The 230,686-nt window shown below is 52.7% G+C and carries 185 protein-coding genes, 8 tRNA genes, 5 pseudogenes and 1 other annotated feature (1 of these 199 cut by a window edge); of the genes and pseudogenes, 120 read left to right on the forward strand and 78 right to left on the reverse strand.

Annotation, left to right across the window (positions count from 1 at the left end):
* On the forward strand, positions 1 to 112 hold a 112-nt coding region (locus tag HCX89_RS04030), incomplete at its 5' end, for a transposase (protein ID WP_146194394.1).
* A 54-nt stretch (positions 113 to 166) separates the two neighbouring features.
* On the opposite strand, the gene HCX89_RS04035 is transcribed toward HCX89_RS04030, so the two are convergent.
* The gene (locus HCX89_RS04035; RefSeq protein WP_025010575.1) at positions 167 to 619 is read right to left on the reverse strand and encodes a cytochrome c; all 453 of its coding nucleotides are present in this window, start codon (positions 617 to 619) and stop codon (positions 167 to 169) included.
* Between the two features lie 197 nt (positions 620 to 816).
* Between HCX89_RS04035 and trpR the strand changes: the two genes are divergently transcribed.
* Positions 817 to 1,092, forward strand: a complete 276-nt coding sequence (gene trpR / locus HCX89_RS04040; protein WP_025010576.1) for a trp operon repressor — start codon at positions 817 to 819, stop codon at positions 1,090 to 1,092.
* Position 1,093: 1 nt separating this feature from the next.
* On the opposite strand, the gene HCX89_RS04045 is transcribed toward trpR, so the two are convergent.
* Together HCX89_RS04045 and slyD are read right to left on the reverse strand one after the other, a co-directional pair.
* Positions 1,094 to 1,474, reverse strand: coding sequence for a hypothetical protein (locus tag HCX89_RS04045; RefSeq protein WP_025887196.1), 381 nt, complete (start codon positions 1,472 to 1,474; stop codon positions 1,094 to 1,096).
* A gap of 147 nt (positions 1,475 to 1,621) precedes the next feature.
* Positions 1,622 to 2,233, reverse strand: coding sequence for a peptidylprolyl isomerase (gene slyD, locus HCX89_RS04050; RefSeq protein WP_025887197.1), 612 nt, complete (start codon positions 2,231 to 2,233; stop codon positions 1,622 to 1,624).
* A 505-nt stretch (positions 2,234 to 2,738) separates the two neighbouring features.
* Positions 2,739 to 2,859 (forward strand) — a sequence feature (Thr leader region).
* Positions 2,860 to 2,893: 34 nt separating this feature from the next.
* Here slyD and thrA point away from each other — a divergent pair.
* Genes thrA through thrC form a run of 3 tightly spaced genes read left to right on the forward strand, consistent with a single transcriptional unit; the run spans position 2,894 to position 7,637 of the window.
* Positions 2,894 to 5,359 (forward strand): bifunctional aspartate kinase/homoserine dehydrogenase I, encoded by a 2,466-nt coding sequence (thrA, locus tag HCX89_RS04055; protein WP_167715178.1) that lies wholly within the window; start codon positions 2,894 to 2,896, stop codon positions 5,357 to 5,359.
* Positions 5,356 to 6,315 carry a homoserine kinase gene (thrB, locus tag HCX89_RS04060; RefSeq protein WP_167715181.1) on the forward strand — a complete coding sequence of 320 codons (960 nt, stop codon included), beginning with the start codon at positions 5,356 to 5,358 and terminating at the stop codon, positions 6,313 to 6,315. The genes thrA and thrB overlap by 4 nt, the downstream gene beginning before the upstream one ends.
* A gap of 38 nt (positions 6,316 to 6,353) precedes the next feature.
* Positions 6,354 to 7,637 carry a threonine synthase gene (gene thrC / locus HCX89_RS04065; RefSeq protein ID WP_144134843.1) on the forward strand — a complete coding sequence of 428 codons (1,284 nt, stop codon included), beginning with the start codon at positions 6,354 to 6,356 and terminating at the stop codon, positions 7,635 to 7,637.
* 151 nt (positions 7,638 to 7,788) lie between these two features.
* Here thrC and nfo read toward each other — a convergent pair whose 3' ends face one another.
* Complete coding sequence (gene nfo, locus HCX89_RS04070) at positions 7,789 to 8,643, reverse strand: deoxyribonuclease IV (RefSeq protein ID WP_096140799.1); 855 nt, start codon at positions 8,641 to 8,643, stop codon at positions 7,789 to 7,791.
* A 99-nt stretch (positions 8,644 to 8,742) separates the two neighbouring features.
* Between nfo and HCX89_RS04075 the strand changes: the two genes are divergently transcribed.
* The 3 genes from HCX89_RS04075 to HCX89_RS04085 all read left to right on the forward strand — a co-directional run bounded on the left by HCX89_RS04075 (position 8,743) and on the right by HCX89_RS04085 (position 12,581).
* Positions 8,743 to 10,752 (forward strand): ATP-binding protein, encoded by a 2,010-nt coding sequence (locus HCX89_RS04075; protein ID WP_071238262.1) that lies wholly within the window; start codon positions 8,743 to 8,745, stop codon positions 10,750 to 10,752.
* Positions 10,740 to 11,837, forward strand: a complete 1,098-nt coding sequence (locus tag HCX89_RS04080; RefSeq protein ID WP_044734935.1) for a response regulator transcription factor — start codon at positions 10,740 to 10,742, stop codon at positions 11,835 to 11,837. Before HCX89_RS04075 ends, HCX89_RS04080 begins: the two co-directional genes overlap by 13 nt.
* Positions 11,838 to 12,038: 201 nt before the next feature.
* Positions 12,039 to 12,581 (forward strand): hemerythrin domain-containing protein, encoded by a 543-nt coding sequence (locus HCX89_RS04085; RefSeq protein WP_025010584.1) that lies wholly within the window; start codon positions 12,039 to 12,041, stop codon positions 12,579 to 12,581.
* 61 nt (positions 12,582 to 12,642) lie between these two features.
* Here HCX89_RS04085 and HCX89_RS04090 read toward each other — a convergent pair whose 3' ends face one another.
* The 5 genes from HCX89_RS04090 to HCX89_RS04110 form a co-directional block, all read right to left on the reverse strand.
* Positions 12,643 to 12,825, reverse strand: a complete 183-nt coding sequence (locus tag HCX89_RS04090) for a DUF3545 family protein (protein ID WP_025010585.1) — start codon at positions 12,823 to 12,825, stop codon at positions 12,643 to 12,645.
* 190 nt (positions 12,826 to 13,015) lie between these two features.
* On the reverse strand, positions 13,016 to 14,653 hold the full coding sequence (pgi, locus tag HCX89_RS04095; RefSeq protein ID WP_096140797.1) for a glucose-6-phosphate isomerase: 1,638 nt from the start codon (positions 14,651 to 14,653) through the stop codon (positions 13,016 to 13,018).
* Between the two features lie 38 nt (positions 14,654 to 14,691).
* Complete coding sequence (gene tal / locus HCX89_RS04100; protein WP_025887203.1) at positions 14,692 to 15,645, reverse strand: transaldolase; 954 nt, start codon at positions 15,643 to 15,645, stop codon at positions 14,692 to 14,694.
* A gap of 242 nt (positions 15,646 to 15,887) precedes the next feature.
* Entirely contained in the window at positions 15,888 to 16,988 is a 1,101-nt protein-coding gene (locus HCX89_RS04105; RefSeq protein WP_025010588.1) for an OmpA family protein, read from the reverse strand.
* 288 nt (positions 16,989 to 17,276) lie between these two features.
* A complete protein-coding gene (locus HCX89_RS04110) occupies positions 17,277 to 19,643 on the reverse strand; it encodes a phosphoketolase family protein (RefSeq protein WP_167715183.1) in 2,367 nt (788 codons plus the stop codon).
* A 425-nt stretch (positions 19,644 to 20,068) separates the two neighbouring features.
* On the opposite strand from HCX89_RS04110, the gene HCX89_RS04115 reads away from it, so the two are divergent.
* Both HCX89_RS04115 and yaaA read left to right on the forward strand, forming a co-directional pair.
* Positions 20,069 to 21,568, forward strand: a complete 1,500-nt coding sequence (locus HCX89_RS04115; protein ID WP_096140796.1) for a sodium:alanine symporter family protein — start codon at positions 20,069 to 20,071, stop codon at positions 21,566 to 21,568.
* A 111-nt stretch (positions 21,569 to 21,679) separates the two neighbouring features.
* Entirely contained in the window at positions 21,680 to 22,456 is a 777-nt protein-coding gene (gene yaaA, locus HCX89_RS04120; RefSeq protein WP_107352756.1) for a peroxide stress protein YaaA, read from the forward strand.
* A 75-nt stretch (positions 22,457 to 22,531) separates the two neighbouring features.
* Here yaaA and HCX89_RS04125 read toward each other — a convergent pair whose 3' ends face one another.
* Positions 22,532 to 23,935, reverse strand: a complete 1,404-nt coding sequence (locus tag HCX89_RS04125) for a M28 family metallopeptidase (RefSeq protein WP_071238257.1) — start codon at positions 23,933 to 23,935, stop codon at positions 22,532 to 22,534.
* A 135-nt stretch (positions 23,936 to 24,070) separates the two neighbouring features.
* Between HCX89_RS04125 and HCX89_RS04130 the strand changes: the two genes are divergently transcribed.
* On the forward strand, positions 24,071 to 24,367 hold the full coding sequence (locus HCX89_RS04130; RefSeq protein WP_025011907.1) for a metalloregulator ArsR/SmtB family transcription factor: 297 nt from the start codon (positions 24,071 to 24,073) through the stop codon (positions 24,365 to 24,367).
* Between the two features lie 63 nt (positions 24,368 to 24,430).
* Here HCX89_RS04130 and rpsT read toward each other — a convergent pair whose 3' ends face one another.
* On the reverse strand, positions 24,431 to 24,697 hold the full coding sequence (rpsT, locus tag HCX89_RS04135; protein ID WP_025011908.1) for a 30S ribosomal protein S20: 267 nt from the start codon (positions 24,695 to 24,697) through the stop codon (positions 24,431 to 24,433).
* 255 nt (positions 24,698 to 24,952) lie between these two features.
* Here rpsT and murJ point away from each other — a divergent pair, with 255 nt between their 5' ends.
* The 12 genes from murJ to HCX89_RS04195 all read left to right on the forward strand — a co-directional run bounded on the left by murJ (position 24,953) and on the right by HCX89_RS04195 (position 38,799).
* Positions 24,953 to 26,512, forward strand: a complete 1,560-nt coding sequence (gene murJ, locus HCX89_RS04140; protein ID WP_144220823.1) for a murein biosynthesis integral membrane protein MurJ — start codon at positions 24,953 to 24,955, stop codon at positions 26,510 to 26,512.
* A 65-nt stretch (positions 26,513 to 26,577) separates the two neighbouring features.
* Positions 26,578 to 27,513: a bifunctional riboflavin kinase/FAD synthetase gene (gene ribF, locus HCX89_RS04145; RefSeq protein ID WP_044734928.1), complete on the forward strand. Its 936-nt coding sequence runs from the start codon at positions 26,578 to 26,580 to the stop codon at positions 27,511 to 27,513.
* Positions 27,514 to 27,545: 32 nt separating this feature from the next.
* Positions 27,546 to 30,371: an isoleucine--tRNA ligase gene (gene ileS, locus HCX89_RS04150; RefSeq protein ID WP_167715185.1), complete on the forward strand. Its 2,826-nt coding sequence runs from the start codon at positions 27,546 to 27,548 to the stop codon at positions 30,369 to 30,371.
* Between the two features lie 11 nt (positions 30,372 to 30,382).
* On the forward strand, positions 30,383 to 30,898 hold the full coding sequence (gene lspA, locus HCX89_RS04155) for a signal peptidase II (RefSeq protein WP_025011911.1): 516 nt from the start codon (positions 30,383 to 30,385) through the stop codon (positions 30,896 to 30,898).
* Positions 30,899 to 30,903: 5 nt separating this feature from the next.
* Positions 30,904 to 31,326 carry an FKBP-type peptidyl-prolyl cis-trans isomerase gene (fkpB, locus tag HCX89_RS04160; RefSeq protein ID WP_025887209.1) on the forward strand — a complete coding sequence of 141 codons (423 nt, stop codon included), beginning with the start codon at positions 30,904 to 30,906 and terminating at the stop codon, positions 31,324 to 31,326.
* 1 nt (position 31,327) lies between these two features.
* Positions 31,328 to 32,281 carry a 4-hydroxy-3-methylbut-2-enyl diphosphate reductase gene (gene ispH, locus HCX89_RS04165; protein WP_025011913.1) on the forward strand — a complete coding sequence of 318 codons (954 nt, stop codon included), beginning with the start codon at positions 31,328 to 31,330 and terminating at the stop codon, positions 32,279 to 32,281.
* A 255-nt stretch (positions 32,282 to 32,536) separates the two neighbouring features.
* Entirely contained in the window at positions 32,537 to 33,088 is a 552-nt protein-coding gene (pilV, locus tag HCX89_RS04170; RefSeq protein WP_167715187.1) for a type IV pilus modification protein PilV, read from the forward strand.
* 10 nt (positions 33,089 to 33,098) lie between these two features.
* Entirely contained in the window at positions 33,099 to 34,052 is a 954-nt protein-coding gene (locus tag HCX89_RS04175) for a PilW family protein (protein ID WP_096140792.1), read from the forward strand.
* A gap of 10 nt (positions 34,053 to 34,062) precedes the next feature.
* Complete coding sequence (locus HCX89_RS04180; RefSeq protein WP_044735902.1) at positions 34,063 to 34,521, forward strand: PilX N-terminal domain-containing pilus assembly protein; 459 nt, start codon at positions 34,063 to 34,065, stop codon at positions 34,519 to 34,521.
* A complete protein-coding gene (locus HCX89_RS04185) occupies positions 34,518 to 38,099 on the forward strand; it encodes a pilus assembly protein (RefSeq protein WP_167715189.1) in 3,582 nt (1,193 codons plus the stop codon). Before HCX89_RS04180 ends, HCX89_RS04185 begins: the two co-directional genes overlap by 4 nt.
* Positions 38,100 to 38,107: 8 nt before the next feature.
* Positions 38,108 to 38,503, forward strand: a complete 396-nt coding sequence (locus HCX89_RS04190) for a type IV pilin protein (protein WP_028779812.1) — start codon at positions 38,108 to 38,110, stop codon at positions 38,501 to 38,503.
* Positions 38,500 to 38,799 (forward strand): TapY2 family type IVa secretion system protein, encoded by a 300-nt coding sequence (locus HCX89_RS04195; RefSeq protein ID WP_141250864.1) that lies wholly within the window; start codon positions 38,500 to 38,502, stop codon positions 38,797 to 38,799. Before HCX89_RS04190 ends, HCX89_RS04195 begins: the two co-directional genes overlap by 4 nt.
* A 37-nt stretch (positions 38,800 to 38,836) precedes the next feature.
* On the opposite strand, the gene HCX89_RS04200 is transcribed toward HCX89_RS04195, so the two are convergent.
* The 6 genes from HCX89_RS04200 to HCX89_RS04225 all read right to left on the reverse strand — a co-directional run bounded on the left by HCX89_RS04200 (position 38,837) and on the right by HCX89_RS04225 (position 49,000).
* Complete coding sequence (locus HCX89_RS04200; RefSeq protein ID WP_025011917.1) at positions 38,837 to 39,244, reverse strand: CBS domain-containing protein; 408 nt, start codon at positions 39,242 to 39,244, stop codon at positions 38,837 to 38,839.
* 51 nt (positions 39,245 to 39,295) lie between these two features.
* On the reverse strand, positions 39,296 to 41,044 hold the full coding sequence (locus tag HCX89_RS04205; RefSeq protein WP_082050225.1) for a lysophospholipid acyltransferase family protein: 1,749 nt from the start codon (positions 41,042 to 41,044) through the stop codon (positions 39,296 to 39,298).
* A gap of 15 nt (positions 41,045 to 41,059) precedes the next feature.
* Positions 41,060 to 41,926 (reverse strand): UDP-2,3-diacylglucosamine diphosphatase, encoded by an 867-nt coding sequence (locus HCX89_RS04210; RefSeq protein WP_052658119.1) that lies wholly within the window; start codon positions 41,924 to 41,926, stop codon positions 41,060 to 41,062.
* 89 nt (positions 41,927 to 42,015) lie between these two features.
* On the reverse strand, positions 42,016 to 45,666 hold the full coding sequence (locus HCX89_RS04215; protein WP_044734923.1) for a two-component regulator propeller domain-containing protein: 3,651 nt from the start codon (positions 45,664 to 45,666) through the stop codon (positions 42,016 to 42,018).
* A gap of 139 nt (positions 45,667 to 45,805) precedes the next feature.
* Entirely contained in the window at positions 45,806 to 47,164 is a 1,359-nt protein-coding gene (locus HCX89_RS04220) for a YjiH family protein (RefSeq protein ID WP_167715191.1), read from the reverse strand.
* A gap of 291 nt (positions 47,165 to 47,455) precedes the next feature.
* The gene (locus HCX89_RS04225) at positions 47,456 to 49,000 is read right to left on the reverse strand and encodes a PAS domain-containing methyl-accepting chemotaxis protein (RefSeq protein WP_167715193.1); all 1,545 of its coding nucleotides are present in this window, start codon (positions 48,998 to 49,000) and stop codon (positions 47,456 to 47,458) included.
* Positions 49,001 to 49,516: 516 nt separating this feature from the next.
* On the opposite strand from HCX89_RS04225, the gene HCX89_RS04230 reads away from it, so the two are divergent.
* The gene (locus HCX89_RS04230) at positions 49,517 to 50,224 is read left to right on the forward strand and encodes a hypothetical protein (protein WP_045283546.1); all 708 of its coding nucleotides are present in this window, start codon (positions 49,517 to 49,519) and stop codon (positions 50,222 to 50,224) included.
* Positions 50,225 to 50,268: 44 nt separating this feature from the next.
* On the opposite strand, the gene HCX89_RS04235 is transcribed toward HCX89_RS04230, so the two are convergent.
* Both HCX89_RS04235 and HCX89_RS04240 read right to left on the reverse strand, forming a co-directional pair.
* On the reverse strand, positions 50,269 to 51,129 hold the full coding sequence (locus tag HCX89_RS04235) for a U32 family peptidase (RefSeq protein WP_167715195.1): 861 nt from the start codon (positions 51,127 to 51,129) through the stop codon (positions 50,269 to 50,271).
* A 10-nt stretch (positions 51,130 to 51,139) separates the two neighbouring features.
* Positions 51,140 to 52,141 carry a peptidase U32 family protein gene (locus HCX89_RS04240; protein ID WP_096140784.1) on the reverse strand — a complete coding sequence of 334 codons (1,002 nt, stop codon included), beginning with the start codon at positions 52,139 to 52,141 and terminating at the stop codon, positions 51,140 to 51,142.
* A gap of 140 nt (positions 52,142 to 52,281) precedes the next feature.
* Here HCX89_RS04240 and HCX89_RS04245 point away from each other — a divergent pair, with 140 nt between their 5' ends.
* Positions 52,282 to 52,800: an SCP2 domain-containing protein gene (locus HCX89_RS04245; RefSeq protein WP_025011922.1), complete on the forward strand. Its 519-nt coding sequence runs from the start codon at positions 52,282 to 52,284 to the stop codon at positions 52,798 to 52,800.
* A 1,457-nt stretch (positions 52,801 to 54,257) separates the two neighbouring features.
* Here HCX89_RS04245 and HCX89_RS04250 read toward each other — a convergent pair.
* Complete coding sequence (locus HCX89_RS04250; RefSeq protein ID WP_028779821.1) at positions 54,258 to 54,749, reverse strand: glutathione peroxidase; 492 nt, start codon at positions 54,747 to 54,749, stop codon at positions 54,258 to 54,260.
* A 118-nt stretch (positions 54,750 to 54,867) separates the two neighbouring features.
* Here HCX89_RS04250 and HCX89_RS04255 point away from each other — a divergent pair, with 118 nt between their 5' ends.
* The gene (locus HCX89_RS04255; protein ID WP_028779822.1) at positions 54,868 to 56,238 is read left to right on the forward strand and encodes a magnesium transporter; all 1,371 of its coding nucleotides are present in this window, start codon (positions 54,868 to 54,870) and stop codon (positions 56,236 to 56,238) included.
* 110 nt (positions 56,239 to 56,348) lie between these two features.
* Here HCX89_RS04255 and HCX89_RS04260 read toward each other — a convergent pair whose 3' ends face one another.
* Positions 56,349 to 57,332: a DUF4382 domain-containing protein gene (locus HCX89_RS04260; protein WP_071238246.1), complete on the reverse strand. Its 984-nt coding sequence runs from the start codon at positions 57,330 to 57,332 to the stop codon at positions 56,349 to 56,351.
* Positions 57,333 to 57,830: 498 nt separating this feature from the next.
* Between HCX89_RS04260 and HCX89_RS04265 the strand changes: the two genes are divergently transcribed.
* Positions 57,831 to 58,346, forward strand: coding sequence for a GNAT family N-acetyltransferase (locus HCX89_RS04265; protein WP_167715197.1), 516 nt, complete (start codon positions 57,831 to 57,833; stop codon positions 58,344 to 58,346).
* A 198-nt stretch (positions 58,347 to 58,544) separates the two neighbouring features.
* Positions 58,545 to 60,242, forward strand: a complete 1,698-nt coding sequence (locus HCX89_RS04270) for a GGDEF domain-containing protein (RefSeq protein WP_254428351.1) — start codon at positions 58,545 to 58,547, stop codon at positions 60,240 to 60,242.
* A 92-nt stretch (positions 60,243 to 60,334) separates the two neighbouring features.
* Here the strand turns inward: HCX89_RS04270 and HCX89_RS04275 are convergent, their stop codons facing one another.
* A complete protein-coding gene (locus HCX89_RS04275; RefSeq protein WP_167715199.1) occupies positions 60,335 to 63,454 on the reverse strand; it encodes an NAD(P)-binding protein in 3,120 nt (1,039 codons plus the stop codon).
* A 228-nt stretch (positions 63,455 to 63,682) separates the two neighbouring features.
* Here HCX89_RS04275 and HCX89_RS23070 point away from each other — a divergent pair.
* Together HCX89_RS23070 and HCX89_RS22815 are read left to right on the forward strand one after the other, a co-directional pair.
* A pseudogene (locus HCX89_RS23070) lies at positions 63,683 to 63,940 on the forward strand (AraC family ligand binding domain-containing protein); the annotation flags it as partial.
* Between the two features lie 18 nt (positions 63,941 to 63,958).
* A complete protein-coding gene (locus HCX89_RS22815; RefSeq protein WP_254428352.1) occupies positions 63,959 to 64,405 on the forward strand; it encodes an AraC family transcriptional regulator in 447 nt (148 codons plus the stop codon).
* On the opposite strand, the gene HCX89_RS04285 is transcribed toward HCX89_RS22815, so the two are convergent.
* Positions 64,399 to 64,806 (reverse strand): hypothetical protein, encoded by a 408-nt coding sequence (locus HCX89_RS04285; RefSeq protein ID WP_045283550.1) that lies wholly within the window; start codon positions 64,804 to 64,806, stop codon positions 64,399 to 64,401. The two genes, HCX89_RS22815 and HCX89_RS04285, sit on opposite strands and share 7 nt — an antisense overlap.
* A 311-nt stretch (positions 64,807 to 65,117) precedes the next feature.
* Here HCX89_RS04285 and HCX89_RS04290 point away from each other — a divergent pair, with 311 nt between their 5' ends.
* Positions 65,118 to 65,564, forward strand: a complete 447-nt coding sequence (locus HCX89_RS04290; RefSeq protein WP_129978406.1) for a GNAT family N-acetyltransferase — start codon at positions 65,118 to 65,120, stop codon at positions 65,562 to 65,564.
* Between the two features lie 150 nt (positions 65,565 to 65,714).
* Here the strand turns inward: HCX89_RS04290 and HCX89_RS04295 are convergent, their stop codons facing one another.
* From HCX89_RS04295 to HCX89_RS04320, 6 genes and pseudogenes are all read right to left on the reverse strand, one after another.
* Complete coding sequence (locus HCX89_RS04295; protein WP_167715203.1) at positions 65,715 to 66,179, reverse strand: GNAT family N-acetyltransferase; 465 nt, start codon at positions 66,177 to 66,179, stop codon at positions 65,715 to 65,717.
* A 326-nt stretch (positions 66,180 to 66,505) separates the two neighbouring features.
* Positions 66,506 to 67,945 (reverse strand): annotated as a pseudogene (locus HCX89_RS04300) (PfaD family polyunsaturated fatty acid/polyketide biosynthesis protein); the annotation flags it as partial.
* A gap of 217 nt (positions 67,946 to 68,162) precedes the next feature.
* A complete protein-coding gene (locus tag HCX89_RS04305; RefSeq protein ID WP_368039289.1) occupies positions 68,163 to 74,030 on the reverse strand; it encodes a beta-ketoacyl synthase N-terminal-like domain-containing protein in 5,868 nt (1,955 codons plus the stop codon).
* A 15-nt stretch (positions 74,031 to 74,045) separates the two neighbouring features.
* Positions 74,046 to 76,223, reverse strand: a complete 2,178-nt coding sequence (locus tag HCX89_RS04310) for a PfaB family protein (protein ID WP_167715207.1) — start codon at positions 76,221 to 76,223, stop codon at positions 74,046 to 74,048.
* Positions 76,220 to 83,860: a type I polyketide synthase gene (locus HCX89_RS04315; RefSeq protein ID WP_167715209.1), complete on the reverse strand. Its 7,641-nt coding sequence runs from the start codon at positions 83,858 to 83,860 to the stop codon at positions 76,220 to 76,222. The genes HCX89_RS04310 and HCX89_RS04315 overlap by 4 nt, the downstream gene beginning before the upstream one ends.
* A complete protein-coding gene (locus HCX89_RS04320; RefSeq protein ID WP_254428358.1) occupies positions 83,857 to 84,585 on the reverse strand; it encodes a transcriptional regulator in 729 nt (242 codons plus the stop codon). The genes HCX89_RS04315 and HCX89_RS04320 overlap by 4 nt, the downstream gene beginning before the upstream one ends.
* 449 nt (positions 84,586 to 85,034) lie before the next feature.
* On the opposite strand from HCX89_RS04320, the gene HCX89_RS04325 reads away from it, so the two are divergent.
* Both HCX89_RS04325 and HCX89_RS23075 read left to right on the forward strand, forming a co-directional pair.
* Positions 85,035 to 85,319, forward strand: coding sequence for a hypothetical protein (locus HCX89_RS04325; protein ID WP_129585990.1), 285 nt, complete (start codon positions 85,035 to 85,037; stop codon positions 85,317 to 85,319).
* A gap of 75 nt (positions 85,320 to 85,394) precedes the next feature.
* A complete protein-coding gene (locus tag HCX89_RS23075; RefSeq protein WP_129585991.1) occupies positions 85,395 to 86,135 on the forward strand; it encodes a 4'-phosphopantetheinyl transferase superfamily protein in 741 nt (246 codons plus the stop codon).
* Between the two features lie 61 nt (positions 86,136 to 86,196).
* Here the strand turns inward: HCX89_RS23075 and queF are convergent, their stop codons facing one another.
* Entirely contained in the window at positions 86,197 to 87,054 is an 858-nt protein-coding gene (queF, locus tag HCX89_RS04335; RefSeq protein WP_025887237.1) for an NADPH-dependent 7-cyano-7-deazaguanine reductase QueF, read from the reverse strand.
* Between the two features lie 59 nt (positions 87,055 to 87,113).
* Between queF and syd the strand changes: the two genes are divergently transcribed.
* Positions 87,114 to 87,755, forward strand: a complete 642-nt coding sequence (gene syd / locus HCX89_RS04340) for a SecY-interacting protein (RefSeq protein ID WP_101060011.1) — start codon at positions 87,114 to 87,116, stop codon at positions 87,753 to 87,755.
* A gap of 75 nt (positions 87,756 to 87,830) precedes the next feature.
* On the opposite strand, the gene HCX89_RS04345 is transcribed toward syd, so the two are convergent.
* Together HCX89_RS04345 and HCX89_RS04350 are read right to left on the reverse strand one after the other, a co-directional pair.
* On the reverse strand, positions 87,831 to 88,604 hold the full coding sequence (locus HCX89_RS04345; RefSeq protein WP_025887239.1) for a Zn-ribbon-containing protein: 774 nt from the start codon (positions 88,602 to 88,604) through the stop codon (positions 87,831 to 87,833).
* Complete coding sequence (locus tag HCX89_RS04350; protein WP_037466986.1) at positions 88,604 to 88,942, reverse strand: hypothetical protein; 339 nt, start codon at positions 88,940 to 88,942, stop codon at positions 88,604 to 88,606. The genes HCX89_RS04345 and HCX89_RS04350 overlap by 1 nt, the downstream gene beginning before the upstream one ends.
* Positions 88,943 to 89,108: 166 nt before the next feature.
* Between HCX89_RS04350 and HCX89_RS04355 the strand changes: the two genes are divergently transcribed.
* The gene (locus HCX89_RS04355; RefSeq protein ID WP_037466957.1) at positions 89,109 to 89,474 is read left to right on the forward strand and encodes a DUF3192 domain-containing protein; all 366 of its coding nucleotides are present in this window, start codon (positions 89,109 to 89,111) and stop codon (positions 89,472 to 89,474) included.
* Between the two features lie 22 nt (positions 89,475 to 89,496).
* Here HCX89_RS04355 and HCX89_RS04360 read toward each other — a convergent pair whose 3' ends face one another.
* Positions 89,497 to 89,727, reverse strand: coding sequence for a DUF2789 domain-containing protein (locus HCX89_RS04360; RefSeq protein ID WP_025887242.1), 231 nt, complete (start codon positions 89,725 to 89,727; stop codon positions 89,497 to 89,499).
* A 215-nt stretch (positions 89,728 to 89,942) separates the two neighbouring features.
* On the opposite strand from HCX89_RS04360, the gene HCX89_RS04365 reads away from it, so the two are divergent.
* From HCX89_RS04365 to HCX89_RS04375, 3 genes are all read left to right on the forward strand, one after another.
* Positions 89,943 to 90,593: a GNAT family N-acetyltransferase gene (locus HCX89_RS04365; protein ID WP_107006188.1), complete on the forward strand. Its 651-nt coding sequence runs from the start codon at positions 89,943 to 89,945 to the stop codon at positions 90,591 to 90,593.
* 12 nt (positions 90,594 to 90,605) lie between these two features.
* The gene (locus HCX89_RS04370; RefSeq protein ID WP_025887243.1) at positions 90,606 to 90,911 is read left to right on the forward strand and encodes a DUF962 domain-containing protein; all 306 of its coding nucleotides are present in this window, start codon (positions 90,606 to 90,608) and stop codon (positions 90,909 to 90,911) included.
* Between the two features lie 233 nt (positions 90,912 to 91,144).
* On the forward strand, positions 91,145 to 91,666 hold the full coding sequence (locus tag HCX89_RS04375; protein ID WP_129585992.1) for a hypothetical protein: 522 nt from the start codon (positions 91,145 to 91,147) through the stop codon (positions 91,664 to 91,666).
* Positions 91,667 to 92,669: 1,003 nt separating this feature from the next.
* Here the strand turns inward: HCX89_RS04375 and HCX89_RS04380 are convergent.
* A complete protein-coding gene (locus HCX89_RS04380; protein WP_025010973.1) occupies positions 92,670 to 93,059 on the reverse strand; it encodes a DUF3301 domain-containing protein in 390 nt (129 codons plus the stop codon).
* Positions 93,056 to 94,069: a DUF3549 family protein gene (locus tag HCX89_RS04385; RefSeq protein ID WP_167715211.1), complete on the reverse strand. Its 1,014-nt coding sequence runs from the start codon at positions 94,067 to 94,069 to the stop codon at positions 93,056 to 93,058. Before HCX89_RS04385 ends, HCX89_RS04380 begins: the two co-directional genes overlap by 4 nt.
* 167 nt (positions 94,070 to 94,236) lie before the next feature.
* Here HCX89_RS04385 and HCX89_RS04390 point away from each other — a divergent pair, with 167 nt between their 5' ends.
* Together HCX89_RS04390 and truC are read left to right on the forward strand one after the other, a co-directional pair.
* A complete protein-coding gene (locus HCX89_RS04390) occupies positions 94,237 to 94,497 on the forward strand; it encodes a YqcC family protein (RefSeq protein WP_231473536.1) in 261 nt (86 codons plus the stop codon).
* Positions 94,469 to 95,311, forward strand: coding sequence for a tRNA pseudouridine(65) synthase TruC (gene truC / locus HCX89_RS04395; protein WP_167715213.1), 843 nt, complete (start codon positions 94,469 to 94,471; stop codon positions 95,309 to 95,311). Before HCX89_RS04390 ends, truC begins: the two co-directional genes overlap by 29 nt.
* A 264-nt stretch (positions 95,312 to 95,575) precedes the next feature.
* Here truC and HCX89_RS04400 read toward each other — a convergent pair whose 3' ends face one another.
* On the reverse strand, positions 95,576 to 95,752 hold the full coding sequence (locus HCX89_RS04400; protein WP_096142632.1) for a hypothetical protein: 177 nt from the start codon (positions 95,750 to 95,752) through the stop codon (positions 95,576 to 95,578).
* Positions 95,753 to 95,879: 127 nt separating this feature from the next.
* Here HCX89_RS04400 and HCX89_RS04405 point away from each other — a divergent pair, with 127 nt between their 5' ends.
* From HCX89_RS04405 to purU, 3 genes are all read left to right on the forward strand, one after another.
* Complete coding sequence (locus tag HCX89_RS04405; protein ID WP_028779863.1) at positions 95,880 to 96,344, forward strand: flavodoxin; 465 nt, start codon at positions 95,880 to 95,882, stop codon at positions 96,342 to 96,344.
* Positions 96,296 to 97,777 carry a PTS transporter subunit EIIC gene (locus HCX89_RS04410; RefSeq protein WP_045283557.1) on the forward strand — a complete coding sequence of 494 codons (1,482 nt, stop codon included), beginning with the start codon at positions 96,296 to 96,298 and terminating at the stop codon, positions 97,775 to 97,777. The genes HCX89_RS04405 and HCX89_RS04410 overlap by 49 nt, the downstream gene beginning before the upstream one ends.
* Positions 97,778 to 97,863: 86 nt before the next feature.
* Positions 97,864 to 98,697: a formyltetrahydrofolate deformylase gene (purU, locus tag HCX89_RS04415; RefSeq protein WP_044734902.1), complete on the forward strand. Its 834-nt coding sequence runs from the start codon at positions 97,864 to 97,866 to the stop codon at positions 98,695 to 98,697.
* A gap of 25 nt (positions 98,698 to 98,722) precedes the next feature.
* Here the strand turns inward: purU and HCX89_RS04420 are convergent, their stop codons facing one another.
* The 4 genes from HCX89_RS04420 to map form a co-directional block, all read right to left on the reverse strand.
* Complete coding sequence (locus HCX89_RS04420) at positions 98,723 to 99,088, reverse strand: DUF3718 domain-containing protein (protein ID WP_025010977.1); 366 nt, start codon at positions 99,086 to 99,088, stop codon at positions 98,723 to 98,725.
* Between the two features lie 257 nt (positions 99,089 to 99,345).
* Positions 99,346 to 100,170, reverse strand: coding sequence for a 2,3,4,5-tetrahydropyridine-2,6-dicarboxylate N-succinyltransferase (gene dapD, locus HCX89_RS04425; RefSeq protein WP_071238232.1), 825 nt, complete (start codon positions 100,168 to 100,170; stop codon positions 99,346 to 99,348).
* Between the two features lie 17 nt (positions 100,171 to 100,187).
* The gene (glnD, locus tag HCX89_RS04430; protein ID WP_167715215.1) at positions 100,188 to 102,767 is read right to left on the reverse strand and encodes a bifunctional uridylyltransferase/uridylyl-removing protein GlnD; all 2,580 of its coding nucleotides are present in this window, start codon (positions 102,765 to 102,767) and stop codon (positions 100,188 to 100,190) included.
* Between the two features lie 20 nt (positions 102,768 to 102,787).
* A complete protein-coding gene (gene map, locus HCX89_RS04435; RefSeq protein WP_093982600.1) occupies positions 102,788 to 103,591 on the reverse strand; it encodes a type I methionyl aminopeptidase in 804 nt (267 codons plus the stop codon).
* A gap of 417 nt (positions 103,592 to 104,008) precedes the next feature.
* On the opposite strand from map, the gene rpsB reads away from it, so the two are divergent.
* The 24 genes from rpsB to tilS all read left to right on the forward strand — a co-directional run bounded on the left by rpsB (position 104,009) and on the right by tilS (position 134,049).
* Positions 104,009 to 104,737: a 30S ribosomal protein S2 gene (gene rpsB / locus HCX89_RS04440; protein ID WP_025010979.1), complete on the forward strand. Its 729-nt coding sequence runs from the start codon at positions 104,009 to 104,011 to the stop codon at positions 104,735 to 104,737.
* A 132-nt stretch (positions 104,738 to 104,869) separates the two neighbouring features.
* Positions 104,870 to 105,721 (forward strand): translation elongation factor Ts, encoded by an 852-nt coding sequence (gene tsf / locus HCX89_RS04445; protein WP_044734899.1) that lies wholly within the window; start codon positions 104,870 to 104,872, stop codon positions 105,719 to 105,721.
* Between the two features lie 69 nt (positions 105,722 to 105,790).
* Complete coding sequence (gene pyrH / locus HCX89_RS04450) at positions 105,791 to 106,522, forward strand: UMP kinase (RefSeq protein ID WP_025010980.1); 732 nt, start codon at positions 105,791 to 105,793, stop codon at positions 106,520 to 106,522.
* 28 nt (positions 106,523 to 106,550) lie between these two features.
* Complete coding sequence (frr, locus tag HCX89_RS04455; protein ID WP_025010981.1) at positions 106,551 to 107,108, forward strand: ribosome recycling factor; 558 nt, start codon at positions 106,551 to 106,553, stop codon at positions 107,106 to 107,108.
* Positions 107,109 to 107,192: 84 nt separating this feature from the next.
* On the forward strand, positions 107,193 to 108,020 hold the full coding sequence (gene uppS, locus HCX89_RS04460; RefSeq protein ID WP_028779852.1) for a polyprenyl diphosphate synthase: 828 nt from the start codon (positions 107,193 to 107,195) through the stop codon (positions 108,018 to 108,020).
* Between the two features lie 20 nt (positions 108,021 to 108,040).
* A complete protein-coding gene (locus HCX89_RS04465) occupies positions 108,041 to 108,898 on the forward strand; it encodes a phosphatidate cytidylyltransferase (RefSeq protein ID WP_044734898.1) in 858 nt (285 codons plus the stop codon).
* A 4-nt stretch (positions 108,899 to 108,902) separates the two neighbouring features.
* Positions 108,903 to 110,093, forward strand: coding sequence for a 1-deoxy-D-xylulose-5-phosphate reductoisomerase (ispC, locus tag HCX89_RS04470; protein WP_044734897.1), 1,191 nt, complete (start codon positions 108,903 to 108,905; stop codon positions 110,091 to 110,093).
* 15 nt (positions 110,094 to 110,108) lie between these two features.
* Positions 110,109 to 111,491: a sigma E protease regulator RseP gene (rseP, locus tag HCX89_RS04475; protein WP_167715217.1), complete on the forward strand. Its 1,383-nt coding sequence runs from the start codon at positions 110,109 to 110,111 to the stop codon at positions 111,489 to 111,491.
* Positions 111,492 to 111,522: 31 nt separating this feature from the next.
* Positions 111,523 to 114,006, forward strand: a complete 2,484-nt coding sequence (gene bamA, locus HCX89_RS04480) for an outer membrane protein assembly factor BamA (RefSeq protein ID WP_025887252.1) — start codon at positions 111,523 to 111,525, stop codon at positions 114,004 to 114,006.
* A 58-nt stretch (positions 114,007 to 114,064) separates the two neighbouring features.
* Entirely contained in the window at positions 114,065 to 114,562 is a 498-nt protein-coding gene (locus HCX89_RS04485) for an OmpH family outer membrane protein (RefSeq protein WP_037466989.1), read from the forward strand.
* A 4-nt stretch (positions 114,563 to 114,566) separates the two neighbouring features.
* On the forward strand, positions 114,567 to 115,592 hold the full coding sequence (gene lpxD, locus HCX89_RS04490; RefSeq protein WP_025010986.1) for a UDP-3-O-(3-hydroxymyristoyl)glucosamine N-acyltransferase: 1,026 nt from the start codon (positions 114,567 to 114,569) through the stop codon (positions 115,590 to 115,592).
* Between the two features lie 37 nt (positions 115,593 to 115,629).
* On the forward strand, positions 115,630 to 116,091 hold the full coding sequence (gene fabZ / locus HCX89_RS04495) for a 3-hydroxyacyl-ACP dehydratase FabZ (protein WP_025010987.1): 462 nt from the start codon (positions 115,630 to 115,632) through the stop codon (positions 116,089 to 116,091).
* The gene (lpxA, locus tag HCX89_RS04500; protein WP_045283561.1) at positions 116,088 to 116,858 is read left to right on the forward strand and encodes an acyl-ACP--UDP-N-acetylglucosamine O-acyltransferase; all 771 of its coding nucleotides are present in this window, start codon (positions 116,088 to 116,090) and stop codon (positions 116,856 to 116,858) included. The genes fabZ and lpxA overlap by 4 nt, the downstream gene beginning before the upstream one ends.
* Before the next feature lie 14 nt (positions 116,859 to 116,872).
* On the forward strand, positions 116,873 to 118,042 hold the full coding sequence (gene lpxB, locus HCX89_RS04505; RefSeq protein ID WP_167715219.1) for a lipid-A-disaccharide synthase: 1,170 nt from the start codon (positions 116,873 to 116,875) through the stop codon (positions 118,040 to 118,042).
* The gene (gene rnhB / locus HCX89_RS04510; RefSeq protein ID WP_025010990.1) at positions 118,029 to 118,649 is read left to right on the forward strand and encodes a ribonuclease HII; all 621 of its coding nucleotides are present in this window, start codon (positions 118,029 to 118,031) and stop codon (positions 118,647 to 118,649) included. The genes lpxB and rnhB overlap by 14 nt, the downstream gene beginning before the upstream one ends.
* 338 nt (positions 118,650 to 118,987) lie before the next feature.
* A complete protein-coding gene (locus tag HCX89_RS04515) occupies positions 118,988 to 120,700 on the forward strand; it encodes a GSCFA domain-containing protein (protein WP_167715222.1) in 1,713 nt (570 codons plus the stop codon).
* A gap of 288 nt (positions 120,701 to 120,988) precedes the next feature.
* Positions 120,989 to 121,078: a K(+)-transporting ATPase subunit F gene (kdpF, locus tag HCX89_RS04520; protein ID WP_081737100.1), complete on the forward strand. Its 90-nt coding sequence runs from the start codon at positions 120,989 to 120,991 to the stop codon at positions 121,076 to 121,078.
* Between the two features lie 2 nt (positions 121,079 to 121,080).
* Positions 121,081 to 122,766: a potassium-transporting ATPase subunit KdpA gene (gene kdpA / locus HCX89_RS04525; protein ID WP_167715223.1), complete on the forward strand. Its 1,686-nt coding sequence runs from the start codon at positions 121,081 to 121,083 to the stop codon at positions 122,764 to 122,766.
* 109 nt (positions 122,767 to 122,875) lie between these two features.
* Positions 122,876 to 124,891, forward strand: a complete 2,016-nt coding sequence (kdpB, locus tag HCX89_RS04530) for a potassium-transporting ATPase subunit KdpB (protein ID WP_208192150.1) — start codon at positions 122,876 to 122,878, stop codon at positions 124,889 to 124,891.
* 12 nt (positions 124,892 to 124,903) lie between these two features.
* The gene (gene kdpC / locus HCX89_RS04535; RefSeq protein ID WP_167715227.1) at positions 124,904 to 125,461 is read left to right on the forward strand and encodes a potassium-transporting ATPase subunit KdpC; all 558 of its coding nucleotides are present in this window, start codon (positions 124,904 to 124,906) and stop codon (positions 125,459 to 125,461) included.
* Positions 125,462 to 125,465: 4 nt separating this feature from the next.
* Positions 125,466 to 128,123, forward strand: a complete 2,658-nt coding sequence (locus HCX89_RS04540) for a DUF4118 domain-containing protein (protein WP_167715229.1) — start codon at positions 125,466 to 125,468, stop codon at positions 128,121 to 128,123.
* Entirely contained in the window at positions 128,107 to 128,826 is a 720-nt protein-coding gene (locus HCX89_RS04545) for a response regulator (RefSeq protein ID WP_025887259.1), read from the forward strand. The genes HCX89_RS04540 and HCX89_RS04545 overlap by 17 nt, the downstream gene beginning before the upstream one ends.
* 175 nt (positions 128,827 to 129,001) lie before the next feature.
* Entirely contained in the window at positions 129,002 to 132,475 is a 3,474-nt protein-coding gene (dnaE, locus tag HCX89_RS04550; protein WP_167715231.1) for a DNA polymerase III subunit alpha, read from the forward strand.
* A complete protein-coding gene (gene tilS / locus HCX89_RS04555) occupies positions 132,475 to 134,049 on the forward strand; it encodes a tRNA lysidine(34) synthetase TilS (protein WP_167715234.1) in 1,575 nt (524 codons plus the stop codon). The genes dnaE and tilS overlap by 1 nt, the downstream gene beginning before the upstream one ends.
* A gap of 554 nt (positions 134,050 to 134,603) precedes the next feature.
* Here the strand turns inward: tilS and HCX89_RS04560 are convergent.
* From HCX89_RS04560 to HCX89_RS04580, 5 genes and pseudogenes are all read right to left on the reverse strand, one after another.
* A pseudogene (locus tag HCX89_RS04560) lies at positions 134,604 to 134,828 on the reverse strand (alpha-amylase family glycosyl hydrolase); the annotation flags it as partial.
* A gap of 181 nt (positions 134,829 to 135,009) precedes the next feature.
* Entirely contained in the window at positions 135,010 to 136,152 is a 1,143-nt protein-coding gene (locus HCX89_RS04565; protein ID WP_123116691.1) for a reverse transcriptase family protein, read from the reverse strand.
* 208 nt (positions 136,153 to 136,360) lie between these two features.
* The gene (locus HCX89_RS04570) at positions 136,361 to 137,554 is read right to left on the reverse strand and encodes a hypothetical protein (RefSeq protein WP_123116690.1); all 1,194 of its coding nucleotides are present in this window, start codon (positions 137,552 to 137,554) and stop codon (positions 136,361 to 136,363) included.
* Between the two features lie 156 nt (positions 137,555 to 137,710).
* A complete protein-coding gene (locus HCX89_RS04575; protein WP_144218288.1) occupies positions 137,711 to 138,526 on the reverse strand; it encodes a hypothetical protein in 816 nt (271 codons plus the stop codon).
* A 2,237-nt stretch (positions 138,527 to 140,763) separates the two neighbouring features.
* Complete coding sequence (locus HCX89_RS04580) at positions 140,764 to 141,651, reverse strand: GGDEF domain-containing protein (RefSeq protein WP_306440256.1); 888 nt, start codon at positions 141,649 to 141,651, stop codon at positions 140,764 to 140,766.
* 188 nt (positions 141,652 to 141,839) lie between these two features.
* Between HCX89_RS04580 and HCX89_RS04585 the strand changes: the two genes are divergently transcribed.
* Positions 141,840 to 143,786, forward strand: a complete 1,947-nt coding sequence (locus HCX89_RS04585) for a monovalent cation:proton antiporter-2 (CPA2) family protein (RefSeq protein ID WP_144221401.1) — start codon at positions 141,840 to 141,842, stop codon at positions 143,784 to 143,786.
* A 156-nt stretch (positions 143,787 to 143,942) separates the two neighbouring features.
* A complete protein-coding gene (locus HCX89_RS04590) occupies positions 143,943 to 144,875 on the forward strand; it encodes a hypothetical protein (protein ID WP_167715236.1) in 933 nt (310 codons plus the stop codon).
* A 7-nt stretch (positions 144,876 to 144,882) separates the two neighbouring features.
* On the opposite strand, the gene HCX89_RS04595 is transcribed toward HCX89_RS04590, so the two are convergent.
* The 4 genes from HCX89_RS04595 to xseB form a co-directional block, all read right to left on the reverse strand.
* On the reverse strand, positions 144,883 to 146,007 hold the full coding sequence (locus HCX89_RS04595; RefSeq protein WP_025887263.1) for a patatin-like phospholipase family protein: 1,125 nt from the start codon (positions 146,005 to 146,007) through the stop codon (positions 144,883 to 144,885).
* Positions 146,008 to 146,170: 163 nt separating this feature from the next.
* Positions 146,171 to 148,036 (reverse strand): 1-deoxy-D-xylulose-5-phosphate synthase, encoded by a 1,866-nt coding sequence (gene dxs / locus HCX89_RS04600; protein ID WP_123116688.1) that lies wholly within the window; start codon positions 148,034 to 148,036, stop codon positions 146,171 to 146,173.
* 21 nt (positions 148,037 to 148,057) lie between these two features.
* Positions 148,058 to 148,939 carry a (2E,6E)-farnesyl diphosphate synthase gene (ispA, locus tag HCX89_RS04605; protein WP_025012017.1) on the reverse strand — a complete coding sequence of 294 codons (882 nt, stop codon included), beginning with the start codon at positions 148,937 to 148,939 and terminating at the stop codon, positions 148,058 to 148,060.
* Positions 148,940 to 149,179, reverse strand: a complete 240-nt coding sequence (gene xseB, locus HCX89_RS04610; RefSeq protein WP_025012016.1) for an exodeoxyribonuclease VII small subunit — start codon at positions 149,177 to 149,179, stop codon at positions 148,940 to 148,942.
* 394 nt (positions 149,180 to 149,573) lie between these two features.
* Here xseB and pomA point away from each other — a divergent pair, with 394 nt between their 5' ends.
* The 3 genes from pomA to thiI all read left to right on the forward strand — a co-directional run bounded on the left by pomA (position 149,574) and on the right by thiI (position 152,897).
* On the forward strand, positions 149,574 to 150,341 hold the full coding sequence (pomA, locus tag HCX89_RS04615; RefSeq protein ID WP_025012015.1) for a flagellar motor protein PomA: 768 nt from the start codon (positions 149,574 to 149,576) through the stop codon (positions 150,339 to 150,341).
* A 4-nt stretch (positions 150,342 to 150,345) separates the two neighbouring features.
* Complete coding sequence (locus tag HCX89_RS04620; protein WP_044734884.1) at positions 150,346 to 151,281, forward strand: flagellar motor protein MotB; 936 nt, start codon at positions 150,346 to 150,348, stop codon at positions 151,279 to 151,281.
* A 161-nt stretch (positions 151,282 to 151,442) separates the two neighbouring features.
* On the forward strand, positions 151,443 to 152,897 hold the full coding sequence (thiI, locus tag HCX89_RS04625; protein ID WP_028781018.1) for a tRNA uracil 4-sulfurtransferase ThiI: 1,455 nt from the start codon (positions 151,443 to 151,445) through the stop codon (positions 152,895 to 152,897).
* 67 nt (positions 152,898 to 152,964) lie between these two features.
* Here thiI and HCX89_RS04630 read toward each other — a convergent pair whose 3' ends face one another.
* Entirely contained in the window at positions 152,965 to 153,243 is a 279-nt protein-coding gene (locus HCX89_RS04630) for a hypothetical protein (protein ID WP_025012012.1), read from the reverse strand.
* A 185-nt stretch (positions 153,244 to 153,428) separates the two neighbouring features.
* On the opposite strand from HCX89_RS04630, the gene HCX89_RS04635 reads away from it, so the two are divergent.
* The 6 genes from HCX89_RS04635 (at position 153,429) to rlmM (ending at position 158,178) form a co-directional block, all read left to right on the forward strand.
* Positions 153,429 to 154,340: a transcriptional regulator GcvA gene (locus HCX89_RS04635; RefSeq protein ID WP_025012011.1), complete on the forward strand. Its 912-nt coding sequence runs from the start codon at positions 153,429 to 153,431 to the stop codon at positions 154,338 to 154,340.
* A gap of 76 nt (positions 154,341 to 154,416) precedes the next feature.
* Entirely contained in the window at positions 154,417 to 155,052 is a 636-nt protein-coding gene (locus HCX89_RS04640) for a DUF1629 domain-containing protein (protein WP_144221399.1), read from the forward strand.
* Positions 155,053 to 155,058: 6 nt separating this feature from the next.
* The gene (locus tag HCX89_RS04645) at positions 155,059 to 155,550 is read left to right on the forward strand and encodes a hypothetical protein (protein WP_025887271.1); all 492 of its coding nucleotides are present in this window, start codon (positions 155,059 to 155,061) and stop codon (positions 155,548 to 155,550) included.
* Between the two features lie 124 nt (positions 155,551 to 155,674).
* Entirely contained in the window at positions 155,675 to 156,319 is a 645-nt protein-coding gene (locus tag HCX89_RS04650; protein WP_107110926.1) for an alpha/beta fold hydrolase, read from the forward strand.
* A gap of 2 nt (positions 156,320 to 156,321) precedes the next feature.
* A complete protein-coding gene (locus tag HCX89_RS04655; RefSeq protein ID WP_025887273.1) occupies positions 156,322 to 156,711 on the forward strand; it encodes a DUF423 domain-containing protein in 390 nt (129 codons plus the stop codon).
* A 384-nt stretch (positions 156,712 to 157,095) separates the two neighbouring features.
* Entirely contained in the window at positions 157,096 to 158,178 is a 1,083-nt protein-coding gene (gene rlmM, locus HCX89_RS04660; RefSeq protein ID WP_062793958.1) for a 23S rRNA (cytidine(2498)-2'-O)-methyltransferase RlmM, read from the forward strand.
* A 284-nt stretch (positions 158,179 to 158,462) separates the two neighbouring features.
* Here the strand turns inward: rlmM and HCX89_RS04665 are convergent, their stop codons facing one another.
* Positions 158,463 to 158,771, reverse strand: coding sequence for a hypothetical protein (locus HCX89_RS04665; RefSeq protein ID WP_025012006.1), 309 nt, complete (start codon positions 158,769 to 158,771; stop codon positions 158,463 to 158,465).
* Positions 158,772 to 159,036: 265 nt separating this feature from the next.
* Between HCX89_RS04665 and HCX89_RS04670 the strand changes: the two genes are divergently transcribed.
* Complete coding sequence (locus HCX89_RS04670) at positions 159,037 to 160,290, forward strand: valine--pyruvate transaminase (protein ID WP_167715238.1); 1,254 nt, start codon at positions 159,037 to 159,039, stop codon at positions 160,288 to 160,290.
* A 288-nt stretch (positions 160,291 to 160,578) separates the two neighbouring features.
* On the opposite strand, the gene HCX89_RS04675 is transcribed toward HCX89_RS04670, so the two are convergent.
* The 4 genes and pseudogenes from HCX89_RS04675 to HCX89_RS04690 all read right to left on the reverse strand — a co-directional run.
* Complete coding sequence (locus HCX89_RS04675) at positions 160,579 to 161,148, reverse strand: hypothetical protein (RefSeq protein ID WP_167715240.1); 570 nt, start codon at positions 161,146 to 161,148, stop codon at positions 160,579 to 160,581.
* Between the two features lie 71 nt (positions 161,149 to 161,219).
* Entirely contained in the window at positions 161,220 to 161,825 is a 606-nt protein-coding gene (locus tag HCX89_RS04680) for a zinc ribbon domain-containing protein (RefSeq protein WP_157771152.1), read from the reverse strand.
* 464 nt (positions 161,826 to 162,289) lie between these two features.
* A complete protein-coding gene (locus tag HCX89_RS04685; protein ID WP_167715242.1) occupies positions 162,290 to 163,267 on the reverse strand; it encodes a transposase in 978 nt (325 codons plus the stop codon).
* 93 nt (positions 163,268 to 163,360) lie between these two features.
* Positions 163,361 to 163,504: pseudogene (locus HCX89_RS04690) on the reverse strand (transposase); the annotation flags it as partial.
* 84 nt (positions 163,505 to 163,588) lie between these two features.
* Between HCX89_RS04690 and HCX89_RS04695 the strand changes: the two are divergent.
* A pseudogene (locus HCX89_RS04695) lies at positions 163,589 to 163,753 on the forward strand (IS110 family transposase); the annotation flags it as partial.
* A 7-nt stretch (positions 163,754 to 163,760) separates the two neighbouring features.
* Here the strand turns inward: HCX89_RS04695 and HCX89_RS04700 are convergent.
* Entirely contained in the window at positions 163,761 to 164,351 is a 591-nt protein-coding gene (locus tag HCX89_RS04700; RefSeq protein ID WP_167715246.1) for a hypothetical protein, read from the reverse strand.
* A gap of 1,255 nt (positions 164,352 to 165,606) precedes the next feature.
* Entirely contained in the window at positions 165,607 to 166,614 is a 1,008-nt protein-coding gene (locus HCX89_RS04705) for an isocitrate dehydrogenase (protein ID WP_025011991.1), read from the reverse strand.
* A 255-nt stretch (positions 166,615 to 166,869) separates the two neighbouring features.
* Here HCX89_RS04705 and HCX89_RS04710 point away from each other — a divergent pair, with 255 nt between their 5' ends.
* Entirely contained in the window at positions 166,870 to 169,722 is a 2,853-nt protein-coding gene (locus tag HCX89_RS04710; protein WP_167715248.1) for a prolyl oligopeptidase family serine peptidase, read from the forward strand.
* A 492-nt stretch (positions 169,723 to 170,214) separates the two neighbouring features.
* Here the strand turns inward: HCX89_RS04710 and HCX89_RS04715 are convergent, their stop codons facing one another.
* The 9 genes from HCX89_RS04715 to HCX89_RS04755 form a co-directional block, all read right to left on the reverse strand.
* Positions 170,215 to 170,787 (reverse strand): DUF1629 domain-containing protein, encoded by a 573-nt coding sequence (locus HCX89_RS04715; protein WP_208191956.1) that lies wholly within the window; start codon positions 170,785 to 170,787, stop codon positions 170,215 to 170,217.
* Between the two features lie 690 nt (positions 170,788 to 171,477).
* Positions 171,478 to 171,897 (reverse strand): DUF3192 domain-containing protein, encoded by a 420-nt coding sequence (locus tag HCX89_RS04720; RefSeq protein ID WP_071239257.1) that lies wholly within the window; start codon positions 171,895 to 171,897, stop codon positions 171,478 to 171,480.
* Between the two features lie 181 nt (positions 171,898 to 172,078).
* Positions 172,079 to 172,360, reverse strand: coding sequence for a hypothetical protein (locus HCX89_RS04725; protein ID WP_028781010.1), 282 nt, complete (start codon positions 172,358 to 172,360; stop codon positions 172,079 to 172,081).
* Between the two features lie 48 nt (positions 172,361 to 172,408).
* Complete coding sequence (locus HCX89_RS04730; RefSeq protein WP_071239256.1) at positions 172,409 to 172,948, reverse strand: hypothetical protein; 540 nt, start codon at positions 172,946 to 172,948, stop codon at positions 172,409 to 172,411.
* A 113-nt stretch (positions 172,949 to 173,061) separates the two neighbouring features.
* Positions 173,062 to 173,478, reverse strand: a complete 417-nt coding sequence (locus tag HCX89_RS04735; protein ID WP_071239255.1) for a DUF3192 domain-containing protein — start codon at positions 173,476 to 173,478, stop codon at positions 173,062 to 173,064.
* A gap of 20 nt (positions 173,479 to 173,498) precedes the next feature.
* Positions 173,499 to 174,281: a flap endonuclease Xni gene (gene xni / locus HCX89_RS04740; RefSeq protein ID WP_071239254.1), complete on the reverse strand. Its 783-nt coding sequence runs from the start codon at positions 174,279 to 174,281 to the stop codon at positions 173,499 to 173,501.
* Complete coding sequence (gene ppnN, locus HCX89_RS04745; protein ID WP_167715250.1) at positions 174,278 to 175,633, reverse strand: nucleotide 5'-monophosphate nucleosidase PpnN; 1,356 nt, start codon at positions 175,631 to 175,633, stop codon at positions 174,278 to 174,280. Before ppnN ends, xni begins: the two co-directional genes overlap by 4 nt.
* Before the next feature lie 35 nt (positions 175,634 to 175,668).
* On the reverse strand, positions 175,669 to 177,225 hold the full coding sequence (locus HCX89_RS04750; RefSeq protein ID WP_025889111.1) for a diguanylate cyclase: 1,557 nt from the start codon (positions 177,223 to 177,225) through the stop codon (positions 175,669 to 175,671).
* Between the two features lie 160 nt (positions 177,226 to 177,385).
* Positions 177,386 to 179,533 (reverse strand): lipopolysaccharide assembly protein LapB, encoded by a 2,148-nt coding sequence (locus HCX89_RS04755; protein ID WP_093983588.1) that lies wholly within the window; start codon positions 179,531 to 179,533, stop codon positions 177,386 to 177,388.
* Between the two features lie 185 nt (positions 179,534 to 179,718).
* Here HCX89_RS04755 and HCX89_RS04760 point away from each other — a divergent pair, with 185 nt between their 5' ends.
* Positions 179,719 to 181,476, forward strand: a complete 1,758-nt coding sequence (locus tag HCX89_RS04760) for a M61 family metallopeptidase (protein WP_167715253.1) — start codon at positions 179,719 to 179,721, stop codon at positions 181,474 to 181,476.
* Positions 181,477 to 181,534: 58 nt separating this feature from the next.
* Here HCX89_RS04760 and HCX89_RS04765 read toward each other — a convergent pair whose 3' ends face one another.
* A complete protein-coding gene (locus HCX89_RS04765) occupies positions 181,535 to 182,722 on the reverse strand; it encodes an MFS transporter (protein WP_051547198.1) in 1,188 nt (395 codons plus the stop codon).
* 93 nt (positions 182,723 to 182,815) lie between these two features.
* On the opposite strand from HCX89_RS04765, the gene HCX89_RS04770 reads away from it, so the two are divergent.
* A complete protein-coding gene (locus HCX89_RS04770) occupies positions 182,816 to 183,703 on the forward strand; it encodes a LysR family transcriptional regulator (RefSeq protein WP_167715255.1) in 888 nt (295 codons plus the stop codon).
* Positions 183,704 to 183,753: 50 nt separating this feature from the next.
* On the opposite strand, the gene rdgC is transcribed toward HCX89_RS04770, so the two are convergent.
* Complete coding sequence (gene rdgC, locus HCX89_RS04775; protein WP_025889123.1) at positions 183,754 to 184,665, reverse strand: recombination-associated protein RdgC; 912 nt, start codon at positions 184,663 to 184,665, stop codon at positions 183,754 to 183,756.
* Between the two features lie 292 nt (positions 184,666 to 184,957).
* On the opposite strand from rdgC, the gene HCX89_RS04780 reads away from it, so the two are divergent.
* From HCX89_RS04780 to HCX89_RS04795, 4 genes are all read left to right on the forward strand, one after another.
* Complete coding sequence (locus tag HCX89_RS04780; RefSeq protein WP_054745024.1) at positions 184,958 to 185,890, forward strand: porin; 933 nt, start codon at positions 184,958 to 184,960, stop codon at positions 185,888 to 185,890.
* 505 nt (positions 185,891 to 186,395) lie between these two features.
* Positions 186,396 to 187,085 (forward strand): phosphate regulon transcriptional regulator PhoB, encoded by a 690-nt coding sequence (gene phoB / locus HCX89_RS04785; RefSeq protein ID WP_025011640.1) that lies wholly within the window; start codon positions 186,396 to 186,398, stop codon positions 187,083 to 187,085.
* Between the two features lie 74 nt (positions 187,086 to 187,159).
* Positions 187,160 to 188,461 carry a phosphate regulon sensor histidine kinase PhoR gene (gene phoR / locus HCX89_RS04790; protein ID WP_167715257.1) on the forward strand — a complete coding sequence of 434 codons (1,302 nt, stop codon included), beginning with the start codon at positions 187,160 to 187,162 and terminating at the stop codon, positions 188,459 to 188,461.
* A 371-nt stretch (positions 188,462 to 188,832) separates the two neighbouring features.
* Entirely contained in the window at positions 188,833 to 189,804 is a 972-nt protein-coding gene (locus HCX89_RS04795; RefSeq protein WP_028781002.1) for a PstS family phosphate ABC transporter substrate-binding protein, read from the forward strand.
* Between the two features lie 48 nt (positions 189,805 to 189,852).
* On the opposite strand, the gene HCX89_RS04800 is transcribed toward HCX89_RS04795, so the two are convergent.
* Positions 189,853 to 190,755, reverse strand: a complete 903-nt coding sequence (locus HCX89_RS04800) for a LysR family transcriptional regulator (RefSeq protein ID WP_129980425.1) — start codon at positions 190,753 to 190,755, stop codon at positions 189,853 to 189,855.
* Between the two features lie 224 nt (positions 190,756 to 190,979).
* Here HCX89_RS04800 and HCX89_RS04805 point away from each other — a divergent pair, with 224 nt between their 5' ends.
* The 3 genes from HCX89_RS04805 (at position 190,980) to HCX89_RS04815 (ending at position 194,150) form a co-directional block, all read left to right on the forward strand.
* Entirely contained in the window at positions 190,980 to 191,933 is a 954-nt protein-coding gene (locus tag HCX89_RS04805; protein ID WP_028781001.1) for an AEC family transporter, read from the forward strand.
* Positions 191,934 to 192,025: 92 nt separating this feature from the next.
* A complete protein-coding gene (recN, locus tag HCX89_RS04810; protein ID WP_167715259.1) occupies positions 192,026 to 193,687 on the forward strand; it encodes a DNA repair protein RecN in 1,662 nt (553 codons plus the stop codon).
* Between the two features lie 145 nt (positions 193,688 to 193,832).
* Positions 193,833 to 194,150 carry a hypothetical protein gene (locus HCX89_RS04815; RefSeq protein WP_167715261.1) on the forward strand — a complete coding sequence of 106 codons (318 nt, stop codon included), beginning with the start codon at positions 193,833 to 193,835 and terminating at the stop codon, positions 194,148 to 194,150.
* 29 nt (positions 194,151 to 194,179) lie between these two features.
* Here HCX89_RS04815 and HCX89_RS04820 read toward each other — a convergent pair whose 3' ends face one another.
* Entirely contained in the window at positions 194,180 to 194,542 is a 363-nt protein-coding gene (locus HCX89_RS04820) for a hypothetical protein (RefSeq protein ID WP_025011646.1), read from the reverse strand.
* A gap of 203 nt (positions 194,543 to 194,745) precedes the next feature.
* Here HCX89_RS04820 and HCX89_RS04825 point away from each other — a divergent pair, with 203 nt between their 5' ends.
* The gene (locus HCX89_RS04825; protein WP_025011647.1) at positions 194,746 to 196,170 is read left to right on the forward strand and encodes a diguanylate cyclase; all 1,425 of its coding nucleotides are present in this window, start codon (positions 194,746 to 194,748) and stop codon (positions 196,168 to 196,170) included.
* Between the two features lie 185 nt (positions 196,171 to 196,355).
* Here the strand turns inward: HCX89_RS04825 and HCX89_RS04830 are convergent, their stop codons facing one another.
* The 7 genes from HCX89_RS04830 to barA form a co-directional block, all read right to left on the reverse strand.
* Entirely contained in the window at positions 196,356 to 196,631 is a 276-nt protein-coding gene (locus tag HCX89_RS04830; protein WP_025011648.1) for a hypothetical protein, read from the reverse strand.
* A gap of 209 nt (positions 196,632 to 196,840) precedes the next feature.
* Positions 196,841 to 197,368, reverse strand: a complete 528-nt coding sequence (locus HCX89_RS04835) for a hypothetical protein (protein ID WP_025011649.1) — start codon at positions 197,366 to 197,368, stop codon at positions 196,841 to 196,843.
* Between the two features lie 812 nt (positions 197,369 to 198,180).
* Positions 198,181 to 198,561, reverse strand: coding sequence for a site-specific DNA-methyltransferase (locus HCX89_RS22750; RefSeq protein ID WP_025011651.1), 381 nt, complete (start codon positions 198,559 to 198,561; stop codon positions 198,181 to 198,183).
* Positions 198,530 to 198,742 carry a hypothetical protein gene (locus tag HCX89_RS22755; RefSeq protein ID WP_217351520.1) on the reverse strand — a complete coding sequence of 71 codons (213 nt, stop codon included), beginning with the start codon at positions 198,740 to 198,742 and terminating at the stop codon, positions 198,530 to 198,532. The genes HCX89_RS22750 and HCX89_RS22755 overlap by 32 nt, the downstream gene beginning before the upstream one ends.
* A gap of 277 nt (positions 198,743 to 199,019) precedes the next feature.
* Positions 199,020 to 199,394: a DUF3319 domain-containing protein gene (locus tag HCX89_RS23080; protein ID WP_167715263.1), complete on the reverse strand. Its 375-nt coding sequence runs from the start codon at positions 199,392 to 199,394 to the stop codon at positions 199,020 to 199,022.
* 1 nt (position 199,395) lies between these two features.
* The gene (locus tag HCX89_RS04850) at positions 199,396 to 199,995 is read right to left on the reverse strand and encodes a YjaG family protein (RefSeq protein ID WP_045283864.1); all 600 of its coding nucleotides are present in this window, start codon (positions 199,993 to 199,995) and stop codon (positions 199,396 to 199,398) included.
* On the reverse strand, positions 199,985 to 202,768 hold the full coding sequence (gene barA, locus HCX89_RS04855; RefSeq protein ID WP_025011654.1) for a two-component sensor histidine kinase BarA: 2,784 nt from the start codon (positions 202,766 to 202,768) through the stop codon (positions 199,985 to 199,987). Before barA ends, HCX89_RS04850 begins: the two co-directional genes overlap by 11 nt.
* A 99-nt stretch (positions 202,769 to 202,867) precedes the next feature.
* Between barA and rlmD the strand changes: the two genes are divergently transcribed.
* From rlmD to rpoS, 13 genes are all read left to right on the forward strand, one after another.
* The gene (gene rlmD, locus HCX89_RS04860) at positions 202,868 to 204,205 is read left to right on the forward strand and encodes a 23S rRNA (uracil(1939)-C(5))-methyltransferase RlmD (protein WP_167715265.1); all 1,338 of its coding nucleotides are present in this window, start codon (positions 202,868 to 202,870) and stop codon (positions 204,203 to 204,205) included.
* A gap of 126 nt (positions 204,206 to 204,331) precedes the next feature.
* On the forward strand, positions 204,332 to 206,542 hold the full coding sequence (gene relA, locus HCX89_RS04865) for a GTP diphosphokinase (RefSeq protein ID WP_167715268.1): 2,211 nt from the start codon (positions 204,332 to 204,334) through the stop codon (positions 206,540 to 206,542).
* A 123-nt stretch (positions 206,543 to 206,665) separates the two neighbouring features.
* The gene (gene mazG, locus HCX89_RS04870) at positions 206,666 to 207,475 is read left to right on the forward strand and encodes a nucleoside triphosphate pyrophosphohydrolase (RefSeq protein WP_368039290.1); all 810 of its coding nucleotides are present in this window, start codon (positions 206,666 to 206,668) and stop codon (positions 207,473 to 207,475) included.
* A gap of 157 nt (positions 207,476 to 207,632) precedes the next feature.
* Positions 207,633 to 209,270, forward strand: coding sequence for a CTP synthase (locus HCX89_RS04875; protein WP_028781516.1), 1,638 nt, complete (start codon positions 207,633 to 207,635; stop codon positions 209,268 to 209,270).
* A 148-nt stretch (positions 209,271 to 209,418) separates the two neighbouring features.
* Positions 209,419 to 210,714 carry a phosphopyruvate hydratase gene (gene eno / locus HCX89_RS04880; protein ID WP_025889133.1) on the forward strand — a complete coding sequence of 432 codons (1,296 nt, stop codon included), beginning with the start codon at positions 209,419 to 209,421 and terminating at the stop codon, positions 210,712 to 210,714.
* A gap of 99 nt (positions 210,715 to 210,813) precedes the next feature.
* A complete protein-coding gene (ftsB, locus tag HCX89_RS04885; protein ID WP_025011658.1) occupies positions 210,814 to 211,116 on the forward strand; it encodes a cell division protein FtsB in 303 nt (100 codons plus the stop codon).
* Positions 211,117 to 211,144: 28 nt separating this feature from the next.
* Positions 211,145 to 211,897, forward strand: a complete 753-nt coding sequence (ispD, locus tag HCX89_RS04890) for a 2-C-methyl-D-erythritol 4-phosphate cytidylyltransferase (RefSeq protein ID WP_167715270.1) — start codon at positions 211,145 to 211,147, stop codon at positions 211,895 to 211,897.
* A 15-nt stretch (positions 211,898 to 211,912) separates the two neighbouring features.
* Positions 211,913 to 212,392 carry a 2-C-methyl-D-erythritol 2,4-cyclodiphosphate synthase gene (gene ispF, locus HCX89_RS04895; protein WP_071239239.1) on the forward strand — a complete coding sequence of 160 codons (480 nt, stop codon included), beginning with the start codon at positions 211,913 to 211,915 and terminating at the stop codon, positions 212,390 to 212,392.
* A gap of 34 nt (positions 212,393 to 212,426) precedes the next feature.
* A complete protein-coding gene (truD, locus tag HCX89_RS04900) occupies positions 212,427 to 213,491 on the forward strand; it encodes a tRNA pseudouridine(13) synthase TruD (protein WP_167715272.1) in 1,065 nt (354 codons plus the stop codon).
* Positions 213,488 to 214,234: a 5'/3'-nucleotidase SurE gene (gene surE, locus HCX89_RS04905; protein WP_044734853.1), complete on the forward strand. Its 747-nt coding sequence runs from the start codon at positions 213,488 to 213,490 to the stop codon at positions 214,232 to 214,234. Before truD ends, surE begins: the two co-directional genes overlap by 4 nt.
* The gene (locus HCX89_RS04910; protein ID WP_028781519.1) at positions 214,231 to 214,866 is read left to right on the forward strand and encodes a protein-L-isoaspartate(D-aspartate) O-methyltransferase; all 636 of its coding nucleotides are present in this window, start codon (positions 214,231 to 214,233) and stop codon (positions 214,864 to 214,866) included. Before surE ends, HCX89_RS04910 begins: the two co-directional genes overlap by 4 nt.
* A 93-nt stretch (positions 214,867 to 214,959) precedes the next feature.
* A complete protein-coding gene (locus HCX89_RS04915) occupies positions 214,960 to 215,832 on the forward strand; it encodes a peptidoglycan DD-metalloendopeptidase family protein (RefSeq protein ID WP_167715421.1) in 873 nt (290 codons plus the stop codon).
* 78 nt (positions 215,833 to 215,910) lie between these two features.
* Complete coding sequence (gene rpoS / locus HCX89_RS04920) at positions 215,911 to 216,867, forward strand: RNA polymerase sigma factor RpoS (protein WP_025889143.1); 957 nt, start codon at positions 215,911 to 215,913, stop codon at positions 216,865 to 216,867.
* Between the two features lie 94 nt (positions 216,868 to 216,961).
* On the opposite strand, the gene mutS is transcribed toward rpoS, so the two are convergent.
* The gene (gene mutS / locus HCX89_RS04925; RefSeq protein ID WP_368039291.1) at positions 216,962 to 219,529 is read right to left on the reverse strand and encodes a DNA mismatch repair protein MutS; all 2,568 of its coding nucleotides are present in this window, start codon (positions 219,527 to 219,529) and stop codon (positions 216,962 to 216,964) included.
* A 307-nt stretch (positions 219,530 to 219,836) separates the two neighbouring features.
* Between mutS and recA the strand changes: the two genes are divergently transcribed.
* The 16 genes from recA to HCX89_RS05005 all read left to right on the forward strand — a co-directional run.
* On the forward strand, positions 219,837 to 220,901 hold the full coding sequence (gene recA / locus HCX89_RS04930; RefSeq protein ID WP_025011663.1) for a recombinase RecA: 1,065 nt from the start codon (positions 219,837 to 219,839) through the stop codon (positions 220,899 to 220,901).
* 11 nt (positions 220,902 to 220,912) lie between these two features.
* A complete protein-coding gene (locus HCX89_RS04935; RefSeq protein ID WP_307877519.1) occupies positions 220,913 to 221,344 on the forward strand; it encodes a regulatory protein RecX in 432 nt (143 codons plus the stop codon).
* A 463-nt stretch (positions 221,345 to 221,807) separates the two neighbouring features.
* Entirely contained in the window at positions 221,808 to 224,432 is a 2,625-nt protein-coding gene (alaS, locus tag HCX89_RS04940; RefSeq protein WP_109248115.1) for an alanine--tRNA ligase, read from the forward strand.
* 22 nt (positions 224,433 to 224,454) lie between these two features.
* Positions 224,455 to 225,693 (forward strand): aspartate kinase, encoded by a 1,239-nt coding sequence (locus HCX89_RS04945; RefSeq protein ID WP_107005313.1) that lies wholly within the window; start codon positions 224,455 to 224,457, stop codon positions 225,691 to 225,693.
* A gap of 116 nt (positions 225,694 to 225,809) precedes the next feature.
* Positions 225,810 to 226,007, forward strand: a complete 198-nt coding sequence (csrA, locus tag HCX89_RS04950) for a carbon storage regulator CsrA (protein WP_025011666.1) — start codon at positions 225,810 to 225,812, stop codon at positions 226,005 to 226,007.
* Positions 226,008 to 226,211: 204 nt separating this feature from the next.
* Positions 226,212 to 226,303 (forward strand) — tRNA-Ser (locus HCX89_RS04955).
* A gap of 18 nt (positions 226,304 to 226,321) precedes the next feature.
* A tRNA-Arg gene (locus HCX89_RS04960) sits at positions 226,322 to 226,398 on the forward strand.
* 31 nt (positions 226,399 to 226,429) lie between these two features.
* Positions 226,430 to 226,506 (forward strand) — tRNA-Arg (locus HCX89_RS04965).
* 29 nt (positions 226,507 to 226,535) lie between these two features.
* Positions 226,536 to 226,612, forward strand: a tRNA-Arg gene (locus HCX89_RS04970).
* A gap of 43 nt (positions 226,613 to 226,655) precedes the next feature.
* A tRNA-Arg gene (locus tag HCX89_RS04975) sits at positions 226,656 to 226,732 on the forward strand.
* Positions 226,733 to 226,762: 30 nt separating this feature from the next.
* Positions 226,763 to 226,839: transfer RNA gene (locus tag HCX89_RS04980), tRNA-Arg, on the forward strand.
* 8 nt (positions 226,840 to 226,847) lie between these two features.
* A tRNA-Ser gene (locus HCX89_RS04985) sits at positions 226,848 to 226,939 on the forward strand.
* Positions 226,940 to 226,985: 46 nt separating this feature from the next.
* A tRNA-Arg gene (locus HCX89_RS04990) sits at positions 226,986 to 227,062 on the forward strand.
* A gap of 664 nt (positions 227,063 to 227,726) precedes the next feature.
* Positions 227,727 to 227,993 (forward strand): OadG family transporter subunit, encoded by a 267-nt coding sequence (locus HCX89_RS04995; RefSeq protein ID WP_025010953.1) that lies wholly within the window; start codon positions 227,727 to 227,729, stop codon positions 227,991 to 227,993.
* Positions 227,994 to 228,019: 26 nt separating this feature from the next.
* A complete protein-coding gene (oadA, locus tag HCX89_RS05000) occupies positions 228,020 to 229,819 on the forward strand; it encodes a sodium-extruding oxaloacetate decarboxylase subunit alpha (RefSeq protein WP_071239238.1) in 1,800 nt (599 codons plus the stop codon).
* A 9-nt stretch (positions 229,820 to 229,828) separates the two neighbouring features.
* Positions 229,829 to 230,686, forward strand: partial view of a sodium ion-translocating decarboxylase subunit beta gene (locus HCX89_RS05005; RefSeq protein ID WP_028781526.1) — the 5' portion only. The gene runs 276 nt beyond the window's last position; the window shows 858 of its 1,134 coding nt (coding positions 1-858); the start codon lies at positions 229,829 to 229,831; its stop codon lies off the right edge, out of view.

Raw genomic sequence — 230,686 nt, forward strand, 5'->3', positions numbered from 1 at the left:
AGAGGGGATGAACAACAAAATCAAACTGCTGAAGCGAATGGGCTATGGCTACCGGGATACCGAATACTTCTTTCTGAAAGTCAGAGAGGCGTTCCCCGGAGATCCGCGATGAACCTTAAAAAAGCCTGCTCAATGCAGGCTTTTTTAATGGAATCAACGAAAGAGCTTAGTCTTTCTTGTAGACGTCGTGGCAGCCTTTGCAGCTTTTGCCAACGGCACCGAAGGCTTTTTTCAGCTCATTCTTGTCGCCACCTTTGGCTGCTATGGCCAGGGCATCGGCATTGGTTTGCAGTTCTTTGAACTTGGCTTCAAAGTCAGCCTTGTCAGCCCAAATCTTGGCCAGGGCTTCAGTATTACCCTTGTCTGAACCGTCGATAAAGCCTTCCAGTGGCAGTTTCGCCAGGGCGGCCACATTGGCTGCACGCATAGCTGCAACATCGGCGTCAAAGTCTTTCTTGCCTTTGAGCATGGCACCGATATCACCGAAGTTATAGGCCATCAGGCTGAAACCAGACTGACGGTACTGGATGGCATCATCGCTGCTTTCAAAGTTGTGGGCCTGAACAGCTGTAGCGCTAAGCGCCGCGGTGGCGGCTAACATCAGTAAGTATTTTTTCATTATCATTCTCACAAGTTTGTGCGTTAATGTGACATTGCTTGGCTATTGTACACATTTTGTGTGACAGAGGGAGTAGGCTTTTTCAGTTTACATGTAAAGTTTTGTCAGTAACTGGCTGCTAAAACACGACTTTTTTTCGCAGGAAAACGAGGCTATACTGTGTTCACGTACCATTACGTGAACACGAATGAGTTTATATGCGCCCAGATTGGATATCAGTACTGGATAAGGTGCTGGCCCATAACAATCCAGAAGATCTTAATTGCCTGTTTGAGCTGCTGCTGACCGATGATGAAAGGCATGCCATCGCCGGCCGTTTGAAGGTGTTTCAGGTATTGCTTGAAGGGGAGATGAGTCAAAGACAGATAGCTGCCGAATATGAGGTGAGCATTGCGACAATCACCCGTTGCTCCAACTATTTGAAGCATATGCCCGCAGCGCTGAAAGAAAAGATCCGCGCCTTGATCCTTTGAGTTACATCAAGGGCTGTCGCGGCAATTTGTGGCGGCGGTAGAGGTGACGCTGACTCAGAATATAGCTTCCCCAGGCACAAATGAGCAGCCCCAGCAGTTGGTACACTTCCTTATCTGCAAATCTCAACAGCAGCATGCCCGACAGTAACCAGAGGAAAGGCAATCCTGCATACAGGGGTTCGGGCCAAAATCCTCCCCGTCGCAGGCGTTTGGGATCGCTGCGTCTGTGACTCGAACGCAAATTGTAAATCCAGGCCGCGGCCAATATAAGCAAAACGGAACCCAGGATCCCAAGTAGGGGATCGAGTAGATAGAGTGCCAGACTACCGGTAAAAAAATACAGATAGGGCAGACTCTCATAGACCATTCTGGACAAGATCACGGGGCATTCCTTCGCATCCAGGTTATCTATTGATTCTAGTCCAAAGCAGGAGCCCCAGCCTTGTTTTCCAAAGTGGAATAAACAAAGAGTCCGGCATTGGCCGGACTCTCGATTGATATCAGTAGTAGGCGTCGGTGTGACTGGCTATCAACCGCGGCAGCCGCAACCACCGTTACCGTCACAACCTTCTTTCTTGGTGCCTTCTTCGGCATCTGAGCTACAGCAACCGCCATGCTCGTGATCATGACCGCCACAGCATCCGCCGTGATCATGGCCGTGACTACCGCAACCGCCATGGGCGTGGATATGGCCGTGGGCGACCTCTTCGGCCGTCGCTTCACGCACGTCCATCACTTCCACATTAAAGGTCAGTGATTGGCCAGCCAGAGGGTGGTTGCCATCAACGATAACACTGTTGTCCAGTACTTCGGTCACTTGTACCGGGCGCTGGCCCATTTCAGTTTCGGCGATAAAGCGCATGCCTGGTACTATGTCCTGGATATCGCCAAAGGCTTCCAGAGGAACTTCCTGACGCAGACCATCGTGGTATGGGCCATAGGCTTCTTCGGCTTCTATGGTCACTTCCAGCGTATCGCCTTTGCCTTTGCCTTCCAGTGCTTTTTCAAGTCCCGGGATCAGGTTTTCCATACCGTGGAGGTAGACCATAGGATCTGCCTCAAAAGAACTTTCTATCAACTGACCCTTGGCGTCAGTCAGGCGGTAGTGAATGGTAACCGCGCTGTGTTGGGTGATTTGCATATCGCCTCCCGTTCAGAATGTGGCCGCATGATAACGTGCTTTTTCCGCGCTGGCGATATCCGAGCGTTGCTTATGCCAACTGTTGCACAGAGTTTTGCCACCATGACGACATTTTGGGTTGGAAAGGCACTAAAAAAGCCATTATTTTTCAAACGTCTTTCCAAAAATCTTGACTTGAGTGTTTTTGAACCCTGTAGGCTTTCACCTTGGTGTGCTCGACGGTTCCTGCTTGGCTGATACTCAGCTTTTATCCAATACACTTTACGTCAAGGTTAATTGCAATGAGGAGATTTCGTTGATGCTTATCCAGTTAAAAACAGACTTTGGTGAGGCTTATTCAATGAGATTGCCATTTCATTAAAATTTTCATGAAAACGCCCCTTGACAAGGGCTACAAAAAAAAGCAATCCTGTTTGCATTGCTGTCATTCTCGGGCTCAACTCCTGAATGAACCGGCCTGAACACAAGAGAACGAAACGAGTATAGAAACCCAATGTATCAGCTAAGCTCAGTTGTAATTACCACCATTACAACCACCACCATTACCAGTGTGGGGGCGGGCTGACTATACCCTGAAGAATTGCAAACAAGAAGCCCGCTCCCACCAAGGAGCGGGCTTTTTTGTTTCCTGGGCGGGCGCGGTATTTAAAGGAGAGATAGATGAAAGTAATGAAGTTCGGCGGTACCTCGCTGGCAAACTGGCAACGGTTTGAAATGGCAGCAGAAATAGTTCTGACCAGTGCCAGAGAAGAGCAAGTGGCCACAGTGCTGTCGGCTCCGGCAACCGTAACCAACAATCTATTGGCCATGGTCGATATGGTATTGGCAAAGGGGGATGTCGACGAGGCCCTTGCCAAGGTGGCTGAGGTATTTGAAGCCTTGTATGCCGATGCATCTGTATCTCTCGCAGAGGAAGCCGGACAGCAGCTGAAGAAGGTATTGGCGCAGCAACTGGCGAGTTGGCAGGCAAAATTGGCTGGGGTTCAGCTTCTGGGGGAGTGTCCTGACAGTGTGCGGGCCGAGATCCTGGTAGCCGGGGAGCGACTCTCGGCAGCCTTGATGGTTGAAGTGCTCAAGGCCAAGGGAGTCAGTGCCGGTTTACTCGACCCGAGAGAATTATTCCTCGGCGTCGGTACACCTCTGGAGTCTGTGGTGGATATCGCCGTCAGTAAGCCCAGATTTGCGTTGCTTAAACTCGATGAGCAGAGAGTGTGGGTTATGCCCGGGTTTACCGCCGCCGGTGCCGATGGCAAGGTGGTGACTCTAGGACGCAATGGTTCGGATTATTCGGCCGCAGTTCTGGCAGCCTGTCTGGATGCCGACAGCTGCGAAATCTGGACAGATGTCGATGGGGTCTATAATACCGACCCCCGGGTGGTTGCCGATGCCAAGCTGCTCTCCCAGCTCAGTTACCAGGAGGCGATGGAGCTCTCCTACTTTGGCGCCAAGGTACTGCACCCCAAGACCATTTCACCCATAGCCCAGTTCCAAATCCCTTGCTACATCAAAAACAGTTTCAACCCCGAGGCGCCGGGTACTCTGGTATCCAATCTGCCGGATCAGACCGGGCTGCAGGTCAAGGCGATTTCCAATCTGGATAACCAAACCATGTTCAACGTCTCAGGCCCGGGAATGAAAGGCATGGTGGGTATGGCGTCGCGTATTCTGGAGTCCATCGCCAGAGCCAAGGTTTCGGTATCGCTGATCACTCAAAGCTCCAGTGAGTACAGCATCAGTTTCTGTGTGGCCACTTTGGATGCCCCCAGAGTTAAGTGGGCGCTGGAGCAGGAGTTTGAACTTGAGCTCAAGAGTGAACTGTTGGAGCCGCTGGAGATGCGGGATCAACTGGCGATAGTGTCCCTGATAGGTGACGGTATGCGTACCCATAAGGGCGTGGCTGCGCGCTTTTTCCAGGCTCTGGCCCAGGCTAGTGTCAATATCATCGCCATTGCCCAGGGCTCGTCCGAGCGCTCCATTTCGGCCGTGGTCGAGCAGCGCAAGACGCGTCATGCGGTGGCGGCCTGTCACCAGGGTTTTTTCGATGTGCAGCAGTATCTCGATGTCTTTCTGGTTGGCGCCGGTAATATAGGCGCAGGCTTGCTGGAGCAGATAAAACAGCAGGAAGCCATGCTCAAGGAGCAACATATCAGTATTCGGGTTTGCGCCATCGCCAACTCAGGCAAGATGTTGCTCGATGCCGCCGGTATCTCCCTGGCCGCTTGGCAATCAAAGCTCAACGATTCGCCCGTCGCCTTTGATCTGACAAAGATGTTGGCCTGGGCCAAGGAGCAGCAGTTGCTCAATCCCGTATTGCTGGATTGCACCTCTTCGGATGTCATTGCCGGCCGTTATCTGGACGTGATGAATGCCGGTTTGCACGTGGTGACACCCAACAAGAAGGCCAATACCCGTGAGTTGGCTTTTTACCGCGCGCTGCGGCAAACCGCGCTGGCCCAGCGGCGCCAGTTCCTTTATGAAACCAATGTCGGCGCCGGTTTGCCGGTTATCGATAACCTGAAAAAGCTGCTGTTTGCCGGTGATAAGCTGCTGCGTTTCCAGGGGATACTCTCGGGTTCGCTGTCGTTTATCTTCGGTATGCTGGATGAGGGGATGAGTCTGTCACAGGCCACGGCCATAGCCCGGGAAAAGTGCTTCACCGAGCCGGACCCCAGGGACGATCTCAATGGTATGGATGTAGCGCGCAAGGTGTTGATTTTGGCCCGGGAAGTGGGCTTGCCGCTGGAGCTTGATGATATTCAGGTGGAGTCTGTCTTGCCGGATGACTTCGATGCATCAGGCGATGTGGCCCAGTTTATGGCGGCTCTGCCACAGCTGGATGCCGCCGTTGCCGAGCGAGTCGCTGCCGCCCATGCCAAGGGTAAACGCCTGCGTTATGTCGGCCAGATAGATGAGTCAGGTTGCAGGGTGCGTATCGCCGAAGTGGCGGCTGATGATCCCCTGTTCAGCGTCAAAGGCGGTGAGAATGCGCTGGCTTTCTACAGCCGCTACTATCAGCCGATCCCCTTTGTGCTCAGAGGCTATGGCGCCGGTACTGAAGTCACTGCCGCCGGGGTGTTTGCCGACTTGCTCAGAACCCTCAACTGGACTCGGGAGGTCAGCGCATGAGTCAGTTTATTCCCGCCAATGCACCTGTGACTGTCTATGCGCCCGCCTCTATGGGAAATGTCGGTGTCGGCTTTGATTTGCTGGGCGCCGCACTGGCCCCCATTGATGGCAGTTTGCTGGGGGATACAGTTACAGTGGGCCCAGCGCCTTGCGGCGTTTCTCTCACTCAACTTGGCCCCTGGGCTCATAAGCTGCCACAGGAGCCGCAGCAGAATATTGTTTATCGCTGCGCCGAGTTTTTCCTAGGTGAGGCCGGGATCAATCAAGGCGTTTCCTTGACCCTGTCCAAGAACCTGCCGGTGGGTAGCGGCCTTGGCTCCAGTGCCAGTTCAGTGGTGGCGGCGCTCTATGGTCTCAATGAGTATTTCGGCCGTCCCTATGATGAGCCGGCCTTGCTGGGGTTAATGGGGCGTTTTGAAGGGGAGATCAGTGGCTCGGTGCATTATGACAATGTGGCGCCTTGCTACTTGGGTGGATTGCAACTGATGCTGGATTTGCCCGGGCGTATCTGCGAGCCCTTGCCGGCCTTTGATTCCTGGTACTGGCTGGTGGCTTATCCTGGGATTTCATTATCGACGGCGGCCATGCGCGCCTTGATGCCGAACCTATACGACAAGGGAACCTGCATAGAATTTGGCCGCAATCTCAGTGCCTTTGTTCATGCCTGTTATCGCCAGGATGAGGCGCTGGCGCTGACTGTGTTGAAAGATGTGTTGGCCGAACCCTATCGGGCCGAGGCTATCCCCGGGTATCTGGCGGCGCGGCGCGGATTGTCTGAGCTGGGTATGTTGGCCACCGGGATTTCCGGCAGCGGCCCAACCCTGTTTTCCATCAGCGCCGATCTGGCCCGCGCCGAGCAGGCCAAGCGCTACCTGGAACAACACTATTTAACCGAAGCGGGCGGCTTTGCCCACATCTGCCGCCTGGATATGCAAGGCACCCGGGTATTGTCCTGAAACGCATTTTCATCCAAAAAAGAATTTAAGGCATCAATATGGAACTCTATAACCTCAAGCACCCGGCACAGCGGGTAAGTTTTACTGAAGCGCTCAAGCTGGGTCTTGGCATGGACCGAGGGCTCTTTTTCCCAACCCGGATCCCGAAAATGGCAGATGTCGATGCCCTGTTGGCCCTGCCTTTTGTTGAGCGCAGCAAGCAGATACTCGGTGCCTGGCTCGCCGATGAACTGGGGCAGGACTGTGTCGACAAGCTGGTGGAGAAGGCGTTTAATTTCCCTCTGCCGCTGGTGCAGGTGGACGAGCAGCGCAGTTGTCTGGAGCTGTTTCATGGGCCAACCTTGGCTTTTAAAGACTTCGGTGCCCGTTTTATGGCTCAGTGTCTCAACCAGCTTGGCGGCTCAGAACCGCTGACCATTTTGACCGCGACCTCGGGGGATACAGGCGCGGCGGTGGCTGATGCCTTCTTTGGCCTGGATAAGGTGCGGGTGATGGTGCTCTATCCCAAAGGCAAGATCAGTGAGTTGCAGGAGAAGATGTTTGCCACTCTGGGCGGCAATATTCACACAGTTGCGGTTGAAGCCGACTTCGATGCCTGTCAGCACTTGGTCAAGCAAGCCTTTGAAGACAGTGATATTCGTGACGGTTTGCACCTGAATTCGGCCAACTCCATCAACATCAGCCGCTTGTTGGCGCAGATCTGTTATTACTTTGAAGCGGTTGCCCAGCATAGAAAGCAGCATCAATCGGCGCCGGTTGTCAGTGTCCCCAGTGGTAACTTCGGTAACCTGACCGCGGGTCTGCTGGCCAAAGCCATGGGATTGCCCATCAAGCGTTTTGTGGCGGCCACCAACAGCAATGATACCGTACCGCGCTATTTGAGTTTTGGTGATTGGGCGCCGCGGCAAACTGTTGCGACCATGTCCAACGCCATGGATGTGTCCGAGCCGAGCAACTGGCCCAGAGTGGAAGCGATTTTTGCCGAGATGAAATGGCCGCTGTCTGACTTGTCAGGCTTGGCGCTTTCCGAGGGGCAAACCCGTCAGGCCATGTTAGCGCTTGAGCAGACAGGTTATCTGGCAGAGCCCCATGCAGCGGTGGCCGCCGAGGCACTGCGTTTGTCTCTGCAGGATGAAGAGCAGGGGATTTTTCTGGCGACGGCACATCCGGCCAAATTCAAGGATGTGGTCGACCGCGAGTTGAACACCAGTCTGCCACTGCCACAGGCATTGCAAAGGGTGGCTGATAAGCCGCTGCTGTCGGCTGTTCTGCCGGCCGATTTTGATAGCCTTAAACAGCACATGTTTGCGGTATTGAACTAAGGCCTTGGCTCAGTTCTTGGTTCAGCTCTTGGAGGTCGATAGGGCTGAGAAGGATTGAATTTAGTGCAGCAATTATCCCAAAAGCCGCATCATTTGCGGCTTTTTACTGGGGCAGTCAGGAGATTGAATCGACGGAGAGCGAATGGATGGTTTAGCGGCTAAGGCTGTTCAGCCAGGCAATTTCTTCGGGCCAGATCTCCGGGCGTATGGTTTCCAATATCAAGGGTATCCCCTTGGTGGCTGGGTGGCCGAGAATATACTCGAAAGCGGTTTTGCCTATTTCGCCCATGCCCAAGGAGTCGTGGCGATCGACCCGGCTGCCGAGTCCCGTCTTGCTGTCGTTGAGGTGCATGCCCTTGAGGTATTGAAAGCCCACTATGCGGCCAAAGGCGTCAAAGCTTTCCCGGCAGCTTTCCTGAGTGCGCATGTCGTAACCCGCGGCAAACATATGGGCGGTATCCAGGCAAACACCGACTCTGGATTTATCCTCAACCCCATCAATGATCTGCGCCAGTTGTTCAAATCTGTGTCCCAGGTTGGAGCCTTGTCCCGCGGTATTTTCGATGACGGCACAGACGCCATCACAAGCTGCCAATGCCAGGTTGATTGAATCGCTGATGTTACGCAGACAGTGGTTTTCACTTATCTGTCGCAAGTGGCTGCCGGGATGAAAGTTCAGCAAGGTTAATCCTAACTGTTTGCAACGAAGCATCTCATCGACAAAGGCATCGCGGGATTTTTCCAGCAGCAAGGGATCCGGGTGTCCCAAGTTAATCAGATAGCTGTCGTGGGGTAGAATCGCCTCGGGTCTGAACCCCAATTTTTGGCAGTTTTCCTGAAAGGCGGCGATGGACTGCTCGGTTAAAGGTGCTGCCTGCCAGCGACGTTGATTCTTGGTAAACAGTGCAAAGGCACTGGCCCCTATCTTGTGGGCATTGAGCGGAGCATTTTCCACACCACCCTGGGCGCTGACATGGGCACCAACCCACCTTTCCTGACTCGTCACCCAGACTCCTCTATAGCGTTTGGCAAGCTGGATAAGTCGCTAATATTGCAAACTTGTCTATGCTTGAATGACTGAAAAACAACGGAAAGGGACTTTAACGTGTTTTCCTCTGAGGCTCAAACCGAATTCCCTGGCGACTGGTCCCGACTGCTGATTGAACTGGCTAAATTGCAACTGGGTTTGACCCAGGGACAGGACGTATTGCCGGCCCTGTGCCAGACCCTGGTACATGCCTCAGGGGCAGAGGCTTTGCTGATGGTGGAACGCTCAGAGTTGGGCGCCAACGATATGCCGGAATCAGTCACTTGTTGGTGTCGGGATCCGGTTATCTATTTGACGCTTTGGAGCAGTGTTAATCAATGGGCCAAAGAAGCGAGCCAACAAGAGCTTCATCAATGGCTGAAGTTTACCGTCTGGCCAATCAAAGATTCAGAACTATTGCTGTTTTTCCACTCATCGGCTCCCGGTTGGTTTGAGTCTTTGGCCTCATGCCAGGCCAGTATCGGTCCCTTGGTGGGGGCCATCTATCAATGTCAGCTCAGCCGCAGTTCATCACAGTCGGCAGAGGATGAACTCTGCTTCAAGGCCGTTATAGACGGTGCCGACAGTTTATTACTGCTGTTTAGTCTCGAATCTGAGCGAGAACCCATCCTTTACGCCAACCCGGCAGCCACAGCTGTGACCTTATATGCCAACCGGGAATTGGTGGGCGCCAATTTAACCGGCCTGTTGTTTGAAGGCGAAGAAAGTGACTCTTTTAGGGAACAGTTGCGCCGCAAGGGCAGTTATACCGGGGAACTTTGGTGTCATAAAGGCGATGGCGGCAGGGAGTTATTGCATCTCAACTGTTACTGTATTTCCCGAAACCGGCGCATATACGCCGTTATAGGTCGCGATTACAGCGAGCAGCATCAATTGCAGCAGGCCGTGGCCAGAACCCAGAAGATGCAGGCCATAGGGGAGTTGGTCGGCGGCATAGCCCACGACTTCAACAATATTCTCGGGGTATTGAAGGGTAACCTGGAGTTAATGCAGCTTAAAACCTCTGATCCCAAAGCTGAAAAATACCTCAATACCGCCTTTAAGGCCTGCCAGCGAGGCACAGATCTGACCCGCAGACTGTTGTCGTTTTCGCGCCAGGAACAGTTCAATGCCGAGCCTTGCCAGGTCAATGAGGTGATTGAAGGTTTACAGGAGTTGTTTGCCAAGTCCTTGACCAGTCAAATAACGCTGAGTATTGAGCTGGCACCGGATAACAAACCTGTGATGCTCGATAAAGGGGAGCTTGAAGACGCCTTATTGAATCTGCTGCTCAATGGCCGCGATGCCATGGAGGGCAAGGGAGAACTCAAGATCCGTACCGGCAGTTGCTATTTGAGTGGTTATCTGCCCGGGATCGCCATAGGCAAGACCCAGGTAGAGCCCGGGCATTATGTATGGATCAGCGTGATTGATGGTGGCAGTGGTATTCCTGAAGCCTTTCAGGACAAGGTATTCGACCCGTTCTTCACCACCAAGGACAAGAGCAAGGGCACAGGTCTTGGGCTGGCCATGGTGTACGGTTTTGTTAAACGTTCCAAGGGTTATATCGCCATCCTGAACACGGGAGTTGCCGGCACTGAATTCAGATTATGGTTCCCGCAGAGTCGTAAGTTGGCGACTGAGCCACAACTCAGTACCCATACGGGGGAATTGCCCAGAGTCAGGCGTCCGATAAAGGCGATAGTGGTGGATGATGAGCCTGAGATGCTGGAAGTGATGGCCGACTATTGCGACCTGCTGGGGATAGAGGCGGAGCTGTTCCATGATCCCATCACAGTGCTGCAACGCTACGAGCAGCAGCGTTGTGATGCCGAGCTTCTTATCACAGATGTGTTGATGCCTGGCGGTATCAACGGCTACGAACTTGCACAAAAACTCAATGTTAAACACTCACTGCTTGTATTGCTGATCTCTGGCTTTATTCAGGACATAGGTATTTCCAGCGCCGATGAGATGCCGTTTCCGGTACTGCATAAACCCTTTGATCTGACAGGATTGATTCTGGCACTCAAGCAGGTGGGAATTAGATTTGCTGATGACAGTAAGGGAGAGTTATGGACAATTTAACTGTCTGGGTAGTGGATGATGATGTTGATTATCTGGCTTTGATAGAGGAAGTCTTACAGGATGATTACTCCGTCAAAGTGTTTGATTCGGCAGCAGCTTATTTGGCGGCGTTGGAGTCGGCGACACCGGAAATTATCCTGATGGATATCAATCTGCCGGATTCCAGCGGTGTGGAGTTATGTGCTCACTTGCAATCACAGGGGCGAGAGGCGTCAGTGGTATTTGTTTCCGGTATGAATACCCTCAATGAGCGCCTCAAGGCCTATGAGGCCGGGGCGGTAGACTTTATCGCTAAACCCTTTGAGCTGAAAGAGCTGTTGGCCAAGGTACGCAGTGTGGCGCAATATCAACAGCGCAAACAGTCTCTGATGCAGGCCGAGTCCATGTCGAGAAATATGGCGTTTCAGTCCATGAGTGAATCGTCCCAATATGGCTGCGTGCTGCAATTCTTCCGCCAATGTTTTCTTTGTAACAACTACCGTGCCCTTGCCGATGCCTTTTTTGAGCTGATGACTCAGCTCAACCTCAATACCTGTCTGGAAATACGCACAGACAGCGCCGAATATTTTGTGCCGGACAATACCCAGATAAGCCCGATAGAAGCCAATATCTTTGAACTTTTGGACAAACAGGGACGCCTGTATGACTTTGGCAACCGAACCATGTGCAATGACAAGCATGTGTCATTCTTGATCAAGAATATGCCGGTCAAGGATGAGGTGCTTTACGGCCGCCTCAGGGATGTGATTGCCGTTGTGGTCGAAGGATTGGAGGCCAGGGTATTGGACATAGAGCGCCAGCAGATGCTGCGACGGGTGATGGATAGGTTACACCTGCTGATGAAGCAGTTGGGTGATTCCATGCAGCAACAGGATCAGCGCTTCTGCGATACCTTATCGGGGATCACTACTGAAATTCGCAGCAGCTTTCATGTGCTGGACATGACAGAAGAGCAGGAGAGTTATTTTACCTCCATGGTTGAGCGACATCTGCGCGAAGCCAGCTCTGCCGGTGAAGCCTTCAATCGTATCCGTGGCTCTCTCAAAGAGATGCTGGTGATGATGGAGGAAAGCCAAGGGGGCTGAGGCGCCTGGCCCGCTTTTGGGGCAAGCAGCGTAAGGGCATTGAAGATTATACAAGGTGCTAATTTATGAATTATTGATTTAGAAGGTTATTTTCCTTGATCTTTATCATGTCCCCGGAAAACATCTATGGTTAGTATTGAGTAATATTTGGCCTGTTTACTACTATTACCTAGAAAGGCCCGACTCAAAATGGAGTGCCCTATGCTGCAAAGATTGATGAATGACCACAAGCATATTGCCATATTGCTGAAGTTGCTGAAGGGGAAATACCTGAAGCTGGCCGAAGGTGAGCACGTCAATTTTAATCTGGTACGGGATGTTGTCGAATATATGCAGGGCTATGCCGAGCACAGCCATCATCCACTCGAAGACATCATTTACGACTATTTCCTTATCAAGGAGAGCCGTACCGAGCCTACCCGGCGTCTTGAGGAAGAGCACCAAAAATTGATTGAAGCTTCATCGGCCTTGATGGCGACACTCAACCTGATCCTGAACGACGTGGTGGTGGCCAAGGAAAAACTGGTTGCTGAATTGAAGGGATATGTGGATTTGCAGGAAAAGCACATGCTGTATGAAGAGCGGGAGATCTTTCCTTTGCTTGCCAAGAGCCTGAAGGATGAAGACTGGCAGAAGATCCAAAGCATGTGTGAGTTGAAGCTGATAGAGGATCCTTTGTTCAGCAGCGATGATAACCAGCTATTCGACGAGCTGAGAAGCTATATTCAAACCGCAGACAGATAACCTTGTGGGAAGCAGACATTAAAAAAGAGCGCTTGGCGCTCTTTTTTAATGTCTCTCATATTCAGAGGAGGCTGTCGATATCATAGTCAAAACTGCTGTCTATCTCCTGTAGTTCCTTCAACAGACGATGTTTATCTTTCAGCGCTTCGATTTCACGCCATTTGCGCTTCTTGTTGGAGCTTCGAGAGCGGCTTGGTCTTTCAACGACTTCGTCTAGCGCACTACCATAATCCAAACGATCCATGGCAACCTCCTGTTGTTGTATGTTTTATCAACATTTAAATATCATACTTGGCAAACAGGGTGCAAGAAGAATGTTTCTATTTTGTTAAACTTGAGTGATGCTTTGATGAAGGCGTATAGACAAGATGGCGGGCAAAAAAATACCAGCCAGTGGAGCTGGCTGGTATCTGTTGATTTACAAGGTTAACGGGCTAGATTTTTCCTTGTCTGAAGAGATTGATCAGGGCATTGCTGGAAGCATCCAGATCCTGGCTGTTTTGCTCTGCGCCGATACGCGACAGCACTTCATTTCCCAACGTCTTACCCAACTCGACTCCCCATTGATCGAATGAGTTAATATCCCAGATAGCGCCTTGAACCAGGGTTCTGTGCTCGTAAAGAGCAAGCAAGGCGCCCAGGGTTATTGGGGTCAGCTTGTCCATCAACAGGGTATTGCTCGGCTTGTTGCCTTCCATGACCTTATGTTTGGCAATAAGCTGTTTCTCAGCCTCTGAGAGTGGGCTGTCGGCCAGTTCGGCCAAGGCTTCATCGAAGGTTCGTCCTTGCATCAGCGCCTGGGTCTGACCAAAACAGTTGGATGCCAGCTGAGCGTGATGCTCACCGATAGGATTATGGCTTTGCAGCGGCAGGATAAAGTCTGCCGGAATCAAAGCTGTACCTTGGTGCAACAGCTGGTGGTAGGCGTGTTGGCCATTGGTGCCTTCTCCGCCCCAAATAACCGGCCCTGTGCTGTAATCCACTGAATTGCCGTCCAGAGTGGCGGACTTGCCGTTACTCTCCATATCCAGCTGCTGGAAATAGGCCGGAAGCCCTCTGAGGTAGTGATCATAGGTCAACACCACGTGGGACTGGGCATTGAAGAAATTGTTGTACCATACAGAGAGCAGGCCCATGATCACCGGCATATTCTGCTCAAGAGGTCTGGATGCGAAATGTACATCCATTGCTCTGGCGCCGGCCAACAGTGCCTTGAAGTTATCCATGCCTATCAGGGCGGCTATGGGCAAACCTATGGCCGACCAGAGAGAATAGCGCCCGCCAACCCAATCCCACATGGGGAAGATGTTGTCTTCATCTATGCCAAACGCCGTTGCCTTGGCGACATTGGAGGTAATTGCCGCAAAGTGCTTGCCGATATCCTGCTGTGAACCGCCTTTGGCCAGGAACCACTCTTTGGCGCTGAGGGTGTTGGTTAGGGTTTCCTGAGTACCAAAGGACTTTGACGACATCAGGAACAGGGTGGTTTCTGGATCCAGCTTCTTCAGTTTTTCACTGATGGCCGTGCCGTCGACATTGGCGACGAAGTGACACTGTAGCTTACCGTTCCAATAGGGACGCAGGGCCTCGGAGATAATCTTGGGGCCGAGGAAGGAACCGCCAATTCCGATGGAGACAAGATCTGTGATCTTCTTGCCGGTATAGCCGCGCCACTGACCTGAATAGAGCGCGTCGACAAAAGCCTCCATTTGCGCCAGGGTTTGCTGAACTTCAGGGACTACATTGACGCCATCGACGCGAATATCCGCATCGGCCGGTGCTCTCAGAGCTGTGTGCAACACGGCACGCTGCTCCGTGGTATTGATTGCTTCGCCGGCAAACATAGCCGCTATTTTTTGCTCAAGTCCGGCTTCACGGGCGAGTTTGAGCAGCTCCTGCAGCACGGTATCAGTGAGGCGGTTCTTGGAATAATCCAGCAGCAGTCCACAGTCTTTGAGCGACAGCTGTTCAAAGCGCTGTGCGTTTTCGGCAAAGAGTTCACGCATGTGAGGCAGGTCTGCACTCATCGCCTTAAGCGCCTGCCAGCTAGCAGATTGAGTCAAATGTGTCATGAGTTGTCCCTGATCTTCAATTTCAGCACAGACCTTGTTTAGCTCAGTTTAGCCTTGAGCATGGTCTCGAGTTTGCCCTGATCTATGGCAAAGTTACGGATACCTTCAGCCAGTTTTTCCACTGCCATGGGATCTTCGTTGAACTCCCAGCGGAACTCAGCCTCGGTCAACGGCTTGGGTGGTTCTTGGGTTTCAGTGGCAGGTTGCAGCTTGGTCACTATTTGGGCGTCTGAGTTGGCCAGTTCTTCCAGCAAAGATGGGCCTATAGTCAGGCGATCACAGCCGGCGAGCTCAATGATTTCACCTGTGTTACGGAAGCTGGCACCCATAACCACTGTCTGATAACCATGCTGTTTATAGTAGTTGTAGATCTGGGTTACTGAGACCACGCCTGGATCTTCACTGGCGCTATAGTCCTTGCCGGTGTTCTTCTTGTACCAGTCGAGAATACGGCCGACGAAGGGCGAGATCAGGTAAACTCCGGCTTCGGCGCAGGCTCTGGCCTGGGCGAAACTGAACAAGAGTGTCAGATTGCAGTTGATACCGTTTTGCTCCAGCTCTTTGGCGGCACAGATGCCTTCCCAGGTGGAAGCCAGTTTGATCAGAATGCGTGACTTATCGATACCGGCTGCTTCATAGAGCTTAACCAGCTTATAGGCTTTGGCGATGGAGCCGGCTTTATCAAATGACAGGCGGGCATCTACTTCGGTTGAAATACGTCCCGGTACCAGCTTGAGAATTTCCACCCCTATGTTGACCGCCAGCTTGTCTGCGGCGTCTTCCAGTTGTTGCTGCGGATCCTGGCTCTGAGATTTGGCCCAGGAAATAGCATCATCGATCAGTGGGGCATACTCAGGGATCTGAGAGGCTTTAAGGATCAGTGATGGGTTGGTGGTGGCATCTTGCGGATGATAGAGCTTGATCGCCTCGATGTCGCCGGTATCAGCAACTATGGTTGTAACGGATTTGAGTTGCGTGAGTGTGTTTGCCATGAAAAACATCCTTCTCAGATTGCGGCCGTTTACGCGGGGATTGCATGACGCTATTAAAAGCGATTTTGCCCTCGTTTCCAACCAGGATTGAAAAAAAATTACAAAAATGGTGAGAAATTGTCAATGAGGGCCGTTTTCGGTTAAAGGAAGTGTACTCCCATAACCGGGGGAATTCTAATGACACAAAGGCTGAAAACAAAAAAGTCGCTGCAGGGCAGCGACTTTTCCAGAAGAAGTTCAGCTTACTTCAGCAGAGCTTCTTTTTCTTTAAAGCTCATGTGAGCTTCAATACGGCGGTTAACCTTATTGGCTTCAGCAGAAGAACCCTGCATCAGCGGCTGGCTTTCACCGTAGCCCTTGGCGTTGATACGGCTGGCATCGATGCCATACTGGTCAACCAGTACTTTGGCAACTGCGTCGGCACGTTTCTGAGACAGCCACTGGTTGTAATCGGCTTTACCAGGCAGTGATGCGTGGCCGGCGATTTCCAGATCGGCTTTAGGGTACTTGTTCATGAAGTCAGCGACTTTCTGGATTTCAGCCATAGAGTCGGCTTTCAGTACAGATGAGTTGTTATCGAACTCAGCCTTAACTTCCAGCTTCTCCAGCTTCTCAACATAGATAGAGCAACCGTTGGCGTCTACCTTGTGGTTAGCTGGTGTGTTTGGACACTGGTCCATATCGTCGTTGACACCGTCGTTGTCGCTGTCAACTGGCTCTATGACCACTGGTGCTACTGGAGCAGGCTTTGAAGTGCTGCCGAAACGGTAGCTCAGTTCAAGACCCCAGTAGTTGCTTTCCATTGCCAGAGTGTTCCACTTTTCTTCGTCGAGGTTTTCATAACGACGATACTTGGCGGCCAGTTTCAGGTTCTCTGTGATGTTGTAACCGATACCGGCACCGAAGTAAGGTGCAACACCGCTGTCACTGTAGTACTCGCTACCCCATTGTCTGTTGTTGGAAATGTGGTAGTTCATGGCACCGGCTTCAGCAGACAGGCTCCATTTGTCGGCGAAAGGCCAGAAAGCCACCAGGCCCAGAGTGGCGCCCTTGGCACCTACGTCATTGAGCTTGTTGGCATAGTCGGTCCATTCGGCACGCCCCAGGTCACGATAACCCAGTTCTACACCAAAGTAATCGTTGAACAGGTAACCTGCAAACACGTCCCATGCATATGGATCGTCTTCACCACAGGTTTTCATGGTTTTCTGATCGCAGTTAGGTTCGTAGTTATTTACACCGAGGCCCGCACCCACATACCATGGGCTGAGCTCGTCTGCTGCAGATGCTGCAAAAGGCATCATAGATGCGAGCAACAATACTTTAAATGTCTTATTCATCATGTTCTCCAAGTCCATTGCTATTCAATTACCCAGATGTCCCGTATAGGAAACATGACTAGCACTTAATGTGGGATTTCCTTTAGTGTTTTAGCTAGCTGGGTCAATTATCCATTGAAAAAAAGCAATTTTCCACTTATCGACCAATAAATTTATTGTTCAAGATTTGCTCTTGGGCTTTGCTTAACAATTTAAAATAAAGAAAAAGCGCCTGTTTGAAGGCGCTTTTTTTATTTTTGGCAAACAATTTTATAACTAAATTATTTGTCTATTGTTTAGCTAAGGTTCAGCTTAACGGGTCCAAATCCAGTTCTCGATATACTCAGGATCCACACCATTGGCCTTGATATAATTTCTATGATCAACCAAGCGTTGTAACATATCTGTGGTAATCGCAACGTGGCGGGTTTCATCGATAACACCTTGCTGGAATAGTTTGTAAGCCATATCTATTACCAGGTGATAACGGGAAGTGCCGTTACGAACACCCATATCAAATGGTGTGGTGGTTGAACCTTCCTCTTCATAACCTTTAATTCTGAATCTGTGACTACCTTTGTAATCGAAGATCAGTTTTTTGATGGTGTTTGGATAACCGTGATAGTTAAATACCACACCTTTATTTTCGGTGAATATCTCATCCATCAACCAAGGTTTTTCCTGGAACTTGAGGCTACCCAGACCACTGCTGTGTAATTCAGTGACGCTGACAAAGCGGATACGCACTCTTGGCAGGAGTTCACGAATTAATACCAATGCCGCCATACACTCCTGAGTGACATAGTCACCACAGCCAGCCAGGACGACATCTGGGTTTTCATCAGAGGCAAAGTCCCAGACCATTACACCGTCTTTGGCTTGTTTACGGGCTTCATCAAGGCTCAGCCATTGAGGCAGCTCTTTCTTACCGGCGACCAGAATGTTCAGTTTGTCGCGGTCGGCGAAAGCGCGTTCTGTGTAAACCAGAGTGGTGTTGGCATCCGCAGGCAGATAAGCCGAGATAATCTTCGGATGTTTCTCAAGCATGGCGCCCAGGAAAGAAGGGTTCTGGTGAGAGTAACCGTTGTGATCCTGACGTTCCAGCAGAGAGGAAAGCACCACGTTGCAAGCCGGCAGCGGCTTACGGAAGTGAACCCCTTGGCTGGCATAGACATACTTACAGTATTGGTCAGCCATGGAAGACACTACCTGAGAGAAAGACTCATAGGTAGGGAACATGGCGTGACGGCCGGTAACTGTGTAGCCGTGCATCATGCCAAACAGCAGGTTTTCAGACAACAGCTCCATGACCCGACCATCGCGGCTCATATCTTCATCCCAGCTTTCAATCGGCCATTGCCAGGCGCGATCTGTCGCTTCGAATACGGCTTGCAGCTGGTTGGAGTAAGTTTCGTCAGGGCTGAAGATCCGCAGGTTGCGCTGATCTTTATTGAGGCGGAAGGCTTCGCGCATCCACTGACCCATTTTCAGCATGGAATAACCACGATGACCTCTTGGAACTTCGGGGCCATAGGCCAGTTTTTCCAGATCAGGATTGCTGAGGGCGCGCACCACTTCACCACCATAGCTCATCTTTTGACGGCCACAGCAGAGTTCTGCAGGGGGCAGCAGTGATTGGATGTCTTTGTCGAAGACAATCTGGTTCTGCTCATTGATGGAGTAAAGTTCAGAGAACTTGTAGCTGTCGAGCCAGCCATCCAATGCGGCCAGATGACCTTTGTCGGTGGCACACTTATTGACAATTACCTGGTGAGACTCGCAGTTGCCTTCGAGTTTTTTGCCATCGTATTCGGGAACGCCGGTCCAGCCTTTGGCGGTGCGCATCAGGATCACCGGCCAACGTGGCTTGACCACATCTTCGCCGTTGCGGGCACGTTTCTGGATGTCGTTGATCATCTCATAAGCCGTATCCATCGCTTTGGTCATCTGCAGGTAGACATCTTCTTCCTGCTCGCTGTCCACTATGATGGGGTGATAACCCAGGCCTCTGAATTCAAGTTCCAGCTCTTCGTGGCTCATGCGTCCCATACGGGTTGGGCCGGAAATCTTGTAACCATTAATATGCACTATTGGCAGTATGGCACCGTTGGTGGCAGGAGAAACCAGACGGTTGGCATACCAGGAAGCAGCCAGTGGACCGGTTTCAGATTCGCCGTCACCGACGAGTACAGCGGCAATCAAGTCAGGATTATCCAGAACAGCGCCCCAGGCGACAGACAAGGAGTAGCCCAGCTCACCCCCTTCAAGGATTTGTCCGGGAGCTTCGGGGTTGGCATGCGAAGGATAGCCGTAAGCCGCGGAGAACTTGCGACAGATATCTTCAATACCGATTTCGTTGTAAGGAATGGTTTCTGGATAGAAGTGGCTGAGAGAGCCTTCGAGGAAGAGGTTAGCCTGTACAGCTGGGAAACCGTGACCTGGGCCGACCAGGTAGAGGAATGGGCGCTTGTGCTTGGTAATCAATCTGTTCACGTTGGCGTATACAAAGTTGATCCCCGGACAGGTTCCCCAGTGACCCAAGAGCCTTGGCTTAATATCACTGTGTTGCAACGGGCGTTTGTACAATACATTGTGCTTGAGGTAAATCTGTGAGGTTGCCAGGAAGTTAGTGGCCCGGACAAATTTCTTCAGTGCACCTATCTCTTGCTTTTGGGTCATATCGTGCCTCGCTTGAGCTAGCTAAAAGTGAATCAGATTATCTTGTAGGTACTATATTTGTAGTTTTATTACAAAAATGTGTCCCGCATCCAAGTTTTGAAAGTTTGTTTAGCCGGTGGCTTTTTTCGAAAGTCTCTGTGATGCCCTTGTTATTTAGGTTATAACACTAGCTTGTTCTGGTGTTTTTATGGTGAATTTACTGTCACATGAGTGATTAAGTGTGATCTTGATCACGCGAGAATTTTAGCATCCTATGCTATTTTCTCCGCCCTCAAGCGCGGCCGGCATACCTTAGTGTATGTAGGATAATTCGAAAAGAAACTGGCCGATGCTTATCCTTTTTCATTCAGGAAGGAATCTTAACCACAAATTTGGCGTCATCCAGTCAGTGATGGGCCAGGTTTGCCACGGGAAAGCTTACAATTATGATAATAGAAACTATCGAAACCATAGTCGGTTTTTTGAACTCTCTTCTTTGGGGAAAACTATTGGTTTATGCCCTGGTGGGGGCCGGCCTGTACTTTACCCTGAGGTTGTTGTTCATTCAGCTTACTCACCTGGGGCATTCTGCCAAGGTGATGGCAACCAGTAGACAGGGCTGTGAAAGTGGTTTGTCTTCATTTCAGGTGTTTTGCACCAGCATGGCCGCCAGGGTCGGGGCCGGTAATATGGCCGGTGTGGCGGTTGCCATAGGGGCTGGTGGCCCTGGAGCCGTATTCTGGATGTGGCTCATTGCCCTTCTGGGTATGGCCACGGCTATGATTGAGTCGACTCTGGCTCAGATCTATAAAGTAAAAGATAAAGATGGCCAGTTTCGTGGTGGTCCCTCCTATTATATGGAACGGGGACTGGGACAACGCTGGATGGGGATTCTTTTCTCCGTGTTTCTGATCATCGCCTTCGGCTTGGTATTTAATGCGGTGCAGTCCAATACCATAGCCGGTGCTCTGGAAATCGTGTTTGATGTAAAAGAGGCCTACTGGTTTGATGTAAAAGCCAGTTATTGGATAGGTATTTTCCTGGTGCTGGCCAGCAGTGTGGTGATCATGGGGGGGCTGCGTAAGGTAGCGCGGGTCTCCGAGGTGGTTGTGCCTATTATGGCTTTTGCCTATATCCTGATCGCCATGGTCGTTGTCGGCATGAATATTGAGCAACTGCCGACCATTATTGAATTGATAGTCAACAGTGCCTTCGGCTGGCAGGAAGCGGCCGCAGGGGGAGTCGCTTATACTGTGGCTCAGGCGATGCAGTCCGGGGTTGCCCGCGGTCTGTTCTCCAACGAGGCCGGTATGGGTAGTGCCGCTAATGTGGCTGCCAGCGCGTCGCCAACGCCTAACCATCCAGCATCTCAAGGTTTTGTACAGATGATAGGTGTGTTTATGGACACTATCGTTATCTGTAGTGCTACTGCTGCCATCATATTGCTGGCCGGTGATCTCAGCAGTGTCAACGTCAGCGAGGGAGACAAGGGGATCCAACTGACCATAGCTGCTTTGACCAACCATGTTGGTGATTGGGGCGGCCTGTTTGTGGCCTTTGCCATCTTGCTATTCTGTTTCACTTCCATTATCGCCAACTACTCTTACGCTGAAACCAATGTGCTGTTCCTTTCCAATAACAGCCGCAAGGTACTGCCACTGTTCCGCTTGTGTGTACTCGGCATGGTGATGTTTGGCGCTGTTGCCAAGATCCAGCTGGTGTGGGATATGGCAGACTTGTCCATGGGGTTGATGGCCACAGTCAATATTATCGCCTTGGTATTGCTTTCCGGTGTTGCCATGCGGGTGATCAATGACTACCGTGATCAGCTGAGCGAAGGCAAAGAGCCTGTGTTTGACAAGAGCCAATTCCCAGAGCTTGAAGGCCATATCGAAGAGGGTATCTGGACCGGTGAACCTGTGGTTCGCAGTGACAAAGGCCTGTAACTGAATCCGGCCCCAGATTGGGGCCATCGAAAAAACCACGCCATCAGTGCGTGGTTTTTTTATTTCCTGCCAGTATCATAGGTAAATCTATATGAATAAGACGGAGTGAATATGCTGATTTTGGTTTCACCGGCCAAGACCCTGGATTATGACAACCCTGCGGCGGTATCTGAATACAGCCTGCCACAGTTTCTTGAGCACAGCAGCGAGCTTATTCAGGTTTGCCGGGATCTGACTCCAGCCAATATTGCTTCTTTGATGAAAGTCAGTGACAAAATTGCCGGCTTGAATGCCGCCAGATTCGCCGAGTGGCAACCTGATTTCACCCCGGAGAATGCCAAGCAGGCACTCTATGCCTTCCGTGGTGACGTATACACAGGTCTGGATGCTGACAGCCTTGCTCCGGAAACAGTTGCTCGGGCTCAGCAGCATCTGCGTATTTTGTCAGGTCTCTATGGCCTCTTGAGGCCTCTGGACTTGATGCAAGCCTATCGGCTGGAAATGGGCACCTCCTTGGTCAATCCTAGGGGCAATAACCTTTACGCCTTCTGGGGGGATATCATCACAGATGCCATTAATCAGGCATTGGCTCAGCAAGGGGATGATATTGTAGTGAATTTGGCGTCCAACGAGTACTTCAAGGCGGTTAAAACCAAGCAGGTTGACGGGCGTATCATTACGCCTGTGTTCAAGGACTGTAAAAAAGGTCAGTACAAGGTGATAAGCTTCTATGCCAAGAAGGCCAGAGGCATGATGGCTCGTTACCTATTGGAGCAAGAGGAACAGAGTCTGGAGCGGTTAAGGGCATTCAACAGCGCCGGCTATTATTACAGTGAAGCCGAGTCCAGCACTGATACTCCAGTGTTCCTGCGGGAAGAACAGAGCTGATAGTGCTTTCCTGTATATAAAGATAAGAAAGCCGTTCATTATTGAACGGCTTTCTATATAGAAGGCGGCAGTGATTTATTGTTTGGCAGGCAGTGGCCGCAGTTCCAGTTCAGACTGTGCCATCAAATAGGCGAACTGGGCATAGGCCGCAATGTTTTGTGCCAGCGCCTTGGGATCTATCTTGTCCAAGGTATCGTTGGGGGTATGGTGGTAGTCGAAGTAATCGGTACCATCCTGGCGCAGGGAGGCGACAGGAACGCCACTGGCCGGCAGCATGGAAACATCCGGGCCACCATAGGCGCTGTTGTCACCGGCGGCAACGCCGTTTCGCTGCATCACCTGGGTCAGTTGCTGTAGTTTCGGCAGCACTTGCTCATTGACCTGAAAGTCAATGCGGTAGATAGGGCCTGCCCCGAAATCGGATTCTGCAGCGATATAGTGTTTATCCAGCTCTGCAGCGTGGGCTTTGGCATAAGCCTTACCACCAACCAAGCCTATCTCTTCGGCCGCATAAAGCACGACACGTACTGTGCGTGCAGGTTTTACAGGTAAATCCTGGATAAGCTTCCCGGCCGCAGTGACAATCGCGACTCCGGCACCGTCATCTATGGCCCCTGTACCTTCATCCCAGGAGTCCAGATGAGCCCCTATCAGCACGATTTCATCTGGCTTGCTGCTGCCGGTGACTTCGGCGATGACGTTATAGGAAATGGCGCTGCCCTTGTTCTCGGGTGACATCTTTAACGTGAGAGTTATATCTGCAGAGCGCTTGAGCATGGCATTGACAAGATCGGCATCCGGCGCCGACATGGCCGCAGCCGGGATCCGCTTCAAGCCTTCTTCATAGCGCATGGTACCTGTGTGAGCCATACGGTCATGATCTGTACCTATCGAACGGATAACTATTGCCAAGGCTCCTTTACGCGCCGCCTCTATGGCGCCTCTTGAGCGGCCACCTACGCTCTTGCCGTAACCTTTACCTGTCTTGTGGCGCTCGGTTTTCTGATCGATAAAGACAATTTTCCCGGCAACATCATCAGGATTGGCTTCTTTAAGTGCAGCCAGGCTGTCAAAGCGGACTATCTTGGCCGTAATGCCCTCTGCCGGGGTGGCAACGCTGCCGCCTAAGGCCGTGATGACCAGAGGCTGTTGGAAGGGGGCCACTATGCTGGCGCTGGCTTCACCGCGCTCCCACACTGGGACTTCCACCGCTTCCTTATAGACACGGTCAAAACCCAGTGACTGTAGCTTTTTCTCCGCCCAGGCAACCGCCATGGCGTCTTTTGGGCTACCGGCCAGGCGAGGGCCGACTTCCACTGTTAAAGATTCCACAATTTGAAAGCCGAGGTCAGAATCTAGGGCTTTTTGCTGCAATGATTCAGCAAGCAGTTGATTTGTATTGGAAGGAGAGGGGGATTGACAACCAATAAGTGAAGAAATCAACAGTGGGAGTAACAGGGCGGTTCGATAGTTTTTCATGTGTTTCCTTTGTTTTTATTAGGTATGTCCCATTTTTGAAAACAATCTAACAAAAAGTGTGCTTTATGTCCCGACTATCTCCGTAAGGCAAGGCTATATTAGGGACGGAGTTTGTATTAGGAGAATAGGCTCGTCATGAATATTGAGTTGATGCAGCAGCGAGCGGACCATGCCGTCGTATTATTGAAGGCGCTGGCCAATGAGAGGCGTTTATTTATTCTGTGCTATCTCCTGAGTGAGGGAGAGATGTGCGTTGGGGAAATGAACAAGAAACTGGGATTGAGTCAGTCGGCTTTGTCTCAGCATCTGGCTTGGTTGCGGAAAGACAATCTGGTGGCAACCCGCAAAGAAGCCCAGACAGTGTACTATTCGCTTAAGAGTGAAGAAGTGCGCGAAATCATCAAGCTGTTGAATAACATCTATTGTCATTGATGTTATTGAATTTCAGATATAAAAAAACCGGCAAATGCCGGTTTTTTTTATGCTGGTATCGAATTAAGCAGCCAGTGCTTTGATACGAGCGTTCAGACGAGCCTTATGACGGGCAGCCTTGTTCTTGTGGATCAGGCCTTTGGTTGCCATACGGTCAAGAATGGGTTGTGCAACAGCGAAAGCTTCAGTAGCCGCTTTGTGATCGCCAGCTTTGATAGCAGCGATAACTTTTTTCACGTAGGTACGCAACATAGAGCGACGGCTAGCGTTGTGTTGACGACGCTTTTCTGATTGAAGCGCGCGCTTCTTTGCAGTCTTGCTATTAGCCAAGGTGCAACTCCTAAAAACTGGATTTGATACTTTTAAAGGCCGAGGAGAATGCCCGGTTTTCGCCACTTTGTCAATGACAATGATTGAATATCCATCATAAAGATAAATTAATCCAACCTGATTTGGCTATCCTCAACCCAACTCGTGTAAGATGTGGCGCAATTCTACCAGCAATTGCTGGCATGTGACAGAGCTTAAGTGGAATTTTTGAGACTTGTCGCCGTTTATGGCGGCTTGAGTCTTCTGGGGGAATATTTGAGCAAAAAATTGGTACGGTCCGGCGCCATTGTCAGCGTCATGACCTTGATTTCTCGTGTGCTGGGATTAGTACGGGATGTGGTAGTCGCCAACTTGATGGGCGCGGGCAGCAGTGCCGATGTGTTCTTTTTTGCCAACAAGATCCCTAACTTTTTGCGGCGCTTGTTTGCTGAAGGTGCCTTTGCTCAGGCTTTTGTACCTGTATTGACTCAATATCAGGAGAAAGAGTCCAGCGAAGAGGTCAAACTGTTATTATCAAAGGTTGCCGGTACCTTGGGGTTATTGGTAACAGTAGTGACCCTGATTGGGGTTCTGGCTTCGCCAATATTGACCGCTTTGTTCGGAGCCGGCTGGTTTATGGCCTGGGTCAATGACGAGCCTGACGGTGCCAAGTTTGAACTGGCCTCGTTAATGCTGAAGATCACCTTTCCCTATCTATGGTTTATCACTTTCACCGCCTTGGCCGGCTCGATTCTCAATACCCGGGGCCGCTTTGCCGTTTCAGCCTTTACCCCGGTATTTCTCAATGTTGCCATTATCGCCGCTGCCCTATGGTTGAGCCCCACCCTGGATAAGCCTGAAATAGGTTTGGCCTGGGGGGTGTTCTTTGGTGGTGTGATTCAGTTTTTGTTTCAAATTCCTTTTCTGCTGCAGGAAAAAGCCCTGGTTCGGCCCTCATGGGGCTGGAATCATCCGGGAGTGGTCAAAATCCGTACTCTGATGATCCCGGCACTGTTTGGGGTATCTGTGTCGCAAATTAACCTGATGCTGGATACCTTTATTGCCAGTTTCCTGGTCACAGGTTCTATCAGTTGGCTCTATTATTCAGACCGTTTGTTGGAGTTTCCGCTGGGATTATTTGGTATTGCCATTGCCACTGTTATTTTACCTGCTCTATCCAAAAACCATGTCAATGCCGAGGGTGAGGGCTTTGGTCGCACCATGGATTGGGGGATTCGTGCCATTATGCTGCTGGGTTTACCGGCCATGATGGGGCTGATTGTATTGGCTCAGCCGATGTTGATGGTGCTTTTTATGCGTGGCGCCTTTAGCATCAGTGACGTGGAAATGGCTTCCTATTCTCTGGTGGCCTACGGCACAGGTTTGTTGAGTTTTATGCTGATCAAGGTACTGGCGCCCGGATATTATGCCCGTCAGGACACCAAGACACCTGTGCGTTATGGCATCATTGCTATGGTTAGCAACATGGGTTTCAATATTATTTTTGCCGTGCCATTTGGATATGTGGGGCTGGCGATCGCCACTTCTCTGTCTGCTTTACTCAACGCTTCCCTGTTATATCGCGGTTTGCATCTGGCCGGTGTTTATCGAGTCAGCAAACAAACAATCATCTTTTTTATCAAGGCATTACTTGCTACTGTCGTGATGGTGGCCCTATTGCTCTACTTTTCTCCAGAGCAGGCGCAATGGCTTGGCTGGTCGTTTGTTGAGCGAATCAGCCATTTGTTTGCCCTGATCTTAGGTGGCGCTCTGGGGTATTTTATTACACTGGTGCTGCTTGGGATCCGTCCATGGCGGCTCAAAGCCCGGAACTGAGGGCTGATTCTGCTGCCGAGCTGTTATATAATCCGCCAATTTACGTTTGAGCGGTCGTTGATTTCATGGAACTGATTCGCGGAATACACAATATATTGCCGGCCCATCGCGGTTGTGTGCTGACCATAGGTAACTTCGATGGCGTGCACAGGGGCCATGCCGAAGTGATAGCCAATCTGGTCAAGAAGGCACGTCACTTTGGTTTACCGGCCACCCTGATGACATTTGAGCCGCAACCGCAGGAACTGTTTCGCGGCCAGGATGCCCCTGCGCGCTTGAGCCTGCTTCGCGACAAGGTCAAGCTGCTTGCTGAACTTGGAATAGACAGGCTTGTGTGTGTCAATTTCAATCAAAAGTTTGCCCAAATGCCGGCCAAGGAGTTTGTCGAAGAGCTGCTGGTGCGTAAACTTGGGGTCAAGTATCTGGTGGTCGGTGACGATTTCTGTTTCGGACGGGCTCGTCAGGGCAATTTTGAGCTGCTTCGCTCTGCCGGTGAACAGCACGGTTTTGCGGTAGTCAGTACCCAAAGCTTTTTGGTTGGCGATCACAGGGTCAGTTCCACCATGGTCAGAGATGCGCTGGCCAAGGGCAATCTTGAGCAGGCCAGACGTTTATTGGGACATCCCTATACTCTCAGTGGTAAGGTGGCCCATGGGAAAAAGCTGGGCCGGACGCTGGGGTTCCCCACTGCCAATATCGCCATGAAGCGCAAGGTGGTTCCTGTGAGGGGCGTATTTGCGGTCAGGCTCTGGTGGGATGGCAGTGAGCAATACGATGGTGTTGCCAATGTGGGGTTTCGACCCACGGTTCAGGGACAAAACTGCCAGTTGGAAGTGCACCTGTTTGACTTTGAAGGTGACCTCTACGGGCGTAAAGTAGAAGTGGAATTAGTGGCCAAGATCCGTGACGAGAAACCGTTCGAGTCCCTTGAGGCACTTAAGAAACAAATAATGAATGACGCTGATGAGGCTCGCGCCTTACTCAGCAATGAAGCAGGCTGAGCTCTCTTAGCTAAATTAATGGTATAGGATCAATGAGCGACTATAAATCAACTTTGAATTTGCCGGAAACCGAGTTTCCGATGCGTGGTAATTTGGCAAATCGCGAGCCAGAGATGTTGAAACGCTGGACCGAGGATAATCTGTACCAACAGATCCGTGATAGCCGTATTGGCCGCAAGCTGTTCATTCTGCACGATGGCCCTCCATATGCGAATGGCGATATTCATATTGGTCACTCAGTTAACAAGATCCTCAAAGATATTATTATCAAGTCCAAGACCTTGTCAGGATTTGATGCGCCTTACGTGCCAGGTTGGGACTGCCATGGTCTGCCGATTGAACTTAAGGTAGAACAGAAAGTCGGTAAGCCAGGGCAGAAAATCTCTGCTGCCGAGTTTCGTGACGAGTGCCGTAAGTATGCCGCCAAACAGGTGGATGGCCAGCGCAATGACTTTATCCGTCTCGGCGTGCTCGGTGACTGGTTTAAACCTTACCTGACCATGGATTTCAGCACTGAGGCCAACATCATTCGCTCATTGGCCAAAGTGATTGACAACGGCCACCTACACAAAGGGGTTAAGCCGGTGCATTGGTGTACCGACTGTGGTTCTGCCCTGGCCGAAGCCGAAGTGGAATATGAAGACAAGACTTCACCGGCTATAGACGTGGCTTTTACCGCTGTGGACAAGACTAAAGTTTTGGCCGTTTTCGGGGTTACTGAGTATCAAGCGCCAGTTTCCATGGTTATCTGGACTACCACTCCCTGGACCTTACCTGCCAACCGCGCGCTGTCTCTGAGCCCGGATTTGGACTATGTGCTGGTGGAGATTGAGTCTGAAGACGGCGCCAAGCAAGCTGTTATTCTGGCGGAAGCCCTGGTGGAAAGCTGTATCACCCGTTATGGCGTCAAGAGCCATCAGATCCTTGGTCGTGCCAAAGGTGCCGAGCTTGAGTTGATGCAGTTCCAGCACCCTTTCTATGATTTCAGTGTGCCGGCGATTCTTGGCGATCATGTGACCACCGAATCCGGTACCGGTGTGGTACACACAGCACCTGGACACGGTCAGGACGACTTTGTGGTTGGCCAGAAGTACGGTCTGGAAGTGGCTAATCCTGTGGGTGATAACGGCGTTTACAAGGCGGATACCCCGCTGTTTGCCGGCAAACACGTGTTCAAGGCCAATGATGAAATTGTGGCGCTGCTGCAGGAAAAAGATGCCTTGCTGCACCGTGAAGCCTATCGTCACAGCTATCCACACTGCTGGCGCCACAAGACACCTATTATCTTCCGCGCCACACCGCAGTGGTTTATCTCCATGGATAACAAAGGGCTGCGTGCTCAAGCCATGGGTGAAATCGAGCAAACCCAGTGGATCCCTGATTGGGGACAGAGCCGGATTGAGAAGATGGTCGAGAACCGTCCTGACTGGTGTATCTCGCGCCAGCGTACCTGGGGCGTACCTATCACTCTGTTTGTTCACAAGGAAACCGAAGAGCTGCATCCAGATAGCGTGGCCTTGATGGAGCGTGTTGCTCATCGCATTGAGCAGCAGGGCATTCAAGCCTGGTGGGATCTGGATGAGTCTGAGCTCCTGGGTGAAGATGCGGCTCAGTACCGCAAGGTGACCGACACTCTGGATGTTTGGTATGACTCAGGTTCTACCTTCTCATCAGTGGTTGCTGCCCGCCCTGAATTCCAGGGGCAGGGAATTGACCTCTATCTGGAAGGCTCTGATCAGCACCGTGGTTGGTTCATGTCATCACTGATGATTTCAACTGCCATGAACGGCAAGGCTCCTTACAAGCAGGTATTGACTCACGGCTTTACCGTGGATGGCAAGGGCCGCAAGATGTCCAAGTCCATCGGCAACGTGATTGCACCACAGCAGGTAACCAACAAACTGGGCGCCGATATTCTGCGTCTGTGGGTGGCTTCTACCGACTACAGCGGTGAAATGACGGTATCCGATGAGATCCTCAACCGTAGCGCCGATGCTTATCGCCGTATCCGTAACACCGCCCGCTTCCTGTTGGCCAACCTGAGCGGTTTTGAGCCAGAGACAGACATGATCGCCATCGAAGACATGGTGGCGCTGGATCGCTGGGTGGTGCGCCGCGCCGCCAAGCTGCAGGAAGAGTTGTTGGAAGCCTATGATGCTTACAACTTCCACATAGTGACCCAGAAGCTGATGCAATTCTGCTCGGTTGAATTGGGCAGCTTCTATCTGGATATCATCAAGGACAGGCAGTACACCGCCAAGCGTGATGGTCACGCCCGTCGCAGCTGTCAGTCGGCTCTGTATCTGATTGCCGAAGCCATGGTGCGTTGGGTTGCCCCTATCCTCAGCTTCACTGCCGATGAAATCTGGCAGTTGCTGCCGGGTAAACGTGACGCCTATGTGTTTACTCAGGAATGGTACCAGGGCCTCAAGGCCGTGCAGCTGGACTCAGATCTGAGTGATGAATACTGGGCACAGTTGCTGCAGGTTCGTGATGAAGTCAACAAGGCACTGGAGCAGGGCCGCCGCGATAAACTGATCGGCGGCGCGCTGGAAGCCGAGGTAACTCTGTTTGCCGATGCGGCGCTGACCGAAGCTCTGGCCAAACTGGGTGACGAGCTGCGCTTTGTGCTGCTGACCTCCAAAGCCGTGGTTAAGCCGCTTGCCGATGCGCCTGCCGATGCCCGTGAAACTGAGCTGGCATCACTTAAGCTCAGCGTCGCCAAGTCCGAAGCGGCCAAGTGTGACCGCTGCTGGCACCACAGAGAAGACGTTGGCCAGATCGCCGAGCATCCACTGCTGTGTGGCCGCTGTGTGACCAATATCGAAGGAGAAGGTGAACAACGCCTGTTCGCCTGAGGATAATAAACATGCCCGCAGACTGGAAACAAAGTGGCCTGCGCTGGTATTGGGTGGCTGTGTTGGCTTTTTTGGCTGACCAGCTGTCCAAACAGTGGGTATTGGGTAACTTCAAGCTGTATGAGTCGGTGCAGCTGTTGCCTTTCTTTAATCTGACCTATGTGCGCAACTACGGCGCCGCCTTCAGCTTCCTCAGTGATGCCGGTGGCTGGCAGCGTTGGTTATTTACCGCCGTCGCTGTCGGTTTCAGTGTGTTGCTGACCGTTTGGCTTAGACGGCAATCGGCCGGCTTGTGGCGCCTCAACCTGGCTTACACTCTGGTAATAGGCGGCGCGCTGGGAAATCTTGTCGATCGCCTGATGCACGGTTTTGTGGTGGACTTCCTCGATTTCTACTGGAAAACCAGTCACTACCCGGCATTCAATATCGCTGACTCGGCTATCTGTGTTGGCGCAGTCCTGATCATCTGGGATTCATTTTTTGGCGGTGACAAGGCCGCTGCCAAGCAGAATGAAGCCAAGGAGTAACACAGATGTCTGATGTGAAATCCCTCTTGTGTCACCTGAATATACTGCTGGAAGACGGCTCGACCGCCGACAGCACCAAAGCCTCCGGTAAACCCGCCCGGCTCAATATCGGTGACGGTAGTCTGAGCCCGGCGTTTGAGGCTGAGCTTCTAAAGCTGAAAACCGGCGACAATCACAGCTTTACCTTGGCCCCTGCCGATGCTTTCGGCGAGTCCAATCCCGATGCCATTCATCACTTGGATCGCAGCCGATTCCCGGCAGATATGACGCTGGAACCCGGTGTTATCGTCAGTTTTGCTGGCCCAGGTGGCAGTGAAATACCTGGAATTGTCAGGGAGATAGCCGGTGATTCTGTCACAGTCGATCTGAACCATCCGCTGGCGGGCCATCAGGTGACATTTGAACTGGAAGTATTGCAGGAGCTTTGATATGTCAGTAGCAAAATCTACCGGTCTTAACATATTGCTGGCCAATCCCAGAGGCTTCTGTGCCGGTGTCGACCGGGCCATCAGCATAGTGGAACGAGCGCTGGAACTCTTTTCCCCGCCTATCTATGTGCGCCATGAAGTGGTGCATAACCGTTATGTGGTTGAAGATCTCAAGCAGCGCGGGGCGATTTTTGTCGACGAACTGGATCAGGTACCCGACAACAGCATAGTGATTTTCAGTGCCCATGGGGTGTCACAGGCGGTGCGCAATGAGGCCAAGCGTCGCGGTCTTAAGGTGTTTGATGCCACTTGTCCTTTGGTGACCAAGGTACATCTGCAGGTCACCCGCGCCAGTCGTAAGGGGATTGAGTGCATTCTTATCGGTCATGCCGGTCATCCCGAAGTGGAAGGCACCATGGGGCAGTACGATAACCCTGAAGGGGGAGTCTATCTCATTGAGTCTCCGGCCGACGTGGATGCATTGCAGGTGAAAGAGCCGGACAATCTCTGCTTTGTCACCCAAACCACGCTGTCGGTGGATGATACCCTGGATATTATTGCTGCGCTGCAGAAGCGGTTCCCTTCGATTGAAGGTCCTCGTAAAGACGATATCTGCTACGCGACTCAAAATCGCCAGGATGCGGTACGTAAGATGGCCCAGGATGTAGACTTGTTGATAGTGGTTGGCTCCAAAAACAGCTCCAACTCCAACAGACTGCGCGAATTGGCGCTCAAGTCTGGCACTCAGGCCTATTTGGTGGATAACGCCGATGATGTTGAGCGGGATTGGTTTGATGGCGTCAGCAAGGTTGCGGTTACTGCAGGGGCTTCTGCTCCTGAGGTGTTGGTGCAGCAGGTGGTTGAGGCCATAGCCAAACTGGCGCCAAGCGTGGTGACCGAAGTGGAAGGGCGCAAGGAAGATACCGTGTTTGCCGTTCCTGTGGAGCTAAGGTAAGAAGCCGCGGATTTATTGCGCTTATATAAGTGAAAAGCATTTTAAGAAGAGGCTATCTAAGCCTCTTTTTTTTATGGAAAAAATACCTCTTATAAGGCTTGAATTTATTAGCGTTCTTTGTTACTGGAGATTTACATTCGACTCAACTATCATTAACAGGTATTATTGTGGTCTTGAGCTAACTATAAGATATTAAAGAACTAATAGGCTGAATTTATTGTCAAAAACATGGCATTGTCTGGAGATTTGACACAGATGAAAAAACGGAGAGAGGGATTCTCTCTGATTGAGGTTATGGTAGCGCTCGTCATTTTGGTGATAGGGCTTATCGGGATATTTAATTTACATATAGTGGCAAAGCGCGCCAGCTTTGAATCATTTCAACAGACTCAGGCGGCGTACTTTGCCAACGATATCCTCAATCGGATGAAGCTTAATAACACGGTACTGAATAATTACGACGACGGCTCTCCCTATTCCGGGGGCGGAAGTGCTCCTGCAAAATCCTGCGATGTGGCCCTTGGCGCCACGGTGACCTGCACTGCTGCCGAGACCCTGGCCTGGGATCTTTACCAATGGCAAGAACTCTTTACCGGCGCCGCTGAAGCCGTGGGCAGCCAGAATGTCGGCGGCCTCGACAGTGCTACCGCTTGTCTGAATGTCAATGGCAGCAATGTCACTATTGTGATGGCATGGCGAGGCATTCAGGAAACCGCCGGCACCGCCTATGAAACGACTGACTGCGGCAGTAGCTTGGGTAAGCGCCGGCGGATCTTTATCCTCAAGACAGTGATCAATCAAGGTTAAGGCGGTGAGTGTGAAAAATTCAAAGCAGTCGGGTTTTTCTCTGGTAGAACTCATGGTGGCCATGGTCATCAGTCTGTTTCTGGCGCTCGGATTGTTCGCCATGTTCAGTATGTCTGCCACTAATGTTACTACCACAGGGCAGTTCAATCAGTTACAGGAAAATGGCCGTATTGCGTTGGCCATCATGGTGCCGGATCTGAGTCAGGTAGGCTTCTTTGGCGATATGACAGGGACAGATTTCGTGCTGGGTACCAACGCTCGGGTCGATGATGCTGTCGGGACAGATTGTATTGGACAAGGGCTCAACAATGCCACTCTGCCCAATGGCCAACCGGCCCACTTCAGACGTCTTTGGGGGTATGAGGCCGGGGTGAGTGCCGGCTCACTGAGCTGTGTCAATTCAGCGATGACAGGGACAGATGTGATTCAGATTAAACGACTGGTAGGCCCTCCCGGAGCCACCAGTGGTTTTCGGGTGGCAGCAACGGCCAGCCAGGCGGTGTTTTTTAAAGATACAGATCCCGGCCTTGAAAACCAGAGGGTGTGGGAATACCAACACCATGTCTACTTTATTAAAGACAACAACGGCGTGCCGGTTCTGACCCGCAAATCACTCTCTGCCAGCGGAATGAACGTAGACGAGCCCTTGGTCGAGGGTATCGAAAACATGCGTATTCTCTATGGTTTCGACGAGAACGGTGATGACACGGCCGATAGCTTTATGCCGGTACAGAATGTGACGGATCTGATGTGGGACAACCAGTTGTTCCAGCGAATAGTGGCCTTGAGAATATTTTTATTGGTGCGTTCGCCCAATGCTGACAATAGTTACACCAATAATGCGACTTACTCACTGGGCGACAAAACCGGCGACAGAGCCATCAGTGGTGGTGGCGATAACTTCCGCCGGAAAGTGGTTTCGACCACAGTGGTACTTGAAAACCCTGTGTTGATTAGGAACTAAGCAGATGAAAATAAGACAACAGCGGGGAGTCGTACTATTCTTCGCACTTATCCTCTTGATTATTCTGACCCTGATTGGGGTGGCTCTGGCAGTTAACTCCAGTCAGTCGCTGCGTATGGCCGGCGCCGGTGCCGAGCGGGTGGAAGCCAAGGCCTTGGCCGACGGTGGTTTGCAGGCGGTATTGAATGCCAAGAGCCAAGCAGAATTGGCGACAATGACAGCGATAGATACAGGCAACAGCTATTCGGGTGGCACTCAGGTTTTGACGCCTCTGCCATTAAAGAGTGATGGCACTGTGGATGCCAGGAATGTTTCCTGTCAGCGTAGCAGGGATGCCAGCGGTACAGATCTTATCAAGTGCCGAAGAGTGGAGGTTTCCAGCCAGGTTAGGTACGGCCGGGACAACCTCGGGCAACTGACAGTTATCGAAGGAGTTGAGCAGGAAGTGCTTAACGGGAGCGGATCATGAAACTCAAAAAGTGTTTATGCGGTTTGTTGTTTGTGCTGGTTGGCTCTTCCGGGCAAGTCTCGGCCGATGATACAGACCTTTACTTGATCCCGCCGCCAAATCAGGGACGAGCCAAGGTGCTGATTATTTTTGATAATTCGGCATCCATGGATACCATAGAAACCGGAGTGCCAGGAGGATATGATCCAACCGAAGAGTATCCCCCTGTCGGTTCCTCGAATTCCTATCAAGGAAGGATGATCTACTTTACCGTCGGCTCCGGGATGGATGAAAGTTCATTACCTGTGCCGGACAGCCCTTCGGAATCGCGCCGTTTCAACGATGCTCTCAATGGTTGCGCCGTCGCTAAAACCTCCTTGGATCGCTATGGTCGTTTTACCGGTTATATCCGAGAGTTTGTGTTTTCCGGTAATGCCAAGGGAACCTGGCAGCAGATAAAAGAAAACAGTGGCGCCGAAAAGAACAACCCGGTGGACTGTTGGGAAGATATTGAAGCCGCCAATCCAAGCAATAACGGTATCACAGTAGATGGGGTTACCTATGGTGATGGCTATCCACAGAATAGCGTCAAAGTGGGTAAAAACTATATTCCATACAGCAATGAAGCAAATGCACTCAGCAACGCGCAATCCATGGGCTTTAACCAAGGCGAGCTGGTAACCTTATACACTGACAATTATCTGCGTTGGTACACCCTATATAAGAATGGCGACTTGGATGATACTCAAGACCTCAGCAGACTGGATATTGCCAAGACAGCTATCGCCGGGGTGATAAGTTCGATGCCGACGGTTGATTTTGGCCTGGCGGTATTCAATATGAACTATCGCTATGAGGGGGATCGGGATGGTGGCCGAATCGTCGCCGGTATTCGTAGCCGCACGGCGCCTGAGAAAGAAACCCTGATCAGTACGGTTGAAAACCTGCCGGCCGAAACCAACACTCCACTTTGTGAAACTTTGTTTGAAGCCTATCGGTACTTTAGCGGCGGCCCGATTACCTTTGGCCACAGTGATAGGAACTATAACAGTGGCTCGATAAAGTATACCGCCAACAGGCCTATGTATGACACGACCATTGAGAATAGCGGTAATTATAAGTCTCCCATGAGTGTCTGTAGTGATATTGCTTATATCATCTATATTACCGATGGGGTGCCAACGCTGGACTCATCTGCCGATGCCGCGATTCAATCCATTACAAGCGCTTCGGGGGTGAACTCCGACGGTAATTACAGCCCATACACCTATGAAGTAGATTATTACGGTAGAGAAAAGAAGAGCTATCTGCCGGCGCTGGCCAGTTACATGTATCGCAACGATATTTTGCCGGCCACGGAGAAATTCCAAAGGGTGGTAACTCACACCATAGGTTTTGCGCTGGATGAGGGATCTGCGGCCGAGCCCTTGCTGGAAGAGACAGCCAAACGAGGAAAGGGCAAATACCATGCTGCCAATAGTGTGGCCGATCTGCAGCAGGCCTTCAGCAATGTGCTTGACAGTATCACGGACGAAGGACAAAGGTTTTCGGCGCCAGGGGTAGCCTTCAGTAATGCTGACCCAACCCGTACTCTTGACTCTGCCTATTATGCCTTGTTCAGCCCATCTCAAGGGCCCAAGTGGGCCGGTAACCTGAAGAAGTTGAAGGTGAACTCTTCTGGCGTACTGATAGATGCCAACGACAGACCGGCTATCTCAAGTTCGGGTGGTATTGCGGACACGGCTTGTAGTCTATGGAGTCACTGCTCTCCGGACCCTGATGGCAACGATGTACAGGAAGGCGGTGCAGCCAGAACCATAGTACCTGACAGCCGTACTCTCTACAGTAACATCAAGGTAGGGGGTGGCCTGGCGACCCTGAGCAAGAATCAGGCTTCCAGCTATGCCGGTGGTGACCTTGCCTTGTTGACTCATATGAACATGAGTGTAGCCGCCGGTACAGAAAGCTCTGAGCTGGAAAAAGCCTTTGAGTGGATCAAGGGCAAAAATGTCGATAAAGATGAAAATGGTGAGTTTACCTCTGACGATTACAACGGGGTTCGCGGCGATATAATGGGTGACCCCATGCACTCGCAACCGCTTGCCATTGATTTTGGTGGCGATGGCAATAGCAATGTGCGCATTTTCGTTGGCACCAACCATGGTATGTTACATGCCTTCAAAGACACGGGTAGCAGTGTTGAAGAGAGTTGGGCCTTTATGCCCTATGAGCTACTCAGTAATGTGCAGGAACTCAGAGATAACAGCTATGCCAATGGTCACAGTGTTTATGGCATAGATGGCTCGCCGGTTTCCTATTTGGAGCGCAACGACTCGGGTGCCATTACCAAGGCTTGGATCTTCTTCGGCATGCGCCGGGGCGGGAGTTCTTACTATGGCTTCGATGTTACCGCCCCGGATTCACCTCGAATGATGTGGCGGATTGACAACAATAGCGCCGGGTTTGCCAATATGGGGCAGACTTGGTCGACACCGGTTGTGACTAAGGTGCCGGGTTCAGATAAACCTGTAGTGATCTTCGGCGGTGGTTACAATCTGGGATATGACGCCAACACAGGCAGCAACTCAGATGGCCGCAATGTGTACGTGGTTGACGCCGAAACCGGGGTACTCAAGCATAGCTTTGGTGTCGATGGTGGCACAGCGTTGACCGGCATAGAACACAGCATTGCCGGTTCAATAGCCACTCTCGACAGCAACAGCGATGGCGCTACAGACAGGTTATATGCCGCAGACCTTGGTGGTAATGTCTGGCGTATGGATATGCCTTCAGAAAACACCTCCAGTTGGAGTGGCTTCAAGTTTGCCTCTGTGGGCGGCGCGCTGGCATCTTCCGATCGCCGCTTCTTCTATGAGCCTGTGGTGGCTCAGACGGTATTTACCAATGTCACCCGGGTGACAACGACAGATGCCGACGGTAACACCAGCACTACTACGGCATATCAAAACGTACCTTATGATGCCGTCACGCTCGGCAGTGGTAACAGGGCATCGCCACTGGCTACCGATGCCGAAGATATGTTCTTTGTGCTGCAGGATCGCAACGTGGTGACCAAGACTTTTGGCGGCTCAGGTGCGACAGTGCCCAGCCCGATCACTTTGGCCAACCTTTACAATGTGACATCGGCGGCGCCAAGCAGCGACAGTGAGAATATCGACTTTGGTACCAAGCTGGGCTGGTACTATAACTTCTCTGTCATTGGTGAGAAGAGTCTGTCACCTTCGGCCATCATCAAAGGGCGTGTCTACTTCACCTCCTTTGTACCGGCACAGTCGACACCCGAAACTGAAAATAGCTGTCTCATCTCTTCGACCGGACGCTTGTACAGTTTCGACCTGCATAAAGGCGGGCGTTACAATTATGAGTTTTTGGAAGTGTGTGAGGATTGTATTCCTCAGCCACCCAAGATCATTACCCCGCCCAAAGATCCAGATGACCCGGATAATCCGGACAATCCAGATGCTGCCTTGATTATTGGTCGCGGTGAGTGTGATGAAACCGGTGAAAACTGTTCCGGTACAGTGGCGCTGGATACAGGCCTGAGTACCAACAAGATTTATTATCATGTGAATGAGTAGGATAAGAGATGAAAAAAGCAGCGGGTTTTACCCTGATTGAAGTCATGATCACTGTGGTCATTATCGGCATACTGGCGGCGATCGCTTATCCCTCTTATGTGCAGTACATTGCCAAGAGTACCAGGGCTGAGGCTCATGCAGCCTTGATGCGACTGGCCAATCTGCAGGAGCAGTACTATTTGGACAATCGCACTTACGCCACGGATATGACCAAACTGGGGCTCAATGCCAGCCCCTTTATTACTGAAAATGGTCACTACAGCATAGCGTCAACCGGCACCGGCAGTTTTACCCTGACAGCAACGGCGCAAGGGGTACAGGCCAGTCGTGACAGCAAGTGCAAGACGCTGACCTTGACTGACGCCGGGGTTAAAGGCGGCGCCTCTGCGGAGTGTTGGAAATGATGAAATCAATCAAATATGGCTTGTTGCTCATCTTGCCCGGTATCGTTTTGACAACTCATGCCGCCGAGCGGCAGGAGGTGAAGTGTCACTTGATCACCAGCAAGGGAGAGCAAATTGCCTTTTATCGTTGGGATCTGGAAAAGCAGCCGCTATTGATGGCGCGTTTGAGTAGCAAGCCGCTCAAGGATACTCAGGGGAAACGTTACTATATCAAGCAGGCCAGTGAGTGTGTGTTGCTCAATGAGGAGTTCAGCTCTGAAAAGGCCCGTAAGTTGGATGAGGTAACTCTGAGATAGCTTTCACCCAGGCCTATGAAGTCTGAGCCTATTGTGGTTAACAGCAATAGGCTCGCAATAGATCCTTCCAGGTTACTATGCCGACAATTTCACCGTTTTCCAGTACCGGCAGTGAACCTATATCTTTCTCCAGCAGTAGTCTGGATGCCTGAGCCAAGCCTAGATGCGGCGCAACGGTCACAGGATTACGGCTCATCACTTGATGCACCCGCTTATTGAGGGTCTCCAGATCTCTGCTGGTGGCCGTTTCGCTGCCAAGATTGGGGCTTAAGGCCCGCAGCAGATCCCGCTCGGACAAGACGCCTTCCAGCTTGCCTTCATCATCCACCACCAGCAGATGATGAAAGCCTGCATGATGAAATATCTCTTTGGCCACACTCAGGCGGTCGTCCATTTCCACTGTAACGACCCGGGTGATCATGATATCGGCGATGCAGAGCTGCATAGGGATCCTCCATAACCTTTTCTTTGTTATATCAGAGCCCTGTCAATAATGCTAACTCGGAGCGTTCTCATCTTGCTGATTGAGTTCTTGCAGATGACAATCGATATAGCGGCTGCGTTTCTTGAACTTGAGCTTGTCCAAGTCCACCAGCACCAAACCATCGATACAGTCGGCAAAGTCGGCATCCACTCCAAAGGCGAGAAAGCGCACCCCATCAGGCTGGCAAAGTTCGCCGTATTGCTTGTAGAGAGTTGGCACAGCGGCGCCCATACTGGCAAGGGTCTGCTTGAGCAATTTGAATGCGCCTTGGTAATCTGAATCAACATAGAGCTTATCCAGTTCAGCCTGGCGCTCAGGAGGCAGACCAAAAGGCGTGAAAGACTGTGCCAGCTGTGTCTTACAGGGAAACTGCTGCAGGTAGAAGTGCACCAACATCTCCTTGGCCTGTGCCGGCAACTGATTGCTTATGGTCACCGGACCGAAAAGGTAGCGGTAGCCGGGATGACGAGCCAGAAAGGCACCTATGCCGTACCAGAGATAATCGAGACTGCGCTTTCCCCAATATTTAGGTTGCACAAAGCTGCGGCCGAGTTCCAGGCCCTTGGCGAAATAGGGAGCAAATTCTGTTTGATAGTGAAACAGTGACTCACTGTAGAGGTTTTCACCTGCACTGTGCAAGCGGGCGACTTCGGCAAAACGGTAGGCGCCGACTATCTCCAGCTCCTTGGGATCCCAGAGTACCAGGTGTAGATAACTGGAGTCGTATTTGTCTATGTCTCTGCGTTTTCCTGTGCCTTCACCCACGGCGCGAAAAGCCAGCTCCCGCAGCCGACCTATTTCCCGCATCACTGGGCTGCTGCCCTGATGGCGATAGAGGAAAATCTGCTTGTCATCCTGAGTTTGACCAAGCTGTTCGCACTGCAGTAAAGCCTGTTGCAACTCACGACGTTTTTCCGGATGGGCGATGGCGCTCTGGGTGTTGAACAGTGGGCTGCGGTTCTTGCCTATGCGATAGAGGTGGTTCTTCAGCAGGCTGACCCGGGTTTTAAGCGGGAAGTCACTGCCGCTGACCGCTTCGGCCGGGATAAGCTCGCCGATACGCACCGGCAGAGTATTACTGGCTTGTTTAAACATCTCCTTGACCAACAGCAGGGTAGCCAAAGGTTTATACAAGATGGAAGCACCGTAAAAGGTCGCCGAGTTCTTGGCATCGACATACATGGGCAGCAGCGGCGCATTGCAGTTGATAGCCATCTTCAGGAAGCCTGTTTGCCACTGGGTATCGCGAATGCCGCTTGGTCTGAGCCTGGATACCTCACCCGATGGAAAGATGAGCACAGCGCCTTCACTGCGCAGATGTTGATGGATCTTCTCCAGGTGTTGTCTGGGGGTTCCGCCTGTCATATTGCGAACCGGCAGCAGGATGTTGTGCAGTGGCGTCAGTGTCATCAACAGCTCGTTGGCAACCACTTTAATGTCAGGCCTGACTTCGCTGATTAGTTTTATCAGCACCAGAGCATCCAGCGAACCTATTGGATGATTAGCGAAGATAACGACCCGGCCCTGATGGGGAATGTTTTCCACCTCACTGTCCGGAACCGTATAGCTGACGGCAAAGCTTTCCAGCACTTGTTCAACAAAATCCACGCCCTTGAGAAAACTGAATTGGCCGGCGATATCATTGCACTCCCGCTCATTGAGCAGATAACGCAGTAAGGCCTTGGTTGGCTTGGCGAGCCAAGGCTTGCTGTTGATATTGGGCAGATTGGATTCCACGACTTTATCGACGGTAAACATCATAATGGGGTACCTGATTTAAGCAGCTTGTTGTTCTTGTCCCTGCCAGGCGAAGCGTTTCAGTACTTCGGTCCGGCCCAGTTGTTCATTCCAGCGCTCGAGTTGCAGCTCGCCCTCGAGGGTTTCAGTCAATAGAGTGCAGTTCTCTACCCAGTCACCATCATTGGCATAGATAAAGCCGCTCATTTCCGTGAGCTCCGGCTGGTGAATATGGCCACAGATGATGCCGTCCACCTTCTGCTTGCGGCCATAACGCACCACGGCTTCGCGAAAACTGTTGATGGCTTGCTGGGCCTTGCCGACTCTTTGCTTGATAAAGCCGGCCAAAGACCAATAGGGATAACCGAGACGGCGGCGAACCTTGTGCAATTGGCGGTTGAGAAACATCAATACATCGTAGAGGTGATCGCCGAGGCGGGCGGTGATACGGCCGATACAGACTTCGGAGTCAAATTGATCGCCATGCAGCATCAGCAGGGTTTTGCCGCTCAGGGTTTGATGTCTGTACTCTTTGCTGATAATGACATCGGCGAGTTGCAGCTGGTGGTAATCCTTAAACAGCTCGTCATGGTTGCCGGGCAGATACACCAGCTTGATGCCGCTCTGTGCCATTTGCAGCAGTTTTTGCAGCAGTTGGTTGTGACTCTCGGGCCAGAATACCCGGCGTTTGAGGGCCCAGATATCGACTATGTCCCCCACCAGATACAGCACCTTGGGCTGAACGCTGTTTAGGAAATGCAGCAGATATTCGGCCTTGCAGTCAATGCTGCCCAGGTGAATATCCGAGAGCCAGAGGGCGTTGAGCTTGATGACAGACTCGGCTGCGCGGCGGGAGGATGGGTGAAATGTCGATGGTTTTGCTACCAATGACTTGCTGTCTTTCATCGCGGCTCCTGGATAAAACCAGTGAAACGGGTTTGACTGTGAAAGACTCTAAGTCAGTTATTTGACCTTGAAGTGACGTCTTGATGACCTTATTGTGACGCCCCTGAACTTACCTCTATATCATTTGGCAGTATGATGCGGAACTCGCTGCCATGACCCGGTGCACTGATCAGACGGATCTCGCCGCCAAGTACTTGAGTCACCAGGTTATAGACTATGTTCATCCCCAGGCCACTGCCGCCTTTACCGCGTTTGGTGGTAAAAAAGGGAACAAAAATATTCTGCTGTACTTCGGTATTCATGCCGCAACCATCATCACGGTAGACAAGCTCTATGCCGTTATCTGTGCGGCTGACATTGAGCGACATCCGTCCCTCGCTTCCTTCTGGAAAGGCGTGTACCAGTGAATTGGTAAAGAGGTTACTGATAATTTGGTAAAAGACGCCCGGAGTGGAGTTGAGGGTGATGTCGGCCGGGCATTGATAGCTGTACTTGTGAGGCGAGCGGTGCAGCATGGGGTTGAGCGACAGGAAAATCTCATCCAGATAGTGCCCCAGGTTAAATTCCCGCAGTTCTTCATGGGATTGATCGACGGAGAGCTGTTTGAAGCTGCGGATCAGCTTGGCGGCGCGTTCCAGGTTGGTCAGCATCAGTCGGCTGCAGTCGGCCACTTCACTCTGGTACTGTTCGAAATCCTGCTGATCGACATCCTCGGCGTAAAAGCGCTTGTTGAAGGCTTTAACATTCTCCGCCAGATGCGAAGCCGCGGTGACACAGATGCCTATGGGAGTGTTGACTTCATGGGTGATGCTGGCAACCAGACCACCAAGTGTGGCCATTTTCTCCTTATCCAGCAGTTCAGACTGCGCCAGTCGTAACTCTTCCAGGGTGTGGTTCAGTTCATCATTGCTCTGTTGCAGCGCTTCAGTGCGCTGTTTAACCCTCTGCTCCAACTCCTGATTGAAGCGACGCAGTGCCGATTCGGTTTCTTTCAGTTTCTGAATATCCTTGATGGTTCCTGTAATCCTTAAAGGGCGCCCCTCTTGATCCCTGGTCATGACCCGGCCACGGTTGAGTACCCAAAGCCAGCTGTCGTCCTGGGTCTTGCCGCGATAGCTGAGTTCAAATTCTTGCCGGCCTTTATGAAGGCAGGCATCAATCTCGGGCCAGATGAGCGGCAAGTCTTCGGGATGGACACAGCGCTCCAGCGTATCTTTCAGGTGGGTTTCGGGCTCGGGATACCAGAGAAATGCGTTATTGCGATTGGCCTCCTGTGCCTGCAAATCCCAATCCCAAAACTCATCGCCACTGCCGATAAGTGCCAGTTGCAGCTTTTGCTCGCTGCTCGCCACCTGTTGCAGCAGTTTTCGTTGCTCAATAAACTTCTGCCACCTGTTATAGGCAAAGCCAAATATCAGGCTCAGCAACAATAAGCTGTAAATAGTATAAGCCCAGGGGCTTTGCCAGGGCCTGGGGGTTATGCTCAGCAGCAGGCTCTGCGCCGGGCTGGTATTGCCGTCAATATCCACAGCTCTGACCATAAAGCGATAGTCACCGGGTTTGAGCGCCGGGAAGAAGGCGGTTCTGGCCCCCCGTGTATTGAGCCACTCCTGCTGCATGCCTTCGAGTTTGTATTGATACTCAAGATGCCTGGCGTGATGCAGGTTCGGGCTGTGGAATTTGAGACTCAGCGGCAAGGCATCAACCCCCAGAACCAGTTTCTGTCGGCTCCAGGGTTTTGGTGCGTGCTCTTGTGTTTGCCCCAGGGCCTGCAGTTCATCTATGATCGGCTGCGCCGGAGGTTTCCTCGCGGGTAAAGCGGGGGGCTGGATATGGTTGAGACCTTTTACACCGCCGAGAAACAAGCTACCGTCCCGATCGAGAAACCCGGCGCCAAAGTTGAACTCGTTGGCTTGCAAGCCATCTTCATAAGCAAAATTCCGGCTTGTGCCTGTTGCGGGATCCAGCCATGACAGGCCGCTGGCGCTGCCAATCCAGAGTTTGTTGTCGGCATCATGTTGCATCAGGTAGGCGACATCGCCTATCAGGCCGTGTTGGCGATCAAACATTTGATACTGCCCGCTATCCGGGGTGAATGAGAATACGCCGTCACTGGATGCTATCCATAACTGTCCATCCGGATGTTGGTAGATGGAAAACAGATGCTTGCTGGGTAGAGGGACTTCAGTATCCGTGGACCAATGAGATACACTGCCATCCGGCTTGAGCCTGAATAGGCCTTCACCGTAACTGGTGATCCAGATATTGCCGCCGTTATCCTCCAGTATCGAAGTGGTTTCTGTTTTGGGCAGCGGCGTGGCATCCGGCGCGGCAAAGCCTTTTTCGATACCAAGATAACGGCTGACTCCGGCTTCTTTGGTTGCTATCCAGGCAATGCCACTTTGATCAAAGGTTAAACTGTAGAGGGTGTTGGCCGGCAGTGAGCCCGGTTCATTGGCCTGATGGCGATAGTGCAGATAGCTGTCGCGCTCGGCATTGAAGATCAGTAAGCCTTCGCCCCGAGTGCCAATCCACAGCCGGCCCTGACTGTCTTCTTTGATAAAACCGATAAAGGCCTTATCCAGCAGTTGGCTTGCTAGCGGCGAGGGTTTGAAGCCTTGAATTTTGCCTGAGTCAGACTCCAGTGCCTGATAAAGGCCGCTGGCGGTGCCGACCCAGAGTTGCCCCAGATGATCGCGAAAAATCGCTCTGACATCGCCATTACCCAGGTTGTGGTTCTCGAAACTGTTGGGGAGCAGTTTTCCCATGGCTTCCTGATTGAGATCCAGCTTACCGAGACCGGCTCCCTTGGTCGCTATCCAAAGTTGGTTGCTGTCATCCAGATGCAGCGTCTGGATGGTCTTGCCATCGCTGTTTTGTTGCCAAAGAAGCTCCCGGGTTTGAGGTGTAAACCGCACTAGACCGAGTTTATCCACCGCCAACCAGAGACGTTGCTGTGGATCCAAAACCATATGCCGAATGCCGGCATCGCCAAGTTGGTTGATGGAGTAAGGCACGGCCTCGGTTCCCAAAGACCAGTACCAGAGCGTTCCTTTGCTTGCGAGCCATAAACTGCCGTCTTTGGCCTGTATCAGAGACTCTACCTGAGCAGACTGCGGCAATATTGTCATCTGTTGCCAGGACTTGCTGTCATCCAGCTGCCAGAGCGAGTCTCCTGCAAGATACAAGTCGCCGGAAGGCGTTGCATAAAACCTCAGTTGTGAAACGGTATTTGTCTGAAGCTGCTGGCTATCCAGGCGTTGGCGGCGTTTTGGGTCGTAGCGCCAAACCTTGGCATCATCCATCAGCAGCCAGAGCATGCCTTGCTTGTCTTCTGCCAGCTCGCGGATCCCGGTCAGCGGCAGATCGGCTTCGGCACCCAATATTTCAAAGCGGCCACTGTCCGGATGATAAAGATTCAGGCCATCGCTCAAGGTCAGCAGCCACAACTCCTTCTGGCTTGAAAACAACAGCCTTTCAATGTGATTGCCACTAGGGCCGTGGGGAGCGTCCTGCTTACTGTAGATTCTGAAATGTTCGCCATCGAAGCGGTTGAGTCCGGCTTGTGTGGCTATCCACAGGTGACCACGATCGTCTGTGGCGAGGTCATTGACAGTGTTCATCGACAAGCCGTCTTCGGCCTGAAATTGCTCAAGGACGGGGCGATAGCCCAATGACGGCGTCAGGCTATCGAGGCACCAAAGTGCCGTAAAAAGGAGCAGCAACGCAAAGATTTTCACCGAAAAGCCTCAAAAACGAACTTTTTTCAGTGTAGATGCTGGTGGCCGAAATGCGAATTTTGTGAGCACATTCTAGTGCTTAGAAATAAAAAACGGCCGCATGTAGCGGCCGTTGTGGGGAAGTCCGGCTAAATTGCCCTTAGAACAGTAGATGTGCCATCCCGGCAATCACAGGCAGAGTAACCAGGGTTCGCAGCAGGAAGATGGCAAACAACTCCCAAATTTTCACCGGTATCTTGCTGCCGATAAGCAAGGCACCTACTTCACTCATGTAGATCAATTGGGTGACAGACAGCGCCGCAATCACAAAGCGTGTCATGTCGGATTCTATGCTGGTGGCCAGAATCGAGGGGATAAACATATCGGCAAACCCGACGACTATAGTCTTGGAGGCTTGGGTAGCTTCGGGGATCTGCATCAGTTCCAACAATGGAATAAAAGGCTTACCAAGATAGTTAAATACCGGGGTGTATTCGGCGATGACCAGAGCTATGGTACCTAATGCCATTACGACGGGGAGCACACCGAAGATCATATCGATGACATTTTTCACCCCTTCGGAGAGCACCTTGAATACGCCACCTGTGTGGGACGCCTTGGTGAGCGCCAGATCCAACCCCCAGGACAGAGAGTTATGACCTTCTGGCAGCGACTCATCATCTTTCCGTCTGGGGCTGCCATCAACATAAACATCCTTCTTGCGCGACAGCGGCGGCAACTTGGGCACTATTATGGCGGCAACAATACCGGCCAGACAGACTGTCAGGTAGAAGGGTACAAACATTGCCTGCAGTTTCACTTGGGTGAGTACCACAAGGGTAAAAGTGATGGAGACTGCCGAGAAGGTGGTGCCGATAACCGCCGCTTCACGCTGGGTATAAAAGCGGTTCTCATACTGTTTACTGGTCAGCAAAATACCAACGCTACCATCCCCGAGCCAGGAGGCCATACAATCGATGGCGCTGCGTCCCGGTAGGTTGAACACCGGCCGCATCAACTTGGTCAGTAAGGTTCCGAAGAGTTCCAGCAGGCCAAAGTTGAGCAACAAAGGCAGGAACATACCGGCAAAAAAGAATACACAGAACAGCAGTGGCAACAGTTTACTCATCACCAAGGCGCCGGTGGAATCGGCTATGAGCATCTCAGGGCCAACCTGGAAGAAGGTCAGACAGATAAATATGGCGCCCAAAACCCTGACCAAGAGCCAGGCAGGGCTGATATTCAACAGGGAATTGAGAAACTTGCTGCGGCGGATAAAACCGGGGCGCAGGAGTTTCACCAATACACTGGCCGTGGCGGTAAATACCACTATGGCGCAAATTATGCTGGTCAAATAATCATTGAGCAAATTCTTGAGTTCATCGGCCAACACCGCCACAGGAATGGTCAGTTCGTTGTTATAGCTGATAGGCGTCATAAAGAGTAAGACGCCGAGCAGAGATGGCACCAGGAAAGTGAGTATGGTTGTTATGTTGCGGGGTTGTTTTTCGTCTGCCACGGTTATTACACCCTGAATCTACACTAATTGGATGAGTAACAAAGCTACTCGCCAGGGGCAATATTGGCTCTGAATGCATTTTCATTCAACCGGCCCCCGAATTTAAGGGGGCAAGATTACCCCCTTAGCGCGGCTATGTAAATTCATTCGCTGTCAGTTCTGTCTCTTTGATCACAACAGCATAGTTATTTCCTGTCCTTGCTTAATTATTATTTAAGCAGTTTCTTATGAAAAATCCTTCAAAAAGAAATGGTTAAATATTTGTTATTCAGGCTGAACCTGGGCTTTGTCTCAGCCGAAAGTCTGTCTCAGGTTCAGCGACCTGTCGGCACTGGCCTTTAACTGCAATACGGCTTGCTCAACCTGACACAGGGCGCTGACATTGTCATTGGTGGCGCCGTGAATCGTCTGTATGCCGCCTGCTATCTCTTGCACTACTTGCCCTTGCTGGGTTGCCGCCACGGCGTTTTGTCTGGCGAGATCGTGTATTTCAGCCATCCCCTGATTAACTGTGTTGATGGACTCCACAGCCGACAATGCTTCGGTGGCGCACTCCTGTGCCTGTTGTCTACTGGCTTCCATCTCATTGGCCCACTGGGTCAGCATGCTGAACATGGCCTCTATGCTGGCAGATATACTCTTGGTGGACTGCTGGGTGCGGCCGGATAAGGCTCTGACCTCATCGGCGACCACCGCAAAGCCGCGTCCCTGTTCGCCGGCTCTGGCTGCTTCTATGGCTGCATTGAGAGCCAGCAGGTTGGTTTGGTCGGCAATGGCGTCGATTTCCGACATGGCGTTGGCAACTTGCTGTGCTTCATCGTTCAGGCGTTTGGCATTGGAAGCCGCCCTGGCAACATCATCGGCCAGGTGGAGAATATGTTCACTGTTCTGATGCATCACATCCCGGCTTTGACGACAGAGGCCATAAGCCTCATCTATACGGCCTGAGGTTGCCTGGGTGTTGTCAGCCACCTCACTGATAGTGGCATGCAGCTCTTCGATGGCACTGGCTATCTGCTGCATCTGTTGTTGTTCCAGAACCATGCCGACTCTGGCCTGCTCTGTGGCCACCACCAACTGAGCGGCAATATCATTGGTTTTAAGCGCTTGATCCTGAGTCCGGCCCAAAACGCCCTGAAGCATGGCGGTCTTACGCTGCAACTGAAATTCGAGCACGGATGACGTATCGTGCCCGGCATAGATGAAGCGACTGACAGAATCGTACTCTTGCTTGAGTGCCATCAATCGTGCCGGAATACGAAAGGCTTCGTCATAGAAGATAGCCAGATTGAGCGCCATCAACATGGCTCCGGCCAACACCACGCCCCAGCCCCAGATATAGCCGCTAAGCAGTAAGCCAGAGCTGGCCACCAGTGCCGAAAGCAAGCGTTTTTGCGTCAGCGTCAGCGGATCTTTGACTCTTTTGCCCTGATTCAGGCGACTGTATACCTTGATGGCCCGTTTGATGGTGCCTTGACTGGGTTTAACCCTGACAGATTGATAACCAATGATTTTTCCCTGTTCAAAGATGGGGGACACGAAAGCATCGACCCAGTAAAAACCACCGTCCTTACAACGGTTTTTGACCAATCCCCGCCAGGAACTGCCGGCCTTGAGGCATTGCCACATTTCGGCAAAGGCCGCCTTGGGCATGTCGGGATGGCGAACCATGTTGTGGCTGTGGCCCAACAGCTCGGCTTCAGAAAAACCCGATATCTCAGCAAAGGCCGGGTTGACGTAAGTGATAACGCCGCGAAGATCTGTGGTGGAAATGAGTTCGTCGGTGGATTGCAGACAGACTTCCCTGTCTGTGGTAGTGGAATTCCTTCTGGACATCTTTAATTCCGGCTCAGAGTTAGTGGCCCGATATTGATTCAGGCCTTATTATCGTTTTAAGTGTGATAAGCATAACATTTTTGTGGTTATTTGAGTGAGCGCTTTTTGCAACTTTTTTAGAGGTAAAGCGTTTGCAGGTTATTGATATGTATACTAATTGAAAACTTCGATGGCCAGTGTTTTAGTCGGGATAAAACTCTGCAAACAAGCAATCCAACGGCTGGACACAGTGAAATCTGCTAGCGCTGTATTTTTGCTCTTGGGCGGAACTGCAGTTTCCAGACCCGGCATGATCTTGCTAACCAAGGTTACTGTCATCTCCTGCGGGAGGATATGCCAAAACAGCAAAGAATGGCCGAGGCATCAAAGTGCAATAATTCGACCGGAAGCGAATTTTGTTGTTTAAACTCGGGTAAATAAGCGATCGGTAACGCAAAAAGACCTTGCCCGGGCTTTAAAAAAAATCTGGAGCATGTAAGTTAGACAGCAGAAAATGAATCCGGGGCATACACTGGCATGTTAAGAAGACAGAGACTGGCAAGAATGGCGTTGAGCTTTGGTTTGCTGGGACTCTTTGGACTGCTGCTTGGCCTGGGTTTGGTTATCTGGGGCTATCAGAGCGGCGATGGGCGGGAGTTCAGCCTGCTCAATCACAGCCTGAGTGAGCTGGGCAGTTATGGCCATTCTAAGTTGGCGGTACTGCTCAATGGTGGTTTGTTCTTCGGCAGTTTGAGCCTGGTGCTCTGTTGGTTATTCACCCTGCAGTTGTCTCGCTTATTGAGCGGCCATCTCCTGTATCTCAGCCTGACCCTGACTTGTATGGCCCTGGCCGGTGTTGGCCTGTTTCCCGTCAATGTCTATCACCTTCATATCCTGATGCTGAAGTGGTTTTTTATCTTTGGCTGTATCAGTGTTGGCTGCTACCTGGTTTATCTGCTGCAGCGCCCCTTTGGTGCCGCCACTCTGTGGACTCTGATCCCGGCGCTTATCAGCGGCGTCAGTCTGGGCGCGTTTCTGTTTCTACCGCATCTTGAACTTGGTATTACCGAGGGGGATAACCCCTTTTACCATGAGTTGGTGCTGCAATTACCTCGGCCTGACTTTTGGTGGCCGGCAGTCCTCGAATGGCTGGGGCTCGGCAGCTTTATGCTCTGGGTCCTGTGTTTGTTGCTGTGCACAAAAAAGGCCCCCGATGAACAGGAGCCTGTTGAAAGTCCTTATTAAAGGCCGGAAAAGCCCACAGCACGGGCTTGCTTAAGACCTTGACGCTAACGTCTATAGACCATGCCAGGTGCGCCGTGCCAGTATCCATTACAGGCTTCTTTGCCTGTTTCAGCATCGACTTCACTCCCTGCATTTTGCAGTAAAGACTCCGCCAAAGCGATGGAGTCATGGCCATCCGGTGACACCCTGAACCAGTCAACACCCATACGTTTCATTTCTGGTATTTCCCGTCTGAGATCGCAGCGGGCTGCCGACTGAGTCTGTATGCCGTTGAGTCGCAATAGTGGTTGTTGCTCCTGGGTCTGGGCGACCAGGCCTTTTGGATGCTTGATGCATACCGTCTGACAGTCATCCTTTGCCAACCCTTGATGACGGGCGGTGAAGCAACGGGCCGAGTGCGCCAATGGCAAATAACCATGACCCAGTACTTCAATTTCAAAGTTTGGCGTCGGGGCGGTGACTTTTTGCAGCCACATTTTTGACAGCTCAATGGGCATCACAAAGCGCTGCATGCCCCATTGATGCAGCTTTTCCAGGCTGGCTCTGTTGTAGTTATTGATACTGGCACCACAGACAAAAGGCAGTTCCTGCTCCCGCGCCATACCAACGGCTGCCATATCATTGGCCTCAACTATGAACTCGCCATTATCGAGTTGCTTTTTAAGCTCTTTAAGCTCGGATTGTGCCTCTATCAAGGCCAGAGTCGACAATACAACCTGTTTGCCGGCGTCCTTGAGCTCAAGGGCCAGGGCCAGATAATCGGCAAACTTCATCTGCCTGCGGCGGCTGCAAACGGCTTCACCCAGATAAACCAGTGGAATAGTGCTGTCTGCAACTTCACGGTAGAAGGCCTGCACTTGTGCTTTGGGCCAGCAATAGAGCAGCGGGCCAAGAGAAATATTCATAGAAAACTTCCTATTGCCAGCTGCGCTCGTAGGCACCCAGCGTGGTGGTTTGCCCCTCGGATACTTTGGCCAGCGCGGCATGCCATTCGGGTTTGGATTGGAACCGCTCCGGCGCATTCTGATAGGTGTCCAGCGCCTGACGCCAAACCCGGGTAACCTGTTCCACATAGGCGGGGCTGCGTTGGCGACCTTCAATTTTAAGTGACACTATGCCGGCCTGGGCCAGTTCCGGCAGCAAGTCCAGGGTATTGAGGCTGGTGGGGGACTCCAGCAAAAAGCCCGGCTGGCTGTCTTCTTCGGTCAGATAACGTCCCTTGCACACAACCGGGTAGCCCATCTGCTCGTTCAACCCCGAGCTGTCAATCAAGACTTCGTTGAGGCGGGTCTGGCGACAGCCCTGATTTTCCTGCCAGCGCACATGTTTTGCCGGTGAGCAGGAGCCACCTGAATTGGGCGATTCCCCAGTTACATAGGAAGACAACTGACAGCGCCCTTCGGCCATGATACATAGACTGCCGAAGGCAAACACTTCCAGATCAACCGGACTGGCCTTGGCAAGATCTTTGACCTGCTTGATGGATAGCACTCTGGGGAGTACGGCGCGCTCAATGTTGAACTCACGCTTATAGAGTGCCAGGGCACCGAGATTGGTGGCGCTGGCCTGTACCGAAAGATGCAGCGGCAGGTGAGGGTAGTGGCCATGGGCATAATCCAGTAGCGACAGATCGGCCATGATCAGCCCATCTATATCCGTGTTGGCGGCCAGATCGACGGCCTGGTACCAACGTTTCTCTTCACCCGGTTGCGGAAAGGTATTAATAGTCAGATACAGCTTGCGCCCTTGAGACTTTACCTCTTTGGCTGCCTGTTGCAGTTTGGTCGGTGTGAAGTTCAGTCCGGCAAATGAGCGGGCATTGGTGTCGTCTTTCAGCCCCAGATAGAGGGCATCGGCGCCGGCGTTGAGAGCAGCCTTGAGTGATGCCAAGTTCCCGGCCGGACACAGGAGTTCCATGTTAACTTTCTCCCTAATTACAAACAAAGCCGCAGTTTATCGACCTTTGGATCTCACAGAATTGATATAAAACAGGTTTATGATCATAAAACTTGGTTAGACTGCCGGAGTTTTGGCATTTTAATCAGGAGTAATTCAAGATGCGCACGGCTTTAGCCGCCAAGGCGGCGCGCGATATTCTCACTCTGGCTCCCAAGTTGGTTGGAAAACCGCTGACCTTGGTTCCCTTCGCCATCAAGGCGAACGTACTGCAGCAGCTATTGGCGGTATTGCTCAGCGAACAGGTTAAGGATGGTGAATTGGACTTTCTTGAAGGGCAATGGGTGGGCGTTCGGGTCGAGGACATGGAGTTGGCATTTGAAGTCAGTTTCGAACAAGGTTTCAAGGTGCGGCCTTTTACGGCTCCGGAAGTCACCTTCAGCGCCAATAGCGCCGAACTCTTGCTGGTCGCCGCTGCCAAAGAGGATCCTGACACCCTGTTTTTCCAGCGCCGACTCAGTATTGAGGGCGATACCGAATTGGGCCTCGAGGTCAAAAACTTGCTGCTTGGCATAGATGTTCAAAGTATGCCAAAGGGGTTGAAGCTGATGTTGGATAAGCTGGCCAATATGCTGACCACGCTCCTGCAAAGTTCACAAACCGCACCTCAATGGGCCTGACAAACAGTAAAATCCTGGCATAAAAAAAGCGACCCATTTGGGTCGCTGTCAGAGTTCAATCTAAACTCTGGATGGTGCGCTAGAAACCATCTTGAAGGGAGGATAATGATGAAACACTCGGTTCACTAATTCTGACTGCCGATTTTTCCGCGAGTTCCCGCACCAAGCAAAATAATTCAGTTTTATTTGCTTCACTCCTATCTGTAGATCCCCAAAAAGTCTGTCACATTATGCTCTTACAGTGATTTTGACTCAGTCTTTTCATTTTCTTGAATGGCAATATTGGCATTAACTATTTATCTATCCGAATGAGTCGAGCTGTAGGATAAAAAAATGGCAACCCAAGGGGCTGCCATACAAATTCGTACAAAACTGGGTCGTACAAAACTAAGTCATGCAAAGAATGAAAACCCGCTGCGCTAGCGTCGGGCCCCCATCCAAGGGAGGTGATGATGAAACACTTGAAAAAGGTTCAGTTATTCAGAGTCGGCTTTGACGAAAAAGTTTCCCTGGAAGAGAAATTTTTTTGCTGACCTTGGTTTGCAATGAAAAACCGGGGATAAAAAAATGGCAACCCAAGGGGCTGCCATACAAGGTCGTACAAAACTGATTCGTACAAAACTAAGTCGTGCAAAGAATGAAAACCCGCTGCGCTAGCGTCGGGCCCCCATCCAAGGGAGGTGATGATGAAACACTTGAAAAAGGTTCAGTTATTCAGAGTCGGCTTTGACGAAAAAGTTTCCCTGGAAGAGAAATTTTTTTGCTGGCCTTGGTATGCAATGAAAGACCGGGGATAAAAAAATGGCAACCCAAGGGGCTGCCATACAAATTCGTACAAAACTAGGTCGTACAAAACTGATTCGTACAAAAAGTCATGCAAAGAATGAAAACCCGCTGCGCTAGCGTCGGGCTCCCATCCAAGGGAGGTGATGATGAAACACTTGAAAAAGGTTCAGTTATTCAGAGTCGGCTTTGACGAAAAAGTTTCCCTGGTGGATAAATTTTTTATCTGCGACATGCCAAGCATGATTAAAGGCAGAGGGTTAAGTCCCCAAACAGCATGAAAATAGAGAATAAAAATGGCAGTCCAAAGGACTGCCTAAAAAATGCAGGGGACAAAGATCTTGTGCGCTAGCTCCAGTATCTCAGTCCAAAGGGAGATGATGATGAAACCGTTAAAATCGCTTCACTTATTCAGAGCCATTCGGAGAGAAAAAGTTCAGCCATAAAGAGATTTTTCTTGGGGAGCCGGCAGGCATAAAAAAAGGCAGCCATTAAGGACTGCCTTATGATCTATCGAAGATCAATGGGGCTGCGCTAGAAGCCCCTTAGGGAGAATGATGAACATGAAAAAGTAAATTCACTGCTCACTATGTTGGAGTCTTTAGTGATGTTTTGGTTCCCCCTGAATGGCGAAAAATAATCATGTTTTTTTAATTGGTTTATTTTTCAATTGATTATTTATCCTGTAACAGCTGGAGAATCTGTTCACGCAGAGCCTCGGGTTTGGTTGTGGGAGCATAGCGCTTGATGACTTTGCCATGGCGATCGACCAGAAACTTGGTGAAATTCCATTTAATCCCTTCCGAACCCAACACGCCAGGGGCCTGTTGCTTGAGCAGTTTAAACAAGGGATGAGCATTGGGGCCATTGACTTCCAGCTTGGCAAACAGTGGGAAGCTGACACCAAAATTCAATTCGCAGAAGGACTGGATCTCCTGCTCATTGCCCTTTTCCTGAGCACCAAACTGGTTACAGGGAAAGCCGAGTACAACCAGGCCTTGGTCTTTGAATTCCTGATACAGGCTTTCCAATCCGGCATACTGAGGAGTAAAGCCACAGGCACTGGCGGTATTGACCAGTAACATGACCCGGCCTTGAAATTCGCTGAGATCCGTTTGTTGTCCTTGGATATTCTCCAGTGGGATAGCGTATATTGAGTTAGACATAGTGGCTCCTTGGTTGAGTCTTTACTATATATCACAAGTTTCATTGTCAGCAATTTATTTGTGTGCAATTTAAATTGTTGGTCCAAGCGCATACCAAGAAAAAAGAGAGGAGAGTTGAGTGACACAAACAGCAGCCGAGCCGGAGCTTCAACCTCAAGCAGAAGTGGGGCAGGTGGTACAGCAGTTAACGCTATTGGAGGGCGAGGCTCAGGCCGAGGTCTTTGGTGAGATCCTTGAAGAGGCCGAACCTGGCACTATAGCCTTATTGCTGGAGTCCTTGCCGCTGGATGAACGCTATGAGCGCTGGAATCAGATAGCCTTTGCCGAGCGCTCGGCTGTGCTCAGCTTGATGAGAGCCGAACCCAGGATGAGCCTTCTTAGGCAGATGTCTGTGGAAGAGGTGGATCTGTTGCTGGCGCAGCTGTCAGCTGAAGAGATGATCGAGTGGAGCGATTATCTGCCCGACAGCTTTATCGACCGCGCTTTGGCGCAAATGGGTGAGCGGCAACGCAAGCGCTACGAGCTTTATGATCAATACTCGGAAAATGAAATAGGCCGTTACACAGAACATCAGGCCTTGGTGCTCAGTAACAAAAGCCGGGTGGAACAGGCGCAGCGTTTTTTCCGCCGCATTGACTTGGATTGCTGCGAAAATCTCTATCTGGTGGATGAGGATAATCATTACCAGGGGACAGTCAGTCGCTATGAGATTTTTCGCCAGGATCCACAAACCCAGCTTATTTCGCTTATTGAACCGGACAGCCGGGTATTGTCGGCCGATTCATCCTTGATAGAGGCGGCCGAAGCGATAGAGCATAGCTCAGACATTGAACTGCCGGTGGTCGATGAAGAAGGCACCTTAATCGGCCGCTTGACGCTGCGAACGGCAACCGCCTTGGTGCGAGAACACTATGAAGCGCGTTTGATGGCTTCGGCCGGTATGGATGAATCCGATGACCTGTTTGCGCCTATCGTCAAGGGCGCGCGTCGCCGTGCCATTTGGCTGGGGATCAATCTGCTGACGGCATTTTTGGCCTCTGCCACCATAGGTTTGTTCGAGGATGTATTGGCAAAAGTAGTGGCGCTGGCGGTATTGATGCCGATAGTGGCTTCTATGGGGGGTATTGCCGGATCGCAATCATTGACCCTGATGATCCGCGGCATGGCGATGGGACAGATTTCCATAGGCAACCTGTTTTCCTTGATGAAGAACGAACTCGGGATAGGGGCACTCAACGGCATTCTCTGGGCCATACTCATAGGTTTGGTGGCCGGGCTCTGGTTTGACGATAACCTGATTGGTATGACGATAGCCGTGGCAATTTTGGTCAATATGCTGGTTGCGGCCTTGGCCGGGGTGGCAGTACCCATGATATTACAGAAATTCAATCAGGATGCTGCGCTTTCCGGCTCGGTGATCCTGACCACGGTCACGGATGTTGTCGGCTTCTTTACCTTCCTTGGATTGGCAACCTTACTGTATCTATAGTCGTTAGCTTTTTTATGGCGCAGCATTGACCACTTCTGCAAAGTGGGCTCAATAGAAGACAGTCAAAAGAAAAGGGAGCACAGGCTCCCTTTCACAAAAGGCTTTGAAAGCTACTGGGCGACAATTGCGTTGAAATCTTGCACAGTGTCGGTTTGGTTGCTCAGGGTGACCTGATGCAACTGAGGGGCAGGGTTGGGAATGATAAGACCATCATATTGCTCTGGATCGTCATTTTCCGCGCTGCAGCTGAAGGCTACTGTATAATCCCCGGCGGGAATAAAGCCAAAGGCGTATTTGCCGAAGTTACCCACTTCATACTCTACTTCGACCGAGTTGTAAGGCACTACGGCACCTTCTGGTACGGCATTCTGATTGACATCCGGATCCAGGTTGTCGGTCAGCAGTGCAGGGTCCAGATCGTGGCCGGGATAGAGGTAGACAAAGTTACCGCTATCGGCAGCACATTCACCGGCGTTGAACAGGTTGATATCCACTTGGCCGGACAATGAAGCCACAGTCGCGTTGTCGACTATAGTCACGCCATGAGGCTTGAGGTTGTAACGCTGGCCATTTTGGTTCTCCACCAGACTACGGCGCAGGTCAAACTCTATGGTAAAACGCTGAACGCCGGCGCTGCCAACCTCAAAGCTGCCCAAACGCAGTTTATTACTGGGTTGTTTGAGTGGCACTTGACCGGTTTCGTCGATCACATAGCTGAGATCTGAACCGACCGATTCATCCAATACATGCAGGATGAGTTCTGAATAAGTGCCTACTTCCAACTCGGCATCGCTGAGGATGAGGGCGCTGTCGCTGCCTTGATATTCCAGCAGATCCAGTTGGCGGTAGTCCTCGCCATTGGCGCCGGAGACCTCGAGGATGATGTTATCCTGTCCTGCCCTTACCAGCTCAATTTTGTCAAATGCCACTACCACTTTTTCGGCGCTGTCGACCGGGGCATCAGACACGGCAAAGCTGACTTTGGCGGTATCAGGCGTAGGTGTCGGCGGGGTGTCATTGTCACTACCACCACAGGCCGCCAGTAATAGGCCTGAGCCGCAAAGCAGTGCAATAGTCGAGATACGATTTTTCATCTTGGTTCCTCTTGTTGTTCCCGGAGCGTGACAGCTACCCGATTACCGGGGGTTACTCAGAGAATTATGTTTGTTGTCTGCCACAAACTCCCTCAATGGGGCTAACATAAGGAAGGTGCGAACAGGTTCCATGTGTGCTCTGCGTCGGCTTACAGGCCAGGATGCAAGGCGTGGTTCGCAGTAAATGGCTCAGTCCTTTGCAAGAAGCACAACACAGCAGACTGGCCTGTAAGCCACGCCCTTCGGGGCTTTCACAGCAACCGGCTCTCTGCGTTATCCGACTTCGACAGGCCCCGGCATGCCTTCAGTCAGATGCCTTGAACGCCAATTGCTGTGTAAGCCAGAGTGCCACGAGGACTTATTCGCACCTTCCCGAACCAATTGCGGCTTTTACCTGTAGCCATACGTTAATCTGGTTAAGCCGAGGTTAAGTTTTATGGGGGATGTCCCCTTCAATAGCTCACATATCCGCCAAGTATAGTCACCAAAGGAGTATCTATGCCTAATCCTGCCCAGGAAATCACGGTTTCCCTGGCTCAAAGCCCTGACCTGATTGCTGCCGCTTGCGCTTTGGTGGACAGCCGCGATGATAATGCTCACCCCTTGGATCATCAGGCCTTTATGGCCTCTCGTGCCGTGATAGTGGCGCAAAACGGGACCGGGGAGCTGGTGGGCTGTGCTGTGATTAAGGCCGGGCGAGGAGATATCGCCGAGCTTGGGTATTTAATGGTGCATCCTGAGTACAGACGGCGGGGGATTGCGGCGGCCTTGACGCGAAAGCGGATCCAAATCGCCCGGGAAATGGGGATTCGGCTATTGTTTGCTACAGTTAGAGAAGAGAATCGTGCCAGTCGTGACAACTTGCTCAAGTCCGGGATGCAGTTTTGGGGTAATTATCTGAGTATCAGGGGCACAGGCAATACCGTGGGTTGGTACTTTTTAGTGTTGGATGACCAAGTGGATGTCGCTGCAGAAATGCTCAAGTTGGTAGGGGATAGGGTCAGAATCGACTGAATTTACACTTTTTTGTCATCAGCTCGTGGCAAACTTGCGTTTCCTGACAGAATTTTGTCACGAATGCCGTGAGCCAGATTGCAAAATGCCATTAGCCGAAATAGAGTTAAATCACCAACAATAAAAATAGATTCAGTGCCTTGGGCGTTTGTGTACTCAGGGATAAGGATACGGCCATGGTCTTGGACGGAAATCGATTTGCCGACAGACAAACGTTCGCCCTTCAATATGGATAAACACCCAGGTTACCTTTTCAGGATACTGCTTGCGTTTGTTCTGTTCCAATTCAGTGTTGGTGCCTGGGCCGCTCAGGTGCTCGACAACAGCTACATTCTTAAGGCTGAGCCACAACAGCTGGCTCCGACCTCATTCGAGGGGGTACCTGCCTGGATCCGAGCGCAACAGGAAACCAGCCTGAGTTTGAGTGGTGGCAGTTACTGGATGGTGAACCCTTTGCGGGTGGCCAGTCGTGAACAGACTTGGGTCATAGACGTACGCAACTCCATCATAGAATCCATCGACCTTCTGCTGCTTGGGCAGGATGGCAGCATGCAACAAGCCCACTCTGGCTATGATGCCGACTATCAGTATCTGTTTGATTACGGCAGGCGGTTCACCATCAAGCCGGGGATAGATTATTGGTTGGTGGTCAAGGTCGAGAGCCGTTACTACTCATCGGCACCCGAGATCCGCCTGGCACCGGAAAGGGAACACAGACTCAGTGCCGACAGGCATGCCACAGCCGTGGTGCTATGCCTCGGGGGCTTGATTTTTATCGCCTGCTATAACCTGTTCATCTTCTTTACCACCCGTGACAAGGCGTTTTTTTGGTACGGTCTTTATGTGCTGGCCTACTTCTGCGGCTGGGCCTTGACCTTCCACTTGCCGGTGCACCTGTTTCAGTTCCGTCAACTCGAGCTGCACCACCTGTTCTTTATCAGTCTGCCAATATTGAACATCTTGTTCTATAACAATTTTTTGCAGCTTTCTCTTTATTCGCCCAAGCTTTGGCGCCTCAGTCGCATCTTGCTGTGGGCCTGTGTGCTGGCTCTGCCTACCAGTATCTGGCTCTTGTCCTACACGGCGATTATTGCTTCCGTACTTATCATGCTCTGGATTGGACTGGCGATAGTTTGCGGTAATGTCTGTCTGATGAAAGGCTTCTCGCCGGCACGCTATTTCATCATGGCTTTCAGCTGTTTGCTATTGCCGGCAATCATCATATTGCCCGGTAACATGGGTATCACCCCGGACTTCTTTGAGTATGCCGAGCTGGCGACTCTGCTGGGCGGCACTGCCGATGCTCTGCTGCTGTCCTTGGCGTTGGCAAGCAAGCTCAAACTCTTGTCGGAAGAGCGCCAGGAGTATATCCGCAAGTTGGGCATCGCTTGGGAGCGAGCCCGCAGTGATAGCCTCACAGGTCTTGCCAACCGCTTGGCCTATGATGAGAGTCTGGCGGATACTTGCCTGAGTAGTGGCATGCCCAAGCCGGGATATATGTTGGTATTGCTGGATATTGAGGGGCTGAAACGGGTCAATGACACCCTGGGGCATGGGGAAGGGGATAGATTGCTGCTGGCGGTAGCCGAAGAGCTAAAGAGCTGGTCTGTGGCCAAGTTAAAGCCTTTTCGTATCGGTGGCGATGACTTTGCTTTGCTGTTGCCGGAAGCCGAGGCGCAGCAACTGCAGAACTTACTGCCGAGGCTGGAGCAGCGTATTGCCAGTGAAGGTTTTGCTGAGCTCTGTGTCAATCATGGCTCTGCCACCAGTACAGATAAAGAAAAGATCCAGGATTGGGTCCGCGCCGCCGACAAAGACTTGTATCAGTGCAAGAGTCTGCGTCGCCGTGAGCTGCACGCCAGACAACTTGCAGCAGCCGAAGGCCTGCCCCGCTAAACTCACGGGGCTAATTTCGGGACTAATTCCTGGGCTAAGTCAGGAGCAAGTCCAAAGCCGAGTCAACAGGCTAAATCTCGCCTGGATGCCTATCAGAAGTCTTCCTCACCCTTGATATGGCGCGGATAGCCACAGATAGCCTTGGAGGCGTGCATACCCGCCATGGTTGCGGCTTCGACGCAGCCCACATTCAGCCCTGTTTTTATCCAATCGCCGGTGACATAGAGGTTATCCAGCCCAGTACCGTCTGTGGTGATGCGAAAACGCGAGCTATCTTTCACCGACAACACATACCGCTCGGACGGGTCGACATTGGCACGCCAGTATTGGCTGTCAAAGCGCTGTTGTCCTTGACGTTCCTCCGGGTCGTGCAGCCAATCCCAGACAAAGCCATTTTTGGCTTCCGGCCAGAGATTGCCTATTTGATGCTCGAGTTGCCCCAGAGCCCCGGACTTGGCCACGGCATTCATTTGCTGGTTAAAGTCACTCTGCTCTCTGGGTGGATATTCGGCAACCGGCAGCGCCGAGCAGAAGTAACTGGCATTTTTGACGCTGCCTATCGGCCAGCTTTCTTTGTCAATCAATTGATCCATACTGGCCCAGGTGTCATAGGGCTCGCTGAAGGCCGACAGCACAGGCTCTTCGCCGGAAGTCGGAAAAAGTTGCCAGCCAAGGCCGTTGAGATCTGTGTTGAGCCACAACTGATAGGCCTGGGTCGCCACGGTTTGCACCTTGGCCACAGCTTGAGATAGCGCCGGACTTTGGGTCATCACCTCTTTAGCCACATGAGGAACGGCTCCTATGGATAGACCGAAGATCACCTTGTCAAAATCAATCCCCTTACGCAGCTGTTTCACCGGCAGAACGTGGCCGGTTTCTTGCTGGTACAGCTGCGGCCAATCACTCCAGAAGTGTTCCAGGTTGACCCGGTTTTCGGCAATTAATCTGGCTTGAGTTTCATCCAGTTGTGATAGCAGAGGCTCGCTTGGCCAGCAGCCGAGTCCTTTGACATCCACCAGCGGCTGATACTCGCTGAGTCCGGGTTTGAGGCTGGCCTGCTCCATTATCTCTATGCTGCTGACGGATTGCCCTTGACAATGCAGCTGTTGTACCTGATGGAAGAAGTGAAAATTCACTCCTCGGCGTTTCAACACTTCATAGTAGGGGGTGAATACTGTGTCGCCCATGCCGGCCTGCATTTTCCACATCACGCCCCCTTGGTAGCAGAGGGCAATTCGCAGCATGGAGCGGATTATGGTGCCGGCTTCCACATTGGGGCGGGAGAAATCGCCCTGCTCGTAGGCAAACACCAGATCGTAGAAGCCCCTGACCGGTGCTGAATCGACAGTGTAGCGCTCGCTGGCGCCATGGCGACGCAGCCATTCGCGGTAGTCATAGCCGTTGATAACATCGAATCCGCCCTTGAATACCCCATCGACAAACATCCCCTTGAGTATGGTCAAACCAAGGTCGGCACCTATGTAGAGGCGCCTGAGCTCGTCATTGCCACTCAAGTGATCGCCAAAGCGGTGGTTGAGACGCCGATGCAGTATATCGACGGCACTCTCGATTAGGCCATCGTCCTCGACAGTGTCGTGGTGGTGATCGTCACACTCCTGGCCTATCAGCTGGTTGAAGCGGCACTCCAGCTTGTCCCCCAGGGTTTCCAGGCTATCTTTGGCGTCATCCAGCGCCTCTTCGATGCGATCGTTCAGGCGTTCAAACCAGTCGCGGGAGAACCAGTCTCTGGGGCTATCCTTGGCCACGGCCTCATCGACTTCATCCATCTGTTTTAACCATTGACGGATCCAGTAGAAGGCCGCCTTGACCAATTTCCACAGCGTCAGGGTTTCTGTACTGTCGCCGGGGATACCCGGCATGGGCGGGAACTCTATGGGCCAGCTCAGGCTGCGACCCTCTATCTGCTCCTGCAGCACAATGAAGTTATGGGGCTTGAAGGCTTCGACAAAGCTGGCCAGCGGCGCGTCATCCGCTCGCCCCAGTTCTTCATAGGCTTTGCGCATCAGAGCGGCGGCATTTTGGTAGAAACCAAACCAAATATGCAGCCCATGCTCTTCGATACGATTCCCCATGGCGGCATTGCGCCCGGAGGCTCCCTTGCCACCAATGCGCCAGCCCTGTTGATAGATATCTATCTGGTACCGGTTTTGCCAGCCGGGTTGTTCGGTCAGACACATGGCTGCGGTAATGGCGGCAACGCCTCCACCGAGAATGGCAATTTTCTCTTTTTTGACCACAGAGTTGTCCACCAACACTTCGCCCGGCGGTACCTCAAAGTCAAAGTTCACATGGTAGGGCAGCAGCACCTGCTGCTCGCCGAGTTGTACCCCCAGGGTGTCGGCCAGCGGGAAGCTGTCGTTGGCAAAGACGGTGGCCACCAGGGAGTTATCCAGCAGCGACAGATGATGCACCTTGTTGACTCTGGCCGGCGCCTGCAGCAGCGCCTGATATACCGCCTTGGTACCGGAAGCGTCGGGGAACTGCTTCAGGAAAACTTGCTCCACCGCCGGTTTGAACAGCAGTTCGAATACCTGCTCGGCTCCAAGAGCATCCAGATCGGGAATAAAGTCGCTTTGGGCCTGAATAAAGTCCCAGGTTTGGCCTATGGCTTCCAGTGGTGAGAGGGCATTCTCCTGCTGCGGCCTGCACTTAACCTGGAGCAGTGGTGCCATTGCCAGTTCGGCATCCGGGGAAAATTTTTGAAAACTCTTGGCCGACAACGATAGTTCTGTCAGCGGCTCATCTACGCCAGGCATCCGGTATTCGCAGGCGTATTTGGGATAACCAAATAACTCGCGGCCATTGATCAATGCCATGGCATCATTGACCCAGATATGCAGCGGCTGAAACAGAATTTCGCTGATTTCGCCGGAATCCGGACCGGCCTGTTTACCCACCATCACCCAGGTGATGATATCGGTTTCCTGGATCCAACCCTTGTTGCGATCCACCTCGACACTGGAATAAGCCTTGGCGATTTGAGTGAAAGTTGTCAGTACATAAGGGGACAACACCTTGAAATACATCTTGTTGTTGGCGACCCGGTTCAGGGTTTGGTCAACACTCTGTTGTAAATTGGCAAGCTTGCCCTTGAGGAAAAAGCCGTACATATCGGCCTGGGTTAACACCAGAGGAGAGTGCATAAGCACTGAGCCGGGAGGGTAGATAAAGTCGGGGCGTTGTTCGTTCATGGCGACCATCCTTGTGTACTGACGTTTGCCAGATTTATCTGGCTGAATTAACTGAATAAACCTAGCGTATATTCAGGCATCTTACAATTGCAGTCCTGTTGCCTGTGGTTTGCTCTTTGTGGGAACCTTGAACCAAGCTCGCTTGAGCGAAAGGGGACGTCGCCGCTATGCTTGCGTTCCGGGCATGAGCCGGAAGATTGTGTCAAGGCAAGGAGATAAGGGAAAGCGATGCGGCATTTATTGAGACACTACAGTGAAAGCGACGCCACAGGGTGCCATAGCCACGATATCGGTCAGCTTATCTATCTGCATCATGGCGCGGTTTTGCTGGAGAGTGGCCAAGCCGAGTCCTTGCTGCTCAGCGGTCAACTCCTGTACCTGCCGCCCGGGTGCGAGCATGCTCATAGATTGCTGAAACATACACGCTGCAGTTTATTCTATTTGCGGCCCGAGGTATTGCCGCAGCATTGGCAGTCTCATGGATTGCATCAAGGACCTGCGCCCATGAGCGTCAGTCCACTGTGGTCGGCGCTGCTGCAAAGACTGGAAACTGTCACTGAAGACAAGGAGGCCGCCTATCTTGAAGTGCTGCAGGATAATCTGTGTCAGCTTCAGCCTCAAGGCCGGCTCGAGCCGCTTTACCAGAGTCTGGCCCCCAGGCTATTGCCAGTTATCGAAACCATGCAGCGTTCACCCAATCTTAAGCTGCGTCTAGAGGATTTTTCCAAGCACTGCGGCGCTTCCGAGCGGACGCTGAATCGCTTGTTCCGTGTGTGCCTGGGGGTGAGCTTTAAGGACTGGCGCCGTCGTAGCCTTATGCTCGAAGCCCAGCGCCGACTGCGGCAAGGGCAGCCGATGACACAGGTGGCTTTGGAGCTTGGCTATCAGAATCTCAGTGCGTTTTCGGCGGCTTATCACAGGTTCTTCCGGCGCCAGTCATATCCTCAGTAGCTCTGCGCCAGCCGCTTGGCGCTATCATCGCCGCTTAACACACAACTCATCTCGTCAGTGCGGATAATACGTTCGGCCTCGAATTGAAACAGGGCCAATACTCTGATGCTGAATCGGCTGCCATCGGCTTTCTCTCCCGCCACTCTATGACAGGAAAACACCTTTTGCTGCTGACAAATGAGCTGCTCAAAGCCGATCTCGCTAATTTTTACCTGGCTTCTGAGCCAGTGAATGTGAGCACAAAAGGCCCGGTAATCCAGCTCCTTACCATCTACCCACTGACGATATTCCGGATGAAAGTCCTGCGTTAATGCCAGTTGCCAATCGGCGCGGGTCAGCACTCGGCCCAATATCTGTTGCACTCTGCCGGCTAACAATTTCTCTTTGGGATCCAGCTTCATTTTCGGCTCCTTGTTGGTCTATCCCGGGGGATGTCCCGGTTAAGCTTTTCTGTTAAGCAACACCATGGTGCCGCATCAGGCTGGGTGCTGCTTTGGTATTGGCGCCAACTTGTGTGGTTTTCACGCCATAATGTGCTGGCGATGTCCAAGGAATATGGTGCTTGGTGAAGATGACAATGCCGGTGCCAGTGCCTTAATCGTTTCAAGGCAACCGGACTCTCGGCAACTGGAGCTCGGCAACTGGACAGTCACCTTAAGTTGGCGCTAATTTGAGCACTATGAAGAGAGTCTTTTTAGTCGCAAGCGCGAGCATGAGCATAAACATACGCACTGCCAGGTTAAGCGATATCCCCGCCATGATGTCACTGAGGTTGAATGTGAGCGAAAATCGCCTGCAGGATCCCGGGCGGATCACTCATGCCTGTTATCTCGGTTACCTGAGTGGCCGGCGGCGAAGCTGGGTTGCCGAGACTGACACCCAACTGCTGGGCTTTAGCTGCGCCGACCGTGAAGATGCCAGAATTTGGGCGCTTTTTATCGCTCAAGAGGCGGAAGGAAATGGCATAGGTAAGGCTCTGTTACAGCAAGCTGTTGACTGGCTCCACGCCGGTGGCTGTAGCAAGCTGCAACTCAGTACCGAGCCGGGTACCCGCGCCGAAGGCTTCTATCGCCATCTCGGCTGGCAATCATTGGGGCTTACTGAAGATGGCGAGCTGCATCTGCAGCTTATCCCCCAGAGTCATCAGTCTTGCGGCTAACTACTGTGGACTTTCGTCTGTGCTAAAGGCAGTCCAGCTATTCACAAAGAAGGTGATGGATTGTCGCTTCGACGGAAACCCAGGCCAAGTAGGTTAGCGATTTAAGGGCTAGAGTTGGATAGCCTTTATGCAAGTGCATCCATGCATGACCTACAGCGCTGCCAGTTTTAAGTTCATAAAACAGCTATTTGGATCTTGTTGATAGTCGGCGAAGGGGGCGCAGAAGCTGAAGCCTTCACTCGCGTACAAGGCTCTGGCCGGGGCGAAATAGGCCATAGTGCCAGTTTCCAGATAAAGCCTTTGGACACCCAGGCCTGCGGCATGATGCAGCAGGTGTCTGAGCATGGCTCTGGCATACCCACGGTGGCGGAAACTTGCAGCTGTGCGCATGGATTTAAGCTCGGCCTCGGCGTTGCCAAGAAGTTTGATGGCACCACAGGCGGCGGGTATTTCTGTTACCCAAAGGGTGAAGAAGTGGATATCCGTTTGTTTCAGGCCGCTGAGGTCGAGGGCATGCACGCTCTTGGGCGGCGATGTGGCCTGCATCTCTTGCAGGTGCTCTGCAAGCAGTTGCAAAACCGCCGGGTGGCTTAAATCATCGGCTCTGATCTGCATTGAATCTTCTTTGGGCATGATATTCATGGTTTTGCTCGTTGCTATGGTTCGTTGCTAAGGTTCGTTGCTATGGCTCGCTATAATTAGTGGCTTGGCGCTATTGACCAAGCAGCGAACGTGGCAATGCTTATGCCATCTTTGCAAAGATGGCCATTTTAGACATGGAATTGAAGTTGGACGCGGTGCGGGTGGGCATATATGACAAACTGGCTACAGGCCCAAAATTGAGTGGTGTCATTTGAGTTGCACCGCAAACAGGCAGAGTGCCCGTTTGCGGTGCATGGTAAAGAGCCTTTAAGACCTTTTTTGATGAGCCGTAATCCTGCTCAGTCCAGCGATTTCAGCGGCCGATAATGGCCCAGGCTGGATGGCAGGGCTATGCCCTGGCTTCGCAACTGGTTGACCCGGTTTTGATATGCGGCGCCTACGAGCAGTTGCAGTGCCAAGTCCACGGCGCGGCGCTGACGGTAATCATCCAGATAGCTATCCTTGGCCCAGGCGTTGAAGGCGCCCAGTGCCGGCCCGGCCCAGATCTGGTAATCCATCTCCCGACCGCTTTCCCCTGTATTGGACCAGCGGCTCGATAGCCCCAGATACCAGCGGAAAATGAGCGCCATCTTGCGCTTTGGATTGCCCTCGGCGCGGCGAATTTGTTCGGGATCCCGCGCCATAAAGTGAGCAACCGTACCTTGCCAGATTTCATCCAGATTGGCGCGAAATACCTGAGTTTCCAGCTTTTGGCGCTCATCGGCCGGAATGGCCTCTATCGAGTCGTAGCGGCTGTAGATTTCGTAAAGCTTATTGGCTCGCATGGGGAAGAGGGTGCCGCGTTTTACCACTTGCAGCTTGACGCCCATCTCAAACATATCCGCGGCCGGCGCCATGGTGATATCGGCCATTTCCACGGTCGCCAATAGCTTACGGCTGTGCTCGCTGGCACCGGCTTCGATACAGGCCTGATTGATAGAGCCGGTAACGATAAAGGCGGCGCCCATATTGAAGGCCGCCAAAGCTGCATCCGGCGTACCTATGCCGCCTCCGGCTCCAACCCGGATAGGTTCTTGGTAGGCGTATTTTTCCTGCATTTGATCCCGCAAGGCGATAATGGTGGGCAGCAGGGTAACCAGAGGACGATTGTCGGTATGGCCGCCGGAGTCTGCCTCGGCGGTAATGTCGTCGGCCATGGGCACCTGCCTGGCAAGTTCGGCCTGCAGTTCAGTGATCCATCCCTGACTCAGCAGTTGCTGGAGGATTTTCTCCGGCGGCGGCGCCATAAAGTGGGCGGCGACTTCGGTGCGGCTCACCTTGGCTATCACCTTGTTGGCGATCAGGGTGTTGCCGTCACTGTCCCGGCTCAGTCCGGCCACCCGATATCTCACTATGTGAGGGGTCAGCGCCAGAAAGGCCGAGGCTTCGACCGTACGTACCCGGTGTTTGAGATAGAGCTCGACCGCACCTTGCTCGAGTGCCGGTTCGCTGGGGCTGTGGATCAGGTTAAAGGCGTAGGGGCCGCTTGGCAGCGCCGCCTGAATTCGGCTGATGGCGGCTTCCACCCGGGCGGGCACCAGACCGGCGGCGCCAAATGAGCAGAGTATGCCGGCCTTGCCGAGGGCAATCACCAGCTCTTCGGAGGCGATACCGTTGGCCATGGCGCCGGCATAATAGGCGTACTTGACTTTGTGGCAGGCGGCAAAGGCCGGATCGCCGAGCGCTGCTGCGCTGAGTGGCGGCACCATGGCGCAAACCGGCAGTGTATTGCCGCTAGCACTCGTCTCGGCAAGCTGCGCCTGATTGGCAAACAGGATTTCACTCTTGGTTTGTCTGGCGACAAACAGCGGCTTATCCAGCGCCTTGATTGCGTTGCCGGCACAGTTATCTGTGGCCGCAAAGACATCATCACTATTTGGGTTCAGGGCCCAGGGCCAATTGAAGCTTGTCATTTTGTTGCTCTCATTATCTGTTCGGTTGTCTTTGCCTGAGGGCTCAGGCTTCTTCAATGGCCAGAGCCAGATTTTTTATTTCATAAATTCGCAGGCCATCTTTGGCGAGCCAGGCATCGGCTGTCAGTGTGACTCTGTCCGGCGTATCCTCTATGGCTGTGATATGCAGCTCCAGCGACATCTGCCGGTTCAGGGGATTGATCTGACCGCGGTATTTCCACTGTACCTGACTCAGGCAATGGGCGAATCTTGGGTTACTGAATTGGCTCCCAAGCCCGGCGTCCAGGGCAAAGGCACTCAGGAGTTCCAGCATGGCTTCCACTCCGAGCGAGCCCGGCATCACAGGGTCCTGATGGAAATGGAAGCGGAAGAACCAGTCAGCGGCATCGATTTTGCGCTCGCCATAGATGTAGCCCAAGCCGGAATGGCCGCCTTGGCGGCAGATGCGGACAGAATCGACAAAGTTGAGTCTACCGCCCGGCAGGCGCAGGTGTTTTTGATCCCAAGAGCCATGATAGAGAGCGCAATCGGCGGCGCGAAGATCATAGCTCACATCGGCCTCAAGCCCTTGCTGTTTATCCCAGGGCTCGGTCACCTTACCGTTATCCAGTCCTAACTGGTTTTTCAGCGCCTCGGCCTTGAAGTAACCAAATACTGCCTCGCCTTCATAGAAGGGTTCACCATCGGCGCTGAGCACAAAGCTGAAGCTCTGGATGATGTTGGTGCCCGCCTTGACAGTGCTCAGCAGACGCGAGTCGTTGCTGATGGTCTTGCCACGCAGGTCAAGCCGGCGCAGCAGTGTGCCTTTACCGTCGAGGTTACGGAAGAAAAGCTCTGTGTCGCCATAGCCCAAGGTGGTGCCCATATAGCCGGAAATAAAACCATTGGGCTGCAGCGCTATCTCCATCAAAATCGAGTAGGGCATATGCGCCGGGTGGCTGTTTTCACTGAAGTACCAAGCCTTGGGTGGCACTTCATATTCGCCGATACAGGAGGCCGGAGACTTGAAGTCGCCGCGCTTGCCAATCACCTGCGTCACCCTGGTGGTGAGCTGCAGATCGCCGCAGGGGGTGCGCGGTGGGATAAGCCCGCGGTAGGCGGCAAAGTCGGGGCCGAAGCAGTTCTCAATATCGCCGGTGGCAAATTCAAACATATGCCAGGGGGTAAAGGGCGCAGTATCGGGCGTGCGATTCGGGTAGTCCGGCGTTACCGGCGCCGGAACATGCCTGACCGGGAGCACGCCGTGAATGGGCTGAGAGTCCGGGCAGCTTTCATGGCTCATCAAGGGGGCATTGATGGACGCCTGGCGTCCGGCGTTCAGTGCCTCGTTAGTATCACTTGCCGAGGCGGCAGGGTGTTGCGGCTTTCCGCTGTACTCCTGGTCACTCACAGCACTGTCATCGGCGTACTTGTGGCAGTCTTCATCTTCCTTGAGCATGACGCCAAGATTCTGGAAGTCCACCACCACCTTGCCGTCGAGCAAGATCTCAATATTGGCCTTGGCCCAGGGGCTGGGTGTCAGTCCTATTTCGGTGACTTCCATCCGATAGGTGAGACGATTGGATTGCGGCTGTACCTGTCCGCGGCAACGTACCTTCTGCGGCGCACTTTCCAGTGGTTGGAAACGGCCATTGCGGGTGTGTTTGTGCAGGCCAAGATAGAGCATATAGAACTGCAGCAACTGACCGCAACCCTCGGCCATCAAGGAGCCGGCCATCACCTGATCGCCCTTGAAATGACAGGGGAAATACCAGTGATCCGGCTCCAGTTGCTTGTGCCCTTCAACCAGACCCAGGCCCCAGGCGCCGCCGCTTGGTTCGACTCTGCTGACCTCTTCGATCATCAGGAACTTTTCCGAGGCAAAACACAGCGAGGCTTGGCGGTAACCCAAGTCATGAGATGGGCCAAAGCAGGCGCCGATATCGCCGCTCAGCAGTTGCCTCATTCGCTGGTAATCAAATATCTGTTGTTTACAGTGGATCAAGGGCTGGAATTGGCGCTTGTTCGCCATCGCCAGGTTGCGGGCCTTGATCTCCTCTTCGGTGCGGATGACTCCTTTGCCATCGGCCAGCTCGGCATCGGTGAAGAAACCGGCGCAGCCGTTGTCCATTTTGAGGATCAGACGTTCGCCGACAAAACACTCGTAGGAGAAGAAAAACAGCAGGGTATCGCCGTTGCGGGCGAAGTGATTGATGGAGATGTCGTATCTCAGGGTATCACCGCCACGGGGCAGATCGCCGAGGAAGGTGAGGGTACAGTCGAGCAAACGGTAGACCCGCTCGCCCTTGTTCTCCAGATCTATGCCGAGATAGCTTATCAGCATCAAGTCACACTGGCCCGACTCCACGGCCACAGCCCAGGGGATCTGGCCATCGACCAGATAGGGGGCGTCCATGGGAATATCATACTCTGTGGTCATGGTGCTCGGCTTGTATTCGCCAAGACGGGCATTGAGTTTAGTCACCCTTGAGACCAGCAGATAATCTGTGGTGGGCAGTCGCACCCGGCGGCGGTAGCTGTCGATCACGGCATACTCAGGGCCGAATACCGGCGCTATGTCGCCCTCGGCGTATTGCACCAGATCCTGATAATTCCAGATGCAGGGTTTGTCCTTGGGCACTTGGGATGTCGCTTTGGGGGGAATGGTTTTGGCAACAGCTTCTGCAGCCGTTTGAACCGAGTCCTTGGGCGTGCGCGCTGGTAAAGGTGGTACTGAGGCGGAGCTCAGGTCTGTCGAGCGCTTGTCTTCTGAACCGATATTTTCAGCGCTTAAGCGGTTTTCGGCCGCAGTCCCGGCGCCCAAGAGGGCACTGGCCAGTGCCAGTCCGGTTTCACGGCTCTTGAGAAAGGTCAGGTGCGCTTCACGTGCCAGCCGTTGATTATCTGCCAGTGCCTGCAGGTGCGCGTCGGTAGCGGCTTTATGGGGAGCGGCCGCAATTTTATCGCCGGGCATGGATTGTCTGAGAGCTGATGGGGCATGCTGATTGTTCACCTGAGTGAGCTCCTTAGTCAGTTCACTGTTAACTTGTTGGCTGCTGGTGTGCATTGCAGGCGCTGCCTGGGCTTGAGTGTTCTTTGCCTGGGCAAGCTTTTGGCGAATGCCGGTCTCGTGTTTAAGCTCGGCGGTGGCGATATGCTGCTCTATGGCGTCACCGCCAAGGGTGATGGTTTGCCACAGCTGGCGGATATTGGCGCCGGCTATCTTTTGACTGGGCTTTTCACTGGACTCTTGACTGCTCTCTTGACTGTTCTTTTTATTCTGCGTGCTCAGCGCCTGTTGCAGGCGCGCCTTTTGCTCCGCCGACTGTTGCAAATTAACCGCGGCGCAGCGGCGCTCGCCATCTATCAGCAGGGTGTGGGAATCTTTATCCCTATCCTGGGTCAGGCGCAGCAGCGAGTGCAGCAAACTGGCCATCCCGGCGGCGGCAAAGCTGTGCCCCATACGCGAGACGGCGCTGTGGCTGGTGGCCGCGAGACGACGAAAAGCCTTGAAGCTGGGGCTGTGCTCATCTACTTCAGGCTGTGCGTCCAGGCAAAATGTTTGCTCTCTTGAGTCTGCCGTAGAGAGAGTCTCAGTAGCTGTTAATTCCACCGATGAAAACGGCTTGAAGCTCAGCTCTGTCAAGGCGCCGTAGCGGCCGCTTTGATGCGCAACTGACGGCGTCAGCACCAAGGCACCGGCGCCTTCACCCGGTAACAGTCCAAGCTGCTGCAGACGCTTGCCCGAGTGCAATACCCGCTCGGCGCTGCCGGCGAGATCCACCGCGGCCACCACCACGGCGTCCAACGCCTCGGTGCGGCAGAGATTGGCGGCCACTTCCAACGCCCGGGGAACCGACAGCTCGGCGGCCGAAATACTGAAAGCCGGGCCGTTGAAATCCCATTGGGCGGCGACCCGGGAGGCCATGATGTTGCCTATGTAGCTGGTGTATTGATTGAGGCTGGCGCTGGGCAAAACGCTGTCCATCGCCAAACGCTCGAGTTCGAGATACTCATCCTGGCTTAGGTTGATGCCGGCATCGTTAAGGCTCTGGCTAATCTGGCTGTGCAGGTTAACCCGGCCGCGAAACTGATGCAGCTCAAGCTCGGTTTCCATGGCGACCAATACAGCCACCCGGCCACCCATGGGCAGATGGGCATCGCGAATCGCATCATCGGCCACCTTGAGCAGCAGTAATTGCTGCGCCACCAGTCTATCTCCCGGATGGGGCGGCAGGCGGAATTTGAGGAAATCCAGTTCAAACTCGTCTATGTAGCCGCCATTGGGAGCCTGTTCAAGCCCCATGCTGGAGAGCAAAGAGCGGTTGCGCTCCAGGCCTTTCCAGCGTTTGGGTGGCAGGGCTCTGGTGGCCGTTTGCCCTTTGGCTATCAGTTTGGCAAGCGTCTCGAGCGAGTCGGCGGCGCCGAAATGCGCGGCGGCGCCCTCAATCGCCAGGCCCTCAGTGTCCTTGTGTTCAGCCGCTTCCGGCGAAGGTTTGGCTGGAATAAACTCTTTGGCAGCATCGGGCCCTGTGAGCAGCAAGTGGGCGTTACAGCCTCCGAATCCGAACACAGACACCCCGGCAACCGGGCCGGGATTGCCCGCTTTGGTCGGCCAGGGGATGGCGCTGCGCACTATATTGTGCTCGCCAAACAAGCCGTTGGGCGAGCTCAGCGGCGCCGATATTCTCACCGAGGCAGGTAACAGCTTGTGTTTCATCGACAGCAGCAACTTGATGATGCCTGCCATACCGGCAGCAGTCAGCAAGTGGCTGAGGTTGGACTTGACCGAGCCAATTTTAGGCGCGGCACTGCCTTCCAGACGTGGGCCGAAAAACTGTTCCATGGAACTGAGTTCCACCTTGTCACCCAGAGGCGTGCCCGTGGCGTGGCATTCAATCACCTCCACCTGGGATGGCGCGATATTTGCCGCCTCGGCGGCCCGTTCAAACGCCAGTACCTGGCCCTTGCTGGCGGGGCTTAAGACAAACTGGCCGCGACCATCGTTGGAAAGCCCTGTGCCTCTGACTATGCCGTGAATGGTATCGCCATCCCTTTGGGCATCGCTCAGGCGCTTGAGCACCAATACGCCGCAGCCTTCACCGGCAAACAGGCCGCCGGAACTGTTATCCAGCGGGGCGCTTTGGCCCGACTCGGGGAAGGCCTGGAAAATGGAAAAGCCCATATGGATAAAGAAGGGATCGGCGCCGCTGACGGCACCGGCCAACATCACATCGGCGCTGTGGTTGCTGAGATAGTCGCAGGCCAGGCGCAATGCATAGACTGAGCTGGCGCAGGCGGCATCCAGGCTCAGGCTGGGGCCGCCAAGGCCCAGGCAATCGCACAGCAGTTCAGAGCCCTGGGCAGCGATATCCGTATCCCAATGGCGAATGCTTGCATCTGCCGCCGTTCCCGTATCTATGGCTGACGCCAATGGCGGCATGCCGGGGAAACGCCGCCGCAGCGCCGTATCGACACTGTGATGATACAGCGGCAAAAAGGCCTTGTTGGAAGCTCGGGTCGGGAACGAAAGCGTGCCCATCACGGCGCCGCAGCGCGCCAAGTCGGAAGCGTTTTGCGCTGGGGTTAGCCCGGCGCTTTGAAGGGCCTTGCGGGCGCAATCGAGTGCCCACAACAGGTGCTGATCCCAGGTTTGGGCACCCGTTGCCATTTCATCCGCTGATCTGGCATAGCCCTCGGGCGAGAAGTTTAGCTGGCGAATATAACCGCCCTTATCACAATAGAAACGGTCGCTCTGGCCTTTTGCGCCTTGATAATCGCTGACACTGGCGCCCAATTGGCTGTCATTCAGGGAGCTGATGGCATCCCGGCCTTCGCTGAGCAGTTGCCAGAAGGCGTCCAGATCCTCACAGCCCGGGAAGCGGGCGGCCATGCCAACTATGGCGATGGGCTCGGCTTGTTTACTTGTCACTCTGTTCTCACTTTCTCACGTCACTAAGTTATCGGGCCGGGCAAGCTGTGGATACAGTGCCGCTGTGGCCAGTGGGACCCTGTGGCTGATGAGTCGAGCCAGGGCCTTGAGTAATGCTTTGTTGTCGGCGGCGCCGCTATGTTTGCGATCGCAACCAAAGGCCTTGATATCGCTGGAGAGCTGTTTTCCGGCCATCGCCTGAATAATGCTGCTGGTTTGGCTGTCGGCGCCGACTTCCAGAAACAGTTGCGCGCCATGTTTTCGGGCCCGTTGCAGCAGCGACTCCACATTGAGTGGCTGACTGAAACAAGTCGCTATGGTCTCGGCTATCGGCTTGCGCTCAAGCCTGGCAGGTTTGAGCGGCTGCTCGCTGCCGGCGCTGATATAGACGGGCTGCGGCTGTTCAAGCTCGCCCGAGAGTGGCCTGTCATAAAAGGCGGTCAATTCGGGCTTTACACGCAGGGCCGCCGGTGTGTGCATGGCGGTGACCCGGTTGGCGGCAACGCCGCGTTTGCCAAGGGACTTTATCAGTGCCCGGCACTGAGCCTCATCCCCGGCCAGCACGCAGCTAGGCCCCTGACGTATGGCGAGGTAGACCCGCGAGTAAGCCGGGTTTTGCAATAATGGTGTGATGCTGTCGGCATCAATGCGCAGCAGAAAACTGTTCCAGCAGATGGCATCTCTGGCATCGAGTTGCCACTCCTGACGCACGGCTGTGAGCGCGCCCGAGATCTGCTCTGAGAAAATCCGGCTTTCCAGCGTAGGTTTAACCAAAGCAAAAGGCTTGTCCCAGACGCCATTGGCGGCAAACATGGCCGCTTCGCCCATGGAGTAGCCGATGGCAAAGGCCGGGCGGAGCTTGAACTCACGCCGCAGTATCTGCGTCAGCAGCACACTGGCGCCGACCCCGGCAACGGCCTGCTCGGCGAGTGTCATTGTTGGCGCCGGACTGGGTGTGGCCTCTTCTTTATCGCTCAAGGTTGTTTCTTTGGAAGCATCGCTCAAGGCTGATGTATAAGAAATATCGCTCAAGGCTGTTGGCAGCAGGGTGCATAGGGCGACATTTTCGGCTGTTGCTGCGGCCTCAAAATCGGCATAACTCTTGGGGAAGGCCTGCTTTAAGGCGCCGAGCATGCCATGGTAAGCCGTGCCGACACCCGGGTAGACAAAGCAGAGGCGAGCAGGGCCCAGCGGCTGGGCGCAAAAAACGCTGCCATTTGGCGTAATAAGCTCAAGCTCTGGCACTTCGGCCAAAGACGTTATTTTCCGAAGCTGACCCAGGAGCAATTCGCTCTCGGCAATAAGCTCGGCGGCATCTCTGCCAATAAGCGCCAGCGAATAGTATTCGCCGCCCTCGGGCGCTGTGCCTGAAAAGCTCTGCTCCAGGGTTTTCAGTTCATCCGTCAGCCAGCGCGCCAGAGCATCTGCGCTCATCGATTGGCTCAGGCGACTTTTGGCCTGCTGCAGCGCAGTTTGCGCCTCACTGAGCAGAGTCTTTGGATTGGCAATCAAGGTCAGTGGCAAAAGCCAGGGTGCTCCTTGGGAGCAAAGGCCAGAGGTTGATTCTTTTCCAAAAGCCAAGCCGCTCACACAAGAGCTGCTCAGGGCTGTTTTATCACAAGAGCCGCTCAAGGCTGTGCCTTGGCTGAGGATCAGCGCCATAGCAGGGGAGCTGAAGACCAGCGCCAGAGACTTGCCTTGAAAAGGCAACCCCGCCATTTTCTGTACCTGGCGCCGCTTGGCAAATGCCTCCAGTTGCAGGCATAACTGCTCAAGCTGCAACGGTTGCTCCAGAAACAGAGTGTCCCTTTCCTCCACCTCCGGGCGTTTTGCCTGCTGCCAGGCCTGCTTAAGAAGCTGCTGCGGCTTGTGAGCGCCATGGCTTAAGGCCTGCAGCAAGGCTTGGGGATGCAGTCTTGCTTGCGCCGCATCGACTGCGCTTAGCAGCAATAGCCGCTGCTTTGATGGCTGCACCAGGCTCAGGCTTGCCCCGGCCTTGACTTCGGCCACCAGCCAAGGCCAGTCGGGAACCTGATTACTATCAAACGCGATAGTGCGCAAGGCAGCCCGAAGCTTGGGGGCCAGGCTTTGCTCCTCTTCGACCAGGCACAGTGCCAGCCGCAGCGGCTTTTCGGCCGCGGACTCAGCTGGCTTTACTCCAATGTGAGGCATAGGGCCTATCGCTTTGCTCAAGGCCTTTCTCTATTACCTGTGGCGGCCTTGGCCGGTTCAAAGGCGGCATTGAGCCCCTTGCTAATGGTGACCTTGGCATTTTCCAGCCCGGTTTGCAGCTGGCCCTCGGCGTTGAACAGGGCCAGATCGGCGCTGAGCTGACGGCTGGAGTGCTTGGTCACCTGCAGGCGAATAAGGCCGATGTCATTTTCAGGCAGCAGGGCGTTTTGCCAGAGCGCCGCCAGTGAGGAGGGCAGGCTGGCGGCATCGTATTTGAGCCGGGCCCAGATCAACATGGCCTGCAGCAGTGCGTCTTGCTGGATCAGGGCGCGATCTTCGCTCGATGCGGCATCCGGTAGCTGGTATCGGCAGCTAAGCCCTTGGTCGTCAAACTGCAGCACCTCAGTAATGGCCTGCAGCTGCGGGCCATGGAACAGGGCGCCGCTGTGATAAAACTCACTGCCTTGACGCACTTGGAGTTCACCTTCGCCTATCTCAGTCATAGAAACATGCGCCAGTGGCTGACTGGCTTGCTGCGGCATTAACGGCTGCTGGATTAACGGCTGCTGTATTAACGGCTGCTGTATTAACGGCAGTAAGGTCGCCTGGTACTGAGGCCGCTCATCACAGCTGATGCTCGCCTGCAGCTCGCCGTCGGTTCCCAGCGTCAGGCTGAGCTGCAATCGCTTTTCATCACTGTCAAATACCACGCCTTTGAGCAGCTTATAGTCCACGGCGCGCCAATCGCCGCCAAAGAGGCTCTGGGCACTTTGCAGCATCCACTGGAGCGCGCAGACAGTCGGCCATACCGGATTGCCACCTATGCAGTGATCTTCCAGCAGCGCCAGCTCCTGGCGCTTGATGCTGCGACTCAGGGTTTGAGGGCCGGCTTGGGCCTCTGGCACATCTATGTGGTTCAGGCCTTGTTTGCCACCCGGGCCTTGCATGCTGGAGCCTATCAATAGCTGCGGCTCTGAGCGGGCCAGAATCGCCTCGGCAAACAGCTTGGCACCGGCTTCTCTTGGGATCACATAGACGCCGCGGGACTCAAATATCTGCTTCAGCGCCGCGTTGACCATGCCGCCATCCCAGGGGCCCCAGTTGAAACTGATCACTCGGGTGGTCGGCAACTCATGATGCAGCCGATGAGCGGTTTTATTGAGAATTTCATTGGCCATGGCGTAGTCGCTCTGGCCTGTGTTGCCGTAGAAACCGGCGGCGGAGGAAAACAGCGCCAACAGTTTTAAGTGCTCGGCGGCCTTTTTGTTTGGCGCCAAGGCTCTGAGCAAGGCGAAGAGGCCGCCAACCTTGGTGCCTGTAACCAATTCGAGTTCGGCGAGGGTTTTGTCGGCGATGTGTTTATCGGCCAACACCCCGGCGCCGTGAATCAGCCCGCTGATAGGCGCCAATGCCTGAATGGGCGCCAGTGTGGACGCGACCGCATCCGGGTTACTGACATCCAGACTCAGGTATTCGGCGCTGGCACCTATGGCCTCAAAGCGCTTGAGCGCTGCGTGAATCTCAAGCGCGTTGACAAGAGGTTTTATCAGGGCTTCCACTTCCTTGGGCGAGGGCTTTTGCCCCTTGGCCATTAGCGCGGTGATTGCGGCTGCTTTTAGCTGACCGCTCTCAAGCCCCTTGGCCCAATCGGGGAATGCTTCCAATGCCAAGGCCTTGCTGCGACCGGCGAGAATAAAGTGACTACCACTTTGGCGGGCCAGCGCCAGGGCACAGTCCAGGGTGACGCCTTTTGCGCCCCCGGTCACCAGTATTTTATCTGAACTATCGAGCCTGCATGGCGCCATGCCTGTATCGGCAGCAATCTGGTCATCGGCCGAAGTCGCTACCAGGGTCACTCTGCCGGCGGCGCTTTTGCCCCATTCCAACGGATCCTGGCTCGGGCTGTAGAGCGCATCCATGACTTGCGAGGCCAGCGCCGAGGCATCAAGCTCAGGAGCAAGATCCAACGCGCGGCAATGCACCTGAGGCCATTCCTGCGCCAGGGTCTTGGTTAAGCCAAACAGGGCACTCTGATTCAATTCACAGGGCTGACCGCTGAAACCCAGCTGACCATCCATGCGCGCCACAGTGATAAAGGCGCGGCGGCCTTTTGTCGGCGCTTGCCAGGTTGGGCTCAAATGCTTGGCGAACAGGAAGCTCAGTTGTACCTGAGTCTTGGCCGTGATGTTGAGCGGCATCAACTCCTCGAGTTGTTCCCGCGGCAGTTGTGGCTGCAGATGGATATAGATGGCCACTTGCTGTTTGAGCCCGGCGATGAGCGCCTTGACTCCGGCATCATCATTGCTGGCCAGAGTCAGGATTGGCAGCTTGCTATCCAGCGCCGATTGCGAATCGGTTGCCGCCGGGCGCACCAGAGTGACACTGATGCCACTGTCTGTCAGTTTCTTGGCCAGGACACCGGCATTGTGGCCGTCATCAAGCAGCAGCGCACAGCTGTTCGCGGCAAACAGAGCCTCGGCGCTTGCGCCTGAGAATCTATCTGCCGCCGGCAGCTTTTTTAGGTTGACTCCCGAATGGGGCGGCAAGGCCACACTCGGCTGAGTGTTTGGCGTCTCATAGGTTTGGGTTAGCGGCTCGGCTGCATGCTCAGCGCTTGAGCCGGCAAAACAATCTATTATCTGCCCCAAGGTGCGGCATTCGCTTAAGCTTGCGGCGTCCAGCGGCGGCAGCTCAGGCAATTTGTCCTGCACTGTGCCCAAGATCTCCACCCGCTTGATGGAATCGATACCGAGGTCGGCCTCCATATCCATCCCCAGTTCCAGCATCTCTGCCGGGTAGCCGGTCTTGTCGGCCACTACCTGTAGCATGATTGCCGTGACATCACTCTTATTTGATACTGGCTCAGGCTGCACACTGGCGTTCACACCGGCGCTTTGCTGCAGATAGTCGACAATCTGCCCTAGGGTGCGGCATTCGCTTAGAGTGGCGGCGTCCAATTGTGGCAGCTCAGGCAAGGCATCCTGCACTGTGCCGAGAATTTCCACCCGCTTGATGGAATCGATACCGAGGTCGGCTTCCATATCCATCCCCAGTTCCAGCATCTCTGCCGGGTAGCCGGTCTTGTCGGCCACCACCTGCAGCATCAGTGCCGTGACATCGCTTTGATCTGCATGAGCAGTGTTTGACTTGACTGTACTTGACTGGGCAGGGCTCGGCTGAATTACCTCAGGCTGCACACTGGCGTTCACTCCGGCGCTTTGCTGCAGATAATCGACTATCTGCCCCAGGGTGCGGCATTCGCTTAGGGTGGCGGCATCCAGTGGCGGCAGCTCAGGCAAGGCATCCTGCACTGTGCCGAGAATTTCCACCCGCTTGATGGAATCGATACCGAGATCGGCCTCCATATCCATCCCCAGCTCGAGCATCTCTGTGGGGTAGCCGGTCTTGTCGGCCACTACCTGCAGCATCAGCGCCGTGACATCATTCTGATTTGCATGAGCAGTGTTTGATTGAGCTGCGTTTGATTGAGTCAGGAGTGGCTGAACACTGGCGTTCACACTGGCGTTTTGCTGCAGATAGTCGACAATCTGCCCCAGGGTGCGGCATTCACTTAGAGTTGCGGCATCCAGCGGCGGCAGCTCAGGCAGTTGATCTTGCACTGTGCCGAGAATTTCCACCCGCTTGATGGAATCGATACCGAGATCGGCCTCCATATCCATCCCCAGCTCGAGCATCTCTGTGGGGTAGCCGGTTTTGTCGGCCACTACCTGCAGCATCAGTGCCGTGACATCATTCTGATTTGCATGAGCAGTGTTTGATTGAGCTGCGTTTGATTGAGCCAGGAGTGGCTGAACACTGGCGTTCACTCCGGTGCTTTGCTGCAGATAATCGACTATCTGCCCCAGGGTACGACATTCACTTAGAGTGGCGGCATCCAATTGTGGCAAGTTGGGCAATTGATCTTGCACTGTGCCGAGAATTTCCACCCGCTTGATGGAGTCGATACCGAGATCGGCCTCCATATCCATCCCCAGCTCCAGCATTTCCGTGGGGTAGCCTGTCTTATCGGCCACGACTTGTAACATCAGCTCTTCGACACCTGTGCTTGGCTTGGCTGTGGTTACGGCTATGGTTGGGACAGGGATTGGAGCTTGAGGCCGGCTCTGTAGCACTTGGTTTGGTTGCTGTGGCGTGCTTGCTGCTTTGACTGGCGCTGCGGCGTGAGTTACAGGCGCTGCAGCCTGGGCGGGCACTGGCACAGACACAGACACTGGTACTGCTTGGGTTTGCTCTATATTGGGCAACACAGCATTGGGCAACACAGCACCGCCCTGAAGTTGTTGCAACAACTGCTGGGCGCCGAGATTTTGCGACTGAATAAAGTCGTTGTGGATCTTCAATGTCTCGGCCTGGTGCTGGTGGAACATGGCCAGGGTCTGGTTGAGGCTGTCAGGAATCGCTTTGCCGGCCGTCGCCAGTTTTACTTGCTCTGCGAGCAGTTGCTGCACACTGTTGCCATATTGCAGTGGGATATTCAGAAACTGCTGATGCAGCTCGGCCAACTGTTGCTGGGCGCTGAAAAACTGCTGTAATCCGCTGCCGCTGTTTGCTGGGAGGCCGTTTGCAGCTTGTGGCGCTGTAGCTTGGCTCGGTTGACTCGGGTTCTGGCTTGCGACCGCTACTGGGATCTCGACTATTTTTTCCACGACTTTCTCGACTATTTTTGTCTGTTGACTGACCCGGCCCTCTTTGAGTGAGGCCGCCATCTTCTGGGCGGTCGCCGGGCTGATATAGTTACTGGCACCGAGCTTGATAGTCATCGGTGAGGCCTTGTGTTTGGCCTGGGTTTGTACGGCGCGATAGGCATCGGGATCTGTCAGAGGCAGGCCCGCCAATGCCAGGCTGAGCAGGGCTTGCTTCAGCTCAGTGTCGGCGGCCAGTGAATCGATACAGCTTGGGTTGTCCAGCGACAGGAACAGGCATTCGGCGGCGCGATCGCCCAAGGTGGCTTGTGCCAACCTGGCCAGGGTGTTTTTCGGGCCAAACTCGACAAATATTCTGGCGCCGTCCCGGTACATGCTCTCTATCTGCTCACTGAAGCGCACCTGCTTGAGCATATGCTGCTCCAGGTTGGCTCTGAGGCTTTCGGCATCCTGTGCCAGCTTGTCACCTGTGGCATTGACATACAGAGGCGTTTTCGCATCGCTCAAGCCCTGGTGGGCAATCGCCTCGGCAAAGGGTTGCTGCGCATGGGCCACCAGCGGAGTGTGGAAGGCACCGGATACCGGCAGCGCTATGGCGCGCAAACCTGCCTCGTTCAGCTTGAGGTTGAGCCGGGTCACCGCTTCACTCGCGCCGGCAATCACAAGCTGAACCGGGCTGTTGATATTGGCTATTTGCACCTCGGGTTCAGTCTGCAGCAGTTGCTCGAGAGTATTGCGCTCAGCGGCCGAGGGCAGAATAACGGCGCTCATGGCGCCCGGGTCTTTATCTTCGGGGACGCTGGCCATGGCATCGCCACGGGCGAAGGCTAGCGCGTAATAGCTCTCACGGCTCAAGGCACCAGCGGCGCGCAGCGCCGACAGCTCACCAAAGCTGTGACCGGCCAGCATATCCGCTTGGAATCCGGCCTGACAAAGCAGAGTGAACTGTCCCATGCCGAGGGCGCCGATGGCGCTTTGGGCAAAGCGGGTATTGGCCAGTGCCAGTTCATCCTCTTTGTTGGCCTGGGGCGTGAATTTGGCTATCGGGAACACCCGCGCCGACAAGGGGCCCATGCCGTACTTATCGGCTACGCCCTGGCGGGAAAACTCTCGGTCGGCGGCGGCAAATTCGGCGCGAAGCTCGGGATAGAGCTGGGTTAGCCCAGAGCCCATCTGTAGATACTGACTGCCTTGACCGGCAAACAGGGCGGCGGTCTTGGCCTCAGTCAAAGGTGCGCTGCGGTACTCGACTCCCTGCTGTTGCCAACGGGTTTGCGGCTGTTCTTCCACCGTGCTTTGCAGCTTGTTCAAGGCCTGTTGCAGTTTTTGCTGCAGCTCTATGGTGTCGCAGGCAAGCAGTCCCAGCCTGGGGCCTTGTACCTGTGTCTGGCTGCCGAGGCGATAGGGCGCGCACAGGGTTTCAAGGTCGCCATGGGCATCTGAGTTCAGCGTCTTGAGCAGAGCGCTTATCTCTTGCTCCAGCGCCGGTTTGTCCGGAGCGCAGAACAGCAGTGGCAAAGGCGTGCGTCTCAGGCGAGCGGGTTGCTTGGGTAATTCGGGGCTGTGCTCTTCCAATACCAGGTGGAAGTTAGTGCCACCAAAGCCAAAGGAGCTGACGGCGGCGCGCCTCGGTGTACCGTCGGTTCTTGGCATCCAGGGGCGGGTTTGGGTGTTGAGATAGAAGGGCGATTGCTCCACTGCCATCTTGGGGTTGGGCTGCTTCACATTGATGGTGGGTGGCAACACCTTGTGATGCAGCGCCAATGCCGCCTTGATCACACCGGCGGTGCCGGCGGTCGACTTGGTATGGCCCACCTGGGACTTGATTGAACCCAGCGCAATATGCTGCAGCTCAGGATTATCCTGGCTCATTACGGCGTTGAGGCCGCTGAATTCGGCCACATCACCGGCGGCAGTACCTGTGCCGTGGGCTTCCATCAGGCCCAGAGTATGGGGCGGGAACCCGGCATCATCGTAGGCCCGCTGCAGTGCTTTAGCCTGGCCTTCGGGGCGCGGCGCGTAAATGCTCTTGAACTTGCCGTCGCTGGAGGCGCCAACCCCTTTGATCACCGCATAAATGCGGTCACCGTCGCGCTCGGCATCATCCAGGCGTTTCAGCGCCACCATGCCTATGCCTTCGCCTATCATCATGCCGCGGGAGTCGGCGTCGAACGGCTTTATCTGCTCATCGCTGGTAAAGGCCGGGGTCTTGGAGAAGCTCATGTACATATAGGCGGAGTTGTCGGTGCAGACGCCTCCGGTGAGCATCATATCGCTGCGGCCTTCAGTCAGCTCGGTGAGCGCCATCCGCATTGCCGCCAGAGAGCCGGCACAGGCGGCGTCGACCACACAGTTCATGCCGCCGAGATCGAAACGGTTGGCAATCCGACCGGCGATAACATTGCCGAGCGACCCAGGGAAGGAGTTTTCCTCCCAGTGTATATATTGGTCCTGGAACTTGCGGATCAGCATTTCGCTGTCCTGCTCACTGACGCCACTCTCGCGGAACACCTTTTTCAGCACAGGGTATTGCAGCCTGGCATTGAGGCTTTGGCTGATCTTCTGGCCACCGCCAATCCCCAAGGTGATGCCGATGCGGTCGCGATCATAGTCCGAGTCTTCATGGATACCTGCATCTTCCAACACCTCTTTGGCTACCACCAGCGACAGCAGCTGCGAGGTGTCGGTCAGTTCGAGGATATTGGGCGGCAGACCAAACTCCATGGGGTTGAAATCCACTTCCGGGATAAAGCCGCCGCGCTTGCAGTAACTCTTGTCGGCGGCTTTCTTGTCGGGGTCAAAATAGTCTGCCACTTGCCAGCGGTCGGCGGGCACTTGGGTGATGGCATCTATCTTGTCGCAGATCAGATCCCAAAACTGGTTCAGATAACGGCTGCCGGCAAACAGGCTCGCCATGCCGACTATGGCAATCGGCGTGTCTTTCAGCCTTTTGTTGAGGCGTTTGTCTATCTGAGAGGCTTGTTCTTGGCTCATTGAGCGTCTCCATTGGTGGCTGCAAGTTGCGGCCTGGGTTTGCGCCCTGCCTTGGCGGCAGCGGGAAACCTGGACTGGAAAATATGATAGTTGCGTACCAGCAAGCGGCGCAGGGCAAACGGGGCTCGCTTGAGGACGTAGGCTATGTAGCGGTCGGCGGCGTGGGTGTCGTTATCCTGATAGATGTCGACATAGACCCAGCCGCTGACGGGATCCATCCCTATGAGTACCGAATGGGTCTGTTGGCCAATGGGAATACTCATGGCTTCGACCTGAACCACAGTGTGTTCATCGGTACTGGGCAGCATCAACGCATCGGCGAGCGTTTGGCTGTTGAGGGTGTAGGTTTGCATTTTGCTGCCGCTGTAGACCGGCAGCTTATTGAAGTGTTTCGGCGGTAGCGAGTGCGCGGCATCGATATTGTCGAGCCGGGATGCGCCGTGGCGTTTCAGACAGCGGGCCAGCCCGGAGCGCGAAACATGGGGATTGATAAACTCCTGGGTGACTTGCAACAGCCTGTCCAGCGGCATCTTGAGCTGCCAGCGCAGCCCGACAACCACATACTCCTGAATATCGCTCAGAGTGGTATTCAGATGATGCGGGGTGTGGGATTGATCCTGGGTCGACTCGCGTTTACGCCACTTGCGAACGGTTGCTTCACTGATATTCAGTAACCGTGCCAGTTGGCTGACATTGAGTTCCGACTCCTGGATAAAGCGGCGCATTTCCGGGGTGGTGGTGGCATTACGATGACGCCGTTTTCCGGTTTGAGTTTGCTTCATAATCAGCTGGGACTGGGCCCTTGGGCTTCCTTTCTCGCCTGTCTGCCATGGTTGCAAACTTCCACAATACTGAGCGTCAGGCTGTTATTTCAGTAACAGGTGAAGCAGATTACCAGTGCCTGCCGCTCGATACAATCATCTGGGACTTAAAATCTTTCTTTTGTTTTAAAGACTTTTGTTCGCTAACTTCGTTTGTTGTTAACTTGTTTTTAAATTGATATAAATTGGTTGTTTTGGTTTTTTGTGCTGTAAAAATGGATATCTGATACCTATTTATCCCTAATCCCTTGCGGTCTGTTGCAGCTTATATTGCAGCTTATGTTACAACTTGGGTATCTGCCTTTAGGGCGGCTGGATGAACTGGCATCAGCAACAGAAATGGAGAGTGTCAGGTGTATTTAACAAAAAATAATCTACTGGGAATGGCGAGTGCGGCCTTGTTTACTGTATTTGGCGCCGGTTGCAGTGGTACCAGTGCAACGACCGCCGAGTTGTCGCCTGAGGACGCGGCCCGCCAACAAAGACTCGATGAACAGGGATACCGCTGCGACCGGGTTAGGGTCACCGGCAGCAATATTCCCAACCGCCGCTGTACAACCGCCCAGCAGCGGGAAAGAGAGCGGGAAGAGGCGAGAGCCTATGTCGATAAAATGAATCAGCAAAACATGAATGATTAGCACTTGAGACCGAGGGGGAGGCCAAGGCAAAATAGCCTACTCCCCCTTGGTTTTTTGGAGTCTCCCATCAACGCCGTGCAACTCTTTTTGTATCCCTTACGCCAGAGTGAGCCTTTAAAAATCAAAGACCTGGCGCTGTGCCTGACGCCGGCCGAGCGGGAAAAGTTTGCCCGAATAAGCCATAAAGAGGTACAACAAAGGGCAATAACAAGCCGCGCCTTGCTGAGAAAGACCCTGAGTACTCAAGCGCCGCTTGCAGCCCGGGAGTGGTGTTTCGATTATGGTCCCCAGGGTAAGCCGCGCCTTTGTGATGAGCAGTTTCAACAGACTCAGCTGCATTTTAACCTCAGTCACAGCGGTGATTGGCTGCTGTTGGCATTGCTGAAACATCCTTCTCCTGAGTTGCAACTCGGCGTCGATATAGAGCGTTTACGGATGCGCACGGCTATCGATACTGTGATGCGCCACTATTTTGCGCCTTTTGAGCTGCAGCAATTACGAAATCTGGATGATGCCACGCGGCGAGAGGCGTTTTTCGACCTCTGGGCCTTGAAAGAGTCTTATATCAAAGCGACCGGCAAGGGGTTGGCGCAGCCGCTCGATGGGTTTGCGTTTGACTTGAGCTCAGGGGAGGCATGCTCGGCCGAGCGGCCAGCCGAGATTGTTGCGATGCGCCGTGGGCTTTTGCTAAAGCCTAAGGAAAACACCCAATGGCAGAGTTGGCTTGGCCATATGGAGCCGGGTTATCGATTGGCCCTGACGCTGGGGGCGCCTGCAGCCATCAACTGGCAACTGCTGTGGCACCTTGGTCAGTAGCACTCTGAAATAGGTTACCGGCAAGAATGAAAAAGCGGCTTTAAAGCCGCTTTATGTTCGATTACTGTCTTGCCAGGCGTTGGCTTTCCGGCACGTGCTCAAAGTCACTGCGGAAAGGGTTGATGTCCAATCCGCCTCTGCGGGTGTAGCGGGCGTAGACGGTCAACTTGCTGCAATGGCAGAAACGCTTCAGATCGGTGAATATCCGCTCGACACACTGCTCGTGGAACTCGTTATGCTGGCGGAAAGAGATCAGATAACGCAGCAGTTTTTCCCTGTCTATCTTGGGGCCCTGGTAGCGGATCATCACGCTGCCCCAATCAGGCTGTGAGGTGATCAAACAGTTGGACTTAAGCAGGTTGGAGTTCAAGGTCTCGGCGACTATCTGCTTGTCGTCTGTGCTGTCCTCGAGCCATTTGGGGTTGAACTCATAGTCGCTGACTTCAATATCCAGATCGTCAATGCAGTGCCCCGGCAGCTCAACAACTCTCTGACTGTTGAAGTGCTTGGGCTCAATCACTCTGACTTTTACCTCGCCATTGGCACAGCGGCTCAGATCTTGGGTCAGGGTCTGCTCGACGGCTTCAGTACTGTCAAAGCGGGTTTGATTGAAACTGTTCAGATAGAGCTTGAAGGATTTGGACTCAATTAAATGCTCACTGTTGAGATCCAGCTGGAACTCGGCGATGGCCACCATGGGCTTGCCCTTGGCATTGAGCCAGGAGAGTTCATAGCCGGTCCAGATATCGGCCCCCTGAAACGGCAGAGGCGCACTCAGGTTGATTGCATCACGGTTGAGTTTGCGGGGCACACCCTGCAACAGCTCAGGGGCGTAATGCTCTTGATAATCTGTCTGCTGACCCAGTGTCAGGCCAGATAAGGCTTCGGCGTTCCGGTAAGGGTCGTGATTCTGTGTCATCAAGCGGGTTTCCGTGTCAAAATAGGCCACCATTATACCTGAATTTGGAAGTGCGATAAGTGTCTTGTGCCCAGGCGTTGGAGCAATTTCTCAGCCGTTATCATCAAAGTTACCAGTCGAGTCTGGGGGAAGGCCCCAGATATTATGCCAGGGGAGAAGCCTCGCCCTGTTTGCTGCAGGAGAATGGCGAAGATCCGCTACTGTGGCAGACTATTCGCCGTGAACAGCCAGGCAGTTTTGCCAATGTCAGTCATGCGCTGGAGTTGCCGTTGCATGCCGATATCGACGAGTTTTATGGACAGTTTTTTGCCGCGCATCTGTTGTTTGAAGCCGATTTCGGCGAAGGGGAACTACTGCAGCCCTGGAGCCAGGACGATTTTGAGTTTCTGCAGCAGAATCTGATTGGGCACCTGATGATGAAACGCAAGCTCAAGCAGCCACCGACCTGGTTTATCGGTCTGTTGGGGCAAGGTGATGAGATGATCTGCGTGGATAATGAAACCGGTGCTGTCTGGCGTGAGACCCCGGGTGAGCTCCCCTCAAAGAAGCTGGCAGACAGTCTGGAAGAGTTTCTCGCTTTGTTGCGCCCCAGAGTGGCGCCGGCGGTTGAGCCTGTGGAGCCGGCAATGGCGAATGTCGACCATCCCGGTCTCTGGGCGCGGATGAAGCTTATGTGGCAACACCTGTTTTCCCGCCGCTGACAGTCGGGGTTACCACAATCACTATTGATTGATGATCACTGCTATTGATGATCCTAGACTATTGATTGTCCCAGTTTATTGATGATCCCAGGAGAGGTTGGAGACTATCCGGCAGTTGTCACAGCGGAAATGAAACAGATCCAGCAACGGGCTGGGTTGGCGCCAGTCCGGGTTGCCGCAACGGGGGCAAGGACGGGCCAATTCGGCTTGCTTACTCTCTCCCCCGACCCGGTAAAGGTAGTAATAGGTAGGAATTTTGGTCAGATATTCGATACGGCCGCGCAGATCCCAGCCGCGGCGGAACAGATCGCTATCCGGGCTGGAAAGCTCCTCAAGTGCGGCAAATTCGGCCTTGGTTGCTGCGGCCATCTGCAGTTCATCACAGGCTTGCCACTCGGTTTGCCAACGGATCACCCGCTTGTGATCGCCGTTGAAGGTCGCGGGAATGCGGTAGAGTGGAATGGGTAGCAAGTTATCGCCGCTGCGCAGCGGCGAGCACATATGCACATAGCTGGTATAAAGCAGCTGCCAACTTGGGGGCTCCAGGGTGCTGACCTCGGAATTGATATCCTGACCTATGAGCTTTTCCTTGGGGGCCAGCAGTTTGACCTCGGTTAACTGCTGCAACGCCTGTTTGGCCCAGGGACTGTTGTGCCTGTTGGCCAGACTGGTTTCTTCCGGTAGCAGCAGCCTGACTCTGAACTCCCCGTCCCTAAAGGCCACCGCAAATTCCCGTCCCAATACCTGACCGTTGGCCCGCCAGGCCTCAAGCAGGGTATTGATGGCTTTTTCTGCGGCGCTGATAGTGGTGTTGGCAAAGCATTCAAACCTGAGTTCGCAGACAAACATTATTGCTGTTCCTCAAGCTTGGCGAGTCTTTGCTGCAAGGCCGCGAATTCTTGTTTCAGTTGCTGCTGTTCCTGGCGTAGCTGGCTGATTTCCTGCTGGAGAACTTCTACTGTGGTGACAGCTTGTTGTGGCACGGTTTCTTGCAGTTGAGGTGCGTCTTCAAGCTGTTTTTCCCGTTCACTCTCTGGCAGGGATTTGAAACGCTGCAGACCTTCAACCAGCAGTGGCATTGGTAACTTGTTGCCGAGTCTTGCCTTAATCAGTGCCAGAGAGGGAGTATGGCCGCTTTGGGCTACTGCCGCCGCGGCGGCCATGACCTGTTCCAGTGGAGTGGACATCTTGGTAAAAAACCTCACATTTTCGCGAATAGTTACATAGTGCAGCAGTTGTTTGCTTTTATCATTTTGATATTTATCAGTTTATTTGTTGGCCTGCATGTTGCATAGCGTTTGCTGCATTTGCTTAACAAAAGTCAACATTTGATAAATATAACAAGGAGTGACAATGAACAAGTTATTACTGCCACTGATGGGGATTGCAAGCTTAGGGCTTAGTGCCTGTGTGGTCAATGTCGGCGATCACGAAGCCAACTGGGATGAAAAGGAGTCCTGGCAATTGCAGCAACAGCAAAATCAGCAACAACTGGCCAAGTTGACTCTGGGAATGGATCAGCAACAGGTGCAGCAGCTCATGGGGCAGGCCGACTTTAATGAAGCCTTTCTCTCCAATGATCAGCAAGTACAGGTACTATTTTACCGTACCCGCCACAGACACAGTGATGGCAAGACCACCAAGGATGAGTGCACCCCCTTGGTGTTTCGCGATCAACAACTGATTGGCTGGGGCGATAAGGCTTACGCGCAGCTGTAATTCACACTCATCCCAATTTCAATCAACTCCTGAGCTGGGCGTCCAAATGGTCTATGGTGTCTGACCATTGGGCGTCCTCGGCCAGAGCCTCTGTTAAAAAAGTGCGCTGCGCTTCATTCCAGAATGGTGCATCCACCAGTTTGACTCCCTCGGGGATAGAATGTGCGCCGATAAAGCCTTCTATCGCCTTACTGCTGCTGGGGAGTCCCAATTGCTCAAATAAATGGGCCAAGTCTGTGTGGGTGGTATCCATATTCTGACCTCCAGAAGTCCTGACATATCTTGTCAAGGTGATGAGTGAACAAGCCTTAATAAAACAGATAGTAAGCCTTATTCCTTCCCCTTAGCTTATACCAATCTGCCTAAAGATGAAGTGACAATGTCTGGCAAGCAAGATCAAGATATTGCACTTTGATCCAATATTGTTAAATTGGAAATTGCCCTTTTGGCTGACAAGGACAACAACAAATGGAAACCCAGACTCCCGATTCTCTGCGTGCCGTCTACCTGACAGCGGAAGATTTGCGCCTGGCCGCATCAATTCTCTATAACGCCTATCACGATGATGCGTTTTTTCAGCAGACCTTGCCGGCCGCCAATGCCGTCGAATATGAACAAAAGCTCAGAGCCGCGATCCGTGAAGAGCTCAATGAGCTTTGGCAACAGGAGCAGCCTCTTATTGGGTTGTTCGACGCTGAGCGCTTGATTGGGGTTGCCTGCGTGGTGACCTCATCACTTCCCCAAGGGGAGGGACGCTATTGGCATTGGCGTTTGAAAATGCTGCTGGGGACAGGCTGGCAATCGACGCAGAAGTTGATGCAGAAGGAGAATTCAATTCTGGAGCACCTGCCGGCTACTGAATACGGCATTATACAGTTCATTGCAGTAGCTTTAACCGAGCAGCGCAAGGGTTATGGCAAGTTGCTCGTCCAGGCGGTATTGGGTTGGTGTGATGAGCAGCCGGAGCTGGAAGGGGTTGGAGTCTTTGTGACTGAGGATGGCCATTCTCATCTGTTCCGAGAGCAAGGCTTTGTACCCGTGGTTGAGCTCAATATAGGGCAGTTAACCGGAGAGTTGCTCTTTTACCACAGTCATACCGATGATGACGTCTACCAATAACAGGAGTTAAGAGTGGAGCAAAAGTACAAGAGTTTTGCTGAGTTTTATCCTTTCTATCTATCTCAGCATTCCGATCCCGTATGCCGAGGTTTGCATTATCTAGGTTCGACCTTGGTATTGCTTATTCTGTTATTCAGCCTGCTTAGTGGACAATTTGTATGGCTCTTGGCTCTGCCTGTGGTGGGTTATGGCTTTGCCTGGATTGGTCACTTTGGTTTTGAACACAATAAGCCGGCGACCTTTCAATACCCAGTCTACAGCTTGATGGCTGACTGGGTCATGTTGGCCCAATTTGTCAGTGGCAAACGTCGTTTCTGAGTGTTTTTGGTTATTTACCAGTACCAATGTGAGATATGTCTCACAAAGCTGTGCGACAAACATAAGACTTATTGGCTGTTCTTACTGGCGAATAATTAAATATTGTTAATAAACAAGTGATTAGCATTTCATTAGCGACTGCTGAATATTTGTCATTCCCAGCCTGTTCTAAAATTGACCATCTCAAAGAGGGGTCCTTGGGTACACTTAAGTCGTGGTCAGGGCAGGATGCTTTGACAGAGCTTCCAAGGAAAGGAGCTGAAATTACGAGCCTCAAGGAAGAGGGAGCTGCAAGGAAAGCAACGCCAAGGAGTTTAAGGCGGCAGCCAAGGAAGGGCAAGTGTCAGGATGACACGTTTTGGAAAGGCCTATGCAAGGACGAGCTGCAAGGAAGCCTGCTAAATGGATTTCAGTCATGGATGACAATCAAGACAGGAGGTCTTGAAACCATTCCAGGGAAGTTCAAGCCAAGGAAATGGCTCGCAGGGAAAGCAGTATCCATGATGGATACACAGGAGATTTTTCCGGTAATAAGGAAATTGCCGCGCCAGGAAAGGCAATTTGAGACAGGAAGGTCTGCTAAGGAAAGCGTTCAGGACGAAGTAGAGGACAGGCTCAGGGATGCCAGCCTTTGGGTTAAGGGAATACCCAACTCATGGACGACAGCTGCTAGTGGATGGGCAAACATGGAAGATGAGTGCCAGGAGGCCACAAGGAGGCTCAAGGGAATTGAGCAGACACCAGGATGGTTGTAAGCAGGGATGAAAAGATAGCTTGGAAGCTGTCGTAACTGAGACAAGGTGTCCACAGGAAGAAATTCATACGCATGGAAGGTGCAGGGAGCACAACTCAGCGGGATGGCTGACAGCAGTAAATAGGGCGCGTCTTAGGACGCGCCTTTTCTTTTGCTGTTTTTTCTTATAGGGCGTCATTAAAGCTAGGGTCATTCCGGTACTGATTTATAGGCGATGTGTCTTTGACTACACATCGTTTTCCATTAAAGCCGGGCATCGTGTGCGAGATGTCTCACAAGGCTGTGAGACAAACAAGAGTTAAACAGCGGGTTTTGTCGTTAAAAAACAATTAAGCCTTTTAAAATTAATTGGTTATGTACTCCATTTCAATTGCTAAAAAAAAGTTGCACGAGTTATTGAACGGTTTCTGTACAACCCTGAAGCCGGGATTGGATTAGTATTTAAGTCATCCAAGGACAAGGATGATTCAGGGAACAAGGTCAGGAAGACCTAAACCGTGAGGAACACGGTCCAGGGATGACTCAAGGAAGATGCCTATCAGGATGATGGCAAACAGGGAAAGGTACTGACCCAAGGAATGTGGTCAGCGTCAGGAAGACGAAACAGGATGTATTGAACGGATGCGCAAGGACGATACTGGACACGCTTAAGGATAGAGCAAGGCCCGATCAAGGGATAATCGGGACTAAGGGAACAGGTACGCAAGTACAGGGACTCACCAGGATGGTACAGGGAGCGCAGGACGCACGGCATACGCATGGATGGTGCAGGGAAGCAACTTAATAGCTGGAAGGCTTAACAGAGAAACAGATGGGCGCGGCTTAATTGTCGCGCCCTTTCTTATTTTAGGGATTTTTTATTTGGGGACTTAAATGGTCCTCAAACTTTGATGGCGTAAGAGTCTGCTGCCATTTTTCTGATTTTTTATCTGTGTAACCTGGCAAACTCTGCTGACTCTTCAACGACGGGGTCGGCTCAGTTTTCTGTCAGATGCAGCAAAATATCAGCGGCACTTACCCGAACTGCAACCTCCGCGGGAGCCACAACCGCCACCGACGCTGCCTCTGGCAGTTGGCGCTTCATGCCACTCGGGTTCGGGAAATATTGGCCATTCAATTTTCTGGATCTGTTTACCGTGCATCAGGATATGGCCGCGATACTGGTTGATGCCATCGGTACTGAACTCAAACATAAAGCGTGCATTCCAGCACAGGCCGTTCTTGCCGCCTATGCTGGGTCGGGCTGACTCCATGGCGATGGCAAGCATCTGCACCTTTTGCCGTTGGCATTCCCGCTCGGCAAATATCCGACTGAGTTCGGCCATTTGTCGCAACTGCCAGAAAAACGCAGCAATCATTACCAGCGCTGCGATCAGGAGAAAATCTGTCATCATTCTGTGGTCGCCCTGAACAGACCGCCGATGGCGCCGGATAGGCGGTCACTGCGGTGAGGATTGCGAAGTTCGCTCAATACCTGGGTACGTATCCCGGGTATGGCCACAATATCAGCAAAGATTTGATTAAAGAAGCTTTGCTCCTGCAAAGCCAGAGCCTCGAGATAAATTTTGCGGCACTCATCCTGTTTCAGGCTATACCAGCAACGGGCGGCAATGGCGATCAAGGCGTCAATATTCAGCGCCTGCTGACTATCCAGCTCTGTTATCGCCTGTTGGCAGAGTTCAGGGTGAGATGCCAAGGCGCGAAGGAAGTAAACCTTGTGCTCGGGGGCAGCGTCTTTGAATGCCTGGAAGAGCGTTTCGGCAAGCGGCTCTGGCAATAGTATATGTTCCAGTTGCTGGCAAAGGGCAATTTGCACCTCGATAGCGCCTTTGCTCAACCCTTGTCGCAACAGGGCTGAGTGATCCAGTTCATTGACCCGGGCACAGATATCCGCCAGTCCTTGCAGTCCCAAATGTTGCCAGTTTTCGGCAGCCACCTTGCCGCTCAGGTATTGGCAGGCATATTCATACTGCACAGAAGCGGCTTGTCCCAGTTGTTTGCGCACCAAGGCGTTGAACAGGGCCAGTTTTTCCTGCGGCGGCTTGAAACTGAAGGGATGATTGGCCATCTGTTGCTGTTGGGCTTCGGTCAGTTCACGGGTCAGGTTTTCCCCCATGGCTTCAAGCAACATCTGAATAAACTGGCTGCGTGCAGCAGGGACCAGGAGTCCGCGCTCATCCAAAGGTAATTTCAGGAACCAGATATATTGCTGATTACTGCCATCCCAGAACACCAGGGCAAACTGGGCATGCCCTTGTATGGGGAAGGGATAGGGGCTTTGAAGGCCCTCTATCTGATGAAAAGCCATGGGATCTATGTGTTGCACCCGGCGGCCGAGATCATAGACCTGATATTGGGTGTTGGCGGCGCTGAGAAGTTCGCTGAGGGTAGTGATACTGTCCATGCTCGTTTGACTCTTGTACAACAAATGCGGTGCATTATAGGGATAAGCTTGGCCCGATGGTATGATTGGTGCCAATTTATTGTTTTGGATCTGCGAGGTGACAGATGCCTTTTCTGGCGACTGAAAAACTCCTGTTGGCCATAGAGGCCGAGTTGAAAGCGCTGGGAATGTGGAGCGCAACCGAACCTGGCGCGGCAGCCATGGCCAGTCAGGCGCCCTTTGCCTGCGACAGCATGGCATTTGAAGCCTGGTTGCAGTTTATTTTGCTGCCCAAAATGCGCACGCTGATAGACGCCGAAATGCCGCTGCCATCAGCCATAGCAACTGCACCTATGGCCGAGCATGTCTGGGGCGAAGCGCCCACATACCGTAATTTGATCACTTTGTTGAGAACCTTGGATGAACTCCTTACCAAACAAGCAAGATGAGACCCAGCTTCAAGCCGAGATTTCGGAGCAAGCTTTGACACCTGTGGATGAAGAGTGCCCCGAGATCCGTATCCTCTATGAAGATGAACACTTGGTTGCCATCCATAAACCGGCGGGATTACTGGTGCATAGAACCTATCTGGCACGAAAAGAGCGTTTTTTCGCCATGCAGCTGACCCGTGATCTGGTGGGTTGTCATGTGTTTCCGGTCCACAGGTTGGATAGGCCGACCTCGGGTGTCTTGTTGTTCGCCAAGAGCAGTGAAATTGCCGCTATTTTATGTCATCAGTTTGCCGGGCGCGAGACACGCAAAGAGTATCTGGCCCTGGTGCGCGGCAATATGCACCAAGCCGGTACACTGGACTATCCACTCAAAGAAGAGCTCGATGCCGTGGCCGATAAACATGCCGACCGCAACAAGGAAGCCCAGGACGCCATTACTCAATATGCGCCGCTACTCAATGCCGAGATCCCTTTCCCGTCAGGGCGTTACCCCAGCAGTCGTTTTGCCTTGATACGTCTCTCGCCGCAGACTGGGCGCAAGCATCAGCTCAGAAGGCATATGGCTCATCTGCGTCACCCCATCATAGGTGACACCACACACGGCGATGGCAAGCAAAACCGTTTCTTTCGCGAACACTTCGGCCTCAACCGTTTATGGTTGTTGGCTCAGAGCTTGAGTTTCACTCACCCAACGACAGGCGAACCCGTCACCATAGTGACAGAGCCGGAGGCCGAATGGCTGCAAGTGTTCGAAGGCCTGGGCTGGGACGAGACCCAGCTTGAGTCCGACAGCAGTTTGCTGCTGGCTTAGGGAAGGTGCGAATAAGTCCTCGTGGCACTCTGGCTTGCACAGCAATTGGCGTTCAAGGCATCTGACTGAAGGCATGCCGGGGCCTGTCGAAGTCGGATAACGCAGAGAGCCGGTTGCTGTGAAAGCCCCGAAGGGCGTGGCTTACAGACCTGCCTGCTATGTTGTGCTTCTTGCAAAGGACTAGGGCCATTTGCTGCGAACCACGCCTTGCATCCAGACCCGTAAGCCGACGCAGAGCACACATGGGACTTGTTCGCACCTTCCTTAGGTTTCGTCTTTATTGGTGCGCTTGTGCATCATGTCAAGTAAGGGACGATAGGCGTCGAGTGGATAGTGGGCGTGGTGTTGGTCTTGTTGAGCGGCTCTGAAGTAACACATACGGCGGACATGAGTTGCCCTTTGGTGTTGCTTCTGAAGTTTCTGCCTGCTGCTCTGTCGCATCGCTGCGTTTCCTTATCGCCAGTGGCGTGTCGGCTTGGTGTCTGTTGATGCTTGTGCTTGCAGCACAAGCAGACGATACAGTATGGTGGAGAACAATGAATATTGGCTCCGAGGTGCAGAGTATAACATGAAAAAAGTGAACCTGGTGTTTGGAACTGTCTATGGTAACGCCCAGTTTGTTGCCGAGACACTCCTGAAGCAGCTCCAGACTCATGGTGTGGATGCCAAACTTTGGCAAAGTCATGAGCTTAAAGGATATGTACCGACTGCCGATGAGTATCTGTTGCTGGTCTCTTCCACTACCGGCCAAGGGGATCTTCCGGATGATATTTTGCCCTGGTTTTTGGAACTGAAAGACACGGCCCCTTACTTACCAGACCTTAGATACGGGGTTATTGCCCTGGGAGACTCGAGTTATGAGACTTTCTGCGGCGCAGGTAAACAATTGGATGAACTGTTTGCGGAGCTTGGTGCCAAACGTGTCGGTGAGCGTTTGGAGATTGATGCCTGCGAAACCATGGAACCCGAGGTCGAGGCTCAAGCATGGCTCAACAACTGGCTACCCCTGCTGAAAACAGAACCGGGCGCCTGAAAGGCTTTTCACAACATTGGTTTAAGTTTGCCCAGCGCCTGAGTCAGGCGCTGCTTGTCCCCATAGCTATCCTGCCTGCTGCCGGGGTGATGAAAGGCCTGGCCAGTACGCCGACAGGTATTTTGTCTCCTTCTCTCAATGAGCTGTTTGCCACCACAGGCAATCTCATCTTCACTATGATGCCGCTGCTGTTTGCCATCGCCATTGCCATAGGCTTTTGTCGCGATCAGGGGATTGCTGCCTTCAGTGCGGCGTTCGGCTTTGGGGTATTCAGTTCCACCTTATCGCTGCTGGCTTCGCAAAACCCCGTGCACACCTCAGTCTGGCTCGGAGTGGAAACCATAGATACAGGTATTGCCGGTGGTATGCTGCTCGGGGTGATGACCTGCCTGGCGATGGCCATGAGTCGTCACTTGCGTTTGCCGGCTATCTTTTCCTTCTTTGAGGGGCGCCGCAGCGCGCCATTGCTGATGTTGCCGTTGGCTGTGTTGCTGGCCTATTTGCTGGCGCTTATCTGGCCACCTTTGGCTCACTATATTGAGGTGTTCTCCAACTGGGCTGTGTATCAAAAGCCGCAGCTGGCCTTTGCCATCTATGGCACAGTGGAGCGCCTCTTGTTGCCACTTGGGCTGCACCATATCTGGAATGCGCCTTTCTACCTGGAGCTTGGGCAGTATTATCAGGATGGTGAATGGCTCAGAGGCGAAGTGGCACGCTACCTCGCCGGCGATCCCCAGGCCGGCAATCTGGCCGGTGGCTATCTCATCAAGATGTGGGGCCTGCCGGCGGCGGCCCTGGCGATTTGGCGCTGTGCCGACAAGAGTGAACGCAATCGGGTGGCCGGCATCATGCTGTCGGCGGCGGCAACCAGTTGGCTTACCGGGGTGACTGAGCCGATTGAGTTTGCCTTCCTGTTTGTGGCGCCTTTGCTGTATCTGGTGCACGCACTGCTGACCGGGCTGGCTTATGCTGTCTGTATCTGGCTCGACATTCACTATGGATTGGTGTTTTCCAATGGTTTGCTGGATTTTGCCCTTCTGTGGCATCAATCTGCCAACGCCGGTTGGTTTCTTATCCTGGGCCCCTTGACCGCAGTCATCTATTATCTGATTTTCCGCGCTTCCATCATGGCATTCAATCTCAAGACGCCGGGGCGGCTGGAGCCGGAAACCGCCTCGGGCGGCAATCTGCTGGCCATGATAGGCGCGCTCGGCGGCGCTGCCAATATCCGCAATCTCAGCGCCTGTATGACCCGCTTGCGCCTGAGTGTCGAACGCCCAGAGCTGGTGGACAAGTCCCGCCTGTTGGGATTGGGAGCCAAGGGCGTGATAGTGGTAGGGCAGGGCGTCCAGGTGGTGTTTGGCACCAAGGCCGAGACCTTGAGAGGGCTTTTGCAAAAGTATCTGGACAGTCGCCAGGCAAGCCGGAGATAACGGGCTGCTTTTGATGAATAAATTTTAAGCGCGCCAGCGGCGAGACTGTGGCATATTCAAACTTTGATGCAGCGACAGGAGCCGATATGCCACGCAAAATACTGATGATTGATTGTGCCGATGAATATGGGCTTATCGCCAGAGTCACTGGGGTATGCTTTCAGCACAGACTGAACATCATCAAGAACAACGAGTTTGTCGATAATCAGCAGGGGCGCTTTTTCATGCGTACCGAACTTGAAGGCGAGTTCGATGAAACTAAGCTGCTAAAGGAGTTGGCCGAGGTCCTGCCTAAACAAAACCATATGAAACTGGTGGATGCCGGACGCAAGCGCATAGTGGTGCTGGCGACCAAGGAGGCCCATTGCCTCGGGGATCTCTTGATGAAAACCTACTATGGTGCTCTCGATGTGGAGATAGCCGCCATAGTGGCCAACTACGACACGCTGGCACCGCTGGCGGCCAAGTTTGAGGTGCCTTTTCATCACGTCTGTCATCAGGGGTTGGATCGCAGCGCCCACGAGCGCGCCATGTTGGAGATTATCGCCGGCTACCAGCCTGAGTACCTGGTACTGGCCAAATATATGCGGGTACTCACCCCAGAGTTTGTCGAGCAGTATCCCAATAAGATAATCAATATTCATCACTCCTTCCTGCCGGCCTTTATCGGCGCCAATCCCTATCGTCAGGCGTGGGAGCGCGGGGTGAAGATTATTGGTGCCACGGCGCACTTTGTGAATAACTGCTTGGATGAGGGACCTATCATCAAGCAGGATGTGATCCCTGTGGATCACAGTTACAGCGCGGCAGATATGGCCAAAGCCGGCCGAGATGTGGAAAAAAGTGTTCTCAGCCGTGCTCTGGCGCTGGTACTCAATGAACAGGTCGTGGTGTACGGCAACAAGACCTTGGTGTTTTAACCCGAGTGTTTTGGGCTCAGTAGGTTCAGCGGAAACTCACGTAGAGTTTTTCCTCCTCTGGGATCATGGCCATATCGGAAATGGTCACTTTGCCGGGCAGGAAGCGGCCAATCTTTTTGGCGGTGCGATCGGCGCCGTGACTCATGGCAAACTGATGCAGTGACTCACCATTGCACACCAGACGGGGGAACACTCGCTGTTCATTGATCCGGTACTCACGCAGGGTATTGGAAAACGCTATCATGCTGTTGCTAGCACTGGACTTACAGACCTGGATCAACGCCTGCTCAATATAAGGATCCATTGCGGCCTGGGCACTGAGAGAGCCGAAGCTCAGGCCGGCGACAGCCAGTAATACGGCGCCGGTGCGGGTACGTTGGCAAAGGTTCATGGCTTGCTCCTTTTGGGGATGCTTCAAGTACCATTTAAGTACAGTCGCAGCCGGGGCATTTGCCAGCAATTGAATAGAGGCTTTCTGTCAGCAGTTGTTGCTGCTTGGGCAAGGCGTGTCCCAAGGTGTGGAAGTTTGTCTCTTGGTAAGTAAATGTGTCTGCCTGCGCCCTTATGGGCAGAGCAGACATACACATAGATGGGGTTGCTGACCTGCTAAAGCGCTTATTGCTCGAGGTCAGCTCCCGAGGGCAAGGGTCAGTCGACCATCCGCAGCAGTTCGTTGATACCCACTTTACCGCGGGTCTTCTCGTCTACCTTTTTGACTATGATGGCGGCGTAAAGATTGTACTTGCCGCAGCTGGAGGGCAGAGTGCCTGACACCACTACAGAACCTGCTGGAACTCGGCCATAGTGAATTTCACCGGTTTCGCGGTCATAGATGCGGGTGCTCTGGCCGATATAGACCCCCATGGAGATCACTGAGCCTTCCTCGACCACTACCCCTTCAACGATTTCAGAGCGGGCACCGATAAAGCAGTTGTCTTCAATAATGGTCGGGCCGGCCTGCAGCGGCTCGAGTACGCCACCGATACCGACACCGCCGGAGAGATGCACGTTTTTACCAATTTGCGCACAGGAGCCAACCGTGGCCCAGGTGTCGACCATGGTGCCTTCATCTACATAGGCGCCTAGGTTAACGTAAGAGGGCATAAGCACAGTGTTTTTACCGATGAAAGAGCCTTTGCGCACCGCAGCGGGTGGCACAACGCGTATGGCTTCGGTGCGAAAACGCGCTTCATCATAGTCGGCAAACTTCTGTGGTACCTTGTCGAAATACTTGGTTTCGGCCCCGTCGATTACGCCATTGTCGAAGATACGGAAAGACAGCAAAACGGCTTTCTTGAGCCATTGGTGCACATGCCACTGGCCGTCCAGTTTCTCGGCCACTCTGGCCTCGCCTCTATCCAGCATGTCAATCACTCGTTCCACATCGGCGCGCAGCTCGGCGTCAACTGTGGTTGGGCTTATCTGTGCGCGAGCTTCAAAAGCCGCCTCAATACGTTGGCGTAAAGCCTCCATTGGTTTCTCCCGTTTACTTAGGTTGTTGGGGTCCCGAATTGGGACAGGGCACTGATCAGTGACTCTTTCAGCCTTTGTTGCTGGGCTTCATCCAGTGCCAGTCCCTGATTGGTTTGTAGAATAAAAAAGTCCTCGGCGCGCTCGCCTATCGTGGTGATCTTGGCCGCCAGCAGGGTGACATCACAGCGATAGAAGGTTTCACCTATCTTGGCCAACAGGCCCGGGCTATCCAAGGCTATCAGTTCCATCATACTTGTACCATGGCGGCGGGTCGGCAGGAAACTGACCTGAGTCGGAACTTTAAAAGGTTTCATCTTGCGCGACAACTTGCGAAAGCGCGGGATCTTGGGTTGCTCGCCGCTAAGCGCTTTGCCAAGGGTCTTGCGTATGCTTTGTATCCGCGACAGCTGACTAACCGCCTTGCCGTCCTGTTCGAGGATCACAAAGGTATCCAGGGCGTAGTTGTCCTTGGATGTCATGATGTTGGCATCATGAACATTGATATTCTTGTTGTCCAGCACCGCCATCACAGTGGCAAACAGCTTGGGTTTGTCCTGGCAATAGACAAACAGCTCGGTACCGCCACGGGTGGTGTGTTTGGATACCATCACCAGTGGCTCATCCTGCTTGTGCTTGAGTATCGCCTCGGCGTGCCAGGCGATTTGATTGGGTTGATGACGCAAAAAGTAATCGGCCTTGAATCTCTGCCACAGCTGATCCAACGCCTTTTCCTTGAAGCCGCGCCGCAGCAACTCTTTCTTGGCCTTGGCCTGATGCTCCCGCACCCGGGCGCGAATATCCACCGGCTTTTCTTTGCCGCGGGCGAGTACCCTCTGGGTGGCAAAATAGAGATCCCTGAGCAGGGAGCCCTTCCAGTTGTTCCAGGTTTTTTCATTGGTGGCACAGATATCGGCCACTGTCAGGCAGTAGAGGTAACTCAGGTGCACCGCATCGCGAACCTTGTCGGCGAAATCGGCGACTACTTCGGGATCGGAAATATCCCGGCGCTGGGCAACAATCGACATCAACAGATGATTTTCCACCAACCAGCTGACCAAGCGGCCGTCGTGGTCGTTGAGGCCATGGAGTTTACAAAACTCCTGCGCATCCACGGCGCCGAGCTTACTGTGATCGCCGCCGCGACCCTTGGCGATGTCGTGGAAAATGGCCGCCAAGACCAGAAGCCCTTTTTTCGGCAACTGATTGATCAGTACAGAGCCGAGTGGGAACTCCTCTTTCTGCTCTGCCTGGGCAAATTTGTCGATATTGAGCAGCAGCCTGTGGGTGTGTTCATCTACAGTGTAAGCATGGAAGAGGTCAAACTGCATCTGGCCCTCAATGGCGCGCCAGGCAGGCAAATAAGCCGACATCACCCCATGTTTGTGCATTAGCGACAGAGCCGCAATGCCACGAGGATGGCGGAGGATTTCCATAAATACTCTGCGGCAGCCTTCCCAGGCCATCAGAGGTTGCGGCTGGGCGCGTCTGGCCCTTCTAAGTGCCCTCAGAGTCGGGGCATAAATCCCCTGAATATTGGAATTGCGGGCCACATGCAAAAACAGCCTGACGATTTCTTCCGGATCGTCAAACAGTGCCAAGTCCAGCGCCTCGATAAAGCGGCCGCGGCGCTGATAGTGTTCATCTATAGGCTGGATTTCCAGTGCCTGGGTGTGCCCCAGGGTGGCACGCTTGAACAGTTGCAGCAGCATCTCGTTGAGCTCCATTACCCGCCGTACTGTGCGGTAATAGCGCTTCATCATCTGCTCGACCGCCAGTTGGGTGGCATCTTCGTAGCCCATCAAGCCGGCGACCTGACGCTGCAAGTCAAACAGCAAACGGTTTTCGTCACGGCCCGAAGCCAGGTGCAGGGCAAATCTCAGCTCCCAGAGGAAGTGCTGACACTCCAGCAGCTCTTCGAGTTCGGCCTGCTCCAGAAAACCGTGCCCGACCAACTCTTCGAGTTTGGCTGCATCGAAGTGGCGCATGGCGACCCAGGCTATGGTTTGAATATCCCTGAGGCCGCCGGGGCAGGTCTTGATATTGGGCTCGAGATCGAAGGCATTGGCCCTGGCGTGGCGGGCACGCTGTTCATCGCGCTTGGCGCTGAAAAACTCGTTCGATGGCCAGAATTGGTGCTCGCGAATCGCGTCGTAGAGAGTATCAAACAGGATTTCCGGGCCGGTAAGCAGCCTGGCTTCGAGCAGGTTAGTGGCTATGGTGATGTCCTGGCGACCCTGCTGCAGGGTTTCGCCCAGGGTTCTGACACTGTGGCCGATTTCAAGACCTGCGTCCCAGAGAAAGGCGATATAGGCGCTGAGCCTGCTCTCGGCTGCCGGGTCCAGGTTGTCATCCACCAGAAACAGCAGATCTATGTCTGAATAGGGGTGCAGCTCGCCGCGGCCATAGCCGCCAACGGCGATAAGGGCGATGGGATAATCATTCAGCCCCTGGGCTTGCCATTGTTCAATCAGCTGCTTATCGACAAAGCGACAGCGGCTGGTAACCAGTTCGACTATCTTTTCTCGCGAGGTAAACCTGTCAAACAGGGCCTGATTCTGCTCACAAAGTGCCGTTTTGGCTGCCAGCGCTGTGCTCATTCTATTCCTTGGGTGACGCCTTATTTGGCGTGATTGATGATCCTCGGGAAATCTTCCTCGGCGCGCAGCGTCAGAACTTCTACGCCGGTCTGGGTGATCAACAGAGTATGTTCCCACTGAGCCGAATTTTTACCATCTGAAGTGGTGACAGTCCAGCCGTCATCCTTATTCAGTACAGAAGTATGGCGACCGGCGTTGATCATCGGCTCAATGGTAAAGCACATGCCTGGACGCAGTATGGTCTTGTCATTGTTTCTGTAGTGCACTACCTGTGGCTCTTCGTGGAAACCGGCGCCGATACCGTGACCGCAGTAATCCTGCACTATCGAATATTTGTCCAGGCCTGACTTGCTGGCCTTGATAAACTTCTCTACCGTGGTGCCAATTTCACCCAACTGCATGCCGGGGCGAACCTTGCGGATGGCGGCGTAGAGGCTTTCCTGAGCGATACGGCACAGGCGGCGATCTTTCGGGCTGACATCGCCAATCAGGAACATTTTGGAAGTGTCGCCGTGATAGCCATCCTTGATGACAGTGATGTCGATATTGAGAATATCGCCGTCCTTGAGCACGCGATCGCTGGGAATACCGTGGCAGATCACCTCATTGATAGAGGTACAGATGGACTTGGGAAAACCATGGTAGTTGAGCGGCGCAGAGATGGCGCCTTGTTCTTCCGTGTACTTGGCGCAGATATCGTTGAGCTCGTTGGTGCTGACCCCTGCCTTGACGTGCGGGGCTATCATTTCCAGTACACTGGCGGCCAACTTACCGGCGGCACGCATTTTCTCAATTTCGTCTGCTGTCTTGATGACTATACTCATGGGGGTTTTCTCTTAATAACCTGTGTCTTGGCCAAGGCCAATCCAACTTGTTTGTGAAACGGTAAAATAACGCTCCTGGCGCGGCTTTGAACTGAGTTTAAGGCCGACATATGAGCGGTAAAAAATTTGTGTTTGCCGGCGATTTATGGTATAAAGCGCGCCGTTATGTTTGACTCTAAGTGACTTTGAGCTGACGACTCTACGAGTTCGAATTGACTTCAAGTCGGGCTGCCTTCGGTGGGGGATCCCATTTCGTTGGCAGGTCAGAGTAAAGATGGCGGCCATTATACATGGCATTTAACTCAAATACTAAATCACACACGTATCGACACATTCTTCGGGGTGCCCGCGGCTTGGCCAAAGGGTCGAAGACATGGGATGCGTGGAGGTCTAACCCCTTAAATTAAGGTATAGAAAATGACTACAGTTTCAATGCGCGATATGCTCCAGGCCGGTGTACACTTCGGTCACCAAACCCGTTACTGGAACCCTAAGATGAAGCCTTTCATCTTCGGCGCCCGCAACGGTGTACACATCATCAACCTCGAGCACACTGTGCCAATGTTCAATGAAGCTCTGGCTTTCATCAGCAACATTGCTTCCAAGAAAGGTAAAATCCTGTTCGTAGGCACCAAGCGCGCTGCCAGTGAAGCCATCAAAGAAGCTGCCGTATCTTGCGAGCAGTTCTACGTGGACAAGCGCTGGCTCGGCGGTATGCTGACCAACTGGAAAACCGTTCGTCAGTCAATCAAGCGCCTGAAAGATCTGGAAACCCAGTCTGTTGACGGTACTTTCGACAAGCTGACCAAGAAAGAAGCGCTGATGCGTACCCGTGAGCTGGAAAAGCTTGAGAAGTCTCTGGGTGGTATCAAGAACATGGGCGGTCTGCCAGACGCCATTTTCGTTATCGGTGCCGACCATGAACACATCGCTATCAAAGAAGCCAACAACCTGGGTATCCCTGTTGTTGCCGTAGTAGATACCAACTCTGCTCCAGATGGCGTTGACTACATCATTCCTGGTAACGACGACGCTATGCGTGCAATCCGTTTGTATGCTGAGTCTGTAGCTGCTGCTGCCAAAGCTGGCCGTGGTCAGGACCTGGCTGTTCAAGCTGAAGAAGACGGTTTCATCGAAGCTGAATAATAAGGTGCGATGCTAGTACATCACCCTTATTAACCAAGAGATATGATTGGTTAACAGGGGCCATATGGCCCCTGTTTTATACCTGATTATCAACAGGTTAAATTTGTCGAATTATCAATTGAGGATTTAACAATGGCAATTACTGCTGCCCTGGTTAAAGAACTGCGCGACCGTACTGGCGCAGGCATGATGGATTGTAAAAAAGCCCTGACCGAAACTAACGGTGATATCGAAGCTGCAATCGATAACATGCGTAAGAGCGGCGCGGCCAAAGCGGCCAAGAAAGCCGGTAACATCGCTGCCGAAGGTACTATCCTGATCAAAAACGGTGCTGGTTACACTGCTCTGGTTGAAGTTAACTGCCAGACTGACTTCGTAGCAAAAGACTCCAACTTCCTGGCTTTCGCCAACGAAGTTCTGGAAGCTGCCGCTGCTGCCAAAGTGACTGTTGAAGATCTGAAAGCTCAGTTCGAAGAAGCGCGTGTTGCCCTGGTTGCCAAAATCGGTGAAAACATCAATGTTCGTCGCGTTGAGTACATCGACGGTGACAAAATGGCTTTCTACCGTCACGGCGATCGCATCGGTGTAGTTGTTACCGGTGAAGCCGATGAAGAAACGCTGAAGCACATCGCAATGCACGTTGCTGCCTCTAAGCCTGAGTACGTTAACCCAGAAGACGTTCCAGCTGAAGTGGTTGAGAAAGAGCGTTCCGTTCAAGTTGAAATCGCTATGAACGAAGGCAAGCCTCAGGAAATCGCTGAGAAGATGGTTGCCGGCCGCATGAAGAAGTTCACCGGTGAGGTTTCTCTGACTGGTCAGCCATTCATCATGGAGCCAAAGAAAACTGTTGGTGAAGTTCTGAAAGAGAAAGGCGCCACTGTGACTAACTTCATCCGCCTGGAAGTGGGTGAAGGTATCGAGAAGAAAGAAGAAGATTTCGCTTCTGAAGTAGCTGCCCAAATCGCTGCTTCCAAGAAGGCTTAATCGTCAATTCTTAACCCTCCCAAGACCGCAGCAGCCGCTGCGGTCTTGTTATGACCAGGACAGAAAAAGATGAGCACCAACCCAAAACCTGCATTTCGACGTATTCTGCTGAAACTGAGTGGCGAAGCCCTGATGGGCGAAGAAGGCTTCGGTATCGATCCCAAGGTACTGGATCGTATGGCCCAGGAGATTAAAGAGCTGGTTGAGCTCGGCATTCAGGTTGGCGTGGTTATCGGTGGCGGAAACCTGTTCCGTGGTGAAGGACTGGCCAAGGCCGGTATGAACCGCGTGGTGGGCGATCACATGGGTATGCTGGCGACAGTGATGAATGGTCTGGCGATGCGTGATGCGCTGCACCGTGCCTATGTTAATGCCCGTCTGATGTCTGCTATTCCGCTCAATGGTGTGTGCGATAGATACAACTGGGCCGAGGCTATCAGCCTGCTCAAGTCCGGACGTGTGGTGATTTTTGCTGCCGGTACCGGTAACCCATTCTGTACTACAGACTCTGCTGCTTGCCTGAGAGGGATTGAAATTGAAGCAGAAGTCGTGCTAAAAGGCACTAAAGTTGACGGCGTATATTCGGATGATCCGATGAAGAACCCCGAAGCCGTCAAATACGATGAACTGAGTTACACTGAAGTTCTGGATAAAGAATTGAAAGTCATGGATCTGGCCGCCTTCACCATGGCCCGTGACCACGACATGCCTATATTGGTCTTCAATATGAATAAGCCAGGCGCACTGCGCCGGGTGATCATGGGTGAAGAAGCCGAAGGCACGCTGATCAAAACGAAATAACCGACTGATTGCAAAAAGGACATTTAACGTGATTGATGCGATTAAAGAAGATGCACAGGTTCGTATGGACAAGTGTGTAGATGCCACCAAGGCGCAAATGGCCAAAGTGCGTACCGGCCGTGCTCACCCTGCATTGCTGGACTCTATCCAGGTGTCTTACTACGGCACCATGACCCCGCTCAAGCAGGTGGGTAATATCTCTGTTGAAGACAGCCGCACTCTGGCGGTTAACGTATTCGACCGTAGCATGATCCAGGCCGTAGAGAAGGCGATCATGAGCTCAGATCTGGGCCTGAACCCTATGTCTGCCGGTGCCACTATCCGTATCCCTCTGCCGGCTCTGACCGAAGAGCGTCGTCGTGATCTGGTTAAAGTGGTTCGCGCCGAAGCCGAAAACGGCCGCGTGGCAGTACGTAACGTTCGTCGTGATGCCAACTCTGCGGTGAAGAACCTGGAGAAGGAAAAAGAGTGTACCGAGGACGATGTACGCCGTAGCGAAGAGGAAGTGCAGAAGATAACTGACGCACATATCAAGAAGATAGACGAGCTGTTGGCCGCAAAAGAAGCGGAATTGATGGAAGTCTGATATTGACTCGCTAAACTAGAGTTGATGCGCCGTGTAGGGGTATACTACGCGGCGTTTGTCTATTTATAAGGGTTGTTTATTCAGATGTCATCCAATATGGAAGCCGATCCTACGACTCCAACCAGCACCGGCGACTGCCTGACCTCTGAGTGCTTACCGGAGCAGCTTTCAGAGCTGGTAAAGCAGTCTATCCCGCAGCATGTGGCTATCATTATGGATGGTAACGGCCGTTGGGCTCAGGCCCAGGGTAAACCCAGAGTCATAGGCCATAAGGCCGGTGTCAAGGCTGTGCGCCGCGCCGTGAGTACCGCCAGGCAACTCGGGGTACGTTCACTGACCCTGTTTGCGTTTTCCAGTGAAAACTGGCGTCGTCCGGATCAGGAAGTCAGCCTGCTTATGGAACTGTTTTTTACCGTGCTGCGCCGGGAAATCAAACTGCTGCACCAAAACGGTGTCCGGCTGAACATCATAGGTGATACCAGCCGCTTCTCCGAGAGGCTGCAAAAGCAGATCCGCGCAGCCGAAGAGAAAACCGCCGCCAATTCAGAGCTTATCCTCAATGTTGCCGCCAACTACGGTGGCCGCTGGGACATAATGCAAGCTGCTCGTAAACTGGCCGAAAAAGTAGAATCCGGTGAAATGACCAGCAGTCAGTTCAGCGAAGAGGCCTTGGCAGAACATTTGTGCATGCAAAATCAACATGAAGTTGATTTAATGATCCGTACGGGCGGGGATTACCGCATCAGTAATTTTATTCTCTGGCAGGCGGCTTATGCCGAGTTGGTCTTTACCGACACCCTTTGGCCGGATTTTGATGAGCAGGCGTTTCGCCAGGCAGTGGCGACTTTTGCCAGCCGCCAGCGTCGTTTTGGTCTGACCGGAAGTCAGATAGAAGAAATACGCAGCGTATAACATCTTACGAGGGACATTTTTTGCTAAAACAACGAATAATAACAGCAATTTGGTTAATCCCACTGGTTATGGGGGCTATCTTTTTGCTCCCGGCAAGTTATTTTTCATGGGCCTTGGTGGCGGTATTTCTGATTGCGGCAAAAGAATGGGGCCGCATTATCGACAGCCGCTGTGAGGTTACTCAATGGAGTTTTACCGCTACCCTGGCGATAGTGCTGGTGGCGATTAATCTTCTGGTTCCGGCCGATGCCGTCTGGTCCAGGGGCCAGTTACACCCCATTATGCTGGCCATCATTCTTATCGGTGCCTGTTGGTGGTTGTTCTCTCTGGTGCTGGTGATCTCCTATCCCCGCAGCGCCAAACTTTGGCAGGGCAGCCCTATGCTCAAGTCCATGTTCGGCCAGTTGACCTTGCTACCTTGTTTCGCTTCCCTGATAGCCCTCAAAGCGCTCAGCAGTCCTGCTGACCCTTATTTTGGCGGTATCCTGGTGTTTTTGGTGATGCTGACGGTATGGGCCGCTGATTCAGGGGCCTACTTTGCCGGTAAGGCGCTGGGACGGATTAAACTCATGCCCAATGTCAGCCCGGCCAAGACCCTGGAAGGTTTGCTGGGTGGCCTGCTGACCACCATGGTGGTAGTGGCCGGGGTCAGCTATTTCTCTCCCGAACAGGAGCTTGGACTGCTGGTTGCCGTGACCCTGTTTACCGCACTTGCCTCGGCGCTTGGCGATCTGTCCGAGAGCATGTTCAAGCGCGCCGCTAAAATTAAAGACTCGGGCACCATATTGCCCGGCCACGGTGGTGTGCTGGATCGCATCGACAGCCTGACCGCAGCCTTGCCCGTCTTTACCCTTATCTATATTGCATTCTGGATGTAGTGCTATGCAAAACATGGTGATTTTAGGAGCGACTGGCTCAATTGGTGCCAGTACCCTCAGTGTGATCCAACATAATCCGGCGGCATATCATGTTTATGCGCTGGTGGCCAATACCAATGTGGACAAGATGGCCGAGTTGTGTGCGATCCACCGACCTGAAATTGCCCATATGGTTTGCCCTCAAGCGGCCAAGGCATTGGCCGAGCGTTTGGGTGCCGGCTCGGATACCCGGGTCAGTACCGGCGAGTCCGAACTACTTGAGCTGGTGACTCACAGCCGGGTCGATACCGTGATGGCGGCCATAGTTGGCGCCGCCGGTATGATACCAACACTGGCATCAGTCAAGGCAGGTAAGCGAGTGTTGCTGGCCAACAAAGAGGCGCTGGTAATGTCCGGGCGCTTATTTATGGAAGCCACCCGCCAATCGGGCGCGACTCTGCTGCCGGTAGACAGCGAGCACAACGCTATTTTCCAATGCCTGCCGGAAGCCGTGCAGCAACAGCTGGGTTATTGCAACCTTCAAGGTGCAGGGATTTCATCGATTCTGCTCACCGGCTCAGGCGGGCCATTTTTGAGCGCCGATCTTGCCAGTCTGGCGAGTGTGACGCCGGCCCAGGCTATCAAGCATCCCAACTGGTCCATGGGGCCTAAAATTTCTGTCGATTCGGCGACCATGATGAATAAAGGGCTTGAGTATGTAGAGGCGCGCTGGCTCTTCAACGCCAGTGCCGAGCAGCTCAAGGTGGTTATCCACCCCCAGAGTGTGATTCACTCCATGGTGCAGTATCAGGATGGCAGCGTGCTGGCGCAGCTGGGTAATCCGGATATGCGCACCCCGATAGCCCATTGTATGGCCTATCCAGAGAGAATTGTCTCCGGGGTTGAACCTTTGGACTTTTTCAAAGTCGGACAATTGAGCTTCTGTGAGCCGGATTTTGCCCGCTATCCCTGTCTGGAGCTGGCAATGAGTGCCTGCGCTTCGGGCCAGGAAGCCACTACAGTGCTTAATGCAGCCAATGAAATGGCCGTCGCCAGCTTCCTTAAAGGGGAAATCGGCTTTACCGATATCGCCCGGGTCAATGAAGCTTGTTTGGCGCGTGTGCCGCAATCGCCTTTAAATTCCATAGCGGATATTCTGGCATTGGACGGCCAAAGCCGTCAGTATGCCGAGGAAGCTATCGCCGGATGCAAGTGAGGAAAATAAGGTCTGATGTTTGATTTTTTATGGAACCTGGGCGCTTTTATCGTCGCCTTGGGGATACTGATCACCGCCCATGAATATGGCCACTTTTGGGTAGCCAGGCGCTGTGGTGTCAAGGTAGAGCGTTTCTCCATCGGCTTTGGTAAGGCGATTTGGCGTCGCCTCGGTAAAGATGGCACCGAATATGTGATAGCCATGATCCCGCTTGGGGGCTATGTCAAAATGCTCGACGAACGGGTCGAGGATGTGCCCGAGGAGCTTAAAGATCAGGCCTTTAATCGCAAGAGTGTCTGGGCGCGTATCGCGATAGTCGCTGCCGGGCCGATAGCCAACTTTATCTTTGCCATTTTCGCGCTCTATATTATGTATCTCATCGGTGTGCCTTCACTCAAGCCGGTGATCAGCGATGTCAGACCCGGCTCGCCTGCGGCCGTGATGCAGATAGATGGCCCACAGCAGATAGTGGCGGTTTCCGGGCAAAAGGTACGCAACTGGGAAGAGGTGAATCTGGCGCTGGTCGGTCATATCGGCGATGACAGCATGAGCTTGACCCTGAGGCCTCTCAGCCAGGCATCTCAGCCAGATGATGGGCTTGAGCCTTCCGGGCGCACCTATCAGTTGGATATTCGCAACTGGCGTTTCGATCCGGAAAAAGAATCCCCCTTCAGCACCCTGGGGCTGGATATCTTCCGTCCGGATGTGATCCCTGAAGTGGAGACGGTTACCGAGGGCGGTGCGGCTGCCAAGGCCGGGGTCAAGGCCGGGGATATTCTGGTGGCCGTCAATGGTGAGGCATACAGCGACTGGCAAACCTTTGTCGGACAAATTAAAGTATCTGCCGGAAAGCCGCTGCAATTGACGGTTAAACGCGGCGGTGAGCAACAGACCTTCACTCTTATCCCGGACAGCCGCAAGGGTGCCAATGGGGAAATGGAAGGTGTCATCGGCCTGGCGCCCAAAGCCCCCAAGTGGCCGGACAACATGCTGCTGGATCTGCAGTATGGCCCGCTTGAGTCTATCTCGGTGGCGGCAGATAAAACATGGCAACTTGTGGTAGTCAGCTTTAAGATGATCGCCAAGTTGTTTACCGGTGATGTTTCGGTTAAAAATTTAAGCGGCCCCATCTCCATCGCGCAGGGGGCCGGTAACAGCGCCAACATAGGGTTGGTTTATTTTCTCGGGTTCCTCGCCCTGATAAGCGTAAACCTCGGCATTATTAACCTTTTGCCGTTGCCAGTGCTGGACGGGGGACACTTGATGTATTACTTGGTGGAAGTAATAACAGGTAAGCCTGTATCCGAACGGGTACAGGAAATTGGATTCAGATTTGGGGCGGCGTTGCTGCTGATGTTGATGAGCATTGCCCTTTTCAATGATTTTGCCCGACTCTGAGCAAGGACAGACAAATAATTAGAAGTGCGCTATGCGATTGAATAAACTTTTTGCCTCGATGTTATTAGTCGGCGCGTCGTTTTCAGGGAATGGTTGGGCAGAGTCTTTCCAGCCTTTTGAAGTGACCGACATCCAAGTTGAAGGTTTGCAACGAGTGGCACTCGGTGCGGCCTTGCTGAGTTTGCCTGTCAAAGTGGGCGACACAGTCGATCAACTCAAGTTGCAACAGGCGATAAAGAGCCTGTATGCCTCCAGTAACTTTGAAAATGTTCAGGTGTCCCGCGATGGTGGGGTGCTGATAGTGTCGGTACGTGAAAGACCGACCATCAGCGCTGTTACCTTCGAAGGTAACAAGGACATCAAAGATGAACAGCTGCAGGAAAGCCTGGACGGCAGTGGTGTGAAAGTGGGCGAAGCCCTCGACCGCACCATGCTCTCGGGTATCGAGAAGGGCCTGCAGGACTTCTACTACGGCGTGGGCAAATACGGCGCCAAGGTCGAGGCTCAGGTGATTAACCTGCCTCGTAACCGGGTAGAACTCAAGTTCAAGTTTACCGAAGGTCTGGCGGCCGAAATCCGTCAGATCAACATAGTGGGTAACGAGCGCTTCAGCGACGCCGACCTTATCGGTATGCTGGAGCTCAAAGACTATGTGGCCTGGTGGGATCTGTTCGGCGAGCGCCGTTATCAGAAACAAAAGCTGCAGGCCGACCTTGAGACTATCAAGACCCACTACCACAACAATGGTTATATCCGTTTCAAGGTGACCTCGACTCAGGTGGCGATGACGCCGGACCGTAAGGGCCTCTACATCACCATTAACGTCGATGAAGGCGACCAGTACAAGGTTAAGGAAGTCAACCTGACCGGTGAACTCATGGGCCGTGAAGAGCTGCTCAAGGGTATCTTGCCTATCAAGGCCGGTGAGCAATACAACGGCGCCGATGTCACCTTTACCGAAGAGATGTACAGCAAGTATCTGGGCCGTTTCGGTTATGCCTATCCAGAGGTGAAGACTTTCCCTGAGATCGATGATGAAACCAAGGAAGTCACCCTGAATGTTAACGTCAAGCCCGGCAAGCGTGTTTATGTACGCTCCATCAACTTCACCGGTAATACAGTGACCAAAGATGAAGTGATGCGCCGTGAGCTGAGACAGATGGAAGGGGCCTGGTTAAACTCGGCCTTGGTCGAGCAATCCAAGGCACGCCTCAACCGTTTGGGCTACTTTGAAACTGTCGACACCGAAACCGTGCAGGTGCCGGGCACAGACGACCTGGTGGATGTGGCCTTCAAGGTGAAAGAGCAGCCATCAGGCTCCTTTAACGCTGGTGTAGGTTATGGTACCGAGTCAGGACTGAGTCTGCAGTTCGGGGTTCAGCAGTCCAACTTCCTCGGTACGGGTAACCAGGCCGGGATTAACCTGAACACCAACAAGTACTCCAAGAACGTCAACCTGTCTTATACCGATCCTTATTTCACCAAGGATGGGGTCAGCCTGGGTGGCAGCATCTACTGGAACGAGTTCGACGCCAACGAGGCCAACCTCGAGCGTTATAAGAACAGCTCCTATGGGATTGCACTCAACAGCGGTTTCCCCATTAACGAGTACAACAGGATCAACGGCGGCATAGGCTATCGTCATAACACCATTTCTGAGATTTCCAGTTATGAGCAGGCGATCCGTTTCTATAACATTTACCGTGACAGTGATGACCCCAACTCTGACTTGAGCTTCGACAACTTTGAGCTCAGCCTCGGCTGGTATCGCAGTACCCTTAACCGCGGAACCTTCCCAACCGATGGTTCATCCCAGCGTTTGAGTGGTAAGATCACGGTTCCAGGTTCTGATCTGCAGTACTTCAAGACCGACTTTGACACCAGCTTCTACTGGCCGCTGACCCGCAGCCACAAGTTTGTGCTCTTGACCCGTGCCCGCTTGGGGTATGGCAACGGTTACGGTGGTTTCAATGAAAACGACCAAATCCTGCCATTCTGGGAAAACTACTACTCAGGTGGTTCCAGTTCACTGCGTGGCTTCAAGTCCAACTCTGTGGGCCCAAGGGCTTTCTATCTGTATCGCGGCAGCGAGCCTTGTTCACCCAATCCGGATGGTGAAGGCTGTAGCCTGCCGGGCGATCCAAACCAAGTTTACATCAGCTCAGGCCGCTCTATCGGTGGTAACGCCATCGCCACGGCCAGTATGGAGCTGATTGTGCCGACTCCTTTCCTGGATGAGGCCTATAGCAACTCAGTACGTACCAGCTTCTTTATCGATGCGGGTAACGTCTGGGATACGGAGTTTGATTATGACTCCTATCGTTTCTTGCCGGCAGATGAGTTTTCCAAGTTGGCCGATTACAGTGATCCGAGCCGTATCCGTGCTTCCTGGGGTCTTAGCCTGCAATGGCTGTCACCCATGGGCCCCATGGTGTTCAGCCTGGCCTGGCCTGTTAAGGAATACGACGATGACGAGACCGAGATCTTCTCGTTCAATATTGGCAAAACTTTCTAAATTACATAAACTCGGCAAGCATTGCTGAAGAAAAACAAGGAGTCTGATTTTGAAAAAAATGGTAAACGGCGCACTGATGACGCTGATGTTGATGGGTGCTCCCCTGGCCGCACAAGCGGAGAAACTGGCGGTTGTCGATATGGGCGCTGTGTTTGAACAACTGCCACAACGCGAGCAGATCAGCAACGCACTCAAGACTGAATTCGGCGATCGTATGGCTGAAGTACAGAAGCTGCAGGAAGACCTCCGTGGTTTGCTGGAAAAGCAGCAGCGTGATGCCGCGCTGATGAGCGAAACGCAAAAGACCGAACTGGTTCGTAAAATGGAATCCCTGAAGGCTGACTATCAGCTCAAAGGTAAGGCGCTGGATGAAGATCTGCGTCGTCGTCAGGGTGAAGAGCAAAACAAACTGCTGGTAAAAGTGCAGAAGGCTATCAACACCATAGCTGAAAAAGAGAAGTACGACATGGTACTGCAACGCGGCGCCGTGGTTTATGTTAAGCCTGCTGCCGACATCAGCTCCAAAGTGGTTGAAGCCTTGAGCAAAGGCAAGTAAATCGATGAAGTCTTTTTCGTTGAAAGAGCTTGGCCAGCTGTTAGGGGCCGAAGTTCGTGGGGATGACAGTGTGACTGTCTCCTCTGTGGCGACACTTGAAAAGGCGCGGCCGGATCAGATCACCTTTCTGGCCAACACCAAATACCGTAGCCAGCTGGAGCAGACTCAGGCTGGTGCGGTATTGATCTCGCCTAAAGAGTTGGACGGTTTTGCCGGTAACGCCTTGGTGCTCAATGACCCTTATGTCGGCTTTGCCAGAGTTGCGCAATTGCTGGACAGCACGCCGGTTGCAGCAGAGGATATCCATCCCTCGGCGCAAATTCATCCCAGTGCCAAACTGGGTGAGGGCGTTGCAGTTGGCGCTAATGCGGTCATCGGGGCCAACAGTATTTTGGGCGAAAATGTCCAGATAGGTGCCGGTACAGTGGTTGGTCAGGATGTCATTATAGGCTCAGGCAGCCGCCTGTGGGCCAATGTCACCGTCTATCACGATGTACATTTGGGGCAAAACTGTATCGTTCACTCTGGGGCCGTTATCGGCTCCGATGGTTTCGGTTATGCCAACGAACGCGGTCAGTGGATCAAAATCCCTCAGACCGGCGGTGTGCGCATAGGTGACAGAGTGGAGATTGGCGCCGGTACTACTATAGATCGCGGCGCGATCGATCATACTGAAATCCATGATGGCGTGATAATCGACAACCAGGTGCAGGTAGCTCACAACGATATCATAGGTGCCAACACTGCGATTGCCGGCTGCACAGTACTGGCAGGCAGCGTGACTATAGGTAAACATTGTATTATTGGTGGCAACTGCGCGATTTCCGGTCATCTGAGCATTACGGATGGGGTGCACGTCACTGGCAGCACCAACATTACTAACGATGTTCGTGAACCTGGGGTATACTCCTCGGCCACTGTGGCCATGCCCAACAGGCTGTGGCGTAAAAATACGGTTCGCTTCCGTCAGTTGGACGAGCTGTTCCAGCGGGTCAAAACCCTGGAAAAAACCGTTAAACCCCAAGATTAATACCGCTGTGCGTTAAGCGGCATGAGGAAACGAGTTCGTGTCTAATCAATTAAATACAATGGATATCAAAGAGATTTTGGCTTACCTGCCACATAGATATCCATTTTTGTTGATCGATAGAGTACTGGATTTTACTCCGGGTGAAACTCTGCATGCGATCAAGAACGTCACCATCAATGAGCCTTTCTTCCAGGGACACTTCCCTGTGCAGCCGGTTATGCCTGGCGTGCTCATTCTGGAAGCCATGGCGCAGGCCACCGGCTTGTTGGCGTTCAAGACCATGAGCGACAAGCCGTCTCCGGACGTGCTGTATTATTTTGCCGGTATCGACAATGCTCGTTTCAAGCGGGTTGTTGAGCCAGGTGATCAACTGCACTTTGAAGTGAAGATGATCAAGGAACGCCGCGGGATTGGCGTTTTCTACGGCGAGGCCAAAGTGGATGGTGAGCTGGTGTGTTCAGCCGAAATCATGTGTGCCCGCAGAGAGATTAGCAAGTGATAGATAAATTAGCTTTCGTTCACCCCGAAGCCAAGATAGGTAAAAATGTCACTATCGGTCCCTGGAGCTACATAGGGGCGAATGTGGAGATCGGCGATGACTGCTGGATCAGTTCCCACGTGGTTATCAAGGGACCCAGCATCATTGGCAAGGGCAACCGGATTTTCCAGTTTGCCTCCGTTGGTGAAGATTGCCAGGACAAGAAATATGCCGGTGAGCCTACCCGGCTTATCATGGGTGATAACAATATCATCCGTGAATCTGTCACCATTCACCGGGGTACGGTGCAGGACAACAGCGAGACCCGCATCGGCTCCAATAACCTGTTTATGGCCTATGTACATATCGCCCACGACTGCGTGGTGGGCGACAATGTGATCATGGCCAATAACGCCTCTATTGCCGGTCATTGCCATGTGGGTGACTGGGCTATTCTCGGCGGTATGACAGGGGTGCACCAGTTTGTGCACATAGGTGCCCATGCCTTTACCGCTGGTTGCTCTTTGGTGCTGCAGGACGTGCCTCCTTTCGTGATGGCCTCTGGCCAGGCGGCCATACCACGTGGTCTGAATATGGAAGGCATGAAGCGCCGTGGTTTTGCCAAAGAGACCCAGCAAGCGCTGCGCCGGGCCTACAAGACCCTGTATCGCAGCAGCCTGACTCTGGAAGAGGCCGTCGCCGCCATGGCTGAGGACGCCGCAAAAGAGCCACAGGTACAAGCATTTGTTGATTTTGTGACCTCCTCGAATCGAGGAATTATTCGCTGATACAGTGAGAACGAATGACACAAAATAGAAAGTTAGTCTTTGCAATGGTCGCCGGAGAAATCTCCGGCGATATTTTAGGTGCCGGCCTGATGAAAGCATTGCAACAGCGCTATCCGGACGCCCGTTTTATCGGTATCGGTGGCCCCCGCATGGAAGCTCTCGGATTCGAGTCGCTGTTTGCCATGGAAGAGTTGGCCGTGATGGGAATTGCCGAGGTGCTCTCCCGCCTGCCCAGATTGCTGAAGATACGCTCGAGTCTGGTCAAACAGATAACCGCGCTGCAGCCGGATTGCTTTATCGGTATAGATGCCCCGGACTTCAATATCGGCCTGGAGCTCAAGCTCAAGGCGCACGGGATCAAGACGGTGCATTATGTCAGCCCGTCGGTCTGGGCCTGGCGCCCTAAGCGGATCTTCAAAATCGCCCGCGCTACCAACATGGTGCTGTCACTGCTGCCGTTTGAAAAAGCCTTCTACGACAAGCATCAGGTGCCTTGCACCTTTGTCGGTCACACTCTGGCCGATGAAATCCCGATGGAGAATGACAAGCGTCTTGCCAGAGAAGCACTCGGCTTGAAAGTCGAAGCCGAATATCTGGCTATCCTGCCGGGTTCCCGTGGTGGTGAGCTGAAGATGTTGGCCCAACCCTTTGTGGAGGCGGCCAGGCTGCTGAAACAGCGCTATCCGGATCTCAAGTTTATTACCCCCTTGGTGAATGAAAAACGCCGCGAGCAGTTTCTTGCCGCACTGGAAACCTATGCGCCGGATCTGGAAATTCATATGACGGAAGGGCGCTCTCGGGAAGTGATGGCTGCCAGCGATACCATCTTGTTGGCATCGGGCACCGCCACGCTGGAAGCCATGTTGGTCAAGCGCCCCATGGTGGTTGGCTATCGGGTCAGCCCTATCACTTACCGTATTGCCAAGCGGATGATGCAGATAAACCACTTCTCTTTGCCCAATTTGTTGGCCGGAAGGGAGTTGGTGCCGGAGCTTATCCAAGACGATTGCACTGCCGAGCGGATAGCCGAAGAGGTGGGTAAATTGCTGGATAAAGATAACCGGCCGTTGCTGGCCGAGTTTACTAAGCTGCACAGCCTGCTGGCCTGCAACGCCAGTGAAAAGGCGGCCCAGGCGGTTGTGGCCTTGCTCGATAAAAAGCCGAGGAAAGATGACAGTCTATAAGCAACTCTCGGAAGCCGAAGCGCAGCTGTTGTGCCAGGGGCTGGTCGCCGGGGTAGATGAAGTGGGGCGTGGCCCCTTGGTCGGCGATGTGGTCACCGCGGCGGTGATCCTGGATCCCGCCAATCCAATTAGCGGCCTTAATGATTCCAAGAAGCTCAGCGAAAAGAAACGCGATGCCCTCTATGAAGAGATCCTGGCCAAGGCGCTGGCGGTCTCAGTCGGTCGAGCCAGCCCGGCGGAAATCGATGAGCTCAACATACTGCATGCCACCATGTTGGCGATGCAGCGCGCCGTGGCGGGCTTGAACGTGCGTCCCGAGAAAGTCTTGGTAGATGGTAATCGGACCCCGGATTTTGGCCTGCCTTCAGCCGCGGTGGTTAAGGGCGATGGCTTGATCCCTGTCATCAGCGCCGCCTCTATCATAGCCAAGGTCACCCGCGACCGGGAGATGGCCGAGCTTGACAGTCGCCACCCTGAGTATGGTTTTGCTGCCCATAAGGGCTACCCCACCAAGGCGCATTTCGAAGCCTTGAGTCAACACGGTGTCTTGCCTGAGCACAGACGCAGCTTCCGGCCGGTACGCGAATGGCTGGAGCAGCATTCATAAGCCGTACTGAAACCTAAAGATGCAACCAAAAGGGCAGCAGCGGCAGCCCTTTTTTGTGGCTCTGACATGGCGTAATCACAACGGCTATACCTGCGTTGTTGCCAAAACGTCAGCTTCGTTTCCCAAAACCGTGCTTGGCTTACCCCTTTGAATTGGTAAATTTCTGCCCCACATCTGCAATATGTGATCTGCTGATGTAGACGTCAAGTTTATGAAAGTGTTAAATAATGTCTCTTTTTGGTTGCCTGTCGCAATTAATCTATACCGCGCACTGGATCGGGTAACCACAGCTGTACCGTGGTGGCGGTAGAGGAATATTTTGCATTGGAGGCAGTAGCATGGAGCATTCTTTACCTTATGATCCCGTTCATAAGGAGCGTTTTTGGCGTTCAGCGGTGGCGGATATTCGGCCCGAGACTGAGCTTTTTCGTGAGCTCATCCCCAGGCTCCCCATTGATACCAAACAACAACTCTCTTCGGCAGGTTCCTGTTTTGCCCAGCACATAGGAAATTGGCTGGAACAGCATAACTACTCTTATCTGCGCAGTGAGCTAAACCCAGATGTGACATCCAGTTTTGCCTTTGGCAACCTGTATAACGCCCGTGCTTTGTTGCAATGGTTTATCAAGGGGGAACAGGAACTTGCTCAGTACAGCATCTATTTTGATGAAGAAAACCAACGCTATTACGACTTACTGCTGCCGAAAAGCAAGGAAGGCTACTCCTCCCGGGAGGCATTGCTCGAATATCGTCGCAAGGTCGTGGCCGAAACCAAACGCCATATTGCCGCAAGTAACAGCTTTATTTTCACTCTGGGGTTGATTGAAACCTGGGTCGATCCCAATGGGGTTTGTTATCCCTCCTGTCCTGGAGTCAAACTGGGCGAGTTTGACCCTGATTGTTACCGGCTCAAGGTCTTTGATTACGAAGAGGTCTATATCGATCTCGACCGGCTGTTGCAGCAACTCAAGTGCATCAATCCAAAGCTGAAATTGATATTGACTGTATCTCCTGTGCCCCTCACCGCCACGGCTACTGAAGAACATGTGTTGGTGGCCAATGGTCATTCCAAGTCTGTTTTACGGGCCGTCGCCGGCAGCTTCTGCAAGGATGTCGCCGATGCCAGTTACTTTCCCTCCTATGAGTTGATCACTACCTCCTTGCCTGCAGATTTCCGGTTTCTGGACAACATGCGCACTGTTTCCAAAGAGGGAGTCGGCTATGTGATGCGTCACTGGTCCAAGGCGTTGGCCTGTGAGGAAAACCTGGTTACCAATCACCTTGAAGCCGATTGTGACGAAGAGTTGCTGGATGCCTTGCAAAGAACCGCCACAGGTGCCAAGGTCACGGCCGATACCCTGACACTGATTGGCGACAGCCATATGGGGAAATTGGCCAAGGCGTTTGAACATCTGGGGCAAGCTTTCTGCGGTGGCATGGTGATGAATGGCTCGGGATTTGCCCAGCATAAATTTGTACTGAGTCCGGAGAGTGACATCGTGGTACCGCTGGAGAGCGCCGATTCGAGAAAGCTCTGGCAGCCGATCCTGGCCAACCTGGATGCTTTGGTAAAATCGGAGAAACTCGCAGACTCAGTTGTCTTGACCAATATAGGGCTACAGACGCACCAGACAGTTTCCATGTTTATTGAATGGATGCGGAATTCCAGAGCCGAAAAACTCAAGGATATTGAACTCAGCGACTATGTCGACTTCTTCAATGAACAGATGCAGGAGCAGATGACCATAGTGTTCAGGCTCAAAGAGCAGGGGCACAGAGTTGTGGTGATCTCAGATACCCCGTTCGTTGAGTATTTTGAAGAGTCCAAGTCAATGGCACCATTTGTGATGGCTTATATGGATGCCATGGAATATGTCTGGGATCAGATGGGGGTTGAGTTCCTGCACGCCGCCCGTCATTTCAACGAAACCATAACCGATCCTTTGGCCTATGCTTCAGAGCTGGTTTATGCCGATGGCCAACATGATTGGTTCCATGGTGGAGCGCCTTACTACGATTGGCTGGCGCGACAAATTAACGCCCTTCTGTAACTTCTTAACCCGGGCGCTGTCATTGATGGCGCCCGCAATCCATGGTTTGTCTCGCTGCTGATTTAACCGCGGCTTCGCAATACATTGTCCCTGTAGCTTGACCAGCCATGTCATGGCTTGCTGCCTTTATGCAGTGTATACGCCGTTTATCTTGGCAGTAGTGCAATGCCAATCCCGCCCATTTATACAGCTTTTATACAAACCCTACGGATATTTACACCCCGTTTTTATACCGGTTTTCATAAGCTTTGACCCTGAAATTAAAGTCTTTTTCAGGAGATATTCACTATGGCTGTTATGGAGTGGGCCGCTTTGCTGCTGGCCTTGGGATTATTTGGCTATCTGTTTTTTGCCCTGTTGCATCCAGAGGATTTCTGACTATGTTGACTATGGAATCCTTAGGTTTGCCGGCGATTTTTCTGGGGCTCTTGTTGGCGGTATCCCTATTGTTGGCAAAGCCGTTGGCGTTATTAATCCGGCATCAAAAGCCTTTCAAACGCGAGGCGGCGCTATGGTCCGGGATGGCCGCGGTATTTGAGGAGATGAACTGGCGCCAATATGCGGCGGCGCTCTTGTGTTTCAACGCCCTTGGCGCCCTGTGCCTGATGCTTATCCTGCTGTTGCAGCAATATCTGCCGCTTAACCCGCAAAACCTGCCGGGGATGGATTGGCAACTGGCGTTCAACACCTCAATCAGCTTTGTGACCAACACCAATTGGCAGGCCTATTCGGGCGAGACCAGTCTCAGTTACTTCAGCCAGATGGCGGGGCTGACGGTGCAGAACTTCTGCTCGGCCGCCACGGGTATGGTGGTGGCCTTTGCCATTATCAGAGCCTTGACAACCAAGGGGCAGACTATGCTCGGCAATGCTTGGTTGGATTTGCTGAGGGTGAACCTCTATCTTCTGTTGCCTCTGGCCTTGTTGATCGCCCTGTTGTTGGTGCAGCAGGGCGTCATTCAGAATCTTGCCGCTTATCTGCCGGTGACCGGATTGGAAGGGCAACAACAGCTGTTGCCCATGGGGCCGGTAGCATCCCAGGAAGCGATTAAGATGCTGGGTACCAATGGCGGCGGTTTCTTTGGTGCCAATTCGGCGCACCCCTTTGAAAATCCCACGGCGCTGAGCAATCTGCTGCAGATGCTGAGTATTTTCCTGTTGCCCTGCAGCCTGGTTATCGCCTTTGGTCTCTGCGCCGGGGATTGGCGCCAGGGGGCGAGTATTTTGGGGTGTATGGCATTGGTGTTTGTGGCGGCCTTTCTATGGATAAATCACTCTGAGCTGCAACTGCAGCAGATGGCCGACATTCACTTCCCCGGCAATATGGAAGGCAAGGAGACTCGCTTTGGCATCGGAGCAAGCAGCCTGTTTGCCACTGTCACCACGGCAGCTTCCTGCGGCGCAGTGAATGCCATGCACGACTCCTTTACCGCGCTCGGCGGCATGATGCCCATGTGGTTGATGCAACTTGGCGAGGTGATCTTCGGCGGCGTTGGCAGCGGTTTTTACGGCATCTTGCTGTTTGTATTCCTGACAGTGTTTATTGCCGGACTGATGATAGGCCGCAGTCCCGAGTATCTGGGCAAGAAGATTGAAACCCGGGAGATGAAACTCGTCTGTCTGGCTTTGCTCTGTTCGCCTGTGATAGTGCTGTCCGGCGCGGCGCTTGGCTTGGTGCTCTCTCCCGAGTCGCTGCAGGAAACCGGCCCCCATGGTTTCAGCGAGCTGTTGTACGCCCTGTCATCGGCGGCCAACAACAACGGCAGCGCCTTTGGTGGCTTCAACGCCAATACGCCTTTTTACAACCTTCTGCTGGCAGCTGCCATGCTACTTGGGCGCTTTGGCGTGATTCTACCTGTGCTGATGATAGCCGGCAGTATGGCTGCCAAACCCGCCCAAGAGGCAGGCCCAGGCACCTTGCCCACCCATGGCTGGTTGTTTGCCAGCATGTTGCTGGGAACCCTCTTGCTCTTTGGCGCCTTGACCTTTATTCCGGCATTGACTCTCGGGCCTGTGGCCGAGCAGCTGACATTCCCGTTGCCGCAAGCACTGACGACAGCTCAATGAATTCAGGGAGAAACAGACAATGAAAACCTTCAGTTTTGATATAACGCCTGATCATCCAAGAGAGACAGGTTGCAACAAGCGTCATCCCGTGCTGCAGATAGATGCCGCCATGCTGAGGCAAACGCTGCTAAGCGCGCTGACCAAGCTGGACCCCAGAGTGCAGCTGAAGAACCCCATCATGTTTGTGGTCTATGTCGCCAGTATCCTTCTGTCGCTGGAGGCTGTTGCCATAGGCTTGGGTTGGCGCGCCGGAAATCTCTGGTTCAGCGGTATTATCGCCATCTGGCTGTGGCTGACCTTGCTGTTTGCCAACTTTGCCGAGGCACTGGCCGAGGGACGCAGCAAGGCGCAGGCCGACAGTCTGCGGGGGCTTCGACGCAGCAGCTGGGCCAACAAGCAGACAGACAAGGGGCTTGAGAAAGTGCTCGCCGATACCCTGAAGTGCGGTGATATCGTGCGGGTGGAAGCCGATGAGATCATTCCCTGCGACGGGGAGATTATTCAAGGGGTTGCCTCTGTGGATGAGAGCGCCATTACCGGTGAGTCGGCACCCGTTATCCGCGAGTCCGGCGGCGACTTCAGCTCTGTGGTGGGTGGAACCCGGCTGTTGTCAGACTGGCTGGTGGTGCGCTGTGCCCAGGAGAGCGGCAATACCTTTCTCGATCGCATGATTGCCATGGTGGACGGCGCCAAGCGGCGCAAGACCCCCAATGAGGTGGCGCTGAATATTTTGCTGATCACCCTGACGCTGATTTTCCTGTTGGTCACTGTGACTCTGGCGCCATTTTCCGCTTATGGTGCCATGGACAGCGGCGGCGAGCCTATCTCGATGACGGTGCTGCTGGCGCTGCTCATCTGCCTCATCCCCACTACCATAGGCGGGCTGCTGTCTACCGTGGGTATCGCCGGCATGAGCCGCATGATAGGCGTCAATGTGATAGCCACTTCGGGAAGGGCGGTGGAAGCCGCCGGTGATGTGGATGTGCTCTTGCTGGACAAGACAGGCACCATCACTCTGGGCAATCGCCAGGCGAGTGATTTTCTGCCTGTGGCCGGTATAGCTGAGGAGGCATTGGCCAATGCGGCGCAGCTGGCCTCTCTTGCCGATGAAACCCCGGAGGGGCGCAGCATAGTGGTGCTGGCGAAACAGAAGTTTGCCATCCGGGAGCGCAGTCTTGCCGAGCTCGACGCCAGTTTTATTCCCTTTACTGCCCAAACCCGCATGAGCGGTATCAATCTGGGGACGAGGCAGATACGCAAAGGTTCTTTCGATGCCATCAGCCAATATGTGAAGGCCAACGGCGGCGAGGTTCCCAAAGAACTGGGAGCCCTGGTGGATAAGGTGGCCAAGCAGGGCTCCACTCCTCTGGTGGTGGCCGAAGGCAACAAACTTCTCGGGGTGATAGCGCTGAAGGACATAGTCAAAGGCGGTATCAAGGAGCGCTTTATCCAACTGCGCAAGATGGGCATCAAAACCGTGATGATCACCGGCGATAACCCGCTCACCGCCGCGGCCATTGCCGCCGAGGCCGGGGTGGATGAGTATCTGGCCGAGGCCACACCCGAAGCCAAGCTGGCACTGATTCGGCAATACCAGAATGAGGGCCGCCTGGTGGCCATGACAGGCGATGGCACCAATGATGCACCTGCGCTGGCACAGTCGGATGTAGCACTGGCAATGAACTCGGGCACCCAGGCGGCCAAGGAGGCCGGTAATATGGTGGATCTCGACTCCAACCCCACCAAGCTTATCGAAGTGGTGCATATCGGCAAACAGATGTTGATGACCCGTGGCTCGCTTACCAGTTTCAGCATAGCCAACGATCTGGCCAAATATTTTGCCATCATTCCCGCGGCCTTCAGCACCACATTTCCGGCGCTTGAGAGCCTCAATCTGATGCGACTGCACTCGCCCGAGTCGGCGGTCATTTCGGCGGTGATCTTCAATGCGCTGATCCTGGTGGCGCTGTTGCCGCTGGCACTCAAGGGCGTGCGTTATCGCGCCATGGCGGCCGCCGCAGTGCTCAAACGCAACCTGTTGTTTTATGGGGTTGGCGGCCTGCTGTTGCCCTTTGTTGCCATTAAAGTCATAGACGCATTGCTTGCCGCTACTGGCTGGATCTGATTGGAGTATGTTATGAAAACCTTGAAAATGGGCTTGTGGGTATTTGGCGTTATCTTTGTCGTGACCGGGTTGGTCTATCCGCTGCTGGTAACTGTTGGCGCCACGGCACTGTTCCCGCACCAGGCAGGAGGCAGCATAATAGAGGGAGATGGCGTCTTACTGGGCTCAGAGCTTATCGGGCAGGACTACAAGGCGGATGGTTTTTTCCATGGTCGCGCTTCGGCCTCGGCTTATGACGCCCAGGCTTCCGGCGGCAGTAACCTGTCGCCCCACAGCCGTGAGTTGCAATCCCTGTGGCAGCAGCGAGCCGCGGCCTTGAATGCCCACAACCCTGGAAATTCGTCTGTCCCTGGGCTGCTGGTCACTGCCTCCGGCAGTGGTCTGGACCCCCATATCTCACCCGAGGCCGCCTACTGGCAGCTGGGGCGAGTCGCCGAGGCGAGAGGGGTATCAGAGGCGCGGTTAAAGGCACTGATTGACAGCTATATTCGGCAGCCGCCCTTGCCCTTTATCGGCCAGCCCACGGTCAATGTTTCATTGCTGAACCTGGCATTGAGCAAAATGGAGTAATCACTTGTCAGAAATCAGGCCCAATGCCGATTTGCTGCTACAGCAACAGCCGTCCTCCCGGGGGCGGCTCAAAATCTTCTTCGGCGCCTTCGCCGGGGTGGGCAAAACCTATGCCATGCTCAGCGAGGCTCGCAGGCTAAGACTGCAGGGGCTGGATGTACTGGCCGGATTGGTGGAAACCCACGGCAGAGATGAGACGGCGGCCCTGCTCGAAGGCCTGGAGCTGCTGCCGCCCAAAGCGCTGAGCGTAATGCACAGGTGTTATCAGGAATTTGATATCGATGCCGTGCTTGCCCGGCACCCGGCGCTGGTATTGGTCGATGAGCTGGCCCACAGCAACGCTCCGGGATGTCGTCACCGCAAACGCTGGCAGGATGTCAAAGAGTTGCTGGATGCCGGTATAGATGTGTTTACCACAGTCAATGTGCAGCATCTTGAAAGCCTCAACGATCTGGTGGGTGGCATTACCGGTATCAAGGTGTCGGAAACCCTGCCGGACTCAGTGTTTTATGAGGCCGACGAAGTGGTGCTGGTGGACCTGCCACCCGATGATCTGATGCAGCGAATGCGTGAGGGTAAAATCTATATCTCATCCCAGGTGGAAAGGGCGATAGAAAACTTCTTCAACCGTCAGAATCTCACAGCGCTCAGGGAGTTGGCCCTCAACGCCACCGCCGAGCGGCTGGAGCAGCGCAGGCGTCAGGACAATGAGCCCGGCCTCCGGGGCGGCCTGCTGCTGGGGCTGACCCATGGTGAGCAGCAGGAGAAGCTTATTCGCCACGCCATGCGTCTGGCCAAGCGTCTCAATTGCCGCTGGTATGCCCTGCATGTGGAAACGCCCGAGGCGCAGCAGTGGGATGATAGCAAGCGGCAACAGCTGCAGGATAACCTCAAGCTGGCCGAGAGCCTGGGGGCCGAGACCGCGACTCTGGTGGATCATGATATCTGCCACGGCTTGCTGGAATTTGCCGGCGAGCACAGGTTGGAGCGGATCCTTATCGGCCACCACAGCGGCAAGCGGCAGCTGCCATGGCGCCGGGAGCTGGGCCAGCGTTTGAGAAAGCGCGCCGCAGATGAGGAAATTATCAGCCTCAACCTTGATCTAGCCACTAAGCAGCCCAAGGCCGCCAATCCCAGAGCCTGGCCAAGACTGCGCCCGGCGAATATAGCCCTGGCCCTTGGTATGTCGGCCTTTTGTACCTTGCTTGGTTATTGGCTGGCGCCCTGGTTTCATGCCACCAACATAGTGATGATCTACCTCTTGGGCACTGTCTTGCTGTCGCTCAGGCTCGACAGAATGAGCGCCTTGTTGGCAACTTTGGTCAATGTGGCCTGCTTTGACCTCTTCTTTGTCGAGCCCAGGTTCTCCTTCTCGGTTGCCGATGCCCAATATCTGATGACCTTCTTCGCCATGGCTATAGTCAGTATCGCCATCACCCAACTCACACATACCACGCGTATTCAGGCGCAAATGGCCCGGCAGCGGGAGCTGCGCACCTATCAGCTGTTTGAGATGTCGCAGCAACTGGGCTCGGCGCAAACCGAGCGGGAGATGGCTGCTATCGCTCAGCAGCATATCGGCAAGAGCTTCGCTGCGGCGGTGGCGGTATTGAAGGCCGAAGAGCAGGGGACCTTGCTGTTGACCAAGGGTTTTACCCGTTATGATTCGGCCATTGCCAAGTGGAGCATAGCCAACAACTGTGCAGCCGGCGCCGGAACAGATACCCTGCCCAATGCCGGTTGCTACTATCAGCCGGTAGCGATAGAGCAGCGGGTGCTGGCCATGGTGGTGCTCGAGCCTGTGAGTCTCAGCGGTTGGCTGGCACCTGAGCAGCAAAGGCTGCTCAATGCCTTTGTTTGCCTGTTGGCGCAGGCGCTTGAGCGGCTCGAGCTGGCCAAGGCCTCCAAGCAGGCGCAGTTGAATGTGGAAACCGAAAAGATGCGCAGCACCATGCTCTCTTCTCTGTCCCATGACTTGCGCACGCCGCTGACGCTTATCCGCAACCAGAGCGACAGCCTGGTGACCAGTCTGGCGCCTTTCCCCGAACAGTGTCAGCAGGCGCGCCAACTGGCGCAGCGGATAGGTGAAACCATTCGGTTGACCAACAATGTGATGGAGATGATCCGCCTCGAGTCGTGCCACTTTATTTTGCAGCTTGACTGGCAGGATCTGGAGGAGATCCTCGGGGTGACGCTAAGACAACTGGAACCCAGAACCCAGGTTCGGTTGAATATCCCTGCCGAGCTGCCGCTTATCTATTGCGATGGCAATCTCATTCAGCGGGTGCTGTTGAATCTTTTGGAAAATGCATTTAAATATGGTCCGCCGGAGGTACAGATAAACATCAGTGCCCAGTTGGATGCCGAGCAGTTTTATATCGAAGTGGCCGACAACGGGCCCGGGCTTCCCACAGAGGATGCCAGTTGGCTGTTTACCAAGTTTGAGCGCGGCAACAAGGAGTGTGGCATTCCCGGGCTGGGGCTCGGCTTGGCCATCTGTCAGGCGATAGTCTCGGCCCACGGTGGCCGTATCTGGGCCCATAACCGCGAGCAGGGCGGCGCCGTGTTCACCTTCAGCTTGCCCTATGTTTCACCGCCCGAGATGTGCGGCGAAGAAGAGTATTTACCCGAGCAGGAACCCAGTTATGCCAGCATTGATTGAGCCGCAGCCGTTTCATCACAGAAGGGTATTGGTGATAGATGATGCCCAGGAGATCTGTCAGTTTGTCAGTAAGGCCTTGCAGCAGCTGGGGCTCGAGGTGTTCACCGCTCACTCGCTCAATCAGGGCTTGATGGAGGCCTCGACCCGGCAGCCGGATACTGTGATCCTGGATCTCGGTTTGCCCGATGGCGATGGCCAGAGCTTTATTCCCCGTTTTCGCAGCTGGAGTGATGCCCCTGTGATAGTGCTGTCGGCCCGCAGCGATGAAGCCGACAAGGTGCAGGCGCTTAACAGCGGCGCCGACGATTACCTGTGCAAGCCCTTCGGCATAGAGGAGTTGCTGGCCCGGGTGCGGGTGGCGTTGAGGCGACACTTGCGCCACAGCCATGAGCCTGAAGCTCAGGTGCAGCTGGGAGAGGTCTTGTTCGACCGCCGCCGTCAGCAGCTGAGCCGTAACGGCGAGCCCGTGCATCTGACCAAGACGGAATTAAAGCTCCTGAACGCCTTGCTGGAGCAGCCGGGCAAGGTGTTGACTCAACAGAGCCTGCTGAAACAGGTCTGGGGGCCGACATTTGTCGAGCATGGCCACTATGTGCGCACCTATATGAAGCATCTGCGCAATAAGATAGAAGCTGAGCCCGCCAACCCCAAATACCTGCTCACGGAAATCGGCATAGGTTATCGCCTCGTCAGCGGTAAATAATGGAGAGGCCCGGCTCGGCTTCAGGCCTTAGTTTTTGATTTTGTCGCAAAAGCCGCCAGATAATGCCTTTGGCGTGATTTTGCCGGCAAGGCGGCCGGTTTTAACTTTGGTGAACCTCTTCCGGCGTGTTATCTTTCCCTATTGATTTTCAGCCAGTCAGAGCAATCGGATTTTCATGTCACAGCCCCGTTTCGTCCATCTACGTGTTCACTCAGACTTTTCCATGACCGATGGTCTGGCCAAGGTCAAGCCCATTCTGGCCAAGGTGGCCGATGAGGGCATGGCGGCAGTGGCGCTGACGGATCAGAACAACCTCTGTGGTCTGGTGAAATTCTACGGTGGCTGTCATGGCGCCGGGATAAAACCCATCATAGGGGCCGACTTCTGGATGTTGGTGCCCGGCTTTGAAGATGAGTTCTGCGCGCTTACTGTGCTGGCCATGGATAACGACGGCTACCAGAACCTGACTCAGCTGATCTCCAAGGCCTATCTGCGCGGTCAGGTGCGTGACCGGGTCGCTATCGATCAGGAGTGGCTGCTGGAGCACGGCGCCGGTATTTTGCTGCTCTCCGGCGCAAGGGAAGGGGACCTGGGCAAGGCACTACTCAAGGGCAACCTGAACCAGGCCCAGGAACTGACCGATTTCTACAAGCAGCACTTCAACGACCGTTACTTTATTGAACTGATCCGTACCGGGCGCCCGGATGAGGAGCGCTACCTGCATATGGCGGTGGAACATGCCGCCAACACAGGCCTGCCTGTGGTTGCCACCAACCAGGTGGTGTTCATGACCCCGGAAGAGTTCGAGGCCCATGAAATCCGGGTGGCTATCCACGATGGCTACACTCTGGCTGACCCCCGTAGACCCAAGAAATACAGCGAGCAGCAGTATCTCAAGACAGAAACTGAGATGTGCGAGCTGTTTGCCGACATTCCGGAAGCGCTGCAAAACACGGTGGAGATAGCCAAGCGCTGTAACGTTACCGTGCGGCTTGGCGAGTACTTCCTGCCCAACTTCCCCACGGGTGAGCTGTCCACCGCGGACTATCTGGTGATGCGCTCCAAAGAGGGGCTGGAAGAGCGTCTCGAGTTCCTGTTTCCGGACCCACAGGTGCGGGCGGAAAAGCGCGGCGAGTATGACGAGCGTCTGGATATTGAGCTCAAGGTAATCAACCAGATGGGCTTCCCCGGCTACTTCCTTATCGTGATGGAGTTTATCCAGTGGGGTAAGGACAACGGCATTCCCGTGGGCCCTGGGCGGGGGTCGGGTGCCGGCTCCCTGGTGGCCTATGCGCTTAAGATCACTGACTTGGACCCGCTGGAATTTGACCTGCTGTTCGAACGTTTTCTTAACCCCGAGCGGGTGTCGATGCCCGACTTCGACGTCGACTTCTGTATGGACAGGCGCGACGAGGTTATCGATCACGTGGCCGAACTCTATGGCCGGGATGCGGTATCGCAGATCATTACCTTCGGTACCATGGCCGCCAAGGCGGTAGTGCGTGATGTGGGCCGGGTGCTGGGTCACCCCTATGGTTTTGTCGACAGAATTTCCAAGATGATCCCGGCCGAGCCCGGGATGACGCTGGCCAAGGCTTTCGAGGCCGAGCCTGCGCTGCCCGAAGCCTATGAGGCCGATGAGGATGTCAAAGACCTTATCGACATGTGCCGCAAGCTTGAAGGGGTGACCCGTAACGCAGGTAAGCACGCAGGGGGCGTGGTGATTGCGCCGACCAAGATCACCGACTTCTCGCCGCTTTATTGCGACGCCGAAGGTAAAAACCCGGTGACCCAGTTCGACAAGAACGACGTGGAAACCGCCGGTCTGGTGAAGTTTGACTTCCTGGGTCTCAGGACCCTGACCATTATCGACTGGGCGCTGGGGATGATTAACCCAAGGCTCGCCAAGCTCGGCAAGCCGCCGGTCGATATTGCCGCCATTCCGCTGGACGATGCCAAGTCCTTCGGGGTACTGAAACGCTACGAAACCACGGCGGTATTCCAGCTGGAATCCCGCGGCATGAAAGATCTTATCAAGCGTCTGCAGCCCGACTGCTTTGAAGATATGATCGCTCTGGTGGCCCTGTTCCGCCCAGGCCCGCTGCAGTCGGGGATGGTAGATAACTTTATCGAGCGTAAGCATGGCCACGAGGCTATCTCCTACCCGGATGAGAAGTGGCAACACGAGAGCCTTAAACCGATTTTGGATCCTACCTACGGCATCATCCTCTATCAGGAACAGGTGATGCAGATTGCCCAGACGCTGGCAGGGTATACCCTGGGCGGCGCGGACATGCTGCGCCGGGCCATGGGTAAGAAAAAACCGGAAGAGATGGCCAAGCAGCGTGCCGGTTTTGAAGCCGGGGCGATAAAAAACGGCGTCGACGGCGAACTGGCGATGAAGATCTTCGATCTGGTGGAGAAATTCGCCGGTTACGGCTTCAACAAATCACACTCGGCCGCCTACGCACTGGTGTCTTATCAGACCCTCTGGCTCAAGACCCACTATCCGTCTGAATTTATGGCGGCGGTAATGTCCGCCGATATGGATAACACAGACAAGATAGTGACCCTGGTGGATGAGTGTGAGCGCATGGGGCTCAAGCTTATTCCGCCGGATGTCAACAAGGGCCTGTTCAAGTTTACCGTCGATGAAGAGCTCAATATCGTCTACGGTATAGGCGCTATCAAGGGCGTGGGCGAGGGGCCGGTCGAATCGATTCTGGAAGCCCGCAAGGGTGGGCCGTTCAAAGACTTGTTCGACTTCTGCGCCAGGGTGGATTTGAAAAAACTCAACCGCCGGGTGATTGAGAAGCTGATCAATGCTGGCGCCATGGACAATCTGGGGCCGCACCGGGCCTCCATGATGGCTACCTTGCCGGAGGCGATACGCGCCGCCGATCAGCACGCCAAGGCCGAAGCCATAGGTCAGTGCGACATGTTCGGTCTGCTCAACGACGACCCCGAGGACAGCAAGCAACAGTTTGTTGACTGCCCGCGTTGGCCGGACAAGGTCTGGTTGGAAGGGGAGCGTGAGACTCTGGGGCTTTACCTCACAGGTCACCCTATCAACCAATATCTCAAAGAGCTCAGGCACTACACCTCCGGGCGGCTCAAGGATATTCACCCCACAGACAGGGGCAAGACGGTCAAGGCCGCCGGATTGGTGGTCGCCACCCGGGTGATGCTGACCAAGCGAGGCTCCAAGATGGGGCTGCTGACGCTGGACGACAAGAGTGCCCGTCTGGAAGTGATGCTGTTTACCGAGGCCTTCGAGAAATTCAATCACCTGCTGGAGAAAGACAGGATCCTCATCTGTGAAGGTGAAGTGAGCTTCGATGACTTCTCCGGCGGTAACCGGATGACGGCGCGCAACATCATAGATATGGGCGAAGCCCGCAGCCACTTTGCGGCGGCGGTGGAGCTGGATCTCGACGCGGCAATATTGAGTCCGGAATGGCTGACACAGTTTTATGAGACTCTCTCACCCTGGCGCGGCGGCTCTGTGCCTGTGGCGATCAACTATCGTCAGGCCCAGGCCAAGGGACAGTTCCGTTTGAGTGACGACTGGCGGGTGAACCCCAGTGATGAACTCATGATGGCACTGGAAGCCATGCTCGGCACAGATAAGGTCAGGATCCTCTTCTAATGCCCCACACTCTGGTCGATACTCTGGTACTCAAGTTAACAGCGCTGCTGGATCAAATTGGCGCCACGGCTGACAACCACCTCTGGCTGGGTTACAGCGGCGGTATGGACTCAGAGCTGCTGGCCTACACCTTGGCGCGCTTTCGCCAGACTCATCCCAAGACGCCTTATCAAATCTCCCTGGTGCACGTACACCATGGCCTCAGCTGCAACGCCGATGCCTGGGCGGCTCATTGTCGCCAAAGAGCCGAGCATTATGGCCTGAATTTTGTTCTTCGGAAGGTGCAACTTGAGCTCGGCCCGCGCGTCAGTATCGAGGCCGAGGCGCGGCGCGCCCGCTATCAGGCGATTGCCGAGCTGCTCAATCCCGGCGATATTCTGCTGACGGCCCATCATCAGGACGATCAGTTGGAGACGCTGCTGCTGGCGCTCAAGCGTGGTCAGGGCCCCAAGGGACTGGCGGCCATGGGGCAAGCTCAGCACTTGGCTCTGATATCTAAGGCAGAAAGTTCCTTAGCTCAGACATCCAGGGCAGAAGGTGCTCCATGCTGGCAATTACGGCCCATGCTGGACAGCAGCCGGGCTCAGATAGAGCAGGCGGTGGCAAGCCTCGAGCTGCCCTATATCAATGATGAGAGTAATCAAGACACCCAGTATGACCGCAACTTCCTGCGCGCCGAGGTGATCCCTGTACTCAAGCAGCGCTGGCCTTCGATTGCCACTACGGCCTCACGCAGCGCCGCGCTTTGCGCCGAGCAGCAGTTGCTGCTCGATGAAGTCAGCACCGAAAAGTTGCAGCCCTTGCTCGGCCGTTGCCGCTTCAGCGGCGTTCGGGTACTGGATAGCGCCGGGCTCAAAGTGCTGTCACCCCAATGGCAGGCACAGTTGCTGCGGCAGTTTATTCAGATGCAGCGCTTGCCCTTACCGGCGCAGGTGCAGTTACAGCAAGCCTTGGCGCAGCTACTCGATGCCAGGGAGGATGCTCAGCTTGAGCTTAGCTTTAAGGGATTGCTCCTCAAGCGTTATGGGCAACAGATCTATGCCATGGCGCCTCTGCCGGGGGCAGCATTCCAGCTGCTTGATGGGGTAGGTTCGGTTGAAGATGTGGCAGCAAAAAACTCGAAACTGACTCTGAGCCAAAAGCAGCTGCAAGCATTGAGCCAAGGGCAGAGTCTGAGTGTTGGGCTCACCTCCCCCTGGCAGCGCCTGGAGCTGACATTGGCAGACTCAGGGCCCAGGGTGGCGCTGGCTCAAGTAATGGCTCCCCTAATGGCTTCACTATCGGCGTCACAAGGGGCCAAAGTTCAGGTATCAGATGTTGCTGCTGCGCCTGAATTGGTCTTGGGGCTCAAGGGCAGTTACCGCTGTCAGCCCCACAATAGAGACAAGGGGCGGGAGCTCAAGAAACTCTGGCATGAACTCGGAGTGCCGCCCTGGCTCAGAGACAGAGTGCCGCTGCTGATGCAAAATGGCCGACTGCTGGCGCTGGCCGGTGGTTTTGTCGAGCGTAGCGCACTGGCCTCTGGCGCAGAACCCGGAATCTTATTGAAGCTGGTTGCTGAAGCAACCCCTTAGCGCCAATAGTTTGGGCACAGCGGCTAACATGGCTTTTGGCTAAAAGTTCCTAAGTGAGTATTGGCCGAGCTTCCGGCCACGATGTAGTCCATTACCTGCGGTGCACCTTTCGCACAGGCGATCCTGTGACTCGCTGCGAGTACGTCCCTGTAAGCTCTGCCTCGCCATCCCTGGCTCGGAAGGTCACAGTTCCGCCTGTGCCTGGGAATTAGGTGTATGTCTGCAGACTCTTCAGATGTTTCAAGTTACTCCATTCTCACAGAATTGCACTAATTCCCCCCTCGGTGTCGCCGAGAGCTGCTGGTACCGCGGCTATCATGGCTTTGAACCAAATCTCACTAATAAACCTGGTTTTAGCTGCCAGCTAAGTTGCAGCCCATCACCTGCGGCGCGCCTTTCGCACAGGCGATCCTGTGACTCGCTGCGAGTACGTCCCTGTAAGCTCTGCCTCGCCATCCCTGGCTCGGAAGGTCACAGTTCCGCCTGTGCCTGGAAATAGGTGTATGTCTTTGGGTATATAAGCAATTTCAAGCAACGCTATTATTACAGAATTGCACCAAATGGTAGTGATTACTTATAACCGCATAAGCGCAAACGTCGATGCAAAATATTGACGACAACTGCCTGATTCTATCCACTATCCAGCCACGTCTATGTTCGTAACTGCGTCCAGACAGTGCATCCTCACCACACAAAAATGCCCTTCTCACGCAACGGTTAATCACGTGGTAAAAGGGCGTACTTTCAGCATCTATCAACTGGCGACGGGCTGTAGTCATAACCAACCTCGACTGAGCTTTGATGGGTATTTCAAAGCCTAGTCAAGGCTGTGTGAAACATCAAAAAGATATGGCTGTCCTGTATTTGAAAAGATATGGCTGTCCTGTATTTGCGGTCCTGTATTTGCGGTCCTGTATTTGCGCAAAAGAAAAACACCGTTTGATAATAAAAGCCCAATATCTATATCTCAAACTCTAACCAAGGTAATCTATTGTATTTCTCCAAAAACTCATTTCCCTTTTTAGGATCAATAGAATAAACGTACATAATTAAACCTTTGAGGTGATTCCTAAATCCAATGACCGACCTAAACCCTCGTTTTCTGCAGTGTGCAGGAATACCGAATTTCTCAGAATAGAAAAGGTGCATTCGAATAGCATCTATGAGCTCCCGAGGAATAGATGGCTTATCACTATTTACAATTAGGCCAGTTACGATTTTCCTGGCACCAGGCGGAATAATGTGTGACTTTTTGGGGTTCTCAGTAAAAGAATTATCCCAAAGGGCTTTATTGACCTCCCTTTTGAACTGGTAGACCTCATCGCGAGATGATTTGATGAACGAAAAGCAGAGATCATCTGCGTAGCGGCTATAAGTTGCATTTCTACTCAAAGCTAATTCATGGAGCTGGGTATCCAGTTCAAAACAAACGAGGTTAGACAATGCAGGGCTGCTCGGGGCTCCTTGCGGCAGACTGCCTAAGCAAGTACAGGAATATCCCTCTACTCCTGATTCGTTCCAGTCAATGTTCCATCTTTTCCCGGTTCTGCCGGGAGTGATCCGGGTGCATAACCTGGCCATTTCGAAAGAGAGAAGCTTGGAATAGGATAGCGACCTAAATACACGATATACTTGCCTTTCAGATATATTCGAAAAGAAATTCTTTATGTCTACTTTAAGTACCCAATCAGCATCACAGTGTTTTTCTGCGTGAGCCTTTAAGGGAGATTTAATTCCATTAACATATGCGAAAGCTGTAGGATGGGTCGGTATACTATTTAGTATATTTTTGTTAATCCAAGACTGAACAGCCATTAATGGTGGAGCAGGTACAGATATCCATCTCTTGCCACCACTACGCTTCCTTATAGGAAAATTTCTATATGGATAGCCTTCCGGGCCATATTCCGTTCGTGCAACAAAGGAGTGCAGCTCTGAGTATTGAGTGCGAGAACAACTCGCTAAATGGGCCAACGAGAACAAAACAGGGATATTATTTTCCTGGATTTTCCTACCTTGCTCTATAAGCTTATCTAGATACTCGGTATTAAACCCACGCTTTATACCTTCTTTATAATAAAAATTGGGATTCCAACGATTCATTTACTTTACCTCACGTAAGTGAGGGTATGCCTCGCGTTTTAAAGCAAAGGCTGGGTGTAGCCTCAAGCGGAGACCACGCGCTTTAAAACGCGAGGCATAGTTCACTCCAGCGAGGGCTACCACAATGAGCAACGGATTCCGCGCTCTACACGTTTCAAAGGGTTCACCCCTCCAAAGCGTGCTGGTGATGGCATTACACCACCGACGGCTAAACTTCACGTTGGAACCCCAAAAACGACTCAGGATAAAAATAATTATAGGCATCATTATTATCCTGCTTTAATTCAGCTTCCCTTTTACCTCTTTTTAGAATCTCTAGGCCAAAATTAGTTACTTTATTGTCCGAATCAATAAGTCCGTGTTGGCGAAGGTCGTCTAATTTTTCACACATTTCCTTAGTAGTCAACACTAAAACATTCCGGATTCTTTCAATATCTTTTCTCTTTTCCAAAAACCCTAAAATCATTACAAGCTGGTGATCTCCACGGTACTGCGCTATCTGATTGACAATTGATACGGCTAAATCATAATGGCCAACCATCCATAGTTCCTCTGCTGTAGTTTCAGCAGACATATCAAAGCTAAATAAAGCATAAAGCTCTGAAGGTACGCTTCTTTCTGGAAATAAAGGTGTCCAACCATTTTTTCCGCTTGACCAAAATATTGCCGGCACGTTATTTGGACAACCATGCTGAAATATAATCGGGCTTAATAACTTCCCATACCCAAGCCTTGCCTCGCATTTTTTTAATTTATATCCATAACTATCAGCAAGTCGTACGAGCTCCTTGTTTTCAGCTAAGAATGACTTCTCAATAACAAGATTAGCTTTTAGACTTGACTTTCCTACTTGCCTTATTTGGCTTGCTATATTGTTTATTCCGGTTTTATGGGCAGCAAAAGATAACACCCATATTTTGCACCAACCACGAGAGCACCATGATTTAATTCGCGCTGAAACCATGTTCCTCCACGACTTTATAAAACGGTCTCCGGTTCCTATAAAGTCATCGACATATATTATGTGTTTTACTTTACGAGCGCGCATTGAATCATCGCGCGGAGTAAGTTCTACATGCTTTGGCAATCTTCGCTCTAAGTTCCTTAATGCGTGAGAAATCCTTCCTGCGCTATCATTAGCTGACTTTTTTTCTTTTTCAGCATTGAACTTATTAATAAATGGCTTTGCTACAGGGAAAATTGCGATTGGAACTTTCTTGCCTTCTTGTTTTTCGATGTCCTCGATCAGCCCTTCAACGGACTTTTGCAACCACTCTTCAACCTCTTGAAACGGCACAAAGCGCATCTTTTTTAAAAGATAGCTAGCTAAATAATGATCAGGCAGAGCTGCGTCAAATTGTGACAGCCATTGCTTCACTCTAGGAATTTCCTCGATGGCCATACTTTGTCTCCCTGGTCTTTTATCGAGAACCCTTATGCAGAGCTCGTTTCTCATTCACACTAGCTATCATGGACTCTGGCGCAAATATAACGCCCGGCTCACGCGCCAGTTTGGAGCCGCGAAGCGGCGGAAAATCGGTCGCTGTGCAGCCGATTGTTAAGCAAAACCTGCACGTGCCTCGATTGTGGAACAAAGTTCCTGCTGCCGTCTGTCCATTAGCGAGAGATACTCCCCTAAATGCTCGAGTCGAACAACATCGACTCGATATGGAGATTTTTTATAATGCTTTGAAGGATAATCAAATTTAAAGGCAGCGCTGTTAATCTCCTCTACAACAATCTCTCCTTCATCTGAAAGTGTAGCCCGGAAAAGCGGTGCATTTAGGATAACCAGTGGCTGTACAAAGTGAATTTCGCAGGGATTATTAAGGATATCGTCTGTTTGATTCGCGCCATCAGGTGAAATTGAATCATAGTAAAACTCGGAAGCTTTAGACACAGAAACAAAAGACCCATACCAACGTGACGGCTGGTCTGGGTTTTTGAAAGATTCATGTATCCCACTGCCAAGCCAGCCATTTCTCCTGATAGGCGAACTCTTCTTCAAGGTCTCTGCAAACTGAACTGGCTTACCTGGTAAATTGATGGCTGATATTAGGTTGTTCCAGGCGCATGACAGTAAGAATGGGTGAGAGTGTTGATCAAAAACCACCCATGGTTTTTCGGATTTCTTTACCTCGCCACAGACGTGGAACTCTGTGTGAGTATAATTCTTCTCACCATTTTTTAAGTCAACTACTCTCGTTGCGACAATATCAATCTCCCGTGATTTGTCCTCATCCTTATCGAGGTAGCCATACCCGGCGCTTACAGACCATCCGGAATCAATAAAAATTTGACGAGCCCTAAGCTCGGTACTGAAACCCGATTTCTCTAAGTCTTTTTTGATGCTATCGATTAACTCTTTTCTCATAGTTTTGATGCTTAACAGCTGTATAGTGCGCATGCGCGTTTTAGTCCTCAGAGGAGTGTAAACGCGCATCGCTATCTGTTTGTATTAGCTGGATATAATAGAGTTTAGTCCTAATATCCCTTGCAGCTAAACGCGCATGCGCGGTTTCCAAACCTATTATCTACCAGCTGTATTTTTTTAAATTTATGAATTTAATGATATTTTCTGAAATGTTACAGAAATAACGCGCAAACTTAGCTGCAAATTTCCGGCATTTTTCCTAGAACGTCAATAATACTGTATAGAAAATCAGTTCTGAGGCGCTTACCATGAGCGCTTCAAGCCCTGCAACTAAGGGCCTTAAAACCAAGCGCCCTACAACCCAGGTCTTACAAAAAATGTTAAATAAAGCCATGGCTACCGCACGGGTCCAAACTCTGTTCGTCCCTGCATTCCGCTGAAAACGGAAAAGTGTTGCTGCTTTAGGCCTTAAGCTTAAGGAAGCGCTAAAGCTAAGCGCTTGAATTAGCTTTACAATAGCCAGTACTGAATGTGAAAACAATTAGCCAAAGGTCAAGTTTTGACAAAGGCAACAAAACCCTGATTTGAGGTGTTTTTTAAGCGGAATTGACTGAGTGTTTGCATTCTTCCCTGTTTTCGACGGTCACAGTCCCACCAGAACTAGAACCAGAGCCTGGAAATGAGCTGCATTTCTGCAAGCACTTCAGATATTTCAAGCTACTCAGTGCTAACAGGATTGCACCAACTCCCCTCGCCAGTAGCCGACAGCCGTTGGCGCAAATAACGTGGTTAAGCCGCGGTCAATCACCTGCGGTGCGCCTTTCGCACAGGCGATCCTGTGACACGGCGTGAATACGTCCATGTAGCCTCGACGAAAACGTCCCTGTTTTCGACGGTCACAGTTTCGCCTGTGCCTGGAATATGGGCGTATTTCTGTGGGCATATAGGTAGCTTCAAACAAGTTAGTTCTCACAGAATTGCACCAGTCCCCCCTCGGTGTCGCCGAAAGCCGTTGGCGCAAATAACGTGGCTGAGGCATGGATGCCGAAGCAGCGCCAGTCGAATCAGGGATGAGCGTCTGAAGCGATAGTTATTTGCGCCATAAGGCCGAGGGGCTTTCGACAGCGTGTGGGGCGGCAAGGGAGATCCAAGAGGGGATTGCTGTTGATCCCTTCTTGGTCGGGTGTGGGGCGAAGCTCCACGACTTTAGGCCGCTGGCACAGCGGCTAATATAGCTTCCAGCTAAAAGTTCCTAAGTTAGTATTGGCCGAGCTTCCGGCCACGGTGTAGTCAATCACCTGCGGTGCGCTCTCGCACAGGCGATCCTGTGACTCGCTGCAAGTACGTCCTTGTAAGCTCTGCCTCGCCATCCCTGGCTCGGAAGGTCACAGTTCCGCCTGTGCCTGGAAATGAGGTGTATGTCTGCAGAACTCTCAAATGTTTCCAGCTACTCAGCGCTAACAGAATTGCACCAGCTCCCCTTCGGAGCCGCCGCTGGCGTTGTTGCAAATCGGCGTAGCCGAGACAGGGATGTCGAGGCTCGAAGGTCGAGCAAGGTGAATGTTGCGAAGCAACAAGCTTATGAGCGCGAGCCAAGGAAGGCGAGCTGGCCGTTATGCATGGATGCATTTGGCGAGTCCTGAGTGTAGCCAATTTGCTTCATAAGCCAGTGGGGATTTCGGCTACGTCGGGGTGTCCTTGGGGATGCAAGGGGCTTTGGACAAGCAAAGCCCCTTGCCCGGTGTGGTGTGGAACACCACGACTTTGGGCCGCTGGCACAGCGGCTATTTATGGCTTTAAGCCAAAACTCACCAATGAACTTGATCCTAGCGGCTAGCTAAGTTGTAGCCAATCACCTGCGGTGCGCCTTTCGCACAGGCGATCCTGTGACTCGCTGCGAGTACGTCCTTGTAAGCTCTGCCTCGCCATCCTTGGCTCGGAAGGTCACAGTTCCGCCTGTGCCTGGAAATTAGGTGTATGTCTGAAGACACTTCAGATGTTTCAAGCTACTCAGTGCTAACAGAATTGCACCAATCCCCCTCGATGTCGCCGACAGCCGTTGGTGCAAATAACGTGGCTGAGGGCGAATACTCATCACTAGCGAAGATGGAGTTGAGTACCAAATCCGCGCGGTTAAAATGAAAACCAAGAGAGTCCTCTTGGTCTAGGGGCAAATCGAGGGGCAAAGCGCCGCGACTTATAGTTTCAATCGCGGGCTAGTCAATCGCAGGCTAGTCTCAATCGCGGGTCGCGATACAATATCTGTTACGGCCAGCGGCCTTGGCGCGATAAAGTGCACGGTCGGCCTGTTCAAACAGTTGATCCTGATTTACTCCGGCGCTCCAGGCGGCTATGCCTATGCTGCAGGCGATGCCGTGGCGATGAAACAGGGTTTCGTTGGCGAGCATTTCGAGCAGGCGCTCGCTCATGCGTACTGCCGACTCCAGATTGCCTTCCACCAATACCACAAACTCATCGCCACCTATGCGAAAAGCCTGGTCGGCATTGCGGATGCCACATTTAAGCAGCTTGCCGAACTGAGTCAGCACTCTGTCACCAAACTTGTGGCCGAGACTGTCGTTGAGCTGCTTGAAATTATCCAGATCAAGCACCACCAGAGATATCGGGCTGTGAGCCCGTCCGGCTCTGGCGAGCGAAGTACGGATACACTGACCGAAATAGTGACGGTTGCCAAGCTCGGTCAGGGAATCAAACATCGCCTGCTCCGACATCTGCGAATAGGCGATGGCGTTGAACAGCGGCTGTGACAGCAGGGCTTCTATCTGTTCAAGCTCTGCCTGCTCCACCGGGCTCAAAACCCTTTGCAACCGGTAGCGCAGCTTGGCGGTGCCCAGTTTACTGACCAGTTCTCTGCTCACCGTACTTTGAGAAGTACGCCCCCAGTGAAATTGATGTCCTTTCAGTCGCAGCTGTACTCCCTGTACCGGCAAATATTGTTGCAGCAGTTTGCCATAGCAGGCAAATACTGTCCGGGGATCGAGACTCGCATGCAACCGCTGAACCGCCTGCAGCAGATCCATCTTGGGACGGATAGCCTGAGGTTGATCAGACAGATACTGATAGTCTTCAGGGTAAAACTCTGTTGCCAGACCAAAGTCCATCATAAATACTCCAATAAGGCAGAACCTTTCACGACTGTTACAATGCAAAATGCGTGCCCGATAGGCTTTTGTCTGATTTGTATATAGATCTCATTGAGTTAAGCTTGGGAGTGTTACAGACAATGTTCATGTGACAAGTATTTGACGCCGACAAAATAATGAATTGAACCTTAGAGAGCAGGGGAGTGCGCATGGAACATGGATTCTTTATCCAGATCCTCTTGATGCTGGTTATTGCCATAGCGGCGATAGCCTTGCTCAGGCGTATAGGCTTGCCCGCTATTCTGGCCTACCTGCTGACGGGGGTTATCAGTGGTCCTTCCGGATTCAATTGGTTTTCGCAGCACCAGATGCAGTCGGTGGCCGAACTTGGGGTGGTGCTACTCATGTTTACCCTGGGACTGGAGTTTTCTGTACCCAGGCTCTGGGCCATGCGCCGCACTGTATTTGGCCTCGGCAGTGCTCAGGTGGTATTGACCACCTTGCTGGCCATGGGGGCCGGATTACTCTTTATCAGCGACGTGACTCAGGCGCTGGTGATAGGTTCAGTGACAGCCTTGTCTTCCACCGCCATAGTGCTGAAACTGCTCAACGACAAGGGCTGGCTCAAGCGCCGCCATGGCGAACTGTCGGTCAGTGTGTTGCTGTTCCAGGATCTGGCCGTGGTGCCCTTGCTTATTCTGCTGCCTTTGCTTGCCGATGGCAGCGAGCCTTTGACTGCCCTGCAGCTTGGGGCCGCTCTGGGAAAGGGGATCCTGGCCTTTATTGTGCTGATGGCTTTTGGTAAGTGGGCTCTGCCCAAATTGTTTGATGAAGTTGCCCGCTCCCGCTCCAACGAGCTGTTTGTGTTATCGACTCTGGTGGTGGCGCTCTTGACCGGCGCCTTTACCCAGTGGCTGGGGTTGTCCATGGCATTGGGGGCCTTTATGGCCGGGATGCTTCTGGGGGAGAGCCAATACCGGCGCCAGTTGGAGGCGGATATTCGCCCGTTCCGGGATCTCTTGATGGGACTGTTCTTTATCTCCATAGGTATGTTGCTCGACTTCAGTCTGGTGCTGGCCTATTGGTGGCAAATTTTACTGTTGCTGTTGGCGGTGATAGTCGGCAAGACGGCGATAGTCTTTGCCCTGCTGAGGCTGGCTAAAGAGCCTTTCAGGGTGGCCATGTCCACCGGCCTCAGCCTGGCACAGGTGGGGGAGTTTTCATTCGTGGTGCTGGCCCTGGCAGTGAGTTATCACTTGTTGGCCCCCAGTGTCAGTAACACTTTGGTGATGGTTGCCGTACTGTCGATGGCACTGGCGCCGGCATTGGTGCGTCATAGCATAGACATAGCCAGGCTGCTGCAGGGCCTTAAACCCAGGCCGGAACCGGCAGAAAACCTGCCGCCTTTGGATCCCCAGCAAGATCTGGTTCTGCTGCTGGGTTATGGCCGGGTTGGGCAGACCATAGGGCGGTTTCTCAAGGCCGAAGCTATCCCTTTTATTGCCCTCGACCGGGATCCCTCCCGGGTTGCCGAGGCGCGCCGGGCCGGAGAGCCTGTGTATTTCGGCGATGTTTGTAAGCGCAGTTTGCTCAAACAAGCCAATGTGCGCCACGCCAAGAGTATAGTGCTGACCTTTTGCGAGCAGCCGCAGTTGGAAGAGGCCTTGGTGCTGTGTCGGCAACTGGCGCCCGAAGCGCGGATCATGGTGCGAACCCGGGATGACAGCGAGCTTGAACAACTGGAGCAGGCCGGTGCCAGTCAGGTCATTCCGGAAACTCTGGAAGGCAGCTTGATGCTGGTATCTCAGGTGTTGTATCAATCAGGGGTCCCTTTGTCGCGGATCCTCAAACGGCTGGAGTCGGAGCGGCGCAATCATTATCAGTATCTGCACGGTTTCTTTTCCGGTGAGGAAGCCGACTTCTCTCTCGAATTACTGCATGCAGTGGCTTTGCCAAGAGGCGCCAGCGCCGTGGGAAAATTCAGTGCCGAGATCCCCTGGCAACAGCTCAGGGTGGAACTGAGAGCTGTGCGCCGCGGCGGCAGGGAGTACGAGCCGCCGGATGAAGATTGGCAGTTTCGCGCCGGTGATACCTTGCTTATTCGCGGCAAGCCCAGAAGGGTGGAGAAAGCCGAAGTTATTTTGCTTCAAGGCTGATTGCCCGGCCGCTGGCGTTGGTTTTATTTGCACGTTAAATGGGGTACTCTGCGACCTTTGTGGAGCTGAATGCCGGGAAGGACTGCTTGGCTGCATGTTGCAGCGACTTTTCCTGAATAAGCGTAAACCCGAGTGACCTACAAGGAGTTGGCAACCGTGACCCATGACAGTAATGATGGCCTCGATATCTCGTTCGAGGAACTGTTTGAGATTTTGACTTCTACCCAGCAGCTGCTGTTTTGCCGTGATGGCGATGTGCCGCTGATCCTGCCGGTGAATATCGATGGCAATGAAGAGGCCAGTCATTGTTATGCCTACCTTCCCATGATGGATGAACAGGAGGCGAGCCGGGTGCTTGCAGAGAATCTTAAACAACCGGCGGATTACTATCTCAAACCCATGCATTGGCAACGGCTTATTCTGACCGCTCATTTCAATGAGGTGCTGTTGCTGGAGCTGGCGGGCAAACTCGTGCTGCCGGTGGAAGATCAGCAAGCCTACCTGAGCTATATGGCGGCGCGCCTCAATGGTGAAGACTGCGTGCTGCGGGTCAACAATGTGGAAATCAGCCCTTGGCTCACCGGAGAGGCCGACGCTTGGGAGCTGGTGGAAGCACTGTTTGCCCGTTACGCCTCACTCAAGGGGATCTGGCTGGCCGACTGTCTGTGGCAACAGTCCGATGGCAAACCCGGTAAGCTGATCATTCTCGACGCCGAGCTGGCCAGCTACGAGATGTCGGCCGCCTTGCAGGATCAGGCCAAGGCGCTGGGTTATACGCTTGTCCAACTGAAAGATTTGACCCTGGATTATCAGTTGGATGCGCTGACTATACTGCCGCCGCTGGTGAGCCGAAGTGAAGCGGGGGAAGTGCGTCTCTATGTCGGCGACCCAAACCAGCCCTTTATTCCGTTTCAGCGCCACCACATAGTGCAAACCACAGTCGACAACCAAGAGAGCGATTCCCATGGTTTACAGGCTGAGAACATAGCCGCGACTGCCAATGAGCGGGAGCAAGACTCCACACCAACCTTTGCCGTGACTCTGGTATCAGTGTTGCTGGTGGTGGCCCTACTCATCTTTTTCGCCTGACTCATGCTCAACTGATATCGAAAAAGGCTTTCAATTCATCAATCTGGCACATGGCATCCTGATAACCCAAATCTATCAGGGCGCCTGTGTAGGCGTTCTCAAACAGCAGATAAGACACAATACTGGTGTCCGACTGGCTGTCTATGCCAATCAAAGCCAGCAGCCGACGAATGGCGAAGGGCATCTCCTGATAGTAACGCTTGGCCAGCTCACTGAGATCTTCACTGGGTTTAATCACTAAGGTATCAATCGGCCTCAAATCCAACTGTTGGCGACTCTGTTCCGGCACCAGCGCCAGAGTGCTGTTGATGCGCCTGAGCCGCTCCAGATCTGAATTCAGGGTATCGGAAAATATGGTATCCAGCAGATGACCGGCAATGGTGGCCGTCTTGGGATGATAATCCAGTTCAAGGGGCGTGTTCTTGTGTGGGCTGTCCAGGTTGATCACCATGATCCGCTTGGCGCCCAGATGTATCGGGCTGGACAGCGGCGCCAATTGATGCACCGAGCCATCGCCATAGTAAGACTGGGACAGCTTAATTGAGGGGAACACCAAAGGAATGGCGGAGCTGGCCATCAGGTGCTCTGTGTGCAGCCGGGTGCGCTCGCCGCTGCGTCTGGCCCTTTGCCAGTTCTCCAGCTCCTTATGGGCCTGAAAGAAGGTCACGGAGCGGGAGCTGTTGTAGCAGGAGGTGTCAATGCTCAGTGCCATCAGGGAGCCGCCGCGGATGTTGCGATCGATTCGCTCGAAGTTAATCAGCTCATTGAGCAATTGCCGCAAGGGTTCATTGTCCAGCAAACTGCCGGCGTCGGTATTGACAAGATCTCCCTGCATACCACGAAGGGCCATCTTGGCCAGGTGTGCCAGTACGCCGGTATTGGAGGCACGGTAGACTCTCTCAGTATGGATATTACGCCAGATCCATTCCAGCTTTCTCAGCCCAAGATGAAAACAGGATGCATGGGTGGCGATGGCGGTGCCATTGATGGCTCCGGCCGAAGTGCCGCAAACAATCTTGAATGGAATGGCGTGATTGCGGGGATAAAACTGCACCAGTGCCTTGAGCACCCCAACCTGATAGGCCGCTCTGGCACCACCGCCCCCCAACACCAAAGCCCTGCTTTCCGGCACAGCGCCTCCTTTGCTAAAGCCCAGAACCATAAGAGAATGCCAAGATATAGTATTGTCGCCACTAGCTTGGCTAGTTCAGTTTAACTCTAGCTGGCTTTGCTGTGGTCGGAGAAGCAAAAAACCGCCCTGAGGCGGTTTTTTTTAATGATAGCGGATGCTTATCTTATGCGAGCCGGTTTTGGATCTGCTCGAGAATACCACTGGCATCCAGCTTGAGCTCAGTCAGTATCTCTTCCGGTGAGCCGTGCTTGATAAATTCATCCGGCAGGCCAATTTGCAACACAGGCTTGCAGATCCCCTGGCTGGCCAGATACTCGAGCACGCCACTGCCGGCGCCGCCCATGATGGCGTTTTCTTCCACAGTTACCAGCAAGTCGTGATTGGCGGCCAGTTCCTTGATCAAATCTTCATCCAAGGGTTTGACAAAGCGCATATCGGCGACTGTGGCATCCAGGCTTTCGGCGGCTTCCAGGCTGGCAGCCAGGGTAGTGCCGAAGTTGAGAATGGCAATCTGTTTGCCCTGACGTCTGACAAGGCCTTTGCCTATCGCCATGGCCGTCATCTCTTCAACCTGCTCGGCGCCGGTTGCACTGCCGCGAGGGTAGCGCACTGCGCTTGGGCCCTGGTCGTAGCAGTAGCCGGTGTAAAGCATCTGCCGACACTCGTTTTCATCGGATGGCGCCATTATCACCATGTTGGGTACGCAGCGCAGGTAGCTGAGATCGAAGGCACCCTGATGGGTAGGGCCATCGGCGCCCACAATGCCGCCACGGTCAATGGCAAACAGCACCGGCAGGCGCTGCAGTGCCACATCGTGGATCAACTGATCATAGCCGCGCTGCAGGAAGGTGGAGTAAATGGCCACTACCGGCTTATAGCCTTCACAGGCAAAGCCCGCGCCCAGAGTCACAGCATGTTGCTCGGCGATGGCGGCATCGAAGTATTGCTCGGGGAATTTCTGGGAGAACTCCACCATGCCGGAGCCTTCACGCATGGCCGGGGTGATCCCCAGTACCTTGTCATCCTTGGCGGCTATGTCGCACAGCCATTTGCCGAACACCTGGGAAAAACTGGGTTTGCCCGGCTTGGTGGCCGGCTTGCAAAACAGTGAAGGGTCAAACTTGGGCACCGCATGCCAGCCGATGGGATCTTTCTCTGCCGGCTCATAACCTTTGCCTTTCTTGGTCATGATATGCAGCACCTGCGGCCCCTTGAGGCTGCGCATGTTGCGCAGGGTTTCCACCAGGGCATCCACATCGTGGCCATCGATAGGGCCTATGTAGTTGAATCCCAGCTCTTCAAACAGGGTTCCCGGAACCACCATGCCTTTCAGGTGTTCCTCGGTGCGGCGCGCCATCTCTTTGATGACGGGCATGCCCTTGAGTACCTTCTTGCCGCCTTCACGTATTGTAGTGTAGAAGCGGCCGGACATCAGCTGTGCCAGATGGTTGTTGAGGGCGCCAACGTTTTCCGAGATAGACATCTCGTTGTCGTTGAGCACCATCAGCATGTCTTTGTGCAGATCGCCGGCGTGGTTCATGGCTTCAAACACCATGCCGCCTGTCATGGCGCCATCGCCTATGACGGCCACCACTTTACGGCCGGCTTGCTCTTTATCGGCGGCGACAGCCATTGCCAGTGCGGCCGAAATCGAGGTGCCTGAGTGACCAACACTGAAGGTGTCGTACTCACTCTCTTCCCGCCAGGGGAAAGGGTGCAGGCCGCCTTTTTGGCGTATGGTAGGCATGCGATCGCGACGACCGGTAAGAATCTTATGCGGGTAGGCCTGATGACCCACATCCCAGACCAGGCGGTCAAACGGGGTGTTGTAGACATAATGCAGCGCCACGGTCAGCTCTACAGTGCCTAACCCTGAAGCAAAGTGACCGCTCGACATGCCCACAGATTTTAATAAAAACTCCCTGAGCTCGTCGGCCAGCTGAGGAAGCAGGCTTTGTGGAAGCTGACGCAGCTCTTCCGGGGTATTGGCCTGTGCCAGCACAGGAAACTGAGTGATATCCAGACTCATAACGAGATACTTTGTCTCTTTTTATACTCTTCGCTCAACGATATAGCGGGCGAATTCGGCAATTAACTGGCTATTGTATGGCAATTTGGCCAGCGCTGATAGTGCATCTTCCAGCAGTTTTTGGGCTGTGGCCTTGGCGCCCTCCAGTCCCAACAGTTTAGGATAGGTACTCTTGTTGGCGTCGAGATCCGACCCCTGGGGCTTACCCAGCTCTTCTGTACTGCCGGTGATATCGAGAATGTCATCCTGTACCTGGAATGCCAGACCTATGGCATCGGCGTATTCCAGCAGTGCCTGCCTTTCATTATCATCGACATCGGCGGCAATGACCGCAAACTCGACGGCGCAGCGGATAAGGGCACCTGTCTTCAATCTGTGCAGGGCGGTGAGCTGCGCAAGGGAGATCTCTTTGTCTGTGGCATTGAGATCCTGGGCCTGGCCGCCGCACATACCGCGGTAGCCGGAGGCTTTGGCCAGCGACTGCACCAGGCGCAGGTGTTGGCGGTCGCTGAGACCCTCGATATCGCTGCTGATAAGTTCAAAGGCCAAGGTCTGCAAGGCATCACCGGCCAGAATGGCGGTGGCTTCGTCAAAGGCGATATGCACTGTCGGCTGACCGCGGCGCAGGGCATCGTCGTCCATGGCCGGCAGATCGTCATGGATCAGCGAGTAAGCGTGAATACATTCTATGGCGGCGGCGCAATCATCGAGGCGCTCAAGGGGAACGCCGAGCATCTCGCCCACAGAGTAAACCAGAAACGGCCGAATACGTTTACCGCCCAGCAGGGCACCATGTCGCATGGCAGCCTTGAGTTTGGGCTCGGTATCATCCAGGGTGTCCAGAATGGTGCCAATCCTTTGATTGACTCTCTGCTGGTATTGGTTAATAGCTTGGGTTAACACTCACTCACCCTCGACATCAAATGGGCTCAATGGCGCCTGGGGATCCTGGGCCAGCAGTATGGCAACTTTCTGTTGCGCCTGTTCCAGTTTAGCCTGGCTGCTGCGCACCAGACCTATGCCACGCTCGAACTGTTTGAGAGCATCGTCCAGCGATACTTCACCGCGTTCCAGCTCGGCGACTATGCGTTCCAGTTCGTTGAGAGATTCTTCAAAGCTCAGATTTTCGGGTTTTTTGGCCACATCGGTTTCCTTGGTGCACCTTGGTTGCCGGCCCATTCCTGCGACCTGATTGTCACGGTGCAAAGGTATAAGGGGAGGGGATTGGCTGCAGGTGTCTTGGCGTTATGTTCAGCGTGACACAAGGTATATCAGGGCGCGATAAGGGTCAAATTGAAGCGCCCGTTATTTGCTCAACAGCACGCTTTGTCGCTGATTTTTTTTGGAGAAAATTAAAATCTTCCTAAACTTGCCTAAGCCCTGTCCGATAACTCAAAATAGAAACTGTTGAAAATTATCATATTCATCTCCTGCGAATAGCCAAGATCCTATATCACCCTTTGAGGCGGATCGGCTTGTATGGGATAGAGATCCCGGCCACACTGTGTCGGGTCTGCTTTAGAGGTGAGGAGCCACTGTGGATTTAGCAACCCTGATAGGACTGGTAGGTGCTTTTGCTTTTATTATCATGGCAATGGTCAGCAGTGGCGGCATTGCAATCTTTATTGATGTGCCTTCGGTATTGATTGTGATGGTAGGTTCGCTGTTTGTGGTGATGATGAAATTCAACCTCAAGCAGTTTTTGGGGGCGGTCAAGATTGCCGCCAAGGCGTTTATGTTCAAACTGGACAAACCCGAAGAGTTGATTGAACAGTCGGTCACCATGGCCGACGCCGCCCGCAAAGGGGGCTTCCTGGCGCTGGAAGAGGCGCAAATTTCCAACAGTTTTATGCAAAAAGCGGTCGACATGCTGGTGGACGGCCACGACGGCGATGTGGTGCGTGAAGCACTGGAGAAGGATATTCAGCTGACCGAAGAGCGCCACAAGGCGGGGATCAGTATCTTCAAGGCGCTGGGTGATGTGGCGCCGGCTATGGGCATGATAGGTACCCTGATTGGTCTGGTGGCCATGTTGTCCAACATGGATGACCCTAAATCCATCGGCCCGGCAATGGCGGTGGCCTTGCTGACCACCTTGTACGGTGCGGTTATTGCCAACATGGTGGCGATTCCGATTGCCGATAAGCTGGCGCTGCGGATGAACGAAGAGATGCTCAACCGCAATCTGATTATGGACGCTGTACTGGCTATTCAGGATGGCCAGAACCCCAGAGTGATTGAGGGCTTCCTCAAAAATTACCTGTCTGAGAAACAGCGCAAAATAGATACAACGGACGGAGAGTAACACTATGGCCAAGCCCAAGTGTGATTGTCCGCCACCCGGCGCACCCATGTGGCTGGCAACCTTTGCCGACCTGATGTCGCTGCTGATGTGTTTCTTCGTGTTGCTGCTGGCCTTCTCCGAAATGGATGTCATGAAGTTCAAACAGATAGCCGGCTCGATGAAATACGCCTTCGGGGTGCAGAACAAGGTTGAAGTGAAAGATATTCCCAAAGGCACCTCAGTGATTGCGCTGGAGTTCCGCCCCGGACGCCCGGATCCCACCCCGATTGAAATAATCAACCAGCAAACCAACGAGATGACCCAGCAGATCCTCGAGTATCAGGAAGGGGATGACGACAGTGCCGGTGGCGTGCAGCAGCAAAGGGGCGAGCAGCGTGGCGGCGAGGCTTCGGCCACGGCGCAGGAGCAGGCCGAAGACAAGAAGACCCAGGAACAGCAGGCGGCTCAGGATCAGATTAACGAGCAGGTCAAGAAGATGGCCGAGGCGCTCAACAAAGAGATAGTGGACGGCGCTATTGAAATCGAGTCTCTGGGGCAGCAGATTATCATCCGTATTCGGGAGAAGGGCGCCTTTGCCTCAGGTTCGGGGTTCCTGCAACCCAGGTTCAAACCTGTGGTGCAGGCGGTTGGCGAGCTACTCAAAGATGTACCCGGGATAATCACAGTCTCCGGCCACACGGATGACATGCAGATAAGCAATGAGCTGTACAGCTCCAACTGGGACCTGTCCAGCCAGCGGGCGGTGGCAGTGGCCCACGAATTGGTCAAGGTGCCCGGCTTTGATGCCAGCAGAATGAAAGTGGTGGGCATGGCTTCCACTGCGCCTTTGGTGGCCAACGACTCGCCGGAGAATCGCGCCCGTAACCGCAGGGTGGAAATCTCTATTGAGCAGGGCAAGGCCAAAGAGTCTGATGAGATTGAAGTCGATCCCAATCTTTGATGGCGCAGTATCATCAGAATCAGAGCAGCCTGAAAACGGCTGCTTTTTTTATGCTTCTGCAATCCGGGCACGGCTTTGGAGTGGCAAATCTCTGTGCCAGCTAGCGGGTCTTTGTTATAATCCCACGATTGCTGTTTGAAATTTTTTTCCTCGGGATCCCCATGAAGTTTATCGTAAAGCTGTATCCAGAAATCATGATGAAGAGCAAACCGGTAAGAATGCGTTTTACCAAGATGCTCGAGTCCAATATCCGCAATGTACTCAAAAAAGTGGATGAAGACGCTGCCGTTACCCGCCAGTGGGATCGGATTATGGTGCAGGTTCCCAAAGACAAACCCCAGCTAAAACAAGTTTTTGCCGAGCGTCTGGCTTGTATTCCCGGGATTTCTACCATCAGCCAGGTCAATGAATACAGCTTTGAAACCGTTGATGATATCTACCAGCATGCGCTCAAGGTGTATGCCGACGAGCTGGCGGGTAAGACCTTCTGTGTCCGCGCCAAGCGCAGCGGCAAGCACGACTTCAGTTCGCAGGATGTGGAGCGTTACGTAGGTGGTGGCCTGAACCAGTTTACCGAAGCGGCCGGTGTGCGCCTCAAAGACCCGGATATGACCATTCATCTGGAGATCAACAACGACAAACTCTACCTGGTGGAGAAGAAGATCCCCGGACTTGGTGGATTTCCGATCGCGACCCAGGAAGATGTGCTGTCCTTGATCTCCGGCGGTTTTGATTCAGGGGTGTCCAGTTTCCAATTTATCAAAAAGGGTTCCCGTACCCACTACTGCTTCTTCAACCTGGGCGGTGCCCAGCACGAAATCGGGGTCAAGCAGGTGGCGCACCATTTGTGGAAGACCTATGGCGAGTCGCATAAAGTCAAGTTTGTGACCGTTCCCTTTGAGCCCGTAGTGGCCGAAATCCTCGAGCGTATAGACAATGGCCTGATGGGCGTCATACTCAAGCGGATGATGATGCGCGCCGCCGCCAGGGTGGCGGAGCGTATGGGGGTTCAAGCACTGGTCACAGGTGAGAGCCTGGGACAGGTATCCAGCCAAACCTTGACCAACCTCAATGTGATTGACCGCTGTGTCGATACCCTGATCCTCAGACCTTTGATCACCATGGACAAGCAGGACATCATCAATGAGAGCCGCAAGATAGGCACGGAAGACTTTGCCAAGTCCATGCCTGAATACTGCGGCGTGATTTCACAAAAACCCACGGTCAAGGCGGTGTTGTCCAAGGTTGAAGCCGAGGAAACCAAGTTTTCCGAAGATCTGCTGGACCGGATTATCGCCGATGCCGTGGTCATGGATATTCGGGAGATAGCAACCGACATGGATACCAAAGTAACGGAAACCGAAACCGTCGCCAGTGTCGGTCAGGGTGAAGTGGTGCTGGATATCAGGGCGCCGGAAGAGGAAGAGAGCAAGCCGCTGCAACTGGAAGGTGTCGAGATAGTTCATATTCCTTTCTTCAAGCTGGCCAGCGCCTTTGCCGAGCTCGATCGCAGCAAGACCTATCTGCTCTATTGCGACCGCGGCGTTATGAGTAAACTGCAGGCGCTCTACCTTCAGGAGCAAGGGCACGGTAACGTCAAGGTTTACCGCCCCTGATAAACAAAAAGCCGCCTCTCTCGAAGCGGCTTTTTTGCTGCTGACGCTCAGCGAAATCCAATGGGGCTCAGTTAAGCTGAACCTTTGATGGACTGGCTGCCGCGTCTTCGGCCAACAGCAGTGTCGGCTCGTCCAGCGCATGGGTTCTGAGCTCTTCGCTGTTGGCGGCAATGTTACGGCTCAGCTCCTGCTCAAGCAGTTTAAAGTCTATCTGCACCGCAGGGGCTTCGACAGCGACTCTTGGCAGAGGACGAGCTTGCGCCGGTGCAGAAAGACTTTCCGCAGCCACGGCGCTGGTGCTCATGCCAAACAGCAGGAGCACAAAAGCGGATTTAAAGTTCAACATGGGATGCCTCCGGGTGAGAACGGGCACTGAGTGCCAGTGTCAGACCTTCCCTTCGACTGCTCAGAGATTGTCTGAATATTCAACTTTTCGGCGCAAAATTTAACCAAAAGCGCTGGCTTTAACAAACGATAAAATGTAACAATCTGGATTAGAAAAACTAATTAAAAAATGAGAAGTGGATCACTATGTCAAAACGACTCCCTCCGCTGAATGCGGTCAAGGCGTTCGAGGCAGCAGCAAGGCATTTGAGCTTTACCCGCGCCGCCGAAGAACTGTTCGTTACCCAGGCCGCAGTGAGTCATCAGATCAAGGCGCTGGAAGACTTTCTGGGATTAAAATTATTTCGCCGAAAGAACCGCTCGCTGCTACTGACCGAAGAGGGGCAAAGCTACTTCCTCGATATCAAGGATATTTTTACCCAACTGTCGGATGCCACCGACAGGCTGTTGGCCCGCAGCGCCGTGGGTTCCTTGACTGTCAGCATGTCGCCCAGCTTTGCCATTCAGTGGCTGGTGCCGCGTCTGGCAAAATTCAGTGAGAAGAATCCCGATATCGATGTGCGGATCAAGGCGGTGGATGCCGAGTTCAGCGCCCTGTCCGACGATGTGGATGTGGCAATTTACTATGGTCAGGGTAACTGGCCCGGGCTCAGGGCCGACAAACTGCGCAACGAAGTGTTGATCCCCGTGTGCTCGCCAATGCTGCTCAACGGCCCCAAGCCATTGGAAAAGCCTGCCGATCTTAAATATCATACCCTGCTGCACGATATGAGCCGTCATGATTGGCAGGCCTGGTTCCGCCAATGCGGCGTAACGGATGTCAATGTGAACCAGGGGCCGATATTCAGCCACTCATCTCTGGTACTGCAGGCGGCGGCCCATGGCCAGGGGGTTGCTCTGGGCTACAGCGTGCTCGCCCGCCCCGACATCAAGGCCGGGCGTTTGGTCTGTCCGTTCCAGGAGGTTCTGGTCAGCAAAGATGCCTATTATCTGGTGTGCCAGCAAAAGCATGCCGAGTTAGGTAAAATCGTCGCGTTCCGCGAATGGATGCTGGATATGTTTGCCGAGGAGTCACGTAGTGAATTGTTGCCGGGATAAGTCGGTAACACGCTTCTCTGCATATATAGGAAGGCACTACAAAGAAGTGAAAGCTTGCAGTTTATAGGGAACTTTGATGGAACTGGCTTACATAAATGAAAACACGGAAGAGAGTGATGCCATGTTTAGTTGCTCTGATAACAGAGGGCACCTGTACGAAGACATGGACTACATTCCAGTGAGCGCATTGAGTGCGATTATTTGGGAGGATGAAGACAGTTATTCAGAAGCTGTTTTCGATATCACAAACTCAGGGGATTTAAGCGTTACCAAACCTATAGCAGACGTTTTTATGAGCTTTGACCCATATGGCGTCGCTTTTCTGCCCAATAGATTACAGTGCATGGATGGCCTGTCGACTCAGCAGCGATATATTATCGCGATAAATAACGAGTTGGATGTATTGGATGAAGACAAGTCAGTTATAAAAAACGTTATCAGGCATTATGATCCCAAAAAGCACGGCTACGATGTGCCATTGGAAGAGCAGAAGCCTTTTCATTCAATCATAGTTAGTAAATTGTATCTTGATCGAGAAAAACTCGAGTCTTATCCCATGAACCGCAGACACATTTTCAGGGTTAAAGGTACCAATAGCTTTTTCTTTTCTTCAGAAGTATATGATGAACTCTATAATATCGCTCTACAGGGGTTAGCTTGCGGACTGACCGCTTTTAAGTTTGATGTCGATGATGAAGCACCAAGGAGATAATAGTAAGTGAAAGATGAATACTCGATACTCACTAAACAAAATATGGATACTTTCCCATTCCAACAAACACCTGCACCAGTAGGTGCTGCAGCACCGGATCTGTTATTGGAAATGACCTTTTCTCCAAAGCTGTTCATTATTGGTGATATAGCATCCAAACTGGAGCCATTGGTGCAGCATGGTGTTGAATGGCTGGATGCTCGTGTTGACAATTCGCCAAGTCAACCTTCGGATGAACAACTCGAGGTATATGACAACTATCGAATGCCTTATATCCAGCAGACGTACAGATTGACGGATAAAGAAAAGCAATTTGGTAAGTTGAATTGGTTAGATACTGATTCGACAGAGTTCGATTTTTCTAAACTGGAAAATATTCCTGTGGAACAAAGGTTGATATTTAAACTGGAAGAGGACTTTGGCTTGGTGTTTATTCATAAAAGTGTGATTGATTTGTTGAAAGAACATGTAAAAACGGTATGGGTAAGAGATATATAATTACCGCTTGGTCGTTTTTTAACGCTATTTTTTAATAAATTGATTTGTCAGGGAAGTACGGTATTTAATATTGTGGTTTATTCGAATCCAAGCATGAAAACTATTGTATCTTCGGACAGGGCTGATGATGAACTTGAATACTAACTGGCTGCTGGATCAAGGTAAGGACAGTGACACTCTGGTGTTGTTCGCCCATGGCGCCGGTGCCGATATGCACAGCGACTTTATGGCGGATTATGCCACACTGTTGTCCGCCAGCGGCCCGAGCGTGCTGAGGTTTAACTTTCCTTATATGGTCAAGCGCGGCGAGGATGGCAAGCGGCGCCCGCCGGACCGGGCACCTGTGCTGTTGCAGGCCTTCGAGCAGACCTTGGCGGCAGCGGTTGCCGAGTTTGCGCCCAAGCGACTATTTTTGATGGGCAAATCCATGGGCGGGCGGATGGCGGCCATGCTGGCGGCCAATGATAAACTGGCGATGACCCCCAGCGGCGTTATCTGTCTTGGTTATCCGTTTTTGCCGCCGAAGAAGACCGAACCCAGACTTGAGCCCTTGTGGGAGTGTGCCTCGCCTCTGCTTATTTTGCAGGGCGAGCGCGACAGTTTCGGCAAGCGCGAGCAGTTGGCCTCCTGGGCGCTGCCCGAGCAGGCCAAAGTACGCTTTATTACCGACGGAGATCATAGTTTTGTGCCGCGCAAGTCGTCCGGAACGGATCTTAAGGCTAACCTGCAGGATGCCGTGAAAGAATCACTTTTATTTATCGGGAGTTAGTTATGCGTAAGGGGTTATTGTTACTGGCGGCCATCAGTGGTTTCTTTGCCGTTGCTCTGGGAGCTTTTGGCGCCCATGGACTCAAGACCATTGCACCTGCCGAGTTGATCGCCATATTCAACCTGGGGGTGGAATATCAGTTTTATCACACCTTTGGTTTGATCACCCTGGCCTTTGCCGGTCACTGGTTCAAGTCGCGTCTGATTGACTGGGCGGCGGGGCTGTTTATCGCCGGGATCTTTATGTTCTCCGGCTCGCTGTATCTGTATGCTCTGACCGGCACCAAGTGGCTGGGCATGGTAACCCCTCTCGGCGGCAGCTGCTTCCTGGTGGGCTGGTTATTGTTGGCGGCAGCGGTATGGCGCCACCGCATGGATGAAACCGGGCTTTAAGTCTGGTTGGCTAAAGCCATTATTTACTAAAATAATCATTTACTAAAGTAATTGCCCACTAAAGCTGTCCTCTAAAAAGCGAGCCCTCCAGAGAGATAGATAGTTAGAAATATAGCTATTTAAGTAGATAGTCCGCAGGCATGCCCTGGCAAACACCCGCCCAAGTGGCGGGTGTTCTATTCCCAATTGCCGAAGGGCAGGGTGCATGGGCCGATACGCGCTGCAGGCCGAGGTCAATTTAGCCCGAGCTTTCTTACAAGCCTGGCATGCTCGGCTTTTCATTCTCACCGAGTCAGGCAACTCCTATTCACAATGCTATGGTATACTCGCGCCTTCGCCAGTTGCCGGAGGCTTTCCGGTAAGATTCACTGTTTGGAAATACCAATGAACAACCTGTTTCTGTTTTGTCGTGCCGGCTATGAAAAAGAGTGCGCGGCCGAGATCCAAAATCGGGCGGCACTGCTCAATGTCGGTGGTTTCGTCAAGGCCAATAACAACGATGCCTATGTGATCTTTCAATGTTTTGCTGAAGGGGAAGCCGACACCCTGGCACAGGAACTGGCGCTGGACTCATTGATCTTTGCCCGGCAGATGTTTGTCTGCGGCGATCTGCTCAGTGACCTGCCCCCCGAAGACAGGGTAGGGCCAATTACCGCCGCACTTGAAGATGTCAGCAGGGGCGGTGAACTCAGGGTCGAAACTCCGGATACCAACGAAGCCAAAGAGCTGCTGACCTTCTGCCGCAAGTTTACTGTGCCGCTGCGTCAGTCGCTGAAACAGAGCGGTACTCTGCTGGCCAAGGAAAACCCCAAGCGACCGATAATCCATGTGTGCTTTGTGGCACCGGGCAAGGCGTTTGCCGGTTATTCCTACAGCCATAACTCGTCACCGTTTTTTATGGGGATCCCCAGGCTCAAGTTTCCCGCCGATGCGCCCAGCCGCTCGACTTTGAAACTGGATGAGGCCTTCAATCACTTTATTCCCGAGCCGCAGCGGGAAGAGCGTTTGCGCAGCGGCCTCAACGCCGTGGATCTCGGCGCCTGTCCCGGCGGCTGGACCTATCAGTTGGTGCGCCGCGGTATGTTTGTATCGGCCGTCGACAATGGCCCCATGGATGCAGGATTGATGGAAACCGGCCAGGTAACTCACTTCCAGGCCGACGGTTTCCGTTTCGAGCCCAAGCGCAAGAACATCTATTGGCTGGTGTGTGACATGGTGGAAAAACCGGCCAGGGTGGCCGAGCTGATGGAAGCCTGGGCCATCAATGGCTGGTTTAAAGAGGCTATCTTTAACCTGAAACTGCCGATGAAGAGCCGTTATAAAGAGGTGAGCACCATATTGGAAAATATGCAGGCCATTCTCAAAGAAAACGGCATCACAGAGTTTAAGCTGGCCTGTAAACACCTCTATCACGACAGGGATGAAGTGACTGTGCACCTGTGGCTGCGGCCCAACTCGCCTTGGTGAGTTGGGGAAGGTGCGAACAAGTCCCATGTGTGCTCTGCGTCGGCTTATGGGCCTGGATGCAAGGCGTGGTTCGTAGCAAATGGCCCTAGTCCTTTGCAAGAAGCACAACACAGCAGGCAGGTCTGTAAGCCACGCCCTTCGGGGCTTTCACAGCAACCGGCTCTCTGCGTTATCTGACTTCGACATGCCCCGGCATGCCTTCAGTCAGATGCCTTGAACGCCAATTGCTGTGTAAGCCAGAGTGCCACGAGGACTTATTCGCACTTTCCTAGCCTTGATGCTTTTCAGCTCAAGGCCAACTGCTGTAGCACGGCATCCGGAATATCATACTGGCCGCAAACCCACTCAAGATTGCCGTCAACAAAGCCGAGTAGCTCCCGGGTCAACATCAGGTTATAGACGGCATCGGCCACTAGGCTAACGTATTCGGCTTTCTTTCTCGGTGACAAGTGATGGTGGCGCCGGTAATCCTGCAGTGCCTGTTCCAGCTTCTTGCCGGCAACGCCCAAGGAACCGGCTTGTTCCCGCATCAATTCCTGCTCTAACAGACTCTGCTGTTGCTGCTTTAGTTCACTCAGTTTTGAGGCTGACACCCGCTACTCCTCTGGCTGCTTGTCCTGTTTTTAAGTGTGTGCCCCTGATAATGGATCAACAAGTCGATGTCGGCGAAATGTTCGCTGGCGCACAAAAATCTGCTCTCAAATGACCATGCAACTCTTACTTGGGCGCTTGCAGCCATTTAAGCTTGGTAAATATTGAGTTGTATCACGCAACTAAAAAACTTTTAAGGTGTAATCTGCCGCGGTTCCTGCTACTAAATAAGTTCTGTTTCTTGATATGAGTCTGCGGATAGAAGTAATGCAGTTTTCCAAGTTTGGTGACAAGTTTAACCGTTATACAGGTATCACCCAGTTGATGGATGATCTCAACGAAGGGCTACGCACTCCGGGGGCGATTATGCTGGGTGGCGGTAACCCGGCGGCCATCCCCTCCATGCTGGACTATTTTACCGAGCTTAGTGCCGATATGTTGGCCAAGGGCGAGTTGCTCGCGGCCATGACCAACTATGATGGCCCGCAGGGAAAAGATGCCTTTCTCAATGCCTTGGCCAAGCTGCTGAACGATACCTACGGTTGGTCGCTAACCAAAAACAATATCAGCCTCACCAACGGCAGCCAGAGCTCCTTTTTCGCGCTGTTTAACCTGTTTGCCGGTACCACAGCCGAGGGGCAAAAACGCAAGATTTTACTGCCGCTGGCTCCGGAGTATATCGGCTACAGTGATGCCGGTCTGGAAGATGAACTATTTCGTACCTTCAAGCCGGAAATCACCAAGCTGGATGGCGGCTTGTTCAAATATCACATCGACTTTGAAAGGCTTAAAGTCGATGCCGATATCGGCGCCATTTGTGTTTCGCGGCCGACTAACCCCACAGGCAATGTGCTGACCGATGAAGAGGTTGATAAGCTGGATAAGCTGGCAAGAGCGCACGGGATCCCGCTGATCCTCGACTGCGCCTATGGCTCACCTTTCCCCAATATTCTGTTTGAAGATGTGACTCCTTTCTGGAACGACAACACTGTGTTGTGTATGAGTCTCTCCAAGTTGGGGCTGCCGGGGCTGCGCTGCGGCATAGTGATAGCCAACGAAGCCATCACCCAGGCGCTGACCAATATCAACGGTATTATCTCTCTGGCACCGGGCAGCATGGGCCCGGCGATGGCGACAGAGATGATAGCCCGTGGTGATATGCTGCGGCTCGGCAATGAAGTGGTGCGGCCTTTCTATCTGCAGCGGGCGCAGCAAACCGTAGCCATGTTGCAACAGGCTCTGCCGGACCCCAGATTCAGAATTCATAAACCCGAGGGCGCGATTTTCCTCTGGCTCTGGTTTGAGGGCCTGCCCATCAGTGCCATGGAGCTTTATCGACGCCTGAAAGCCAGGGGCGTATTGGTGGTGCCCGGGGAGTATTTCTTCTTCGGACTGGCCGAAGAGTGGCCACACGCCGGTGAGTGTATTCGGATGAACTATGTACAACAACCCGAGTTGATGCATCGCGGCATTGAAATCATCGCCGAAGAGGTCAATAAGGCCTGGGCGCAGCTTGGTTGAAACCAAATCTACAACAGGAGAGTTGCTTGCTGTGAGTTTTAAGCAACTCTGCTGTAGCGTTATGAATCGCCACTAGTTTTCCAGACACCTTTTAGTTAGATAAACTCGCTAATTGTCAGAAATTGTTTAGCTGAATCTCTGAGGCTCCAAGATATTTCTCTTCAATCGAACTTTGCGTCTGAAGTTTGACTTTCGCACTCACTTAAACAGCTGAACGGTCCTCAAAGGGAAAGAATAATGTGCTCTCACCGCATGCCAGTAACAGGGACGATTAAAGTCTTTACTCAGCTAATACTGGATGTCTTTATTGTTTGTTTGAAGCCCATCATAAAAGTCAGCCAAAGCCTTATGAACCTCTCTCTTTTGAACTGCTACTCGTTTTCTAAGGTCGACGACCTCATCATATGTAGGTACTTCCTTGTCAAAAACTATTCTGTCACGGAGTTCTTTTTCGAGAGAGTTGAATTTACCAAGAGCTTTTACGGCAACATTAGCTTTTACAAGCCTCAATCTAGATATCGCAGATTTCTGATATGCCCATCCTTCGACTAAGGCCTGATCTCGTTCATTTATAGATTTTTTTTGCTTAACACTAAAATCATTCCCTTCTTCATTATTGTTTTTTTGATGCTTCGTGATACCTGCTATCTTTGCAATGTATGAGTCAAAAGAGCGAAAATACGTTTCAACATCATCAGATATCTGTTCAAGTAACTTTGTTTTATGTTCCAGCATAAACTTTTGCTTTTCAGATCTATGTGAAGTCTTAACACCTAAGTACGTAAAGACTCCTGTTATCAGCGCCCCTAAGCCTATTTTTACAGCTGTATCAGCGACATCAATCCATTCTTTGGGCAAAACACTCTCCTTTGTAGACTTAACGCTCAAAGCAGCGGTGCGTAGCATCCGCTGACTTTGCTTGTTAAATTTTAATCTAGAACAGTTGGATCGAAGTTCCAGATATGATCACCGTTTCTAGAGCAACGAACAAATGTTTTGCTGCTATTTTGAGACACTTTTAGATCCACAAGTTTAAGTGTTCCATCGCATTTGGGGCAGCTACCAGAAACTTTTGTAAGAAACACTTCGCCTTCCTTATTTGATTCAAGGTTGAACCACTTTAGCCTTGAAAATCTGGTTTTCCACAAAATAATACCATTTAAAAGAAGGAACATGCTTAACACGAGGATCACCAAAAACAAAAAGTGCCACATGCTTCCAAGAACACTAAATATTGATGCCCAGCTCCCGACGAAACCTACCAGACCTGAAATTATTAACCATGAAGTTCGTACAGAACTTCCACCAAGAGTAATGGGCTTAACATAAGTTCTATCAATGTATGCTTTCTCTTCTTGGTTTCCCGACTGATATACGTCACCTACGTGAAGGTGGCTGTTAGAGATTGTATTGCTACCCGCTATATTTACGCTGCCATCGCCCTCTGCCGAGTTTGTTGAGGATAATGATGTCCCACAGTTACCACAGAAATTATCAGTATCATTCACTTCTTTTCCGCATTTAGTACAGTGCACGATGACTCCTTGTGAAATTTAACGCCCGCCCTAGGGAATTCCCAGATAATTCCCTTTTTATTTAATTCGGTAGACACGTATGGTGTTGATTGTTCTAATCAAAAAATTAAAAATCAAGCCACCCACTGTAAAACAATAACTTAATCTTCTTTTAGTCTGCGTTCAAGCACCAGTAGGGGATTTGAGCACCCGGAGGTAGAAAGATATCCGTGAGTTGCAGAGGTTTGATGAAATCGTAAAAATCAAGCCACCCATTGTAAAACAATAACTTAATCTTCTTTCAGTCTGCGTTCAAACACCGTTAGGTGATTTGAGCACACTGAGGTCGAACGATATTCTTGTCGTTGTAGAGGTTTGATGAAATCGAACCTATTTCACGTAAAAATGCGAGATTTGAGCCATGCTAGCCCTACCCATGGTTCAGGGGATTTCAATGACTGCGGTTGAGATAAATAGCGTGGGGTTCAAGCCGTTTGAAAGTACTGACAGCTGGTTGCAAAATGCCGTCGTCGCTTCTCCAAGTGTTCGCAGTAACAACTGAGCTCTTGCAAGGTGCCTACCGGCCCACGAAATAGTCTTCCAAATTCAGTGGTAAGCTTGAGCCAGTTCTCATGAGGGATATTCAACCGCGTCAGTAGCTTGGTACTCTGTTCACTTATCGCGCCACGCTTATCATCGCGAATACAGCGCCCGGTATCATCCACCAATTCAAGATAATCCTTGAGCCCAAACGCAATACCACTGCGCTGGTTATCGTATTCACTTCCGATAAAGGGCAGTAGCTTGGCGGGTTGTTCGCATTTCAAAGCTGCCTGAATACGTAGCCGAATGCTGGTATGTGCCGACTGCTCAGGCGTATCGGCCATCTTGGCTCTGATGGGGTTGAGGTCAACGTAGGCCATGCAGGTTAACACCGCTGCTTCATCCAGTAAGGCTTGCGACTTAAATCTTCCCTCCCAGAATCGGCCGGTACAGTTATCTTCCTGATTGGCTTGACGCGCTATCGGTTCATTGAGACAACGCATAAACCAGCTGATGTCACATAACCTGCTGCGATAAATCGCGATAGTATGCTTCAGCCTGGGCACTTCATACGCTTCAATCAGCTCACCCTGGGTGAATTTGCGGGTTAACTCGTCACCTTTGAACAACTTATGCCATTGCTCAAGCACTTCTCTATCTGTCCATCGGTTTGCTGTCTCTATATCGATATGCAACACCAGATGCAGATGATTACTCATGATGGCAAATGCCGCCACATCAATGGCAAAAACAGCTTCCAGTTCAAACAATAACGATTCCACCCAACCACGGCGGTGGTCATAATTTTTACCCGAGTAGGCATCATCACCACACAAGAAAGCTCGCCGTACCACGCGGCTGCAACAGTGGTAGTAAGGTGTATCTTCAAGGCTGATTTGAGTTCGGCGAGGGCGCGGCATAATAACCTCCTTGTTAAATGCTTAAACAAAGCATAGTCGGAAGCTAACTACCGCGCCATTAATGCTGGGTGTCCATTTTTACTTTCATTTTTACTCTACCCAACCTCGGCGGTGGTCATAATTCTTGCCCGAGTAGGCATCATCACCACACAAGAAGGCACGCCGTACCACGCGGCTGCAACAGTGGTAGTAAGGTGTATCTTCAAGGCTAATTTGAGTTCGGCGAGGGCGCGGCATAATAACCTCCTTGTTAAATGCTTAAACAAAGCATAGTCGGAGGCTAACTACCGCGCCATTAACGTTGGGTGTCCATATTTTGTTCCTGTTTTCAAGGACACTTACGCTCGATTACTCGAAGCTGGAAAACCAAAGAAAGTGGCGATTATTGCCTGCGTTCGCAAGATGGTGGTCATCCTAAACTCTATGCTTCGAGATGGCATTATGTGGGACCAAAACATCGCCCAAAATAAAGGATTGACGCCATAGTCGTTTGTTAGGTGCTGGCTCTAGAAAGCATATCGTTTTGTACTTTCATAAAACCCAAACATTGAAGTATGTGATAGTAGATTTCTTTGAAACGATCAAAATCAGATTTACAAAAGTTCATACAATTGTCGGGAAACCCTCTTTGGACGACATACGCTTTCTGGTTTTCACTCCAGTTACCATGCACATAAGCATTACGTATATATTTAACAGCTAAATAGTCTTTAAATAGTTCTTCATTTACTGGAATACCTCTAAGGTTAAATGCATCAACTAAACGCTGTATTCGTTCCTCATTTGAACCATTATCAAAGTATTCACGCACATCAAAAAGCATCGGCTGGTTTTTTGTCCATTCAGTGATCATTGCTTCAATACTACCGACAGACATCACTACCCATAGCCTTGAGAAAGAAGAATATTTTATGTTCTCTGAGACCTTTGCTTCCTCTGGATGATAATTTACTAACTTTTCAATCATTTCCAAATAAATCTGATCATCTGAATAAGCATCTAAAAATTCGCTAATTTTGCTCATGAACATCTTCTCTACTTTTATTTCAGGGGAAAAGGCACCTAACAGTTGTATAGTACGCATGCGCGTTTTAGTCCTCGGAGGAGTGTAAGCGCGCATCGCTATCTGTTTGTATTTGCTGGATATAATACCATTTGGTCCTAATATCCCTTGCAGCTAAACGCGCATGCGCGGTTTCTAAACCTATTATCTACCAGCTGTATTTTTTAACATTATGAATTTAACAGTATTTCCTGCAATATTACGGAAATAACGCGCAAGCTTAGCTGCAAATTCCCGGCATTTTGTCCAGAACGTCAATAATACTGTATAAAAAATCAGTTCTGAGGTGCTTTTCATGAGCGCCGCAAACGCTACAACCCAAGCCCTACAAAAACGTTAAGTAAAGCCATGGCTACCGCACGGGTCCAAACTCTGTTCGTCCCTGCATTCCGCTGAAAACGAAAAAGTGTTGCTGTTTCTGACCTTAAGCTTAAGGAAGCGCTAAAGCTAAGCGCTTGAATTAGCTTTACAATAGCCAGTACTGAATGTGAAAACAATTAGCCAAAGGTCAAGTTTTGACAAAGGCAACAACACCCTGATTTGGTTTGTTTTTGAAGCAGAATTGACTGAGTGTTTGCATTCTTCCCTGTTTTTGACGGTCACAGTCCCACCAGAACTAGAGCCAGAGCCTGAAAATTAGGTGTATGTCTGCAAGCACTTCAGATATTTCAAGCTACTCCATTCTCACAGAATTGCACCAACTCCCGCTCGAAGCGGCCGCAGGGCGTTGATGACAATCGCGTAGCGAGGCATGGATGCCGAAGCAGCGCCAGTCGAATCAGGGATGAGCGTCTGGCGCGATAGCGAATTGGCATCAAAAGCACAAGGGGTTTTCCGCTGCGTCGCGGGTCGCTGGGGGTTTGGAAAGGGGGCGAGTCGATACAGCCCCCTTTCCTCGGGTGTGGGGCGAAGCTCCACGACTTTGGGCCGCTGGCACAGCGGCTAATATAGCTTCCAGCTAAAAGTTCCTAAGTTAGTATTGGCGAGCTTCCGGCCACGATGTAGTCCATCACCTGCGGTGCGCCTTTCGCACAGGCGATCCTGTGACACGGCGTGAATACGTCCCTGTTTTCGACGGTCACAGTTCCGCCTGTGCTTGAAAGTGGGGCGAAGCTCCACGACTTTACGCCGCTGGCACAGCGGCTATCATAGCTTCCAGCTAAAAGTCGCTAATTGGGCCTCCGGCGGCGGATGTTTCCCATTGCCTGCCAACACAGGCATAAAAAAGGATGACCTTGGGTCATCCTTTTTAGCAACTTACTGGGTTGATATTAGATCAGAGTCTATCCAGCACCGCTTGGGTGAAATCTGTGGTGCCATGAGTACCACCGAGATCGCGGGTAGTGCGGTCGCCTTCTTCGATAACCGCAGAAACGGCGGCGCGGATGGCGGCGGCTTTATCTGACATACCCAAGTATTCCAACATCTGGATAGATGCCAGGATCACTGAAGTTGGGTTCGCCAGGTTTTTGCCGGCAATATCCGGGGCACTGCCGTGAACCGCTTCAAAGATAGCGGCGTTGCTGCCGATGTTGGCGCCCGGGGCCATGCCCAGACCACCCACCAGACCGGCGCAGAGATCAGACAGAATGTCACCGAACAGGTTGGTGGTGACTATCACGTCGAAGTTTTCCGGGTTCATTACCAGCTTCATGCAAGTGGCGTCAACAATCATCTCTTCGGTAGTGATATCCGGATAACGCTGGCTGACTTCACGGGCCACTTTCAGGAACAGGCCTGAAGTCGACTTCATGATGTTGGCCTTGTGGACTATGGTCACCTTCTTGCGACCTTCCTTGCGAGCCAGTTCATAGGCGAAGGTAGCAATCTGCTCGGCACCCTGACGGGTAATGATACTGGTGGCTTCGGCAATGGCGCCGTCTTCAGACAACTTTTGTCCCAGGCCTGAGTACATACCTTCAGTGTTTTCACGCACTGTGATGATGTCTATGTTCTCATATCTGGCTTGAGTGCCCTTGAAAGAAAGCACAGGACGTACGTTGGCGTACAGGCTGAACTTCTTACGCAGGGTTACGTTGATGGAGGTGAAGCCTTCGCCAACAGGCGTTGTCAATGGGCCTTTGAGGGTGATACGGTTCTTCTCGATGAGATCCAGCGTGCGCTGAGGCAGGAGCTCACCGTGTTTTTCCAGAGCAGTCAGACCGGCATCGGCAAATTCATATTCAAAGTCGCACCCCGCCTTATCGAGAATTTTCAGAGCTGAGTCGATAATGCTGGGGCCGATCCCGTCACCAGGGATCACGGTAATAGTTCTTTTTGACATGGAGAGGTCCTTCCACGGTTGGTCGTTACTGCTATTTATCAGACCATGTCAGTGACACGGTTTTCGACTGAGAATTTTGTGATTTAGATCGCCGCTATTCTATACACATTCAACGCATTTTCACAGGAAATAGTGAGCAATCTCACGCTTTTTTCTGTAGGCTGACTTGCTAAAAAGTCGGCGTCTGACCATGATGGAACGCCAACAAAATAAAAAGTCTACTTTAGTCTAACAACAATGAAAAAGAGGACGATCTTGAAGTTAACGCCCTTAGCATCGCTGCTGTTGCTGTCAGCCGGTTTCGCTACCGCAGTCAGTGCCCAGAGCAGCCCCTCACTGACCCTCAAGGATATAATGCAGTTTGAGTCGATTACCGATCAGGTTCTCGACCCACAAGGCAAGGTGCTGGCCTATAGTGTTGCGCCGGATCGCGGCGACAGCCGTGGTGTGGTCAAGTCACTGGCCAATACCAAGGTTTATGATGTCGCCGGCGGCTCCAAGCCGCAGCTGTCAGCCGATGGCCGTTACACTGTCTTTACTCTGGCGCCTTCGCTGCTGGAATCGGAAAAGCTTGCTCCCAAGGCGCGCAAGAAGCTGAAAAAAGGCCTGTTGCTGCTGGATAACACCACAGGTGAGCAGCGCCGCTTTGAGCGGGTCAAGTCTTATGCCTTCAGCGAAGATGGTACTTTGCTGGCTATCTGGTATGAAGCCGATGAAGAAAGCAAAGAGAGCGCAGAGGCAAACGGCATTGATGCCAAAGAGGCCTCAGCCAAAGTAGCCACTCAAGCATCCGCCCCCGATGCTCCAGCAGCCAAAACGCCGAAACTGGATGCCGGCAGCAGTTTCGAGCTGTTGTCGCTGGCAAGCGGCAAGTCACAGCGTTTCGAGCATGTGACCGCCTGGCAACTGGCTTATAACGGCAGCGTGCTGGCACTGGCGCAAAACGACAGTGCAAGTAATAGCCACAGCATCTCTGTGCTCGATACCCGCAGCTTTGAACTCAAATCGGTCAGCAGCCAAGCCGACAAGCAGTTTGGTGCCCTGACCCTGAGCCGTGATGGCCGCTATCTTGCCTATACCCGAGGTGATGCGGCGCTGGATGCGAATGAGCGCCCCTATGCCTTGTCTCTCTACGATAGAGAGTCGGGCAAACTGAGCCAGATATTGCCGAGCAAGGGCGACAGCAAGGGTTGGCTCATTAATCGCCATGCCAAGCTGAGCTTTTCGGCCGACGGTGAGCGGCTGTTCTTCGGCCGGGTGCCCGAGATAAGCAAGCAGCTGCAAATTCCCAAGGTGGAGCAGAGCAGAGACCTGTACGACACCGCGCTGGTCAGTGCCCAGCGGGATTTGCGCTTGTGGCACGGGGATGATCCGCTGATCAAGCCCAATGAAGTTAAACAGTATGAAAAAGAGCAGAGCCGCACCTATCTGGCTGTGCTGCATCTTGGCTCGCGCAACCTGGTGCAATTGGCCGACCGCAAGGTGCCGGACATTGAGCTGAGCGAACACAAGCGGGTGCTGCTGGGGAGCTCGGATATTCCCTATCGCAAGATGATCACCTGGGCCGGTTTCTATCGGGATTTTTACCTGGTGGATATCAATACAGGGCACAAGACCCGGGTATTGACCCAACAGCCAAGCGGCAGTGCGCCAACCCTGTCACCGGCAGGTAAATACCTGGCCTTTTATCAGCAGGGCGGCATCTATCTCTATGATGTGGCCAGCGGTCGAAAACATAACCTCAGCAGCAAGCTCAAGGTCAGCTTCGCCGACGAAGATCATGATTATCCCTCTGCGGCGCCCGGCTATGGCTTCGGCCCCTGGCTCGAGGATGACTCAGGCCTGCTGGTGTACGACAAATACGATATCTGGCAATTTGATACCCGCTCCCACGATGGCTTTATGCTGACAGGCGGTGAGGGCCGCAAGCAGCAGCAAAGTCTGCGTATTGAAGCTCTGGCCCAGCCAGACAAGGCTTATCCGGCCACTGTGGCGCGTAACCAGGCTGTGTTGCTGCAGGGCTATAGCCACAAGACCAAGGCCGACGGTTTTTACCGTGCGGTTATCGGCCGGGCTCAACTGACGCCGCTGCTTGCCAAAGACAACAAGCTGTCTGTGCTGGCCAGAGCCGACAAGGGTGATACCTTGCTGTTCAGTCAGGAGCGTTACGACAGCTATCCGGATCTCTACAGCTCGGCTTTGCTTGAGCCGGCCAAGGCGATCAAACAAACTGACTTTGATGCCCAGCGCCGCAAACTGCCTTGGGGTAAGTCAGAGTTGGTACACTGGCGCGACGGTGATGGCCGTGAAATGGACGGCGTATTAATCAAGCCTGCCAACTATCAAAGTGGCAAGCGTTATCCTGTGTTGGTATATTTCTACCGCTTTATGAGCGATCGCCTGCACGCCTTCCCGGACATGAAAATCAATCACAGGCCCAACTTTGCCTGGTATGCCGCCGATGATTACGCCATTTTCCTGCCGGATATCCGCTTTGAAGTCGGCTATCCCGGTATCAGCTCGGTCAAGGCATTGACCGCCGGAGTGCAGAAGCTTATCGACATGGGGATTGCCGATCCGGATGCCGTGGGTATTCAGGGCCACTCCTGGGGTGGTTACCAGACAGCTTTTGCCGTGACCCAGACCAATATCTTCAAGGCCGCAGTCAGCGGTGCCCCGGTAAGCAATATGACCAGTGCCTACAGCGGCATACGTCACGGCACCGGCCTTGCCCGTCAGTTCCAGTATGAAACCGGCCAGAGCCGTATCGGTGAAAGCCTGATGCGCGCGCCGCAGAAATACATAGAAAACTCCCCCGTGTTCTATGTCGATCGTATTCAAACGCCGATGATGATCATGTTCGGTGACAAAGACGATGCCGTGCCTTGGGAACAAGGGGTTGAACTGTACCTGGCAATGCGCCGCGCCGGAAAAGATGTGGTCTTGCTGCAGTATCAGGACGAGCCGCACCATCTGAAGAAGTATCCCAACAAGCTGGATTACAGTGTGCGGATGAAAGATTGGTTCGATCATTACCTCAAGGGTGCCAAGGCCCCCGAGTGGCTTGAAAAAGGCGAAGCCTATCGCGAGCCCAAGGCGGAAGACTGAACTTTCTTGCTGGCAAAATAACTTACAGAGGCGGCCCAATTGGTCGCCTCTTTTTTCTGTTTATAGGGTAGGGCGATGCGTACTCAAGCAGACTTGGGATGTTAAGTGTTATCTTTGGCAGTCGTTGTTGGGCAAAAGCGAGCCCGCCTTGTGTACCGACTGATGCTTCCTCATTATTGTCTGCAGTAATTAAGGTTTTTATTGTTTGTAGAACGGCGTTTTACTTGCTCGGAAATTACATTGTCAAATTTTATCGATAGCAACTCCCAAAAGACCAAACATGTTGCCTGAAACTTCACCGCCAGAAAGGTAAATCTGGCTATCATTTGACTAATGAATCTCCATTTTATTCAACTGCACAGATATCCTTGCTCTTGTTTTATATATCTATTTAGCCAAGATTCACCAGAATTTAGCACTGCGCGCGACATTCTTATCTTGCTCAATTTTCTCAAAACAGATACAGCTAAAGAAAAAAGATACCCAATGTTGTTAAATATTTGGGCACTCTTCAGATGTGTCAAATGTGTAAGCAATTAAACTGGTCTTGATTTTACCTTCTTCATATATGTTGTGAAGTGCATCAAATATTTCTTTTGAAAAGAAAATTTTACTCATTCCTTTGGGCTTGAATACGTGTTGTCTACATGGTGGAAGCGATTTTATTTTATCTTCGGAAAGATAATGCTGAGTCATTGCCTTGGAAACGTTTTTGCTTTTGGTTTCGTCAACTACATCAACAATATTGTTTACAGCTATTAAGTAACGCCCGCTAGATGTATCCTGGCCGGCACAAGCGAGTTTGGCGGGGTAAAAAGCTATGCCATACGGGTCAAAGCTCATTATAACATGAGCAATTTCCTTGGTAACATTAAAGCAACCTAGTTTTATTAAGTCTAAAGCATCAATATGATCCAGGTCGTTATCTTTCCAAACTATAGGCTCTGAAATAGACGTAGGGTTAAAGTCATTATCCTTGTTATAAAAGAAAGATCTTTTATCATCGTACTCAAAGAAAGAGTCTCCTTCATTAAAATCTTCGGTAATATATGCAACTTCCATCATTTTGTCCTCAAAATTTCATCAATCATAAACATTTGCTGCTTACAAAAGTCTCTTTTGCCTGACCAGCATCTTGATCAATGCTCTTATCGGGGCCACAGTCTTGACTTAAACAGCCCTTTCTTTGGTAAATGTTCACCGACAGAAGGTTGACACGCATAATTCTGCTAGAATTGGGTAATTCGTCTTTTCATACTGGCTTGAAAGAAAAAAGAAGCAAAAGACACCCAATATTAACTAAAACAAGAAACAAAGACATCCAATATTAACTGTAGTTTGCTGAAAACTGAGATATTCAATATCAGAAAGTGTTTCACAGCGGAGAAAATGCCGGGATAGCAGGGGAGTGCTGTAAAGTCGGCGTACAGCGCTGTACAACCTGCTCCAGTGCCCATTCAGTGGTTAACCTTGAGCACCAAATGCAGTGAGTGGACATGACCGCAAAGGGGCACAGAACAATGGCGAATGCTACTGCCAGTTTCAATCGATGCGATTCAACCCAGTCTCGACTGTGTTTGTAGCTATTGCCTGAATAATCATCAATCCCGGATAAAAAGGTGCGGCGTACGCAAGGTGGCAAACTCTTCGGGAATGAATTATGAATTTGAACATTTTTTGCTGGGCAGAAGGGGAGCTAGAACAGGTTGATTCTACCCTTGGTTTTCCTTTCCTTAAACTGTGGGCTTTCTGCCGTTATTCGGGTTGAGCGGGGGCCTTGGATATCACTTGCTGCGGCGAATGTTGCTGCAGATATTGCTGGTAAGTGTCTTCGCCCCAGGCCAGCAGTTGCCCATCTTCGAATAGCAGTGGGGTGCATTCATCTTTGGTGGTCTTACCGTCTGATTTACTGTGATGGGTGCGGTAAAAGAGGACCTGCAGCGAATGACCATGGGTTTGCTTGGCTTCGCTGAAGTCGGCTTTTCCCAGGGTTTGGGTGACTTCTGCCAGTGTTTGCCCCAGTTGCAGCTCGGAAACCATAGACTGGTTATAGGCTTGCCTGTCTTCCCAGCTCATGTCTTCCGGTTTGGGCTCGTAGAAGAGAATGACCACGGCAACAAAGGCCAGATAGGCGATAAAGATGCTGCCGATAACTACGGGTGCCTTACTTTTCATGCTGTTATTCCGTTTTATTGCTCAACCTGGGTTCACTCCAGAGCAAGACGGCTCACTCTGTATTGAGTGATATAAGATACTCGCGACAGCTCCAATGTAAACAGTATGTTTGTAATATGTTTTGTCTGTGCGCGATTATTGCCCGGCTGCCAAGCCGGGCAAAGGTCACAGAACGCCTGGTTTAGATGGTGAAGCCAAAGCCCATGTCCCATTCCAGCAGCGGCACAATATGTAACCCGTTGGCATTGAGTGCTATGAGTCTCTCAGCCACGGACTCATGCACTATGTAGGTAGATCTCATGCCTTTGACTTCGAACATCCGTCGTTTGGTAAAAGGAATGGCCGGCGATTCGGCATAGATGGGCTCGCGCAGTGAGGTAGGACCCCGGTAAATAAGATAATGCTCTCTACTGCAGACGGTATAAGGGGGATGGCATATCACCGCTGCCACAATACAGGACAAAATACTCGTTGTTGATATGAATCATGTCCCCCGGTTTCTTCCTTGGCGTTATTCGCTCCAGCGCACCCAGACATCTTTCAAATTGGCCGCGGTCAGCTTGTCCATTACGCTGTTGTGTACCAGCAGGAAGGAGGGGTCTTGGTCAAGTTTGAACAATAATCGCTGCTCAAGCGGAATGGCTGCCAATTTGGCCGGATCCAGCACCGGGGTTCGTATCGCGTCGATGGCGGGCGATTCAGAGTTCCAGATGGTGTGGTCGATATCGAGCACATCATAGCGATTGAAGACATGAAAATAGGCATAGAGCACTTCATCAATGAAATCCAGTTCGTCTACTGTGCCTATGTCTATCTCGGCATACATATCTTCATCCGGCTTGTAGGGGTTTTTAATACGCTCAACCCCGAAAGGCTCCATTGACGAGAGTATGTCGGCGAAAGGTTCAGCGAAGAACAGACGAGGGCACTGGGCAAAATCCACCACCAGATCCGGCCCATATTCCACCGGGCGTTGGGGCGTGTTGGCTTTTATCAGCCAGTTCCGCTCCAGATAGAATTGGCGGCGGTGGAAAATCAGGTAGTCATTCATACTTGTTTACTCCTTTAAACTGCTTTGCCGGGAATGAGCAGGTCAGTTGGAAAAGATTTTAAAAATAACGAGCAGCCGATAAGGCTACCAAGGCTATGTGTGAGCTCGTTTCGCTATTCCTGTGTCTGTTTGGGTGTTGTCTGCTGGGGCTGCATATGTTGCTGCAGATATTGCTGATAAGTGTCTTCCCCCCAGGCCTGGAGCCGGCCATTTGCAAACAGCAGAGGGGTACATTCGTCTTTGGTGGTCTTGCCGTCGGATTTTACATGATGGGTGCGGTAGAAGAGCACCTGCAGCGACTGGCCATGGGTTTGCATGGCTTCGCTGAAATCGGCTCTACCCAGGGTTTCAATGGTTTGTTCCAGCGTTTGCCCCAGCAGTAACTCAGTGACTTTAGACTGGTTATAGGCTTGCCTGTCTTCCCAGCTCATATCTTCCGGTTTAGGTTCATAGAAGAGGATGACCACGGCAACAAAGACCAGATAGGCGATAAAGATGCTGCCGATAACTACAGGGGCCTTACCTTTCATACAGTTTTCCATTTTATTGCTTAAGTTGAGCTCTTGGAGCCTTGGTTTTCTTTGACTCTATACTGGTTCAAACGAATATTGAGTTCGAGGTCCGTGCGCAGTTTTGCCAACCGATAACTGAGGCGGGCCATCTCCTTGCCTTCGGTTAACTTCTTGGCTTGCTTGGCTCCCAAAGTATCGAGCGCATTGTAGACATTGGCTAGGGTGCGAAAGCTTCTGAGCAGTTCGCCGGCCGTCTTGGGACCTATTCCCTGGATGCCGGGGATCTTGTTGCCGCTGTCGCCGCTGAGGGCCATAAAGTCCAGCAGTTGGCTCTGTTCTATGCCGAGTTTTTGCTCCAGCGCGGCAATATCCATGGCGGCGCCATTGAAGTGATCCCACAGCAGCAAACGCGGTAATCTCAGCTGGCAAAAGCCCTTGTCGGTGGAGACGATAATCGCCTCGCCACCGCGCAGGCACAACTTGCTTGCCAGGGTGGCGATAACATCATCGGCTTCCGATAGTGCATTGATGGAGCCAATCCCCGCTTCTGCCAGCGCCTGTTTCAGCGCCGGTAGGCCATCGGCCAATGCCTGGGGCATGGGCTTGCGGCCTTTCTTGTAATCCGGATACAGGCGTTTGCGCCAGGACTCTTCATCGCCGTCCCAGACAATAGCCACATGGGTGGGGCTGTGCTGGCGAATAAGCTTCTGGCAGGCATTGCGGCTGCGCTCGGTCAGCCCTTGCATGTCGGCTTCATCCGGCTGCGCCGCATGCAGGCGGCGCACCAGATTCATACCATCAATAATCAGCAGTCGGTTCATTTCATTATTTGATAACAGGGCACATAGGCGGTGCCCGGTAACTTCATTCTTTGTTGGCTGACAAAGGCGCCCAACAGTTTATCCATTAAGGCCATCAGCTCGGGATCGCCCTTGAGCTTGAATGGACCATGACGCTCGATGTTTTTCATGGTTTCCGCCTTGACGTTGCCCGCCACTATGCCGGAAAACGCCTTGCGCAAGTTGGCCGCCAGCTCAGCCTTATTGCTCTGGAAGTGCAGGTTAAGGTTTTCCATCACTTCATGGGTGGGCACAAAGGGCAGCTGGAATTCAGGCTCTATCTTGAGGCTCCATTGGTATTGGTAGGCATCACCGGTTTGCTTGCGGTGACGTTTAACCTCTTCCATACCGGCACGCATGATGCGCGCCACCTGGGGGGCGTCGTCTATGATGATTTCGTATTTCTGCTGCGCCTGCTCGCCCAGCGTCGCGCCGATAAAGGCATCGATTTCGCGGAAGTAGGCTTCGCTTTCCTTGGGGCCGGAGAGCACCAGCGGGAAAGGAATATCGGCATTTTCGCGGTTGAGCAAAATGCCAAGCAGGTAGAGCAGCTCTTCAGCGGTGCCGGCGCCGCCGGGGAAGATGACGATACCGTGCCCCAGGCGCACAAAGGCCTCCAGGCGTTTTTCGATGTCCGGCAGAATCACCAGTTCATTGACTATCTGGTTGGGTGGCTCGGCGGCGATAATGCTCGGCTCGGTCAGGCCTATGTAACGGGCGTTATGAATACGCTGCTTGGCGTGGCCGATTGCGGCGCCCTTCATTGGCCCTTTCATGGCTCCCGGACCGCAGCCGGTACAGATATCCAGCATTCTCAGCCCCAACTGGTAGCCCACCTCTTTGGTGTATTTGTACTCGGTGTCGTTTATCGAGTGGCCGCCCCAGCAGACTACCACATTGGGATCCTGCATCGGGGTAATGGCTCTGGCGTTTCTCAGAATGTCGAACACCACGTTGGTGATATGGCTGGCGTTGGTGAGGTTGATGTGTTTCAGGCCATCGTACTTGTTGCTGACATAGATGATGTCCCTGAGCACGGCAAACAGGTGCTCCTGAATGCCGACTATGATCTGCTCATCGACAAAGGCGCTGGCCGGCGGGTTAACCAGCTCCAGCTTGATGCCACGCTCACGGCGCAGCACGTTGATTTCAAAGTCATGGAATTGGTCAAACAGTTCCTTGGCGTTGTCAGTTTGCTGCCCCGAGGCCAATACGGCTAACGAGCAGTTACGGTAGAGTTGGTAAAGGTCACTCTTGGCACTCTGTTTGAGGCGGTCTGCCTCCAGTTGCGACAGTTGATCCATACTGCCGCGGGGACTGATCCTGACTATCATGACGACTCCTTGAGCTGAAACAGGAGTCATTGCTGTCAATCTATAATGACTCTGTCACGGCTTTCATGTTTGGCTTTGTAGAGGGCCGCATCGGCGCGTTCGAAAGTTTCCTGGATGTGTTCGCCATCCAATATCTGCGCGGCCCCTATGGATACTGTAACTGTAATACGCTGATTTTTAAATTTAAAAGGAATATTTTTAATTTTTTCGCGCACTCTGTTCAATAGTTGTTCTATATCCTTGGGTGAAACATCCGGAATGATGAGAACAAACTCCTCACCGCCATAACGGGCAACAAACTCAGTGTCACGCAGGGAGTTCTTCAACGCCATGGCGATAACCTGCAGTGTCTTGTCACCTGTGGTATGGCCAAAGCTGTCGTTGATGGACTTGAAGTGATCTATGTCGGCTACCGCCAGCCACAGTGGCTGTTTGTTGCGCTGGAAGTGGCGGTATTCCTGCTCCATCCGCTCCTCCATGGCCGCGCGGTTGGGCAGCTGGGTGAGGGTATCGAGCATATTGAGCTTCTGCTGCTCGAACAACCTTTCCTTATAGGTGGTGGCTTCACTGGAGAGGTCGCTCAGCTCTTTACGCATGGTTTCCATCGACTTGCGCAGCAAGGCTTGCTCTCTTTGCTCCAGCGCTTCCTTGCGGGCCAGGCTGGCGCGAATGGCGGCCAGTTGCTCGCTGATCTGCTGCTTGAGCTCGGTAATATCCTCAATATCCACCAATGACTCGCCGACATTGTCTACCTGGGCGTTGAGTTCACGATTCAGTTGGCTCTTGAGCTGATGGCTGCGCTGGGATTGGTTATAAGAGTCGCTGACCACTTCACGCACGGCGCTCAGGGCGTCGTTGAGGGCAAACAGAAACTCCTGTGAGGCGGTTTTTTCGCGGGCTATGTTATCCAAAAGCAGAGAGAGTATGGTTTGATAGGCCTCCAGCAGGGCATCGATATCTATCTCGGCCGAGGCCAGCTGCTCTTTGATTACCAACACCTGGTCACGCTGATCTTTGCGAAACTCTATGTTGGAAATCATCTGCGCCAGCTCGTGACCCAGTTGTCTGTGCTTGGGTAGTACCGCGATGGGGGACTCAGATTCAAACTGGTTGTCCAGCAGTTGTTCGTAAAACCCCACCAGTTGCTCGACCTTGGGAATATAATCCCAGACGGTATGGAAAGGTTTGCCCAGCTCCTGCTTGAAATAGCTGACCTCTTTTTTGAGGCGCTCAGGCATGGAGTCGACTCGTTGCAGTTGGCGGCTGAACTTGCTCAGGCTGGAGCGGCCTTCTTCCAGTTGACCCATCACATGGTGGTATTGCCCCTTGAGCAGGCGCTCTACCTCGACCAGATCCGGCAACACATCATCGATACGCTCGTAGGTTCCCAGGTTATGTCTGAGCTTGGCCAGTTTATTGTCCAGCTCCAGGTTTTGCCCCTTACAGGCCAGACTGAGGTGACCAATAAACTGCAGCAACGCCTGCAGCTTGGCATTTCTGTCCTCATTCATTTCATCCAACGCGGCTTTGGTGGAATGCAATTTCTGCTTGAGTACACCTAGTTGCGACACCGTTGCGTTTGAGTCCTTCATTCCTGTAATTTTCCTTCGATGCGCGATCGAATCTATAGTCGGGTCATGAGTGGCTCGAAAACCCCACGACTCCAGTTCCAGACACTTCTAAATGGTATCGCAATCCGGCAGGAGTGCAAATCTGCCATCCAGTTGTTGTGACAAAGTTTTGTCGTTCAGATCAAATTATTGACACAGGTTCGGCTCTGGACTGCTGTTGTGACTCCGGCCAGCAGATCTTATCTTTCTCACCATTGGTCTCCACTCTTATCAGGCCGCGGATAATACTCTTTTGCAATTGCAGATAGAGCGGGGCCGAGAAAATGGCGGCCGGGGTGAAGTCCAAAGTACTGAAACCGACATAACTGCCTTGGCTGTTTTTCAGGCTGATGGCACCAGCAAGGGCCAATTGCGCCGTTTCAAACAGGACTTCCACCGACAGCTTGATATCCGGGTTACCCAGGAGCGGCAGCGGAATATAACCCAGCGCCGGTTTGAGAGTCTGCCCCTGGAATTGCCAGGCACTGAGCCGGTGGTAAAGTTTGGCTGGGCCCGTGTCTTCGGCAAGGGTCAGGGCAAATAGGCCGGGTCTGAGCAGGAATACCTTGGCGCCGGTGAGGGCGGCAATCTCCTCGGCTTGCTGCACCAGTCTCGGCGCCGCGAGGCTGTTGCCCAAGGTGAAGTCAGAGTTGAATTCCTGCTCCAGAGACAATAGCGCCAGGCCTTTGGTTTTACTTGAAATACTGCCAAGCAAGGCACGATAGCCGGGCAGGCCGCTCATGGGCTCCAGTTGCATTTTCGCCTTTTGAGCCTGGTTCTTTTTCGCCATTTGTTTGCGCAATCTATACTGCTGCATCGCCAATGCCAGCAACAGCAGGCAGAGCCCCAGGCTGATTGCCAGCAGAATATTACGGGTATGCAGCGCGTCTTGTCTTTGCAGTTGATCTTGCCTGAGTTGGCCCACTTCCAGTTTCAGCTTCTGCTCTGTGACGGCGGATGAATTAACGTCCGAGGTGGTTTGCTGCTCTTTTTCCAACATGGCCTGTTGCAGTTGGATGCTTTCCTCCTGGCTTGCCAGTGCCTGCTGAAACTTACCCTGCGCCTTGTAGGCCGCGGTTTGGTAGCCAAGGGCTTCTATCTGCTCATCCGGCAATTCCAGCAACTTGGCCAGTCGCAAGGCTTCTATGGCGTGCTGCATGGTCAAAGGCCAATCCTCCATGGCCTGGCCCACCTCGGCTATCAGCATTTCGTTATAAACCAGGTAGTGGTTGCTCTTTCTGTCCTTGAATATTTCGTTGGCCTGGAACAGGTAGTCGAGCGCGACCTGATAGTCGTTCAAATGGAAATAAGCCTCACCCAGGTTGTGGAAGTTAAGCCCCTGAGCGATGAAGTTCTTCAGCTCGGCATCTATCTGCTGGGCATTGAGGTAGTAGTCAATCGCCTTGTTCCACTCGCCTGTGTTGCCATACACCATGGCGATAACCGTCATGGTATGGGACAGGAAAGAGCCGGAACCCATGGCTTTATAAGCGTCGGCGGCGCCGTGGGCGTATTCCAGCGCTTCATCCCACTGTTCCATGTCCCGGTACAGCTTGGCCAGGTTAAGCTGCAGCAGTGCCTTTTGATTGGGATGGTTGTAACGGCTGGCCAAACGGAAGGCCTCGGTATAGTGCTGCAGCGACTTGGTGCGCTGGCCGTTGATATTGTAATACTTGCCCAAAGCCGCTTCGGCATTGGCTATCAGGTAGTCATTGCGCAGCCGGTAGGCGGTATCTCTGAGCAGGTTGTAGGCGTTCAGAGACGGAATAGCCTGTTTGGCTATCAGGTTAACTGTACCCAGATCTTCGTAGATGACATACCTGAGCAGTTGGCTGCGTTTGTCCTGGGCATCGCCCAACTGCTCGAGCGCCTGCTGGTTGAGGGCGACGGTTTGTTCATACTGTTGGTCGACCCGGCCGAGATAACGGCCTTCAAGATTATAGAGGGCAGCTTTTTCATAGTCGCTGCGGGCGATGATCTTCAACTGCTCAATGATATCTTGTGCCTGCTCCAGCCGCCCGGGAACCAGCACTTGGGCATCCAGATCCAGCCGAGCCAGCAGAATGAGTTTGTCCATCAGCTGATCCGGGGCAAAACCCACTTCCAATGCGCTGGACTGAAACTGTTCAAGCGAAGGATATTGCAACGACTCGGGCAGAGAACTGACCACAGTGCTGTGGAGCTGCCTGGGCTGCTCCCTGAAACTTATCTCTATATCATCCAGTTCGTCGGCGTGCGCCAGACCCACAAGCAGCATGGATGCGATGAACATAACCCTGAAAAAGTACATATATTTGCCTCTGTCCCATTCTGCGGGGACTTAATTGTTAGCTTTTATTAGCAACGGGTGAGGTGACCGCCCCGAATTGTTATACTCGGCCGATTTTATAACAACAATGACATAAGAAGGAATTACGAGTGAAATCCGCTGTTTTGTCAATCATATCTTACTCTTCCCTACTGACAACACTGGGCATGGCATCTTCAGCCTGGGCTGACGTCGATTATCAGATAGATCTTAAAAGCCCGGAACATCATCTGGCTCAGGTCAAGGTCACTTTCCCGCAACATTCAGGGCAACAGCTCAAGGTCAATCTGCCGGTTTGGCGTACCGGCAAGTATCGGGTATTGCCGCTGGCGGACGGGGTTCGCCGCTTTCATGCCACGGACGAGCAGGGCAACAGCCTGCCTTGGAAGCGCAGTGCCAGCGGTGAATGGACAGTGGTTTTGTCCAAGCCAACAGCGGTCACCGTCAGCTATCAACTCTATGCCAACGAGTTGGGGCAAAGAGTCAGGCATATTGATGCCAGCCATGCGTTTCTGGATGCCAGCGGCGTATTCATGTACAGCCCAGAGTTTCGCCAAGAGCCGCTTAAGGTAACACTGGATGTGCCGGCCGACTGGCGCAGTTACTCAGGAATGGCAGCAGCTGATAAGCCCCATTCGTTTGTGGCCGCCAACTATGATGTATTGGTCGACTCGCCAATTGAAACCGGGCTCAGTCAGCACCGCGCCTTCAAGGCCGATGGCAAACAATATGAGCTGGTGGTCTGGGGTGAGGGTAACTATGATTTGGAGCAGATAAAGGCAGATCTCGGCAAATTATCCGGTACGGCGGCGGCCATTTGGGATGACTATCCCTTCGAGCGTTATGTTTATATGGTGCACGCCACCTCGGGGGCCCGCGGCGCTACCGAGCATTTGAACTCAACCATTATCCAGCTGCCCAGATTCAATTTCCGTGAGCGCCAGGATTACCTGCGTTTTATCAGCACGGCTTCCCATGAGTTTATTCATACCTGGAACGTCAAGGCCTATCGCCCGGAGGGACTGGTGCCCTACGACTATCAGCAGGAGAATATGACTGAGCTGTTATGGATGGCGGAAGGTTCTACCAGCTATTTTCAAAACCAGTTGTTGCTGCGTGCCGGGATCATGACGCCGAAAGAGTTTATGGAGGACCTGGCCAAGCGGGTCAATGCCAATCAGCATAAACCGGGGCGGGAAATTCAGTCGGTGGCCGAGGCCAGTGCCGGTCAGTGGGTCAGCACAGGCGGCGATTACGCCATCAACCACAGTGTGAACATCTACTCCGAAGGTTATCTGACTTCGCTGGCACTGGACTTCTCACTGTTGCAGGACACAGACAAAGAGGTGTCCTACCGGGATGTGCACAGGAGTCTTTATCGTGAGCACAAGGTCCCCAAGGGATACAATGTCACGGATGTGAAACGTATTTTGAAAAATTTATCCGGCAAGGACTATGAGTCTTGGTGGCAGAGCCATGTCAATGCCCCCCTGGTGCTGGACTTTGACAAACTGCTGAGTCAGGCAGGGCTTAAGACCGCCTATGGCAAAGACAGTAAGGCGCAGGCCTTTGCCGGTATGACACTCACTTCCGGCTCTTTGGTGTTGCAAAGTGTTGAGCGTGGTGGCCCGGCTTGGCAGGCGGGCATAGTCGCCGGCGATCAGTTGCTGGCTATCAATGGCTTGAAAGTCAGCGCCGAAGGTTACGCCAAACGTTTGGCCGACTTTAACGCGGGTGATGAGTTGACTGTGATCCTGTTCCACGACGATAAGCTTATAGAGCGGCGTGTGACTCTGGCCTCAGAGCAATCCGGCAAGCTGCAAATTAAGCCCCAGGAAAGAGTGAACCGCGCCCAGAAAGCCTTCTTCAAGGCCTGGCTCGGCATAGACTGGCCGTTTGACGCTCAGGGTAACTATAAGTCCTGAGTCTGATTGTCCATAAAACACCGGCGCATCTTCAGGTGCACCGGTGTTTTTATGGTGCTTATTTTATCTCAGCGCAGGGGACTTCTGCCCGGGAGCTTGCAGACAGAAGCCGAGGCAGACCTAGGCTCAGTAATCCCAGTAGCGCAATCAGCATGGCAATCCAGATGGGGGCATAGAGGTTGGCTCCCCGGGCGAGCGCATAGCCGCTGATAAAACTGCCTCCCATGACACCCAGGGTGATAACCGAAGTATGCACAGTATTAACCAGTGCCCGGCTGCCCTGGGGAAGCTGCATCAGACGGCTCACCATGGCGGGGTTCATGCTGACACCACTAAAACCTATTCCCAGTACCGCCACCGCTGCCAATAGTGGGTACTCACTGCCTTGGGCCAGCAGCAACAGGAATAACGCCTGCAGCAGCAATCCCAGCGCCTGGAGTGTTAAGTCGTTGCGGCCACAGAAGCGGGACACCAAATGATTGCCCAGCAACATACTCAAGCCATAACCAAAGAGTAACAGGGTGATAGTTTGACTACTGAAACCCGCCAGCTCGGACAGAATGGGGACAAAATAGCTGAACGCAGCATAAGTGGTACCGATAATACAGAAACTGGTGGCATAGATGGCCCAGAGTCTGGCGCTGGCAAAAGCCTTGAGTTCCTCCTTGAGTGGCAGTGGCGGCTGGGAAGGCAGTGAAGGCAAGAAGCGAACACTGAGCAGTGCGGCCATTAAGCCGCAGAGCCAGACCAGAAAGAACCCAGTGCGCCAACCAAAATACTCGGCACTGAGGCTGGCCATAGGCAGGCCCAATATAGTGCCGAGCATGATCCCGGCCAAGAGCACTGCGATGGCGCGCATTTTTTGCGCTTCGGGTACCAGCTCGCCGACTCGGCCGACCGTGATCCCAAAGAAAGCGCCTGCGGCTGCGCCTATGATGATCCGGGTGACCACAAGCAGCCAATAGTCCTGCGCCATAATCGCAACCCCTTGGGCCAGTAAAAACAGACTGTAGAGAATGAGCAGGGCCTGTTTCGGCGGCCGGCCAGATAGGCAGAGGGTTAGCACAGGGCCGGCCAGCGCCATGGCGCCGGCGTAAAAGGAGACCAGATAACCCACTTCGGAAACCGACAGGGAAAGTGAGGCGGACAACTGTGGCATCATTCCGAGCACCTGCAGCTCGCAGCTGATAAGGCTGAATATACCCAGTGCCAGCAGATAGATAGAAAAAGGCAGTGACTTTGACATGATTTTTTAGCTGAAAGATTAAGGTGGTTGCAGTATTACTTATGATTTAAGTTTGATAAATTTCATAAATTCCTTTTAGAAATGAATAAAGTCATGGATCTTAATGCGGTGCGTCAATTTATCAAGGTGGCGGAATGTCTGAGCTTTACCGAAGCCGCGGTGCAGCTGGGACTGACTCAGTCGGGACTGTCCCGGGCTGTCAGTCGCCTGGAGCAACAACTGGGAGTCAGACTACTGCACAGAAATACCCGTAGCCTGAGCCTCACCCCAGATGGACAACTGTTTCTCGCCCGCTGCGCGCCACTGGTTTCCGGGTTAGAAGAAGCCAGGATTTCGCTGCAGGAGAATCTTTGTCTGCCCAAGGGATTGCTGAAGATCAGCGCCCCATCGGCCTTTGGTCGAGTCGTGGTATTACCCATAGTGTCAGGTCTGTTGGCCCGTTACCCTGAGCTCAAGATAGAGATGGAACTGACCGACAGGTTGGTGGATCTGGTTGATGAAGGATTCGATGCCGTCATCCGCACGGGTGAAATCAAGGACTCACGCCTGATTGCCAGACCGCTGAAGGCACTTGAATGGGCGACCTTGGCTTCGACCGGGTATCTTGCCTCTCACGGTACACCCGATACGCCCGCCGCGCTGAGGCAGCATAACTGTTTGCGGGTGCGAAGTCCGCTGAGCGGTAAACCTGTCAGTTGGCGTTTCAGTGAAGGTGGCAGTCAACTGGAGTATGATTTTGACGGCAACCTGATACTCGATCACGGTGACCCTTTGCTGGAAGCGGCCTGCCTGGACACGGGAGTGGTACAACTGATGCGCTATTTTGTTGATGATGCACTGCAGCAAGGCAAATTGCAGGAAATCCTCCCAACCTATGCACCTCGTCCTCATCCTCTTTTTCTGGTTTATCAACCCTCAAGGCAGCACTCTGCCAAACTCGAAGTGTTGCGGCAGGCACTGCTCGACCAGTGGGGCGGTTAGCTGGAGACAGAAAAGGCGCCATCAGGCGCCTTTTTACTTGGAGATAGCGATTACAGGCTGTCTTCAACGCCGCCCAAGGCGTCGACCAGTGCCAGCATCAGCGCAACCAGTTCGCTGCTCATCAGCTCAAAGTCGGCGTCCAGTTTGGCCAGCGGATCCTCACCGGCAACATCATCGGTGGCGGCGCGGAACTCTTCCGAGAACTTGAGGCGACGCAGTCCGGCATCGGATTGCAGCACAAAGGCGATGGACTGACCGAAGTGCAGTGCCAGTTTATGCACCTGCTTGCCAGTTTCCAGGTGAGCCAGTACTTCCTCTTCGCCCAGATCCTGCTGCTTGAAGCGCACGGTTGCGCCATCATCGGCGGCAGACTTGAGCTCGGCTTCATCCTGAATGGTGAAGGGGGCAGGGGCATTGCCTTGCTTGAGCCATTCGGTCATTTGCACTTCAATCGGTGTCTTGGTGCTCATTGGTACCACAGGCAGGCTGCCGAGCGCCTTACGCAGCAAGGCCAGCAGTTCTTCGGCCTTGGCGGCGCTGGAGCTGTCTACCAGGATCAGTTGCTCATCCAGCAGCAACAGTGCCTTGATTTGGCTGCGACGGGAGAAGGCTCTTGGCAACAGAGTGGTGGTGATTTCATCCTTGAGCGCATCTTTCTCTTTCTTGGTCAGCTTGCGGTTTTCTTCCTCTTCCAGCAGCGACACCTTTTCTTCCAGCGCTTCTTTGATGACCTGAGAAGGCAGCAGCTTCTCCTCTTTGGTGGCACAGATAAGGTGGCGGTTGTTGGCGCTGTGAACCAGGGTGTGCCCCAGTTTGCCCAAAGCCTTGGAAAAACCGAACTTGCTGATGTCCTGACTGGAGCAGGGAGAAAAGGTGAAGCCCTCAAGGGCCGTCTCCAGTGCCTCTATATCGGTGGAAAATGGTTTGTTGAAACGATATACGGTGAGATTTTTAAACCACATGACAGGCGCTCTTTGAAAAATAAAGCCGCAGTGTAAGGCATGAATTCCTCTAGGTAAACCCGCCCTGCTAGCACAGATTTTTTCGCTCTGGGCAGATTTAACCAAAATGTCATATAGCCCTTCGCTTGCCGCGAGGCCCTGTGGTGACGGGCTTTTACCGGTGGCTGGGCTGGTCTTTGATGCCAATGAAGCCAACAGGTTAAAAGATGAAATAAAACTGCAACAGACTCGTTGCACACTTTCGCTCGTTCCAAACCAATAACCAAGACGAAGAGAACGTCGAAAGGAATTAATGATGAACGCATTTTGCAAAACACTACTCGCTTCAGCTATCGCTTCAGTCTCTCTGGCCTCTGCCCACGCAGCCGAGCCGCTGACCGTTTACGGCAAGCTGAATGTTACTGTTCAGTCCAACGACGAGGCCGGTGCTGACGATTCTGAAACCACGGTTCAGAGTAATGCCTCTCGTTTTGGCGTGAAGGGCGAATTCGATCTGGGTAACAACCTGGCAGCATTCTACACAGTGGAATACGAAGTAGACACAGGCGATGATGCCAAAGACAACTTCCTGGCCCGTAACCAGTTTGTTGGTTTGAAAGGTAACTTCGGTGCCATCTCTGTGGGTCGTAACGACACCATGCTGAAAGTGTCTCAAGGTAAAGTGGACCAGTTCAACGACTTGTCAGGCGACCTCAAGAGCCTGTTCAAGGGTGAAAACCGTATCGAGCAAACAGTGACTTACCTGTCGCCTTCATTCGGTGGTTTTAAAGTCGGTGCCACTTACGCTGCCGAAGCCGCCAAGTCACAAGACGGTGAAGATGGTTTCTCTGTTGCCGCCATGTACGGTGACAAGGATCTGAAAAAGAGCGCAGTATTCGCCTCTATTGCCTACGACTCTGAAGTTAAGGGCTACGATGTTCTGCGCGCCACAGTACAGGCCAAGCTGGCCAACTTCATCCTGGGCGGTATGTACCAGCAGGAAGAAAAGTCAGTGGACGGTGACAGCAAGAACGGTTACCTGCTGAGCGCGGCTTACAAGATTGACGCGGTGACCCTCAAAGGTCAGTGGCAGGACATGGAAGACAAGGGTGATTCCTGGTCTATCGGTGCCGACTACAAGCTGGGTAAGCCTACCAAGCTGTTTGCCTTCTACACCAATCGCTCCATGGAAGATATGGACGATGATGACAAGTACATAGGTGTTGGTCTGGAACACAAGTTCTAAACGACCACAGCTGCAGCGAAGGAGGCCTTGGGCCTCCTTTTTGTTTGCACTGTTTGTAGGTAGGAGGCGTATTGAGGTAGCTCTTTGTCGCGCTGCTGTTGGCTTTGCCTTCGGCCTTTGCGGATGAATCCTGCGAGCTCAGCCGAACGGCTCTTGGGCGCGTTCCTGCAGTGTGAAAACAGTAGTCTGGAAATTGTGTCAGTGCCGTGTACCTGAAAGATAATTCGCGCCTGGCCTAACAGGGAGCCGCGGCAGCACTTGGTTAAGTTAAGGCTAACTTATTGTTTGTTGTAGACTTGTAATCTAAATTCAGCTGCAGTGAGATTGTTGCTCGTGGCGGTCAATAATGGCTCTTTGGTAAGCTTTTCATTCCAGTTTCAAGTGTTTAATCGGGAAAATTGTGACAAAATAGCGGCGTTAAAGGTGTCAGAGTCGGCCCTTTTCATAATTTTGTAATAAAACTGTCCAATAATGGCCACGTGGAAATTCACTGACAGAAACCGTTATGACTGCAAGGATTTTAATAGTAGAAGATGAGTTGGCTATCCGTGAGATGCTGACTTTTGTTATGGAACAACACGGGTACACCACCAGTGCCGCCGAGGACTTTGACTCTGCGTTGGCACTGCTCAAGGAACCTTATCCGGATCTTATTCTGCTGGACTGGATGTTTCCCGGTGGCAGTGGTATTCAGTTTGCCAAGCGATTGAAGCAAGATGAGTTTACCCGCCAGATCCCTATTATCATGCTCACCGCCCGCGGCGAGGAAGAGGACAAGGTCAAAGGCCTGGAAGTGGGCGCCGATGACTATATTACCAAACCGTTTTCCCCCAAGGAGCTGGTGGCTCGCATCAAGGCGGTTCTCAGACGCGCCGCACCAACCCGGCTGGAAGAAACCATAGACGTGCAGGGCCTGACCCTGGATCCTGTCAGCCACAGGGTCACAGTGGGGGATTCTGTGCTGGAGATGGGGCCGACCGAGTTTCGTTTGCTGCACTTCTTTATGACTCACCCGGAACGGGTCTACAGCCGTGAGCAGCTGCTGGACAATGTCTGGGGCACCAATGTCTATGTCGAAGACAGAACCGTGGATGTGCATATTCGTCGCTTAAGGAAAGCCGTGGAGCTGTCCGGGCACGATAAACTGATCCAAACGGTTCGCGGCGCAGGTTACCGCTTCTCTACCCGTATCTAGCGGGGTAACAATGGGCATGGGCCGGGTTTTGCGTTATCTTGTGCAACCATCGGCCTTTTGCCTGGGCATTTTCTATGTTTGATTCCTATTCGGGTTATCGGCTGTTTTCCCGTTTGATGCTGTACCTGGCGGCTTGTTTGCTGCTTGGGTTGCTGCTTGGTCAGTTGCTCTTGGTACTGTGTCTGGGCGCTTTTCTACTATTGGGTTGGCACTATCGCCAGCTTATCCGGCTCAATTACTGGTTGTGGCGCGATCGCCGCTTAACGCCGCCGCAGGGCAGTGGCAGTTGGGAAGGGGTGTTTAACGGCATCTATCGCCTGCAGGGCAAAAACCGCAAGCGAGTGAGTCAGTTGGCAGGGCTGCTGGGAAGGTTTCGCCAGGGGGCCGAAGCACTTCCCGATGCGGCCGTGGTACTCGATTCAGAGCACAATATTCTCTGGTGTAACAAGTTGGCGCAGCTGCTGCTTGGCTTTGTCTGGCCGCAGGATAATGGTCAGCGAATAGATAACCTTATCCGGCATCCCGACTTTTCGGCCTATTTGAAAAAGGGCCATTACAAGGAGCCGCTGGAGCTGCCGTCCCCGGTTTCGGATAAACGTCTGCTGGAAGTGCGCTTGATGGCCTATGGCGACAGGCAGTTGTTGCTGATTGCCCGGGATATCACCCGGGTTAGGCAACTTGAGGGGATGCGCAAGGAGTTTGTTGCCAACGTCTCCCACGAGCTGAAGACGCCGCTCACTGTGCTGCAGGGGTATCTTGAGATGATGCAGAGCATGGCCGAACCCGACTCACCCAATGTCAAGGCGCTGGAGCTGATGCAGCAGCAGACTGGCAGGATGCAGTCCATGGTGGAGCAGCTGTTGGCTTTGTCGCGGATTGAAGATGCCGCCGATATCAACCTGGAACACACAGTGAATATGCAGCAGTTGATGACCACCTTAAAAGAGGAGGGCGAAGCGCTCTCCCGTGGCCGCTACCAACTGAGCTTCTATGCCGAACCAGGACTCAATACCCATGGCAATGAGTTGCAGCTGCGCAGTGCCTGCTCCAATCTGTTGTCCAACGCCATACGCTACACAGAGCCGGGCGGCAGTATTGAGGTGCGCTGGCAACGGGTGGCAACCGGCGCCATGTTCAGTGTTAAAGACAGTGGTGAAGGTATTGCACCGCAGCATATCAGTCGCCTGACCGAACGCTTCTATCGGGTCGACAGTGCCCGCTCGCGGCAAACCGGTGGCAGTGGTCTGGGGCTGGCGATAGTGAAACACGCCCTCAGTCATCACCACAGCGAACTCAAGGTGGCCAGTGAGCTTGGCAAGGGCAGTACCTTCAGCTTTGTGATCCCGCAGCATCTGCTGGAGCAGCAAGCTTCCTGACGCGTTTGACTGCATTAACCCTATTAAGGAGCCTTTGGCTCCTTTTTGCTGTCTAGCGGGAAGAGGTAGGCTTTGTGCACTCTTTTTCAAGCCTGTGGCAAATGGCAATCTCACGGTCATGATTAAGCAAAGGCTTTAGTATATTCAAGGAAACTGTTGGGGCGACATTGTCAATCGAGGGTCCTTTATGCCGAAATGGCTTCAAGGCGTGGCTGGCAGTTATTTTCAGTCTGTTATTTTCGATACCCAGTTACAGCGTATTTATTTTGGCTTGTCATGCAACTGTCATTTTTAAGTCATAGACTTGTCATTGTGGCAATTGATACTGGCTGCGTTTTAGAAACCAAGTTCGGTAAAAACTGGAGCAAATAATGAAATTGAAACAGCTTGTCGGCGCGGTAACCCTTACGGCCGCTGGTGTATTCTCTGCAGCATCTATGGCTGCTATCGATCAGTCACTGCCAACCTACGAGAAAACAAGTGGTGTTTCCGGTAACTTGTCTTCCGTCGGCTCTGACACTCTGGCCAACATGATGACTCTGTGGGCTGAAGAATTCAAACAGATGTACCCTAACGTCAACATCCAGATCCAGGCTGCCGGTTCTTCAACTGCGCCTCCAGCTCTGACCGAAGGGACTTCTCAGTTCGGCCCAATGAGCCGCAAGATGAAGCCAAACGAAGAAGAAGCGTTTGAAAAGCACTATGGTTACAAGCCTACTGCGATTCGTGTAGCCATCGATGCCCTGGCGGTCTTTGTTCACAAGGACAACCCAATCAAGGGTCTGAGCATAGAGCAGGTTGATGCTATCTTCTCCTCTACCCACAAGTGTGGTGGCAGCGATATCACTCGCTGGGGTGATGCCGGTCTGGACGGAAGCTGGTCTGCCAAAGACATTCAGCTGTACGGCCGTAACTCAGTTTCCGGTACTTACGGTTACTTCAAGAAGAAAGCCCTGTGTAAGGGTGACTTCAAAGCCAACGTGAACGAGCAGCCAGGCAGCGCCTCAGTGGTTCAGTCTGTATCTCAGTCGCTGAACGCTATCGGTTACTCAGGCATAGGTTACAAGACTGCCGGTGTTAAAGCCGTGGCTCTGTCCAAGAAGGGCACTGACTATATCGCTGCAACACCAGACAATGCTGCCAGCGGTACTTACCCACTGTCACGCTACCTCTACGTTTACATCAACAAGCACCCAAACAAAGAGCTGTCACCCATGCAGCGCGAGTTTGTCCGCTATGTCCTGTCCAAGCAGGGTCAGCAGGTTGTTGAGAAAGACGGTTATGTTGCACTGCCAAGAAGTGTGATTGCCAAAGACCTGGAGAAGGCTGGTATCCGTCTGTAAGACATACTCCCTTCGAAGAAAAGCCCGCATCGCGGGCTTTTTTGTGTTTCAGTCCATGGAAAACAGCGCCGGGGCGCGCTGCTGCATGAACTCGATAAAGAGCTTCACCTTGAGTGGTTGCTGGCTGCGTTGATGATAGAGCAGGGAGATACGCCGTTTTTCTCCTTTCCACTCCGGCAGCAATACCTGTAGCCGACCATCTTTCAACTCCTGTTTGCAAAAGAGCTCTGGGCCATAAAGAATCCCACCGTCATTCAAGGTTGCGCGGATGGCACCGTGGAGATCCGTCAGGGTCAGGTTGGCCGGGCCGTCATAATAGAAGGCATCGCCATCGGGATGGCGCAGCGACCAGTTGAACAGAGGCCAGACCTTGATCACCTTATGTTGACTGAGCTGCTGCGGATGATTGAATACCGGTGCCTTTCGAAGATACTCGGGGGAAGCCACCAGGCGATAATCCAATACCCCGAGAGAGCAGGATACCCAGGAGGAGTCCGGTTGGGTGCCGCCAACTATGGCAACATCTATGCCTTTGTCGATGAGATCCACCACCTCATTGCTTTGGGCGATATGCAGTTTGATATCCGGGTAGCACTCGCAAAATTCGTTCAGTGTCTCGATGAATATCATAGAGATTATCGAGATGGGGGCGGCAATTCTCAAGGTGCCTTCGGGCTTGTCGGCGCAGGTGCCACTGGCCAGGGCATCAAACTGGGCTATCAGCTGCTGATAGCGTTGGAATAACTCCAGTCCCTCTTCGGTCAACCTCAGTTTGCGGGTGGTACGCATCAGCAGTTGTTTATCCAGCACAGACTCCAGCTTGGCCAGTTTGCGGCTGACGGTCGCCACCGGCATATCCAACACTTTGGCGGCCTGGGAGAAACTGCCGGCATTGACCAGATGTACAAACAAGTAGAGCAGTTGCAGTTCGGGGGCCTGATTGTCACTCATTGCGGTTCCTCAATGTGCCAAGGATATGTTTAAAACGCTTGTCTGCCGGTTTCTACGACCATAGCGCAATGGCTGGCGGATAACGACTATGGTATCTTGCCGGCGTCTCTGCCGAACTTACTTAGCTGTACTGATAAGGGGCAGGCAAGATACAAAATTCCCCCGCCATTTTCGCAGATCCCCGGCGGGAGTACGACAGCCAAAGTCAGCAAAATGGAAGAAGTATGACTGGAATCATTACTCCGCTGATCTCTGTGTTTGGCATTATGCTCGCAGGTTCACTGGTACAGAAAAGCAAAATCCTGCCGGATGGTACGGATGCGGCGCTCAATCAATATGTTTACTACATAGCTTTTCCGGCCATTATGATGATAGTGCTGGCAAGAACTTCTTTCGAGGAGATCTTCCAGTGGCATTTCATCGTCGGTTTCAGCGTGGCAATGATGCTGACCTACCTGCTGGTGTTGCTGATTTCCGGCTGTTTCAGGGCGGGCCAAGGGGTAGGGGCAATTCGCGCCTTGAATGCCACCTTTGGCAATACCGCCTTTATCGGTATCCCCATGATGATGATAGTCTACCCGGGAAACCAGCTGGCGCTGGCCGCGGCGGCCATTGCCAGCCTGCTGTCTGTGGTGATGTTTGCCGTGGCACTGGTGTCGCTGGAGCTTGCCAGAGATACAGAAAATAAGGCGCATCCCTTGTTGATAATTGTTGAAGCGCTGGCGAAAAACCCGATTGTTATCGGCAGCGCCCTGGGCGTTGCCGTCTCAGCATCCGGTATGGCTCTGCCGGATGGGATAGAGATGATGATAAGTCAGATAGGCGCCACCTCCAGTCCCTGCGCCCTGTTTGCCATAGGTATGGTGTTGGCCAAGGCGACCCGGGTTCGCGGCGCCACCCGCTTACCTGGGCCTTGGCAGTTGGCTGAGCTCTTTGGCATCAACGCCTGCAAGCTGTTACTGCAACCTCTGCTGGCTTATCTATTATTGAAAGCCATGGGGATCAGCGGCACCAATCTGCAGATGGGGGTTATTCTTGCGGCCCTGCCTACGGCAGCGAGTGTATACTTACTGGCGCAGCGTTATGACACCAAGGCCGGGGTTAGTGCTCAGGGGATATTAGTGGGCACGCTGATCACCTTTATCAGTTTGCCTTTGATAGCGGCATGGGCTGTCTAGGGAAGAACACAGGGAATAATTAATCGACAGATATTTACTGTATAAAAAATCAGTATATACTGTTTATCAATACAGTGTTTTGGGAATTCATTATGCTTTGCCAACTCAGCATCAATAACTTTGCCATAGTGCGTTTTCTGGAGCTGGACTTCCGTCCGGGAATGACCAGTATTACCGGCGAGACCGGGGCGGGTAAATCCATTGCCATCGATGCCCTGGGGCTTTGTCTCGGCAACCGGGCCGATGCCGCCAGCGTGCGTCCCGGTGCCAGCAAGACGGAAGTCAGTGCCCGTTTCTCTCTGGCGGATGTCCCTCTGGCCAAGCGTTGGCTGGAAGATAATGATCTCGAACTCGAAGATGAATGTATTCTCCGGCGCACCATTGGCAGCGATGGCCGCTCCCGCGCCTATATCAATGGTAACCCTGTGCCGCTGACTCAGCTCAAGGCGTTGGGACCCTTGTTGGTGGGGATCCACGGTCAGCATGCCCATCACGCCATGCTCAAGACAGAGCAGCAACTTTACCTGCTGGACAGCTATGCCAATCATAAGCTGTTGCTCGATGGTGTCAGCAGTGCCTATCAGCGTTATCGCCAAATCGAGCAGGAACTGCGGCAACTGGTGCTGTCGCAGCAGGAGAGAATTGCCCGCAAGCAGTTACTCAGCTATCAGGTGGAAGAACTCAATGACTTTGCCCTCGGGGAGCATGAATTTGCCGAGATAGAGCAGGAGCACAAGCGTCTGGCCAACAGTACGGCGCTGATCGAGTCCTGTCAGTTGGCCTTGATGCTGCTCAGTGAGGGCGAAGAAGCCAACATAGAGTCATTGTTGAACCGGGCCGTGCATATCAGCGCCGAGCTGGAGAGTGTCGATTCTGAGCTGGCCAATGTTGGCGGCATGCTCAACGATGCTCTGATCCAGGTGCAGGAAAGCAGCAGCGAACTGCAGCGCTATCTGGACAAACTCGAGTTGGACCCCGAACACTTTGCCATGCTGGAGGCGCGACTTTCCAAGGCGATGCAATTGGCGCGCAAGCATCAGGTGATGCCCTCAGAGCTGTATCAACACCATCAGCAGTTGTTGGCCGAACTGGGTAGCCTCGACTCAGATGAGCAGAAGCTCGAAGAGATAGAGCAGCAATTGGAAGCCAGCAAACAGAATTATCTGACCCAGGCGCAAAAACTCAGTCAGAGTCGCAGCCGCTACGCCAAAGAGTTGGACAAGTTGGTCACGGCTTCCATCCATGAACTCAATATGCCCAAGGGCAAGTTCAGCATAGCGGTGGAATTCAGCCCTGAGCAGATGTCGGTCAACGGCAGTGACAGGGTGGAGTTTCTGGTGACTACCAACCCGGGGCAACCCCTGCAGAGTCTGGCCAAGGTGGCCTCTGGGGGCGAGCTTTCCCGTATCGGCCTGGGTATTCAGGTGATAACCGCCCGTAAGGTTGCCACCCCGACACTGATTTTTGACGAGGTGGACGTGGGGATTTCCGGACCAACGGCTGCCGTGGTGGGCCGTATGTTGCGCACCCTGGGAGAATCGACCCAGGTATTGTGTGTGACTCATCTGCCGCAGGTGGCAGGTAACGGCCATCAGCATATGTTTGTTGCCAAACATGCCAAGGGCAGTGGTACTGAAACCTCTATGGTGACGCTGGATAAAGAGCAGCGGGTACAGGAGCTGGCTCGGCTGCTTGGCGGCGATACCATCACCAGCAATACCCTGGCCAACGCCCGTGAGCTGCTGAGTAGTTAAGCTCAAGGCAGTTAACAAGGCAGTTAATCCAAGAACGGCGCCCACATGGGCTACCGGTTGTACGTGTCAGATCCCAAGCTCAGTGATCAGGACAGGCGATAGGAAGCGCCCTGGCTCGCAGCAAGGGGCGGGCAACTTTCGCAATATGTTTATCAATATCCCGGCTGGCAAAGAGAAGGGGATCCAGGTGATCCCCATCGGTGACTTTTCTTCCAAGGATCAGTTTGCCAGCGCCAAGAACATCAGCGCCCAGGATGTGTTGACGGCCAACCGCTTTCCGGCCGGGATGGCGGGGATTATTCCACAGGGCGCTGCAGGGCTTGGTGACCCCCTCAAAACCAACGATGTCTATCAGAGCAATGAAGTGCTGCCACTGGCGCGTGATATTGTGGAGTTCATCAACAGTGACCCCGAGCTGGCTAAGCTAGGATCACTGAGTGTGCGTGAACCCGGTCAAGTATGACAAAGCCACACGGCAGGGAAGCGGTGGCTTCACAAGGAGAGTACTTTGGATCTGTTTCTAGGCCATTGATATATCTTTATAAGCTCAATCATTACTGAACAATTGTTTGGTTCAAAGGTGTTTGATGCCGTTGTAATTACCTCGGTTAGTGTTGGGGTGTTAAACTCGGTTAGGTCATTGATTTTACGGATCGCAATGTCCATAGGGATAATGTCTCTGTTTTCCCAAGCCTTGTGAAAAAAGTCATAAACTTCACTGTCAACGGTATCCATTGCACTAAGACGCTTGTCGATTAACTCAGCATATTGAAGCAACAGTTCATATATTGGTGTTTTTGCTAAGTGAGCGTGCAAGGCTTCTGCCGCTTGAACATCATCTCTATCGTAAGACATGGTGGTTACCTTGAGATTTGTAGTCGATAGCTATCATTCTAGCTACTGTTTTCAGCATGCAGATCTTTTTTGACATAGAGCGCATTGGTCTGATAACCAAGCATGATAAATATTCGTCACTTAAGAGCTCGTGTGGGATGGTTTGAGAAAACGCCTATTTTATGGTTATAGTAGGGCTAATCGTAGGTATTCAAGGAGCATGTATGAAAGGAAGCACAATAGCAGATACTGCTAAAGCTCTATCCTCAGAATGTGGAATGAGCGTTAGCACGATTTCCCCACTACTATTGACCGAAGTATTCGACAATGTTGAAGAGTCTGTTGTTGTAACTGATACTGCACGCCGAATTATCTATGTTAACTCAGCAACAGAGCGTCTATTTGGGTACAAAAAAAGTGAGTTGTACGGCAAGGAAACGAAAGTCTTTTACGCAAAGGAAGAAGACTTCTCAATACAGGGGAAAAAACGCTTTAATGTTGCCAGTAAAGCTGCTGCTGAGAATTATCGGGTTCCCTATCTTCGTGCTGATGGCGAGTCTTTCCTTGGGTTAACTACAGGCGCCGTCATGCGTTCCAAAGATGGTGATGTTGTCGGATTTATCGGAATTATCAGGCCGGCACGATCTGCAGACCAATCATTGGATACCTTACAAAAGATCCACAACATCACTGCTGATGTTGTATTGAATCAAGATCAAAAGATTCATGAATTACTTAAAGTAGGTCTTGAGCACTTTGGTTTGGAAATCGCGATTATTTCTCATATCATTAAAAAAGACTATATAGTTGAATATTGTGTTGACCTCAATGAAGGTCTAGAAGAATCAACAGTATTCAATATTGATGGGACTTATTGTGTTCATACACTAAAAGAAAATAAAACGGTTGGGTTTCACTATGTGAGAGAAAGCAGAATTAAACATCATCCGTGTTATGAGAGTTTTAAACTGGAATCATATATAGGAACCCCTATATATTTAGATGGTGGGCTGTATGGCACGTTGAATTTTTCAAGTGTTTCTCCAACAGATCCATTTTCCAAAGACGATTACATTTTAATGGAGTCGCTCGCCGATACCATTGGCTATCTTCTCTTTAAGAAAAAGTTGGAAGAGGAGCTTGCCGCTTTGGCGAGAACTGATGAATTGACAGGGTTACCAAACCGGCGGGCAACATTAGAACGTTTAAGTGAAAGTATAGAGCTCTCTCTTCGTTCTGGCATTGGTTTATGTGTCCTTTCTATCGATCTGGATCACTTCAAAAGTATTAATGATACTTATGGGCATGCTGCCGGTGATGCGGCACTCGTTAAATTTGCATGTGTTGCTTCGGGGATGGGACGCAAGTCTGATTTTTGTGGTCGTCTTGGAGGTGAAGAATTCCTCTTTGTTCTTCCTGGTATAGAATTGAAATCTGGTCTTGAGTTTGGTAATAGGTTAAGGGAACGTCTCAAGTCTGAGCCATTAACTCTAGATACTGGAGAAGTCATTACCATAAAGATAAGTGCGGGACTGGCAAAGTTTGAAACCAAAGAGTCAATAGATAGTTTTCTTGCTAGAGCAGATGAAGCTATGTACGCAGCTAAACAAGGAGGAAGGGACCGTGTTTGTGCACATGGCCCAACGTAGCTTGAATTAAGTAACTCCTTATCGGTTTCCCAGCTCTCACATGGACTCCTAAGTTGATTAGCGCCATCTCTGCATAGTGGCTGCGAGTTTTGTCACTTTCTTCGTTGTAACGGGCGCTATGGTGCCAAATGACCAAGTTGTGTTTAATGCCATCCTCAAAGGCCTGCTTGCCCTTGAGAATGTCATCAGCTTATGAGGCAATCACCGATTAACTGCCATTTGCCATTTTGGGCTTCTTCCTGTGACAACAACACTTTATCATGGGTCTCGAATGCCTTTTGCTTAAAATTAGTCTTCTGATTAATCATTTTCTTTTCGCCGGATACAGTTAAGGTTTGTCGAGCCTCACCATCACAAATCAGATTGAGTTTCTTGCCAATAACATCAAATACATTCTCATAACCTGAGCAAGCCAAGATTGTAACTCCTTCCGATAGTTCAAATTTTTCCTGTATATTCATTTATCTGTCCTTGATAAAAAATTTCCTGACTTGCAAGCTATCCTATGAATGTAATACTTTTCTGTGAGGCAGTTCTCGTAATAATCTCGGATTGTTCAGCTTTGCTTGTGACTGAGAATGCTAAGAATTGTTTGGTGCTTAAAATTCCAAGGGGATAAAGTTAAGTGCTTTATTATTCGTTTCCAAAGGCTGCATTCATGATTTTATAGCTATCGAACAACAATTTTATCAATTCTATGAGTGTCTATATACATCTTATCCTTCTGATATACAAGATTGTCAACGTTTAACTCGTAAGTTGTAAATCTATCGCCTAGCATCTCTGTTTGAAATACTCTTTGAGACATTCTTCGTAAGAAGTGGTACTCTGGGCGTGTGTGTAATAAATGTATGTAAATGATCTTGTGTCCATAATCTTTGGTCCAATATATCAATGAGTTAAATACGTCTTTTCCAATACCCCAGCAAGTATTATCAAGCACTATTGCGATCTCAAATCCTAACTCTGATGATTGAATACCGCACCAACCAACTAAAATTCCATCAGTTTCGATGGCTCTAACGATACAACCATCGATTTTATCTTCATTTAGCTTTTCATCAATCCAACTCCTAACTGATGAAGAATCAAATTCATCATGGGTTATAAGATGATTACGAGTACTTACTTTGTTTAATATTGGTATAAATTCCTCTGGATTAATTTTATCGAGAGAAATGAAGTTAATACTGCTCATTAATTACTCCATATAGTATTACTTATAGTGTCATCTGAAGTCTTCACTAAACAGCATTGGCTAAGTAATGCATTAAAGTTGCGATTTGACGAGTCTCTCTTGTTTGCTTTTAATTCGTAATTTGTGGCGTGACTTGATTAGGTTTTTTGCATATAAGTCCTGCCTTAACCATGCTATTTCGGTCATGAATACTGGACAGGAAACTAATAACAGCATCCATAAAGGGTATTCTAACAGGACAGTTAATGGTCCCATTGTGACAAGAACAAGAAGTAATGCACAGGTTCCCATAAATACCAAGAAATATGCATGAGCCTTCATTGATTGAAAAGAGACCTCATCGGGGTTTCTTCTAGCCGACTTCAACTTTCGTAACTCTTTTAACCTACTGCCTCTCAGCAGTGATTTGACACGTGGAGGCAGGTGCTTAAAAACGTACTGAAGAGCAAAAGTTAATACCACACTTGCTATAACAGCTGGCTCTGTAAATGCTTTCATTATTTCGTACATGATTTCCTTTCATTAGCAATGGTCGGTAGTGAGTTGGTCCAGCCACGCGATAGTGATGCTGCCTATGATTGATGGTTGCACTTTCCTAAGAACTCTACCAGCTATCACTACATAAAACGAGCGCGAAAAATTGCACTGATATTCGTATTTTGCTGAAAGATGGAAGTAGTCACCATGTATCAAGCTATAAACCTCCCGCTCATCTGAATTGTTACTTGTTGCTACTGTTTGCCACCTGCGGCCATTAAGGGGATAAGGGAGAGTGCAAGCTAATCCTGTCGTTCACTATCTCCCCCTGGTATTTACTCCATTGTTGCCCTAACTTGGTTGAATATCCCTTCATCCAACTCGATACCGATGAAGTGTCGGCCTAGTGCCTTGCAGGCTTTTCCGGTAGAGCCTGAACCCATGAAGCAATCCAAGACAACGTCTCCGGGGCGACTGCTGGCGTTAATGATGTGCTCGAGCATGGCTGCGGGTTTTTCACAGGGATGCTTGCCTGGGTAGTAGGGCACAGCTGGGTAGTGCCAAACATCGGTAAACGGTACATCTTTGGATACCGTGAATGGCCGGCGCAAGTGCTGGTACTGTGCTTTCAAGTCGTCAAATTCTTGTGCCAAACCTTGGTATTGGCGCTGCAGCGCCACAAATTCAGTCTCCAGCCTCAGTTTCCAGCGTATCATAGTCCTGTTCCAGCGCCTTTTGAGTAAACAAGGCCTGCAGCTTTTGATACTGCTCTGCATTGGGTAACTGCCACTGCGAAGCGGTAAACCAATGGCTGGCCATCTGGGTTCCGGTGGCTTGATTGATCTCTTTGTTGCTGACGCCGGTGCGGGCTTTTTCTTCTTTGAAGTAATCAATCAAGGGGCAAACACATGCTGGCGCAGCGCTTTGCACTTTTCGTAGTAGCCACTGCTGCCCTTGGCAAAGCCTTCAGCACCCTAGTGCTCGCACATAATGATCCGCTCAGTTGCTCGGTGGTTGATTGCAGCCCTGGGTTGAGTGTGTTGATGTGACCAGGTTGCCACGAACGTATGACCACAGTAGGGAACCGTGCAGGTGCAGTACATCTTGGCATAATATGGGATCGCATCCTTGGTGCTTTGGATAATGGCGTGACGGACGATTTTCCCCGTCTTTGCTATGACTTGCGGCCTTTGGGTGAAGTGCTTTTTCGCTGTGAGCCTTTACTGGCGCTTTTTCCCCCTGCGCCGCCTTTTCCCGCCTTTCTCTCTTTGGTTTTTCCTTCAGCGGCTTTTCCATCAGTCGCTTTGCGGGAAGCCGTTTGAGCCTTTTGGCTCCCGGTCTGCAGTGGTTTATTGGCGGTTGTTTCGGTGTCTGTTGCGTCAGCAATTTTCGGCTGTGGCAATATCCCCAACTCTTCAAAGAAATTGATCTGCCTTCTCAGCTCAAATAAAGAGCCGGTACGGCTGGTCTGGCCTATGGTCAGGGTCCAGCTGTCTGTGAGGCCGTCGGTATTGCTGAGGATATAGCCACGATAAACAAGCTTACGCATCTTATTGAGCGCTGATCCCTATGTTAGATACGCCGCTCATGACGATTTCCTTGCGCAGTGCTTTGACAAACTCCGCCGTTATCTGCGGGTTTTCCTCGATTATTTCCAGCAAGGATCCCTGCAATTCGCGCTCTTCCTGCATCACTTCGTGGTTGAATACAAACTCGTCCAATGCTTCACCATCCAATTCGGGATCGGCTATGGCTTCGATATAGTGGGCCACGGTACCGGATGACAGCTTGGAGATATTGGTGATGTCGTCTTCCACCTTGCTTTCCAGTGCGCCCAGCAGTGAACTGAGTGCCACAGCGGCATCCATCGCCGGGTAGGCTCCATAGGCGTCGAATTGGGTCGGCTCCGGGGTGTTTTCTTCCAGTTTTGCCATCTGCAGTTCAAGGTTCAGCTTGAGTTTGCGGTCATATAAAGACTGCCACAACAGGTTGAGTACCGTATCCAATACCTGGGGATCGCCGAATTCACACACCTCGGAAAATAGTTGGTAGTTGGGGTACATACGCTGGCACAGCGCCACGGCAAAGAGTTTCTTTTGTGGCAGTTCCAGCGCCTTTAGGCGTTTAAAGAAGCCCGGTTTAGTTGTCATCGGTTAAATCCATCGAAAGTTGGGATATCACTTGTTTTGCCGCAGATTCTACCTTAGTTAACTCATCAAGTAACTCCAGTATTTCCGGCTCCAGCTCGGCAATGCTGCTGCCCTGCTTGAGACCGCCTTCCACGGTTTGACAGAGTTTTTGCAACGTCGGTACGCCGCAGTAGCAACAGGCACCGTGCAGTTTGTGGACACTGGCCTGCATTTTGGCGGCGTCATCCTGCTCCAGCGATTCCTGGATGTTGCTGGTGGTGTCCGGCATGGAGTCAATTAGCATTCTGAGCATATCCAGCGCCAGATCCTGTTTCTGATTGGCCTGGGTCAGACACAGCTCCCAGTTGAGGGTGTGCTGGTCAAAATGGGTAAACTTGGGCCGGGTAATCCAGCGGCTGATCACTCCTTTCAGTGCAGCTTCATCTATAGGCTTGGGCAGGTAGCCATCCATGCCGCTATTGAGGATCCGCTCGCGCTCCTCATTGATGGCGTGGGCGGTTACCGCAATGATGGGGGTATTGCGGTTCAACGAGTCCTGACGAATGAGCCGGGTGGCGGTAATGCCATCGGTTCCCGGCATCTGGATATCCATAAAAATCAAATCAAAGCTGCGCTGTTTGGCCAGATTCACCGCTTGCTCGCCATTACTGGCAGTGGTCACCCCTGTAACCAATTCATCGAGCAGGGTGTCAATCAGCTTGAGGTTGGCCGGGTTGTCATCCACCGCCAGCACATTGAGTTTGTGGCGTTGCTGCGGCTCAACCAGCTTGGGCAGGGCAGGCTTGAGTTCAGATTCCTGTGGCAGATAAATCATGTTGCGTGCCATCAGGTATTCGCTGGCAGGAATGCTCAGAACAAGGTCTACCACAGGGCGAATATAGCGCTCCAGTGCCTCTTGATCATGGCAGTCGAACAGCGCAATAAGGGCCTCGGTCACTTGTCTGGCACTCTTGAGCACTGCCTGCAGCTGAGTCGGGCCATCGAAACCGTGACAGCCGAGCAGCACATAGTGGAAATGCGCCTTGTCTTGAGCAAGTTCGGCTTCCAATTGCGGCACAGTGTGAACACTGTTGACCTGCATCTGCCATTGTTGCAGGCGGCGGTTGAGCACAGAGCGGGTCAAGGGCCTGGGTTCAAACAGTAATACCGTCTTACCTCTGAGCTGCTCCAGTGGCAGCGGCTCACCTATCGGGAACTGGCTGGTCATCAGTGGCAGGGTAAACCAGAAGGTGGAGCCTTTACCCACCCGGGAGCTAAAGCCTATCTGGCCGCCCATCTGGTTAATGAGGCGTTTGGTGATCACCAGCCCAAGGCCGGTACCGCCGAAGCGGCGTGAGATAGATGAATCGGCCTGGCCGAACGCCTGGAACAGCAACTCCTGCTGGCTTTCTTCAATGCCAATACCTGTATCTGACACCTCACAGTGCAGCAGCAACTTGTCTTCCTTGATGTTGCTGATATCCACCTTCAACAGCACGCTGCCCTGATCGGTAAACTTGATGGCATTGCCCACCAGATTGGTGATGATCTGACCCACCCGCATGGCATCGCCGCTGACGGCATCCGGCACTTCCGGGGCTACATCCACCACAAGTTCCAGCCCCTTCTCGTGGGCAGAGCCGGCCAGCAGCATCATGGTGTCATCCAGGGTTTCCCTGAGGGCAAACGGCATGGTTTCCAGCACCATTTTGCCGGCTTCCAACTTGGAGAAGTCGAGGATGTCGTTAATGATGCTCAGCAGGTTGGTGGCACTACGTTCAATGGTGCGAATATATTCCATCTGGCTGGCGTGCAGCGGCGTTTTCAATAGTTGACGGGCAAAACCTATCACGCCATTGAGCGGCGTTCTCAGTTCGTGAGACATGTTGGCCAAAAATTCAGATTTTATTCTGCTGGCTTCCAGCGCCCGTTTCTTGGCCAAGTCCAATTCGACGTTCTGAATTTCAATTTGCTCCAGGGTTTCCCTGAGATCCGAGGTCGCCTGATCGATATTCTGCTGCATCTCGTCATGGTATTCCGATAAGGAGCCCGCCATGGCGTTAATCCCCCGTTTGAGCAGATCCAGCTCACCGATGAGATTGCCTTCCAGCCGAGTATCCAGCTTGCCCTCGCGGATTTTAGCCACCACCCGCACCATGTCTGTGATTGGCTGAGTCACATTCTTTACCAGACGGAAGGTGAACAGCAGGTTCAGCTGCACCCCGATAAGCACTATGATAAAAGCCGCCACCGCGGCTCTGTGCTGTTCCAGCAGCGCCTTTTCCTTGTTGAGCAGCAAAGAGATATAACCCAGAGGTTTCTCATTGAAGCCGGGAGCATCGTCTACCGCCAGCAGACTGCCGGCGGCAAAAATAGGCGCTCTCAGCACCAGACTGTCGCCTACCTGATCGTACTCGGTACGGGCCAGATCCGAGATGGCACCCTTGTAGCGCATAATCTCAAAGTCTTTGTGATAGTGGGAGGTGACAAACAGCTGATTGTCGGCATCGAAGATGGCGATGGATTTCACCAAGGTCGACTTGTTGAGCTGAGCCGCGGCGAGCAGGCGTTTGGTGGCCTCGCGGTTATTGGCGGCCAGGCCTACCTCACTGGCGATAGCCAGCGGCTCTATGATATTGCTGCCCTGTTCTATGAGCGTATCTTCAAGCTCATAAAAGCGATTTATGGTAAAGTAACTGCCCAGAAGAATACCGACCAAAATGGTAGGAGCCAGGGCCAATACCAGCACCCAGGATCTGAGGCTGTACTTGGTCATGTTATTCGCACTGTTCATGGGCGGTATAGGTATTCCAGATAGTTTGTTTTACGGCTATAGATAGACTGCCAGATATCCCGGCGTCTTTGCCAGTTTTTTATTGTTTCAGGGGCCTAGATGGCACAATTTTTTAGAGAAAAACCAAACAGATCCAAGAAAGTCTCCGCAAAACTGTCACTCACGGCTTCCGGATTGGATCATCAGGGTGCCGGGATCGGTCAATATCAGGGCAAAGTGGTGTTTATTCCCGGCTTGTTACCCGGTGAGAGCGCCGAGGTGCAGCTCACCGAACAAAAAAAGAACTATGCCAGGGGCAAACTCATCCGCATCACCCAAACATCGCCGGAGCGGGTTGAACCCCAATGCCCCCATTATGCGCTTTGCGGCGGCTGCGATCTGCAACACTTGTCAGATTTGAGCCAGCGGCAGCACAAGCGCCGGGCCCTGGCCGAGTTGTTTGCCAAACTCTCTGGCCTATCCGAGCTGCCGGAGATAGGCGAGCTGGCTTCCGCCCCTTGGCATTATAGACGCAAGGCCAGACTGGCGACCTGGTATGACAAACAAAGTCGCGAATTCACCTTAGGGTTTAGGGCCAAGTCCAGCAGCAAAGTAGTTACCATTGGCGAATGTCCTGTATTGGCGGCTTCGTTGTCGGAACTGATAAAGCCGTTGGCAGCGCAACTTGCTCATCTGCAGGGCGTGGCTCAGCTTGGTCATGTGGAACTGATTGAAACCGAAGCCGGTCGTTTTGTGGTGCTGAGAATTACCCGGCCACTGGTGAATAAAGACAAGGAAAAGCTCAAGACTTTTGCCGAGCAGCAAGGATTACAGTTGGTGCTGCAGGACAATCAGGGCGAGTGTGAGTACCTTACGGGCAATCAGCCAAGCTACCGCTTGCCCGGTGTTGATGGCGATGAGCTGACGCTTAAGTTTAATCCGGGGAATTTTATTCAGGTCAATGGTGAAGTAAACCGCGCCATGGTGGCCAAGGCCATAGATTGGCTGCAACCCAAGGACGGCGAGCACATATTGGATCTCTTCTGCGGCATGGGTAACTTCAGCCTACCGCTAGCGGCCACCGGCGTTAGGGTCACAGGTGTCGAGGGCGTGCCTGCCATGGTTGAGCAGGCCAGACAAAATGCCAAACAGGCCGGGCTTGAAGGGTTGCAGTTCTTTTGCGCCGATCTCAGCGCCGACCTCTCGGCCGAGCCTTGGCTTGGCAAGGTGGATAAACTGCTGCTGGATCCCGCCCGTGCCGGTGCCTATGAGACGCTTTCTTATCTGAAAAACATCGCGCCCGAGCGGGTGGTGTATGTCTCCTGCAATCCGGCGAGCCTGGCGCGGGACAGCGTCTTGCTGCTCGAGCAAGGTTATCGGCTGGAGCGCCTCAGTGTGTTGGATATGTTCCCCCAGACCCATCACACCGAAGCCATGGCCTTGTTTGTGCGGAATTGATGCTTTTATTGTCTATCGAGTCAATTTTATCAATAAAGGTACTCACGGGGGTTTGACATCCCATCGGGTATGCTCAAGATAGGGAGTCTTGTTGAGTCTGTTAATCGGACACTAAAGGAAGGTGAGATGGTATCTGTTCGCGAAGCACACTTTAAGGATCCTGATTTCAATCTGGATGAGTGGGTTAATCGTTATGTGGCCGACTCCGCCGATGCCGGGCGTTTGTTGGAGCTGATAGCCAAGGTGGAAGCACTGCCTATGGGTAAGTGCAAGCGTCCCAAAGCCGAGCTGCAGGCCAAGGCGCGGGAGATGATAGAGATCCTCGCGCCGCTCAACATGGATATCGAAACTCTGCAGGCCGCCATCTTATTTGTGTTTTTCGAGGTGGGCATAGTCGATGAAGCCAAGCTCACCGAAGACTTTGGTTCCGAGTTGGCTACCTTGGTCAACAGCGTCAAGACCATGGATGCCATAGGTGCGCTCAAGGTGGGCAATGACAGCCGCAGCAGCGAACCGCAAATCGACAATATCCGCAAGATGTTGCTGGCCATGGTGGAAGATGTACGCGCCGTGGTGATCAAACTGGCCGAGCGGGTATGCCTGCTGCGGGCCGTGAAAAACGACGATGAAGAAACCCGGGTATTGTTGGCCCGGGAAATTGCTGACATCTACGCGCCGCTGGCCAACCGTTTGGGTATAGGTCAGCTCAAGTGGGAGCTGGAGGATATCTCGTTTCGTTATCTGCATCCCGAGACCTATAAAGAGATTGCCAAGCAGCTGGACGGCAAGCGCCTGGACCGTGAAGTCTTTATCGACAACTTTGTCAATCAGTTGCAAACGCGGCTGGATGAAGAAGACATTCGTGCCAAGGTCTATGGTCGCCCCAAACATATCTACTCCATCTGGCGCAAGATGCGCGGCAAGCAGCTTAAATTTGACGAGCTGTTTGATGTGCGTGCGGTGCGAATCGTCACCGACCGGCTGCAGGACTGCTACGGTGCGCTCGGTGTAGTGCATACCCTTTGGCACCATATTCCCAGAGAGTTTGACGACTATATTGCCAACCCCAAGCCCAACGGCTACCAGTCGATTCACACTGTGGTGGTGGGACCGGAGGGCAAAACAGTCGAAATCCAAATTCGTACCCAGCAGATGCATGAAGATGCCGAGCTCGGGGTGGCGGCTCACTGGAAATATAAAGAGGGCAATCACTCCGGCAAACAGAGTGGCTACGAAGAGAAGATCAACTGGCTGCGCAAGATTTTGCAGTGGCAGGAAGATGTGGTCGAGAGCGGCAACCTGGTGGAGGAGATCCGGGCCCAGGTCTTCGAAGACAGGGTCTATGTGTTTACCCCGTCCGGTGAAGTGGTGGACTTGCCAGCCGGCTCGACCGTGTTGGACTTTGCCTACTATATCCACTCCCAGGTGGGCCACAAGTGTATTGGCGCCAAGGTCGATGGCCGCATAGTGCCGTTCACCTACCAGGTGGAAACCGGTGAGCGCATCGAGATTATCACCTCCAAGCATCCCAATCCGAAGCGGGATTGGCTTAACCCCAACCTGGGTTATATCAAGACCTCCAGAGCCCGCAGCAAGATCCAACACTGGTTCAAGCAGCAGGACAGGGACAAGAACCTGGTGGCCGGACGCGAGATGCTGGAAGTCGAACTGGCGCGGGTGGGGCTGACACTCAAGGATGTCGGCAGCGCAATTGAGCGTTTCAATATGACCAACATGGATGACCTGTTGGCGGCCATAGGTGGCGGCGATGTGCGCCTCAACCAAGTGGTCAATCATGTACAGAGCCGGCTCAGGACTCAGGAGCCTTCCGACGAAGAGGCTGTGGAAGAGCTGGTCAAGAAAGGTCAGCAGAAACCCATAGGCGCCAATCGCGGCCAGATAGAGGTCAATGGTGTCGGTAATCTGATGAGCCATCTGGCGCGCTGTTGTCAGCCGGTGCCCGGTGATGAAATTTTCGGTTTTATTACCAAGGGGCGCGGTATTTCGGTGCACAGAGCCGATTGTGAGCAGGTCAAGGAACTGATGCGTGCCCATCCCGAGCGGGTAGTGGATGTGGTCTGGGGCGAAAACTACTCCGGCGGCTACAAAATCCGTATTCGAGTGGTGGCCAATGACAGAACCGGTCTGCTGCGGGATCTCACCTCTGTGCTGGCGGCGGAAAAGTCCAATGTGCTGGCGATGAGTTCCTCATCGGATCTCAAGAACCAGACTGCGGCCATTGAACTTGAGATGGAGCTTTATAACCTCGACGGTTTATCCCGGGTTATCTCCAAGCTGACCCAGATAGACGGGGTAATAGAAGCCCGCAGGCTCTGAGGCCAGTTCGGTATTCTACCGGTATTTAAGACAGGACGCATAGGTTGCGTCCTGCTGTTTTTTTAAAGCTTATCAAAGAGTCGTTGGATTGGTAAGCGTATTAGCAACAAAGGAGTAACTGCGGTGGCGGCAGATATCAATGCATTGCTTGAGATTATGGCAAAACTCAGGGACCCTGAGCTGGGTTGCCCCTGGGACAGGGCGCAGGATTTTGACTCCATAGTGCCCTACACCCTGGAAGAAGCCTATGAAGTGGCCGACGCCATAGAGAGCCGCGACTGGCAGGAGTTACCTTCTGAGCTTGGCGATCTGCTGTTTCAGGTGGTGTTCTATTGTCAGCTTGGCAAGGAAAAGGGCTGGTTTGATTTCGCCACTGTGCTTGAGCGGATATGTAATAAGCTTATCAATCGTCATCCCCATGTGTTTACCGCCGATACCGACTTGAGTTTTGACTCGGCGCCGGATGCCAAGAACAACTGGGAGCGTATCAAGGCGGCCGAGCGTGCCGGGCGCGAGCTGCACTCAGTGCTGGACGATATTCCCAAGGCGCTGCCGGCGTTGGCGCGGGCGGGTAAGATCCAAAAGCGGGTCGCCCGGGTAGGCTTTGATTGGCCCGAGCTTGAGCCTGTGGTCGACAAGGTACAGGAAGAGATTGAAGAAGTGTTGCACGAAGCGCGTCAAGCCACGCCGGATAAGGCCAGGGTTGAGGATGAAGTGGGCGACTTGCTGTTTGCGGCGGTGAATCTGGCGCGCCACTTGGGGGTGGACCCCGAGCAGGCCCTCAGAGGGGCCAACAACAAGTTTGAGCGGCGTTTTCGCGCCGTCGAGCAAAAAGCCAATGCCAGCGGCAAGCCGTTTGAAGAACATGATCTGCAGGCACTGGATGCTTATTGGGATCAGGTCAAGCGTGAAGAGCGCGGTGAAATCCAGTAGAAGGCGAAGCCTGGATTAAAAATGCGCGAATGAGATCAGAGCGTAAAAATTATCGTCATTCCTGTTTGGTAAATGGCAGGGGCTTTGATATACTGTCGCCCCGTCCTGGTGCTTTCATTCGAGCACCTATTTATCATTCTTTTTTCTCAGGTTCAGCATGACTACAAGGTATATCTTCGTTACTGGTGGCGTTGTTTCATCACTAGGTAAAGGCATTGCAGCAGCATCGCTCGCGGCAATTTTAGAGGCCAGAGGCCTGAATGTAACCATCATGAAGCTGGATCCTTACATCAACGTTGATCCGGGAACCATGAGCCCAACCCAACACGGGGAAGTATTTGTCACTGAGGACGGCGCAGAGACAGATCTGGACTTGGGCCACTATGAGCGTTTCATCCGTACCAAGATGAACCGCCGCAACAACTTCACTACAGGTCGTATCTACGAGGAAGTGCTGCGCAAGGAGCGTCGTGGTGACTACCTGGGTGCAACTATTCAGGTTATTCCGCACATCACCAACGCCATCAAGGAAAAAGTCCTCGAAGGCGGTGAAGGCCATGATGTCGCCATCGTTGAAATCGGTGGTACTGTGGGTGATATCGAATCTCTGCCTTTCCTCGAGTCTATCCGTCAGTTGGGTGTTGAACTGGGCCGCGATCGCAGCCTGTTTATGCATCTGACTCTGGTGCCTTTTATCGGCCCGGCTCAGGAAGTGAAAACCAAGCCGACTCAGCATTCAGTTAAAGAGCTGCGTTCTATCGGTATTGCGCCGGATATTCTGGTTTGCCGTGGCGACCGCGCCATTCCAGCCACAGAGCGAGCCAAAATCTCCCTGTTCTGTAATGTTGAAGAACGAGCGGTTATCTCCCTCAAAGACGTGGATTCCATCTACAAGATCCCGGCGCTGCTGCGCTCACAAGGGCTGGATGAGCTGGTTGTCAAGCGCTTTGGCCTGAGTTGCCCTGAAGCCGACCTGTCCGAATGGGAAAACGTGGTTTATCAGGAAGCCAATCCAAACAATGAAGTGACCATAGGTATGGTCGGCAAGTACATCGAACTGCCGGATGCCTACAAGTCAGTCAACGAAGCACTGAAACATGCCGGCCTCAAAAACCGGGTTTCGGTGAACATCAAATATATCGACTCCCAGACTGTTGAAGTCAAAGGCGTTGAAGTGCTGGAAGGTCTGGATGGCATTCTGGTTCCCGGCGGCTTTGGTGAGCGGGGTGTTGAAGGTAAGATCCTTGCCGCTCAATATGCCCGTGAGAACGAACTGCCATACTTTGGTATCTGTCTGGGTATGCAGGTTGCCCTGATTGAATTCGCCCGTCATGTCGCCGGCATGGAAGGTGCCCACTCTACCGAATTCAACAAGGAAACCCCGTTCCCTGTTGTGGGCCTGATCACCGAATGGATCGATGAAGAAGGCAATCTGGAGCAGCGTGACGAGGCCTCAGATCTTGGCGGTACCATGCGTCTTGGCGCTCAGCTGTGCCATCTGATTGAAGGCACCAAGGCCGCTGCGGCTTATAAGAGCAACACCTGTATCGAGCGTCACCGCCATCGTTACGAAGTGAACAACGCCTTCCGTGAGCGTCTGGAAAAAGCCGGCTTGGTCTTCAGTGGCTTGTCTTCGGATCGCAAGTTGGTAGAGATGATCGAGATACCTGGTCACCCTTGGTTTGTTGCTGGTCAGTTCCATCCGGAATTCACCTCCACACCTCGCGACGGTCACCCTCTGTTTGAAGGTTTTGTCGCCGCCGCCAGTACTTACCAAAAGCGTAATCTGGGTTAAACTAGAAGAGCCGGACTGCTATGGCAGCTCCGGCTTTTTCATCCCCGGCCGAGCCGGGAAGTGTGAAGTGAAAGTCCAATACCCATATGAGAGACGCTGAACGCTCAGATGGGTATGGGTTTTTTCTTTAACTTTAATCGAGGACATTATGGCTAAGATCATTAACGTCATTGGACGCGAAATCATGGATTCTCGCGGTAACCCCACTGTAGAAGCTGAAGTGCATCTGGAAGGTGGTTTCATCGGCATGGCAGCAGCCCCATCAGGTGCTTCTACCGGTAGCCGTGAAGCGCTGGAACTGCGCGATGGCGACAAGGCCCGCTATCTGGGTAAAGGCGTGCTCAAGGCTGTTGACAATGTCAACGGTCCTATCCGTGAAGCCCTGCTGGGTAAAGATGCCACGGCTCAAGCCGAGCTGGATGGCATCATGATCGCGCTGGACGGCACCGAAAACAAAGACAAGCTGGGCGCCAATGCCATTCTGGCTGTGTCTTTGGCTGCTGCCAAGGCCGCTGCTGCCTTCAAAGGTATGCCACTTTACGCTCACATCGCCGAACTGAACGGGACTCCTGGCCAGTACAGCATGCCGGTTCCTATGATGAACATCTTGAACGGTGGTGAGCATGCCGACAACAACGTCGACATTCAGGAATTCATGGTACAGCCAGTCGGTGCCAAGAGTTTCCGTGAAGCCCTGCGTATGGGCGCTGAAATCTTCCACAACCTGAAGAAGGTGCTCAAGTCCAAGGGCCTGAACACTGCCGTGGGTGACGAAGGCGGTTTTGCGCCTAACCTGTCATCCAACGCCGATGCCCTGGCTGTTATCAAAGAAGCCGTTGAAGCTGCTGGCTACAAACTGGGTACAGATGTGACTCTGGCTCTGGATTGTGCGGCTTCCGAGTTCTACAAAGACGGTAAGTATGACCTGGCCGGTGAAGGCAAGGTATTCGATTCCAATGGTTTCTCTGACTTCCTCAAGTCGCTGACCGAGCAGTATCCTATCGTTTCTATCGAAGATGGCCTGGATGAGTCTGATTGGGATGGCTGGGCTTACCAGACCAAGATCCTTGGTGACAAGATCCAGCTGGTGGGTGATGACCTGTTCGTGACCAACACCAAGATCCTGTCTCGCGGTATCGAGCAGGGCGTTGCCAACTCGATTCTGATCAAGTTCAACCAGATAGGTTCTCTGACCGAGACTCTGGCCGCTATCCGCATGGCCAAGGAAGCCGGTTACACAGCCGTTATCTCTCACCGCTCAGGTGAAACTGAAGATGCGACCATTGCCGACTTGGCAGTAGGTACCGCAGCCGGCCAGATCAAGACCGGCTCTCTGTGCCGTTCTGACCGTGTTGCCAAGTACAACCAGCTGCTGCGTATTGAAGAGCAACTGGGCGCCAAGGCAGCCTACCACGGTCTGAGTGAGATCAAAGGTCAGGCGTAATTTTCGCCCCCAGCTACAAAAGGCCGCCACTTGGTGGCCTTTTTTGTTGTACTATCAACACTAATCGTATTTTTTAGGGCATGAGCTGAATTTATCACCATGAAACGACTGCTTTTTGTCATCGCCTTGTTGCTGGGGCTACTGCAATATCGTCTTTGGCTGGGAGAAAACAGTCTGCCGGAGTACTTCCATCTTGAGCAGCAGATAGCGGCTCAAAATGACAGCAATGCCAGGCTCGAAGAACGTAACCAGGTACTGAAAGAGGAGATCCGCGATCTGCGCAGCGGTACCGAAGCCCTGGAAGAGCGTGCCCGCAATGAGCTGGGGTTAATCAAGAAGGGTGAAACCTTTTATCGGGTTGTTGGTGGTGAGCAGCGTTCCATGTCTTTGGCCAGTCAGTAGCGGCCCAATTTCAACATAACGGATATCCATGAGCGAATCTATTTCCTCCCGAACCATAGCGGCCGGGGTCCCCAGTGATGAACCAGTGATTGCCATAGTACCGGCAGCGGGAATAGGCAGTCGCATGGGCGCCGACTGTCCCAAGCAGTATCTGCCACTTGCCGGCTCCTGCATTTTGGAGCAAACCCTCAAGGGGTTGCTGAGTCACAACGGCATCTCAAGGGTGATAGTGGCGCTGAACCCGGAAGATAGCTTCTTTGGCAAACTGGCGGTGGCCAGTCATCCCAAGTTGGAGACAGTCACCGGCGGCAAAGAGCGGGCCGATTCTGTGCTGGCGGCGCTTGAGAGCCTGGTAGCCGACAAGCCATTGCCCGCCAATACCTGGGCCCTGGTACACGATGCCGCCAGACCCTGCCTGACCCATGGCGATATTGATAAGCTGCTTGCTTCACGGAAACAACATCCTCAGGGGGCGATACTGGCTGCGCCAGTGCGCGACACCATGAAACGCAGCGGCGTTGATGGCTGCATCAGTGAAACGGTTGCCAGAGAAGCACTCTGGCATGCGCTAACGCCGCAGCTGTTTCCACTGCTCACTTTGACCGATGCGCTGAAAGCGGCGCTGGCCGCCGGTGTGCTGGTGACAGATGAAGCCTCGGCGATGGAGTGGTGCGGAGTACACCCGGCACTTATCAGCGGCCGCAGTGACAATATCAAGGTAACCCATCCGGACGACTTGCCGCTGGCAGCGCTTTATCTGGCGCATCAGCGGGGCAACTGAATACAGGAACAAGCAATGAATATACGTATTGGACACGGTTTTGATGTACATAAATTCGGTGGTGAGCCGCCCTTGGTCCTCGGTGGGGTGAAAGTGCCGTACCACACAGGCCTGTTGGCGCACTCGGATGGTGATGTGGTATTGCACGCGATTTCAGATGCGATACTCGGCGCCATGGCACTTGGTGACATAGGTAAACACTTTCCCGATACAGATGCCGAATTCAAGGGAGCCGACAGCCGGGTGCTGCTGCGTCATTGTTACCGCCTGGCACTGGACAAAGGCTTTCGTCTCGGCAACCTGGATGTGACCATTATTGCCCAGGCGCCCAAGATGGCGCCGCATATTGAAGCCATTCGACAGATGTTGGCCGAAGATCTGCACACAGATCTCGATTCCATCAACGTCAAGGCGACCACGACAGAAAAACTCGGCTTTACCGGCCGCAGTGAAGGCATTGCGGTAGAAGCCGTGGTGCTGATGTTCGGTATGTAATACCGACTCATTTACAGGAAAAGATTCAAATAAGATGAATTCATTACACTTTCTCTATGGCAAGCCTCTCTCCAAAGGCGATATGCGCACCAGCAACAGCGATTTTCAGGTGCAGGAAATACTGCCTTTTCTGCCCTCGGGCGAGGGTGAGCACCATCTGCTGCATATTCGTAAAGATGGCCTGAATACGGTTCAGGTGGCCGAGATGCTGGCCAAATTGGCCAAGGTGCATCCCAAAGAGGTGACCTTTGCCGGCCAGAAGGATAAGAATGCCATCACAGAGCAGTGGTTCGGCGTACGAATTCCGGGGAAAGAAACACCGGATTGGCTGAGTCTCAACAGTGAGTCCATCACGGTATTGAGTGCGGCGCGTCATAACAAGAAGCTGCGCATTGGTGCGCTTTCCGGTAACCGTTTCAAGCTGGTTCTGCGCCAGATAACTCAGCCGGAAGATGTATTGCAGCGGCTGGAGTCGATTGCCGAGGGGGGCGTACCCAACTATTTCGGTGAACAGCGCTTTGGCCACAACGGCCGCAACATAGAAATGGCGCGGCAGATGCTGCGGGGGCGCAAGGTGAAAGACAGAAACAAGCGCTCCATCTACCTGTCGGCGCTGCGCTCATTATTGTTTAATCAACTGGTATCTCAGCGCCTGGCGACCCATGGGCTTGAGTGTCTGGACGGTGATTGTGTCATGCTGGCCGGCAGCCGCAGCTTCTTTGTTGCCGAGCGCTGGGATGGGGTGTTGCAACAAAGGCTGGCAGAGAAAGATATTTTGCTGTCGGCGCCCATGTGGGGTAGGGGGCAGCCACTCAGCAGTGCCGATGCCTTGGCCTTTGAGGCTCAGGTTCTGGCCGAATACAGCGCTGATTGTGAAGGCCTGGAAAAAGCCGGGCTCGAGCAGGAAAGGCGACCACTGTTGTTGCGTCCCGAAGGGATGAAGTACCAGTTTATCGAGCCGGACACACTGGAGCTGGAGTTCAGCCTTCCCGCCGGCAGCTTTGCAACCTCAGTGCTGCGGGAACTGCTCGACTATGATGATGTGACCGAACGTCTGTGGCGTGAGCGCCATGCGGCTCAGGAAGGAAACCCTGCATGAAAATCTTGGTCAGCAACGATGATGGGGTAACGGCTCCTGGGATCCGCGCCCTATCGGAAGCCTTGTCAGCCGTTGCCGAAGTGCTCACTGTGGCGCCGGATCGCAACTGTTCCGGTGCCAGTAACTCTTTAACCTTGACGAATCCCTTAAGGATTAATAAGTTAGACAATGGCTACATCTCGGTAAATGGCACGCCAACCGATTGCGTTCATCTGGCGATTCGCGAACTCTATGAAGGCGAACCCGACATGGTGGTCTCGGGTATCAATGCCGGTGCCAATATGGGAGACGATACCCTCTACTCAGGCACAGTGGCGGCGGCGATGGAAGGGCGTTTTCTGGGGTTGCCGGCAGTGGCCGTATCCCTGGTGGGCCGTGAGCTTACGCATTATGACAGTGCGGCGGCCTATGCGGTGAAGATCATCATGGGGCTTAAGAAGCATCCTATTGCCTCGGATCAGATCCTCAATATCAATGTGCCGGATCTGCCTCTCGATGAAATCAAGGGGATACGGGTTACTCGGCTCGGCGCCCGCCATAAGGCCGAGGGTATGGTCAGAGCCAGAGATCCTCACGGCCGCGAGGTATTTTGGTTGGGGCCACCCGGGATTGAACTGGATGTGGGCGAAGACACAGACTTTTATGCCGTGTCTCAGGGATATGTGTCCATCACCCCATTAACTGTAGATTTAACCGCCTATCGGCAGCTCTCACAATTGCAACACTGGATAGAAAAACTATGACCCGGGTAGCCTCCACATCGGCACTGAACTTAACCAGAAAACTGCAGGAAGCAGGGATCCGTCACCCGGGTCTGTTGCAGGTGGTGGCCAAAACCCCCAGAGAGTTGTTTCTTGATGGTGCCTTGGCGCACAAGGCTTATGAAAACACCGCTCTACCCATAGGCTCGGGCCAAACCATATCCCAGCCTTATATTGTGGCGAGAATGACGGAGTTATTGTTGGAGCATAATCCTGCCAAGGTGCTTGAAATAGGTACCGGCTCAGGATATCAGGCAGCAGTACTGGCGCAGTTGGTGCCAGAGCTTTGCACGGTTGAGCGGATCAAAAGCCTGCAAATTCAGGCTCGCCAACGCCTCAAACGCTTGGATCTGCATAATGTGGCCTTCAAATACGGTGATGGCTGGCAAGGTTGGCCCAACAGGGCGCCCTTCGATGCCATCATGGTGACAGCGGCGGCCTCTGACATTCCCACAGCCTTGCTGGAACAGTTGGCAGAGGGGGGCGTACTGGTGATCCCCGTTGGTGATGAGAGCCAACAGTTGCTTAAGATCCGCCGGGAGAAGGGACAGTTTATTTCCCAAGTGGTCGAAGCGGTAAAATTTGTTCCCTTAATCAGTGGCGGTTTGGCCTGATAGTCATTAAAGCATGCAGGAGTATTCTTGAGCCCATTGCATTCCAGCCAGTTTCTGCATAAAAAGGCGTCATTTCTTTGTCGCCTTGGCTCAGTGCTATTGGTCACTCTGGTTGCTGGATGCAGTTTTCAGGCTCACAGGCCGGCTCCGGTCGAATCCATTTATGGCGTAAAACGGCCGGCGATCGAAAGAGGCTCTATTCGCTCTGATACCTATAAGGTGAAAAAGGGCGATACCCTCTACTCCATCGCTTGGGGGGCCGGTAAAGACTATGCACAAATAGCCAAGTTAAATCAGCTAGATAAGTCTTATACCATCTACCCTGGCCAAGTGCTCATTCTCGATAGTAAAAAAAATGTTAAATCGAATTCACAGCCGAGTTCGAGTAAAAACTCCAAATCCAAACCTCAAAAACCAAAAGATAAGATCTATAAAAAACAGACTGTTAAGCAGAGGCAAGCCGTCGCTCAAGCCAAGCAAAATAAGCCGAAAAAAACACTTGATCCCAAACCAAAGTCTGCTTACCCTGTATCCAATGGTAAACAGAATGTTAACCATGTTGTCCACAAGCCGAGTTCGACTCTGCCGGACAAAGTCAGTCGCTGGATATGGCCAGTCAATGGTCGGGTGATTGGCGCCTTCTCTGCCAAAGAGCAGGGAAACAAAGGAATCAAGATAGCCGGCAACCGAGGCGATATTATTAAAGCCACTGCCGATGGTCGGGTAGTCTATGCGGGTAATGCTTTGCGGGGTTATGGAAACCTCGTCATTATCAAGCATAGTGATGACTATCTCAGTGCTTACGCCCACGCCGATAAGATCTTGGTCAAGGAAAAGCAGCATGTGTCCGCCGGGCAAACTGTTGCGAAGATGGGAAGCACAGGCACCAACCAGGTCATGCTGCACTTTGAGATCCGCTACCATGGTCAGTCTGTTAATCCACTTAATTATTTACCCAAACGCTGATTGTTTGGGAGCCAAAGTTGGCATATGGAGGATAAAAAGCGATGTAAATTAGTTTGTTAAGGTTTGGGAGAGAATATTATGAGCCGCAAAAATGCTAGCGCACCCGTGGAAGAGCTTGTAGATTTATCCGTAAACGACACGGAAGTGGCGTCGAAGAAGGAAGAAGCTCTGGCCGAAATGGTTCAGGATGACCTGCAAAAAAACTTAGACGCGACCCAACTTTATCTGAGTGAAATCGGATTTTCCCCCTTGCTGAGTGCAGAAGAAGAAGTCTTTTTCTCGCGCAAGGCCCTCAAAGGTTGTGAAAAATCACGCAACCGCATGATCGAAAGTAATTTACGCCTCGTGGTTAAAATAGCCCGCCGTTACAACAACCGTGGCTTGGCACTCTTGGATCTGATTGAAGAAGGCAATCTTGGTCTGATCCGTGCCGTAGAGAAGTTTGACCCCGAGCGCGGATTCCGTTTCTCCACTTATGCCACTTGGTGGATCCGCCAGACCATAGAGCGAGCCATAATGAATCAGACACGCACCATACGTCTGCCTATTCATGTGGTGAAAGAGCTCAATGTGTATCTGCGTACAGCCCGGGAGTTGGCTCATAAGCTGGATCACGAACCCACAGCCGAAGAGATAGCCGAAAAGCTGGAACTGCCGAGCAGTGATGTCAGCAAGATGCTGAAGCTGAATGAGAGGATCACCTCGGTCGACACCCCGATAGGCGGTGACAACGACAAGGCTCTGCTCGATGTATTGGCGGATGATGATGAGATGACGCCGGATGCCCAGGTGCAGGAAGAAGACATTTCCAACTCAGTGGTTAAGTGGCTCAATGAGCTCAATACCAAGCAAAGAGAAGTGCTTGCCAGACGCTTTGGCCTACTGGGATATGAACCTTCTACTCTGGAAGATGTGGGCTCGGAAATTGGCCTGACCCGTGAAAGAGTGCGGCAAATTCAGGTGGAGGCATTGAAACGCCTGCGCGACATACTCTCCTCTCAGGGGTTGTCGGTAGAGGCCCTGTTCAAGGCCTAAAGCAACTTACCATCCTTTGTAATAAAAAGAAGGGACGCATTGCGCCCCTTCTTTCTTGTATTTACAAGCCACAGCGATAGCTGGAGTAGCGGACTTAGTTTGCCAACGCCTTGAGTTTATAGATTAGGTCCAGCGCCTCTCTTGGGCTGAGTTCATCCGGGTTCAGCCTGCCAAGCAGAAGTTCAAGCTCAGATGGCGGCGTTTCCAGTTGCAGTGTGGCCTGCGCCGGGACATGGGGTTCTTGACCGTGATCGCGACTTTCAAGTTGCTGCAGTTTCAATTTGGCGGCCTTGATCACTGAGGCCGGAACACCGGCCAGTGAAGCAACCTGCAAACCATAGCTCTTGCTGGCGGCTCCTTCCTGCACTGCGTGCATAAAGACTATGCTGTCGCCATGCTCCATGGCATCCAGATGTACATTGGCAACCTGGGGCATCAATTCTGCCAACTGAGTCAGCTCGAAGTAATGGGTGGCAAACAGTGTCATGGCACCGAGTCGCTGAGCCAGATACTCTGCCGCCGACCAGGCCAGTGACAAGCCGTCATAGGTGGAGGTGCCACGGCCAATCTCATCCATCAGCACCAGACTCTCTGCGGTCGCATTGTGGAGAATATTGGCCGTTTCTGTCATTTCCACCATAAAGGTGGAGCGGCCCGAGGCCAGATCGTCCGAGGCGCCGATACGGGTGAAGATCCTGTCAACGGGCCCCAGAATTGCCTTATCTGCCGGCACAAAGCTGCCGATATGCGCCATCAGGGTGATCAGCGCCACCTGACGCATGTAAGTGGACTTACCGCCCATATTGGGGCCTGTGACCACCAACATTTTACGTTCAGGGCTAAGGGTTACCGGGTTGGCGATAAAGGGAGCCTGGCTGACTCGCTCAACTACTGGGTGACGCCCGGCTTCAATATGTATGCCCGGCTTATCGCTCAACTCCGGTTGGTTGTAGTTGAGGCTGTCGGCCCGCTCGGCAAAGTTGCTCAGTACATCCAACTCGGCCGCTGCCATGGCAAAAGCCTGCAACTCGCTGAGCTTGGGTAGCAGGAGATCGAACAGTTCGTCCCAAAGCTGTTTTTCCAGTGCCAGCGCCTTGCCCTGACTGGAAAGCACTTTCTCTTCATACTCTTTCAGCTCGGGGATGATATAGCGCTCGGTGTTTTTCAATGTCTGGCGTCTTTGATAGCTCAGGGGCACCAGTGCCGATTGTCCACGGGAAACTTCGATATAGTAGCCGTGTACCCGGTTGAAACCGACTTTCAGGGTGGCTATTCCCGTTTGTTCTTTTTCCCTGACTTCCAACTGTTGCAGATAGTCACTGGCGCCTTCACTGAGGCGGCGCCATTCATCCAGTTCGGCATGATAACCATCGCGGATCACGCCGCCATCACGAATGAGTACCGGCGGGTTGTCGACAATCGCCCGCTCCAGCAGCACGAGCTCTTCAGGGAATTCACTGAGCTGGCGTTTCAAACGGCCAAGCTCGGGGCTTTGGGTATTTGCCAATAGTTGCTGTAGTTGCGGCAACAGCGCCAGCGCTTGTCGCAGACGGGCAAAGTCTCTCGGGCGGGCGCTTCTCAGGGCCAGGCGCGCCATGATCCGCTCCACATCACCAAGCGCCTTGAGGTCATCATGCAACGGTTCGAACAGGCCGCTGGCAATCAACTCTGCCACCGCGGTTTGTCGCAGGCCTATCTGTTGATGATCTCTGAGTGGCTGATGGATCCAGCGCTGTAACATCCTACTGCCCATGGGGGTAGCGGTTGCATCCAGCACCGAAGCCAAAGTATTGTCCCGGCCACCGGCAAGGTTCACCGTCAGTTCCAGATTCCGACGGGTGGCGGCATCCAACACTATGCTGTCGCTCTGGTTAAAGCGGGTAATGGCATTGATATGGGGCAGGGCGGTGCGCTGGGTATCTTTGACATACTGCATCAGGCAGCCGGCGGCCTGCAGTGACAGCCTGGCGTCTGTTATGCCAAAACCACGCAGATCTTTGGTGCCAAACTGATCCAGCAACAATCGCATGCTGGTATCCAAGTCAAACTCCCACTCGGGACGACGGCGTTTGCCCTTGATGCCGGCGATCAGGCTTTGTTGGGAAAAGTCTTCGCTGTAGAGCAGCTCGGCCGGTTTGGTGCGTTGCAGCTCTGCCTCCAATGATTCAAGGGTGGCCAGCTCGGCAATCACAAAACGGCCGGAGGCCACATCCAAGGTGGCGTAGCCAAAACCGTTCTTGCCTTCGTAGACGGCGGCCAGCAAGTTATCCTGACGTTCTTGCAGCAGCGCTTCATCGGTGAGGGTTCCGGGAGTCACTATGCGCACCACTTTGCGCTCGACCGGCCCTTTGGACGTGGCCGGGTCACCAATCTGCTCACAGATGGCAACCGACTCACCGAGCTGCACCAGCTTGGCGAGATAACCTTCCACCGCATGATAGGGAATACCCGCCATAGGAATAGGATCGCCGCCACTCTTGCCCCTGGCCGTCAGTGAAATACCCAAGAGCTCGGAGGCTTTTTTGGCATCATCGTAAAACAGCTCGTAAAAGTCCCCCATGCGATAAAACAGCAGCATTTCGGCATGCTGCGCCTTCATCGACAGATACTGGCGCATCATCGGGGTGTGTTTTTCCAAATCCGGGTTATCCATAGGCGTGATCACTGCATTCATGGGAGCTTTCAGATGTTTCCTTGACTGTTTTTCCAAGAGCGGTTGCCCTTTCGACAATGGCGCCAATAGTATCAGTTATTCATCACTGAACCAGTCGTGGGCGGGTAAATTTTATGCTTTCGGTCACAAGTGATTGATCCGCAAGCGGCCTTTAAATAAATTATCACCAGCACTTGATACTGTATGATTGTACAGTATACTAGGTGGCAGATTGGTATTTACGCCAAAGCTCTTAAAAGGAGCGGCAACATAGATTTCAGGCGGCGCATTGCGCCGCAATCAAGAGGGAACAGGAATGAAAATAGATCCAAATAAAGAGAAGGCGCTGAACGCAGTTCTGGGACAGATAGAGAAGCAGTTCGGTAAAGGTTCTATCATGAAGCTGGGTGAAGACAGAACCATGGATGTCGAAACCATCTCTACCGGTTCGCTTTCTCTGGACGTGGCCCTGGGGGCTGGCGGTCTGCCAATGGGCCGTATTGTTGAGATCTATGGTCCTGAATCTTCTGGTAAAACAACCCTGACACTGGAAGTGATTGCCGCGGCGCAGCGTGAAGGTAAAGTGTGTGCCTTTATCGATGCCGAACACGCACTGGATCCTATCTACGCCAAGAAGCTGGGCGTGGATATCGATAACCTCCTGTGTTCTCAACCTGATACAGGTGAACAGGCGTTGGAGATCTGTGATGCGCTGACTCGCAGTGGCGCCGTCGATGTCATCATTGTTGACTCAGTGGCGGCGCTGACGCCCAAGGCTGAAATCGAAGGTGAAATCGGTGATTCCCACATGGGGCTGGCTGCCCGTATGATGAGCCAGGCAATGCGTAAGCTGGCCGGTAACCTCAAGCAGTCTAACACTCTGCTTATCTTCATCAACCAGATCCGGATGAAGATTGGGGTCATGTTCGGTAACCCAGAAACCACCACTGGTGGTAACGCCCTTAAGTTCTACGCTTCCGTTCGTCTCGATATCCGCCGTACAGGTGCTATCAAAGAGGGTGACGAGGTTGTTGGTAACGAAACTCGGGTTAAAGTGGTTAAGAACAAGATTGCCGCCCCCTTCAAACAAGCCGATTTCCAAATTCTCTATGGTCAGGGGATCAACCGTACCGGTGAGTTGGTTGACCTGGGCGTAGCCCACAAGCTGGTGGAAAAATCCGGCGCCTGGTACAGCTACAAAGGTGACAAGATAGGTCAAGGCCGCGCCAATGCCGGTAAGTTCCTCAAGGAAAATCCTGAAGTGGCTGCCGAAATCGAAGCGGCACTGCGCGCTAAACTGCTCAGCAAAGCAGAAGCGGCACCTGCCAGCGCCGAGACAGGTGAAGGCAATGTCGATCTGGAAACCGGAGAAGTCTTCTGAGCCAGTCGGTAATGGATGTTGCGGTCGCGCTATTGGCGCGCCGCGACTATGGCCGCGAGCAACTCAAGAGCCGCTTGCTGGACAAGGGCTTTGAGTCGCCGGAAGTTGAACAGACTTTGGATGGTCTGGAAGCCAAAGGTTTTATCGATGATCAGCGTTTCGCTGCAGCCTTGCTGCGCAGCCATATTGCCAAGGCCCACGGCCCGGGGAAAGTGCGTCAGGCACTGATGCAAAAGGGCTTAAATAAACAATGTATTGAGCAGGTTTTGGATGCCAGTGATTGTGACTGGTTTGCCTTGGCCCGTACGCGCGCGCTGAAGAAATTCGGTGATAGTCCCGCAGATGATATGAAAGAAAAAGCTCGTCGAATTCGTCACTTGATGGGGCAGGGCTTTAGTTATGATCAAGTGGCATATGCCCTTGAATATGACCCTTACGACTGACTTTTCCCTCTATCACAATTGCCCCTTCACAACTAAGCTTACCGCTGCTAAAGCATCCCAAACTGACCTTGTTTTACAAAACCCCAGCATTTACTTTCCTTGAGTTGCAGTCGTTGTTTGCATGCCAAAGTAACACTCAGCTGTTAACACTCCGTTCTGGCGCTTTTAGCTGACTTTATCTGTCCCGTTAAAACTTGCCGTAGCCTTCAGGGCTCCATCCCCTGAGTGATTCCGCGCCTGTGGCAAATGGTATTTGCTGACTCAGGTTATTGGGGGTCGGCTTATGCCGCTAACGCTCTCTGTACCTTGGCTGTATCAGGCGTCATACCCTGCGCAATCTAATTGGTATTCTGGCGCTGCATGCTTATAATGCTTGGCAAAAGAGCGCTTGAGTGGCCGGGCGACGCACGCCTTTAGACCACTTTTTATACATTATTCAGGCTTAAGCAACTCAGGACGATTTATGTACCAAACCACAGCAGCACTCAGAAGTGCTTTCCTGGAGTTTTTCCGCAAGAATGGCCATCAGGTAGTCGACAGCAGTTCACTGGTGCCAGGCAATGACCCCACTTTGTTGTTCACCAACGCCGGGATGAACCAGTTTAAAGACGTATTCCTCGGTATGGACAAGCGCAGCTATAGCCGCGCTACCACTTCGCAGCGTTGTGTTCGCGCCGGTGGTAAACATAACGATCTGGATAACGTGGGTTATACGGCCCGTCACCACACCTTCTTTGAGATGCTGGGTAACTTTAGCTTCGGTGATTACTTCAAAGAAGATGCCATTCGCTTTGCCTGGACCTTCTTGACTGAAGAGCTCAAGCTGCCCAAGGAACGTCTGTGCGTTACCGTTTATCAATCTGACGATGAAGCCTTTGATATCTGGAACAAGCAGATAGGGGTTCCCGCCGAGGACATTATCCGTATCGGCGACAACAAGGGCGCACCTTATGCTTCAGATAACTTCTGGCAGATGGGCGATACAGGCCCTTGTGGTCCTTGTACTGAAATCTTCTATGACCACGGTGCTCACATTCCTGGTGGCCGCCCAGGTACACCGGAAGAGGATGGTGACAGATTTATTGAGATCTGGAACATAGTCTTCATGCAGTACAACCGTCAGGCCGATGGTGTGATGGAGCCTCTGCCCAAGCCTTCAGTCGATACAGGTATGGGTATAGAGCGTATTGCCGCCATTATGCAAGGCGTGCATTCCAACTATGAAATTGACGTGTTCCGCACTCTGATTGCCAAAACGGCCGAGATCATCGGCGTGACAGATCTGGAAAACAAATCCCTGCGGGTTATCGCCGACCACATTCGCTCTTGCGCCTTCCTTATTGCCGATGGTGTGATGCCGTCCAATGAAGGCCGGGGTTATGTACTGCGGCGTATCATCCGCCGCGCCGTGCGTCACGGTAACAAACTGGGCGCCACAGACACCTTCTTCTACAAGCTGGTACCTACACTTATTGACGTGATGGGCGATGCTGCCAAGGGTCTTAAGGCGACTCAGAGCATAGTGGAAAAGGCGCTGAAAGCCGAAGAAGAACAGTTTGCCCGTACACTTGAGCGTGGTCTGGGTATTTTGGATGCTGCTTTGTCTGAGCTTAAAGGCGATACCTTGGATGGTGAAACCGTATTCAAGCTCTACGATACCTATGGTTTCCCTATGGATTTGACCGCCGATGTTTGCCGCGAGCGTAATATCAAGGTCGATGAAGATGGTTTTGATGCGGCGATGGCCGAGCAGCGTAGCCGGGCTCAGGCCGCCGGTCAGTTTGGTGCCGATTACAACGCCGGGCTGAAGATTGATGCCGACAGTGAGTTCTGCGGTTACAGCGAACTCAGCGGTAAGGGCAAGGTTATCGGCATCTATGTCGATGGTCAGGCGGTCGGCACTCTGGATGCCGGTGAGCAAGCGGTTATTGTGCTGGACAAGACTCCATTCTATGGCGAGTCGGGTGGTCAAGTAGGCGATAAGGGCCAACTGACAGCCGAAGGTTTGCTGTTTGAGGTGAGCGACACCCAAAAGTATGCCCAGGCCACAGGTCATATCGGCCAACTGAGCCAAGGTAAACTGACTCTGGGTCAGGAGTTGCTTGCGCAAGTCGATAAGAAACTGCGCCATCGCACCCAGCTGAATCACTCAGTGACTCACCTGCTGCACGCCGCGCTGCGTCAAGTATTGGGTGAGCATGTGACCCAGAAAGGTTCATTGGTGGAGCCTGAGCGTCTGCGTTTTGACTTCTCTCACTTTGAAGCGGTTAAGCCTGAAGAGCTCAAGGCGGTTGAGGAGATGGTCAATACCCAGATCCGTCGTAACCACGAGCTGAAAACGGCTGAGATGGACATAGAGCAGGCCAAAGCCAAGGGCGCCATGGCCTTGTTCGGTGAGAAATACGACGCCCAGGTTCGGGTTGTGACCATGGGAGACTTTTCTATTGAGCTTTGTGGTGGTACCCATGTGGGCCGCACCGGTGACATAGGTCTGTTCAAGATCACTTCCGAAGGCGGTATCGCCGCCGGTATTCGCCGTATTGAAGCTGTCACAGGTGCTGCTGCCATGGCCTTCGTCGCCGAGCAACAGCAAGAGTTGAGTGATGCTGCTAACTTGCTGAAAGCAGACAGTCACTCCGTGGTAGCCAAGCTTAAGGCGCAGTTGGAGCGTAGCCGCCAACTGGAAAAAGAGATTGCTCAACTCAAAGACAAACTGGCCGCTGCGGCCAGTGCCGATATGATTTCCGATGCGCAAGAGATTGCCGGAATCAAGGTGTTGGTGAAACAGGTCGAAGGCATTGATCCTGGCTCTCTGCGTGGTCTGCAGGACGAGCTCAAGCAGAAACTGCAATCTGGCATAGTGGTGCTGGGTCTGGCTCATGGCGACAAAGTAAACCTTATCGCCGGGGTGACTAAAGACTTGACCGCTAAGGTGAAGGCCGGTGAATTGGTGGCCATGGTGGCTGCGCAGGTTGGTGGCAAGGGCGGTGGCCGTCCCGATATGGCTCAGGCTGGTGGTAGTGAAGTTGCCAACTTGCCTCAGGCATTGGCATCGGTAACGCCTTGGCTGACTGAACGTCTGGCATAATTTCGCCACCAACGAGGTCTATGTGACACAAGAAGTACGTTCAGGCAGTAACGAGCGACTGTATGTCAAAAAGTTCGGCGGCACCTCGGTAGGCTCGATTGAGCGTATCGAGGTGATTGCCGAGCAGATTGCCAAAGCTCAATTGAGCGGCGAGCATCAGGTGTTGGTGCTCTCTGCCATGGCCGGTGAAACCAACCGTTTGTTTGCACTGGCGGGGCAGATTGACCCCGATGCATCGGCGCGGGAGATGGACATGCTGGTCTCCACCGGCGAGCAGGTGAGTATTGCGCTGATGGCGATGGCGTTGGCAAAACGTGGCGTCAAGGCCAAGTCGCTCAATGCCGCCCAGGTGCAAATCCACACCAATAGCCAGTTTGGCCGTGCCAGTATCGAACGAGTTGATGTTCAGTATCTGCTGGAGTTGCTGGCCCAGGGGATTATCCCGATAGTAGCCGGCTTCCAGGGTCGGGATCAATTCGGGGAAGTGACCACTCTTGGGCGCGGAGGCTCGGATACCACTGCTGTGGCATTGGCTGCCGCGCTCAAGGCGCAGGAATGTCAAATTTTTACCGATGTGGCTGGTGTCTATACCACAGATCCCAATATTGAACCGAGCGCACAAAAGCTTGATGCCATCAGTTTCGAAGAGATGCTGGAGATGGCTCGGTTGGGAGCCAAGGTGTTGCACCCGGATTCAGTCTCTTATGCCGAGCGCTTTCGGGTTCCCTTACGGGTGCTTTCCAGCTTTGAACCTGGCAGGGGCACCCTGATCCGTTTCGATGCCTGTGAAGACAAGAGTAATCAAGTAGCGGGTATCGCTTGCAGTAAAGGGCAGGCGATGCTGAGTCTGAGTCGCACCGACGATTCACCGGACCCCTTTGCGGCAGTATTTTCACTGCTGGCCGAAAATGGTGTGGAAGTGGATCTGGTGACCAAGGCGGGTACAGATGACAGCGTCAGCTTTACCTTGGATGCCAGCAGGCTCCCTTGGGCGTTAAAGGCGCTCGATGAACCGGAACTTGGAACATCGTTTGGCCCATTGGTGTTTGAAAAAGCCCTGGCAAAGGTGTCTGTAATAGGTGCCGGCGTGCATCGCAGGGCCGAGGCAACCGCCAAGGTGTTTGATATCTTGGGGAATGAAGGAATTCATGTTAAGTTGATGGCAACATCAGAGATAAAGCTGTCAGTGGTAATAGATGAATCGGATTTACACAGGGCAGTTCGGGTGTTACATCACGCTTTTGAACTAAATAAGGTGTAATTAAACAACGGATTTAGTATTGAATACTATTAATTTGTACTAAGCTCACCTTATAATAATGGTTACGACGGATGAGCGCCGTGTGTAGAAGATATGGAAACTAGAGGAGCAATCGAATGCTGATTTTGACTCGTCGTGTTGGCGAAACACTGATGATTGGTGACGAGGTCACAGTGACAGTGCTGGGTGTGAAGGGGAATCAGGTACGTATAGGTGTGAATGCACCCAAAGAAGTTTCTGTGCACCGTGAAGAGATTTATCAGCGTATTCAGTCTGAGAAAACAGGAACACCTTCTGAAGGTGGCAACTTCTGAGGCGACATAAAGTGAACCTCCGTCAGGAATAGAAGAGTCAGTTTTTAAACTGGCTTTTTTATTTTCTGGAGCCGGAAAACCCTTGATAGCACAGGATTTGCGCGTTATTTAGGTCAGGTGATTAAAAACAGGACAAACGGAAAAGGTTTCGGAAAAAGGGTTTGACTTATTTTCTTCAAACAGTAATATGTGCGCCAAGAAAACGGAGAGGTGGCCGAGTGGCCGAAGGCGCTCCCCTGCTAAGGGAGTATGGGCTTTATCTCCCATCGAGGGTTCGAATCCCTCCTTCTCCGCCATTTCTTAACGTAAAATATGCGCATGTAGCTCAGCTGGATAGAGTACCTGGCTACGAACCAGGCGGTCGGAGGTTCGACTCCTTCCATGCGCACCATTTTCCGTTTTAGCAGTAAAGAATACAATTCGCGCATGTAGCTCAGCTGGATAGAGTACCTGGCTACGAACCAGGCGGTCGGAGGTTCGACTCCTTCCATGCGCGCCACTTCTGCTTTAGTTTTCCAAGATGATCAAGCGCATGTAGCTCAGCTGGATAGAGTACCTGGCTACGAACCAGGCGGTCGGAGGTTCGACTCCTTCCATGCGCACCATCTGGAACCTTAAAGGCTGCTAAGAAAAATTGATTATCTGAAAGCGCATGTAGCTCAGCTGGATAGAGTACCTGGCTACGAACCAGGCGGTCGGAGGTTCGACTCCTTCCATGCGCACCAGATATCAAGTAAAGTACGCAATAGATTTAAGCGCATGTAGCTCAGCTGGATAGAGTACCTGGCTACGAACCAGGCGGTCGGAGGTTCGACTCCTTCCATGCGCGCCAATTTATGCGGAGAGGTGGCCGAGTGGCCGAAGGCGCTCCCCTGCTAAGGGAGTATGGGCTTTATCTCCCATCGAGGGTTCGAATCCCTCCTTCTCCGCCATTCTTTACTATACTCTGAGAGCTAAGCTTTCTGAGTTCCGGATTAAGCGCATGTAGCTCAGCTGGATAGAGTACCTGGCTACGAACCAGGCGGTCGGAGGTTCGACTCCTTCCATGCGCGCCAAATAGCAAAGAAGTAAGACGCCCCGCAATAGCGGGGCGTTTTGCTATCTGTTTCTTACTCGCCTGCAATTTCCTAGCTATCCACAGTGCCTTATCCGTAAGCTTGATACAGAGACACAGGCCCACTGAAAGTCCGGGATGTAACAAGTTCTGGATAGAGAACCTATTTTCATCATCAAGTACCATGCTTTGCTCTTCATATGACCTTTCCCCCGAATTTAAGACAATTTTATCGCTTATGGCGAACACATCCGGGAAAGGCTTTAAAACCATTTGTATTCACAAGTCCCCTATGTTGAAACTTGCCACCCTTGCCGGCATTCGCGATATCATCTTCCCTTCATTTTGGTTTGAGTTTTAGTTTTTCATCAAAAATATTAAATAAATATTTATGAATCATCATTCCCTATGAGGTTTTATTGATTTGTTTTGGTATGACCAATTTACATTGAGGAAGGTTTTTTGTTATAGATTGGTTATCGCTTTTGACCTAAGTCACATGGTTAGGTGCAACTTGGCCTGTTAGGCTAAAACAAGCAGTGATTGAAAATCGCATTTTTTCGCATATTTACCATTATTGTCCGGCTGGGGTGCCATGTTCTGTCATCTCAGACCAGACTTAGACATGGAAAGGCCTGCCGCGCCATTAACAAAATGAGGAAGATATGATGTCGCTTTCTGAGCAACTCGTGGAAGCTGTGGGGATTATGCTGCTCGGTATGGGGCTGGTTTATCTGTTCTTGGGGCTGCTGATCTTGGGGATCCGGATATCGGCCCATTATCTGGCACCTAAACCCAGCTTGGAGGATAAGAACCAAACTCAGGAAAGGGCCAAGGCACAATCCGCAGTCGTCGCCCAGGCAGGCGCACCAACGCCGCAACAGCTGGCAGCCATTAGCTGTGCCATTCACCAATACCGCAAACAGGCTTAAATGCCGCAATCTGATGGATAAAAAAGATGAGTAAAGCTTTAGCATTAACCGACGTTGTCCTGCGGGATGCCCACCAGTCATTGTTGGCAACCAGAATGCGTATCGAAGATATGTTGCCGATTGCATCCAAGTTGGACAGTGTTGGCTTTTGGTCCCTGGAGTCCTGGGGCGGTGCAACCTTTGATGCCTGTATCCGTTATCTGGGTGAAGACCCATGGGAGCGGATCCGGGCGCTGAAACAAGCCATGCCCAACACCCGGCAGCAGATGTTATTGAGGGGCCAGAACTTGCTGGGTTATCGCCATTACAGTGACGACTTGGTGACCCGGTTTGTAGAGCGCGCCCATGACAGCGGGGTCGATGTATTCCGGGTGTTCGATGCCATGAATGATGTGCGCAACTTGCAAGCCGCGCTGAAAGCCGTGATTGATGTTGGCGCTCATGCCCAGGGCACAATTTCTTACACCACAAGCCCCGTACATACACTGCAAACCTGGTTGACCATGGCCAAGCAATTGGAAGATATGGGCTGCCATTCACTCTGTATCAAGGATATGGCCGGTTTGCTCAAGCCGATGGAGGCATTTGAGCTAATAAGCCGCTTGAAGTCGGAAACTGATCTACTGATCACCATGCAGTGCCATGCCACTACAGGGTTATCAACCGCAACCTATCAAAAGGCGATTGAGGCCGGCATTGATGTTCTGGATACTGCCATTTCTTCCATGAGCCAAACCTATGGTCACAGTGCCACCGAAACCTTGGTTGCCATGGTTGAAGATACCGATAGGGCGACAGGCTATGACTTGGCACTGCTGGAGGAGATAGCCGCCTATTTCCGTGAGGTCAGAAAAAAATATGCCCGTTTCGAAGGGGCACTAAAAGGCATAGATTCACGCATTCTGCGGGCTCAAGTGCCGGGTGGCATGCTGACCAATATGGAAAACCAGCTCAGAGAGCAAGGCGCCGAGGACAAGCTGGATCTGGTGCTCGAGGAGATCCCAAGGGTGCGGGAAGATCTGGGTTTTATTCCTCTGGTGACCCCCACCTCCCAGATTGTCGGTACTCAGGCGGTAATCAATGTGCTCATGGGCGAGCGCTATAAGTCGCTGACCAAGGAGACGGAAGGTGTACTCAAGGGCGAATATGGCGCCACCCCGGCCAAGGTGAACAGTGAATTGCAACAGCGGGTGTTGCAGGGGGCCGAGCCTGTCAGTTGCCGCCCGGCCGATCTGCTCGCGCCCGAGCTTGAACATCTGCGGGCCGAACTGGCCGAAAAAGCGTTGGCGCAAGGTTTGAGCCTCAGCGAAGAGCGCGACGATGATGTGCTGACTTATGCGCTGTTCCCGCAAATCGGCCTGCAGTTTATTAAGAACCGTGGCAATCCAGCGGCATTTGAACCCAAGCCAGAATTGGAAGCTCTTCAGCCACAAGCCACTCAAACCAAGGCTGCCACCGGTGGGCGTCAGCCGGAGGTTTATACCGTGGACGTGCAGGGCCAGCGCTTTGTGGTGCAGGTCAGTGAAGGCGGTGATATCAGTCAGGTAGCGCCTTTGCCGGTGGCAGAGCCGCAGGCTGCTCCTGTGCAGGCTCCTGCTGTTGCCTCTGGGCCGGAACTGGAGATGAGTGCGCCGCTTTCCGGCAATATCTTCAAGGTACAGGTGGCTGCCGGAGACAGCGTTCGCGCCGGTGATGTCGTTATCATACTCGAGGCGATGAAGATGGAAACTGAGATCCGGGCTCAGGCCGATGGTGTAGTCAGCCGCATCCTGGTCAAGGAAGGTGATGCCGTCAGCGTCGGTACCAAGTTGCTGGCACTGGCCTAAGGAGCGATGATGGACGGTTTACTCGCTTTTTGGTCTGAGACGGGAATAGCGCACTTTACCTGGCCACAGGCCTTGATGATGTTGGTCGGTGCCTTGTTGTTGTATCTGGCAATCGTGCGCAAGTTTGAGCCTTTGCTGCTGCTTCCCATCGGCTTCGGCGCCATTCTGGCCAATATCCCCAATGCAGGTTTTACCGAGGAAAATGGGCTGCTCTACTATGTTTATCACGTGGGGATAGATACCGGGGTTTTTCCGCTGCTGATCTTTATGGGGGTCGGCGCCATGACAGATTTCGGTGCCCTGATAGCCAACCCCAAGACGCTATTGCTGGGCGCGGCTGCTCAGTTCGGGATTTTTGCCACCCTGATTGGTGCGATAGCCTTGAACCTGGTACCCGGGTTTGAGTTCAGTATGCAAGATGCCGGTGCCATCGCCATCATAGGCGGCGCCGATGGTCCGACGGCCATTTTCCTCGCCTCCAAACTGGCGCCTGATTTGCTGGGAGCCATTGCGGTGGCCGCGTACTCCTACATGGCCTTGGTGCCGCTCATTCAGCCTCCCATCATGCGGGCCTTGACCACGGAAGCCGAGCGGCAGATCAAGATGGAACAGCTGCGGGAAGTCAGCAAGAAGGAGAAGATCATCTTCCCCCTTATGGTGCTGGGAATGACCATATTGTTTTTGCCGACGGCGACCCCCTTGGTGGGCATGTTCTGTCTCGGAAACCTGATGCGCGAATCCGGGGTGGTGGATAGACTTTCCAACACGGCGCAGAACGAACTTATCAATATCGTCACTATCTTCCTCGGATTGGCGGTTGGTTCCAAGCTCTCGGCCGAGCAGTTTCTTCGGGTCGAGACATTGGGG

It is taken from the genome of Shewanella sp. Iso12, from assembly GCF_012030025.1.
GTDB classification, from domain to species: Bacteria; Pseudomonadota; Gammaproteobacteria; order Enterobacterales; family Shewanellaceae; genus Shewanella; species Shewanella algae.

Coding starts and splice junctions, on each gene's coding strand:
- HCX89_RS04035 (WP_025010575.1), bottom strand. CDS start 619: ATGAAAAAATACTTACTGATGTTAGCCGCCACCGCGGCGCTTAGCGCT.
- trpR (WP_025010576.1), top strand. CDS start 817: ATGCGCCCAGATTGGATATCAGTACTGGATAAGGTGCTGGCCCATAAC.
- slyD (WP_025887197.1), bottom strand. CDS start 2,233: ATGCAAATCACCCAACACAGCGCGGTTACCATTCACTACCGCCTGACT.
- thrA (WP_167715178.1), top strand. CDS start 2,894: ATGAAAGTAATGAAGTTCGGCGGTACCTCGCTGGCAAACTGGCAACGG.
- thrB (WP_167715181.1), top strand. CDS start 5,356: ATGAGTCAGTTTATTCCCGCCAATGCACCTGTGACTGTCTATGCGCCC.
- thrC (WP_144134843.1), top strand. CDS start 6,354: ATGGAACTCTATAACCTCAAGCACCCGGCACAGCGGGTAAGTTTTACT.
- HCX89_RS04080 (WP_044734935.1), top strand. CDS start 10,740: ATGGACAATTTAACTGTCTGGGTAGTGGATGATGATGTTGATTATCTG.
- HCX89_RS04085 (WP_025010584.1), top strand. CDS start 12,039: ATGCTGCAAAGATTGATGAATGACCACAAGCATATTGCCATATTGCTG.
- HCX89_RS04090 (WP_025010585.1), bottom strand. CDS start 12,825: ATGGATCGTTTGGATTATGGTAGTGCGCTAGACGAAGTCGTTGAAAGA.
- pgi (WP_096140797.1), bottom strand. CDS start 14,653: ATGACACATTTGACTCAATCTGCTAGCTGGCAGGCGCTTAAGGCGATG.
- tal (WP_025887203.1), bottom strand. CDS start 15,645: ATGGCAAACACACTCACGCAACTCAAATCCGTTACAACCATAGTTGCT.
- HCX89_RS04105 (WP_025010588.1), bottom strand. CDS start 16,988: ATGATGAATAAGACATTTAAAGTATTGTTGCTCGCATCTATGATGCCT.
- HCX89_RS04110 (WP_167715183.1), bottom strand. CDS start 19,643: ATGACCCAAAAGCAAGAGATAGGTGCACTGAAGAAATTTGTCCGGGCC.
- HCX89_RS04115 (WP_096140796.1), top strand. CDS start 20,069: ATGATAATAGAAACTATCGAAACCATAGTCGGTTTTTTGAACTCTCTT.
- yaaA (WP_107352756.1), top strand. CDS start 21,680: ATGCTGATTTTGGTTTCACCGGCCAAGACCCTGGATTATGACAACCCT.
- HCX89_RS04125 (WP_071238257.1), bottom strand. CDS start 23,935: ATGAAAAACTATCGAACCGCCCTGTTACTCCCACTGTTGATTTCTTCA.
- HCX89_RS04130 (WP_025011907.1), top strand. CDS start 24,071: ATGAATATTGAGTTGATGCAGCAGCGAGCGGACCATGCCGTCGTATTA.
- ribF (WP_044734928.1), top strand. CDS start 26,578: ATGGAACTGATTCGCGGAATACACAATATATTGCCGGCCCATCGCGGT.
- ileS (WP_167715185.1), top strand. CDS start 27,546: ATGAGCGACTATAAATCAACTTTGAATTTGCCGGAAACCGAGTTTCCG.
- lspA (WP_025011911.1), top strand. CDS start 30,383: ATGCCCGCAGACTGGAAACAAAGTGGCCTGCGCTGGTATTGGGTGGCT.
- fkpB (WP_025887209.1), top strand. CDS start 30,904: ATGTCTGATGTGAAATCCCTCTTGTGTCACCTGAATATACTGCTGGAA.
- ispH (WP_025011913.1), top strand. CDS start 31,328: ATGTCAGTAGCAAAATCTACCGGTCTTAACATATTGCTGGCCAATCCC.
- pilV (WP_167715187.1), top strand. CDS start 32,537: ATGAAAAAACGGAGAGAGGGATTCTCTCTGATTGAGGTTATGGTAGCG.
- HCX89_RS04185 (WP_167715189.1), top strand. CDS start 34,518: ATGAAACTCAAAAAGTGTTTATGCGGTTTGTTGTTTGTGCTGGTTGGC.
- HCX89_RS04190 (WP_028779812.1), top strand. CDS start 38,108: ATGAAAAAAGCAGCGGGTTTTACCCTGATTGAAGTCATGATCACTGTG.
- HCX89_RS04195 (WP_141250864.1), top strand. CDS start 38,500: ATGATGAAATCAATCAAATATGGCTTGTTGCTCATCTTGCCCGGTATC.
- HCX89_RS04200 (WP_025011917.1), bottom strand. CDS start 39,244: ATGCAGCTCTGCATCGCCGATATCATGATCACCCGGGTCGTTACAGTG.
- HCX89_RS04205 (WP_082050225.1), bottom strand. CDS start 41,044: ATGATGTTTACCGTCGATAAAGTCGTGGAATCCAATCTGCCCAATATC.
- HCX89_RS04210 (WP_052658119.1), bottom strand. CDS start 41,926: ATGAAAGACAGCAAGTCATTGGTAGCAAAACCATCGACATTTCACCCA.
- HCX89_RS04225 (WP_167715193.1), bottom strand. CDS start 49,000: ATGTCCAGAAGGAATTCCACTACCACAGACAGGGAAGTCTGTCTGCAA.
- HCX89_RS04230 (WP_045283546.1), top strand. CDS start 49,517: ATGTTAAGAAGACAGAGACTGGCAAGAATGGCGTTGAGCTTTGGTTTG.
- HCX89_RS04235 (WP_167715195.1), bottom strand. CDS start 51,129: ATGAATATTTCTCTTGGCCCGCTGCTCTATTGCTGGCCCAAAGCACAA.
- HCX89_RS04240 (WP_096140784.1), bottom strand. CDS start 52,141: ATGGAACTCCTGTGTCCGGCCGGGAACTTGGCATCACTCAAGGCTGCT.
- HCX89_RS04245 (WP_025011922.1), top strand. CDS start 52,282: ATGCGCACGGCTTTAGCCGCCAAGGCGGCGCGCGATATTCTCACTCTG.
- HCX89_RS04250 (WP_028779821.1), bottom strand. CDS start 54,749: ATGTCTAACTCAATATACGCTATCCCACTGGAGAATATCCAAGGACAA.
- HCX89_RS04260 (WP_071238246.1), bottom strand. CDS start 57,332: ATGAAAAATCGTATCTCGACTATTGCACTGCTTTGCGGCTCAGGCCTA.
- HCX89_RS04265 (WP_167715197.1), top strand. CDS start 57,831: ATGCCTAATCCTGCCCAGGAAATCACGGTTTCCCTGGCTCAAAGCCCT.
- HCX89_RS04275 (WP_167715199.1), bottom strand. CDS start 63,454: ATGAACGAACAACGCCCCGACTTTATCTACCCTCCCGGCTCAGTGCTT.
- HCX89_RS22815 (WP_254428352.1), top strand. CDS start 63,959: ATGAGCGTCAGTCCACTGTGGTCGGCGCTGCTGCAAAGACTGGAAACT.
- HCX89_RS04285 (WP_045283550.1), bottom strand. CDS start 64,806: ATGAAGCTGGATCCCAAAGAGAAATTGTTAGCCGGCAGAGTGCAACAG.
- HCX89_RS04290 (WP_129978406.1), top strand. CDS start 65,118: ATGAGCATAAACATACGCACTGCCAGGTTAAGCGATATCCCCGCCATG.
- HCX89_RS04295 (WP_167715203.1), bottom strand. CDS start 66,179: ATGCAGATCAGAGCCGATGATTTAAGCCACCCGGCGGTTTTGCAACTG.
- HCX89_RS04315 (WP_167715209.1), bottom strand. CDS start 83,860: ATGAGCCAAGAACAAGCCTCTCAGATAGACAAACGCCTCAACAAAAGG.
- HCX89_RS04320 (WP_254428358.1), bottom strand. CDS start 84,585: ATGCGCCGCTTTATCCAGGAGTCGGAACTCAATGTCAGCCAACTGGCA.
- queF (WP_025887237.1), bottom strand. CDS start 87,054: ATGACACAGAATCACGACCCTTACCGGAACGCCGAAGCCTTATCTGGC.
- HCX89_RS04345 (WP_025887239.1), bottom strand. CDS start 88,604: ATGTTTGTCTGCGAACTCAGGTTTGAATGCTTTGCCAACACCACTATC.
- HCX89_RS04350 (WP_037466986.1), bottom strand. CDS start 88,942: ATGTCCACTCCACTGGAACAGGTCATGGCCGCCGCGGCGGCAGTAGCC.
- HCX89_RS04355 (WP_037466957.1), top strand. CDS start 89,109: ATGAACAAGTTATTACTGCCACTGATGGGGATTGCAAGCTTAGGGCTT.
- HCX89_RS04360 (WP_025887242.1), bottom strand. CDS start 89,727: ATGGATACCACCCACACAGACTTGGCCCATTTATTTGAGCAATTGGGA.
- HCX89_RS04365 (WP_107006188.1), top strand. CDS start 89,943: ATGGAAACCCAGACTCCCGATTCTCTGCGTGCCGTCTACCTGACAGCG.
- HCX89_RS04380 (WP_025010973.1), bottom strand. CDS start 93,059: ATGATGACAGATTTTCTCCTGATCGCAGCGCTGGTAATGATTGCTGCG.
- HCX89_RS04385 (WP_167715211.1), bottom strand. CDS start 94,069: ATGGACAGTATCACTACCCTCAGCGAACTTCTCAGCGCCGCCAACACC.
- HCX89_RS04390 (WP_231473536.1), top strand. CDS start 94,237: ATGTGGAGCGCAACCGAACCTGGCGCGGCAGCCATGGCCAGTCAGGCG.
- truC (WP_167715213.1), top strand. CDS start 94,469: ATGAACTCCTTACCAAACAAGCAAGATGAGACCCAGCTTCAAGCCGAG.
- HCX89_RS04400 (WP_096142632.1), bottom strand. CDS start 95,752: ATGCGACAGAGCAGCAGGCAGAAACTTCAGAAGCAACACCAAAGGGCA.
- HCX89_RS04405 (WP_028779863.1), top strand. CDS start 95,880: ATGAAAAAAGTGAACCTGGTGTTTGGAACTGTCTATGGTAACGCCCAG.
- HCX89_RS04410 (WP_045283557.1), top strand. CDS start 96,296: ATGGCTCAACAACTGGCTACCCCTGCTGAAAACAGAACCGGGCGCCTG.
- purU (WP_044734902.1), top strand. CDS start 97,864: ATGCCACGCAAAATACTGATGATTGATTGTGCCGATGAATATGGGCTT.
- HCX89_RS04420 (WP_025010977.1), bottom strand. CDS start 99,088: ATGAACCTTTGCCAACGTACCCGCACCGGCGCCGTATTACTGGCTGTC.
- dapD (WP_071238232.1), bottom strand. CDS start 100,170: ATGGAGGCTTTACGCCAACGTATTGAGGCGGCTTTTGAAGCTCGCGCA.
- glnD (WP_167715215.1), bottom strand. CDS start 102,767: ATGAGCACAGCGCTGGCAGCCAAAACGGCACTTTGTGAGCAGAATCAG.
- map (WP_093982600.1), bottom strand. CDS start 103,591: ATGAGTATAGTCATCAAGACAGCAGACGAAATTGAGAAAATGCGTGCC.
- rpsB (WP_025010979.1), top strand. CDS start 104,009: ATGACTACAGTTTCAATGCGCGATATGCTCCAGGCCGGTGTACACTTC.
- tsf (WP_044734899.1), top strand. CDS start 104,870: ATGGCAATTACTGCTGCCCTGGTTAAAGAACTGCGCGACCGTACTGGC.
- pyrH (WP_025010980.1), top strand. CDS start 105,791: ATGAGCACCAACCCAAAACCTGCATTTCGACGTATTCTGCTGAAACTG.
- uppS (WP_028779852.1), top strand. CDS start 107,193: ATGTCATCCAATATGGAAGCCGATCCTACGACTCCAACCAGCACCGGC.
- ispC (WP_044734897.1), top strand. CDS start 108,903: ATGCAAAACATGGTGATTTTAGGAGCGACTGGCTCAATTGGTGCCAGT.
- rseP (WP_167715217.1), top strand. CDS start 110,109: ATGTTTGATTTTTTATGGAACCTGGGCGCTTTTATCGTCGCCTTGGGG.
- bamA (WP_025887252.1), top strand. CDS start 111,523: ATGCGATTGAATAAACTTTTTGCCTCGATGTTATTAGTCGGCGCGTCG.
- HCX89_RS04485 (WP_037466989.1), top strand. CDS start 114,065: ATGGTAAACGGCGCACTGATGACGCTGATGTTGATGGGTGCTCCCCTG.
- lpxD (WP_025010986.1), top strand. CDS start 114,567: ATGAAGTCTTTTTCGTTGAAAGAGCTTGGCCAGCTGTTAGGGGCCGAA.
- lpxB (WP_167715219.1), top strand. CDS start 116,873: ATGACACAAAATAGAAAGTTAGTCTTTGCAATGGTCGCCGGAGAAATC.
- rnhB (WP_025010990.1), top strand. CDS start 118,029: ATGACAGTCTATAAGCAACTCTCGGAAGCCGAAGCGCAGCTGTTGTGC.
- HCX89_RS04515 (WP_167715222.1), top strand. CDS start 118,988: ATGGAGCATTCTTTACCTTATGATCCCGTTCATAAGGAGCGTTTTTGG.
- kdpF (WP_081737100.1), top strand. CDS start 120,989: ATGGCTGTTATGGAGTGGGCCGCTTTGCTGCTGGCCTTGGGATTATTT.
- kdpA (WP_167715223.1), top strand. CDS start 121,081: ATGTTGACTATGGAATCCTTAGGTTTGCCGGCGATTTTTCTGGGGCTC.
- kdpB (WP_208192150.1), top strand. CDS start 122,876: ATGCTGAGGCAAACGCTGCTAAGCGCGCTGACCAAGCTGGACCCCAGA.
- kdpC (WP_167715227.1), top strand. CDS start 124,904: ATGAAAACCTTGAAAATGGGCTTGTGGGTATTTGGCGTTATCTTTGTC.
- HCX89_RS04545 (WP_025887259.1), top strand. CDS start 128,107: ATGCCAGCATTGATTGAGCCGCAGCCGTTTCATCACAGAAGGGTATTG.
- dnaE (WP_167715231.1), top strand. CDS start 129,002: ATGTCACAGCCCCGTTTCGTCCATCTACGTGTTCACTCAGACTTTTCC.
- tilS (WP_167715234.1), top strand. CDS start 132,475: ATGCCCCACACTCTGGTCGATACTCTGGTACTCAAGTTAACAGCGCTG.
- HCX89_RS04565 (WP_123116691.1), bottom strand. CDS start 136,152: ATGAATCGTTGGAATCCCAATTTTTATTATAAAGAAGGTATAAAGCGT.
- HCX89_RS04570 (WP_123116690.1), bottom strand. CDS start 137,554: ATGGCCATCGAGGAAATTCCTAGAGTGAAGCAATGGCTGTCACAATTT.
- HCX89_RS04575 (WP_144218288.1), bottom strand. CDS start 138,526: ATGAGAAAAGAGTTAATCGATAGCATCAAAAAAGACTTAGAGAAATCG.
- HCX89_RS04580 (WP_306440256.1), bottom strand. CDS start 141,651: ATGATGGACTTTGGTCTGGCAACAGAGTTTTACCCTGAAGACTATCAG.
- HCX89_RS04585 (WP_144221401.1), top strand. CDS start 141,840: ATGGAACATGGATTCTTTATCCAGATCCTCTTGATGCTGGTTATTGCC.
- dxs (WP_123116688.1), bottom strand. CDS start 148,036: ATGAGTCTGGATATCACTCAGTTTCCTGTGCTGGCACAGGCCAATACC.
- HCX89_RS04620 (WP_044734884.1), top strand. CDS start 150,346: ATGGCCAAGCCCAAGTGTGATTGTCCGCCACCCGGCGCACCCATGTGG.
- thiI (WP_028781018.1), top strand. CDS start 151,443: ATGAAGTTTATCGTAAAGCTGTATCCAGAAATCATGATGAAGAGCAAA.
- HCX89_RS04630 (WP_025012012.1), bottom strand. CDS start 153,243: ATGTTGAACTTTAAATCCGCTTTTGTGCTCCTGCTGTTTGGCATGAGC.
- HCX89_RS04635 (WP_025012011.1), top strand. CDS start 153,429: ATGTCAAAACGACTCCCTCCGCTGAATGCGGTCAAGGCGTTCGAGGCA.
- HCX89_RS04640 (WP_144221399.1), top strand. CDS start 154,417: ATGGAACTGGCTTACATAAATGAAAACACGGAAGAGAGTGATGCCATG.
- HCX89_RS04650 (WP_107110926.1), top strand. CDS start 155,675: ATGATGAACTTGAATACTAACTGGCTGCTGGATCAAGGTAAGGACAGT.
- HCX89_RS04655 (WP_025887273.1), top strand. CDS start 156,322: ATGCGTAAGGGGTTATTGTTACTGGCGGCCATCAGTGGTTTCTTTGCC.
- rlmM (WP_062793958.1), top strand. CDS start 157,096: ATGAACAACCTGTTTCTGTTTTGTCGTGCCGGCTATGAAAAAGAGTGC.
- HCX89_RS04670 (WP_167715238.1), top strand. CDS start 159,037: ATGCAGTTTTCCAAGTTTGGTGACAAGTTTAACCGTTATACAGGTATC.
- HCX89_RS04685 (WP_167715242.1), bottom strand. CDS start 163,267: ATGCCGCGCCCTCGCCGAACTCAAATCAGCCTTGAAGATACACCTTAC.
- HCX89_RS04700 (WP_167715246.1), bottom strand. CDS start 164,351: ATGCGTACTATACAACTGTTAGGTGCCTTTTCCCCTGAAATAAAAGTA.
- HCX89_RS04705 (WP_025011991.1), bottom strand. CDS start 166,614: ATGTCAAAAAGAACTATTACCGTGATCCCTGGTGACGGGATCGGCCCC.
- HCX89_RS04715 (WP_208191956.1), bottom strand. CDS start 170,787: ATGATGGAAGTTGCATATATTACCGAAGATTTTAATGAAGGAGACTCT.
- HCX89_RS04720 (WP_071239257.1), bottom strand. CDS start 171,897: ATGAAAAGTAAGGCACCCGTAGTTATCGGCAGCATCTTTATCGCCTAT.
- HCX89_RS04730 (WP_071239256.1), bottom strand. CDS start 172,948: ATGAATGACTACCTGATTTTCCACCGCCGCCAATTCTATCTGGAGCGG.
- HCX89_RS04735 (WP_071239255.1), bottom strand. CDS start 173,478: ATGAAAGGTAAGGCCCCTGTAGTTATCGGCAGCATCTTTATCGCCTAT.
- xni (WP_071239254.1), bottom strand. CDS start 174,281: ATGAACCGACTGCTGATTATTGATGGTATGAATCTGGTGCGCCGCCTG.
- ppnN (WP_167715250.1), bottom strand. CDS start 175,633: ATGATAGTCAGGATCAGTCCCCGCGGCAGTATGGATCAACTGTCGCAA.
- HCX89_RS04750 (WP_025889111.1), bottom strand. CDS start 177,225: ATGAAGGACTCAAACGCAACGGTGTCGCAACTAGGTGTACTCAAGCAG.
- HCX89_RS04755 (WP_093983588.1), bottom strand. CDS start 179,533: ATGTACTTTTTCAGGGTTATGTTCATCGCATCCATGCTGCTTGTGGGT.
- HCX89_RS04760 (WP_167715253.1), top strand. CDS start 179,719: ATGGCATCTTCAGCCTGGGCTGACGTCGATTATCAGATAGATCTTAAA.
- HCX89_RS04765 (WP_051547198.1), bottom strand. CDS start 182,722: ATGTCAAAGTCACTGCCTTTTTCTATCTATCTGCTGGCACTGGGTATA.
- HCX89_RS04770 (WP_167715255.1), top strand. CDS start 182,816: ATGGATCTTAATGCGGTGCGTCAATTTATCAAGGTGGCGGAATGTCTG.
- rdgC (WP_025889123.1), bottom strand. CDS start 184,665: ATGTGGTTTAAAAATCTCACCGTATATCGTTTCAACAAACCATTTTCC.
- HCX89_RS04780 (WP_054745024.1), top strand. CDS start 184,958: ATGATGAACGCATTTTGCAAAACACTACTCGCTTCAGCTATCGCTTCA.
- phoB (WP_025011640.1), top strand. CDS start 186,396: ATGACTGCAAGGATTTTAATAGTAGAAGATGAGTTGGCTATCCGTGAG.
- phoR (WP_167715257.1), top strand. CDS start 187,160: ATGTTTGATTCCTATTCGGGTTATCGGCTGTTTTCCCGTTTGATGCTG.
- HCX89_RS04795 (WP_028781002.1), top strand. CDS start 188,833: ATGAAATTGAAACAGCTTGTCGGCGCGGTAACCCTTACGGCCGCTGGT.
- HCX89_RS04800 (WP_129980425.1), bottom strand. CDS start 190,755: ATGAGTGACAATCAGGCCCCCGAACTGCAACTGCTCTACTTGTTTGTA.
- HCX89_RS04805 (WP_028781001.1), top strand. CDS start 190,980: ATGACTGGAATCATTACTCCGCTGATCTCTGTGTTTGGCATTATGCTC.
- recN (WP_167715259.1), top strand. CDS start 192,026: ATGCTTTGCCAACTCAGCATCAATAACTTTGCCATAGTGCGTTTTCTG.
- HCX89_RS04815 (WP_167715261.1), top strand. CDS start 193,833: ATGTTTATCAATATCCCGGCTGGCAAAGAGAAGGGGATCCAGGTGATC.
- HCX89_RS04820 (WP_025011646.1), bottom strand. CDS start 194,542: ATGTCTTACGATAGAGATGATGTTCAAGCGGCAGAAGCCTTGCACGCT.
- HCX89_RS04825 (WP_025011647.1), top strand. CDS start 194,746: ATGAAAGGAAGCACAATAGCAGATACTGCTAAAGCTCTATCCTCAGAA.
- HCX89_RS04830 (WP_025011648.1), bottom strand. CDS start 196,631: ATGAATATACAGGAAAAATTTGAACTATCGGAAGGAGTTACAATCTTG.
- HCX89_RS04835 (WP_025011649.1), bottom strand. CDS start 197,368: ATGAGCAGTATTAACTTCATTTCTCTCGATAAAATTAATCCAGAGGAA.
- HCX89_RS22750 (WP_025011651.1), bottom strand. CDS start 198,561: ATGATACGCTGGAAACTGAGGCTGGAGACTGAATTTGTGGCGCTGCAG.
- HCX89_RS23080 (WP_167715263.1), bottom strand. CDS start 199,394: ATGCGTAAGCTTGTTTATCGTGGCTATATCCTCAGCAATACCGACGGC.
- HCX89_RS04850 (WP_045283864.1), bottom strand. CDS start 199,995: ATGACAACTAAACCGGGCTTCTTTAAACGCCTAAAGGCGCTGGAACTG.
- barA (WP_025011654.1), bottom strand. CDS start 202,768: ATGAACAGTGCGAATAACATGACCAAGTACAGCCTCAGATCCTGGGTG.
- rlmD (WP_167715265.1), top strand. CDS start 202,868: ATGGCACAATTTTTTAGAGAAAAACCAAACAGATCCAAGAAAGTCTCC.
- relA (WP_167715268.1), top strand. CDS start 204,332: ATGGTATCTGTTCGCGAAGCACACTTTAAGGATCCTGATTTCAATCTG.
- HCX89_RS04875 (WP_028781516.1), top strand. CDS start 207,633: ATGACTACAAGGTATATCTTCGTTACTGGTGGCGTTGTTTCATCACTA.
- eno (WP_025889133.1), top strand. CDS start 209,419: ATGGCTAAGATCATTAACGTCATTGGACGCGAAATCATGGATTCTCGC.
- ftsB (WP_025011658.1), top strand. CDS start 210,814: ATGAAACGACTGCTTTTTGTCATCGCCTTGTTGCTGGGGCTACTGCAA.
- ispD (WP_167715270.1), top strand. CDS start 211,145: ATGAGCGAATCTATTTCCTCCCGAACCATAGCGGCCGGGGTCCCCAGT.
- ispF (WP_071239239.1), top strand. CDS start 211,913: ATGAATATACGTATTGGACACGGTTTTGATGTACATAAATTCGGTGGT.
- truD (WP_167715272.1), top strand. CDS start 212,427: ATGAATTCATTACACTTTCTCTATGGCAAGCCTCTCTCCAAAGGCGAT.
- surE (WP_044734853.1), top strand. CDS start 213,488: ATGAAAATCTTGGTCAGCAACGATGATGGGGTAACGGCTCCTGGGATC.
- HCX89_RS04910 (WP_028781519.1), top strand. CDS start 214,231: ATGACCCGGGTAGCCTCCACATCGGCACTGAACTTAACCAGAAAACTG.
- rpoS (WP_025889143.1), top strand. CDS start 215,911: ATGAGCCGCAAAAATGCTAGCGCACCCGTGGAAGAGCTTGTAGATTTA.
- recA (WP_025011663.1), top strand. CDS start 219,837: ATGAAAATAGATCCAAATAAAGAGAAGGCGCTGAACGCAGTTCTGGGA.
- HCX89_RS04935 (WP_307877519.1), top strand. CDS start 220,913: ATGGATGTTGCGGTCGCGCTATTGGCGCGCCGCGACTATGGCCGCGAG.
- alaS (WP_109248115.1), top strand. CDS start 221,808: ATGTACCAAACCACAGCAGCACTCAGAAGTGCTTTCCTGGAGTTTTTC.
- csrA (WP_025011666.1), top strand. CDS start 225,810: ATGCTGATTTTGACTCGTCGTGTTGGCGAAACACTGATGATTGGTGAC.
- HCX89_RS04995 (WP_025010953.1), top strand. CDS start 227,727: ATGATGTCGCTTTCTGAGCAACTCGTGGAAGCTGTGGGGATTATGCTG.
- oadA (WP_071239238.1), top strand. CDS start 228,020: ATGAGTAAAGCTTTAGCATTAACCGACGTTGTCCTGCGGGATGCCCAC.